Origin of the sequence: Planococcus sp. CP5-4_YE (genome assembly GCF_019042655.1) — a bacterium.
Taxonomy (GTDB): domain Bacteria; phylum Bacillota; class Bacilli; order Bacillales_A; family Planococcaceae; genus Planococcus.
Map to the genome: position 1 here is coordinate 1 of NZ_JAHPZO010000006.1, position 220,365 is coordinate 220,365.

209 protein-coding genes, 1 pseudogene, 1 riboswitch and 1 other annotated feature are annotated in these 220,365 nt (G+C 47.1%); of the genes and pseudogenes, 57 read left to right on the forward strand and 153 right to left on the reverse strand.

Annotated elements, in window-relative coordinates; genetic code table 11:
- Window positions 1-127, forward strand: a pseudogene (locus KTG14_RS18095) (transposase); the annotation flags it as partial.
- Window positions 128-268: 141 nt separating this feature from the next.
- On the opposite strand, the gene KTG14_RS08970 reads toward KTG14_RS18095, so the two are convergent.
- On the reverse strand, window positions 269-1,981 hold the full coding sequence (locus KTG14_RS08970) for a peptide ABC transporter substrate-binding protein (protein WP_216970615.1): 1,713 nt from the start codon (window positions 1,979-1,981) through the stop codon (window positions 269-271).
- Between the two features lie 242 nt (window positions 1,982-2,223).
- On the opposite strand from KTG14_RS08970, the gene KTG14_RS08975 reads away from it, so the two are divergent.
- The gene (locus KTG14_RS08975; RefSeq protein ID WP_216970616.1) at window positions 2,224-2,565 is read left to right on the forward strand and encodes a DUF3899 domain-containing protein; all 342 of its coding nucleotides are present in this window, start codon (window positions 2,224-2,226) and stop codon (window positions 2,563-2,565) included.
- A 51-nt stretch (window positions 2,566-2,616) separates the two neighbouring features.
- Window positions 2,617-2,829, forward strand: a binding site (T-box leader).
- A 68-nt stretch (window positions 2,830-2,897) separates the two neighbouring features.
- Entirely contained in the window at window positions 2,898-3,887 is a 990-nt protein-coding gene (trpS, locus tag KTG14_RS08980; RefSeq protein ID WP_216970617.1) for a tryptophan--tRNA ligase, read from the forward strand.
- Window positions 3,888-3,955: 68 nt separating this feature from the next.
- Here trpS and opp4C read toward each other — a convergent pair whose 3' ends face one another.
- From opp4C to KTG14_RS09015, 7 genes are all read right to left on the reverse strand, one after another.
- Window positions 3,956-4,873 carry an oligopeptide ABC transporter permease gene (gene opp4C / locus KTG14_RS08985; protein ID WP_216970618.1) on the reverse strand — a complete coding sequence of 306 codons (918 nt, stop codon included), beginning with the start codon at window positions 4,871-4,873 and terminating at the stop codon, window positions 3,956-3,958.
- 15 nt (window positions 4,874-4,888) lie between these two features.
- Window positions 4,889-5,854: an oligopeptide ABC transporter permease gene (gene opp4B / locus KTG14_RS08990; RefSeq protein ID WP_216970619.1), complete on the reverse strand. Its 966-nt coding sequence runs from the start codon at window positions 5,852-5,854 to the stop codon at window positions 4,889-4,891.
- A gap of 149 nt (window positions 5,855-6,003) precedes the next feature.
- Window positions 6,004-7,731 (reverse strand): oligopeptide ABC transporter substrate-binding protein, encoded by a 1,728-nt coding sequence (gene opp4A, locus KTG14_RS08995; protein WP_216970620.1) that lies wholly within the window; start codon window positions 7,729-7,731, stop codon window positions 6,004-6,006.
- A 28-nt stretch (window positions 7,732-7,759) separates the two neighbouring features.
- Window positions 7,760-8,770 carry an ABC transporter ATP-binding protein gene (locus KTG14_RS09000; RefSeq protein ID WP_216970621.1) on the reverse strand — a complete coding sequence of 337 codons (1,011 nt, stop codon included), beginning with the start codon at window positions 8,768-8,770 and terminating at the stop codon, window positions 7,760-7,762.
- Window positions 8,767-9,810, reverse strand: a complete 1,044-nt coding sequence (locus tag KTG14_RS09005; RefSeq protein WP_216970622.1) for an ABC transporter ATP-binding protein — start codon at window positions 9,808-9,810, stop codon at window positions 8,767-8,769. Before KTG14_RS09005 ends, KTG14_RS09000 begins: the two co-directional genes overlap by 4 nt.
- Window positions 9,811-10,051: 241 nt before the next feature.
- Entirely contained in the window at window positions 10,052-11,287 is a 1,236-nt protein-coding gene (gene fabF, locus KTG14_RS09010) for a beta-ketoacyl-ACP synthase II (protein WP_216970623.1), read from the reverse strand.
- Between the two features lie 27 nt (window positions 11,288-11,314).
- A complete protein-coding gene (locus tag KTG14_RS09015) occupies window positions 11,315-12,247 on the reverse strand; it encodes a beta-ketoacyl-ACP synthase III (RefSeq protein WP_068463208.1) in 933 nt (310 codons plus the stop codon).
- A 190-nt stretch (window positions 12,248-12,437) separates the two neighbouring features.
- Here KTG14_RS09015 and KTG14_RS09020 point away from each other — a divergent pair, with 190 nt between their 5' ends.
- Window positions 12,438-12,620: a DUF2929 family protein gene (locus KTG14_RS09020; protein WP_211654618.1), complete on the forward strand. Its 183-nt coding sequence runs from the start codon at window positions 12,438-12,440 to the stop codon at window positions 12,618-12,620.
- 381 nt (window positions 12,621-13,001) lie between these two features.
- Here the strand turns inward: KTG14_RS09020 and KTG14_RS09025 are convergent, their stop codons facing one another.
- The 3 genes from KTG14_RS09025 to KTG14_RS09035 form a co-directional block, all read right to left on the reverse strand.
- Window positions 13,002-15,137: an ATP-dependent Clp protease ATP-binding subunit gene (locus tag KTG14_RS09025; protein WP_216970624.1), complete on the reverse strand. Its 2,136-nt coding sequence runs from the start codon at window positions 15,135-15,137 to the stop codon at window positions 13,002-13,004.
- A gap of 137 nt (window positions 15,138-15,274) precedes the next feature.
- Window positions 15,275-15,583, reverse strand: a complete 309-nt coding sequence (locus KTG14_RS09030) for a metal-sulfur cluster assembly factor (RefSeq protein ID WP_211654620.1) — start codon at window positions 15,581-15,583, stop codon at window positions 15,275-15,277.
- 68 nt (window positions 15,584-15,651) lie between these two features.
- Entirely contained in the window at window positions 15,652-16,419 is a 768-nt protein-coding gene (locus KTG14_RS09035; protein WP_216970625.1) for an alpha/beta fold hydrolase, read from the reverse strand.
- A 136-nt stretch (window positions 16,420-16,555) separates the two neighbouring features.
- Between KTG14_RS09035 and KTG14_RS09040 the strand changes: the two genes are divergently transcribed.
- Genes KTG14_RS09040 through KTG14_RS09050 form a run of 3 tightly spaced genes read left to right on the forward strand, consistent with a single transcriptional unit; the run spans window position 16,556 to window position 19,579 of the window.
- On the forward strand, window positions 16,556-17,368 hold the full coding sequence (locus KTG14_RS09040; protein ID WP_216970626.1) for a Cof-type HAD-IIB family hydrolase: 813 nt from the start codon (window positions 16,556-16,558) through the stop codon (window positions 17,366-17,368).
- 13 nt (window positions 17,369-17,381) lie between these two features.
- Entirely contained in the window at window positions 17,382-18,233 is an 852-nt protein-coding gene (locus tag KTG14_RS09045; protein ID WP_216970627.1) for a DegV family protein, read from the forward strand.
- Between the two features lie 14 nt (window positions 18,234-18,247).
- Window positions 18,248-19,579: a CoA-disulfide reductase gene (locus tag KTG14_RS09050; RefSeq protein ID WP_216970628.1), complete on the forward strand. Its 1,332-nt coding sequence runs from the start codon at window positions 18,248-18,250 to the stop codon at window positions 19,577-19,579.
- Between the two features lie 86 nt (window positions 19,580-19,665).
- On the opposite strand, the gene KTG14_RS09055 is transcribed toward KTG14_RS09050, so the two are convergent.
- The 7 genes from KTG14_RS09055 to KTG14_RS09085 all read right to left on the reverse strand — a co-directional run bounded on the left by KTG14_RS09055 (window position 19,666) and on the right by KTG14_RS09085 (window position 31,704).
- A complete protein-coding gene (locus KTG14_RS09055) occupies window positions 19,666-21,117 on the reverse strand; it encodes an alpha-amylase family glycosyl hydrolase (RefSeq protein ID WP_216970629.1) in 1,452 nt (483 codons plus the stop codon).
- A gap of 245 nt (window positions 21,118-21,362) precedes the next feature.
- The gene (locus KTG14_RS09060) at window positions 21,363-21,737 is read right to left on the reverse strand and encodes a YisL family protein (protein ID WP_101190679.1); all 375 of its coding nucleotides are present in this window, start codon (window positions 21,735-21,737) and stop codon (window positions 21,363-21,365) included.
- A gap of 68 nt (window positions 21,738-21,805) precedes the next feature.
- Window positions 21,806-22,705, reverse strand: a complete 900-nt coding sequence (locus KTG14_RS09065; protein WP_216970630.1) for a fumarylacetoacetate hydrolase family protein — start codon at window positions 22,703-22,705, stop codon at window positions 21,806-21,808.
- Window positions 22,706-22,748: 43 nt separating this feature from the next.
- Window positions 22,749-23,927, reverse strand: a complete 1,179-nt coding sequence (locus KTG14_RS09070; protein ID WP_216970631.1) for a DUF418 domain-containing protein — start codon at window positions 23,925-23,927, stop codon at window positions 22,749-22,751.
- A gap of 10 nt (window positions 23,928-23,937) precedes the next feature.
- Window positions 23,938-27,543 (reverse strand): helicase-exonuclease AddAB subunit AddA, encoded by a 3,606-nt coding sequence (gene addA, locus KTG14_RS09075; protein WP_216970800.1) that lies wholly within the window; start codon window positions 27,541-27,543, stop codon window positions 23,938-23,940.
- Complete coding sequence (gene addB / locus KTG14_RS09080) at window positions 27,521-30,997, reverse strand: helicase-exonuclease AddAB subunit AddB (RefSeq protein ID WP_216970632.1); 3,477 nt, start codon at window positions 30,995-30,997, stop codon at window positions 27,521-27,523. The genes addA and addB overlap by 23 nt, the downstream gene beginning before the upstream one ends.
- Before the next feature lie 74 nt (window positions 30,998-31,071).
- Window positions 31,072-31,704, reverse strand: a complete 633-nt coding sequence (locus KTG14_RS09085) for a TVP38/TMEM64 family protein (RefSeq protein WP_216970633.1) — start codon at window positions 31,702-31,704, stop codon at window positions 31,072-31,074.
- A gap of 142 nt (window positions 31,705-31,846) precedes the next feature.
- On the opposite strand from KTG14_RS09085, the gene KTG14_RS09090 reads away from it, so the two are divergent.
- Window positions 31,847-32,539, forward strand: a complete 693-nt coding sequence (locus KTG14_RS09090) for an AzlC family ABC transporter permease (RefSeq protein WP_216970634.1) — start codon at window positions 31,847-31,849, stop codon at window positions 32,537-32,539.
- Window positions 32,539-32,847: an AzlD domain-containing protein gene (locus KTG14_RS09095; RefSeq protein WP_216970635.1), complete on the forward strand. Its 309-nt coding sequence runs from the start codon at window positions 32,539-32,541 to the stop codon at window positions 32,845-32,847. The genes KTG14_RS09090 and KTG14_RS09095 overlap by 1 nt, the downstream gene beginning before the upstream one ends.
- Before the next feature lie 12 nt (window positions 32,848-32,859).
- On the opposite strand, the gene KTG14_RS09100 is transcribed toward KTG14_RS09095, so the two are convergent.
- The 13 genes from KTG14_RS09100 to hpf all read right to left on the reverse strand — a co-directional run bounded on the left by KTG14_RS09100 (window position 32,860) and on the right by hpf (window position 47,023).
- Complete coding sequence (locus KTG14_RS09100; protein ID WP_058383368.1) at window positions 32,860-33,117, reverse strand: CsbA family protein; 258 nt, start codon at window positions 33,115-33,117, stop codon at window positions 32,860-32,862.
- Window positions 33,118-33,129: 12 nt separating this feature from the next.
- Window positions 33,130-34,287 (reverse strand): PDZ domain-containing protein, encoded by a 1,158-nt coding sequence (locus tag KTG14_RS09105; protein ID WP_308461983.1) that lies wholly within the window; start codon window positions 34,285-34,287, stop codon window positions 33,130-33,132.
- A gap of 81 nt (window positions 34,288-34,368) precedes the next feature.
- Entirely contained in the window at window positions 34,369-35,475 is a 1,107-nt protein-coding gene (locus KTG14_RS09110) for a trans-sulfuration enzyme family protein (RefSeq protein WP_216970636.1), read from the reverse strand.
- The gene (locus KTG14_RS09115; RefSeq protein WP_216970637.1) at window positions 35,475-36,062 is read right to left on the reverse strand and encodes a peroxiredoxin family protein; all 588 of its coding nucleotides are present in this window, start codon (window positions 36,060-36,062) and stop codon (window positions 35,475-35,477) included. Before KTG14_RS09115 ends, KTG14_RS09110 begins: the two co-directional genes overlap by 1 nt.
- A 169-nt stretch (window positions 36,063-36,231) precedes the next feature.
- Entirely contained in the window at window positions 36,232-37,749 is a 1,518-nt protein-coding gene (locus KTG14_RS09120) for a murein hydrolase activator EnvC family protein (RefSeq protein ID WP_216970638.1), read from the reverse strand.
- A 111-nt stretch (window positions 37,750-37,860) separates the two neighbouring features.
- Entirely contained in the window at window positions 37,861-38,745 is an 885-nt protein-coding gene (ftsX, locus tag KTG14_RS09125; protein ID WP_216970639.1) for a permease-like cell division protein FtsX, read from the reverse strand.
- Window positions 38,735-39,421, reverse strand: a complete 687-nt coding sequence (gene ftsE, locus KTG14_RS09130) for a cell division ATP-binding protein FtsE (protein WP_101190690.1) — start codon at window positions 39,419-39,421, stop codon at window positions 38,735-38,737. The genes ftsX and ftsE overlap by 11 nt, the downstream gene beginning before the upstream one ends.
- Window positions 39,422-39,688: 267 nt before the next feature.
- Entirely contained in the window at window positions 39,689-40,036 is a 348-nt protein-coding gene (gene cccB, locus KTG14_RS09135; RefSeq protein ID WP_216970640.1) for a cytochrome c551, read from the reverse strand.
- 54 nt (window positions 40,037-40,090) lie between these two features.
- A complete protein-coding gene (locus KTG14_RS09140) occupies window positions 40,091-40,906 on the reverse strand; it encodes a YitT family protein (protein WP_374939891.1) in 816 nt (271 codons plus the stop codon).
- Between the two features lie 220 nt (window positions 40,907-41,126).
- Complete coding sequence (locus KTG14_RS09145) at window positions 41,127-42,323, reverse strand: cation:proton antiporter (RefSeq protein ID WP_216970642.1); 1,197 nt, start codon at window positions 42,321-42,323, stop codon at window positions 41,127-41,129.
- A gap of 145 nt (window positions 42,324-42,468) precedes the next feature.
- Window positions 42,469-43,570, reverse strand: a protein-coding gene (prfB, locus tag KTG14_RS09150; RefSeq protein WP_216970802.1) for a peptide chain release factor 2 whose coding sequence is annotated in 2 segments (ribosomal slippage) — window positions 42,469-43,497 and window positions 43,499-43,570 — 1,101 coding nt in all. Because the reading frame shifts where the segments join, the coding sequence is not laid out codon by codon here.
- Between the two features lie 69 nt (window positions 43,571-43,639).
- Window positions 43,640-46,156, reverse strand: coding sequence for a preprotein translocase subunit SecA (gene secA / locus KTG14_RS09155; protein ID WP_216970643.1), 2,517 nt, complete (start codon window positions 46,154-46,156; stop codon window positions 43,640-43,642).
- Between the two features lie 297 nt (window positions 46,157-46,453).
- Window positions 46,454-47,023, reverse strand: a complete 570-nt coding sequence (hpf, locus tag KTG14_RS09160; protein WP_302054936.1) for a ribosome hibernation-promoting factor, HPF/YfiA family — start codon at window positions 47,021-47,023, stop codon at window positions 46,454-46,456.
- A gap of 126 nt (window positions 47,024-47,149) precedes the next feature.
- Between hpf and KTG14_RS09165 the strand changes: the two genes are divergently transcribed.
- Window positions 47,150-47,857, forward strand: coding sequence for an SDR family NAD(P)-dependent oxidoreductase (locus tag KTG14_RS09165; RefSeq protein WP_216970644.1), 708 nt, complete (start codon window positions 47,150-47,152; stop codon window positions 47,855-47,857).
- 69 nt (window positions 47,858-47,926) lie between these two features.
- Here the strand turns inward: KTG14_RS09165 and KTG14_RS17840 are convergent, their stop codons facing one another.
- The 4 genes from KTG14_RS17840 to KTG14_RS09185 form a co-directional block, all read right to left on the reverse strand.
- Window positions 47,927-48,586: a ComFC family protein gene (locus KTG14_RS17840; protein ID WP_254178084.1), complete on the reverse strand. Its 660-nt coding sequence runs from the start codon at window positions 48,584-48,586 to the stop codon at window positions 47,927-47,929.
- Window positions 48,583-49,911 carry an ATP-dependent helicase ComFA gene (locus tag KTG14_RS09175; RefSeq protein WP_216970645.1) on the reverse strand — a complete coding sequence of 443 codons (1,329 nt, stop codon included), beginning with the start codon at window positions 49,909-49,911 and terminating at the stop codon, window positions 48,583-48,585. The genes KTG14_RS17840 and KTG14_RS09175 overlap by 4 nt, the downstream gene beginning before the upstream one ends.
- Window positions 49,912-49,951: 40 nt before the next feature.
- Window positions 49,952-50,782 carry a DegV family protein gene (locus KTG14_RS09180; protein WP_216970646.1) on the reverse strand — a complete coding sequence of 277 codons (831 nt, stop codon included), beginning with the start codon at window positions 50,780-50,782 and terminating at the stop codon, window positions 49,952-49,954.
- 174 nt (window positions 50,783-50,956) lie between these two features.
- Window positions 50,957-51,517: a DUF4440 domain-containing protein gene (locus KTG14_RS09185; protein WP_216970647.1), complete on the reverse strand. Its 561-nt coding sequence runs from the start codon at window positions 51,515-51,517 to the stop codon at window positions 50,957-50,959.
- A gap of 131 nt (window positions 51,518-51,648) precedes the next feature.
- Here KTG14_RS09185 and KTG14_RS09190 point away from each other — a divergent pair, with 131 nt between their 5' ends.
- Window positions 51,649-52,257, forward strand: coding sequence for a 3'-5' exonuclease (locus tag KTG14_RS09190; protein WP_216970648.1), 609 nt, complete (start codon window positions 51,649-51,651; stop codon window positions 52,255-52,257).
- A gap of 76 nt (window positions 52,258-52,333) precedes the next feature.
- Here the strand turns inward: KTG14_RS09190 and KTG14_RS09195 are convergent, their stop codons facing one another.
- On the reverse strand, window positions 52,334-53,008 hold the full coding sequence (locus tag KTG14_RS09195; RefSeq protein ID WP_058383351.1) for a response regulator transcription factor: 675 nt from the start codon (window positions 53,006-53,008) through the stop codon (window positions 52,334-52,336).
- 28 nt (window positions 53,009-53,036) lie between these two features.
- Complete coding sequence (locus KTG14_RS09200; RefSeq protein ID WP_216970649.1) at window positions 53,037-54,182, reverse strand: sensor histidine kinase; 1,146 nt, start codon at window positions 54,180-54,182, stop codon at window positions 53,037-53,039.
- Window positions 54,183-54,335: 153 nt separating this feature from the next.
- On the opposite strand from KTG14_RS09200, the gene KTG14_RS09205 reads away from it, so the two are divergent.
- Together KTG14_RS09205 and KTG14_RS09210 are read left to right on the forward strand one after the other, a co-directional pair.
- Complete coding sequence (locus KTG14_RS09205; protein WP_216970650.1) at window positions 54,336-54,971, forward strand: YigZ family protein; 636 nt, start codon at window positions 54,336-54,338, stop codon at window positions 54,969-54,971.
- Between the two features lie 163 nt (window positions 54,972-55,134).
- On the forward strand, window positions 55,135-56,190 hold the full coding sequence (locus tag KTG14_RS09210) for an LCP family protein (RefSeq protein ID WP_216970651.1): 1,056 nt from the start codon (window positions 55,135-55,137) through the stop codon (window positions 56,188-56,190).
- An 84-nt stretch (window positions 56,191-56,274) separates the two neighbouring features.
- Here the strand turns inward: KTG14_RS09210 and KTG14_RS09215 are convergent, their stop codons facing one another.
- Window positions 56,275-57,351: a glycosyltransferase family 4 protein gene (locus tag KTG14_RS09215; RefSeq protein WP_216970652.1), complete on the reverse strand. Its 1,077-nt coding sequence runs from the start codon at window positions 57,349-57,351 to the stop codon at window positions 56,275-56,277.
- Window positions 57,352-57,668: 317 nt separating this feature from the next.
- On the opposite strand from KTG14_RS09215, the gene KTG14_RS09220 reads away from it, so the two are divergent.
- The 3 genes from KTG14_RS09220 to brnQ all read left to right on the forward strand — a co-directional run bounded on the left by KTG14_RS09220 (window position 57,669) and on the right by brnQ (window position 59,704).
- Window positions 57,669-57,959 carry a hypothetical protein gene (locus KTG14_RS09220; protein ID WP_216970653.1) on the forward strand — a complete coding sequence of 97 codons (291 nt, stop codon included), beginning with the start codon at window positions 57,669-57,671 and terminating at the stop codon, window positions 57,957-57,959.
- A 108-nt stretch (window positions 57,960-58,067) separates the two neighbouring features.
- The gene (locus KTG14_RS09225) at window positions 58,068-58,259 is read left to right on the forward strand and encodes a CsbD family protein (protein WP_211654653.1); all 192 of its coding nucleotides are present in this window, start codon (window positions 58,068-58,070) and stop codon (window positions 58,257-58,259) included.
- Window positions 58,260-58,381: 122 nt separating this feature from the next.
- Window positions 58,382-59,704 carry a branched-chain amino acid transport system II carrier protein gene (gene brnQ, locus KTG14_RS09230; protein WP_216970654.1) on the forward strand — a complete coding sequence of 441 codons (1,323 nt, stop codon included), beginning with the start codon at window positions 58,382-58,384 and terminating at the stop codon, window positions 59,702-59,704.
- Window positions 59,705-59,760: 56 nt separating this feature from the next.
- Here brnQ and KTG14_RS09235 read toward each other — a convergent pair whose 3' ends face one another.
- The gene (locus KTG14_RS09235) at window positions 59,761-60,708 is read right to left on the reverse strand and encodes a YflT domain-containing protein (RefSeq protein WP_216970655.1); all 948 of its coding nucleotides are present in this window, start codon (window positions 60,706-60,708) and stop codon (window positions 59,761-59,763) included.
- A 159-nt stretch (window positions 60,709-60,867) separates the two neighbouring features.
- On the reverse strand, window positions 60,868-61,461 hold the full coding sequence (locus tag KTG14_RS09240; RefSeq protein WP_258048452.1) for a general stress protein: 594 nt from the start codon (window positions 61,459-61,461) through the stop codon (window positions 60,868-60,870).
- A gap of 400 nt (window positions 61,462-61,861) precedes the next feature.
- Between KTG14_RS09240 and KTG14_RS09245 the strand changes: the two genes are divergently transcribed.
- Window positions 61,862-63,151 (forward strand): tetratricopeptide repeat protein, encoded by a 1,290-nt coding sequence (locus KTG14_RS09245; protein ID WP_216970657.1) that lies wholly within the window; start codon window positions 61,862-61,864, stop codon window positions 63,149-63,151.
- Between the two features lie 12 nt (window positions 63,152-63,163).
- Window positions 63,164-63,544 carry a hypothetical protein gene (locus tag KTG14_RS09250; protein WP_216970658.1) on the forward strand — a complete coding sequence of 127 codons (381 nt, stop codon included), beginning with the start codon at window positions 63,164-63,166 and terminating at the stop codon, window positions 63,542-63,544.
- Window positions 63,545-63,640: 96 nt separating this feature from the next.
- Here KTG14_RS09250 and KTG14_RS09255 read toward each other — a convergent pair whose 3' ends face one another.
- From KTG14_RS09255 to KTG14_RS09295, 9 genes are all read right to left on the reverse strand, one after another.
- Window positions 63,641-64,375 carry a gamma-glutamyl-gamma-aminobutyrate hydrolase family protein gene (locus tag KTG14_RS09255; RefSeq protein ID WP_216970659.1) on the reverse strand — a complete coding sequence of 245 codons (735 nt, stop codon included), beginning with the start codon at window positions 64,373-64,375 and terminating at the stop codon, window positions 63,641-63,643.
- A gap of 86 nt (window positions 64,376-64,461) precedes the next feature.
- Window positions 64,462-64,773, reverse strand: a complete 312-nt coding sequence (locus tag KTG14_RS09260; protein WP_216970660.1) for an MGMT family protein — start codon at window positions 64,771-64,773, stop codon at window positions 64,462-64,464.
- A gap of 10 nt (window positions 64,774-64,783) precedes the next feature.
- The gene (locus KTG14_RS09265) at window positions 64,784-65,269 is read right to left on the reverse strand and encodes a hypothetical protein (protein WP_216970661.1); all 486 of its coding nucleotides are present in this window, start codon (window positions 65,267-65,269) and stop codon (window positions 64,784-64,786) included.
- 33 nt (window positions 65,270-65,302) lie between these two features.
- Window positions 65,303-66,286: a GNAT family N-acetyltransferase gene (locus KTG14_RS09270; RefSeq protein ID WP_216970662.1), complete on the reverse strand. Its 984-nt coding sequence runs from the start codon at window positions 66,284-66,286 to the stop codon at window positions 65,303-65,305.
- Between the two features lie 26 nt (window positions 66,287-66,312).
- The gene (locus KTG14_RS09275; RefSeq protein WP_216970663.1) at window positions 66,313-66,972 is read right to left on the reverse strand and encodes a YveK family protein; all 660 of its coding nucleotides are present in this window, start codon (window positions 66,970-66,972) and stop codon (window positions 66,313-66,315) included.
- A gap of 324 nt (window positions 66,973-67,296) precedes the next feature.
- Window positions 67,297-67,596 carry a MarR family transcriptional regulator gene (locus tag KTG14_RS17990; RefSeq protein WP_058383334.1) on the reverse strand — a complete coding sequence of 100 codons (300 nt, stop codon included), beginning with the start codon at window positions 67,594-67,596 and terminating at the stop codon, window positions 67,297-67,299.
- A gap of 187 nt (window positions 67,597-67,783) precedes the next feature.
- On the reverse strand, window positions 67,784-69,079 hold the full coding sequence (locus KTG14_RS09285; protein WP_216970664.1) for a M20 family metallo-hydrolase: 1,296 nt from the start codon (window positions 69,077-69,079) through the stop codon (window positions 67,784-67,786).
- A gap of 20 nt (window positions 69,080-69,099) precedes the next feature.
- Entirely contained in the window at window positions 69,100-70,278 is a 1,179-nt protein-coding gene (locus KTG14_RS09290) for an amidohydrolase (protein ID WP_216970665.1), read from the reverse strand.
- A 23-nt stretch (window positions 70,279-70,301) separates the two neighbouring features.
- A complete protein-coding gene (locus tag KTG14_RS09295) occupies window positions 70,302-71,498 on the reverse strand; it encodes a hypothetical protein (RefSeq protein ID WP_216970666.1) in 1,197 nt (398 codons plus the stop codon).
- A gap of 340 nt (window positions 71,499-71,838) precedes the next feature.
- Between KTG14_RS09295 and KTG14_RS09300 the strand changes: the two genes are divergently transcribed.
- Window positions 71,839-73,263 carry an NAD-dependent succinate-semialdehyde dehydrogenase gene (locus KTG14_RS09300; RefSeq protein WP_216970667.1) on the forward strand — a complete coding sequence of 475 codons (1,425 nt, stop codon included), beginning with the start codon at window positions 71,839-71,841 and terminating at the stop codon, window positions 73,261-73,263.
- A gap of 44 nt (window positions 73,264-73,307) precedes the next feature.
- On the opposite strand, the gene thrB is transcribed toward KTG14_RS09300, so the two are convergent.
- The 3 genes from thrB to KTG14_RS09315 are packed head-to-tail and all read right to left on the reverse strand — an operon-like array spanning window position 73,308 to window position 76,566.
- Window positions 73,308-74,213, reverse strand: coding sequence for a homoserine kinase (gene thrB, locus KTG14_RS09305; protein WP_216970668.1), 906 nt, complete (start codon window positions 74,211-74,213; stop codon window positions 73,308-73,310).
- The gene (gene thrC / locus KTG14_RS09310; protein ID WP_216970669.1) at window positions 74,210-75,271 is read right to left on the reverse strand and encodes a threonine synthase; all 1,062 of its coding nucleotides are present in this window, start codon (window positions 75,269-75,271) and stop codon (window positions 74,210-74,212) included. The genes thrB and thrC overlap by 4 nt, the downstream gene beginning before the upstream one ends.
- Entirely contained in the window at window positions 75,268-76,566 is a 1,299-nt protein-coding gene (locus KTG14_RS09315; protein ID WP_216970670.1) for a homoserine dehydrogenase, read from the reverse strand. Before KTG14_RS09315 ends, thrC begins: the two co-directional genes overlap by 4 nt.
- Before the next feature lie 129 nt (window positions 76,567-76,695).
- Between KTG14_RS09315 and KTG14_RS09320 the strand changes: the two genes are divergently transcribed.
- On the forward strand, window positions 76,696-78,063 hold the full coding sequence (locus KTG14_RS09320; RefSeq protein ID WP_216970671.1) for an aspartate kinase: 1,368 nt from the start codon (window positions 76,696-76,698) through the stop codon (window positions 78,061-78,063).
- Between the two features lie 67 nt (window positions 78,064-78,130).
- Here KTG14_RS09320 and KTG14_RS09325 read toward each other — a convergent pair whose 3' ends face one another.
- The 3 genes from KTG14_RS09325 to KTG14_RS09335 all read right to left on the reverse strand — a co-directional run bounded on the left by KTG14_RS09325 (window position 78,131) and on the right by KTG14_RS09335 (window position 81,608).
- The gene (locus tag KTG14_RS09325; protein WP_216970672.1) at window positions 78,131-78,628 is read right to left on the reverse strand and encodes a cupin domain-containing protein; all 498 of its coding nucleotides are present in this window, start codon (window positions 78,626-78,628) and stop codon (window positions 78,131-78,133) included.
- A 44-nt stretch (window positions 78,629-78,672) separates the two neighbouring features.
- Window positions 78,673-80,298 (reverse strand): M20/M25/M40 family metallo-hydrolase, encoded by a 1,626-nt coding sequence (locus KTG14_RS09330; RefSeq protein WP_216970673.1) that lies wholly within the window; start codon window positions 80,296-80,298, stop codon window positions 78,673-78,675.
- A gap of 149 nt (window positions 80,299-80,447) precedes the next feature.
- Window positions 80,448-81,608, reverse strand: coding sequence for an aminotransferase class I/II-fold pyridoxal phosphate-dependent enzyme (locus KTG14_RS09335; RefSeq protein WP_216970674.1), 1,161 nt, complete (start codon window positions 81,606-81,608; stop codon window positions 80,448-80,450).
- A 454-nt stretch (window positions 81,609-82,062) separates the two neighbouring features.
- Here KTG14_RS09335 and KTG14_RS09340 point away from each other — a divergent pair, with 454 nt between their 5' ends.
- Window positions 82,063-83,031 (forward strand): TRM11 family SAM-dependent methyltransferase, encoded by a 969-nt coding sequence (locus tag KTG14_RS09340; RefSeq protein WP_374939892.1) that lies wholly within the window; start codon window positions 82,063-82,065, stop codon window positions 83,029-83,031.
- Window positions 83,032-83,117: 86 nt separating this feature from the next.
- Here the strand turns inward: KTG14_RS09340 and KTG14_RS09345 are convergent, their stop codons facing one another.
- Entirely contained in the window at window positions 83,118-83,963 is an 846-nt protein-coding gene (locus KTG14_RS09345) for a LysM peptidoglycan-binding domain-containing protein (RefSeq protein WP_216970676.1), read from the reverse strand.
- A 466-nt stretch (window positions 83,964-84,429) separates the two neighbouring features.
- Between KTG14_RS09345 and KTG14_RS09350 the strand changes: the two genes are divergently transcribed.
- A complete protein-coding gene (locus KTG14_RS09350; RefSeq protein ID WP_216970677.1) occupies window positions 84,430-84,996 on the forward strand; it encodes a hypothetical protein in 567 nt (188 codons plus the stop codon).
- A 56-nt stretch (window positions 84,997-85,052) separates the two neighbouring features.
- On the opposite strand, the gene KTG14_RS09355 is transcribed toward KTG14_RS09350, so the two are convergent.
- Window positions 85,053-85,352: a hypothetical protein gene (locus tag KTG14_RS09355; RefSeq protein WP_216970678.1), complete on the reverse strand. Its 300-nt coding sequence runs from the start codon at window positions 85,350-85,352 to the stop codon at window positions 85,053-85,055.
- A gap of 90 nt (window positions 85,353-85,442) precedes the next feature.
- Window positions 85,443-86,093 carry a LytTR family DNA-binding domain-containing protein gene (locus KTG14_RS09360; protein WP_216970679.1) on the reverse strand — a complete coding sequence of 217 codons (651 nt, stop codon included), beginning with the start codon at window positions 86,091-86,093 and terminating at the stop codon, window positions 85,443-85,445.
- A 180-nt stretch (window positions 86,094-86,273) separates the two neighbouring features.
- On the opposite strand from KTG14_RS09360, the gene aceA reads away from it, so the two are divergent.
- Genes aceA through KTG14_RS09375 form a run of 3 tightly spaced genes read left to right on the forward strand, consistent with a single transcriptional unit; the run spans window position 86,274 to window position 89,311 of the window.
- Complete coding sequence (aceA, locus tag KTG14_RS09365) at window positions 86,274-87,566, forward strand: isocitrate lyase (RefSeq protein ID WP_216970680.1); 1,293 nt, start codon at window positions 86,274-86,276, stop codon at window positions 87,564-87,566.
- Complete coding sequence (gene aceB / locus KTG14_RS09370) at window positions 87,563-89,164, forward strand: malate synthase A (RefSeq protein ID WP_374939888.1); 1,602 nt, start codon at window positions 87,563-87,565, stop codon at window positions 89,162-89,164. Before aceA ends, aceB begins: the two co-directional genes overlap by 4 nt.
- 18 nt (window positions 89,165-89,182) lie before the next feature.
- Window positions 89,183-89,311 (forward strand): YhfH family protein, encoded by a 129-nt coding sequence (locus KTG14_RS09375; RefSeq protein ID WP_198551089.1) that lies wholly within the window; start codon window positions 89,183-89,185, stop codon window positions 89,309-89,311.
- A 44-nt stretch (window positions 89,312-89,355) separates the two neighbouring features.
- On the opposite strand, the gene KTG14_RS09380 is transcribed toward KTG14_RS09375, so the two are convergent.
- A complete protein-coding gene (locus tag KTG14_RS09380) occupies window positions 89,356-89,649 on the reverse strand; it encodes a hypothetical protein (RefSeq protein WP_216970682.1) in 294 nt (97 codons plus the stop codon).
- Window positions 89,650-89,775: 126 nt separating this feature from the next.
- Between KTG14_RS09380 and KTG14_RS09385 the strand changes: the two genes are divergently transcribed.
- Window positions 89,776-90,435: an HAD family hydrolase gene (locus tag KTG14_RS09385; RefSeq protein ID WP_216970683.1), complete on the forward strand. Its 660-nt coding sequence runs from the start codon at window positions 89,776-89,778 to the stop codon at window positions 90,433-90,435.
- Between the two features lie 27 nt (window positions 90,436-90,462).
- Here the strand turns inward: KTG14_RS09385 and KTG14_RS09390 are convergent, their stop codons facing one another.
- The 4 genes from KTG14_RS09390 to pcp form a co-directional block, all read right to left on the reverse strand.
- Window positions 90,463-91,551: an ABC transporter permease gene (locus KTG14_RS09390; RefSeq protein ID WP_216970684.1), complete on the reverse strand. Its 1,089-nt coding sequence runs from the start codon at window positions 91,549-91,551 to the stop codon at window positions 90,463-90,465.
- Entirely contained in the window at window positions 91,548-92,807 is a 1,260-nt protein-coding gene (locus tag KTG14_RS09395) for an ABC transporter permease (RefSeq protein ID WP_216970685.1), read from the reverse strand. The genes KTG14_RS09390 and KTG14_RS09395 overlap by 4 nt, the downstream gene beginning before the upstream one ends.
- 11 nt (window positions 92,808-92,818) lie before the next feature.
- Window positions 92,819-93,751 (reverse strand): ABC transporter ATP-binding protein, encoded by a 933-nt coding sequence (locus KTG14_RS09400; RefSeq protein ID WP_216970686.1) that lies wholly within the window; start codon window positions 93,749-93,751, stop codon window positions 92,819-92,821.
- Between the two features lie 143 nt (window positions 93,752-93,894).
- Complete coding sequence (gene pcp / locus KTG14_RS09405; protein WP_216970687.1) at window positions 93,895-94,521, reverse strand: pyroglutamyl-peptidase I; 627 nt, start codon at window positions 94,519-94,521, stop codon at window positions 93,895-93,897.
- Window positions 94,522-94,654: 133 nt separating this feature from the next.
- On the opposite strand from pcp, the gene KTG14_RS09410 reads away from it, so the two are divergent.
- From KTG14_RS09410 to KTG14_RS09425, 4 genes are all read left to right on the forward strand, one after another.
- Window positions 94,655-95,422 (forward strand): ABC transporter substrate-binding protein, encoded by a 768-nt coding sequence (locus KTG14_RS09410; RefSeq protein ID WP_216970688.1) that lies wholly within the window; start codon window positions 94,655-94,657, stop codon window positions 95,420-95,422.
- A gap of 31 nt (window positions 95,423-95,453) precedes the next feature.
- On the forward strand, window positions 95,454-96,113 hold the full coding sequence (locus tag KTG14_RS09415; protein ID WP_216970689.1) for an amino acid ABC transporter permease: 660 nt from the start codon (window positions 95,454-95,456) through the stop codon (window positions 96,111-96,113).
- Window positions 96,106-96,828: an amino acid ABC transporter ATP-binding protein gene (locus KTG14_RS09420; protein WP_216970690.1), complete on the forward strand. Its 723-nt coding sequence runs from the start codon at window positions 96,106-96,108 to the stop codon at window positions 96,826-96,828. The genes KTG14_RS09415 and KTG14_RS09420 overlap by 8 nt, the downstream gene beginning before the upstream one ends.
- Before the next feature lie 102 nt (window positions 96,829-96,930).
- Window positions 96,931-97,800 (forward strand): hypothetical protein, encoded by an 870-nt coding sequence (locus tag KTG14_RS09425; protein WP_216970691.1) that lies wholly within the window; start codon window positions 96,931-96,933, stop codon window positions 97,798-97,800.
- A gap of 49 nt (window positions 97,801-97,849) precedes the next feature.
- Here KTG14_RS09425 and KTG14_RS09430 read toward each other — a convergent pair whose 3' ends face one another.
- On the reverse strand, window positions 97,850-98,167 hold the full coding sequence (locus tag KTG14_RS09430) for a serine hydrolase (protein ID WP_308461988.1): 318 nt from the start codon (window positions 98,165-98,167) through the stop codon (window positions 97,850-97,852).
- Window positions 98,168-98,323, reverse strand: a complete 156-nt coding sequence (locus KTG14_RS09435; RefSeq protein WP_216970693.1) for a hypothetical protein — start codon at window positions 98,321-98,323, stop codon at window positions 98,168-98,170.
- 157 nt (window positions 98,324-98,480) lie between these two features.
- On the opposite strand from KTG14_RS09435, the gene KTG14_RS09440 reads away from it, so the two are divergent.
- The gene (locus tag KTG14_RS09440; RefSeq protein ID WP_216970810.1) at window positions 98,481-98,753 is read left to right on the forward strand and encodes a hypothetical protein; all 273 of its coding nucleotides are present in this window, start codon (window positions 98,481-98,483) and stop codon (window positions 98,751-98,753) included.
- A gap of 70 nt (window positions 98,754-98,823) precedes the next feature.
- Here the strand turns inward: KTG14_RS09440 and KTG14_RS09445 are convergent, their stop codons facing one another.
- The 22 genes from KTG14_RS09445 to KTG14_RS09550 all read right to left on the reverse strand — a co-directional run bounded on the left by KTG14_RS09445 (window position 98,824) and on the right by KTG14_RS09550 (window position 115,075).
- The gene (locus KTG14_RS09445; RefSeq protein WP_216970694.1) at window positions 98,824-99,831 is read right to left on the reverse strand and encodes an LLM class flavin-dependent oxidoreductase; all 1,008 of its coding nucleotides are present in this window, start codon (window positions 99,829-99,831) and stop codon (window positions 98,824-98,826) included.
- Window positions 99,832-100,116: 285 nt separating this feature from the next.
- Window positions 100,117-100,788, reverse strand: coding sequence for an HAD family hydrolase (locus KTG14_RS09450; protein ID WP_216970695.1), 672 nt, complete (start codon window positions 100,786-100,788; stop codon window positions 100,117-100,119).
- Window positions 100,785-101,327, reverse strand: a complete 543-nt coding sequence (locus KTG14_RS09455) for a histidine phosphatase family protein (protein WP_216970696.1) — start codon at window positions 101,325-101,327, stop codon at window positions 100,785-100,787. The genes KTG14_RS09450 and KTG14_RS09455 overlap by 4 nt, the downstream gene beginning before the upstream one ends.
- A gap of 21 nt (window positions 101,328-101,348) precedes the next feature.
- The gene (locus KTG14_RS09460; protein WP_216970697.1) at window positions 101,349-101,540 is read right to left on the reverse strand and encodes a hypothetical protein; all 192 of its coding nucleotides are present in this window, start codon (window positions 101,538-101,540) and stop codon (window positions 101,349-101,351) included.
- A 161-nt stretch (window positions 101,541-101,701) separates the two neighbouring features.
- Window positions 101,702-103,375, reverse strand: a complete 1,674-nt coding sequence (locus KTG14_RS09465) for an acyl-CoA dehydrogenase family protein (RefSeq protein WP_216970698.1) — start codon at window positions 103,373-103,375, stop codon at window positions 101,702-101,704.
- Window positions 103,376-104,878, reverse strand: a complete 1,503-nt coding sequence (locus KTG14_RS09470) for a class I adenylate-forming enzyme family protein (protein ID WP_216970699.1) — start codon at window positions 104,876-104,878, stop codon at window positions 103,376-103,378. It lies immediately after the preceding gene.
- Complete coding sequence (locus KTG14_RS09475; protein WP_216970700.1) at window positions 104,875-105,258, reverse strand: MerR family transcriptional regulator; 384 nt, start codon at window positions 105,256-105,258, stop codon at window positions 104,875-104,877. The genes KTG14_RS09470 and KTG14_RS09475 overlap by 4 nt, the downstream gene beginning before the upstream one ends.
- Window positions 105,259-105,393: 135 nt before the next feature.
- The gene (locus KTG14_RS09480) at window positions 105,394-106,149 is read right to left on the reverse strand and encodes an amidohydrolase family protein (RefSeq protein WP_216970701.1); all 756 of its coding nucleotides are present in this window, start codon (window positions 106,147-106,149) and stop codon (window positions 105,394-105,396) included.
- On the reverse strand, window positions 106,146-106,631 hold the full coding sequence (locus KTG14_RS09485) for an HIT family protein (protein WP_216970702.1): 486 nt from the start codon (window positions 106,629-106,631) through the stop codon (window positions 106,146-106,148). Before KTG14_RS09485 ends, KTG14_RS09480 begins: the two co-directional genes overlap by 4 nt.
- A 1-nt stretch (window position 106,632) precedes the next feature.
- Window positions 106,633-106,869 (reverse strand): hypothetical protein, encoded by a 237-nt coding sequence (locus tag KTG14_RS09490; RefSeq protein ID WP_216970703.1) that lies wholly within the window; start codon window positions 106,867-106,869, stop codon window positions 106,633-106,635.
- Window positions 106,870-106,923: 54 nt separating this feature from the next.
- Window positions 106,924-107,457, reverse strand: coding sequence for an NUDIX hydrolase (locus tag KTG14_RS09495; protein WP_216970704.1), 534 nt, complete (start codon window positions 107,455-107,457; stop codon window positions 106,924-106,926).
- A gap of 244 nt (window positions 107,458-107,701) precedes the next feature.
- A complete protein-coding gene (locus tag KTG14_RS09500) occupies window positions 107,702-107,980 on the reverse strand; it encodes a HesB/IscA family protein (RefSeq protein ID WP_216970705.1) in 279 nt (92 codons plus the stop codon).
- Between the two features lie 49 nt (window positions 107,981-108,029).
- Window positions 108,030-108,458 carry a protein-tyrosine phosphatase family protein gene (locus KTG14_RS09505; protein ID WP_216970706.1) on the reverse strand — a complete coding sequence of 143 codons (429 nt, stop codon included), beginning with the start codon at window positions 108,456-108,458 and terminating at the stop codon, window positions 108,030-108,032.
- A gap of 42 nt (window positions 108,459-108,500) precedes the next feature.
- The gene (gene arsA / locus KTG14_RS09510; RefSeq protein WP_216970707.1) at window positions 108,501-110,270 is read right to left on the reverse strand and encodes an arsenical pump-driving ATPase; all 1,770 of its coding nucleotides are present in this window, start codon (window positions 110,268-110,270) and stop codon (window positions 108,501-108,503) included.
- A gap of 12 nt (window positions 110,271-110,282) precedes the next feature.
- Window positions 110,283-110,642: an arsenite efflux transporter metallochaperone ArsD gene (gene arsD, locus KTG14_RS09515; RefSeq protein ID WP_216970708.1), complete on the reverse strand. Its 360-nt coding sequence runs from the start codon at window positions 110,640-110,642 to the stop codon at window positions 110,283-110,285.
- A gap of 256 nt (window positions 110,643-110,898) precedes the next feature.
- Window positions 110,899-111,318: an arsenate reductase (thioredoxin) gene (gene arsC, locus KTG14_RS09520; RefSeq protein ID WP_216970709.1), complete on the reverse strand. Its 420-nt coding sequence runs from the start codon at window positions 111,316-111,318 to the stop codon at window positions 110,899-110,901.
- A gap of 79 nt (window positions 111,319-111,397) precedes the next feature.
- On the reverse strand, window positions 111,398-111,706 hold the full coding sequence (locus KTG14_RS09525; protein ID WP_216970805.1) for an ArsR/SmtB family transcription factor: 309 nt from the start codon (window positions 111,704-111,706) through the stop codon (window positions 111,398-111,400).
- Between the two features lie 220 nt (window positions 111,707-111,926).
- A complete protein-coding gene (locus tag KTG14_RS09530) occupies window positions 111,927-112,865 on the reverse strand; it encodes a cation diffusion facilitator family transporter (protein WP_216970710.1) in 939 nt (312 codons plus the stop codon).
- A 145-nt stretch (window positions 112,866-113,010) separates the two neighbouring features.
- Complete coding sequence (locus KTG14_RS09535; protein ID WP_216970711.1) at window positions 113,011-113,772, reverse strand: STAS domain-containing protein; 762 nt, start codon at window positions 113,770-113,772, stop codon at window positions 113,011-113,013.
- Entirely contained in the window at window positions 113,750-114,400 is a 651-nt protein-coding gene (locus tag KTG14_RS09540; RefSeq protein WP_216970712.1) for a cobalamin B12-binding domain-containing protein, read from the reverse strand. Before KTG14_RS09540 ends, KTG14_RS09535 begins: the two co-directional genes overlap by 23 nt.
- Before the next feature lie 4 nt (window positions 114,401-114,404).
- A complete protein-coding gene (locus tag KTG14_RS09545; RefSeq protein WP_216970713.1) occupies window positions 114,405-114,773 on the reverse strand; it encodes a hypothetical protein in 369 nt (122 codons plus the stop codon).
- Window positions 114,770-115,075 (reverse strand): antibiotic biosynthesis monooxygenase family protein, encoded by a 306-nt coding sequence (locus KTG14_RS09550; RefSeq protein WP_216970714.1) that lies wholly within the window; start codon window positions 115,073-115,075, stop codon window positions 114,770-114,772. The genes KTG14_RS09545 and KTG14_RS09550 overlap by 4 nt, the downstream gene beginning before the upstream one ends.
- A 199-nt stretch (window positions 115,076-115,274) precedes the next feature.
- Window positions 115,275-115,374, forward strand: a riboswitch (SAM riboswitch).
- Between the two features lie 76 nt (window positions 115,375-115,450).
- Here KTG14_RS09550 and KTG14_RS09555 point away from each other — a divergent pair.
- Both KTG14_RS09555 and KTG14_RS09560 read left to right on the forward strand, forming a co-directional pair.
- On the forward strand, window positions 115,451-116,575 hold the full coding sequence (locus KTG14_RS09555; protein ID WP_216970715.1) for a methionine biosynthesis PLP-dependent protein: 1,125 nt from the start codon (window positions 115,451-115,453) through the stop codon (window positions 116,573-116,575).
- Window positions 116,568-117,740: an aminotransferase class I/II-fold pyridoxal phosphate-dependent enzyme gene (locus tag KTG14_RS09560; RefSeq protein ID WP_216970716.1), complete on the forward strand. Its 1,173-nt coding sequence runs from the start codon at window positions 116,568-116,570 to the stop codon at window positions 117,738-117,740. Before KTG14_RS09555 ends, KTG14_RS09560 begins: the two co-directional genes overlap by 8 nt.
- Before the next feature lie 133 nt (window positions 117,741-117,873).
- Here KTG14_RS09560 and ystJ read toward each other — a convergent pair whose 3' ends face one another.
- The 13 genes from ystJ to KTG14_RS09625 all read right to left on the reverse strand — a co-directional run bounded on the left by ystJ (window position 117,874) and on the right by KTG14_RS09625 (window position 132,696).
- Window positions 117,874-119,085: an NADP-dependent malic enzyme gene (gene ystJ, locus KTG14_RS09565; protein ID WP_216970717.1), complete on the reverse strand. Its 1,212-nt coding sequence runs from the start codon at window positions 119,083-119,085 to the stop codon at window positions 117,874-117,876.
- Between the two features lie 123 nt (window positions 119,086-119,208).
- Window positions 119,209-119,469, reverse strand: a complete 261-nt coding sequence (locus KTG14_RS09570; protein WP_254178086.1) for a 3-hydroxyacyl-CoA dehydrogenase family protein — start codon at window positions 119,467-119,469, stop codon at window positions 119,209-119,211.
- A gap of 167 nt (window positions 119,470-119,636) precedes the next feature.
- Window positions 119,637-120,368: a hypothetical protein gene (locus KTG14_RS09575; RefSeq protein WP_216970719.1), complete on the reverse strand. Its 732-nt coding sequence runs from the start codon at window positions 120,366-120,368 to the stop codon at window positions 119,637-119,639.
- A gap of 106 nt (window positions 120,369-120,474) precedes the next feature.
- A complete protein-coding gene (locus tag KTG14_RS09580) occupies window positions 120,475-120,804 on the reverse strand; it encodes a hypothetical protein (RefSeq protein WP_216970720.1) in 330 nt (109 codons plus the stop codon).
- Between the two features lie 133 nt (window positions 120,805-120,937).
- A complete protein-coding gene (locus tag KTG14_RS09585) occupies window positions 120,938-122,080 on the reverse strand; it encodes a YeiH family protein (protein ID WP_216970721.1) in 1,143 nt (380 codons plus the stop codon).
- A gap of 80 nt (window positions 122,081-122,160) precedes the next feature.
- Complete coding sequence (locus KTG14_RS09590; RefSeq protein WP_254178095.1) at window positions 122,161-123,273, reverse strand: aminotransferase class I/II-fold pyridoxal phosphate-dependent enzyme; 1,113 nt, start codon at window positions 123,271-123,273, stop codon at window positions 122,161-122,163.
- Window positions 123,274-123,398: 125 nt separating this feature from the next.
- Window positions 123,399-124,787, reverse strand: coding sequence for a phenylacetate--CoA ligase family protein (locus KTG14_RS09595; RefSeq protein WP_216970723.1), 1,389 nt, complete (start codon window positions 124,785-124,787; stop codon window positions 123,399-123,401).
- Window positions 124,788-124,824: 37 nt separating this feature from the next.
- Window positions 124,825-126,684 carry a polysaccharide biosynthesis protein gene (locus KTG14_RS09600; RefSeq protein ID WP_216970724.1) on the reverse strand — a complete coding sequence of 620 codons (1,860 nt, stop codon included), beginning with the start codon at window positions 126,682-126,684 and terminating at the stop codon, window positions 124,825-124,827.
- Window positions 126,685-126,720: 36 nt separating this feature from the next.
- Window positions 126,721-127,413: a CpsD/CapB family tyrosine-protein kinase gene (locus KTG14_RS09605; RefSeq protein WP_308461985.1), complete on the reverse strand. Its 693-nt coding sequence runs from the start codon at window positions 127,411-127,413 to the stop codon at window positions 126,721-126,723.
- Window positions 127,355-128,143, reverse strand: a complete 789-nt coding sequence (locus KTG14_RS09610; RefSeq protein WP_216970726.1) for a YveK family protein — start codon at window positions 128,141-128,143, stop codon at window positions 127,355-127,357. Before KTG14_RS09610 ends, KTG14_RS09605 begins: the two co-directional genes overlap by 59 nt.
- A gap of 42 nt (window positions 128,144-128,185) precedes the next feature.
- Window positions 128,186-128,608, reverse strand: a complete 423-nt coding sequence (locus tag KTG14_RS09615; RefSeq protein ID WP_254178087.1) for a DUF4870 domain-containing protein — start codon at window positions 128,606-128,608, stop codon at window positions 128,186-128,188.
- Window positions 128,609-128,832: 224 nt separating this feature from the next.
- Entirely contained in the window at window positions 128,833-129,525 is a 693-nt protein-coding gene (locus KTG14_RS09620) for a response regulator transcription factor (RefSeq protein ID WP_216970727.1), read from the reverse strand.
- 21 nt (window positions 129,526-129,546) lie between these two features.
- Complete coding sequence (locus KTG14_RS09625) at window positions 129,547-132,696, reverse strand: ATP-binding protein (RefSeq protein ID WP_216970728.1); 3,150 nt, start codon at window positions 132,694-132,696, stop codon at window positions 129,547-129,549.
- 685 nt (window positions 132,697-133,381) lie between these two features.
- On the opposite strand from KTG14_RS09625, the gene KTG14_RS09630 reads away from it, so the two are divergent.
- On the forward strand, window positions 133,382-134,140 hold the full coding sequence (locus KTG14_RS09630) for an NRDE family protein (protein ID WP_216970729.1): 759 nt from the start codon (window positions 133,382-133,384) through the stop codon (window positions 134,138-134,140).
- A gap of 153 nt (window positions 134,141-134,293) precedes the next feature.
- Here the strand turns inward: KTG14_RS09630 and KTG14_RS09635 are convergent, their stop codons facing one another.
- On the reverse strand, window positions 134,294-134,779 hold the full coding sequence (locus tag KTG14_RS09635; RefSeq protein WP_216970730.1) for an SRPBCC domain-containing protein: 486 nt from the start codon (window positions 134,777-134,779) through the stop codon (window positions 134,294-134,296).
- A 94-nt stretch (window positions 134,780-134,873) separates the two neighbouring features.
- Between KTG14_RS09635 and uvsE the strand changes: the two genes are divergently transcribed.
- Window positions 134,874-135,749, forward strand: a complete 876-nt coding sequence (gene uvsE, locus KTG14_RS09640) for a UV DNA damage repair endonuclease UvsE (protein ID WP_254178088.1) — start codon at window positions 134,874-134,876, stop codon at window positions 135,747-135,749.
- A 44-nt stretch (window positions 135,750-135,793) separates the two neighbouring features.
- On the opposite strand, the gene KTG14_RS09645 is transcribed toward uvsE, so the two are convergent.
- Window positions 135,794-137,062: a sensor histidine kinase gene (locus tag KTG14_RS09645; protein ID WP_216970731.1), complete on the reverse strand. Its 1,269-nt coding sequence runs from the start codon at window positions 137,060-137,062 to the stop codon at window positions 135,794-135,796.
- A gap of 68 nt (window positions 137,063-137,130) precedes the next feature.
- Complete coding sequence (locus KTG14_RS09650; RefSeq protein ID WP_216970732.1) at window positions 137,131-137,619, reverse strand: sigma-70 family RNA polymerase sigma factor; 489 nt, start codon at window positions 137,617-137,619, stop codon at window positions 137,131-137,133.
- A gap of 240 nt (window positions 137,620-137,859) precedes the next feature.
- On the opposite strand from KTG14_RS09650, the gene KTG14_RS09655 reads away from it, so the two are divergent.
- Window positions 137,860-138,303: a competence protein ComK gene (locus KTG14_RS09655; protein WP_216970733.1), complete on the forward strand. Its 444-nt coding sequence runs from the start codon at window positions 137,860-137,862 to the stop codon at window positions 138,301-138,303.
- A gap of 74 nt (window positions 138,304-138,377) precedes the next feature.
- On the opposite strand, the gene KTG14_RS09660 is transcribed toward KTG14_RS09655, so the two are convergent.
- Window positions 138,378-138,887: a GyrI-like domain-containing protein gene (locus tag KTG14_RS09660; RefSeq protein ID WP_216970734.1), complete on the reverse strand. Its 510-nt coding sequence runs from the start codon at window positions 138,885-138,887 to the stop codon at window positions 138,378-138,380.
- Window positions 138,888-139,208: 321 nt separating this feature from the next.
- Here KTG14_RS09660 and KTG14_RS09665 point away from each other — a divergent pair, with 321 nt between their 5' ends.
- Window positions 139,209-140,405, forward strand: a complete 1,197-nt coding sequence (locus tag KTG14_RS09665; protein ID WP_216970735.1) for a LysM peptidoglycan-binding domain-containing protein — start codon at window positions 139,209-139,211, stop codon at window positions 140,403-140,405.
- Window positions 140,406-140,735: 330 nt separating this feature from the next.
- Here the strand turns inward: KTG14_RS09665 and KTG14_RS09670 are convergent, their stop codons facing one another.
- The 12 genes from KTG14_RS09670 to KTG14_RS09725 all read right to left on the reverse strand — a co-directional run bounded on the left by KTG14_RS09670 (window position 140,736) and on the right by KTG14_RS09725 (window position 153,967).
- Window positions 140,736-141,293 (reverse strand): DUF4126 domain-containing protein, encoded by a 558-nt coding sequence (locus KTG14_RS09670; protein ID WP_216970736.1) that lies wholly within the window; start codon window positions 141,291-141,293, stop codon window positions 140,736-140,738.
- A gap of 150 nt (window positions 141,294-141,443) precedes the next feature.
- Window positions 141,444-142,346, reverse strand: coding sequence for a hypothetical protein (locus KTG14_RS09675; protein WP_216970737.1), 903 nt, complete (start codon window positions 142,344-142,346; stop codon window positions 141,444-141,446).
- 68 nt (window positions 142,347-142,414) lie between these two features.
- A complete protein-coding gene (locus KTG14_RS09680) occupies window positions 142,415-143,125 on the reverse strand; it encodes a hypothetical protein (RefSeq protein ID WP_216970738.1) in 711 nt (236 codons plus the stop codon).
- A gap of 140 nt (window positions 143,126-143,265) precedes the next feature.
- Window positions 143,266-144,951 (reverse strand): polysaccharide deacetylase family protein, encoded by a 1,686-nt coding sequence (locus KTG14_RS09685; protein ID WP_216970739.1) that lies wholly within the window; start codon window positions 144,949-144,951, stop codon window positions 143,266-143,268.
- A gap of 16 nt (window positions 144,952-144,967) precedes the next feature.
- Window positions 144,968-145,990 (reverse strand): hypothetical protein, encoded by a 1,023-nt coding sequence (locus KTG14_RS09690; protein WP_216970740.1) that lies wholly within the window; start codon window positions 145,988-145,990, stop codon window positions 144,968-144,970.
- A complete protein-coding gene (locus KTG14_RS09695; RefSeq protein WP_216970741.1) occupies window positions 145,987-147,219 on the reverse strand; it encodes a glycosyltransferase family 2 protein in 1,233 nt (410 codons plus the stop codon). The genes KTG14_RS09690 and KTG14_RS09695 overlap by 4 nt, the downstream gene beginning before the upstream one ends.
- On the reverse strand, window positions 147,216-147,977 hold the full coding sequence (locus KTG14_RS09700) for a hypothetical protein (protein ID WP_216970742.1): 762 nt from the start codon (window positions 147,975-147,977) through the stop codon (window positions 147,216-147,218). Before KTG14_RS09700 ends, KTG14_RS09695 begins: the two co-directional genes overlap by 4 nt.
- Before the next feature lie 379 nt (window positions 147,978-148,356).
- On the reverse strand, window positions 148,357-148,872 hold the full coding sequence (locus tag KTG14_RS09705) for a hypothetical protein (RefSeq protein ID WP_216970743.1): 516 nt from the start codon (window positions 148,870-148,872) through the stop codon (window positions 148,357-148,359).
- An 86-nt stretch (window positions 148,873-148,958) separates the two neighbouring features.
- Window positions 148,959-149,837, reverse strand: a complete 879-nt coding sequence (galU, locus tag KTG14_RS09710) for a UTP--glucose-1-phosphate uridylyltransferase GalU (protein WP_216970744.1) — start codon at window positions 149,835-149,837, stop codon at window positions 148,959-148,961.
- Window positions 149,838-149,932: 95 nt separating this feature from the next.
- Window positions 149,933-151,297 carry a YjiH family protein gene (locus tag KTG14_RS09715; RefSeq protein WP_216970745.1) on the reverse strand — a complete coding sequence of 455 codons (1,365 nt, stop codon included), beginning with the start codon at window positions 151,295-151,297 and terminating at the stop codon, window positions 149,933-149,935.
- A 37-nt stretch (window positions 151,298-151,334) separates the two neighbouring features.
- Window positions 151,335-152,639: an aspartate aminotransferase family protein gene (locus KTG14_RS09720; protein ID WP_216970808.1), complete on the reverse strand. Its 1,305-nt coding sequence runs from the start codon at window positions 152,637-152,639 to the stop codon at window positions 151,335-151,337.
- A gap of 2 nt (window positions 152,640-152,641) precedes the next feature.
- Window positions 152,642-153,967, reverse strand: coding sequence for a sigma 54-interacting transcriptional regulator (locus KTG14_RS09725; RefSeq protein WP_216970746.1), 1,326 nt, complete (start codon window positions 153,965-153,967; stop codon window positions 152,642-152,644).
- A gap of 213 nt (window positions 153,968-154,180) precedes the next feature.
- Between KTG14_RS09725 and KTG14_RS09730 the strand changes: the two genes are divergently transcribed.
- The gene (locus KTG14_RS09730) at window positions 154,181-155,359 is read left to right on the forward strand and encodes a processed acidic surface protein (protein WP_216970747.1); all 1,179 of its coding nucleotides are present in this window, start codon (window positions 154,181-154,183) and stop codon (window positions 155,357-155,359) included.
- On the forward strand, window positions 155,356-156,078 hold the full coding sequence (locus KTG14_RS09735) for a class D sortase (RefSeq protein WP_216970748.1): 723 nt from the start codon (window positions 155,356-155,358) through the stop codon (window positions 156,076-156,078). The genes KTG14_RS09730 and KTG14_RS09735 overlap by 4 nt, the downstream gene beginning before the upstream one ends.
- Window positions 156,079-156,615: 537 nt before the next feature.
- Here KTG14_RS09735 and KTG14_RS09740 read toward each other — a convergent pair.
- The 8 genes from KTG14_RS09740 to KTG14_RS09775 all read right to left on the reverse strand — a co-directional run bounded on the left by KTG14_RS09740 (window position 156,616) and on the right by KTG14_RS09775 (window position 166,952).
- The gene (locus KTG14_RS09740) at window positions 156,616-158,067 is read right to left on the reverse strand and encodes a trypsin-like peptidase domain-containing protein (RefSeq protein WP_216970749.1); all 1,452 of its coding nucleotides are present in this window, start codon (window positions 158,065-158,067) and stop codon (window positions 156,616-156,618) included.
- A gap of 368 nt (window positions 158,068-158,435) precedes the next feature.
- The gene (locus KTG14_RS09745) at window positions 158,436-158,804 is read right to left on the reverse strand and encodes a hypothetical protein (protein WP_216970750.1); all 369 of its coding nucleotides are present in this window, start codon (window positions 158,802-158,804) and stop codon (window positions 158,436-158,438) included.
- Between the two features lie 157 nt (window positions 158,805-158,961).
- Window positions 158,962-159,495 (reverse strand): divergent PAP2 family protein, encoded by a 534-nt coding sequence (locus KTG14_RS09750; protein ID WP_216970751.1) that lies wholly within the window; start codon window positions 159,493-159,495, stop codon window positions 158,962-158,964.
- 134 nt (window positions 159,496-159,629) lie between these two features.
- Window positions 159,630-161,660: a S8 family serine peptidase gene (locus tag KTG14_RS09755; RefSeq protein ID WP_216970752.1), complete on the reverse strand. Its 2,031-nt coding sequence runs from the start codon at window positions 161,658-161,660 to the stop codon at window positions 159,630-159,632.
- A gap of 259 nt (window positions 161,661-161,919) precedes the next feature.
- Window positions 161,920-163,593: a glycerol-3-phosphate dehydrogenase/oxidase gene (locus tag KTG14_RS09760; protein WP_216970753.1), complete on the reverse strand. Its 1,674-nt coding sequence runs from the start codon at window positions 163,591-163,593 to the stop codon at window positions 161,920-161,922.
- Between the two features lie 137 nt (window positions 163,594-163,730).
- Entirely contained in the window at window positions 163,731-165,233 is a 1,503-nt protein-coding gene (gene glpK / locus KTG14_RS09765; RefSeq protein ID WP_216970754.1) for a glycerol kinase GlpK, read from the reverse strand.
- A 19-nt stretch (window positions 165,234-165,252) separates the two neighbouring features.
- Window positions 165,253-166,086, reverse strand: a complete 834-nt coding sequence (locus KTG14_RS09770) for an MIP/aquaporin family protein (protein ID WP_216970755.1) — start codon at window positions 166,084-166,086, stop codon at window positions 165,253-165,255.
- Between the two features lie 320 nt (window positions 166,087-166,406).
- Entirely contained in the window at window positions 166,407-166,952 is a 546-nt protein-coding gene (locus tag KTG14_RS09775; RefSeq protein ID WP_058383237.1) for a glycerol-3-phosphate responsive antiterminator, read from the reverse strand.
- Window positions 166,953-167,093: 141 nt separating this feature from the next.
- On the opposite strand from KTG14_RS09775, the gene KTG14_RS09780 reads away from it, so the two are divergent.
- Complete coding sequence (locus tag KTG14_RS09780; RefSeq protein ID WP_216970756.1) at window positions 167,094-167,804, forward strand: MBL fold metallo-hydrolase; 711 nt, start codon at window positions 167,094-167,096, stop codon at window positions 167,802-167,804.
- Between the two features lie 10 nt (window positions 167,805-167,814).
- Here the strand turns inward: KTG14_RS09780 and KTG14_RS09785 are convergent, their stop codons facing one another.
- Genes KTG14_RS09785 through KTG14_RS09795 form a run of 3 tightly spaced genes read right to left on the reverse strand, consistent with a single transcriptional unit; the run spans window position 167,815 to window position 169,345 of the window.
- Complete coding sequence (locus KTG14_RS09785; protein ID WP_216970757.1) at window positions 167,815-168,372, reverse strand: GNAT family N-acetyltransferase; 558 nt, start codon at window positions 168,370-168,372, stop codon at window positions 167,815-167,817.
- Between the two features lie 25 nt (window positions 168,373-168,397).
- Window positions 168,398-169,039, reverse strand: a complete 642-nt coding sequence (locus KTG14_RS09790) for a flavin reductase family protein (protein WP_216970758.1) — start codon at window positions 169,037-169,039, stop codon at window positions 168,398-168,400.
- Between the two features lie 18 nt (window positions 169,040-169,057).
- A complete protein-coding gene (locus tag KTG14_RS09795; RefSeq protein ID WP_216970759.1) occupies window positions 169,058-169,345 on the reverse strand; it encodes a hypothetical protein in 288 nt (95 codons plus the stop codon).
- A 289-nt stretch (window positions 169,346-169,634) separates the two neighbouring features.
- On the opposite strand from KTG14_RS09795, the gene KTG14_RS09800 reads away from it, so the two are divergent.
- The 3 genes from KTG14_RS09800 to KTG14_RS09810 all read left to right on the forward strand — a co-directional run bounded on the left by KTG14_RS09800 (window position 169,635) and on the right by KTG14_RS09810 (window position 172,350).
- Window positions 169,635-170,807, forward strand: coding sequence for a DUF2157 domain-containing protein (locus KTG14_RS09800; RefSeq protein WP_216970760.1), 1,173 nt, complete (start codon window positions 169,635-169,637; stop codon window positions 170,805-170,807).
- Window positions 170,804-171,250: a GDYXXLXY domain-containing protein gene (locus KTG14_RS09805; RefSeq protein WP_216970761.1), complete on the forward strand. Its 447-nt coding sequence runs from the start codon at window positions 170,804-170,806 to the stop codon at window positions 171,248-171,250. The genes KTG14_RS09800 and KTG14_RS09805 overlap by 4 nt, the downstream gene beginning before the upstream one ends.
- A gap of 257 nt (window positions 171,251-171,507) precedes the next feature.
- Window positions 171,508-172,350 (forward strand): EAL domain-containing protein, encoded by an 843-nt coding sequence (locus KTG14_RS09810; protein WP_216970762.1) that lies wholly within the window; start codon window positions 171,508-171,510, stop codon window positions 172,348-172,350.
- Between the two features lie 317 nt (window positions 172,351-172,667).
- On the opposite strand, the gene KTG14_RS09815 is transcribed toward KTG14_RS09810, so the two are convergent.
- The 10 genes from KTG14_RS09815 to KTG14_RS09860 form a co-directional block, all read right to left on the reverse strand.
- On the reverse strand, window positions 172,668-173,846 hold the full coding sequence (locus KTG14_RS09815) for a glycosyltransferase family 4 protein (RefSeq protein WP_216970763.1): 1,179 nt from the start codon (window positions 173,844-173,846) through the stop codon (window positions 172,668-172,670).
- A gap of 16 nt (window positions 173,847-173,862) precedes the next feature.
- Window positions 173,863-174,939 carry a hypothetical protein gene (locus KTG14_RS09820; protein WP_216970764.1) on the reverse strand — a complete coding sequence of 359 codons (1,077 nt, stop codon included), beginning with the start codon at window positions 174,937-174,939 and terminating at the stop codon, window positions 173,863-173,865.
- A gap of 46 nt (window positions 174,940-174,985) precedes the next feature.
- Window positions 174,986-176,164 (reverse strand): glycosyltransferase family 4 protein, encoded by a 1,179-nt coding sequence (locus KTG14_RS09825; RefSeq protein ID WP_216970765.1) that lies wholly within the window; start codon window positions 176,162-176,164, stop codon window positions 174,986-174,988.
- Window positions 176,165-176,179: 15 nt separating this feature from the next.
- A complete protein-coding gene (locus KTG14_RS09830; RefSeq protein WP_216970766.1) occupies window positions 176,180-176,800 on the reverse strand; it encodes a sugar transferase in 621 nt (206 codons plus the stop codon).
- 14 nt (window positions 176,801-176,814) lie between these two features.
- A complete protein-coding gene (locus KTG14_RS09835) occupies window positions 176,815-177,993 on the reverse strand; it encodes a UDP binding domain-containing protein (RefSeq protein ID WP_216970767.1) in 1,179 nt (392 codons plus the stop codon).
- On the reverse strand, window positions 177,993-179,276 hold the full coding sequence (locus tag KTG14_RS09840; protein ID WP_216970768.1) for a glycosyltransferase family protein: 1,284 nt from the start codon (window positions 179,274-179,276) through the stop codon (window positions 177,993-177,995). The genes KTG14_RS09835 and KTG14_RS09840 overlap by 1 nt, the downstream gene beginning before the upstream one ends.
- Window positions 179,277-179,293: 17 nt before the next feature.
- A complete protein-coding gene (gene murJ / locus KTG14_RS09845; protein WP_216970769.1) occupies window positions 179,294-180,808 on the reverse strand; it encodes a murein biosynthesis integral membrane protein MurJ in 1,515 nt (504 codons plus the stop codon).
- A gap of 1,328 nt (window positions 180,809-182,136) precedes the next feature.
- Window positions 182,137-183,144 (reverse strand): GNAT family N-acetyltransferase, encoded by a 1,008-nt coding sequence (locus KTG14_RS09850; protein ID WP_216970770.1) that lies wholly within the window; start codon window positions 183,142-183,144, stop codon window positions 182,137-182,139.
- A 29-nt stretch (window positions 183,145-183,173) separates the two neighbouring features.
- Window positions 183,174-184,181, reverse strand: coding sequence for a peptidoglycan bridge formation glycyltransferase FemA/FemB family protein (locus KTG14_RS09855; RefSeq protein ID WP_216970771.1), 1,008 nt, complete (start codon window positions 184,179-184,181; stop codon window positions 183,174-183,176).
- 57 nt (window positions 184,182-184,238) lie between these two features.
- Window positions 184,239-185,246, reverse strand: a complete 1,008-nt coding sequence (locus KTG14_RS09860; RefSeq protein ID WP_216970772.1) for a GNAT family N-acetyltransferase — start codon at window positions 185,244-185,246, stop codon at window positions 184,239-184,241.
- Between the two features lie 274 nt (window positions 185,247-185,520).
- Here KTG14_RS09860 and KTG14_RS09865 point away from each other — a divergent pair, with 274 nt between their 5' ends.
- Window positions 185,521-186,003, forward strand: a complete 483-nt coding sequence (locus tag KTG14_RS09865; RefSeq protein ID WP_216970773.1) for an antibiotic biosynthesis monooxygenase family protein — start codon at window positions 185,521-185,523, stop codon at window positions 186,001-186,003.
- 373 nt (window positions 186,004-186,376) lie between these two features.
- On the opposite strand, the gene KTG14_RS09870 is transcribed toward KTG14_RS09865, so the two are convergent.
- Window positions 186,377-187,630, reverse strand: coding sequence for an ATP-grasp domain-containing protein (locus tag KTG14_RS09870; RefSeq protein WP_216970774.1), 1,254 nt, complete (start codon window positions 187,628-187,630; stop codon window positions 186,377-186,379).
- Window positions 187,631-187,874: 244 nt separating this feature from the next.
- On the opposite strand from KTG14_RS09870, the gene KTG14_RS09875 reads away from it, so the two are divergent.
- Entirely contained in the window at window positions 187,875-188,864 is a 990-nt protein-coding gene (locus KTG14_RS09875) for a GNAT family N-acetyltransferase (protein WP_216970775.1), read from the forward strand.
- Between the two features lie 101 nt (window positions 188,865-188,965).
- On the opposite strand, the gene KTG14_RS09880 is transcribed toward KTG14_RS09875, so the two are convergent.
- From KTG14_RS09880 to KTG14_RS09920, 9 genes are all read right to left on the reverse strand, one after another.
- Window positions 188,966-190,234 (reverse strand): ATP-grasp domain-containing protein, encoded by a 1,269-nt coding sequence (locus tag KTG14_RS09880; RefSeq protein ID WP_216970776.1) that lies wholly within the window; start codon window positions 190,232-190,234, stop codon window positions 188,966-188,968.
- Window positions 190,235-190,382: 148 nt separating this feature from the next.
- The gene (locus tag KTG14_RS09885; protein ID WP_216970777.1) at window positions 190,383-191,906 is read right to left on the reverse strand and encodes a right-handed parallel beta-helix repeat-containing protein; all 1,524 of its coding nucleotides are present in this window, start codon (window positions 191,904-191,906) and stop codon (window positions 190,383-190,385) included.
- A 137-nt stretch (window positions 191,907-192,043) separates the two neighbouring features.
- A complete protein-coding gene (locus tag KTG14_RS09890) occupies window positions 192,044-193,456 on the reverse strand; it encodes an amidase (RefSeq protein ID WP_216970778.1) in 1,413 nt (470 codons plus the stop codon).
- A complete protein-coding gene (locus KTG14_RS09895) occupies window positions 193,453-193,632 on the reverse strand; it encodes a hypothetical protein (protein ID WP_216970779.1) in 180 nt (59 codons plus the stop codon). The genes KTG14_RS09890 and KTG14_RS09895 overlap by 4 nt, the downstream gene beginning before the upstream one ends.
- Window positions 193,633-193,821: 189 nt before the next feature.
- Window positions 193,822-194,595, reverse strand: a complete 774-nt coding sequence (locus KTG14_RS09900; protein ID WP_216970780.1) for an SDR family NAD(P)-dependent oxidoreductase — start codon at window positions 194,593-194,595, stop codon at window positions 193,822-193,824.
- Window positions 194,596-194,624: 29 nt separating this feature from the next.
- Complete coding sequence (locus KTG14_RS09905; RefSeq protein ID WP_216970781.1) at window positions 194,625-195,212, reverse strand: GNAT family N-acetyltransferase; 588 nt, start codon at window positions 195,210-195,212, stop codon at window positions 194,625-194,627.
- A gap of 44 nt (window positions 195,213-195,256) precedes the next feature.
- Entirely contained in the window at window positions 195,257-196,309 is a 1,053-nt protein-coding gene (locus KTG14_RS09910) for a GNAT family N-acetyltransferase (RefSeq protein WP_216970782.1), read from the reverse strand.
- A 501-nt stretch (window positions 196,310-196,810) separates the two neighbouring features.
- A complete protein-coding gene (locus KTG14_RS09915; RefSeq protein ID WP_216970783.1) occupies window positions 196,811-198,898 on the reverse strand; it encodes a putative bifunctional diguanylate cyclase/phosphodiesterase in 2,088 nt (695 codons plus the stop codon).
- Window positions 198,899-199,216: 318 nt separating this feature from the next.
- Entirely contained in the window at window positions 199,217-199,546 is a 330-nt protein-coding gene (locus tag KTG14_RS09920; protein ID WP_216970784.1) for a hypothetical protein, read from the reverse strand.
- A gap of 131 nt (window positions 199,547-199,677) precedes the next feature.
- Here KTG14_RS09920 and KTG14_RS09925 point away from each other — a divergent pair, with 131 nt between their 5' ends.
- Complete coding sequence (locus KTG14_RS09925; protein ID WP_216970785.1) at window positions 199,678-201,078, forward strand: LA2681 family HEPN domain-containing protein; 1,401 nt, start codon at window positions 199,678-199,680, stop codon at window positions 201,076-201,078.
- Between the two features lie 40 nt (window positions 201,079-201,118).
- Here the strand turns inward: KTG14_RS09925 and KTG14_RS09930 are convergent, their stop codons facing one another.
- Entirely contained in the window at window positions 201,119-201,535 is a 417-nt protein-coding gene (locus tag KTG14_RS09930; RefSeq protein WP_216970786.1) for an Lrp/AsnC family transcriptional regulator, read from the reverse strand.
- Between the two features lie 120 nt (window positions 201,536-201,655).
- Between KTG14_RS09930 and KTG14_RS09935 the strand changes: the two genes are divergently transcribed.
- Window positions 201,656-202,417, forward strand: coding sequence for an MBL fold metallo-hydrolase (locus KTG14_RS09935; RefSeq protein ID WP_216970787.1), 762 nt, complete (start codon window positions 201,656-201,658; stop codon window positions 202,415-202,417).
- Between the two features lie 50 nt (window positions 202,418-202,467).
- On the opposite strand, the gene KTG14_RS09940 is transcribed toward KTG14_RS09935, so the two are convergent.
- From KTG14_RS09940 to KTG14_RS17995, 4 genes are all read right to left on the reverse strand, one after another.
- A complete protein-coding gene (locus tag KTG14_RS09940) occupies window positions 202,468-202,749 on the reverse strand; it encodes a hypothetical protein (RefSeq protein WP_216970788.1) in 282 nt (93 codons plus the stop codon).
- Window positions 202,750-203,034: 285 nt separating this feature from the next.
- A complete protein-coding gene (locus KTG14_RS09945; protein WP_302054938.1) occupies window positions 203,035-203,652 on the reverse strand; it encodes a flavodoxin family protein in 618 nt (205 codons plus the stop codon).
- Between the two features lie 63 nt (window positions 203,653-203,715).
- Window positions 203,716-204,906: a MalY/PatB family protein gene (locus KTG14_RS09950; protein ID WP_216970789.1), complete on the reverse strand. Its 1,191-nt coding sequence runs from the start codon at window positions 204,904-204,906 to the stop codon at window positions 203,716-203,718.
- Window positions 204,907-204,981: 75 nt separating this feature from the next.
- On the reverse strand, window positions 204,982-206,955 hold the full coding sequence (locus KTG14_RS17995; protein ID WP_216970790.1) for an LTA synthase family protein: 1,974 nt from the start codon (window positions 206,953-206,955) through the stop codon (window positions 204,982-204,984).
- A 190-nt stretch (window positions 206,956-207,145) separates the two neighbouring features.
- On the opposite strand from KTG14_RS17995, the gene KTG14_RS09960 reads away from it, so the two are divergent.
- On the forward strand, window positions 207,146-207,547 hold the full coding sequence (locus KTG14_RS09960; protein WP_216970791.1) for a DUF2512 family protein: 402 nt from the start codon (window positions 207,146-207,148) through the stop codon (window positions 207,545-207,547).
- Here the strand turns inward: KTG14_RS09960 and KTG14_RS09965 are convergent.
- Window positions 207,464-209,332 carry an IS1182 family transposase gene (locus KTG14_RS09965; RefSeq protein WP_254178089.1) on the reverse strand — a complete coding sequence of 623 codons (1,869 nt, stop codon included), beginning with the start codon at window positions 209,330-209,332 and terminating at the stop codon, window positions 207,464-207,466. The two genes, KTG14_RS09960 and KTG14_RS09965, sit on opposite strands and share 84 nt — an antisense overlap.
- 395 nt (window positions 209,333-209,727) lie before the next feature.
- On the opposite strand from KTG14_RS09965, the gene opp3b reads away from it, so the two are divergent.
- The 9 genes from opp3b to pepF all read left to right on the forward strand — a co-directional run bounded on the left by opp3b (window position 209,728) and on the right by pepF (window position 219,907).
- A complete protein-coding gene (opp3b, locus tag KTG14_RS09970) occupies window positions 209,728-210,663 on the forward strand; it encodes an oligopeptide ABC transporter permease (RefSeq protein WP_216970792.1) in 936 nt (311 codons plus the stop codon).
- On the forward strand, window positions 210,663-211,682 hold the full coding sequence (gene opp3C / locus KTG14_RS09975) for an oligopeptide ABC transporter permease (protein WP_216970793.1): 1,020 nt from the start codon (window positions 210,663-210,665) through the stop codon (window positions 211,680-211,682). The genes opp3b and opp3C overlap by 1 nt, the downstream gene beginning before the upstream one ends.
- Window positions 211,683-211,697: 15 nt before the next feature.
- Window positions 211,698-212,753 (forward strand): ABC transporter ATP-binding protein, encoded by a 1,056-nt coding sequence (locus KTG14_RS09980; RefSeq protein ID WP_216970794.1) that lies wholly within the window; start codon window positions 211,698-211,700, stop codon window positions 212,751-212,753.
- Window positions 212,753-213,694: an ABC transporter ATP-binding protein gene (locus KTG14_RS09985; RefSeq protein WP_216970795.1), complete on the forward strand. Its 942-nt coding sequence runs from the start codon at window positions 212,753-212,755 to the stop codon at window positions 213,692-213,694. The genes KTG14_RS09980 and KTG14_RS09985 overlap by 1 nt, the downstream gene beginning before the upstream one ends.
- 179 nt (window positions 213,695-213,873) lie before the next feature.
- Window positions 213,874-215,073: a putative glycoside hydrolase gene (locus KTG14_RS09990; RefSeq protein ID WP_216970796.1), complete on the forward strand. Its 1,200-nt coding sequence runs from the start codon at window positions 213,874-213,876 to the stop codon at window positions 215,071-215,073.
- Window positions 215,074-215,478: 405 nt separating this feature from the next.
- Window positions 215,479-215,874, forward strand: coding sequence for a transcriptional regulator SpxA (spxA, locus tag KTG14_RS09995; protein ID WP_008429739.1), 396 nt, complete (start codon window positions 215,479-215,481; stop codon window positions 215,872-215,874).
- 299 nt (window positions 215,875-216,173) lie between these two features.
- The gene (gene mecA, locus KTG14_RS10000) at window positions 216,174-216,830 is read left to right on the forward strand and encodes an adaptor protein MecA (protein WP_216970797.1); all 657 of its coding nucleotides are present in this window, start codon (window positions 216,174-216,176) and stop codon (window positions 216,828-216,830) included.
- A 126-nt stretch (window positions 216,831-216,956) separates the two neighbouring features.
- Window positions 216,957-218,045 carry a competence protein CoiA gene (locus tag KTG14_RS10005; RefSeq protein ID WP_216970798.1) on the forward strand — a complete coding sequence of 363 codons (1,089 nt, stop codon included), beginning with the start codon at window positions 216,957-216,959 and terminating at the stop codon, window positions 218,043-218,045.
- A 53-nt stretch (window positions 218,046-218,098) separates the two neighbouring features.
- Window positions 218,099-219,907, forward strand: a complete 1,809-nt coding sequence (gene pepF, locus KTG14_RS10010; RefSeq protein ID WP_216970799.1) for an oligoendopeptidase F — start codon at window positions 218,099-218,101, stop codon at window positions 219,905-219,907.
- Window positions 219,908-220,365 lie beyond the last annotated feature (458 nt).

Sequence of the window (220,365 nt, forward strand, 5' to 3'; positions counted from 1 at the left end):
ATKYKWRATCGGTCATATCAAGGGCAATCGGTCGTTCCGCCGATTTCTCCTCCGGGGCTTAGAAAAAGTGCATACAGAGTTCGGGATTGTGGCATTGGCCCACAACCTCCTGAAAGTAGCCAGCATGCGCCGGCTACTTTCAGTGTCTTCACCAACAAATGAAAAACAGACGGAGAAAAAGAATTTCTTTTTCTCCGTCTGTTTTATTTTAGGGGCTTATGGGACAGCCCCTTCTATTATGTTTTCCTAAAGTACATTCAGTTGGGAATTATTCCTTACCGGAAATATAAGCCCATTTGTAGCCGTAATCTCCACCGAATGGATGTTTGACGATGTTGTTAACATATGGCTTTTGAAGGGACATGATACCGCGCTGATAGATCGGTGCGATAGCAGCGTCTTCTTCAATCAAGATTTTTTCAGCTTGAGCCATTGCTTCCCAGCGTCCTTCAGCATCCTGTGCCAATTCGCCTTTAGCTTGCTCAACCAAGTTATCGAACTCTTCGTTAGAGTAAGACATCAAGTTGTGAGAAGAACCGGTTACGAATAGGTCGATGAATGTCATCGGATCCTGGAAGTCAGGGCCCCATCCAGAGTTTTGGATATCGTAGTCTTGTGCTTCATCAAGCTCAAGGCGTACACCGAATGGTACAGCTTTCAAGTTAACTGTCAAACCTTCAAGGTTTGTTTCAAGTTGCTCTTTCAAGTAAGCATCCATTTTACCTGCAAGTTCAGAGTCGCCGCCAAGAAGTTCCATAGTCACTTCTGTTTCGCCGATTTCCTCTAGGCCTTGCTCCCAGTAAGTTTTCGCTTCTTCAGCGTTGAATGGCAGCATGTCTCCGTTAATATCACGGAAGTCTTCGCCTGCTTCATTGAAAGTGAAATCAGTTGGTACTAGGTAGTTAGCTGGAAGTGATCCGTTAGCTAGAACTACATCTACAAGGTCTTGCTTGTTGAAGCCAGTAGCAATCGCTTTACGGATGTTTTCGTTAGCAAGTGGAGTTTCTTCCCCATTGCGTTCTTGGTTAAATTTCAAGTAGAACAAAGTTGGTTCAAGTTCTTTTAAAACTTCTGGGTCTTCAGCGTATTGCATTGCGAATTCGCCAGAAAGTCCGACGCGGTCTTTTTCACCAGATTGGTAAAGGTTAACTGCAGTTGATGTTTCTTTAACTACGTCAACATTGATTGCATCAAGTTGAACAGTTTCAGCATCCCAGTACTCAGGGTTTTTCTCCATTGTCCAAGTCAGGCCAGTGCCGTCCCAGTTCGTAAGAGTGAAAGGTCCGTTGTAAAGAATGTTTTCAGAGTTTGAAGCGTAGTCATCGCCTTTATCAGTTACGAATTCTTCGTTCAATGGGTAGAATGTAGCGAAAGCCATCAATGACATGAAGTAAGGAGTCGGGCGCTCAAGTTCTACAACAAGAGTTTTGTCGTCTTCAGCTGTGATTCCTAGTTCAGAGACTTCCATAGATCCTTCAGCTACTTCAGTAGCGTTTTTGATTGTTCCACCCATCATGTATGGTCCGTATGGTGAACCAGTGTCTGGGTCAATCGCGCGCTGCCAAGCAAAGACGAAATCGTTAGCTGTGATCGGTGTACCGTCCGACCAGTTAGCATCACGTAGTTTGAACGTGTACGTCAAGCCGTCTTCACTGATCTCAGGCTCGCCATCAGCAAGTGCAGGTTCAGCAATGTTTTCTTGATTCAAACGGAACAAACCTTCGTTTACGTTGTTCATGATGTTGAATGCTACTGCATCCTCAGCAATCGAAGAATCCATTGACGGGATTTCTGCTCCTTCGATCAAGTTTAGTTCTTGTACAGAGTCAGGTTCGCCGCCGTTGCCTTCTGCGCCTTCTGTACCTTCTGTGTCTGTGTTTTCTGTCCCAGTATCAGTGTCGTCTCCGCCGCCGCAAGCAGCTAGGAAAGCACTAAGTACCAAAACCAGGCCAAGTAGCCATAAAATCTTGCTGTTTTTCACTGATTTTGCCCCCTTAAATTTTCTGAAAAGTTGGTACATGATTAATTATACATAAATATTTTTTGTTGTACAGCGTTTTTTTTGGAATAAATTGTACTTAAAGCTTAATCATAGTATACCAAATAATCACCAATCGCCTGAAAAGCGCGTCATGTAAGCGTTTTCTTCTCAATTAGAAATCGAATAATTTTTTGATTTTTTTTGTTATTTCTTCTACAATAAGAACGAATAGGGGTGCCATAATGAAAAAAATAATCATTGGAATTGCTGTTGTGCAATTGATCATTGTGTTGACGATGCTCGTGCGAAATGAACCGTTTTCACTGCTTTCATATATCAATAATTCCTTTATCTACGGGGGAATCCTTGTATTCTTCGGGGCTTGGGTGTTCGTAGTCCGGACAGGTGTTTTTGATGTATTTACGATGAGCATGCGCAAAGTATTCAAAAGTAAATCTACACTCGAAGACGACGAGATGCGTCTCCCATCGGAAGTGCTGGCATTCTCAAGTTCTCCCCTATTAATCGTGGGCGGTGCGACTTTAGTAGCCATGGCTATTTCCTTGGCGTTCTACCAATCGTAGAATTGCGTATTGCAGCGCCAATCCTTTTTGTATTATAATAAATTCAATACAAAATGAGCGTTGACAAAGAGTAGTAGATGCAGTTTCTTCTATATAAGAGAGCTTGTGGCTGGTGTGAACAAGCAGAGGACTGCATTGAATGGACTTTCGAGCTAAAGCGGTGAACAAGTAGCCGCTTTCGTATTCTCCACGTTACGGAGGCAAGAGGCCGCTTTTGCGGCAACCAGGGTGGTACCGCGGAACCGCACATCATTCGTCCCTTTAGTTCCAGGGACGGAGATGTGCTTTTTTATATTCATTTTTAGGATTACCCACTTTGAGGAGGAATTGTATTGAAGAAAATTTTTTCAGGCGTCCAGCCGACCGGCACGGTCACACTCGGCAATTATATCGGTGCATTTAAGCAGTTTACTGAACTGCAGGAAGAATATGATTGCATCTTCTGCATTGTCGACCAACACGCTATCACCATGCCCCAAGATCGGCTCGAATTAAGAAAAAACATTAAATCCCTTGCTGCGCTTTATCTAGCTGTCGGCATCGATCCTGAAAAAGTCACGCTGTTCATTCAATCGGAAGTGCCAGCTCACGCCCAGGCAGGTTGGATGCTGCAATGCGTATCGACCATCGGTGAGCTCGAACGCATGACGCAGTTCAAAGATAAATCGGCCAAGGCTGCTTCCATTTCTGCTGGCCTCTTGACTTACCCGCCTTTAATGGCTGCTGACATTCTATTGTACCAAACAGACATTGTCCCAGTCGGCGATGATCAGAAACAGCATATTGAATTGACACGCGACTTAGCGGAGCGTTTCAATAGAAAATACAATGACATCTTCACGATCCCCGACATTCGGATACCAAAACACGGCGCGCGCGTCATGTCCTTGCAGGATCCGACGAAAAAGATGAGCAAATCCGATTCAAATAAAAAATCGATCATTACTTTGCTCGATGATTTAAAAACAATCGAAAAGAAAGTGAAGAGCGCTGTCACCGACTCAGAAGGAATCGTCAACTACGATCCTGAGAACAAGCCAGGCGTATCCAACCTGCTGTCGATCGAAGCTGCCTTGACTGGAGCTTCCATCGATGATCTGGTCGCTAAATATGAAGGCGGCGGCTATGGCGATTTCAAAGCAGGAGTTGCCAAGGCAATTACGGACCATTTGGCGCCAATCCAAGAACGTTACTATAAGCTGCTCGATTCTGAGGAGCTTGACACGATCCTCGATGAAGGTGCAGAAAAAGCCAATTCCATTGCCAATAAAACATTGAAGAAAATGGAGAACGCGATGGGGCTGGGCCGTAAGCGCAAATGATAATACATGAACAAAAAAAGGATGAACGGGTGGCATGCCACCCGTTCATCCTTTTTGTTTAGTTTTGATTAACGCAATGACTTCGGGTTCAACGCATCCTTCAGTCCTTCCCCGATAAAGTTAATTGACAGAATCGTCAAGGTAATAATGATTGCTGGCGGCATCCAGATCCATGGCTTGCCTTGCAGGACATCTGGCTCATTGGCAGACGATAGCATATTGCCCCAGCTCGGTGTCGCTTGCGGCACGCCAAACCCTAAATAGCTGAGTGCCGATTCGATGACAATCATCGTCGCAAAAATCAAGGTTCCTTGCACGATGATTGTCGAGATGACGTTAGGTAATAGATGCTTCGTGATGACTTTGAACGGGGAACAGCCGATCGACAAAGCGGCCAGGATATACTCATTCTCTTTTTCAGCCAACACTTTGCTGCGCACCAAGCGTGCGACCCCGCCCCAGCTGAGCGCACCGATGACCATGATCAAGACCCATAAGCCATCGACAATGCCATATAGGATCGTGTTCAAGACGATGACGAAGACAAGGAACGGGAAATTCAGTACGAAATCCGTAAAGCGCATCAGAATACTATCGATAAAGCCGCCGAAAAATCCGGCAAGTGCTCCGACCACTGTCCCTAGAGTAATGACGATGAGCGTTGCGCTAAAGCCAACCAATAACGAAATACGCCCCCCGTAGAACAAGCGCGTCAAGACGTCGCGCCCGCTTTTATCCGTGCCGAGAAGGTGTTCACCGTTCGGCTCGATATTCATCGCGCTGATATTGACTTTTGAAATATCCGGCAGCGGTGACAACACTGGTGCGAGGAAAGGTGCTGATATCGACATTAAAGTGACCAACACGATGAAAAAGGAACTGATCATCGCCAATTTATTGCGCACGAACTTTCTTCTGGCAATTTGCCAAGGAGACAAGCTTCTTTCCGGCTTTTTAAGTTGGGTAATGGTAGTTGATGATGCCATTTTACTGCTTCCTCCTCAATCCAGGCGAATTCGTGGGTCCACGACGCCGTATAAAATATCTGCCAATAAATTACCGAATAATGTAAGGAACGATAAAAGCATAGTCAATGCCATCAAGGTTGGAAAATCCCTGCTTGTCACGGATTCCAAAAACAGCTGGCCGATGCCCGGATAAGTAAAAATTGTTTCTGTAATAATGGCTCCACCGATCAACGCAGCAAAATCAAATCCAAGGAATGTAACTAGCGGAATGATCGAATTGCGCAGAATATGGACATTATAGATTTTTTTCATCGGCGTACCTTTCGCGCGCGCTGTCCGGACAAAATCCTTGCGGGAGTTCTCGATGATGTCGTTGCGCAAAAACTGCGTATAACTTGCCGTGCTCATCGCCCCAAGTACAATCGCCGGCAACAAGACGTGGTGCATGCGGCTTATATAGTACTCAAAGCTCCCCTCTTCCACCAAGATATCCACCGACCCTGCAAACGGGAACCAGTTCAACTGGAATGCAAAAATATAAATCGCAAAAACGGCAGCGACAAAAGACGGAATCGCCAGCATGACATAATTGAACCCTGCAATGGCGTTATCGCCCAAGGTATAAGGACGCCTGCCGGAATACATGCCCATAATGAACGCCATGATATATGTGATGATGAGCGCTGTAACGCCCAACAACAAAGTATTCGGCAATTTTTCCAAGATCAAATCGAATACTGGAATTTGAAAACGTGTGGATTTACCGAAATCCCCTTGGACGAATCCGGTAATCCAGTTAAAATATTGGACAGGCAAAGGGTCATTATAGCCAAGCTTTTCACGCATTTCCGCTATGTATTCCGGGTTGGTGTTGAGCGGGTCGATTTCTCCGCTGAGCGAATCGCCCGGCATCAGTTTGGCAAGGCTGAAGACCACGATGGAAATCAAAATCAGCATCGGGATCATTCCAAGCAATCGTCTAATCGAATATTTAAGCATAGGTACTCTCCTTGTCTGATAGGTTCTCGGCTCTGCTCTCGTGCACGGTAAGGATTGTTTTTTGAAACAGCCCTTACCGTGCATAAGAGCTTCATATAAAGATTCAACGATGGGCGGCTTCGCCCATCGTTGAAGGTTTGGTGCTGATTTTATTCTGTTACGAACCATTCAGCAGGGCTGTTTTGACCGGATACGTCATATTCAACTCCACCGACACGCGTATTCAATGCCTTAATTTCTTCTAGTTCCGCAATGTAAAGCATCGGCAGTTCTTCGTTGACGATCTTCTGCCATTCAACATACAATTCTTTGCGTTTTTCCTGATCAGTGCCGACGATTTCAATATCAAGTGCATCGTCTAGTAATTGATCCGCTTCAGGATTGTTGTAGCGCGGGTAGTTCCACAGCTGGTCTGCCTTCCATAGTCCAGATGGATCCGGGTCAGTTCCTGTACCCCAGCCGCCGAAGAATGTTTCAATAGAAGCATCATCTTTTTCGACCATATCGTAGTAGAGGTTGACTTCCACCATTTCCACTTCAGAACGCAGCCCGACTGCTTCGAAATACTGGGCGATTGCTTGTGCACGAGATTCAAATGTAGGGTTGCCCGTTGCGTAATGCGAGAATTTCACAACAAACTCGTCGCCGTTCGGGTCTTCGCGGAATCCATCATCATTCGTATCGACGTATCCTGCTTCATCCAACATCTGCTTCGATTTTTCCGGATCATATTCATATTGAATTAATTCGCTGTCTTCTGCTGAATTCCAGTGGGAAGATGGCACTGGCTTGTTGACGACATCAGCATAGCCGAAGAAGAAAGCATCCACCCATTCTTGGCGGTTCAATGCATACATCATCGCTTGACGCAGCTCTTTACTTTGGTATTTCGGAAGTTCTTCTGTGATCGTTTGCGATTCGTTATCGAATTTACCGAGCTTGAATCCTACATAATAATAAGTCAATCCAGGGTAAGTCCTGATTTCTACATTTTCTAGAGGTTCTACCTCAGGACCGGATACCGGCTGTAGGGAGATCATATCGATGTCATTGTTCTGCAAAGCGCCGACAACAGAAGAGTTATCGATAACGCGCAAGACGATTTTATCCAAGTTGACATCGCCATTCCAGTACTCATCGAATTTCGAGAATTCGACTGACTCCCCAGGAACGATTTTGTCAATTTTGAAAGGCCCGATTCCAATTGGAGTCGAACGTACCCATTCTGATGCTGACATTTCGGCAACCGGTACATCGCCGAGAACGGACTCAGGCAGTGGATATGCCCATAGGTTGGTTAGGTTGTTAACGCGCGCTTCATCGAAAGTGATGTTGATTTCATAATCACTGACCACTTCGATTCCTGAAATGGAATCGGCGTCGCCGCTGCGGTATGCTTCAGCGCCTTCGATTGTTTGCACGTTTGCATAGCGGGGACCGTCGTAATCAGGGTCTGCGATCGTTTCAAGGGCAAATACCCAGTCGTTGACAGTCAATTCTTCACCGTTATGCCATTTCACGCCTTCTTCAAATGTGAAGTTGAAAACTTTATTGTCCTCAGTTTCCCAAGAGGCGACGTTCGGTTCAGGTTCTAGGTTTTCGTTATAGTTGATCAACGCTTCATCGAATAGTTCGATGACTTCAAAGTCAGTCGCAATCCCATAAAATGCGGAAGAGTACAAGCCTTCTGGTGGTGCATCAAGGCCGTATACGAGCGTTCCGCCTTTTTGCGGTTCACCTTCAGCTGCGCCTTCAGCACCTTCGCCTTCAGAGCCTGACTCACTGGATGCATCATCGTTGCCGCCGCCACATGCCGCAAGGAACGCGGACAGGACAAGTACAAGCGTGAAAAGCCAGAGCAAGGAATTTTTCTTCATCTTTTTTCCCCCTAAAAAGTTTTTGTGATCAATACAAATGGCACGCGACTTGATGGCCTGGCCTTACTTCTGCCAACGCTGGTTTCTCTTGTGAGCAGATTTCCATCGCTACTGGGCAACGTGTATGGAACGGGCAGCCAGCAGGCGGATTTTGGGGGCTCGGCACATCCCCTTTCAAAACAATCCGCTCTTTGCGCTTTGCCGGATTCGGTTCCGGAATTGCGGAAATGAGCGCTTGCGTGTAAGGATGCAGCGGTTCTTTGTATAAATCTCTATTTGAAGCAAGCTCTACGAGGTTGCCCAAATACATCACTCCGATTCGATCGCTCATATGCTTTACGACACTCAGGTCGTGTGCAATGAAGAGATAGGTTAGATCGAATTCGATTTGCAGTTCTTTTAATAAGTTCAGCACCTGGGATTGCACAGACACATCGAGTGCTGATACCGGTTCGTCCGCAACAATCAACTTAGGGTGCAGTGCCAGCGCGCGGGCGATGCCGATGCGCTGTCTTTGGCCGCCTGAAAATTCATGGGCGTATTTATAATAAGCCTCTTCAGGCAAGCCGACTCGTTTCAGGAGTGTCTTAATTTCCTGCTCCAACTCTTTTTTATTGCGCTTTTCATAATTGAGGATTGGTTCGGCAATGATGTCCCCGACCATTTGCGTCGGGTTCAGCGACGCGTAGGGATCTTGGAACACCATTTGAAAATCTCGCCTGGCCTTTTGCAATTTTGCCCCTGACAAACGTGTAATGTCTTTTCCTTCAAAAAGGATTTCGCCTTCCGTCGGTTTCATCAGCCTCAAGATGGTTCGCCCGGCAGTTGATTTGCCGCAGCCTGATTCGCCGACTAACCCAAGTGTCTCCCCTCTCCTAATGGCGAACGACACATCATCCACTGCTTTGACATTGCCAATCGTCCGCTTGAAAAAGCCCCCGGTGACAGGATAATATTTTTTCAAACTCCGAATTTCGAGAAGGTTCTCACGCTTATCTAAGTGATCGATTCGGTCCTGGATGAAATTTCTAGTGGTCATAATGCGGCGACTCCTTCTCGTTCTCTTTTTCCATCGGTTGGCCAGCTTTCTTCATATAATAGGCACGCAGCTTCGTGTCGATTGTCCACGTTTGCAAGCTGCGGTGTTACCGTCAGGCATTCTTCCATCGCTTTCGGGCAACGGTTCGCAAAGCGGCAGCCGACTTGAGGCATATTGATGACGGATGGCACCAGCCCTTCAATGGTCGCGAGCTCTTCGACGTCTTCATCCATTTTCGGGATTGCTTTCATTAACAATTCGGTATACGGGTGTTTGGGGTGGCTAAATAAATCTTCAACAAATGCGCGCTCAACGATTTTGCCCGCATACATTACCAGTACTTCGTCGCAAATTTCAGCCACTACGCCCAAATCATGTGTAATGAGAATGATCGACATATCATTCGCTTCCTGTATGCCTTTCAACAATTCGAGGATTTGCGCTTGAACTGTGACATCCAAAGCTGTCGTCGGTTCATCGGCAATCAATAATTTCGGCTGGCAGGCAATTGCCATGGCAATCATGACGCGCTGGCGCATCCCCCCGGACAATTGATGGGGGTATTCAGTAACAATTTGTTCAGCCCGCGGTATCCCCACTTGCTTCAATAAAGCGACTGACCGCAACCGAGCTTCTTTTTTCGTCAGTTTCTCATGGTTCAAGATCACTTCTTCAATTTGATAGCCAATGGTGAACACTGGATTGAGTGAAGTCATCGGTTCTTGGAAAATCATCGAGATGTCTTTTCCGCGAATATCATTCATTTTCTTATCGGAAAATTCCGAAATTTCTTGTCCTTCGAATTCGATTTCGCCGCCTCGGATCTTGCCGACGCCGTTTGGCAGCAATTGCATAATGGATAGCGACATGACGCTTTTGCCACAGCCCGATTCGCCTACCACCCCGACAATTTGCTTCGGCAAGACATCAAAGCTGACTCCCTCGACTGCGTTATAATAATCACCGTCAATTTTGAACCCAGTCTGGAGGTTTTTAACCCGCAAGAGCGGTGTAGACTCATTGATTCTATAAGCTGTCATGAAAACACCTCAAAATTCTTTTTTTTCTGTTAATTCCAACTAGTTTTAAGCATATTACAAAAGTATTACATACGCAATATAATTTTTGTATTTTAAGAAATGATTACCATATAGAGAAAATCATTTCTTTTTTCAAGTCTTGCTTTTGCTATATATCGCTGATGATAGCCCACTTTGAATTGATTGCCATATTAAAAATCACATAAAAAAACTCCTGTTTCCAGGAGTTTTTCGATAAGCCTTATACTTTTTTGAAGACGAGTGAAGCGTTATGTCCGCCAAAACCTAGTGAATTGCTCATTGCATAGGAGAAATCAGCTGTTCTAGCTTCATTCGGTACATAATCCAAATCCAATTCCTCATCTGGTGTTTCATAATTAGTCGTTGGTGGCATGATGCCTTCTTTTAAAGCCAAAGCCGTGAAGATAGCTTCGATGCCGCCTGCTGCGCCGAGCAGATGCCCTGTCATCGATTTTGTTGAACTCATGCCGAGCTTGTAGGCATGGTCGCCAAAGACCGTCTTGACTGCCATCGTTTCGAACATATCATTATAAGGTGTGCTCGTGCCATGTGCATTGATATAGCCGATTGCGTCTTTTTCAACGCCTGCATCTTCAATAGCCTGTTGCATAGCGCGTGCCGCCCCTTCGCCGCCTGGTGCTGGAGCCGTAATATGATGCGCATCTCCAGTGGAGCCGTAGCCGACCACTTCTGCATAAATTTTTGCGCCGCGCGCTTTGGCGTGCTCGTATTCTTCTAGAATGACAATCCCAGCACCTTCACCAATGACAAAGCCGTCACGGTTTTTATCGAATGGGCGTGATGCCGTTTTGACGTCTGCATTGGTTGTCAGCGCCGTATTCGCTGTAAAACCGGCTACTGACAAGCGGGTGATCGGAGCTTCCGCGCCGCCTGAAATCATGGCATCTGCATCGCCGCGCTGGATGACCTTGAAGGCATCACCGATCGAGTTCGTACCGGATGCGCAAGCTGTCACCGAGCAGGAGTTGATGGCTTTTGCACCGAAGTGGATCGATACTTGGCCCGATGCCATATCGGGAATAATCATCGGCACGAAAAATGGGCTGATGCGGCGAACGCCGCGTGAGTTCAAAACGTCCATTTGATTTTCGATTGTTTCCATCCCACCGATACCGGATCCGATCCAAACGCCCGTGCGGAGAGCCGTTTTCTCATCTAGCTCTAGTTGCGCATCTTTCATTGCCATGATGGATGCTGCTAGTGCGTAATGAGTGAACCGGTCCATCTTGCGCGCTTCTTTGCGCTCGATATAATCTTCAATCGAAAAATCCTTCAATTCAGCGGCAACTTTCGCCGGATACTGATCTGCATCGATGCGTGTCAACGGTCCGACACCTGAACGCCCTGCCTTCACCGCTTCCCACGTAGATTCTGCACTATTACCAAGCGGTGTTACGGCACCGATACCTGTAATGACTACACGACGATTTTCCATTTCTTTTACTTCCTTTCGCATATCCGTTTATTTCCCCCACTTCATAGCAATTGCGCCCCAAGTCAATCCGCCCCCGAAGCCGACCATGACGACGACATCATCGTCTTTAATACGGCCTTCCTCTAAATCTTCTACAAGTGAGATTGGAATTGACGCTGCTGAAGTGTTTCCGTATTTTTGTATGGTTTTCGACATTTTCTCTACCGGTAAGTCAAGACGAGCCCGAGATGACTCCATGATTCGGATATTCGCTTGATGCGGGATAAGAAAGTCGACATCTTCTTTGTCTAAGCCAGCTTTTTCGATCACATTGATGGCGGATTCCCCCATTTGGCGCACCGCAAATTTAAACACTTCACGGCCATTCATGACCAAATGCTTGTCTTGATACAAATGTTCCCCGCCAGTGCCATCCGCTCCGAGTTCGAACGATAGAATCCCGCGGCCTTCCGACACTTTGCCAATTACAGCCGCGCCAGCTCCGTCGCCGAATAAGACAGCCGTATTGCGATCTTCCCAATTAGTGATTTTTGAGAGCTTCTCAACACCAACTACTAGGACGTAGCGATACGTATCTGATTCAATGAATTGTTTCGCTGTGATGACCCCGTACATGAACCCCGCACATGCGGCAGAAATATCCATAGCGGCCGCATTCACCGCGCCGATCTGCTGCTGAATGTCGCATGCGACAGAAGGAAATGGGCGGTCAGGCGTGACAGTCGCTACTAGGATCAGTCCGATGTCTGCTGGATCGATTCCAGCAGATGCGATTGCCTGTTGCGCTGCGACCCGGGCCATATCCGATGTATCTTGTTCATCGCGTGCAATCCGGCGTTCTTCAATGCCGGTCATTGTTCGAATCCATTCATCCGAGGTGTCCATGCGCTGCTCCAAATCAAAGTTGGTCAATTTATCTTCCGGCAAGCATCTGCCGGTACCAATGATTCCAGCATTCATATCTATATCCCTCATTTCGATTAATATCAATTATTAGTACCTGGTGTTAATAATACGCCCTTTTCCAGTCGATTTCAAGTTGGCGACATATTTCCGACAAAAACTTTCGAAACGCGCGAAACTTTCTTTCTGAAAAGGCTTCCTTATGCTATGATAAAACTAGTTATTCTATGTATAGAGGTGAAAACAGATGCAATATATCGGAACTCTTTTCTGGTCTGTCCTTATTATTTCCATGTTGAATTATGTAGTAAGTGCTGTACAAAACGTGCCATTCGAATTTATGATCGGTATTTTCATGGCAGTGGCAGTCACTGTATTGGTCATCGTGATGGATGCCATTATCCCGAAAGAAGCAGCGAAAGAATATTAATAACGATAAAAACGGAAGCCCCCATGGCTTCCGTTTTTTATTTGGCTGGATTTAGCCGTTTGCATTGAAAAAAAACTTTGTCCACGAAGATCTAAAATGAAATAACCGGAGAAAAAGTGATTATTTTTCTTCGGTTATTTTGATTGGGGGCTGACTTTTTTAACACCTTTTAGATTCATAACAGCTGATAGGAGGCAAGACGGCGAATAAATGGACGAAGTGGGGCTGAGTTCATTTATTTGCGATGCTTGAGCATAGCGAAAGTTGAGCAACAAAGTTAAACAATGTCACACTGGCCAACTGACAATGCAATGTCCTGTCACTCCTGCTGCTCCCATTCTGTGGACTAGAGCGCCTGTCGCAATGGACTTCATCCTTTTCTTACACAGTGATAAGCAAATGTTTATTGGCGTCCATCGATACTTTCAATGTCGATCCCGGAGTGACGTCTCCCTTGATCAATTCCTTGGCGATACGCGTCTCGATTTCACGCTGAATAAAGCGTTTCAGCGGGCGTGCCCCGAAGACCGGGTCGGTTCCCGCTTCAATGATATAATCAATGACCGAATCTTCTACTTCCAGGGATATTTGTTGTTGTTTCATACGCCCTGCCAATTCGCCGATCATTTTCTTGGCGATGCCATAGAAATGCTCATTGTCTAGGGAATGGAAAATGACGATATCGTCAATGCGGTTCAATAGCTCCGGCCGGAAATGCTTGCGCAGTTCCATCATGACGATGTCTTCTGTATCGTGCTCATTATTGCTTGCGCTGATGTGCTGGGAACCGATATTCGATGTCATGATGACGACCGTATTGGAGAAGTTCACGAGCCGCCCTTGGCTGTCCGTTATGCGACCGTCGTCCAGGATCTGCAAGAGAATATTAGCAACATCTGGATGGGCTTTCTCGATTTCATCGAGCAATACGACAGAATATGGATTGCGGCGAACCGCTTCTGTTAATTGACCGCCTTCTTCGTAGCCAATATAACCAGGAGGTGCGCCAACTAGACGCGACACGCTATGCTTTTCCATATACTCGGACATGTCGATGCGGATGAAATGGTCTTCCGAATCGAATAAGTTCGCTGCCAGAGATTTAGCAAGCTCCGTTTTCCCGACACCGGTCGGCCCGAGGAAAATGAACGAGCCAATCGGTTTTTGTTCATCCTTAATGCCGGCACGCGCACGCCATACGGCTTCTGTCACGAGATCGACAGCACGGTCCTGGCCGATGACGCGCTCTTTCAGCGTATCCCCGAGGCGCAATAGCTTTTCGCGCTCGCCTTCGACCAATTTCGTTACCGGGATGCCTGTCCAACGGGCGACAATGGCGGCAATTTCTTCTTCAGTCACTTCTTCGCGCAATAATCGCTCCCCGCCATCGCCCGCAAGTTCGACTTCCATTGCGCTCAGTTCTTTTTCGAGCTCTGGAATTTTCCCGTGGCGCAGCATCGCAGCGGTATTCAAATCATATTTGTTTTCCGCATCTTCCAACTGGCGGCGATATTGATCCAGTTGTTCGCGCTTGGCCTGGATTTTCTGAAGCGATTGCTTTTCTTCGTTCCATTGCTGCTGCATGCCTTCAGAAGATGATTTCAATTCCTGAATTTCTTCGCGCAGCGCAGCGAGGCGAGTTTTGCTCGCTTCATCTTTTTCTTTTCGAAGCGCTTGCTCCTCAATTTCGAGCTGCATGAGACGACGTGTCACCTCGTCGAGTTCCTGCGGCATCGAATCAATTTCTGTCCGGATCATCGCACAGGATTCATCGATCAAGTCGATTGCCTTGTCCGGAAGGAAACGCTCCGTGATGTACCGGTCCGACATGGTCGCTGCTGCAACGATCGCCCGGTCATGGATGCGCACACCGTGGTGAAGCTCGAAACGCTCTTTCAATCCACGAAGAATCGATATGGCATCTTCAACAGAAGGTTCGCGGACCATCACTTGTTGGAAACGCCGCTCCAGCGCTGCATCTTTTTCGATGTGCATACGGTATTCATCCAAAGTTGTGGCTCCAATGCAATACAGCTCCCCGCGTGCAAGCATCGGTTTGAGCATATTTCCGGCGTCCATTGCGCCTTCCGTTTTACCGGCGCCGACGATTGTATGAATCTCATCGATAAACAGGATGATCTGCCCTTCACTATCTTTCACTTGCTTCAATACGCTTTTCAGGCGTTCCTCGAATTCCCCCCGGTATTTTGCGCCTGCAATCAGCGCACTCATATCAAGCTCGTAAATGACGCGGTCTTTCAAGCCTTCCGGCACATCGTTACGGACGATGCGCTGCGCCAACCCTTCCACGATGGCGGTCTTCCCAACACCCGGCTCCCCGATCAATACCGGATTGTTTTTGGTTTTTCTCGAAAGAATCCGAATGACATTGCGAATTTCCTGATCGCGGCCGATGACTGGATCCATTTTTCCAGATTGTGCTTGTTCAACCAAGTTACGGCCGAATTGCTCCAATGGCGATTTTTGCTGTTCATTTTGATTTTGGAACTGAACCAATCAAATCACGCTCCCTTTAAATTAGTTTGACTATCTTTGACTAATTAGATTATATGTCCGTTCGCCCCCTTTTGCAACGGAAATGCTCATTAAAAAAGCCGCAAGGAGTCTCCTCCCTGCGGCTTTTCACGGTTCTATTATCGAACGCCAAGCGCCATTTTGGCGTAGCGCGACATATGGTCTTTGCTCCAGACAGGCTGCCAGACAATTTTCACATCGACTTCTTCAACTTCCGGCAATTCGTACAAGGATGTTTTAACCATCTGAACGATTTGCGGCCCCATTGGGCATCCCATTGAAGTGAGTGTCATCGTGACCACGCAGAAACCATCTTCGGATAATTCTACATCATAAACAAGGCCCAAATTGACGATATCAACACCTAGTTCAGGGTCGATGACATTTTCGAGTGCGCCTAATAAATAATCTTTTGTTTCTTGTTCCATTCGGAATCCCTCCTTTTCCTGTTACTGATTATCTTACCAAACATCATAGCTAAATGAAATCGACTTGCTTATTCGCTTAGGCGGTCAGCAATCCAGGCAGTCGCAGCGAGCATCCCTTTGCGGCTGACTGCGTGAGCAGCTTCGGTTTCTTTCATGAATGCCAAGCGTTCAGGATAGGCGGCATAATCCCGCTGCAATGCATGGAACAACCGGTTGGTCGGTTCAAAAGGAACGGTCGGGTCTTTTACACCGTGCCAGAAAAAGACCGGGCGCCCGCCAAATGACTGTCGGTTCAAACTTATATCAAAACGGGACAGAGCTTGAAGCATGCCTGCTCGTTCTTCATCAGTCAACGGCAGGTCAAAACCGCGTGATTCATATTGCCGCATCTGCGCTTTTGCGAGCTCCACGTAATTTCCTGAACCCATCATGACTGCGGCCGCTTTGATCCACGGATAGGCCGTCAATGCACCAAGTGTCGTGATGCCGCCCATCGATGTACCTCCGACAGCCGGTTCCCCCTTGGTCAACTGGCGTTTATGCAATTCTTCGTGGAAAAATCCAAGCTCTTCGATGGAGGTCAAGACGATTTCCCAAAAACGCAGGCTGATCTGGACTTCATCAAGTGACTGATCTCGCTCTCCGTGAAGCAGTGCATCCGGCAAGATGACACGCACTCCTTTCTTAGCCCATTGCCAAGCATAATGCAAATTATGTTCTTTGGCACTCGTATGCCCATGCAGAAAAATGACTGTCGGCAATGGGCCGCTCTCATGGCCTTCGGGTGTGATATGTAAAATTGGGATATTCCCCCATAATTCGTTTGCTACTTTCATGCGCTCCACTCCTCACCCTAAATCCTACCAATTTTTCTCTATTCCCGCAAATTACACCACTGTCGTCAGCTTTTTTTGACGGATAGCCTCTGTTATCGCTAAACTAAAGGTAGATAGAAGGGAGCCGGATTTTTTTATGAAACAACATTTAATCGTACTAGACTTGGACGGCACATTATTGACCGACCAAAAAGTCATTTCATCTAAAACCCAGACCATTTTGAATCAAGCAAAACAAGCAGGACACCAGGTCATGATCGCTACGGGTCGTCCATACCGTGCGAGTGAAATCTACTACCGTGAACTCGGCCTCAATACGCCAATCGTCAATTTCAACGGGGCTTTTGTCCACCATCCTGATAATGAACACTGGGGACTTCATCACACCCCGATCGGCTTGGATGTCGTACATGAAGTCGTGGAATCGATGCACGATTTCGATTTCCACAACATCGTAGCGGAAGTGCTGGATGATGTCTATGTCCACCACCATGATGAGAAACTGATGGACATTTTCAGCTTCGGTGACCCGAGCATCACGACAGGCGATTTGCGCAATTACTTGAAAACCGACCCCACTTCGATGCTCATCCATGCGCCATACGAAAAAGTCCACGCTATCCATGACCATTTGTCGGAAGTGCATGCGGAAGTCATTGACCACCGACGCTGGGGCGCACCTTGGCACGTCATTGAAATCGTCCGCTCGGGTATGAACAAAGCTGTAGGCATCGACCGCGTCTCAAAATCATTGGGCATTGCGAAAGAACAAATCATCGCATTCGGCGATGAAGACAACGATTTGGAAATGATCGATTTTGCAGGCGTCGGTGTCGCTATGGGCAATGCCATCGAGCCACTGAAAAATATCGCCAATGAAATCACCTTGACCAATAATGAAGACGGCATCGCAGAATTGCTGATGGACCGCTTGAAACTGAAACTCTAAAGGAGGAAGATCCATGAGATTATTTGCAGATAGCGCATCTGATTTACCAAAAACTTTTTTTGAGCAGGAACAGGTCGTCCTGTTTCCTTTGCGCGTTCATATCGGAGAGGACGAATATGAAGATATCCGGACCATAGACTCCATGAAAGTTTATGATACCATCCGTTCCGGCGTCCACCCGAAAACATCTCAAGCTTCTCCGGAAGAAATGCTCAAGGCATTTGAACAATTGGCAAAAGATGGAGAGCAGGGATTTTACATTGCTTTTTCTTCGGAGCTGTCTGGAACTTATTCCACTGCAGTGATGGTTGCAGATCAAGTACGCGAAGAATACCCGGACTTGAATTTGACAATTGTCGACTCCAAAGCGGCTTCCCTCGGCTATGGCCTGCTTGTTAAAGAAGCCGTGAAATTGCGCAATGCCGGTGAAAACCACGAGGCGATCATCCAAAAAGTGCGTTTCAAGGCCGATCATCTCGAAAGCCTGTTCACTGTTGAAGATTTGGATTATATGGCGAAAGGCGGCCGTATTTCAAAAGGCAGCGCATTTGTTGGCGGCTTATTGAATATAAAACCTTTACTTCATGTCGAAGACGGTAAGCTCGTGCCAATCGAGAAATTGCGCGGGCGCAAAAAAGTCATCAAGCGGATGGTCGAGATGATGAAAGAGCGTGGAAGCAATTTGGACCAGCAAGTGATCGCTATCAGCCATGCCGATGACGTGGAATTTGCAACTGCATTGAAAGGCGAAATCGAAGCTGCCTACAATCCGAAAGAAATCGAAATCCACATGATCGGTTCCGTGATCGGCGCACATACAGGACCTGGCACGCTCGCCTTGTTCTTCTTTAATAATACCGATTGAGGAGTGGACGGTTGATGAAAAAAGTAATTATAGTCGGCGCAGTGGCAGGCGGTGCAACTGCCGCAAGCCAACTTCGTTTCTATGATAAGAACATGACTATTACGGTATACGACCGGGATTCGACAATGTCATACGCCGCTTGTGGAACGCCGTATGTAATTGGCGAAGTCATTGCAGATGAAACTTCAATCCTAATGGCCGACCCTGAACAGTTCCAGCAAAAACGAAATATCGATGTCAGGCTCGAACACGAAGTTTTGGAAATTCTCCGTTCCGAGAAAAAAATTCGTGTCCGCAACTTGAAAAACGGCGACGAATTCGTTGATTCCTATGACGTGTTGATTTTGTCACCCGGCGGCAGTGCCATCATGCCGGAAATTGAAGGCTCACAGAAGAGCCACGTGTTTACGCTGCGCAGTTACAGTGACATGCAAGCCATCCATTCCTATATCCAGAATGAAAACCCATCACATTGCGTCGTTTCCGGCGCAGGATTCATTGGGCTTGAAATGGCGGAGAACCTTAAGCATCTCGGGTTGGAAGTCGATATCGTCCATAAGTCGAGCGCCATCCTATCGATCTTGGACGAGGACCTGTCACAGTTGCTGCATGCTGAACTGGAGAAGAATGGCGTCCAAGTCCTCACTGAAACCGTCATTGAAAAAATTGATGATCGAAACGTCCAATTATCCGATGGGAAGAGTCTAGCAACCGATTTTGTCATCATGAGCATCGGTTTGAAACCGAATACCGCACTCGCTGAAAATGCCGGGCTCAGCATCGGTGAAACTGGAGGCATCCGGACCAATGATTTCATGCAAACGGATGACGAATCGATCTACGCCATTGGGGATGCATCGGAGAATTTCGATTTTATCACTGGAGACCCAAAGCGAGTCCCGCTTGCTGTACCGGCGCACCGACAGGCTTTCCTTGTCGCTCAGCACATTACCGGAAATCCGATCCCGAAAAAAGGGCTACTCGGCACTTCTGCCTTGAAAGTTTTCGGTTTGGACGCAGCGATGACTGGGTTGACCGAAACAGCAATCAAAGAAAAAGAGCTCACCTCCAAAACGGTTATCCATACCGGAAACTCGAACGCGGGTTATTATCCGGATCATGAAAAACTGACCTTGAAAGTCCATTACAATCCTGAAACCAGACAGATTTTGGGTGCACAATGCGTCGGAGGCAAAGGAGTCGACAAGCGTATTGATGTAATTGCTACGGCTATTTATGGAGGATTGACCGTCGATGATTTGCAGGCGCTCGAATTATGCTACGCTCCTCCATTCTCTTCGCCGAAAGATCCCGTCAATATGATCGGCTATAAAGCATTCGACTGATTTTTCACTGAAAGCGCCTGGAAACAGGTGCTTTTTTCATTCAAAAAAAGCTGTGAACAGGTAACAATCTGTTCACAACTTTTTGATTATTTATTCTGTTTTGCTGCTTCATCAGCTTTGCGCTGCTTACCCTTTTTCCAGACAATCCATAAAAAGCCCATGAAAATCAAGTACATTAGCCCAAGAGTGACGATATAAGCCGTATTCAGCCCGCGTTTTTCAGTAATATGGTAGGTTTCTACCAATTCGCGGTCCAAAGTGAGGCGGTACTGGCCGTCTTCATCCGGACGGACGATATCGCTTTCGAACAGCCCTCGCAGTTCCATTCCTTCACCGACAACCTCTGGCGCCAAACTTAAACTTTTCGTTTCAGAGGAGTTATTAATGGCAATGACCCACGACTCTTCTTGATTCGAACGCTTATAGACCATCCAGCCCTCTTCCTCATGGAGCAACTCCAATTCGCCTGTGCGCAATGCTTCAGAGGAATTTCGCAATGAGTTTAGATTGGTGATATAGTCGATCAATTCCTTTTCAACCGCCATGTCCAAAATCTGATGCGATTCCGGCAAGGTTTCGCCGTTCATCGCAGTTTCAGAACCATACTGGACGACCGGAATGCCCGGCATCGTCAATAATTGCGCAAACAGCATGCGCCAGCGTGTCGGCGGATAGCCTCTCGATTCGACAATGTCCGATGTGAAGCGTGAACCGTCGAGTGAATCGACACGGATCAATTTTCCTTCCGCTTGCTGCATCAATTCAGGGACCTCGGCCAAGGACTGGTCAAAATTGCGGTAGCTGTCGCGTAGCGTCTGCTCTACGCCTTGTTGCACGACCGCATCAAATCCAGCCTGGTTCTCCATTTCTGCATCTGCCAGCACATAAAACCCTTCTTGCTGCTTCATGGCAGCGGAGAAGCTTTCGACAAATGCCGGGTCCAGTTCCTCTGAATCCTGCAGGCGGACTCCGTCAACGCCGTATGTATCGCGGAAGTCACCGAACATTTCGATCAAGGCTTGTTGCACTTCTTCATTGCCTGTATCGAGCGAAAGCGTCTGATCCCCATTTTCAGTAAACCAATCAGGATTTTTCTGTGCCCATATATGATCTGCACTCACTTCTTGCGTTGGTACATCGACGATGATTTTCATCTCGCCTTCATGCACTTCATCGATAAGCGACTGGAATTCTTCCGCCGTTCCAAAATGGCGTTCCAATTGGCTATAATCCAACACTTGCTGTCCATCATAGCTTGCGGTCTGGAAAACTGGCCCAACCGATAGCATCGTAAAGCCCATATCCCGGACGTGGGCAAGTTCGCTCTCCATCCCTGAAAAATCTCCGCCGCTGAATGATGCCGGATCGGTGGAGTCCACTTCATAATCGTTCTGGATCTGTTTATTGAAATAGCGGTCTACGAGCACGTCGTAGATGCTTTCGTCTTCGATTGTGCGCGTCTCTTCAGCTGCCACACCAGCTGTTGACGGCCATAACAAAGCTGCTGCCAACACCCAAATCATAGTTTTTCTCTTCAAGTCCGTACTCCCCCTTCAATGAGGCCAAGATGATGCTCACCCGGTCTATTTTATCAAATTCGACTATTTGCCGCCATGTCATATTCGTGAAAGCGCTGCTGTTTGTGCCTAGTTTCGTCCAAACTGTGAAATTCCCCGGACGAATGGCCCGATTTTCACTATTTCGATGACACAAAAAAACTGCACGTTCCTCGTTAGTAAAACCCAACAAGGAACGTGCAGCTTTTAATTGGATGCAATGCCTTTTATGCCAAGAAGTTAAATCCGACAGGCAATTTGAAGCCGAGGAACAAAGTCACGAGCAAGAATACTGCAAATAATGCCCAGAACAAGGTTACAGGCTTTTGTTTCTTGCCACGCACGAGCACCATTTCCATCATGCCGATGGTCAATAACCCGAATAGGAATTTCAAGCCGTAAAGCATGGCATCGTATGACGAATGCTCGATGAACAATGTCAGCCCGGTAATGATGATCAAAACGTAGATCAATCTCGTGATCATGTGGACAATTTTACGTCCCTTGCTGTCGCGGTGCATAAATGCAGCCACGAGGAAAAGCACGATGCCCACTACCCACATAGTAATGTGTAGATGCGTTGTATCAGTTAAAAATCCCAAAAGCTCACCTCATTTAATATAGTCCCCTCAAGTTTACCACATGCAGGACCACTGGAAGTGATTGTTCCTTATGACAAATGTGTGACGAGCGTCCCGATTGATTGGATCGATACTTTGATTGTATCTCCCGCTTTCAAGAACTTCGGCGGATTGAACCCTTTGCCAACGCCAGCCGGGGTGCCAGTCAAGATGACATCGCCTGGTTCAAGTGCTACCGATTTGGAGATCTCTGCGATCAACTCATCAACGCGGCGGATCATGTTTTCCGTATTGCCATTTTGGCGGACTTCATCGTTCACTTTCGTCACAAGAGACAGATTCTGCGATTGCGGGATTTCATCCTTGGTCACCAAATACGGTCCCATCGGGCAAGAGCCTGGCAAGCTTTTCCCTAGGAAATATTGCTGGTGTTTTTCCTGAAGGTCGCGGGCGGTCAAGTCGAGCGCGATGGTGTACCCAAATACATGATCGTAAGCCAACTGTTTCGGGATCTTATGCCCGGCTTTGCCGATCACGACAGCGAGTTCGCCTTCGTAATCATATGCATCGGTCACCTCTGCATGCACAGAAACCGTTTCTTCATCAGCAGCGACGGTATTGGGCGCTTTTGTGAAAACAACCATATCTGCCAGTGCCTGCCCGCCCATTTCTTCTGCGTGATCAGCATAATTCTTGCCGATGCAGATGAAGTTTTTCGGAGGTCTCGGGACAGGTGACTGCCATTCGATTTCCGAAAAAGAGTGTTTGAATTGCTCAGGGGTTTCCGATTGGACAGCCGCCTCCGTCAATTTGCGGATCTGTTCCACAAACTCCATTCCTTGCGACACTCCATCAATCAGCTTTTCCGGAAATTCCGGCAACACTTCCAGCTGCTCCTGGATGGCGAGGACATCCCACACGGCTTCTTCTTTTTTTACTTTTGGTCCAAAACGTTCTTCTCCTTGAAAGCGAAACGATAAAAGTTTCATTCGTCAAACACTCCTTTTCTGTGATTGCATTCATTATACACATTCAGCGTTTTGAATTGTTGCTTTTTTCAAAATTATTTCCGTAAGTCCAGCGCCGCCAAATCATTTCGATTGGCCCACGCTCGAATTTACTGAACCATAGTTCCGCAAAAATCAATTGAACAACAAAAATCCCAAGTGCGATCAAAGTCCCCGTCAATAAATCCACTTGTCCATACAAGCCAAGCCCAAAGGAATAAAAAATCGAGGTCGCGATGATTGATTGTGTAATATAGATCGTCATCGACATCCTGCCCGCTTTGGCCAGCGGAGACAAAGCCTTCATGAAGTTCAGGTTCATCGATAATAATGCGATGATTCCTGCATAACCAATCGCTACCAGCGGCCCTCCGAATATTTCCTGGACATATTGGAAAGCATAATTGGTGTCAAATAGATAAGGAGTAGATTTCAGCACTAAGCCTATTGCCAGCGAACTTAAGGTCACTATCAGCCACGTCTTTTTCTTGTTGGCTACTTGTTCAATCATCCGCCATTTGGCTGCTGCTGCCCCTACCATCATCAATGGCAAGATGGTGACGGCATAAATGATGAAACTGAATGGATTATTGCCATAATACCAATCCGTCAGCCGCCTGCTGAAAATTTCTGCGAAGTTCCCTGAGCCATAAGCCGCAATCGATTGTTCGGCTTCCTGATAGCCGATATAAATATTTGGATCTGCCATGACCGAAATAAACATAATGGCGGTGAACATCAAATGTGGCAATGTGTAGATCAGTATGCCAAGGCCAAGAAGCCAGTTTGCCGGCAAGCTGAGCATGCCGATCAACAGCAAGCCCATCAAAGCATAAGTGATCAAGATATCTCCGTACCAAATAAAGAATGCATGGATGATCCCAAATGCTAACAAGATCACCAGTCTCTTGACGGCTAGCGGCAAAAATGGCTGATTTTTTTGTTGAGCCCGCGAAAATTGCATCATTAAGCCGTACCCGAACAACATGGCAAATAACGGGTAAAAACTTGCCTGGACGAAAATGTCCAAACCGGTGAAGATGGTTTGGTTCATATTGCCGCTGAACCATTTATACGGATCGATATAACTTAAAGGTGAGTGGAATGCCAACATATTAATGAGCAGGATTCCGAATAATGAAAATCCCCTCATCAGATCGATGGCATCCACCCTTTCACGTAAAGAGATAGGCTGTAGTTTCAAAATAATCCTCCTAGACTTCCACTTCTTCATTTGTAGAGAACAAATACAAAACACGTTGTTTTATCGCAATGCGCAAAATCGCTTCTACCGCTTCTTGGTAGACTGACAATTGGATGGAATAGCGCTCTTTCATCGCTGAGTGGACATTGCCCATTCCGCGCGTCTGGTCGGTTTTATAGTCGAGCAAGATCCATTCGCCGTTTTCCTTGAACAGACAATCGACGATCCCTTGGACAATCTGATGGTCGCCGTCTTCGTCAGCACGTGCATACGTAAAAGGAACTTCCCGTCTCACATCCTCTGCGTTCATTAGACGCTGTGCAATTGTACTATGGAAAAACGCTTCAACTTGTTCGGCTCTGACAGCCTGTGCTTCTTCCTTCGTAAGAATTTCACGACCTGTCAACTCATCGAGAAATTGCTGGATTTGCTCCACATTCATCTGCCGTTCAAGCGGCAGATGCTGCATGACGGTATGGACTGCCGTACCGATATCTGCAGCTGACAGTTTGCGGTCCATCAGAAAATTCGGGCGATGTGGCGCTTTCTTTTGTGCTTTTGGCTGATAATTCTGGATGAACGATTCCGGCTCATCCGAACGCTGCAATAGCTGAAGCCTCTTCATTTCCGTCACCGATTGCTTTGAACGTTTTTCAACAGCTGCCTGATGGGGATAAGTGAAATCGAATCGGCTATGGATTAATGACTTATCCGCTTCTGCTTCTGGCCGGTCTTGCTGCGCTTCAAGCAAAGGCTGAGGCTCTTCCAAGGAAACCGTCTCGACAATGTCGATCTGGAAGCGTGAATGATGATCGAGCACTTCGCCGCCTACATGCAGCACCTCTGCATCGGGATGCCTGGAAACGGCTGGGCCGATCCAATCCAAATAGGATTTTGCACGAGATCTTTTAAAATCAGGCAACAACACATCACCTGAGGCAGTTTTCCACTTTTCCAGCAAGCGGTCAATATTCTTTACCGAGGCAGTCAAGTAAAGCTTTTCTTTCGCACGCGTCATTGCCACATACAACACCCGCATTTCTTCGGCCTTCATCTGCAATTGCTTCATCTCTTTAACAGCAAGATAAGGCAGTGAGGTGAATTCGATGCGTGTATCAGGATTAACGGCCTTGACTGCAAGGCCATAGTTCTGGTCGAATAGATACGGTTTATGGAAGTCCATTTCATTGAATGGCCGTCCGGTGCCAGCGAAAAAGACGACTGGAAACTCTAAGCCTTTCGATTTGTGGACGGTCATTAGCCGGACGACGTTTTCCTTTTCACTTAATGACTTGGCAGTCCCAAGGTCATCTCCGCGCTCTCTCATGCGGTCGATAAAGCGCAAAAATCGGAACAACCCGCGAAAAGCGGTCTTTTCGTACTCGAGCGCACGGTCATGAAGAGCACGCAGATTCGCTTGGCGCTGTTTGCCGTTCGACATGGCACCCGCCATTTCATAATAATTCGTATCCAGATATACTTTCCAAATCAGTTCTGCTAATGAGCCTCTTCGTGCTAAATCACGCCACTTCTGCAAGCTATTGGTAAACCGCGACAATTTGATGCGCGTAGCTTGTTCCATGGTGCCGATGCGGATAAATGCTTTTAACGCATCGTAAAAAGTGCCTTTTGAATCGGCCAGGCGGATCGCCGCGAGTTCATTTTCCTGAAGACCAAAGAATGGCGCACGCAAAACAGCGGCAAGTGGAATATCCTGGTATGGATTGTCGATGACACGCAATGCATTGAGCATGATCATCACTTCGAGAGCATCGAAATAACCGCCGCTCAATTCCGCATAGAGAGGAACCCCAGCCATTTTAAATTCATCGGAAAAGTCACCCGACCAGGTCATTGAACGCATCAGTACAACAATGTCACGGTATTCAAGGGGGCGCTCTTGTCCGCTCCATGGATCATGCACGAGCGTTCCCGAATCCATCATATGGCGGATCTTCTGAGCAATCCAGCGGGCTTCCCATTGCGATTTATCCATATCTACAGATTCTTCTTCACCTTCTTCAGTTTCCGGCTCATGGATGAGCGTCAAGTGGATAGGCACATCCTGCTCTGGATATGGCGCTTTCGGCTTTAATGCTGCATCTTCATCATAGCTGATTTCACCGACTCGCTCTCCCATGATCTGCGAAAAGATGTAGTTGGTGCCATCGAGCACTTCCTTGCGGCTTCTAAAATTGGCGTTCAAGTCAATTCGCAGGCCCGAGCCTTCCGCTCGCCGGCTAAACCGGGAATACTTGCCGAGGAACAACATCGGCTCTGCCAGGCGGAAGCGGTAGATGGACTGTTTCACATCCCCCACCATGAACAAATTGCCGTCTTGTTCAGTTCCGGACTTCACAAGGCCAATTATTGTTTCCTGCAGCATATTCGTATCCTGGTATTCATCCACCAATACTTCCTTAAAGCGCATGCGGTAATCCTCTGCTATTGCAGAAGCTTCTCCGCCATCGCTCAGAATTTCCAGTGCGTAATGCTCTAAATCCGAGAAATCCACCAGGCCGCGATCAATTTTCAGGGCTTTGTAATCTTTCGCAAAGCGCTTCGTCAAATCAACCAAAGTTCGCATGAGCGGCGCCATTTCACGCATTTCCTCAAGCAGCCTCTCGGGAGCACGGGTGAAATAACCGTCTTTTACGTCATTGAACAGTTTTTTCGCTTCATTTCTCCGAGCTTTCGCTTCTTCAGCCAACTGAGGGTCACAGGAATCTTTTTTCACAGATGCCAAGCGTTCCCATTTGATGTTTCGCGCATAAGAGTGAAGCGATGCCCATGATTCATCCAAAGCATCGAGTGCAGCTCGGATCAGTGTGGCGTCCATGCGGAAATTCTCTTCCAGTACGTGGGGGCCATCCGTTCGGGTGGCCAATTCCCACCCTTCATCGAGTAAATCAAGCGCCGCTTCGAAACTATGACGGATTGTCATTTTCAAATCTTCCATGAACGGCAACTCATCAATTGTGGAATGTTCCGGCACATCGTAGAGCTTTGGCAATTGTTCAAGCCATGTCTCTGGTTCTGGATGCACACGTGAATAATCATATAATTTCCCCAGCAAGATTTCCATTGCCTGGTCGCTACGGTCAGAAGTGAAGCTGTCCGCAAGTCGGTAGGCCTTCTCACGCCTTTCGCCTTCATAAGCGGATTCAAGCACTGCTTCCATCACATCGTCACGCAGCAAGGCCGCTTCCGTGTCTCCCGCAATGCGAAAACCCGGATCAATTTCCAGCAGGTAGGCGTATTGCTTCACGACTTGCAGGCAAAACGAATGCAAAGTCGAAATCTGGGCTTTATTGATCAGCCGCAACTGCTTTTTCAAATGAACGGATTCGGGGTGTGCCGTGACTGCCTGCTCAAGCGCGGCAGACATGCGATGGCGCATTTCCGCTGCGGAAGCGTTCGTAAACGTCACGACCAACAGCTCATCCACTGATATCGGATCTTGTTCATCAAGCACTTTTTCAATCATCCGGTTGATCAGGACAGCCGTTTTCCCGGAACCTGCCGCAGCCGATACGAGCATATCCTGTCCTTTTGCCCATATCGCCCGCCATTGTTCATCTGTCCATGTGGCATCATTCGGTTTTTTGGGTATCATCATGACTCACCTCCTTGCGTATTTTCTCCACTGCTTGTTCAGAGCTTAATACCGGCAATTTTCGGTATGTTTGTTCCGGATCACTCGGATCGAATTGGCAAACTGCGCGGAAATTGCAGAATTGGCACGGCGTATCGTTTTTCAACCGGTACGGGGAAACGTCCGTATGGCCATCTAGAATCCCGTTCCCTGCGCCTTGATGTTTCTTTCGTACAAATTCACGGATCGTTTCCATATCATCTTTTTCGACTGTTTTTGATGAACCTTTCGAGACCGATCCGTTTTTATTCAAGCGGACGGGAATGACGTTGGAATAGCCGTCGATCTGCGCGTCCATCGCCTGTATGACTTCCGGATCTTCCACGACTAAACCATTCATCTTGAATGACTTGGCAAGTTCTTCTTCCAGTTCTTCGGCAGTCAATAATTTTGTCATTTTCAACATTGGGTTGTGCATATGGAAATACAACACCCCTGCTGGTTCCGCCTGCTCCCCAAGCCAGCGCTTGGAGTGTGTTAACGCCACATCCAAATACGTAAAGGTCTGAAGCGCCAAACCGTGGTAGACTTCGCCTAAATCCAGTCCCTGCTTGGACGATTTGTAATCGACAACGCGCAAATATGGCTTGCCTCCGATGTCTGTCGAATCAATTCGGTCAATGCGGCCTCTGACATTCATCTTGCGCCCACGCTCGAGCGCAATGTCGAGCGGTGGAATCGCTTCTTTCGTCCCAAATCCCACTTCAAGTGCGACGGGTACGAAACCGGATACTTGTGCATGCTTGCTCAACATAAACGCTGTCTGGCGAATGATGCCCTCAAGCTTGTACTGGATATACCGGTAGCGATGCGAACTCAAGAGGATTTGGTTGACGAAATAAGGCGATAATTGTTCGATCGCCCGCTTTGCGAGATCTGCGCATTGTTCTTTGCTTAACGACGACCAGGAAACGCCGAGTTGCATTACTTCATCGGATATCCATTTGATTGCGGCATGGAATAAATCTCCCATTGCCGGTGCCGCCAAACGATATTGGCTACGTTCTTCAAGTTTTAAGCCATAAGCTGCATAATGGGCAAATTGGCAGCTATGATAAGTCTCGATGCGGGATACGCTCGAGGCGATCGGTGAACCATAAAGCGCTTCAGCGATCTGTTCCGATAGGTTTTCAGCTTTCATATGGCTCAAGGGCTTGAATATTTGCTGGATGATTGACGACCAAAGCGGGTCTTCCCGGTAATAATCGAGCACGGCCTGCCATTGTCCGGTAAGTTCTCCGCTCCTGATTTGTGCAGCCAGATGCGAAAGCGCCGCACGTGGATGGCTAATGTATTCCAAGGCATCGGACTCATGCAGCTCTTCTGGACCGATCGCTGCCAATTTCGGCTCAAGTTGAAGCAAATCAGCAATTTTCCTGATATATAAAGAAGGCAATAAGGCTTTTCCTTCTTCATCCGCAATCGGGTAAGAGACGCTCAACCGATCGGAAGCGGAAGAGAACGAGCGATAGGCCATATACGTTTCGTCCATCAAACGCATACGGGAGCTTGGTGCGAGTTCGATGCCGATTTTTTGGAACCACTCGCGCTCTGAATCCGTCAAGAGCCCTTCGTGTTCGATGCGCTGCGGCAAAACACCGTCATTTGCGCCGATGATGAAGACCGACCGGATGTCCATCAAGCGCGCCAGATCCATCTTGGCAATGGTCACTTGATCGAGCGATGGCGGAATTCGGGAAAATTCCAAGGTTTCAAAACCTTCATCCAAAATACGCGCAGCACTTTGGAGATCCAGTTCTTTGTCTCCAAACATCATGACGAATTGGTCGAGCACACCGACCCATTGATTCCACGCCTGCTCATGCTCCGTCGCGGCAAGCAAATGATGCTCGGCTTCTTCTCGGTCTTTCAGCAATTGGATTTTCGAATAGACATCGAGCTCTTCGATAAACTGAAACAGCGCTGTGGCGAAATCGCGACCAATCACACAATCACTAAGGCGTGTTTTCAAGCGCTCAAGTGGGTCGCGCACCACATCCCGGGCAGTCTGCAATTCCATCTGGAGCGCCAATTCTTCATCTGTCTGGATGCCCGAATGAAATTCGAGCCCGCGGTATTTTTTATAGACCCAACGCTTATCGTCAAACCAGCGTTCACCGTAAATGCCATTGGCAAGGACGAAATTCTCCAGTTGGTCTCCCCGTTCCCGCCATTTGCTGATATTGCCTTCAGGAAAAAACAAATCCGTCTTCAATGCCCGGAACACCGGCTCATATGCATAATTGCCGATGACTGCTTCGAGTGCAGAACGGCTGAATTCAATCAATGGATGATGAAGCATCGATTTCTTCTGGCTGATGAAATAAGGAATCTCGTATTGCGGAAAAATAGTGTTAATCAATTCGTCGTATACTTCCGGCTGGCGGTACAGCACCGCAATATCATGATAACGGCAGCCATCCATCACTTGCTTCCGGATCGAGCGGGCAAGCTCGTGGATTTCAGCCCGCCGGTTGGACGCTTCGACCAGTTCGACGGCCCCTTGCCCTTCGATGGACGGGGCAGGGAAGGTTTCGATGAAGCGTTCGATATGCCTAAGCTCTTCATTCATGAAGCGTTTCGGCTCTTGCAAGTATACTTCCGGTTCCAGCCCAATCCCTTCCGATGCAGCGAGATCTGTAAGTCGACTTGCCGTGACGGAAGACTGGTAGAATAGCGACTGTTCGTCTTCTGTGCTGCTCGTGTCATCCATCGGCAAAACGATCGTCACCGATTTGGCATGCTTCAGCAACTCTTCAATGATTTGGAACTCACGCGCCGTAAAGCTGACAAACCCGTCGATGTAAATAGCCGAATGTTTGATCGTTTCAGAGTGGCGGATTTTTTCGCTCAATAAGCCGAGATGGCCTTCGGAATCCACGAATACTTTGCCAAGCCTCCTGTCGATCTCAAGCAGAATGAGCTCCAGGTCCGCTGCCTTGTCCTGCAGCGTCCTTGGGGCCCCAGCTGTTTCAAGAGATGAGCGGATGGTTCCAAGTTCATCGCAGTCGATGCAATAACGGGAAAATTCTTTGATTAATTGTTCAATTTGATCAGTGAAGCCTCTTTTGCTTGCAGCTCTTCTAAATAAATTAAACTCATCTCTGTGTTCTTCGAGCAAACTGCGGATTAACATGCGGTAGCCGAATGTATCGATTTCCTTGCGGCTGATTCCGCCGACTTCCTGCAATACGCGCCAGGCTAGCCGCTTGAACGTGACGGCTTGCGCACGGATCATGCCCTTCATGTCATATGCAGCGGACAATCGATATTCAGTAGAAAATGACATTTGGTCAGGGACAATGAGAAATATCGGGTCCCCATCTGCCTGGTCTTTCAAACTATCGGCTATTTCTTCTTGGACAAAACGGGTTTTTCCGGTTCCGGCGCGCCCGTAGACAATGCGTAAAGACATGTAATGCACCCCTTTTCAAAAAAGAACGTTTGTTCTTATTATACTATAAACGATAAAAAAGAACGACTTTCCCGTTAAGATAGCCGTTCTTTTTCACGTTCTTCTTTCGCCCTCTTGAAGTCGGCTTCGACTTTTTTATTGAGCCGTTTCTCCAAAACTTTTCCGACAATATACAGCAGCACGATGACGGCGATCACAATGCCTGTGCGAATCGGCTGAGTAAACAAGGCACGGATATCATATCCGACATAGGAAATCGTCAAGACCATGACGAATTTCCCGGCCATCAAGGTCAATAAATAATAATGGCGGCTGATATTCGATAGCCCGGCCACCAAATTGACCAATGCCGAGGGCGTAAACGGGAAACACAGCAGCAAAAACAAAGGGCCGAAGCCGTTGCGCTCCACCCAATGGATGAGTCTTTCGACTTTTTGATGGCGCGTCATGAAATTCATGAAGCGAGCTTGGCCGAATTTTCGGACCAGCAAAAAGACCGTATAAGAACCGGCGACCGCCCCGCCCCAAGATAAGAGGAAGCCGAGCCATAGACCGTATGCAGTGGCATTAGCGAAAACGAACACAAAGAGTGGCAAGAACGGCAAAAACGATTCAATGAATGGCAGCAGAAAACCGATGAACGGGCCAAACGCCCGGTAAGATTGCGTTAACTCGACAATGTTTTCCATAGTAAAAAAATCCGACATAGGCTCATTCCTTTTAAATTGTGCGATTTTTCAATAATGAATCTAAAAACAGAAGAAAATATGCTATGCTATTATAATTACTTTACACTCTTTCTCCCGTTTTGGAAAAGAGAAATACTTGCGGCAAAAGGAGCGGAACAAATTGCAAGAACACGGATTCTCTTCAGGGCTGAAAGCCGGCGCCAGCATCGCCATCGGCTATTTCCCGGTTGCGCTGACTTTTGGGCTGCTGGCCAAAACGACAGGTTTATCGCTCATCGAAGCAACCGCCATGAGCATCTTTGTTTTTGCCGGTGCTGCCCAGTACATATCACTTTCCCTTATCACAGCCGGTGTACTCCCGGCGCTTATTGTCGTCAATACATTCATCGTCAACATCCGCCACTTCTTGATGACAGCGGCATTGAATGAAAAGATGGAACCGGATGCCCGCTGGAAAAAAGCGCTGTATGCATTCGGCATTACCGATGAAACGTTTACGGTACTCGCAACGCAGCAAGGCGACAAGATCCGTACTTCATTTGCGGCAGGCGTCATCGTTATTTCCTATGGAAGCTGGGTTGTGTTCACTTCTCTCGGCCATTTAATCGGCGCCAGCCTCCCTGGTTTCCTGCAGGCGTCCATGTCGATCGCACTTTATGCGATGTTCGTCGGCTTGCTTGTGCCGTCAATGAAAGGCAACAGGAAAGTCGTCAGCCTGGCATTGATCGCCGCCCTCTTCAATTCGCTATTTTTCTTCACCGGTTGGCTCTCCACGGGTTGGGCCATCATGGTGTCGACTCTTGCTTCAGCGATTATTGTTGAACTGATTTCACGGAAAGGAGTTGCCGCCTGATGGGTGCCTGGTTTTGGTGGATGATTTTTGGAATGGCCGTTGTTACTTACATTCCACGCGCAATACCGTTAACCTTTTTGGAAGGCCGAGAATTGCCGGAAGCTGTGCAGAGTGTGTTGCGCAATATTCCCTATGCCGTCCTCGGTGCCTTGATTTTCCCAGCCGTTTTTTTCATCCAAGAAAATGTCTGGTTCGGCGTGATCGGAGCTGTCTCTGCATTTGTGATCGCGTTTACCGGGGCAAACGTTATCCTCGTCGTACTCGGGACTATAGCTATTCTCTCCATATATGGACTTTGGTTCGGATAATAAAAAAAGCCGTCACTCATTTTCATGAGCTTCGGCTTTTTTTCTTTTATTATACATATTGCTCGCATACCAGAAACCAGCTGTTAACGAAGCGGCGTTGACGATAAACAACAGCCAGGTATGTGTGAAGCCGGCATAAACGGCCGCGGCAATCAATGCCACGGTCAATATGAGGCCGACATAATGGTTGAATGTCACGCGCGTAAACAGGATAACGAGAAGCCCGGGCACAAACAGCGATAGGAAAAACTTGGTCACCATTGACTCCATATTCTTCTCTCCTTACTCGACAATCAAAAGACCTAGACGGTGATGGTCATGGCGGAAGACGACATGCTGCCGCAAACGCATTTCAAGATTATGGTCGATTACTTCCAGACGGCAATGCGCTGCATTGAGCTGGATGGCTTCGTATAGTTCCGTTTCATTCGTTACGGTCGTACCGTTTACTTTGCGGATGACTTCCCCGCGCACAAGGCCCATCTTCTCAGCCGGAGATCCCGGAAGAACATCAATGATCATAACGCCTTGCGCTTGAGGCGTCACGGTATAATTTCCGCTGCGCTCTTTCTGCGCATAATACAAGCTAATTCCCAAACGGAACAATGCTCCGGCGGCCAGCGCGATGATCGCCATCGGCTGCCACAGGAACCCGAATAAGGCAAGAACGATCGTCAACACAGCTGACCAAGCGATCGATTTTGCAATTTTCGGGGACAAATATACGGGTAAAGTGCGTTTACTGCGTCCTTGAAACCCGAATACCAACGGGAACAAAATTAAGGAAAACGCCGATTCACCGATCGGCAGCTGCGGCCAGTATGGTGCGTATTCAGAAATCATCTCTCCGGGCACGACTAGAACTGCCGGTATCAGCCATAGGCGGCGCGAAATATAGGCCGCGGCACGCAAACCACGAGCCGATTTATGCAGGCGAGGCGAAGCGGAATCTGCAGCTGACTTTTCGACCATACGGCTTTCGATGAACAGCAACAGCCCTGCAATCAACGCGACTGAAATGAGCCAGCCGTCTGCAAGCCCCCTGCCTGTCATTTCGGCGAACCCGAGATTAACACTCCAATTATTGGCTTCAAATAACCAGACCATTAACGCTGCTGCCCCCGCCAAATAGACAAACGAAGCGAGATGGTAAAAACCCGTCAGCATGATAACAATACTCACGATACTGAGCGCAATCAACCACTCCACCGGCACCGCCAAACCGGCAGCTGCCACAATGATCGATAAAACTATCGCATACAACCAACCATCTTTCAGCAAGCGTTTAAATTCTGTTCCACCATACACAATCCGCGTACGGAAAATGCGGCGTTCTTTTTTGACGCGGAAATATCCAAGCATCGTCGCAGCGAATAATGCGACATAAAAAACAGGGTTAAGAAAAAACGTGGCAATTGCCATCAAAAAATCCGTTAACACTCCACTGACACCATCCTTAAGCTAAATGAACTTATATTCCATTGTACCAAAGATGCAGGGTTTGCCCTACACCTTTTTCAATCAGTTAAACGCCAGCTGCAGCTGCCCTAGGATATCTTCGGTGCCTTCGATTCCCGCTGAAAGCCTGACGACACGCTCAGTCACGCCGATCTGCGCTTTTTCTTCTGCGGATAATGCGCGGTGCGATGTGCCGAATGGATAAGAGACGGTCGTTTCGACACCGGCTAATGTCGGAACGATTTTGATCCAGCCGAGTGAAGAAAAGAAGGCTGAGACGTCTGCAGTTTCTGGAAGTTCAAACGAAACGATCGCACCTTTCCCCGGATACCAAACCCGTGCCTTGTCTTGCAGGAAATCGGCAATCGCTTGGGCATTGGCGTTTTGCTTTTCCATCCGAAGCGCCAAGGTTTTGATGCCGCGTATGGTCAGCCATGCTTCAAAAGGGCTTAAGTTCATGCCGAGATTGACGACGCGTTTTGTGGCTTCTTCGATCAAAGCTTCATCTCCGACCAATACCCCTGACGTGACATCGCTATGCCCACCGAGATATTTGGTTGCGCTATGTACGACCAAATCCACGCCTTGTGCGTAAGGCGTATATGTATAAGGCGTCGCAAATGTGTTATCGATCATCACTTTCACGCCGTATTGATTTTTCAAACGCACAAGCCCCTCGATGTCTTCAATCCGCAAAAATGGATTGGTGATCGATTCACTCACGATTAATTTCACTTCAGGGAAATCAACCAGCATCTGTTCGACCGTGCCGATATCTGAAAAATCCTCGAAGTGAACTGTAATGCCGAGCCTTTTCAATTCCTCTTTCAAAAGATGGAAAGTCCCCCCGTACACATCTTCGGCAGCAAGGATATGGTCTCCCGCTTTCGCGACCGACAAGATCCCTGCGAGTATCGCCGACATTCCCGAAGACGCTGCAACGCCCCGTGGTGCGCCTTCAAGCTGTGCAACCGTCTGGCCGAGTGCATCTGTATTCGGATTCGCTGTCCGTGTGTACAGATACGTTCCGTTGCCTTCATAATAGCCTTCCAATTCTTCTAAAGAAGAAAAAGAGAACGCTGAAGTTTGATAAAGCGGCATGACTTTCGGGCGTATCGTCCGCTCTTCCATGCCGGCTGTGTGTACAGATTTCGTATCGATTGATGTCATTATAATTCCCCCTCATTGATTTCTTCTATAAATACATTCATCATTTCTTCATCCATCGGGCCGACAATTTTATGCAAGATACGGCCTTCTCTATCTATGATATAGGAAGTCGGGATGGAAAACGCTTGGTAGAGTGCGCCAACATCCCCGTCCACATCCATCGGAATCGAAAAACTCAAACCAAACTCTTCGACAAAGTTTTCAATTTCCGTCATGCCACGGTCTTCTGTCGTCAAATTGACAGCTACCACTTCAACATCTTTATCCTGTTGGTTCTCATAGAAAGTTTGCATATGCGGCATTTCTGCACGGCATGGTGGGCACCAAGTCGCCCAAAAATTGAGGATGACCGCTTTGCCCCGGTAATCCGATAAGCGCATTTTCTCGCCTTTCAAAGTAGTTAATTCGAAATCGGGAGCCAGCTCGCCTTTTGCCAAGCCTTCATCGGTCGGCAAAAAATCGACAGTGCTGCCAAGCGCCATTTTATTCAGTGCGCGGTCTTCTTTCTGGCTATCTAAGACGGCCCATACCGCGAGAACAATGACCAATATAGCAGCTATCAGCAACCCGATCATTTTTTTTGACATTCTTTTCACTCCATTCCGTTACCATCATACGATAAACGAACTGTCTGTAGCCAGTAAATTCGCCGGAATTGTCCCGCAACAAATTGTGTCAACGAAAAAACCGCCCAAGCCATTTCTCCAAGCTTCACCAGTCGTGAAGCGGAAAGAACGGCCTTGACGGCTTTTTGGATTAATAAGAGAGATAATTGGCTGGGTTCACAGCGTTGCTGCGCGCCCCATTCCAAGATCCTACGTGAATTTCAAAATGCAAATGAGAACCGGTCGAACGGCCCGTATTGCCCATGCCACCGATAAACTGGCGCTGCTCAACTTTTTGCCCGACTGATACCCCAATTGAACTCAAGTGAGCATAAGCAGTCGCGTATGGCTGACCATTAATCGAGTGGGTAATGATGATGACATTGCCGTAGCCGCCCATCGATCCTGCATATGAAACGAATCCAGCCGCTGAAGCAACGATAGGTGTTCCTGGGCTGTTGGCGATATCGTAGCCAAGATGCGTCTCTGCACCGTCTCCGATATCACGCCCGCCAAATCCGGACGTATGGCGACCTGATGCAGGCATCACGAAATTAGCTGATGGCTTAACGACAGGAGCCGGTGCTGGAGCTGGCGCTGGTGCCGGAGCTGCTGGCGCAGGGCTTGCAACGCTGGTGCTTGCTGATGAAGATTTAGCAGAAGCTTTTTCGGCTGCCGCTTTTTCAGCGGCCGCTTTTTCGGCTGCTGCCCGTTCAGCCGCTGCTTTCTCGGCTGCTGCACGCTCAGCTGCGGCCTTTTCGGCTGCGGCTTTTTCAGCGGCCGCTTTCCGTTCTGCTTCGGCTATGCGCGCGCGTTCAGATTCTTCTTGCTGAGCCAATTTCGCCATGCGGGCTTGTTGTCCCATAATCTGCTTTTCGACTGCAGCGCTAACTTCAAGCGCTTCTTCATGCTGTGCTTCCAAATTGTTTTTCTCTGAAGCTAAACGTTTCTGTTCCGCTTCCATTTGAGCTTTCAAGCCAGCTTGTTCTTTTTTCTGGCTATCCAATGATGCTTTCAATGAAACCAGTTCAGCACGGCGCTCTTCTTGATTTGCAAGAATCGTTTCGACTGCTTCTTTTTTCGCAGCCAATTCTTTTTTGTCAGCTGCTTGTTCACGCATGATTTCACGGTCAGCTTCGATCAAAGTGTTGACTGCTGAAAACCGGTCGATAAAATCAATAAAGCTATTGGCCCCCAGAAGAACATCTATGTAATCGACAGATCCACCGCTCATCTGGATGGCACGCGCACGCTCTTTCAATAATTCAGTGCGTTCGTCGATTTTACGCTCAAGCTCTTTGATGGCTTCTTTCAATTCATCGATTTCTTCTTTGGTTTGGTCGATTTCTGCTTGTACTGTGTCGATTTTTGATTGTGTTTCCTGCATTTTCTTATCCAATTGCTGGATTTCCGAAACGATGCTGTCGAGTTTTGAAGATGTTTCCTGAATCTCGCCTTCTTTCTTTTCGATACCAGAACTCAAGTCTTCTTCTTTTTCTTCCAACTCTTTGCGTTCTTTTTCCAATTTTTGCTGTTCTTCTTGCACTTGCTGTTGCTCCTGTTCCAATTCATCGAGCTTGTTTGTGTTTGCGTGTGCACTAGGCATCAGCAGTGACAATGCTAGAATTGATGAAACACTGGACAACATCCATTTAGACTTCGAATTCAAGTTCGTTTTCCCCCTTTGGATTTACGTTCTTTTTCTATGTCTGTATTTTATTTCCTCATTTATGTAAGTTTTAGACCTATGGTTAATATACGACCATAGGCCTTGGATTGATTATACCCGTAAAAACTTTCGGATGGACATAAAACTTCCCCAAATCCCGATAAAGACACCCATTGCCAAGATCAACGCACTTACTTGATAAATGAACGGTGAAAATTCGAGCAATTGGAACAGTTCTCCACTGAGACGTGGTTGTACGAATTCCGTGATTTTCTGATATAGCAGTACAACCAGCCCGATCGGTATGATGGAACCGAGGATCCCGAGCCACATGCCTTCCAAGATAAATGGCACACGGACAAACCAATTGGTTGCCCCGACAAGTTTCATGATCTCGATTTCAGTGCGACGCGCCACAATTGTGATGCGGATCGTGTTCGAAATCAAGAACATCGCTGTAAACAATAATGCCAAAATGAGGATCAGTCCAACATTACGCCCTGCGTTAAGGAAATTGAAAAGCTTCTCAATTTTTCCTTCTCCGTATTCTACGTCTTCGATATATTCAAATGCAGCAATTTCGTTTGCTACTGTTTCAGTCTGTTGAGGTTCTGTCGCTTTTACATAGAACACATCAAACAATGGATTGCTTTGCTCGAACAAACTGAGTTCTTCGCCAAAGTCGAGCACAAGGTCCGTCAACTCTTCTTCTTTTGTTGAAAAGTCGGCCGATTCAACGCCCTCAAGGCCGGATATTTCTTCTTCGAGTTCTGCAACATCTTCTTCTTCTGCATCAAGTGAGACAAAGACTTTGATTTCAACATCGTTTTCCAAATCATCGGCGACTTTATTCAGGTTCATCATAATCATGACGAATACCCCTACAAGCAACAAAGTAACAGTGACGGCACTGACAGAGGCAAATGTCATCCAGCCATTTCGCCCGAGGCTCTTAAGGCTTTCTTTGATGTGACGGCCAAATGTTCTAATCTTCATAGCCGTAATCACCTCCGGCTGCGTCGCGTACAATCAGCCCGCCTTCAATGGCAATGACGCGATGTCTTAACTTATTAACGATTTCCCGGTTATGGGTCGCCATGATGATGGTCGTCCCTGTCGAGTTGATCTGTTCGAAAAGGTTCATGATATCCCACGAGGTATCCGGGTCAAGGTTTCCTGTCGGCTCGTCGGCAATCATCACTTTCGGTGTGTTGACAATCGAACGGGCGATAGACACACGTTGCTGCTCTCCGCCAGACAATTCACGCGGGAACATTTTCGCTTTGTGCTTCAGACCGACCATGTCGAGGACTTCCATGACGCGCTCTTTGATGATTTGTGGTTTTTCCTCGATGACTTCGAGTGCAAACGCAACATTTTCATATACATTTAAGCGCGGCAGCAGTTTAAAATCCTGGAATACTACGCCAATGTCACGGCGAAGAAAAGGCACTTTCCGGTTCTTCAATTTTGCGATATCTTTTCCATCGACAAGCATTTGCCCTGAAGAAGGACGTTCTTCACGATACATCATTTTGATGAACGTGGATTTACCAGCTCCGCTCGGGCCGACGATGTAGACGAATTCACCTTGTGCAATCTCAACGTTCAATCCGTTAAGCGCTACAATGCCGTTCGGATATTTTTTATAGACATTCTTCATTTGTATCATTGATAAACCACCTATAGTCATTCGGCATTTCGCCGAAGTTTATTTCCCAAGTACATAGCAAATTTTGCAGCACGGTTATTATAACACTCCTAAACCTCTTTTTTGTTACAGTTACATTTCAATTCAGACTCAGTCTCGATACAAAGAATTATCTGAAATTTTAATATTATAAGGCCTTAAATCATCTATTTTTCCCTTATTTTTACCATTCATCAACATAAATACCTCGTTTTATGGCAAAAAAAATAAACCGGGCGTAATGCCGGTTTATTGTTGGTCCGCCAGATATTCTGCTACAGCTTCTGCTTCTTCGCCTTCGATGATGTTCGGAGGCATAGCGCCTTGGCCATTTTGAATAACTGACAGGATTTCTTCTTGTGACAAGCGGGATCCCACATCATTCAATGCCGGGAAGTTGCCCTGGCCTTCTAAGTTTTCACCGTGGCATGAAATACAGTTTTGCTGAATGACTGCTTCTGCATCCACTGTCGTTGTTTCAGTTTCTGTATCGCCGCCTGTATCAGCCGGTTCTTCAGGAGATGTTTCTTCCCCGCCGCCGCATGCACCAAGTACAAGAACTGAACCGAACAATACGGTCATCAATTGCTTTTTCATGGAAATCCTCCTCTTCGTCTTGCTTTTTTTACCTTCTATAGGAGTATACCAAATTTAAGCACGTTTGAAACCTTCCCCTAGCACTTCGGAAGCGTCGGATACGATAACAAAAGCTTGCGGATCGATTAATTTAACCAATTGTTTCAGCCGTGTAAATTCTGTTTGCGGAATCACGACCATTAAAATCGGTTTTTCATTCCCTGAGTAGCCGCCGGTCGCTGTCAATTCCGTTACGCCTCGATCGACTTCGTCGTAAATGGCATCCCGGATCTCCACTTGCTTGTTCGTGATGATGTATACCATTTTCGAACGGCTAAACCCGACTTGCACCAAGTCGATCGTTTTGGTCGTCAAGTACAATCCGATCAGTGCATACAATCCTTTTTCAATATCAAAAACGATGGCTGCTGCCAACACGATCATGCCGTCGATGATCGCAACGCTTGTACCGAGAGTCAGGCCGGTGTATTTGGTGATGATCTGCGCTGCAAGATCGGTTCCGCCAGTCGATGCTTTCCCGCGGAACACGATTCCCAGCCCGAGACCGACCATGATGCCGCCAAACAGCGAGCCGAGCAGCGGATCTCTCGTCCAGGCTTCCCAGTCCTCCGTAAGGAACACGACGAGTGGTAAAAATACCGTGCCGACCGCTGTCTTGATGCCGAAATTTTTGCCGAGCAAAATGAGGCCCGAAATAAACAGCGGGATATTGAATGCCCATTGAACGAATGCTGGCTTCCATTCGAACAAGCCGAATAGAATCGTACTAATGCCGCTGACTCCTCCAGACGCAACTTCATTTGGCAATAAGAACACGTTGAATGAAATTGCGACAATTGCTGCTCCAGCCAGAACGGCGATATAATCCATTACACTTGTCAAAACCGGATGTGGATCTCTTGATTTTCGTATATTTCGTTTACCCATAAGCTATTATTCCTCTTTCGTCTATATTCACTTGAACCCTGTCAGAGTATAGCAGACCCCCCGTTTTTTGTGAACTTCATCTGGATAAAGCAATAGCCCTGCCACAAGGAAACTGCTAGTTTTCTTCGATCGGCCACACCCCATATTTACCGAAAGCCTTCTTCTATTGAAATTTTTTTAACACTTTCGATAGTGGATAAATACCGATGCTTTGAATAGCGAGGGACAACAAAATCACCGCAAATGCCAGGGAAATCAGCATATGGTCTTGCCTAGGCGCCGTTTCTTCGAGCCACAGCAACAGGGCAATAGACATGGCGCCCTTGATTCCTGACCAAGCAGTTAACGTGATCGTTGAAAAATCATTTTTGAATTCATCCCGCCATTTGGGCACCCCGTAAATGAACAGCGCGATGACGATGAAGCGGACGATGATAGTCAATAGGAAAATCGCAAACGCGAACCACCAGCCTGAAAATGCTAGATACTCGGCACCGCGCATGCCGATTAACAAAAACAGCACCGCCAATAAAATCGGGGTAACGATGTCCCAGAAACCGTTCAATGACTGGGGAAGTGTATCTTCCTTAATATTCCTCCCCATTTCATAAGCGATAAATACTCCAGCTGCCACTGTCGCAAGAACGCCAGACACGCCGATTGCTTCTCCTATATAAAAAGCACCGTAAGCTCCGATGACACTCAGCATGACTTGATATTGTTTATCCTGGGTAAAGCGGATTGTTTTGCTCATCAACCAGCCTATAGCGATTCCGAGAACGACTCCCCCGATCGAAACGAGCAGCAATTCCGAGATAAATTTGCCCAATGAAAATCCGTTTCCTGTTTGATACATCGTCAGGAAAATCGTGAAAAAGACGATGCTCGTCCCGTCGTTGATCATTGACTCCCCCTCAACGACATCAGCAATCTGTTCAGCACCGTTGCTTTCTTTTAAAATAGCAGTCACTGATATCGGATCGGTCGGTGTCAAGATGGCTGCCAATAAAAAAGCGGCTGTTAAGGACAAGCTAGTAAAGACCCCCCCAGCGAAATAGATAGCCAAGCCTAGCAAAACAACAGTGAGAATAAGTCCAATCGTGCTCAAACTGACAATGATGCCGATATTTCGCTTTAACTGTTTCAACGGAAACTGATAAGCCGCGGTAAACAACATTGCCGGCAAAAAAACATTGAAGATGATTTCTTTTGAGATATTGAATTCATCGAAATACGGAATAAATGAAAGCCCCAAGCCAATCGCTACCAACACGACCGGAACCGGGAAAAAATTCTTTTTGATATCGATTGTATAGACAATATATCCGATGATCAGCAAGACCAATAATTGATGTGTCATCTTATCCAACAGCTCCTTGGCAAATATACGCTCCTTGTTCTTCTATTGCCTCTTTACGCATAAAAAAACCCCCGGAAGCCACGGCTCTATTGAGCAATAGCTTTCGGGGGTCGGACATTTAATAAATAACGTAATACTTTTCAGCTTACTGCATTTTCGAACGCAGCATCGCATGGATGAATCCATCCAGATCGCCATCCATGACAGCCTGGAGATTTCCAGTTTCATGGTTCGTCCGATGGTCTTTAACCATGGAATACGGGTGGAAAACGTAAGAGCGGATCTGGCTGCCCCAGCCGATTTCTTTTTGCTCTCCGCGGATTTCGAGCAATTCCTGTTCTTGCTCTTCAATTTTCAATGCATAAAGCTTCGCTTTCAGCATCTGCATCGCTTTTTCACGGTTTTTGATCTGCGAACGTTCCTGTTGGCATGTCACGACTGCCCCGGTTGGCAAGTGGGTGATCCGGACAGCTGAGTCTGTCGTATTGATGTGCTGCCCTCCGGCGCCACTTGCACGATAGGTATCGACTTTTAAATCTTCGGTGCGGATATCGATTTCGATTTCGCCCGTGAATTCTGGCATCACTTCGCATGACACGAATGATGTGTGACGGCGTCCTGAGGAATCGAAAGGTGAGATACGGACCAAACGGTGAACGCCTTTTTCAGCTTTTAAATAGCCGTAAGCGTTATGGCCTTTGATGCCAAGCGTCACTGATTTAACGCCGGCTTCGTCTCCGGCCAAGTAATCCAAAGTCTCTACTTTGAATCCGCGTTTTTCAGCCCAGCGCGTATACATGCGCAAAAGCATCGAACACCAATCCTGGGACTCTGTTCCGCCAGCACCTGGATGCAATTCCAAGATGGCATTGTTTTTATCGTATTCTTCACTTAACAGAAGCTCCAACTCGAACGCGTTCAAGTCTTTAAGAAACTGCTTCAGTTCACCGCTCACTTCTTCATGAAGTTCCTCGTCCGGTTCTTCACGCAAAAGCTCGAGCGTCATTTCCATATTCTCTTGCTCTTCTTCGAACTTCCGATAACGATTAACCGTATCTTTTAATGCATTCACTTCAGAAATGACCACTTGCGCCTCTTCTTGGTTATTCCAGAAATTCGGGTCAATCATTCTTTCATCCAATTCCTGTATACGTGCCTCTTTGTTTTCTAAGTCAAAGAGACCCCCTGAAGTCCGCCAGTTTTTCGGCTGTTTTGTCGAGCTCGTTGCGAATATCCGCTAATTCCATCATATAAAGTTCCTCCTCATAATAATGCCGAAGAGCTGTTGCTCTTCGGCAATGTACACCTGTTTTCGTTTACGATGCGGCCCCGTGGCAGTTCTTGAACTTTTTGCCGCTGCCACATGGACATAGATCGTTGCGCCCGACTTCCATCTCGCGACGAGCCGGTTCTTTTCTCTTACTTGTGGCTTGGCCGCCCTCTTTTGGGTTGACCGCCTGTCCTTTCGCCACTTCTTCGCGCTCGAGATTGTTCTTGATTTCCGCTTTCATGGCGTATTTCGCCACGTCGTCTTCAATCGCCTCAATCATCGCTTCGAACATGGCAAACCCTTCATTCTGGTATTCGCGAAGCGGGTCATTCTGTCCGTAGGCACGCAAATGAATTCCTTGGCGCAATTGATCCATCGCATCGATGTGGTCGATCCATTTTGTATCAATCGAACGCAACAGCACGACTTTTTCGAATTCACGCATACGGGTAGGCGTCATTTCTACTTCTTTTTCATTATAATGCGCCGTTACTTTTTCGCGTACATACTCGATAATCTGCTCTTGTGTCTTGCCTTCTAGCTCTTGCGGCGTGATCGTATCTTCTGGCAATAGATTTCCAGAAATCACTTCAGTCAGAGACTTCAAATGCCATTCTTCCGGTTTTTCTGCAGTAGTATAGCTTGCGACCATACGACCGATTGAACTGTCGATCATATTGTCGACAAGTTCGCGCATATCGCCGGTCTCGAGCACTTCCAAACGCTCTTTATAAATGATTTCGCGCTGTTCGCGCAGCACATCATCATATTGCAAAAGGCGTTTCCGTGCATCGAAGTTATTGCCTTCCACTCGTTTTTGGGCAGATTCGACAGAACGTGTCACCATGCGAGACTGAAGCGGCTGGGAATCATCCATGCCCAGTTTACCCATCATATTGCGCATGGCATCCGAACCGAAGCGGCGCATCAGATCGTCTTCAAGCGATAGATAGAATTGCGTCACACCGGGATCTCCCTGGCGTCCTGAACGACCACGCAACTGGTTATCGATACGGCGGGATTCGTGGCGCTCGGTACCGATGACCGCGAGTCCACCTGCTTCGATGACGCCTTCACCTAATTTGATGTCCGTTCCGCGACCTGCCATATTCGTGGCAATCGTGACAGCGCCTTTTTGGCCGGCATCCAAGATGATTTCAGCTTCATGTGCGTGGTTCTTCGCGTTTAAGACCGAATGCTTGATGCCTTTTTTGGTCAAATACTCGGAAATGATTTCAGACGTTTCAATCGCTACGGTACCGACAAGAACCGGTTGGCCATTTTTATGGCGCTCGATAATGTCTTCAGAAACCGCTTTGTACTTGCCTTCTGTCGTAGCATAAATTAAATCGACACGGTCATCCCGGATAATCGGCTTGTTTGTCGGAATGGAGATTACATTCATATTGTAAATGTTGCGGAACTCTTCTTCTTCTGTTTTCGCCGTACCAGTCATACCTGACAATTTTTCATATTTGCGGAAATAGTTCTGGAATGTGATCGTCGCCATCGTCATCGATTCGTTCTGGACTTCGAGGCCTTCCTTGGCTTCAATTGCTTGGTGAAGCCCGTCCGAATAGCGGCGGCCTTTCATAAGGCGGCCGGTAAATTGATCGACAATGACCACTTCGCCGTCCTGGACGACATAATCGACATCTTTTTGCATCGTAACATGCGCTTTTAGCGATTGATTGATCGCGTGGTTCAAACGTACATGTGTTAAATCAAATAAATTGTCGATGCTGAAGGCCTTCTCAACTTTCTCGATCCCCTCTTCCGTCAGCACCACACCTTTTGTCGTTTCATCATAAGCGTAATCCGTATCTTTCTGAAGCAGTCGCCCGAAAGCGTTTGCTTGCATATAGAGCTGGGCAGATTTCGCTGCCTGACCTGAAATAATCAATGGCGTCCGTGCTTCATCGATCAAGATCGAATCGACTTCATCGATCACGGCAAAATGCAGCGGACGCTGAACCATATCTTCTTTATACAGAACCATATTATCGCGCAAATAATCGAAGCCTAACTCGTTATTCGTGCTATATGTGATGTCTGCCTGATATGCTTCGCGCTTTTGTTCTTTCGTTAAGCTGTTAACATTCAGCCCGATTGTCAGGCCGAGCCAATTGTAAAGCAGGCCCATTTCTTCCGCATCGCGGCTTGCCAAGTATTCGTTGACCGTCACGACATGGACGCCTTTTTTGGTGATGGCGTTCAGATAGACAGCCATCGTCGAAGTCAAGGTTTTACCTTCACCGGTTTTCATTTCGGAGATATTGCCTTGATGAAGTGATGCGGCCCCCATGATCTGAACGCGGAATGGATACATTCCAAGGACACGCTTTGACGCCTCTCGGACTGTCGCAAATGCTTCAGGCAATATATCATCGAGTGACTCGCCTTGTTCGAAACGCGCTGTGAATTCGGCAGTCTTCGCTTTTAATGCTTCGTCTGTCTTAGCCGTAAACTCGTCGGCCAGTGCTTCCACCTGATCTGATACCTTTTCCAATCTTTTTAAATCCCGTTTATTCGGGTCAAATACTTTATTCAATACTCCAAGCATGTTTAACCGCTCCCTGCATGGCGATTTAGGCTGAAGACAACCTTGAAACCGCTATTGCTCATATTTTCATTTCTTTGGGGTTTATCTTAACCATATGCAGCATTTTTCAAAAAAAATCTCACCATTTATTTTAACACTGCACTATAAAGCGTGCAAACAAAGCATTTCTCCATTGTCGGCAAAATTTTATGAAAAAGAGCTGATTATTGGCAACTCTTACAAGCATAAAAGGGAGCCGGGAAAACACAATAAAAAAAGTGCATAACAAAAGCCTCCCGTTACAGGAGGCTTTCCATATTATGAAGTTGTTTCGATCAGTCCGTAAGAACCGTCTTTTCGTTTATAGACAATATTTGTGCCGTTCGATTCTGCATCTGTGAAGACAAAGAAGTTATGTCCAAGCATATTCATCTGCAGAACCGCTTCTTCCTCGTCCATCGGTTTCAAATCGAATTGCTTGGTACGTACAATCTTCAAATCTTCCTCATCATCCGATTCTACTGAACCGTTGTTTTGCGCTTCGCTTTCGGCTTGTGCAAAAGCAAGGCCCATTCCTTCGCGATCACGGAATTTGCGATTGACTTTCGTTTTATATTTGCGGATTTGACGTTCCAGTTTTGAAACGATCAAATCGATCGCTGCATAGAGATCATCGTGCCGTTCTTCAGCACGTAGTGTCAGGTTTTTCATCGGAATTGTAACTTCCACTTTTGTTTGGTTATGATTATACGTTTTCAGGTTGACCATCGCTGTTGCATTCGCCCCATCGGTGAAGTAGCGTTCGATTTTCTCTACCTTCTTCTCGATGTGTTCGCGTATTGCGGGAGTTACCTCAATATTCTCGCCTCTGATGTTGAATTGCAGCATGTGAACTCCTCCTTCTGTTTTGCTATCTATCTATTTCTAGTTGTTCCCTTCGGAATCCTTCTTGAAACGTAAAAAGTTTCAGCACTATAGTAAAAAGGTAAACTATACGACAAGGAGATGAAGCTCATGTTTACAAATAAAACAATCGTAGTAACAGGTGCCGCACAAGGCATCGGGAAAACCGTAGCTCACTATTTCCAAAAAGAAGGCGCAAACGTCATCGGCCTGGACATTGAAGAAGTCGAGATCGACGGGGTGGAATACCGCCGCTGTGATGTAGGGAGTTTTTCAGAAGTCGAACGCGTATTCGCTGACATCCACAAATCCCATGGCAGCATTCATGTGCTGATCAACAACGCCGGAGTTTCTGAATTCACCCCACTTTGGGAATTGACCGAAGAAGATTGGGACCGCGTGCTCAATACGAATTTGAAGAGCGTCTTTATTTGCAGCCGCGAAGCTGCCCGCTATATGGACGAGGACATTCGGTCGATCGTCAATATGACATCGACGAGAGCATTCATGTCAGAACAAGGGACGGAAAGCTACTCTGCATCCAAAGGGGGGATTTTTGCGCTCAGTCATTCGCTTGCAGCAAGCCTACATACAAAAGGCATTCGCGTCAATTCTATCGCGCCCGGCTGGATACATACCGGCGACCGGGACGAGCTCCGTCAAGTCGATCATGAGCAGCATTGGAGCGGGCGTGTCGGCACAACGGACGATATCGCTAGAGCGTGCTTATTCTTGTCGAATCCTGATAATTCCTTCATCACAGGGGAATGTTTGACGATTGACGGCGGCATGACGCGCAAGATGATCTATGAACATTAATACAAACGTGAACGGCTGCTCCATGCAGCCGTTTTTTTAATTGCCTAAAAGTCAGTCGTTTTTTCAAGCTTAGGCGCGAATCAAGGTGAGTATGCGAATTGATTCTGCGCCCGCTTGCTGCAAAGTTTTTGCTGCCTGCCGCATGGTCGTGCCTGTTGTGTAGAGATCATCGACGAGCACCAGCTGTTTCGGAACCGCTTCCCCGTTCAGGCGAAACAACTGCTTTGTCGCCATCCGTTCCTGGCGGGTTTTCTCCCCCAAGGTTTCACCGCATTTCTCCAGCAGATGCCGGTATGGAATATTCGCTGCCAGCAACAATTGATCCACTTGCGAAAAGCTCCGTTCGCGGAGCTTTTCTTCATTCAGCGGAATCGGCACCACCACTCCCCGCTCATTCTTCAAAACTTCCCGTAAATCTTTGGCAAACACTTGAGCCAATAAGACATCCTTCAAAAACTTGTACTGGTGGAACCAGTCTTTCATGGCGTCGTTGTAGTGATATAGGCTTTTTCCTGAGCGAATGAGATCCGGGTAACCGTGCTGTTCCCAATAATGGCAATCGCGGCATATCGTTTCGCCTTCCTTGCCGCAAAATTTGCAGCATGGTCCTGTAATTTTTGAAAACTCATTCCGGCACAGCTGGCACACCACTTCTGGAGGTTCATAGAGAAAAATGCCGCGCCACGAAGGAACAAAGCGCAATGTTTGCTCGCATAAACAGCAGTTCATACTTTCCCCTCCTGGTTATAGAAGAGGATTTCTTGCCTGGCCGCATCCATTTGCCTGGTGATGCCATTGTGAAAAAACACGATATCTCCAGAAGGGTCTATCGCGCTTCGCCCGACCCGCCCAGCAATTTGAATGAGTGCCGCCCGGTCGAATACCCGGTGATCTGCTCCGATGACCGCGACTTGCAAGTGGGGGATGGTGATGCCGCGTTCTAAAATGGTGGAGGTGGCAAGACCTGCTAAAGCACCTTCCCTTAAGTGCATCACTTTTTCCTTGCGCTGTGGATCTTTTGAGTGGACCGGAGCGATTGCGCAATCGACTTTGTGCAGGAGCGGGCTTGCTAGCTCGATCAACTGGATAGACGGAAAGAACAGCAGGAACGGCTGCTTTTTTCGAAGCTTGTCTTCTATCCAATCTTTTAATGGAGACGGAAGCTTGCCTTTTCGGAGATGGCGTTCATAATTCCACATAGCCCGGTAGACAGGAACTGGCAGTGGCGCGCCATGATAGCGCCTGAATATAGTGGAGTGTCCGGCAATTTGTTTTTGAAGTGTTTTGGATGGGGTGGCGGAAATGTAGATAACGGGAGCAGACGGCTTGGCAGCTTTTTTCACAGCCCGTTCAAGCGATGGGTCAAGCGAATACGGGAAAGCATCCGCTTCGTCGACGAATAATAAATCGAAAGCTTCTTGGAATCGATACAATTGATGAGTGGTGGCCAGGATAATTTCCCCGTAGCCGGTTTGTTCGGGGCTATCGCCGTATAGTGTGTGGACGGTGGCATCGGGGAATGCCTGTTTGAATCTGGGGGACAATTCGAGGATGACATCTGTGCGCGGCGCCGCTACACAAATGCGCAATCCTTTTTGCAGCGCTTCGTGGATCGGAGAAAATAGAATTTCGGTTTTGCCGGCACCGCAAACAGCATACAGCAGATGATCCGCTCCTTTTTGGATGCTGTCTGCGATGGCTTTCGATGCAGTTTCCTGCTGGGGCGTCAGACTGCCATTCCACCCGAAGGCGCGGGGGCCGGCATTTTGAATGGCGGGAGCTGTCCACAAAACCAATTCTGTACAGCTGCTGATGCGTCCCATTTTGATGCATGTTCGGCAATAGCGGCAAATTTTCCCGCATGTTGCGCATGTGTACGAAATCACATAATCAGGTGAGGTCTCCTGGCATCTTCCACACTCGCCATCAGCAGATATGCCGTTGATAACGATTACGTCGCCTCGATCGATTGCTTCCTGTACAAGTTCTTTGGGGAATGGAATGAATTGCTTCATCCATATCCTGCCTCTTAAAAATGCTTCGATTGCCTGCATGGGTTTCCTCCTTTTTTTATAGCCAAAAGGCCTTGACCGGTCATTTCTTTGCCCAGCCAAGACCCATCGCGCCTTCTCCTAAATGCGTACCAATCACCGGGCCAAAATGGGAAATCGTGAATTCCACATCTGGGCAGGCCAGTTCAAGCTCCGCTTTCCATTTTTCTGCTTCTTCCAGGCGATTAGCATGGATGACCGTCGCTTGAAGCGGTTCTTTGCCGCAGTCTTTTTTCAATTCTTCAGCAATGCGGTTCATTGCCTTTTTTCGTGTGCGGATCTTTTCATACGGAACGATGAGCTTATCCTGGAAATGCAGCAGTGGTTTGATCTGGAGCATGCTTCCAACTAAAGCCTGCGCCCCTGACAAACGCCCGCCGCGCTGCAAATGGCGAAGGTCTTCCACCATGAAATAAGCACGCAGCGTTTTTTTCATTACCTCAAGCTCTGCCAAAATCCCTTTAGCATCCACGCCTTGCTCCGCCAGTTCCGCTGCTTTTAGCGCATAGAATCCTTGAACGGCACACGCGATTTCAGAATCGAATACGTGGACATCCACGCCTTCTGTCATCTCTCCCGCCTGCTTCGATCCGGCCATCGTTCCGCTGATGCCGCTCGACAGGTGAATGGCTACCACTTCCTCGTATTGCCCGGAAAGCTTTTCATATAATGAAATGAACTCACCGACTGGCGGCTGAGAGGTTTTCGGGAGCTCTTCACGTGCTTTTTTGTAAAATTCCGCAGTATCCAATTCGGTTTCCGCATAGGATTCTGTGCCGAATGTAATCTGCAAAGGAACTACATGTATGCCTTTATCTGTTGCTTGCTGTTGCGGAATATATGCCGTGCTGTCTGTCACAATTGCTGTTTTCATTTTCAATCAGCCTCCACTGCTATCTTACCAAAACTTACCTGCCGATAGACAGAAAATCTGGTCCATTGACGGATCTATTTCCGTCACGATTTTAAACTGGCGCGAATAAAAAAAGCTTTTCCGGATACAAGCATCGATTTGCCTGCAAGGAAAAGCCCTTCGTACAGTTTTCAACTATTGATTTCCGATGAAGTGCAGGCTCGTCACTTTCCAGTCATCCTGCTCTTTCTTGAAAACGACCACTTGGCGCCCGGATTGCTGCATTCCTTGCTCCGTTCCGGCTTCATTCATTTCCACATCGATCGTGGCAAAAACTTCCGCCCGGTCCTCTTCGTATTTGACGATTGTCTCATCGCTTGTCGTATACGTCGTATCGTAATTTTCAAAGGCTTCGCTCAATGCCTGTTGATCTTCTTCGCGGTCAAAGCCATCCGGGTTTTCAGCGATGGTCGCCATATATCGATCCATGTCTTCCGCATTAAAAGCCGCGATGTATTCCTCAAATGCGTCAAGGAGTTCCTGCTTTTCAGCTTCCGGAACATCCGCAGCGATGATGTCTCCTTCATCGTCCAATGTAAACCCAACTTCTTGGTCAGTGATACCGTGTTCCACCGCATTATTTTCATTGGCCACGTTGCCATCTTCCGCAGTATTGCCGTTGACCGAAGCATCTTCTTCGCCTGAACAGCCTGCGAGCGCCAACATGAGCCCCGTTGCCATTATCCATTTTTTCATGATGCATTCCTCCTGCGCTCATTTTGCCACAGCTCTTCCGGGAATACAATGAAGAAACGGTGTCAATATGCGACAGGACAATTCGTTCCACTGTCATGTACAATGGAAGAAAAGCCAAAGGAGGCGATCATTTGGAAAAATGGGAAGCAGAGCGTTTGCTCAACCAAAAGATGCAAGACACACGCACGTACCCGCGAAGAAGAACCGCTGCACGGGCGAAAAAATACAATTTGACAATGGCACCGGCAGATGACTATATTGTGCTCGATTTTGAAACGACCGGTTTGCGTGCAGGTGATGATAAGATCATCCAAATCGGTGCCGTTAAATATATCGGGCATCAACAACAAGATACGATGTATTTATTGATCAATCCTGAACGCCCGATTTCAAGCACCATCACCCGCATCACCGGCATTCGCAACGGAGATGTCCAGGATGCGCCGGTCATCGAGGAAATCGCTCCGCAATTGATCGACTTTATCGGTGATTTGCCGATCGTCGCCCACAACGCACCATTCGATATGGGATTTCTTTATGCGCTTGATCACATCACGCCGGTGCCGCCTTATCAAGTCATCGATACGGTCAGGCTGGCACGTAAATTCATCACCGAAACGCCGAATCACAAATTGACGACACTATCCGCCTATCTCGAGCTCGAGCACAATGCCCACGATGCGCTCGGGGATTGCCTCGTCACTGCATCGATTTATCAGTTCTGCATCGGACGCATGTAAAAAAGCGCCGGAAGAAAAACTTCCGGCGCTTTTTCATATTTTTGACATCGGTTGAACCGCTGCCGCTCAATGCTTATTAACGCACTTCCACCCAGCCGTTTTTAATGGCTGTGACGACTGCCTGAGTACGGTCATTGACCTGCATTTTTTGCAAAATGCTCGATACATGGTTTTTCACTGTTTTTTCAGAGATGAACAAAGTTTCACCGATGACACGGTTGCTCTGTCCGTCTGTCAACAATTGCAAAACTTCGCTTTCGCGTTTTGTCAATAAGTGGTAAGGGCGACGGATTTCTGTTTGATGGAAAGATCCTTTGTTTTCACGTTCGCTTAAGCGACGGAACTCCATCACTAAATTGCGCGTGACTTTCGGATGCAGGTAAGAGCCGCCTTTTGCGACAACTTTAATCGCCTGGATGATGGCATCTGCGTCCATTTCTTTCAGCATATAACCGAGTGCGCCTGTTTTAAGCGCATGCGTTACATACGATTCGTCATCGTGAATGGACAGCATAATGACTTTAGCGTCTGGGAATCTTTCAATCAATTCACCCGTTGCTTCGACGCCGTTTTTTTGCGGCATGTTGATATCCATCAACACAACATCCGGCTGATGCTCTTCGTACAGCTTAATGACTTCCTCGCCGTCGCCGCCTTCTGCGACCACTTCAAACGATTCTTCAAAGTCCAAGATGCGCTTAACGCCTTCTCGGAACAATTGGTGGTCATCAATAATAATAATTTTTGTCATTATGTCGTCCTCCTCAAAATACCATATCTTACATACCCGCCTTCAGCGGGATATGAAACATTAACACCGTTCCTTCGCCGAGCGTGGAATTGATAAAAAATTCCCCGCCGATCAATTCAATACGTTCCCTCATGCCGGTCAAGCCGAATGACTGGTCTTTGACAATTTCCTGGTCAAAGCCGGAACCGTTGTCTTTAATGATAATAGAGACCTGTTCGGCGAGCCACTCCATCTTAACTTCGATATCTGTCGATTTGCCGTGGCGAATCGCATTTGAAACAGATTCTTGGACTAAGCGAAAAATGGACGTCTCAAAATTATTCGGGAGCCGGACTTCGTTTCCATTGGAATGGAAAAATAGCCGGACGCCGCGATTGTATTCTTCAATCGTCTCCAGATATTTTTTCAAAGTTGGGACCAGCCCGAGATCATCAAGCGCCATCGGACGCAAGTCATAAATGATGCGCCTGACTTCCGTGAGCGCTTGCCTCACCATATCCTTTAACGAAGAAATTTCCTTGAAGGCCTTATCCGCGCCTTTTTCGCGGTAAGTTTTCTCGATTAAATCCGAGCGCAGCAGGACATTTGCCATCATCTGGGCTGGGCCGTCATGGATTTCACGCGACAGCCTTTTACGCTCTTCTTCCTGGGCTTCGATAATCCTTAAGCTATAATCCTGCTTGCTCCTCGACTTATCGACCGCGTCCCCGAAATCTTCCAGATCCGACGATAAATAATTGGTGGCCACATTGATTTGATTGACTAGCCGCTCTGCACGTTCGATCGTCTGAAGTAACTTCTGGAGCTTGCGCTGCAGGCGGTCCCGCTTTTGCCGAAACTTTTTTTCCTCGGCGCGGTTCAAGGATAATTGCACTTGCAGTTCGTTGGCCGATTCAAAAGCTTCGCGAACCTGGCTTTCAGTGAAAGATTCGAAAGAACCCGATAGTTCTGCGAGTCGCCGGCGTGCCGAGCGGGTCCGCTCTTCAAGCGCGTCACCTTCCGCTATGATGCGGCTGATGTTCGCCCTGACATTCTCCAATTCGTCCTTCATCTCTTCATAGCTGCGGCGACTTTCTTCGCTAATGGCGAAAATATCCTGTTTCGACTGGTCCATCTTTGCGACCAGCTCGTCAAAGATGGAATCTAATGAAGTTCCATCGTTTTTCTTTGCCATTCTAAAACCGCCTTAGCTATACTTACTGTAACCATCCGTCTCTTTGCTTCTTTCGCCTTACGGGCTTTAACAAGTATATCACTATATACGCAACAGCATATTAAGAATACATTACAAATTATCTGATTTCATTTTACAACAGGGGGAGTAAAAATGCGAGAAAATTACATAACAGTAGGTTTTTCTGCCAATGCAGAAATACTCATAAACAAGTCCCGTTTCATCGGTCATGCAGCACGGGCTGAAACAGAAACAGAAGCGATCGCTTTCATCGATTCCATCAAATCGAAACACCGCCAGGCCACCCATAATTGTTCAGCTTACATTATCGGTGAACACGATTCCATCCAAAAAGCGAATGACGATGGGGAACCCAGCGGAACAGCGGGCGTTCCTATGCTGGAAGTATTGAAAAAACAAGGGTTGAAAGATACTGTGCTGGTAGTGACGCGCTATTATGGCGGCATCAAACTGGGAGGCGGCGGCCTAATCCGCGCCTATGGAAAATCTGCAACGGAGGCGATCTCCGCATCCGGCGTAGTGGAACGCCGCTTGCACCATTTGATGAAGGTCTCCATCGATTATACATGGCTCGGCAAGATTGAAAATGAAATACGCCAGTCGGATTATCCGTTGGCCGGAATCGATTATTCGGATGCCGTGGTTCTCTCCATTCATGTGCCAATCGAAAAAAATCAACAATTTATCGACTGGGTCAATGAATTGACAAATGGGCAAGCTGACATCGAGTCAGCGCGCACCGAATTCCTCGAATTTCCACACGCTTAGTTTCTTTTCATTTACGCGCAGAAAAAATCACTGTATAATATCCACAGCACAAAAAAATGAAAATTCATAAATTCACTATGCCCTTAAGATTAGTTAAAAGCTACGTTCATGTGCTTGGCTACTACCCAAGCCGCACATAATCCCCATTAGAGGAGCAACTACAATGAGTAGAAAAATGCAGCGGGAGGCAAAGTCCAGCAGACGGCGGAAGATCATCAAGATCTCTGCCATCCTGGCTATCTCCTTGTTGATTAGTTTATCCGCATTCGGCATTTGGCTTGTGAAAAAAGCCGAGTTTGCTGCGAACAACGCATATGAGTCTGCAGATGGTCGTGATAAATCAGACCTCCGCGATGAACAAGTCGAACCCTTGAGTGATAACATCTCGATTTTGTTCATCGGAATTGACGACAGCGCCGCACGGGATCAAAGCAGCAATAACATCCGTTCAGACGCGTTAGTATTGGCAACCTTGAATAATGAAGAAAAATCAGTGAAGCTCGTCAGCATACCGCGGGATACGTACACCTTCATTCCGGACTCCGGCTATGAAGACAAAATCACGCATGCCTATGCACTGAACGGCCCACGCTCAACGATTGAAAGCGTCGAAGGCCTGCTCGATGTGCCGGTGGATTATTACATGACGATGAACTTTGATGCTTTCGTCGATGTCGTAGATGCACTCGGCGGAATTACAGCAGAAGTACCGTATGACTTGAAAGAAAAAGACGAAACAGATTCCCATAATGCAATCGAACTCGAAGAAGGAATCCAGCAGCTCAACGGCAGTGAAGCATTGGCCTTGGCTAGAACTCGGCATTACGATAACGACATCGAACGCGGCAAGCGCCAGCAGATGATTCTCGAATCCATCATGGATAAAGCCCTATCGGCAGGATCTATCAGTAAATACGGCAATGTCATCGAAGCTGTCGGAGACAATATGAAAACCAATTTGAGTTTCCGCGATATGCAGGCATTCTTCGAATATGCGAAAAGTGGCAAACCAGATATCGATACGATGAGTGTTCAAGGATACGATGATATGTCAACAGGCATCTACTACTACATGCCCGATGAAGAATCGCTTGAGGAATTGAAAGACATTCTCCAAAGCCACCTCGGCTTAAAACCGGACACTTCCAATCTTTCTTTGAACGAAGATGATCTTACCGAGCAGGCTTTTCCAGCCACCGGATCAGATCAGGAAGAATAAAAAAACTGGCAACCGATAACGGTTGCCAGTTTTTTTTGTGCTCTTGATGACTTTACACATAAAAAAAGCGGCCGCGGCCACTTTTTACTTCCCTATCATTCTCACTAGATTGATCAATGGGCGGTAATTCTTCCCAGCAAGCCCGACCACTTCTACGAATAATTCAATCGCCAGAAGCATGACGCCGATCAACAAGATGCCTCCCCACAAAGTCGCTTGGGAAAATAGCAAGGCTGCAAGTCCGAATAATGCGGAGATACCGTAAATGATCAATACGGTCTGGCTATGCGAAAACCCGATGTTCAGCAAGCAATGATGCAAATGCGATTTGTCCGCTTCTGAAATAGATTTCTTTTCACGCACACGGCGCACAATGGCAAAGAAGGTATCCGAAATCGGGACGCCGAGCATGATGATCGGGATGATCAAAGCAACGACTGTCACGTTTTTGAAACCCATTAATGCGAGTACAGAAATCATGAAACCGAGGAACAAGGCCCCTGTATCCCCCATGAAAATCTTCGCCGGGTGGAAATTATAGAATAGGAAGCCGATAGAACTGGCGGCAAGAATGGCCGCTGTCGACATAACGAAAATATCGCCCATGATGAAGGCCATCGCTGCCAGCGTCAATAGCGCAACCGTGGAAACCCCTGCGGCCAAACCATCAAGCCCGTCAATCAAGTTGATGGCGTTGGTAATGCCCACAATCCAGATGATTGTCAGCGGGATACTGAAGTAGCCAAAATCCAAAACACCGCCGAACGGCAAGTTAATGAATGAAATTTCGAGCCCGCCGCCAATGACCACAACGCCAGCTGCAGCCAGTTGACCGAGCATTTTGGCTTTCGCTGTAATTTCGAGCATATCATCCAAGACGCCCGTCACGATGATCAAAAACGCGCCGATAATGATAGCTGTTTCAATCGGGATTAACGATGACTCAAATGCAGCTGAAACCGGATCCTTCGGTTGAAGGAAAAGATAAGCGATTAAAAATGATCCGAATATAGCTAATCCGCCTAAACGCGGCATAATCCTTGCGTGTACTTTTCGGTAATTGGGCCGATCCACTGCCCCGATGCGAAATGCCAATCTCTTCACAAGGGGTGTCAGGAGAATCGAAGCGATAAATGCCACAACCAGTGTCAGGTATAGCATGTCCTTCCTCCTTAAAAAAAACTCTAATTTTGCATACATATCCATTGTTATTATAGCACGGACAATAAAAAAAGAAAGTGATACATACTGTCATTTTTTATCTTCCCTTTAATTAAGACGACCTACATTGAAGAAAAGTTTCCAGCTTCCCCATATTTCATTCAAATAAATTCTAAGAATGATACTTTTAGACTGAACAATTATTTTTTTGATAATTTTCAGAATTAACAGGCACTTTTATAGTATTATATCCATAATATGCTATAATAAACCCATGGATTACGAATATCATACTAATTTTGAGCGGGAGTGCGGATATGGACAGCAATTTTCTTTTTTATGCATCGAAGAAAGAGTGGTCTCCTTATGATGAAGCGGCTGTATTGAAAATGGATTACCCTAAACGGGCTGAACTCGCACACTCCATTAATTGCGAGGGACTCCTTGTTGACTTGTCGCTTGACCAGCATCCAGAAGTCCGCAAAGGTGTCGCCGCAAATGCAGCCACGCCACTCACCACCTTAAAACGGTTAGCAGAGCAGGACTTGTGCATTTCAGTACAGGAAAAAGCAAAAGAAACACTCAATGAACAATCCTTAAAATCATAAACTGATGCTTCCCGATTTAGTGGGAAGCTTTTTAATTGTTACCCGAGGTTTATAAATTTAAAAACAGGCTATACATGCAATAAGAAAAGTTCAAAGGGAGGTTTTCAAATGGCTGATAAAAAAGGATTCTCTGATAAACTGAAAGGCGCCGTCAGCAAGGGCAAAGGCGAATTGAAAGACCAAGTCGGCAACGCGACAGATAACCCTGACATGCAAGCTGAAGGCAAATCAGACAAAACAAAGGGCAATGTGCAAGATACAGTCGGCAAGTTCAAAGAAGGCTTTAATAAAGATAAATAAACACATGAAACCTGGCGTAACTGCCGGGTTTTTTTATTTCCAAATTTTAATTTTCATAACTGCGTGAATTCAGTTATAATAAATTCTTGTGCGACTATGTTTAATGCAGAAGGAGAACTCCTATGAATAAGAAAACGCTTACAAAATCTGAAACTCTAACTATTGGCCTTATGCTTTTCGCGCTGTTTCTTGGTGCTGGAAATTTAATCTTCCCTCCCTACCTTGGACAATTAGCAGGAGACCAATTGCTTCCCGCCATCACTGGCTTTTTGTTGACAGGTGTCGGATTGCCGCTATTAGGCATACTTGCCATCGCAAAAGCCGGCGGAGACTTGCAATCGATTGCAGGACGGGTCCACCCAGTCTTTGGCATCGTCTTTACCATGATCGTCTATTTGGCTATCGGGCCCTTCTTTGGAATCCCCCGTACAGCTACTGTCGCCTTCGAAATTGGCACTGCTCCTTTTTTGTCCGCTGAAATATCATCATCTTTCTGGTCATTACTGCTATTCACGCTCATTTTTTTTGTTATTACTGTGCTGTTTGCACTGAACCCGACGAAACTTGTTGATCGCATTGGCAAAATCCTGACGCCGATCCTCATCGTGGTCATTAGCTTCCTGGCTATTAAAAGTTTCCTGACGCCTATGGGGCCGATTGGTGCCCCTGTCGGAAATTATGACACAGAAGCGTTCTTCGAAAGCTTTCTTCAAGGCTATTTGACGATGGACGCAATTGCTGCGCTCGTATTCGGGATTGTCATCATCCAATCCATTCGCGCAAAAGGCGTCGAAGACAAGAACACCATCCTGAAAACAACAGCGTATGCTGGATTCATTGCGGCAGCCGGTTTGTCGCTAGTGTACCTATCCCTAAGCTATATCGGGGCAACCAGTGTAGAAGCTATTGGCATGCAAGACAACGGCGGAGAAGTCATTGCGCTCGCTTCACGTGTCCTGTATGGCGAAATTGGCGGCATCATTTTGGCTGCTGCGATCACATTCGCTTGCCTGACAACTTCCATCGGGCTGGTGTCAGCTACAGCACAGTTTTTCAATAAAATCTTCCCTCAACTTCCTTATGTGGCCTATGTATTCGTATTCGCCGGATTTTCAACTATCATTGCCAATGTCGGATTAACTCAATTGATCGCCATTTCATTGCCGGTATTATTGGCCATCTATCCGCTCGCAATTGTTCTTGTCATTCTGTCATTTTTCGATCATTCCTTTTACCAAAAATCTTACGTCTATATCATTCCACTTGTCCTTACGGGTGTTATCAGCATCTTTGATGCATTGAAAAGTACAGGTTTTGAGTTCAATGCAATCACGCAGATTTTTTCTTACTTGCCTTTCTATGAACAAGGGATTGGCTGGCTTGTCCCCGCAATCATTGGAACACTTATAGGCATCGTCATTGCACGAACCGCCCATAAACGATAATTACATGCACATAAAAGGCCAGAGAAATTTCACATTTCTCTGGCCTTTTTCTAATTTTAAAATAGCCTTGGCGTCGGTGGCGTACCCGTCTTTTTCTCTACGTTTTTATGGAAATCATCAACGTCTTTCGGGTTTTTTGTTGATTCGTAATCGTCACGGCGCTCCGTCTCGGCTAAGTGCTCTTCTTCTGAATCACGGCCGAATGGCGCTGGCCCGAGATTCGGGTCGGATCCTGGGGAAGGCTCATCTTGCCGACGGTTCACCCCGTCTTCGCGGTTCAGTTCGTTTTCACCGTCTTGGTCACCAAGCTTCGGTTCATGTTCCATGCGCTTTTCGGATGGTTTTTCCGCTTCCGATGGTTTGACACGATCGGTTGTCGGATGGATTTCATCGCCTTTTAAACGGGAATCCTGGGATTTGCTGTGTAATTGGGATTTATTCGTCTGCTCACGCGTCGCATCGCTTGTATAAATGTCTTCAACGCCCGTATCGTGACGGCCTTCATGTTTTTGGATATCTTTATCAATGAGCTTTTCATCATCATGCCTTCTGCCGTCCCGCTCAACATCACGGCCAAATGGCGCAAACGCTGTATTGCGCTCTCCAGCGTCCATGTCCATCGGGCGGTTGTCGTCAGAATGGGAAGAGAAATGTTCTTTGCTTTCCCCATTCCCATTAGGCTCACCATCGGTATACAATAGGACAGCGCCACGTTCAATTTCACGCTCATAATTGTCAGCCGTATCGCGATCGACACCGAATTCATCGAGCTTAGCACGGGCTTTGTCTTCCCCAGTCAAAAGGGTTTTGATACGGTTGCCGAAAGAGTTCGCTTTGTTGGAATCCACTCCATAGCGGTCGTGTGCTTCGTTCACTAAATTTTTGTCGTTTGCGAGCACATGGATATCTTCATTCCGGTAGCCTTTTGAAATAAGGGCCTCCAAAGCATGTTCCATTTCTTCCTGTGTATAAACAATTTCAAATTGACGGTTTGTCTGTGCCATTCATAAAACCTCCTGATTTTAACTTGTCTTGCTGTTTGTTTACCCGCACTTTATCATTGCTAAAACATCTCGTTTCTTCTATATAATAATTTTAAGCCTGATAAAGACTGATTTATAGGATAAAAAAATCCCGGTCCTTTATTGACCGGGACCGAGAAATCATCTGTATTTTTTATCCGTCTTGGTTTGCGCTTCCGTTTTGCTCGTTCCGCCTCTGGCTTTTTCGACTTCTGCTTTTTCTTGCGTCGTAAACGACACATGGCGTTCATCTTTCACTAAGGTCGGATCTTGAAGGAAAGTCTCCCCGCGGGCGAAACGGTCTTCCTGTTCATCATAATTATTATCGACAGACTGGATGTACTGTCGGCGCTCTGCGTCAGTAGGTTCATGTTCAGGTGCTCCTTCCGACTCTTTCACGGCATCAATGATTCCTTTTCTTTCGCCTTCTACATAGAGCAATATTCCGCCTTTAGCGACATCTTCTGTATACCGCTGCGACTCTTCTTGTGATAAGCCAAGTGAATCAATGGATTCCTTGACTGCGCTTTTTCCTGTAACAAAACTCTTCATTTTATCTCCAAAGGTCCCCGCTTTTTCAACTTCCACTTGGCGATTGTTCAATCCATCTGTATGTTCAGCTACTGCATGGATTTCGTTTGCTGAATAGCCTTGCTCATTAAGCTGGGTCATTTTTCGCTCAAAATCCTCCTGAGAATACACAATTCCAAGCACTTTTTTATTTGACGAATTCATTATAATACCCCCGTTTATTTGATTTTACTGTTGCCTTATTCTTCTTTACCCTTCTTTGCACTTTATCTAAACTTTCACGAAATTATTTCGGTAGAACAAATGGACTAGTAGTAAGTACAAATACTGTAATGATTTGGCTATTAATTTAGTGGATAGGCACTTTTTACCTTTTTTCTCAAAACAAGAGTAATAGAAATAAAAAAGCAGTTTATTTTGAAAATTGATGCTATCATAGATTTAATATGTGTAAATAAAGTAAAATGTGGATGTGGAGGCGGTAATTATCGTACTAAACAATCTCTCGGATATACGCTTGTCAGGGCCGCCTGGCCAAGCGGAGGAAAACTCTCCTACATGGATGATTGAAGTACTGCCCATGCAAACGGAAAGGAGAGCGGACATGGACACAGGGATGCGACTGAAATATCATCGGCTGAAAAAACGTTTCAGCATGGAAGAAACTGCATCAGGCATTTTCTCATCAAAAGACCTAAAAAAAATTGAAGCTGGGTTGAAAGAACCCGCCCTTAAAGATTTGGAAGCGTTATGCAAAAAACTCGAAATTCCGCTAGCTGCCAAAGACAATCCGATCGGCAAAGTGCTAGTGAAAAATTTTAAAAATTCATTGCTCCATCCCCAAAACAAGGGCAAGATCATGGAACATTATGCAGATATCTGCAACCATCCTCTCCTGCGCGCAGACGAAGATGTCGAACTCGAATTCGATATTCAACAAATCCGCTATTTCATCATTACAGGCGATTTAGAAAGTGCAGAAAATAAAATTAAAGAGATGGACCGCTTCAAGGAATTCATGGATCAAGAGCAGTATTATCTGTATCACAAATATAACGGTAACTATAATTACATCTTGAATGATTATGAGAATGCGTTGAAAACATATTTAATTGCTGAGAGGATCGTTCCAAATACAATTTCTGCTGCGGAACTCGCAGACCTGTATTATTCAATCGGAATCTCCAGTACCCAATTAAGAGAAACGGAGATTGCTTATAAATATTCAGAGATGGCCTTAAAAATATATCAACAAGAATTTGTACCTAAAAGAATTGTAGAATGCCACATTAATATTGCTATAAGTCATGAATATTTTGGCAACTACAAACTATCATTAGAGCATTATAAGAATGCGTTAACTATCGGCAGTAAATTGGATATAGACATATTAAAATTTACTACTGAATTTAATTTAGGATACTCTTATTTTATATATCAGAACTATGAAGACGCCATAATGCACTTAACTAATTGTTTAAAGTTTATTCCTGACGAATATTTTGCAGATAGTATATTGACATACTGCATTCTTATTAAGAGTTATTTAGAATTAGAGAATGAAGAAAAAGCTAGAGATATAATAAGAATGGGATTGGAAAGAATTAAAAACAAAGACTTACGTCTAGATTCACCTACTAATGCAGCATTTAGAGAGGCTTATGTAGAGTTTATATGTTTAGTTCATTTATTAGATGATGATGAAGAACAATTTGAAAGTTTAGTTCTTGCTAAATTAGTCCCTAGCTTAGAGGATTCCGAAAATTACAATGAATTAGGATATTATTACGGACATTTGGGTAATATAAACTTTAGACAAGAGAAGTTTAAAGAATCTGCTGAATTTATGGAAAAAGCTAAAAACGCTTATAAAAAAGTCACGAATATTAATTAGGGAGTGGAAAATATGAAAAAAGGTATGGCTATTATATTTGTAACTGCAATCGCATTAAGCTCGTTACCGGCATTTTCAGCTTCAACTAGTACCGAAGAGGTTGCAGTAAAAGCTCGTGTTCCTGAACCTTGGTTCGTTCAAGATCAAGTAGCTGTAAAAGCTCGTGTTCCTGAACCTTGGTCCGTTCAAGATCAAGTAGCTGTAAAAGCTCGCGTTCCTGAACCTTGGTTCGTTCAAGATCAAGTAGCTGTAAAAGCTCGCGTTCCTGAGCCTTGGTTCGTTCAAGATCAAGTAGCTGTGAAAGCTCGCGTTCCTGAGCCTTGGTTCGTTCAAGATCAAGTAGCTGTGAAAGCTCGCGTTCCTGAGCCTTGGTTCGTCAATCCGAAGGTATAATTTATTACTATCAATTTTTAACCCGCCCTTCCAATACGGAGGGCGGGTTTTTGCTTGTTACATAAGAAAAACGCAGGGACAGCCCCTGCGTTTTTCTTATTGGTTTTGTTTTTTGTCAATCAGGCATTCCTTTACGAAATACGAGAAGATATTACGTGACGCTTCATCACCTTGTAGCGCAAATTCTTCAGGATGCCATTGGATGCCCATCGCAAATTGATGATTCGGGCTTTGTAATGCTTCCACAAGCCCATCTGCCGCACGGGCTGCTACTTCTAAGCCTTCCGCAACGTCTTTTACGCCTTGGTGATGGAAAGAATTCACATGAAATTCCTTTTCTTTCATGATTTCATAAAGCAAGCTGTCTTCTTCCAATTTTACGGAATGCGTGCGGTGTGTACGCATAGCCATTTGTTTATGTTGGTAAAGTGTGCCTTCATATTGAGTTTCTAGATCCTGGTACACGGTTCCGCCGAAAGCGACATTGAACATTTGCATGCCACGGCACATTCCGATGAATGGTTTATCCAATTTAAGGAAATTCAAAATAAGTTCTGCTTCATATTTATCGCTGCCCGGATAAACGGCACCTAACTGGATATGAGGCTCTTCCCCATAAATATTCGGGTTGATGTCCCCGCCCCCTGTGACGATCAATCCATCCAATCGCTCACAAAGAAGAGGAATATCTTCTTCATCCACAATCGGGACAATCAAAGGCAATCCTCCTGCCTGTAAGATGGCATTTGCGTAGACAGGATCCAATGAATACATTTGATCTTCTTCTACACGGGCCGTAATTCCAATAACCGGTTTGTTTTCTGTAGCCACTACAATTCCCCATTTCTGCACAAAAAAATTTGTCGATGCAGGTTTATACCCTTTTTCAGGCTGATGATAAACTTACATTTTCTTGTTCACAGATCCGGAAAGTGTTGATAGTGGCTTAAGGATACTTTCCCATTCTCTTCAAAACAAAGCCCTTCTTCTTCCAATAGCAGTTTTTGGGTATAGCGCGCATCTCCATCCTTGATGGCGAGTTCGCCTTTTTTGTTGACAATTCTGTGCCAGGGGATATTGTGTTTTTCGCTCATGCTGTGAAGAATTCTCGCGACTTGACGAGCAGAATGCGGGCTCCCGGCGGCACGGGCCACTTGCCCGTATGACATTATTTTTCCTTGTGGTATGTCCTTCATGACTTCAATCGCTTTTTTCGTAAATGGTTGCATCTCTTAATAACTACCCCTTCTTGGCGTTTGGTGAATTTCTCATTAGCTCTTTAAGCAACTCGCCAGCCTCGTATCGCTGCAGCAATTCTTCGACAAACTCAAACAATGGAAGATTGGACGCTTCCACAGCCAACCCCTCACTTTCGACATGTACTTGGCGATAATAAGCAGCTATTTTTTCAACTTGCTCCTTGAAACCAGCCAAACTGGATTCATCGGTATGCCGCAGTGGTTCTTGGGCAGTTTGCTTCCTTCCTTCATTCACAAAAAGGAAATGCATTTTGTCAAGCTCCTGTACTTTTTGATCAAATAGTCGCTGGTGGTCATCGTATCTGTAAAAATTACGCCAGTATTCAAAAATGGTTTTGGCAACCCCAAGACGCAACGCACCATCAATTGAATCCAATCCCTCCACAACGCATAATTCATACATGATTTTGCGCAACGACTTTTTATATTCCCGTTCCACTACCCCTTTGTATTGTGTATATCTCATTTATTATACCTCCCTATATTTGCTGGAACTAGTTCAAATATTGCGGTAGCGTCGAATAATGTCACCGTCATCTAAGGAAATGAATCGATCGTACAGCTGTTGCTCATGGATGACTTTTCCGATAAAAAAGGTGAACGCCGGCATATTGGCAACCTCGCGTTTCGCATCATCCAAATCGCTGTCCAGGCTCCCTCCCAAATGAAACTCTTCATAATAATTATCCGAGCCCCATTCAGCCACCTTAGCCAATAATTCATGTCCAGCTTGATGCTTTTTACCTTCCGGCAAATTGCCTTCCAGATGGAAATGCATGGTCTTGCCCATCGCCAGTACATAGCATGCCGAAACCAATTTATCTTCTCTATATGCACCGAATAGATGAAGGTTCGGACCAAGCGCGCTGACTAAAGCTTCGAAGTAATCGTTGGTAAAAAAGTAATAGCTATCAGCTTCTTCCCTTCTGCGGGCATTTGAGTAATAGAGGACAAGGAATTCAAACATATGTCGGACAGTTCCTAACTTTCGGACATCTATTTTAGATGAAAGTTCTTTTTCCTCCACCAAGGGCCTTTGCCATTTTTTAAAATCAATTGAATAAGTCTCATATAAGGGTAATAACTGCATATGGCCTTCAAAGAGCTCAGCATTTTTCTTAGAAGGATGAAATCGGATGAATTCAGCGATGATTTGTTCTTTTTTACAGAAATCGATGAATTCTTTCCTGAAGTTCTCTACGAGCGCTGCGCTGGTGGAACGAATATTCAAAACCGGTCCGCCATAGCCGAAGGGCGTGGAAATATCGAAATATTGCGGCTTTTCTTCATTCACTTTTCTTTTAATGAAAGGGTACGCCACTTCCCCATCTTGACATTGAAAATAAAAGAGGTAAGCTTCTCCTGGATCCAATTTAAGGGCACTCAGAAAGTATTGGGTCGTGTAGTAAATATCCTGTATGTCCAAAGCATCCAGAATTTCCTGCCATTTAATATGGTCTTGAATGGAAACCAGCTTATACATAATCTCACCCCTGCTTTAACTACTGCTTATTTGAAGACGGTTTGTAAATGCGTACTTTTCTTTCTGCCAAATTGGGCGTATCGCTTTAAAATACCCAACAACTCGAACGTCAGGCTCAGAAGAATTCCAGCGACTAGCCCGGCAACGGCTGAAAGAGACAACAGTACGCTCAAACCGCTATTTTCTTCAAGTGCGCCATTGGACGTGCTTGCTTTTAAGATGACGTTCACGTTATCCACTTTCAATAAGTGTTTTACTTCTTCTTGCAAGTTAAAGGCAATGGCATTAGCTATGGCAGCAGCTTCATTTTTAGTTCCAGCAGTGACGACGATATTAAGAACTCGGGAATTCTCCGGCCGGTTGATGGTTATGCGATTATGAAGTTCGGCCATCGAATAGCGGCTAGCTGTGTTTTCCAGAACTTGTGACAGGACGGCAGGGCTTTTCGCTAAAACTTGATAAGCTTCTAAAGTTTGGTAATCAGAAGTGGCTAAAGCCTCTCCATGAAACGCATCGAATGTTAGCGGTTCGACAAACACTTGGCTTGTCGCCATGTATTCTGGTTCATAAATAAAGACTGACACAAGCCATACGGCAAAAACTGTAGAAACCGTTGTACCGGCTACCAACACGAAATTTCTGCTGATGCATGCTAAAAGTCGATGGCCCATTAGTTGTTTCCCCATTTCCCATCCTCCTCGCTAAGCATTATCGATCTTCCTATCTAAAAATTCAGATTATTCTAGTACCTTTATATCACACTTCCTTGGTTCATTCTACACTTTAAAGTGGATTTTCATAAAAAATATTAATAAAAATGAGCAAATAGGCTTTATACAATAATCTATTTCATTTCAAAAAAAATAACATAGTTATATATATTCACTCTTGAAAGATAATTCTTTTTATATTCTAAACTTCCATTTTAAACTCATATAAAAATCGGCATAAAAAAAGACTAGCGGAATATCCGCTAGTCTTCGCCGAGCTGATTCTTCAAATCACTTCAATTATTCCTGCCACAAACCGATGATGCCGTTTCTTCTATAAATAATCTCTTCTTCCTCGAGCCGTTTCAGTACTTTGGTCAAGGTTTGATGAGAAATATTCAAATCGTGTGTGATTTCTTTAATCGTCTTGAAAAGAACACCTTCCGAAGAAGCATTTCTAATAAAATATTCCATAAATCTCTCAGCGATTTCTGCTGTTCGAGCAGTTTCCGATGAAAAATAATGGCGGCATTCTTTTAGAATTTTTTCTTCAGAAAACGGGCGTGCGTTATTAGAAGCATTATTCTCAACTGCTTTCACGTTCATCACCTCCGTACATTTTCAGAATCATTACTTACATTATATATACCCGATTTACTGGTAAATATACACTCTATATCAATTTAGCCTGATAATTCCATAATAAGGATCTCTTCCACCATATATTTCAAATTTCCTGGCATCAAAAAAAGACAGAGGAAATGCCTCTGTCTTGCGAAAAGATCACTTATGTTTTTGCCATTCTCGACTCGATGAACGCTTTCAAAGCATGAACCCCATGAACGCAATCCGATAAGGACGACCATTCTTTCGGATTGTGGCTGATGCCGTCTTTACTGCGGACAAAAAGCATTGCGACCGGAATGTGGCGCCCGACGATCATGGCGTCATGTCCTGCCCCGCTTGGGATCCGCACCGGTTCAATTCCTTGCTCTTCTAACACCGTCGAAATTTCCTGCTGCAGTTCTTCTGCGATCGGTACAGGAGTGATGCTTGTATTCTGCTGGAGTGAAACAGTAACCCGGTGCTTGCCAGCTACTTCTTCTGCCAAGTTTCGAATGCGCTCCACGAGCTGATCCCGCGGTTCTTTGTGGATGTCGCGCGCATCGACGTGCAGCACGACTTGCTCAGGGATGACATTAATGCCATTTGGCGAGACGTCCAGCTTCCCGACTGTTGCAACAGCCGTCTCACTGATCGCCGGGGGAAGTTCAGGCAAGCGGCTGACAAATTCACCGGCTGCGACCAAACTATCCGTTCTGCCAATCATCGGCGTATTGCCGGCATGGCCGGCCTGTCCTGAAAATCGCACTTCCATCCAAGCTGGGCCAGCGATTCCACTAACAATGCCGACCGGCTGATTTTCCTGTTCCAATTTCTTGCCTTGCTCGATATGCACTTCTGCAAATAACTCCAGTTCAGTTAAATTCCTGACCGACTTGCGAAATGCGTCCAGAGAATTGCCGTAGGATTCAAGAACTTGTTCTAAACTTTCTCCATTATAATCCCGCAATTGCTTCATTTCCGCTTCGGTGATATCGCCAGTCATCGCACGGCTTCCTGTCAGGCCGCTGTTGAATCTTGAGCCTTCCTCGTCGGTGAAAATCACCACTTCGTATGGTTTTTCGGGAACAAAACCGTCTTCCTTCCAGGCTTCAACCACTTCGAGTGCAGAAAGCACGCCAAGCGGCCCATCGAAATTGCCGCCGTTCGGCACGCTGTCAACGTGTGACCCCGACGCGATGGCAGGGACATCCGAGCGCCCCGGTAAAGAGCCGAAAACATTTCCAGCACCGTCTTCCCTCACCTTGAGGCCCGACTCTTCCATCCAGGATTTGACCAATTGCTTGGCTTGTTTTTCTTCATTAGACAAACCTGGCCGTTTAACTCCGCCAGGTTCGGTGTAGCCAATTTCCGACAAGGCATGCAATCGTTTTGCGATGCGGTCCCCGCTGACTCCTGAATGGTCCAATTGCTTATCGTATCCCTTGATCAAATCTTCGTATAATGTGCTATTTCCCATAAGCCCCTCCATCGATTCGATTATTTTTTAGTTAAATAACTATAGGCGTATTGTGCATACAATTCCGCACCGGTGGAAAGCGCATCTTCATCGATATTGAACCGCCCGTGGTGATGCGCCCATTGTGTGTCCTTTTCTGGATTCCCAGCTCCGACCAATGCGAAACAGCCTGGCGCTTCGTCCAAAAAGAATGAGAAATCTTCTCCACCCATGGTCGGTTCTTCTCGGTACAAGGCATCTTCCCCGAATGCTTCCGCTGCAACTGCAAGAGCCAATTGTGAACTTTCCACATCATTGATGACCGCCTGCGTGCCGCGGATGTATTCAAGTTCAGCGGTTCCCCCGTAGAGCTCGGCTGTATTTCTGGCATACACTTCGAGTTGCTTTTCGATGTGGTCGCGCACTGTCGGATCGAAACAACGGACAGTTCCTTCGATCAGGGCATTTTCTGCGATGACATTAAAGCGTGTGCCAACCATCATCTTGCCAACCGTGACGACTGCAGGCTGCTTTGGGTCAATCGTTCTTGAGACGATCGACTGTACATTCATGACAAATGCAGAAGCCATGACTGATGAATCGATGCACGCTTGCGGCATGGCACCATGCCCGCCGCGCCCTGCGAACCGGATATTGAAAATATCGGCTGATGCAAAGGAGGGGCCTGCCGTACAGGATACTTTCCCGGTCGGGCTCTGCGACCAGATATGCATGCCAAAGACATTATCGACACCTTCCATCGCGCCTTGCTTGACCATTTCACGTGCCCCAGTTGCCACTTCTTCCGCTGGTTGGAACAGGAATCTGACCTTTCCCTCGAGCTGGCCTTTGACCGAAACAAGCGCTTTTGCGGCAATTAACAACATCGCCGTATGGGCATCATGACCACAAGCATGCATTTTCCCTTGTTCTTTAGAGCGGTACGGCAAGTCTGTAGTCAACTCTTCGACTGACAAAGCGTCCATATCCGCCCGCAGCGCCACCATCTTCCCAGGTTTTGCGCCAGCCAACTCACCGATGACGCCGGTCGGTTCAGTCTTGCGGCATTTGATGCCCAGTTCGGTCAAATAGTTAAAGACGTATTCTGTCGTTCGATGCTCCTCCCAAGACAGTTCTGGTTCGCTATGCAATTTTCTTCGGATATCAACCAGTTCCCCGGCATGATTTGCTATTTCTTTTTTGATCTCTTCAAGAATCACTGCAAAACCCTCCTAATAATTGCTTACAGGAAACCGACGAAGATTCCTGCCAAGATGACCGAGACGATGGTGACCGTGATGAATCCGGCGACGAGCATTGGCGGCAGCATACGGCTCGTCAGCATCTCGCGCTCTTTTTCATCCTGCGTCAAGGCGTTGATCACTTCAACCGTGATGATGTAATCCGCCGGGAATCCGTAAAGCGCCGTCAACGAGCAAGCGAATGCCATTTCTTTACTGACCTTGAGGATTTTCCCAATGATGAACGAAAAGATGTACATCCCAACAAGTCCGATCACGATGCAGCCAAGCAACGGATAGAGAATTTCCAGCATCATTTGAGGCGTTGCCGTTTTCAAGCCGTCAAAGATAAATAGCAACAAAGCCATGATCGCAAATCCGAAGCCATTTGCCTTTTGCAGCGGGTGGCGCTCCAAGAATCCAATCGAACGCGCTAATACCCCGAACAATAAGCACAATACATACGGGCTGATTTCCACAATCGGTGCAGCCAATGTTGAAGCAAGATACGCAGCGTAACCGACTAAAGCAAGTCGGAAGAATTTGAAGAAATCGGTATTGTATTTTTCCGGTAAGGCCGCAAACAGCTTCGGTTTTTCGTCCTGGACTTTTTCTTCAGCCGTCCCTGCTGCCAAAGGTATATAATCCGTCAATTCGTTATTGCGGTACTTTTGCAGCAAATTGCGACCTTCTCTTTTTAGCATGACAGACGTCAGCGGATAGCCTGCAAATCCCTGGATAACGTAAATGACGATGGCAAATACAGCGAGCGTTGGAAGCCCAGCAGCCGTTGCTCCTTCCGACATGATCAATGCCGATACCAATCCACCGACAAGCGGCGGAATGGCAACGATGACGGTCTGGAAATCAAACAGCAACGTCCCGATTGCAAGCAAGAAGACAACAATCCCTAAAATCCCGGACAAGGCGATCAAAATCGTGCGCCACTGCTTTTTCAGTTCCTCCAGCGATAATAAGGTCCCCATGTTCGTGATCAGCAAATAGATCAGCAAAGTAGCAACAATTGGCGGGATCCCTCCGATTGTCACAATATCTTCCGGAAAGAACGTCCAATACCCGATAAGAAACAATACCCCACTGACGAAAATCGAGGGAATCCAAGCTTTGGTGCGAATGGAGATCAGCTCTCCAATAAATAAGATGAAAGCCATAATGGCCAAGGCTAACATTTGGGGCATAGTATCCATTCCTCTCTCAGCTTCATAACATTATGCGAAAACAGGTTTTTTCTGAAGCTTATTAGTTTTAAGCAATAGTAGCACACAATTTCGAGTTCGGAAATAAAATTTATAGACTATTTTGAAATAACTTTAAATTGAATAAATTTTTATTTTAATGTAAGCGCAACCAACAGCGATATATTGCGTATCTGAATAAACATGATTTTTTTTAATCTTTTACAAATTTTTTTTTGCGATTTCCAACTACGGGACATCTGCTGGCGCAAGCTAGTCCAAGTTTAGACATTTTCCAGGTGAGGTATTGACTACAAGAAGCATAATTTAAGGAGGAGTTTAGATGAATGGCAAACATTATATAAATGGTGAATGGACGGATAAAGGCAATGATTCGATTAAAGTCATGAATCCTGCGACCGGTGAACAAGTCGGGACAGTGCCAAACGGCGGCGAAGCAGAAGCGACTGAAGCAGTCGAAGCTGCTGCTGCAGCATTTCCTTCCTGGTCGAAAACAACGGCTTATGAACGGGCAGAGCTATTGATGAAATGGCACGATCTCCTGCTGGAACATAAAGAAGAAGTCGGTGAAATCCTGACGAAGGAAATGGGCAAACCGCTGAAAGAAGCAATCGGTGAAGTGGAATATTCCGCCTCCTTCATTTCCTGGTTCGCGGAAGAAGGAAAACGCGTTTATGGCCGGACTATCCCTGCGAGCAAAGACGGCAAACGAATTCAAATTAATAAACAGCCAGTAGGCGTAGTGGCGTCCATCACTCCTTGGAATTTCCCTGCTGCCATGATGGCACGTAAGATTGCGCCTGCCCTTGCAGCTGGTTGCACGTTCGTTTCGAAACCGGCGAAGATGACGCCGCTCACAGCGGTCCGCATGTTTGAACTGGCGGAAGAAGCTGGATTCCCGAAAGGCGTCGTCAACTTGGTTACCGGCAGCGCCTCACAAATCGGAAAAGTGTTTACAAGCCATCCATCCGTCCGCAAGCTAACTTTTACCGGCTCGACTGAAATTGGCAAGGAATTGATGAAGCAAGGTGCCGAGACCATGCTGAATTTGTCATTGGAACTTGGTGGTCATGCGCCGATCATCGTTCTCGACGATGCAGATATCGACAAAGCGGTCGAAGGCGTCATGGCTTCAAAATTCCGAAACGCCGGGCAGACTTGCGTATGCGGCAACCGCATTTATGTACAGGAAGGTATTGTCGATGAATTTTCCGAGAAGCTTAAGCAAGCAACCGGCCAATTAAAAGTCGGCAATGGTCTTGAGGACGGGGTGGATATCGGCCCGCTCGTCGACAAAGATGGTTACGAAAAAGTAGAGCGCCACGTAAAAGATGCCGTCGATAAAGGCGCAAAAGTATTGATTGGCGGCGACGGCCAATCCGAAAACGACGCTTATTTCTACAACCCGACCGTTCTAGTCAATGCTAGAGAAGATATGCTCGTCATGAACGAAGAAACCTTCGGGCCAGTTGCGCCGATCATGAGCTTTAAAACCGACGAGGAAGCAGTCAAATTGGCAAACGATACCCGCTTTGGCCTAGCTTCTTATTTCTTCACTGAAAGCATGTCACGCGGCACTTTCATCGCCGAGAACCTGGAATACGGCATCGTCGGCTGGAATGATGGCCTGCCATCTGCTGCACAAGCTCCGTTCGGCGGAATGAAAGAAAGCGGCATTGGCCGTGAAGGCGGACAGGAAGGGCTCGATGCCTTCCTTGAAACCAAATATATCTCCATCAAACTATAAAAACATACAGAAAAGCTCCGGATCAGCTGATCCGGAGCTTTTAGTTATGCCACTGTTTCGTATGATTTGGTGCCGATAATGGCCGGCTTGATCGCCATGCTCTCATAATGAGGGAATAACTGGCTGAGTGCTTCCGCAATGCGCTGTTGATCTCCAGCGCTAACCGCAATGAACAGCGACGGTCCAGCGCCGCTGATCGCACATCCATAGGCGCTGAGTTTACGGCAAGCTTCACCAATTTCCTTAAAATCCGGGAAACGATGTTGGCGATATGGCTGATGGAAGGTATCCTTGCTCATGAGCTTGCCTGCTTTTTCCCAATCGCCGCGCGCCATCGCGGCAGAAAGTACATTGCCCGCGGCACTTCCCCTTATACTATCAGCGTGTTGAAGCTGTTCGGGTAACAGGCTTCTAGACTCTTCTGTCAAGAAAATTTCCTGAGGGATCAATAGCACAACCCCGATATCGACTTGTTCGACGTGAACGGTCTCTATCTGCTTTTCATCGTAATAGGAAATCGTTAAGCCCCCAAGTAGTGACGCGGAGATATTATCGGGATGGCCTTCCATCTCAGTGCCGATTTGTACTTTTTGCTGGTTGGACATATGCAAACCGAGCAAACGATTGGCCAATTCAATACCTGCTGCAATGGCTGAAGCGCTACTGCCGAGCCCCCGCCCGAGTGGAATATCTGTTTCTATTTCCAGTTTTGCTGGAGGTAACTCTTTGCTGAAAGCCGCAGCTGTACGTTCAGCCGCTTGGAGGATTAAATTATCTTCAACACCGGACAAATGGGCATATTCCGCCGTTTTATAAATGAGCTGCCACGAATCGGCAGGCGACACATGGATATTCAAGTGGAGATCCAGGGCAAGGCCAATGGAATCGAATCCGGGGCCCAAGTTGGCAGTGGATGCCGGAACTGCTATCGAAAACTCTTTCCTGCTCATACTTTGACCTCCTTTTTTAACTCCTTCCAGAACTGCTCCATGTTTGCGGCTTCGAGCATCCCGTCCTGTTTGCTGACTTCGATTGCTGTCGCCGGGTCTTTCAGGCCATTTCCTGTCAATACACAGACAACGGTCGATCCTTTTTTGATGTGGCCGTCTTCGACTTGTTTTTTCAGGCCAGCGATCGATGCGCAGGATGCCGGTTCCGCGAAGACACCTTCTGTCTTGGCAAGTAGCTGGTAAGCTTCGAGGATTTTATCATCGTTTCTTGAAAGAATCGTTCCTTTCGATTCATCCAGCGCATGGAGAGCCAATTGCCAGCTCGCCGGGTTTCCGATGCGAATCGCCGTGGCGACCGTTTCAGGCTGTTCCACGACTCTGTTCTGGACAATCGGCGAAGCGCCTTCCGCCTGGACACCCAGCAATTCAGGGCGTTTTTCGCCAGTGCGTTCGGCGTGTTCAGTAAAGCCTTTCCAAGCAGCAGAAATATTGCCGGCATTGCCGACAGGAAGCGCGAACAGGTCCGGCACTTTCCCGAGCTGTTCTATCACTTCGAAAGCAATCGTCTTTTGTCCCTCGAGGCGGTACGGGTTAACGGAGTTGACGAGTGCGATGCCCGGCGATTTGCCGATTTCACGGACCATTTGAAGCGCTTCGTCAAAATTGCCTTTGATCTCCAAAATTTCTGCACCGTACATTTTCGCTTGCGCCAGCTTGCCAAGCGCGATTCGGCCTTCCGGTATGACAACGATCGTCCGCATGCCAGCTCTGGCACCATATGCAGCTGCTGAAGCTGAAGTGTTTCCTGTAGATGCACACACCAATACGCTTTTTCCTTCTTCTTTCGCTTTGGCGACAGCCATGACCATGCCGCGGTCTTTGAAGGAACCAGTCGGGTTTGCGCCTTCGATTTTAGCGTAGATCTCGATGCCCCAATCAGCAGATAATTTCTCGAGATGGACCAGCGGTGTATTGCCTTCTTGCAATGTCAGTTGAGGGGTAGCTTCCGTCACCGGCAGCCACTCTTTATATTGTTCGATTAGTCCAGGCCATCTCATGCTGCATCCTCCCCTTCAATGCGGTAATGGCTGATTAGGCTAGCCATTCCTTCAAGTTCTTTCAAGACATCCAAATGCTGCTGGCGGGAAATTTCGTGTGTTTTTAAAATAAGCTCCGCTTTTCCTTCGTTTCCGTCTGTCCCTGGATTTTGCACGATGGATTGGATACTCGCGCCGTGATGGCTGTAAATGGCGCTCACTTTAGACAATACTCCGACGACATCATCCACCAGCAAACGGTGAAAATATTTTGAACAGCTTTTATCCGCTGGCTTGATCACGCGTTCATGTTGTGCTGCGTGTTCACGTTTTCCGTTCACTCCGAGAAGCAAGTTCCGGCAAGCTGCGATAATATCGGATACGACTGACGTCGCTGTCGGCAACGAGCCTGCACCTGGGCCGTAAAGCATCGTTTCCCCAACCGCATCCCCGTAGATGTAAACGGCGTTGAATTCGTTATTGACCGAAGCCAAAGGATGGCTGTTCGCCAGGAAAATCGGTTCAACCGATACATCGATGCCGTCTTCATCTTTTGTCGAAGACCCGACCATTTTCATCGTGTAGCCCAGGCTCTCGCCCATCTCCACATCGCCGTCCTTAATTGTATCCATGCCACGGATATTGACATCATCTAACTTCACTTCTGTCGAATAAGCGAGCGATGATAAGATGACCATTTTGCGCGCTGCGTCGAGACCACCTACATCCGCTGTCGGGTCAGCTTCTGCGAAGCCAAGTGCCGTTGCTTCCGCAAGTGCATCTTGATAGCTTTTCTTTTCCTGCTTCATTTTCGTCAAGATAAAGTTTGTGGTCCCGTTGACAATGCCCATCATGCTCGAGATGCGGTCAGAGGCCAAGCCGTCTTCAAGCGTGCGGATGATCGGAATGCCCCCGGCCACACTCGCTTCATAGAAGAGATCGCATTTTTCGGCATCTGCCAATTTCAATAAATCATGGCCATATTGTGCCATGACATCCTTATTGGCAGTCACGACTTGCTTGCCAGCTTTCAATGCCTGCTCCATCGCCGCTTTTGCCCCTTCAATGCCGCCCATCACTTCTACAATGATATCGAGGGAAGAATCATTCAAGATTTCTTCAATATCTGTCGTGAAGACATTCGGATCAAGGTCCGATATCCGGTCTTTCCCGGCATCACGCACCAACACTTTGCGGATCGCGACTTGTGCACCGAGTTTGTGCTGAAGATCTTCCTGATGTTGCTGGATAATCTTTGACACGCCGCTGCCCACTGTGCCGAAACCTAATAATCCGATTGCAATTTCATTTTTCATTGACGATTCCCCCCATGGTGTGTACACTGTGAAAAAACAGTTGTTTTTGTCATAGAGACATTATAGTATTATGTATTATCGAAAACAACCCTTTTCACAGACTATTAAAAAAAGATGGGACTTGATAGGATGAAAGTATGCAAATTCGGTGGAACTTCAGTCGCTAGTGCTCAGCAAATCAGAAAAGTCGCAAGCATTATCAAAGCGGACCCGGCACGCCAGGTGGTGGTCGTCTCAGCTCCAGGCAAGCGCCATAGCGAAGACGTAAAAGTAACCGATCTGCTCATCCGTCTCGCGTCCGCTGCATTGTTGGGCGAATCTATCCAACAGCCCTTGCAGGCAGTCATCGACCGTTACACGGAAATCGCAGATGAACTCGGTCTTAGCCGGGAAATCATCGATATCATCCGTGCCGACCTCACAGACCGCCTGCGTGCAGACAGCGGCCAACACGATTTGTATATTGACTCGATTAAAGCGTCAGGAGAAGACAATTCAGCGAAGTTGATCGCTGCCTACTTCACATCCATCGGAATGCAGGCGGAGTACGTTAATCCGCACACAGCCGGCCTATTCGTCAACAACCCGCCGGAACGCGCACAAGCCTTGCCTGAATCCTATGGCCAGCTTGCCTCGCTAGCGGAAAAGCAGTCGATTACCGTCTTTCCCGGATTTTTTGCATACACAACATCCGGAATGCTTCGCACATTTGACCGGGGCGGCTCTGATATCACGGGGTCCATCCTGGCAGCTGCCGTTAAGGCCGAGCTGTATGAGAATTTCACCGATGTCGACTGTGTTTTTGTGGCCAATCCACAAATTGTCGACAATCCGGTAGAAATCGATCAGATGACTTACCGCGAGATGCGAGAACTGTCCTACGCTGGATTTGCCGTTCTTCATGATGAAGCCTTGATGCCCGCTTACCGGGCGTCGGTGCCGCTGTGCATCCGCAACACCAACAATCCGTCCGCTCCTGGCACGATGATTGTCGCAGAACGCGCCAGCTCCCCGCGTCCCGTTACCGGGATCTCCGCAGATAGCGGCTTCTCTACCTTATATGTCGGCAAGTATTTAATGAACCGCGAAGTCGGATTCGGCCGCAAACTGCTGCAAATCCTGGAAGAAGAGGAAATCTCCTATGAACACATCCCATCCGGCATCGATAATTTATCCGTCATCCTCAGAAGCCATCAGCTCGATGATGAAAAAGAACAACGCATCATTGGACGGGTCAAGAAAGAACTCCAAGCGGACGATGTCCATATCCGCAACGATTTCTCGATGATCGTGTTGGTGGGAGAAGGGATGAACAATAATAAAGGCCTGACTGCCCGTGCTGCCGCTGCGTTTGCGCGCACTGACGTCAATATTGAAATGATCAACCAAGGATCTTCCGAAGTCAGCTTGGTGTTCGGCATCCTGAAAGAAGACGAAGCAAAAATCCTCAATGAACTGTACAAAGAATTTTTCGCCCCCGCACTTGTCGGCCAGTAAAATTCCATAAACGAAAAAGACGAAGCGCGAGGTCTCTACACCTTGCGCTTCGTCTTTTATTGATGTCTCATGCCTTCCACTCTAAAAGCAATGGCCCTTCGTCGCCGTAAACAGGATCGGTCTTTGGAAGCGGCGTATTGTGGATATCTTCCAATACATATGGACGCTCATCCGGCTCACCGGTTTTCAAATTATATTCCACCCCTCCGGGATAGGCACCCACAATGAGGAAATCCTCACTAGCCGATAAGCGTTTATGGCCTGTCCCCGCGGGCAAAACACAGACATCCCCTGCTTCGACTTCTACTTCTTCGCCGCTTTCACCGCCCAATTGCAGCCGCGCAGATCCGCTCACCACACCAAGTGCTTCATGCGTGTTGCTATGGTAATGATGAAAATCGAATACACCGCCTTGCCACGTGTTGCCCCAGCCATGCTGCTGAAAAGCCTGTTCAATTCGCTCTGTTTTTCCGTTGAATGCAGCCGGATAGAAAACTACTGGAAGCCCGGGATTGTTCGGGATTAGGCCATCGTCTTCAAAATGAAAAAACTGTGCATCTTTCATTGGAATCAGCTCCTTTTGCCATTCTTTACCCGGCATGCGTCCAGTTATGCTTGTTTATTCGACAATACCGGCGTGAACTGCGACAACAGCAAATCTTCCAGCAGGATAGGAAGTTCCTCGAATGCACTCTTGCGGTTCAAGCGCTCCGTGCGTTGATGCGCATCACGCCCAAATGGCCCGACATTCAATACCGGCGCTTTGAGCTTGTTCATCGAATCGAACGGAATGCTATAGCTTCTACCGTAAACAGGCGTATTTTGTTCATACGTCTGCCATCCTTCGTTCTGATCCTGGAAATTGACGTAGCTTAAATCGGAAATGCCGTTGAAATAATGGCCTTGCTTCACTTCCAGGCCAAATCGCTCTAGCGCCGTTTCCTGAACTTGCTGAATGCATTTTTGGACAAGCTCTGAATCACTCGAATTGACTGGTGGATAATACGGCGGTGCAAACAGCAAGATGACAGCCGGCGTCAGTTCATGGCATTGAATCAATAATTGATCGGTAATGGCATGGGACTGTTCCCGCACATCGTGATCGACATCTTCTGTGACATTCGACATAATCTGCTCCACTGCTTTTTCGCCTAATTTTTCAAGCGCGTATTCCTTCAGCTCCTCGAATCGGAACACTTTCACTTCGTTAATCGGCTCGATGCCTTCACGCGTGCACATCTCGGTATAATCGCGGCTCATTTTAGCCAGCGCTTCACGAGCCGTTTCTTCAAACATTTGCATCGTTTCTTCTGCATTGCGTTCTAACAGGAAAACATTGTACATAGCCACTGCGCGATACGGCGTCTGTGCAGAATACTCCATTTTAACATCGCGCTGCAAGACCGTGACCGGAAGCGGCGATGTTTCGCCGTAAAGCGTTTCACGGAATTTCAAGTTCCAGCTCATTTGCTGGGTCAAGTACGATGCCATGTAATTCGAAGTCAGCCCACTGAGCGGTTCGCCGACATGGGTTTCTTTCCCGTAAAATAAGGCGCTCGGCATGATTTTCCCGATGCTGCCGCTATATACCTTAAAATCGCTTTCTTTTGGGTCCTGGGCGAATACCGGTTCGCCGTTCAAAAACAAAGAATAATCGAGCTGATAGGTTTCAGCTAATTCTAAAAGAAATGGAACAGCATGGCGCATGCCATTGGAGTTGACTTCTTCGTCCGGCACCGTCAATAGCAAAAGATTGACCGGCCATTGTTCGATCGATGCCTTTTCAAGCAGCGCCATATGCAAAGCGAGCCCCGCTTTCATATCCATCGTTCCGCGGCCGAACAAATAATTGCCCGATTCCAAATCAGCCAAGGCTTCTTCAGTGAGCATTTCCTTCCGATCATGGAGCGCACGTGTCAACAGGCGGGGATTTGAAGCCAACGGGCGCAAAACTCCGTAATCCTCAGTTGACACCGTATCGAAATGGCTGATCAGAACAACCGTTTCCACGGCGTCTTCATGTTTATAAAGCGCCGTCAAGAACGTACGCCCCCAGTTGACTTCGCCGAGCTCCAATTGGTCCGGATGCTGTTTGAAATAATCCAATTCCCCCAATAAACCTTTTAATTTAACCGGGAATTCCGCTTCCCCTTGGGTCAGGTAAATACTTTCCCAGCTGACCAGCTCGCACAGCAAATCCTCCAATTTCTCCGGTGTATCCCAGAAACGCTCCATTTAGACCAGTCCTTTCCTTTTCCTTTAAATTAAACTTATGGTGTTTAGTTATCGCCATGTAAAAAAGATCCACTTTTCTCCCTAAATGCTTCGAACAGCCCGTGCGATTAGTCCGCCGCGGGCTGTTCGAAACTATTGCCATTTTCTTATTAATCATTAAGTTTAGAAACAAATTTCTCCAGCCTATTCATACCTTCTTCTAAAACAGCCATGCTATAGGCATAGGAAATACGTAAAAATCCTTCGCCATATTCAGTGAAGGCGGAACCTGGAACAGCGGCCACTCCGCCTTCTTTCAATAAGCGGATGGCAAATTCATAGGAAGGCAACCCGAATTTTTCAATCGAAGGGAAAATATAGAAAGCCCCATTCGGCTTGACGACGTCAATGCCCATACCCGTAAGGCGTTCATAGACGAAGTCACGGCGCTCGATATAGGCTTTGTTCATTTCCGCAGGGACATGCCGCTGGTTCGTCAACGCCTCGATTGCGGCGTATTGGGCCGGTGCAGAAGCGCAAATTGCATTGTATTGATGCACTTTCAAGACGTGCTCCATCAGTTTCGCAGGTCCCAAAATATAACCAATGCGCCAGCCGGTCATCGAATGGGATTTCGACAATCCTTGGATGAGGACCGTTTTATCACGCAGGCTGTCAAAGCACGCAAATGTGCAATGAGTGCCGCCGAATGTATTCTCACTGTAAATTTCATCTGTCACGATATACAATTCGTGGCGTTCGAAGACCTCTTTCAAAGCGGACAGCTCATCCATCGTCATCGTAACACCAGTCGGGTTGGATGGAAAGTTCATCAAGACCGCCTTGGTGCGGTCATTGATCAATTGTTCGAGCGCTTCAGGATCCGGTTTGAAATCGCTATCCGATGTATCCAAGTAGACGACTTTGGCGCCGCATAGTTGCACGAGCGGCTCGTATCCCGGGTAGGTCGGCGCTGGCAAGATCACTTCATCCCCTTCTTCCAAAATCGTCCGGAATACGGAATCAAGCCCTTCGCTTGCGCCGTTGGTGACGATGATTTCATCTTCTGCACGGTACGACAAGCCGTAGCTGTCTTTGAAAAATGATTGAATTGCCTGGCGCAGCTCCATCGCGCCTGCATTATGGGTATAGCTTGTCTGATTATTGCGGATGGCCTCGGCCCCTGCTTGTTTAACTGCTTCAGGAGTAGGGAAATCCGGCTGGCCGATCGTCAAATTGACCGCCTTGGGATAAGCCGGTATTTGATTGGCGAATTGGCGAATCCCAGAAATCCGAATCGACTCGACTCGTTTATTTAATTTCATACTCATAAAGAATCAACCTTTCTGCAACTGGCAATTACTTTTTTCAAAAAATTATACTTTAGTGAGCTGGATGTGCTAATTAGCTCTTGTAACTAAATGGAAGGCAGTCCCGTTTTTGTTTGAATATGAGCACACTATCTCAAAACATTTTGTTAACTTGACCACTACGTGCAATAATACATGAATTGAGAGTTAAATGACGAGTGGATTGTACTAGACTCCAAGAAATCTTATTGCTGTTTACAAGAATGGATTGAATGCTTTATTACGTGTTGGCATTTTGGTACAGGATTGTCTCATCCGATGTTTGACGAATGGATTGTACCACCTGGCCGGCTTTTGGATGTTGCCGATGATTCATTATACCGCTGGTATTGGTATACTGGACATATGTAGTTTAGAGAGAGTGCTTCAAGAAGGACGGGATGAATTGAAACCATTATCGCCAACAGGCGGATTTATGTATACCTATGCTTATCATCAAGACGAAAAGGATTTATGCCAGTTGGAAATGCGCGCATTTTTCGGGAAGGACACCGATGGCAAGGTCATCAAAAGCCATCGCGCCATCGCGCCAGGAAGAAGCCCTTTCATCAAGGAGCGGATTGAGCTCTTGTTTGAAGGGGCGGAGTTCGCGGATATTGTGAACCAGGCTGCGGAATTGGACATGGAAGATTCCACATTCAAAGTCATCTTCCCTAAAATCAATGGATTGGACACAGCTGAGCAAGTCGCGTTTGAGGAAAAGCGTGAAATGGAGCGCCAAATCGGCTTTGTCATCAAAGGAAAAGCAGATGTCCACAATCCTGATATCATATTCGGGTTGATTCCATTTGATGGTCGCTGGCATTTCGGGATCTATCAATTGAGTGAGTCGGTCTGGTTCAGACACCAGCAAAAACCGCGCGAATACTCCACTGCGCTCAGTACGAAAACCGCTCGCGCCATCGCAAATATCGCCGTACCGGAGCCAAAAGGCATTAAAGCGATCGATCCTTGCTGTGGTATCGGAACGGTTCTGGTCGAAGCTTTATCAATGGGAATCGACATTGTTGGCCGGGATATCAATCCGCTTGTCGTCGATGGCTCGCGGGAAAACATCGCACATTTCGGCTTGTCTGGATCGGTCGATTTGGGCGCAATCGCCGACATTGAAGAGCAATACGACGTCGCCATCATCGATATGCCTTATAATTTGTACACGCATGCAACACCTGATGAACAACAGGAAATTCTGAAACATGCCTTACCAGTTACTGAAAAACTACTCGTCGTCACCATCGATCCGATCGACCATATGATAGAGCAAGCAGGGTTCATCATAATCGACCGCTGCATTGCCAAAAAATCACTGTTCCTGCGTGAAATTCTTGTATGCGAGAAAGCGGAGATCCCTCGTTCTTCTGAGCAGGAATTTCAGCAAGCATGAAATTAGATGCGCAGCTACAAAAAATCACCCCGGCCTAATTGGCGGGGTGATTTTTTCGCTAGCCTTCCAAACACCTACTTTATTTTCTATTCCAACTGTTGGACCGCATAAGAAACCATTTCATAGCGCTCGCCTACACGAACGACCGTAAATGTCAGCCTAAGATCATTGCGATCGGCCAAATGCTGGATGGGTTCATTTCCTTGGTACAGATTGACCGCATAATAATCACTGCCGACTTTTACTTCAATCACGCGGCCATCCGCCAGCCCGAAAGGTTCTTCTGTGGTAAGTTCAAGAACTTTTCCGGTGATTTTAAGCGGTTGAAGCACCTGTAATTCACCGCTTGGCAAAGTGACCGTGTTGCCGAATTTGTTGCGAAGCGTGTACTTCGTATCGCCTGACTTCACATAATACGTTGCGGAAGTCCGGTGTATCACCCCGACATCCGGGTACAGCGTCAAGACTTGCCCGATCATGATCAGGTCGGATGTTAAGTTATTCATTCTCTTGATGCTGTCGATCGAAACACCGGTTCGTTTGGAAATGGAATACAAAGTATCCCCTTTGACTACTTGATAATTTCTTGCATCCAGGTCTTCCTGATTTCCAGACCAAGATTGGTTCTTGTGCGGAATAGCGATTTTTTGACCGACGATGATTTTCGTGCTGGTAGTGAAGTTTGCCGCCATCAGTTGTTCAACCACTAAGCCGTACTTTTTCGCGATGCTGTAGAACGTATCCCCTTTTTGGACAATGTAATAACTGGCCACTTCAGTAGCTGCACTGGGTGACATGACAGGGCCTGCCGCTGCTGCGGATGAGACTAGCGCAAATGACAAGAGAACTTTGGATAGCCGGTTCTTTCCTTTCGGCGTTTCGGTCTCTTTCTTGTTGGCTGAAGGGACAGGTGTCAATTGAAATCCAGTCATTTTACCTCCCTACTTTCCTATTTTATTTTATATCCACCACTACTTAAGTACCCTTTTACCGAGAATAACAATCATCTTTTTATTACAATTATGCTATTATTACAATTCGTTATATATAAAATAAACCCTTCAATTTCCTAGCTTTTATATATCGTGCAGTTATGAGCTTCCACCGTTAAGGCATAAAATGGGTAATGGATATTTTGACATTACCTAAATCACTGGCTATCATTAAAATATGAATTTGGTGCTGCTCCATAATATTGCATGACCACTGTTCATTAGTGATTACCGCGCCATTTCCCCAAAATTGATTGTTCCCATTTAAATAATTCGGTAGAGTGAGCCAGACGATTGAGCTGGAGTAACGCCAAAAGAGTGCAAGCTTCTTTTTGGTGTTTTTATTTTGCGCAATAATCCTATTTTTATACTTTTTGTTGTTAACAAAAACAGAAAGGAGAATTCGATGTTCGATTTTTCTGATTTTATTTCACTTGTGATTTCCGCTTTTATTATACTGCCATTAACGATTCTTATAAGAGAAACGGGATATCTGATTGCCAGCGGCGTTGTCGGGGTGAAAAATCCGAGGCTGACAATCGGCTCAGGGCCACGTGTTTTTAAAATAGGGATCTTCGATGTGCGCAAGTACTATCAATTGTATAGTTGGTTTTCTTACGATTCATTGAAGAGAGACAACAAATTCGCTTATATTTATTTATATGGGAGCCCTATCTTGATGACCCTTATTCTGGCATTGTCACTTAATGCGCTCCTTGCTAATGATGTGCTCCAGTCATTCATGACTTTTTGGGACCGATTTGTTTTCTACGCTATTTTTTACCTGCTGTTTGATGTGGTGCCGATGAAAATGCAAGGGGGCATGCCCAATAATGGCATGATTATTTACGAGATGCTGCGGTATGGGAAACGGATGGATTACAACGAAAATCCTTTCATTCCATCCACATCAGATGCCGATAAGGAACAGGAAGAAATACTTGAGAAGATTAAGCAATATCAAAAAGAATAAAATGAATTACCAAAAACCGTTGAGAGATTTCTCAACGGTTTTTTAATGGAAGAAACTTATACCCACCAGCTCCACGAAACGGCAAGCGCGACGATGGAGACGACAATTGAAGCAACAACTGCCATGGAACGTTCTCTCCGGATCAACATTGAGCTGATGCCGGAAAGGAGTGAAATGATAAAGGATGCAAGGGACATCAGCAGCAGAAACGTCAAAAGCAAATTATCGGACATCTCTCCTCCCAGCGGCAAATCCTGGAATGCGCCGGCAAGGGCGATGACCAACGCTAACAATAACGGAACGACCGTAAACACAACAGAAATATTGCCAAGCTTGGATTTAGGCCAGATTGTCATATCAGCCTCCACCTTCCCCATCGTTTTACGTTCTGCATAAAGTATTCCACTTGCGAACTCTATTTCCTGCCGAACGAATTGTAAAGATTGTTAAAATCCAAGACGGCTTCGTACTTCGGCTGTGTAGTTTTGGCTGACGGGAATTGTCGAGCCATCACGCAAGGTCAACACATAGTTTGACGCGACATCTTTTGCAATTTCTTCTATATAATGTACGTTAACGATGAATGAACGATGGACAGTCAAGAAATAATCAGGCAGTTGTCCTTTCAGGTTCTTCAGTGTATGGCTCGAACAATAAGGATCTTCGTCTGCATAGAACCAGGTTTTCTTTTGGCTGCTTTCGAGATGGGATACTTTCTCCACGGGAATCGGTCGCCAGCTGTCATCCTGCTTGCCGGTCAAAAAGGCAAGCGGCTTTTTTCTCCCTACCACGTAATCGGGCGGCAAAGTGATGACCAGCACGGCATCCTGGTTCTCGATGGTAATCGGATAACCGATGCCGTAATAAGCGGATCCAAGAACAGCCTCTTCAACATACATCTCGACTTTGCTGCCTTCTTTAGCGACACGTGCGGCGATGGTGCCTGATGATACTGGCTGTCCTTCTTTAATGGAGAGATCGTGGACGCCCGCTTTATAGTAGATATACTGATTATCGGCCGCAACAGCGATAGATGCCTCTTTCGGAATCCAGTCCCCAATAATAAACCCTACCTGTTCCAATACAGTGTTTGCCATAGCCATTTCCCCTTCCAAATTCATTCATCCGAATATTCCGCCTTTCGTCATCCTATATCGGCTTTTATCATTTTTTCAGGACAGGTTGAATATTCTGTTATATATTAATATACATCAAAACAAACTGTATTAATACAGTTGATGTTGAAAATATTTCTACACCGGAAAGGGATGGTTGGGATGGTCAACAAACAACAGCAAATCGAGGAATTGGACAAATCATGGCAAGAAGATAAACGCTGGGAGAACATCGAGCGTCCTTATACAGCGGAAGATGTTGTCAAACTTCGCGGATCGGTATTGATCGAGCAGACACTCGCACAGCGCGGAGCTGAACGCCTCTATCGCCAGATTAACGAAATGCCTTTTGTAAACGCTTTAGGCGCCCTTACCGGCAACCAAGCAGTACAGCAAGTAAAAGCCGGGCTTCAGGCGATTTACTTGAGCGGATGGCAAGTTGCAGCGGATGCCAACTCCGCAGGGCAGATGTATCCGGACCAAAGTTTGTACCCGGTTAACTCGGTTCCTGATGTTGTCCGCAAAATCAACCGCGCGTTGCAGCGTGCAGACCAAATCGACAGCGTTGAAAACACTGAAGGCTTTGACTGGTTCGCACCGATTGTCGCCGATGCAGAAGCTGGATTTGGCGGACCGCTTAATGTATACGAATTGATGAAATCGATGATCGAAGCTGGCGCAGCTGGCGTTCACTTTGAAGATCAACTCGCATCCGAGAAAAAATGTGGACATCTTGGCGGCAAAGTATTGCTGCCGACTCAAAACGCAGTGAAAAACCTTGTATCTGCTAGACTTGCAGCAGACGTAATGGGTGTTCCGACATTGATCATCGCCCGTACGGATGCTGATGCAGCAGACTTGATCACAAGCGATATCGATGAGCGCGACCATCAGTTCATCACCGGCGAACGGACACCGGAAGGCTTCTACCGTACAAATCCAGGCATCGACCAGGCCATCGCACGCGGCCTTGCTTACGCACCATACGCTGACTTGATCTGGTGTGAAACGTCCCATCCGAATTTGGAAGAAGCTCAACAATTCGCCGATGCCATCCATGCACAATTCCCGGGCAAGATGCTCGCGTATAACTGCTCTCCTTCATTTAACTGGGCAGCGAAGCTTGACGAGGAAACCATCGCGAAATACCAAGTTGAACTTGGCAAGATGGGCTATAAATTCCAATTTGTTACACTTGCAGGCTTCCATGCACTGAACCACAGCATGTTCGAACTTGCTCATGATTACAAAGACAACGGCATGGCTGCTTACTCGAAATTGCAGCAAGCTGAATTCGCTTCAGAATCGAAAGGCTACACAGCAACGCGCCACCAGCGTGAAGTTGGAACAAGCTACTTCGATGAGATCTCGCAAATCGTCTCTGGCGGCACAAGCTCAACGACGGCGATGAAAGGCTCTACTGAAACTGAACAATTCCAGACAGTGAAAGGGTGATCCGTGTGCTGACGAAATCGAATGTACAGATTACAGGTGAAGCGGTTCCAGGCATGGAGGAGATCCTGACTCCTGAAGCGCTGGAGTTCATTGAAAAGCTGCACACTCGTTTCGACAATCGTCGGATCGAACTTTTGGAGAAGCGCCAAGTGCGGCAGAAAGAACTCGATAGCGGCAAAAAGCTCGATTTCCTTCCCGAAACCAAAAACATCCGAGAAGGGGATTGGAAAATCGCTCCCCTCCCGGAAGATATGAAAGACCGCCGAGTGGAAATCACCGGCCCGACCAACCGCAAAATGCTCATCAACGCGCTGAACTCCGGCGCGAAGATGTTCATGGCAGATCTCGAAGATGCGACAGCGCCTAACTGGTTCAATGTCATCGACGGACAGGTCAATTTACGGGACGCAGTTCGCCGGCAAATCGATTTTGTAATTCCTGAAACTGGCAAAAGATATGCACTTAACGAAAAAACAGCAGTGTTGATGGTGCGCCCGCGCGGCTGGCACCTGCCGGAGAAGAACCTCCTCATTGACGGAAAGCCGACTTCCGGCAGCCTCGTTGATTTCGGGCTTTACTTTTTCCATAATGCGAAAGAATTGATTGACCGTGGCACTGGCCCTTACTTCTATTTACCGAAACTCGAAAGCCACCAGGAAGCCCGCCTTTGGAACGAAGTTTTCATCTTCGCACAAGACGAACTGGGCATTCCGCAAGGCGCGATCCGGGCGACAGTATTGATCGAGACGATCATGGCAGCATTCGAAATGGACGAAATCCTTTATGAACTGCGCAACCATTCTGCGGGGCTTAACTGCGGCCGCTGGGATTATATCTTCTCGGTCATCAAGCGGATGCGAAACAATCCGGATTACATCTTTCCGGACCGCTCTCAAGTGACCATGACCGTGCCATTCATGAAAGCCTATACCTCACTGTGTATCAAAACCTGCCACCGTAGAGGCGCACCAGCGATGGGCGGCATGGCAGCACAAATCCCGGTCAAAGGCGATGACGAAGCGAATACAGCAGCTTTCAATAAAGTCGCTGAAGACAAGCGTCGTGAAGTGACAAATGGCCATGACGGCACTTGGGTCGCTCATCCGGGAATGGTGCAAACGGCAATGGAGCAATTCGATCAATACATGCCGACACCTAACCAAATCGATAAACAGCGGGACGATGTTCACGTAACCGCCGAACAGCTGGTGGAAATTCCGGAAGGCTCGATTACTGAACAAGGCCTCCGCTCCAACATCTCTGTCGGCATCCAATATATCGCTTCTTGGCTCTCCGGCAACGGCGCTGCACCGATCAATAACTTGATGGAAGATGCAGCGACAGCAGAAATTTCCCGCTCCCAAGTGTGGCAATGGATCCGCCATCCGAAAGGCGTCTTAGAAGACGGCCGCAAAGTCGATGTCAGCTTGTTCCACGAAGTCATCGAACAAGAAGATGCTTCAATCAAACAGGCGGTCGGCGATGAACGCTACAACACCGGACACTACGCGGAAGCCCGCGAGTTGTTTACAAGTCTCACATTGCAAAGTGATTTTGCTGAATTCTTGACGCTGCCAGGGTACCAAAAACTAAACTAATAACTGGAGGAGATCACTATGAAAAACATGCAAACTTATGAGACGCGTACACGTAAAGAATGCCGGGAATGCGGTTGTGAAATCAAGGAACGCCGCGAATCAATCATCTACGAATGCGAACGCTGCATCGCAAATAAAGACGAATAGATAGAAAAAGGGAGATCCATAATCGGATCTCCCTTTTTTATCGTTCATTCCTGGTTGGATGCTTCAATGCGGTAGCTTTCATCAGCTTCGATGGCGTTGAAGATATTGATATAGCGCACTCCTTGCTGCGCAGGTTCTGCCGGTGCTTCCTCTTCGTCAAGGACTTCTTTAAGCGGTTGCTTGACCGGTTCTTCAACAGTCGAATCGTAGTCTTCCATTAAACTTTGGAGTTCACCGTAAGAGTCGATGCCTCTCGATTTTTTCACTTGTTCAAACAGACGGTCCGATTCGTCTTGCGTCAATTCCACATAACCGACCGTAATTCGTTGTTTTGCCATGCCTACCCCTCCAGCTTCATTGTTTCTTTTCCATACCCTCATGGAGAAAACCGTTAAACATGCTTGGTGAAGACTAAAGATTTCCGCTATGATGGAAACAGTAGGAAAATAGAGTGGAGGGATTTTATGCGCGTCGCCATATTTGATTTCGATGGCACTTTATATTCAAAGGAAACGTTTCAGTTGATGATGAACCATTTGAAAAACCATCCCGTCCACAACCGCCGGTATCGTAAATTTTACCGGGCGATCATGCCGCCGTATATTGGACATAAACTGAAGATTTACCCGGAAGCAAAAATGCGAGAACGTTCTGTTCAGGCATACCTTGCAGCACTCGAGACTTTTTCAAAACAAGAGCTGGAAGAATATTTTGGGGAAATCGCTAATCTCATGCACGATGATTTCAATCAAGAAGTCATCGAGCGCCTGAAGCAGCACGTCTCAAACGAAGATTATTGCATGCTGGTGTCCGGTGCGTTTACTCCGCTCTTGCACGCAGTGACCAAAGAGCTGCCCATCGAAAAAATCATCGGTACGGAAGTGCCCTATGAGGCCGATGTTCTGGCGCACAAGACACCCGTTATCCATATCCAAGGTTCCCTTAAAACCGAGAAAATTTTAGAAGCGCTTGGCGACCAAGCCATCGATTGGAAAAACAGCTTCGCTTATGGCGACAGCCTGTCAGACGTCCCCGTTCTTGAACTGGTCGGCAACCCAGTCGCTGTCCGTCCAGAAGCACGGCTCCGTATGCTCGCAACTGAACGCAATTGGGAAATCATTTAAAAAGAACCGCATATAGCGGTTCTTTTTTCATGAGACGCTGCGCCATTCCAGTAAACGGATACCAATCGCCGTGCAAATGCCGCCAAAACCCAGGAGCATCACTAGTGACGTGGCAACCGACGGCAATCCGTTTCCGTATACTGCGACACTTGTTAAAGCTTCGAGGCCGTATGTGATGGGCAATACTTTCGATACTGTAAGCAGGACCTCATTGGTCACCAATTCAATCGGCCAGAACGCACCGCCTACCATTGCCATTCCAGTCGCAACGATTGGAATGACGGCACTTAATTGCTGGGGCTTGGCAATAAGCGAGATAATTAATAGCCCGAGCGCCACGATGGAAAAAGTATAGCAAGCCGCAATCGCGATCAACAACCAGAAACGATCGCCCATCTCAAAGCCAAAAGCATACCGGAACAACAGGAAAATAAGGGAGATTTGCGAAAAACCGATCAGAAAACTGAAACCCAAATGCCCAAAGTACATCTGCCATTTGCGAACCGGGGACAAGATCATGCGGTTCCAAGTACCAGTCCGTTTCTCGTCCACAATCCGCACAAGGCTGAACATGATCGTATAAATGACGAAAAATAAAGTCATTCCGAATAATAATTGGAGTTTGTCGCCATCCCCATTCCCTTGAAGTGAGCCCGCCGATAATTTCAGCACCGGGTCTGATAGCGCCGAGTCCATAAGCTCCCGGATTTCCGGCACATCTTGCGCTGCATTCTCAAAGCGCAATTCCTCTGAATAGACGCGGCGAAGCATCGAGTCCAGCGCCAAGCGTGCAGGATCTTCCCTGCCGACCAACAGACGGTAATCCGCCTCCATCAACTCGACAGCTTGCGGAACATCTCCTTCCGCTACGTAAGAACGCGCTTCAGACGGCAGCATCCACTTAAACGCAAATTGCTTTTCGTCGTTCAAGCGCTCCACCCATTCCAGCGCTTGCTCTTGCTTCATCGATTCTGTATAAACAGGGACAAAAACTGGCTCATCTTCTCCGCCTGCCGCTGAAACCGAGACGAAAATGATCGTCAGAACGAACATCGCCAAAACGAGCAGCGGCTGGCGGTAAAACTTCCGCCATTGCAGTAAAAAGACAGCTTTCATGCAGCTCCCCCCTTTCTCGGGAATAGGGCAAGGGCAGCCGCCAAGAACAGTACACACACCATACAAATACGAGCGAGCGGCCCTGACAATTGGTGAACATCAGGATCCAACATCCAGGAAAAGTAAGCTGACAGCGCTGCCCCGTTCGGCGTCCAGCTGCCGATCGTCCGAATCGATTCCGGCATGCCATCAAGCGGCACAAAGCTGCCTCCGACAAACGCCATAAGTGAAATGACGCCGGCAGAAAAAATTGCCGGCACAGCATCGCTCTCGACCCTCAAGGTCAAGGCGACCATAAACGCAGCCAGACAGCCGACCGAAACAGCCAGCACTACCGAAATCAAGGCGATTCCCAGCCAGAAATCCCAAGAGTCTGCAGCAAAAGTCTGGAACAACAATGTCGATAACCCAAAGAGCAGGCTCAATTGTATAAAGACAATCGCTGCTGCCGCGACGGCTTTGCTGCTTAAGTATAATAGCGGCGGCCGGTTCGATAGCCGGATGCGCTCAAACACCATTTGCCTTTGCTCAAGATTTGCTTGCCTGGCCACGGCCGATCCGACAAATAGCACGAACATGACGGCCATGCTGACCGTATAGTATTGAAATGAAGTCATGGACTTTTGTGCAGTGATCGTTTCGATGCCACCCGAAATCTCCACTGTCGCTCTGTCGCCTGCCAGCCGGGAAATCGATGACTCGAAGTTCACGGTGCGAACAAACTCCTCAAGGATGGAGACAAGGACATCGGATTTTGGTGAAGCCCCATCGGCAGCAAGCACTTCCAGCTGTGCCCCGCCACTTGCGCCGAACAGCATATTGTTTAACGCGCTTTGGGTAAACCCATCCGGAACAATGATTATTGCATCTACCGATTGCGCTTCCAGGTTTTCTTCCGCCTGCTCTCTCCCCATTCGTTCAATCGCCACTAAACCACTGATTTCTTCACTATCCAGAAGCGAAGTTAGCATCGTTTGCGGGCTGGCCGATTCGGCTAACTGCTTGAGCGCTTGCTCAGCCTCTTGTGACAGGCCCATTCCGTCTACGTTGTTTTGCACCGCTTCGATTCCTTGTGCTTCATTGTCTTCTGAAACAAGCGCTACGTCCATTTCCAGCGCTTCCAAATCGCCGGAAAATATGCCGCGCAGTGAAAAACCGAGAATCGCGATCAACAAAAAAGGCATCGCCAGCAATATTATTAATTCGTATCGATCGCGTAATAGCAACATAATATCTTTGATCAGAAAAGCTCCCATAATGCCCCTCCTCAATCCCGCAAAGTGCGCCCAGTAAGCCTTAAAAATACATCTTCAAGTGTTGGCGTTTGGACATGGACATTGGTCACTTGCGCACCGTGCCGCTCCGCTTCATGGAACAACGAGGCGAGTAAGCGCATGCCTTTCGGGATAATCAGCTTCAGGCTCCGCTCATCTGCATCCGCATGCTGGACGCCCTCGATTTCGCTGAGCTTCTTGAACAATTCCGGATAACTTTGGTCGAATTCAATCCACACGGTCTCTTGATCGGATAAAATGGCCTTCAGCTTTTCTTTCGTCCCTTGGGCAATCACTTTGCCATGATCCATGATATACACTCGGTCACATAACTTCTCCACTTCCTCCATATAATGGCTCGTGTAAAGCACAGTCATGCCCTCTTCGCGGTTCAGCCTGCGAATCGTCTCGAGCAAATGATTGCGCGATTGCGGGTCGATGCCGACGGTCGGTTCGTCCATGATCAGCACTTCCGGTTCGTGCATCATCGCCGCCGCCAAATTAACTCTGCGCTGCATGCCTCCGGAATAATGCTTGACCAGCTCTTTTTTGCGGTCTGCCAAGCCGACAAGATCCAGCACATAGCCAATCCGCTGTTCGAGCTTTTTGCCCGACAAACCGTACAGGCGGCCAAAGAATTTCAAATTCTCATAAGCGCTCAACTCTTCATATAAAGCAATTTTCTGCGGAACTACACCAAGCACACGGCGCATGTCTCCTGGATCTTTTAATACACTTTTGCCATGGAGCCTGACATCTCCTGAACTTGGTTTCAACAAAGTCGAAATCATGGCGATGGCAGTTGACTTCCCCGCGCCATTCGGGCCAAGAAGGCCAACCGATTCTCCTTTTCTAAGCTCCAGGCTTACATCATCCACTGCTAGAGTATCTTTGAATTTTTTGGTCAGCTTGTCCGTTTCAAGCATAAGGCACCTCCACAAATTTCTCTCTGTCTCTATCGTACTTGAATTCAGCTAAAGTTCCACGACATTTTGCAAGAAAATTCTCATATTAATCGAATTGTAAAGAATAGATAAAAAAACAGAGCATTGATGCTCTGTCTCTTGTCTTACTGCTTACTTTCAAGCTCTTCTTGCCCCATTGTTTCAAGACAAATTCGCACGCCCCTTGCCAAGTCTTCGTGGGACCAGCTCGGAAGCTTCCCATGCTCGATCGCCAGCTGGTGATCCGCTGGGATGTGGATAAAGCCGGACAGCATGTCCGGCTTATTCGTAGCAGCGTAACGAAGCCCTTCATACATAATATTATTGCATAGATATGCACCCGCTGTATTGGAGATCTCTGCTGGCAGCCCTGCCTCGATAAGCGCTTGAGTCATCTTGCGTACTGGTAAAGTCGACAAATAAGCGTCCGGTCCTGTTGCTGAAATCGGTTCATCGACTGGCCGGTAGCCTTCATTGTCCTGATCACCATCTTTGACATTCAATGCGACTCGCTCCGGTGTTATTTTATAGCGTCCGGCCGCAAGCCCTAATGAAACAACTGCATCAGGCTCCAATTCTGTGATCCACTCCAGTATGCGCTGGCCCGACCGCTTAAAATCGACCGGCAAGATGCGGCTGATAATTTGGTAATCACCGATTCTTTCGCCGTCTAGTCGTTCAACCACTCTCATTGTTGGGTTAATTGTGTAATCCAAAAAAGGTTCAAATCCGGTCAAAAGCAAAGTTTTCATCTTTTCACACTCCAATTTTCTGAACTATTTGAATTAATAATTATTCATCAATATGTATAAAAACTCTTTTACTGACCCTCCCGTCGTGTTAAGATTCGTTTTATCGAATAAAAATACAATGGAGGGAATTATTATGAAGAAATCATACTTACTTGCAGGCGGCGTTTCAACACTTCTTTTAACGGCTTGTGGACAAGCAGAAAACGAGTCTGGAGCTGAACAAAAAGAGGTATTGGAGATGGGCACATCCGCTGAGTTCGCGCCTTTTGAATCACGCAACCCGCAAGGCGACATCGTCGGTTTTGATATCGACCTTGCTAATTATATCGCAGATGAACTCGGCGTTGAACTGAAAATCACCGATATGAAATTCGACGGGTTGATCGGTGCGTTACAAAATGACCGTGTCGACCTAGTGCTAGCAGGCATGTCGGCGACCGATACCCGTAAGGAAAATGTCGATTTCTCGACTGAATACAACCATTCCGGCGAAATGTTCGTCTCCCAAAAAGGCCCTGGCCTCGAGACGCTTGAAGATCTGGAAGGATTGACGGTGGGTGTCCAACTCGGAACGATCCAGGAAGAAGGCGCTAAGAGCATCATCGAGGATGAAGGCATCGATTTGGAATTGAAGGCGCTCGACGATTCCGGCGCATTGATCCAGGAAATCCTGTCCGGCCGTATCGACGCCGCTTATATGGATAAGCAAGTGGCGCTTGGATATATCGAAGTGCAAGGGCTTGATGCATTCGATGACCCGACAACCGCATCTCCTGGGATGGCAGTAGCCTTCCCGAAAGGCAGTGACTTGGTGGATGAAGTCAACGCCGTCCTCGCTGAAATGGAAGAAAACGGTAAGTTAGATGAACTCAAAGACAAATGGCTCACAGACGAGCAGTAAAATTCGCCCTTAGAAAAGAGTTGGAACTGTTATGAATCTTGATTTTTCACAAATCGTCCCGTATATCCCCTTCATGCTCGAAGGAATTTGGGTGACCTTAAAATTCGTCTTTTTCGCGATCATTCTCGGTTCCATTCTCGGGACCGTGCTGGCACTATTTAAAATCGGTTCAGCAAAGTCGCTGAGATGGTTCGCCGATGCTTATACCTCGATTTTTCGCGGCACGCCGCTTATCTTGCAGCTGATGATCATTTATTATTCGATCCCGCAATTGACCGGCTATGACATCTTGCCGTTTCTATCCGCAATTCTCGCATTCGGCTTGAACTCCTCCGCTTATATTTCGGAAATCATCCGCGCCGGCATCCAAGCGGTCGACAAAGGCCAGCTCGAAGCAGCACAGGCTCTTGGCGTCCCGCACGGCGCGATGATGAAAGACATCATCTTGCCGCAAGCGCTGAAGAATATCCTGCCTGCCTTGATGAATGAATTCATCACCTTAACGAAAGAATCCGCCATCGTCTCGACGATCGGCTATCTGGACTTGATGCGCCGCGCCCAAGTGGTCGGGGCAGACTTGTTCCGCAACTTTGAGCCGCTATTATTTGTCGGCCTCATCTATTGGTGCCTGGTCATGGGCTTGACGGTGATCGGCCGCATGGTGGAAAGGAGATTGAAGCTTAGTGATTGATGTACAAGCCTTATCAAAAAAGTTCGGGGACAACCTCGTATTGAGTGATATTACAATCAGCATCCAAAAAGGCGAAGTTGTCGCAATCATCGGCCCGTCCGGCTCTGGCAAATCAACCTTTCTGCGATGTTTGAATTTACTGGAGACACCGAGCTCAGGTAGCATCGAAATCAACGGCAAGAACTTGACCGCCTCCAAAAAAGGGATACACAAAATTCGCCAGCAAATCGGCATGGTGTTTCAGCATTTCCATCTCTTTCCTCATATGACGGTGCTGGAGAATTTAATGTATGCCCCGATGAAAGCGAAAGGCATCAAAAAGTACGACGCTGAAGGAAAGGCACGCCAATTGCTTGAGCGCGTCGGCTTGGCGCAAAAAGCCGATGCCTACCCGAATAGCTTATCCGGCGGCCAGAAACAGCGTGTTGCCATCGCGCGTGCGCTCGCCATGGAACCTGAGCTCATGCTTTTCGACGAACCGACCTCGGCACTCGACCCGGAAATGGTCAAAGAAGTATTAGAGGTCATGAAAGATCTTGCAAAATCCGGCATGACGATGATCGTCGTCACCCATGAAATGGGATTTGCCAAAGAAGTCGCAGACCGCGTCTTGTTTTTGGACCATGGCGTCCTTGTCGAAGAAGGCGAGCCTGAAAGCTTTTTCAAACATCCGGCGAGCGAACGCGCACGCGATTTTCTGGATAAAGTACTGTAACGGAAAACGTTCATGTGATGCTCAAAACTCTCGCCCATTTTCGGCCTGTCCCCGTGCTATAATTGGTAATGCAGGAAATACCCGAAATTTGAGGTGGAAATTTTGTTCAGAAAGATTGTCATATTGATCCTTACTTTGTTTTTCATGGCGCTGATCATTTTTACAGCGGTCATGTTTTTGAAAAATGAGGAAATCCTCTATACGCACGAAGACATCGAACTCAGCATCGACAAGCCGACCTTCATCACGGTCGGCGAAGCACAGACGGAAACAGACGGAAGTGTCACCACTGACATCTATCCTTTGACCTTCCTGACCCTGTCGATCGGTTCGCTGGCCATTACCGAAGAAACGTTACCAAACGGCGATGTCCTCCTCTTCGACAAAGTCGAAAACACCGGCTGGATGCCATTTACGTTTTCGATGAACCGCAGCGGCGTGGAAGATGCAACGATTACCCGCTGGAATGAAGACACGATGCTGCAGCAAGAGGAAGAAACTTACGGCACCGATGCGACGCGCAATCCCTTTGGCGTGATCCGCACCGCAGACACCGAAACACTCCAAGGCAATATTTATGTTTCCCGTGGCTTGTCGCTCGGAAACGGTGAACGCGTAAAGGAACTGCGCCATGAGATCTACGATTTCCCTGTCGAAGAAGGCGTGATGGAAAAGAGCTTATGGCTCCCCCCGAAGCACCAAAGCGAAAGCTGGATGCTCATTTCAAGCGAAGCACTGTTCGACTCAGCTGAAACCGAGACTGAATGGGTCCAATTCGCCAATGCCAACCGCCGCGCGCAGTTCAATTGGCTGACGCCGGATGGCCCGCGCCAAAAGATGGCCTTGACGGATGATTTGCGGACCGAGCTTGCCTATACGATTCCTGAACAACCGGAATCTGTGTATAGAGAATGGTTCGAACAAACATCCTCCCGCTTTTTTGACTCGATGTCCCAGTATTTAACTGAATAAGCACAAAAACCCCTTGGCCTGAAAATTGGCCAAGGGGTTTTTAATGAATTTATACGCTAGACTTCATATCGCCTGCACTGATCCGGTTGTCGAGCCCTTTTTCAGCCGCTTCGAAATCCATGAATCGCCGCTCGATTGTTGTATTCTTCAAGCCAAGGTCGCTGATCGCCTTATTGATGTTTTCTTTTCCAAGCAAGTCCAGCATCGCATTAGAGGCAGCATTATCAGAAATGATAATCATCAAGCTCAATGCATCCCATAAGGCCAATTCTTTCAGTGATTCTAGATGATTGAGCACGCCTGCTCCTCCAGTCGGTTCGCCCCCAAAATCCATTTTTTGGATTCCCGAAAGCTTGCCAGTTGCGATTTATCGGCACGCTTCGAATAAAAGAGCCAATTTAATCGTACTGGCTGCGCGCATCAAAGCCTCGCTATTGATATACAAACGGCTTGATCCAGATTTAATCGCTACACTTACATGGCCTGAAGTCTCAGCAATCAGTTCTTCTATCGCATTTTCCACTTTTGCCACGCACCTTTCCATGATGGTTCAATTCGTCAGAAGTTCTCCCAATCCTTTAAGACAAAATAATACCAAAAAGACAGAAAATTCTGTATAATATAAAGTGAAAATAGAGTTTGTCCGCCGTTCTAACGACTAAAAAAAGGAGGATATCGTCATGGAACGCAAATGGATAGAACGCAAAGAAGTCGAATTGCGGCTCGATGAAGAGTTCAATGCGATTTTGAACATGATTGGTGAAGGCGGACCGGATTACGCGAATGACGACGAAGACCTGGAGCCGAAAGAATTGAAAGATTGGCTCTCTGAAGAGTTCGACTCCATTTTGAACATGATCGGCGAAGGCGGACCCGATTATGCCAAAAATGATGAAGACATCGAAATACAAATCATGAAACACGATGAAGCCAAACCACAGAACCTTCAATGATCCCTGCCCCTTCTAATCTGGAGGGGGATTTTCTATTGAAAAAAGCACCAGCTGAGAGCTGGTGCTTTCCTTATTCCATCATTTCTGAAAGCAAAGACCAAGAATGCAGGCGGTCTTCCTGATAGAAAATCGGTGAATTGACAATCACTTCGTTGGCACGCGTTTTCGAAACAAATGCTTCAAGCTTCTCGCGGACCACTTCAGGCGTACCGACAATCATCGATTCGGATTTCAGTTTATCCCGGAACATGACGATTTCGCGCGGCGTCCATACCGACCCGAGATCATCAATCGGCGGCTGGAACGTTGTCGGTTCACCTTTCATCAAGGCAAACATCTGTTGCTGTGAAGACGTAGCAAGCCACTCCGCACGTTCCTGTGTATCGGCAATAATCAGTGACACGCCAACCATAGCATATGGGCTATCTAAAGATGCAGAGGGCTTGAAATTCTGGTGGTACAATTGCAGCGCCTGCATCGTGAAGTCTGGCGCGAAATGGCTGGCGAATGAAAACGGCAAGCCTTTTTGCGCAGCTAGTTGTGCGCTGAATCCGCTCGAACCGAGCAGCCATAGCGGAATATCCATACCTGTCCCCGGGTATGCTTTGACACGGCCGACCGGTTTATCGGAGAAATAATTCTCCAATTCCATCACTTGCTGAGGAAATTCGTCGCCTGTGCTATGAAGCGTGCGGCGCAAAGCATATGCGGTCGCCTGGTCGCTGCCGGGTGCACGGCCAAGGCCGAGGTCGATGCGGTCCGGATATAAAGATGCAAGCGTCCCGAATTGCTCAGCGATGACCAGCGGAGCATGGTTCGGCAGCATGACGCCGCCGGAACCGACGCGGATCGTTTTCGTGTTTCCGGCGATATGCCCGATCAATACGGACGTTGCCGAACTGCCGATGCCTGGCATATTGTGATGCTCCGCCAGCCAGTAGCGGTTAAATCCAAGTTTCTCTACATGCTGCGCGAGTTCTACGCTATTTGCAAATGACTCCGTTGCGGTGCTGCCTTCATTGACTGGCGCCAAATCGAGCACGGCCACCGGAATCTGCTGAAATGTTTTTTGTGTCATTAGTTTAAGCACTCCTTTACCTTCCCTATTGTACAGCTCTCTATCCGGAAGGCGTATGAAAATGCTCAGAGCCCACATTTCATTGGCTCACTAAAGCTATACTATCCACCGCAAGCACACCCATGCACTGAGAAAAATACTTGTCCACGGTGCGAGGTTAATCAATATAATGACGGGGTCGGAAACTTTTTCCACTTTGTTCTTATAGCAATAGATCACGACGAGACGGCTTTCATGCACGGCCACTCCTTATGCAAATTTGGTGAAACCTAGCTTGTACACGCTTTATTTTTGTGCATTTAGCCTTTGGACAATCCGCTTCACTTCATTCAACTCATCTATAGAGTAATCAGCTGCGGCTTTACTCCATCCCGCATCTTTTTTCCATATCCCGAGCATGCCGGCATTTTCCGCTGCCTCCACATCCGTCGTCGGATGATCCCCGATAAACAAACTTACCGATGGCAGGACATTCAACCGGGCCATCGCCCTTTCGAAAATCCGCGGATCCGGCTTTCTTAACCCTTCACTTTCGGAAATCAAGATGGTGTCGAAATATATTTCTATTCCCAACGCCTTGATATTGTCCATCTGGAATTTGCCCTTGCCATTGGAGATGATGCCCAGTTTCAAACCTTGACCTTTCAAGTCCTCAAGCAATGTGCGCAGTCCCCCAAAAGGAACGCAATGAAATTGAAAGTTAGCGAGATAGTCTTCCAATAAAAACTCCCAAGTCGTATCTTTTATTTCAAACTCTTGTATCAACTGTGCGTAAACCTTATCTTTCCACACATAGCCGCGCCGGTCCAACTCAATAAAGCGTTCGGCATACAATGCCTTCGGAATATGCCCGAGAGACGGTTGCATCCTTTCGTATTGTTCGTTTATGAACGATACGACTGAAGCATCCCGGTTGAGCAAGGTCCCGTCCAAATCAAAAAGCACCGCGGCAATCATTGCGTTTCCTCATGCCATAAGCGTTTACCGTCCACTCCATCATTCAAAACAAACACATCCGGATTGCTTAACGCCCGCCATCCTTCAAATCCGAAGCCTTCCATATATCGTGACAGAAGCAAGGCCATGATATTGCCGTGGGTGACGATTGCCGCTGTTTGGCAGCCGCTGTTTTCCAGCTCGCCCACAACTTGTGAAATACGGCTCAGCGCCAATCTGCTGGATTCCCCGCCTTCAAGCGTGAGGTCGTGGTCATCGAATGTACTTTTTAAGAGCTCGAACCAATCGGGAAGATTTCCAGAACTCAATACCCGTTCTTTCAAACGCTCATCGGTTTCGATTTCTACAGCCAATGCCTCCGCTAACGGACCGATTGATTGAACGGCCCGTGCATAGGGGCTCGAAACAATCCGCTCGATCCCCGTCTCACTTAAAAAACCGCCTAATTCTACAGCTTGTGCCATTCCGGTTTCTGTAAGCTCTGCATCCGGCTCCTGCCCAGTTGCGGCACAATGCCGGATGATATAAATCTTTGTCACTTAAAATCACTCCATTTCCGTTTATAAACCAAGCAAATCCGCCATGATTTCCGCACTTCCGGGCGAGAACATGAAAAGAGAAAACCCAATACATAGAGCACCACCTACGAGCAAGCCGATTTTCACCCAGAACGGAAAGCCTTTTTTCGGCAGCATCCCTGCAAAAAACAAACAAATCCCGATGAATAACAACAGCATATACCAGAAACCCATACGCCCACCTCTTTCTCACTTGTTAATAACTGGACGCTTCCTGCACAAAAAGGTTCTGCTGTTGCATGTCTATTGTCACTCCAAAATCCAGCTTAACATATGCCTGACTGCTTATTTCGCATAAAATCACCCGCTGCAATGTTTTGCAGCGGGTGATTTCTTTACTTGCCCATCACTTCTTTGAAATATCTCACAGTCTTCATGTCCTTGCCCATTGTCCTTGTGTTCCATGTTGCTTCGGTGAAAATTTCTGATAGCGGCGCATACATGCCTCCGTGTTGTTCAGCCCATTCAAGCGCTACTATGTTCTCGAAAAGCTGTGCCATTTTCTTCATCAGGCTCTTCGCATCAAAGCTTTGGAGCGCCGCATCAAATCCGGCAAACGCCGCCAGCTCCGTTTGAAGCTCATTCGTTTTCTCCTTCAACAACTCTACATCAGCGCTCGCCTGCAACTTTGCCAAACGTCCTTCGATATGCTCGATGAATATTTCATGCGCTGACAATTTGTTGACGAGACGGATGAGTTCAAGCCCGAGGATGTTCGCCGTGCCTTCCCAGACGGTAAGCACTTGTGCATCGCGCAATAGGCGCGGTGTGACGAAGTCCTCGATATAGCCGTTGCCGCCGTGCATCTCGATCGCTTCATGCGAAAAATGGATCGCCTGTTCCGCTGATTCTTTCTTCAAAATCGCGATAAGCAGGCGGTTCAGCACTTGTTCTTCTTCTGTGGCGCTGCCTTCTGTAACGCGGTCATACAAGCCGATCAAGTCGAATATCGCGGCCGTTTCAAACTCCTGCTTGGCTCGCAGCTTCATCAGGCTGTCCTGAACCATCGGGAAATCCGTGAGCTGTTGGCCGAATGCATTGCGGCGCCCTGCGTATTCTGTCGCCTCATCCAATGCGCGCTTCATGATGCCGATCGATGCAACCGCGTTGCAGATGCGCGATAAATTCAACGCTTCCATCATGTACTTAAGGCCGTTTTTCGGGTCGCCCACGGCATAGGCTTTCGCGCCGTCGAATTCAACTTCTCCTGAAGGCACCGCCCGAACGCCGAGTTTGTCTTTCAATCGGCGGATTTTGATGCCGTTCAGTTCGCCGTCCACTTTCCACGGCACCGCAAACAATGTCAGCCCTTTCGACCCTTTTGGTGCTCCCTGCCTGCGAGCGAGCACCATCGCGACACCTGCCATGCCAGCATTCGAAGCAAAATATTTTTCCCCATACAAGCGATAGCCATCATCCGTCTCAAGCGCCTGCACAACATTCGCGCCGACATCCGAACCGCCTTGGCGCTCCGTCAAAAACGTCGCGCCTTCAAACAGTTCCATGTCCCCAGTTGCGCAAACATGAGGAAGGAATTTTTCTTTAACGGCTGCATCCGCGTAATGGTCAAGCAAATAAGCTGTCGCCATCGTCAACGTCACCGGGCAGTAAAAGCCAGGTTCCGATTGCGACAATAAATAGCCTTGCGCAAAGCTGTAGACGTAATTGCCTTTTCTTTCGAGTTGGGGAATCTCTTTATGAACATAGCCGACGATGCCTGTCTTATATGTTTCATCGACTGTTTTTCGATAACCTTCATTGACCCAGACGTGTGAAATATCTTCGCCAAGCCGGTTGTATTTTTCTAGCTTCGGTGCGCCTTCCCGGTCGGTATGGCGTGCGCGTTCGTCAATGTCGCCTGCAGCGAGCTTGCCGAATGATTGCAGCTCGCGTTGTGCATAATGGAGAAAATCCTTTGGCAATTGTTGTGCCAATATCTTCTTCAAGGTCTCATCATTTGTATAGAAATTGCGTTCGCCGCTTGGTGCGGTACCTTTTAAGACAACCATTCAAACACGTCCTTCCCGTAGCGGCTGCTTAAGGATTTTGCCGGATGCGTTGCGCGGCAAAGCTTCGACTTGTTCGATGAGCTTCGGCACTTTATAGCTTGCCAGTTCATTTCCGGCGAATGCTTTGATTTCGTCTGCGCTCAATTCACGCGATGCAGCGAAATACGCTTTAACGGTTTCGCCCCATTCCGCATGCGGCACACCGATTACCGCCGTTTCGTGGATATCTGGATGCATAATGAGCACTTCCTCAATTTCCTTCGGGTAAATATTGACGCCACCTGAAATGATCAAATCCTTCTTGCGGTCGACAACCCAAATAAATCCGTCTTCATCGATTTTCGCCAAGTCGCCGGTTTTCAGCCAATCGCCGATAAAAGTCTCTTTTGTCACTTCCTCGTTCTTGTAATAGCCGAGCATATTGCCTTCGCCACGAAGCAGGATCTCCCCGACTTCGCCAGGCGACACATCTTGGCCATCGTTATCCACAATGCGGATTTCGGTATGGAGCGCGGCGCGTTTGCCGATGCTTCCCGCTTTTTCTGCATGTTCCGGACCTGTCATCAAGGTTCCGCTCGGCCCTGCTTCTGTCAGGCCGTATACGCAGACCAAATTATCGGTGCGGAACGATTCTTGGACGAATTTCACTTCCCCCGCAGATAACGGAGCGCTACCGTAAATCCACCATTTCATCGAAGACAAATCACGTTGGCCGATTTCAGGGTGTTTGGCGGTCATGAGATAAGCCACCGGCGCACCGAAGAAATGCGTCGTCCGTTCTCTTTCGACTGTATCAAGCAACAAGTCCGGCGTGAACGTCGGGACGAGCACATGCTTTGCCCCAACGATCATTCCGGCCACCAAAAACAGATGGAGCGGTGCAGAATGGCTGAGCGGCATCATATGGAGCAGGCGGCTGTCTGGCTTCATTTCCATTTCAACGCAGATCATTTGCGCGACCGTCAGCACATTGCGGTGGCTGAACAGGACGCCTTTCGGTTTCCCGGTCGTACCGGACGTATACAGAATCGTCGATGGCTCGTCGTCCTGCGCATCGGAGGATAGATTTTCTTCACTTTCCGCTGTTACCAAGTCGCCGAATACTTCCCAGCCACGTGCTTCTTGCCCGGTCTTGACCGAAAGCAATCCATTCGTTTCCAGATCCTTCACGGACTCAAATAGCAATTCGTGAGCGACAAGCGCTTTTGCATCCGAATGTCCCAAGATATAGCCGATTTCTTTTGGCCCAAGTTTTGCGCTAATCGGTACGATCACAGCATTGATGCGCTGCGCAGCGTAATACGTCATGACGAATTCCGGTACGTTCGGCATGAACAGAACGATTTTATCTCCTTTACTGATGCCCCGTTTCAATAGCGCATGCGCCAAATTATTTACAAGCTTATCCATTTCTCTGAATGTCACACGCTGCCCCATTCCGACCAGTGCCTCTTGTTCCGGGTATTTCCGTGCATTGCGCTCGAGTAATTGCGAGATATTCATTTCCCCATCCCCTTCAATTTCGATAATTTTTCGTTAAACTCCCCAAGTAAAGACTCCATCTCTTGTTTCGTCTTTTCAAGCTCCTCGATGCGGCGCCCCATTTCTTGTATTTGTTTTTTGCCGTATTCAATCGTCCGTTCAAGCTGTTTCTTGCCCGAGCGGTCGGCATCGAACAACAATACCATTTCCTTGATTTCGTCTAATGTAAAACCGTATTTCTTGCCCCGGTCGATGAGCTTGAGTTTCGCGATTTCAGCATTCGAAAACAACCGCTTATTGGAATTCGTCCGCTCTGGCTTGAGCATGCCCAGTTCTTCGTAGTAGCGGATGGTCCGCGTCGTTACCCCGAATTCCTCTGCAGCTTCACGTATGGTTTTCATCCGCCTCACTCCTTCCTATCTGATTGTTGTGATAATTACAGTTTATCATTGACGTTAACGTAAATCGCAAGAGCTTTGTGTATATAAAAAACCAGCCCTCTGTCAACTGAACAGGGGGCTGGCTCCAAATGAAAATTATTCAATTCCGTACCATTTCAACGCATTGTGATGGAGAACCTTTTCCGCTTCATTGTCGCCTAAAGCTTCTTGGATCAATGTCACGTCGCTTGCCTGAAAAGGTGTGTCTGCTCTCGTCGATGGCAGGTCCGTGCCGAACAGCAGCGCTTCGGAGTTGAGTGCGTGAATCATGCGAATAGCTTCCGCTGGATCAAAGTCAATCCGGCCAAACCCAGTCGCTTTCACTTTAACGCCTTGTTCTACCAGCTTTAACAGTTCAGGGAATCCCTGATTCGACAACCCGAGATGGTCAATGGAAACCGATGGCAACTGGTTGATTGTGTCTTTCAGCTCCCCGAGATCTTTTGAGTCGATGTACAGCTCGGCGTTCCATCCGGCGATATCATGGACACGCCTTGCGAAACGATCAAGTTGCTCGATCGTTTCCGAGCCCCCGCGCTTCACATTGAACCGCACAGCGCGGACGCCTTTCTCATGCAACTTAAGAATTTCTTCGTCCGATGTGTCTGCAGGCAATTGCGTCACCCCGACAAACCGGTCACCGAGCGTGTCGAGCGCATCCAGTAAATACGATTGGTCAAAGCTCTGAAACGAGCCCGAGACGATGGCGCCTCCGGTTACTTCGAAGTCCTCAACAGACTTCACATAATCCGAAGCAGTGAATGCTGGCGGCAAATAACCTTGGTTTTCAGTCAATGGAAATCGCGGATCGATAATATGTAAATGGGCATCGAAGATTTTCACTTTACTCATCGCTTCAGTTCTTCCGTCAATGCCGAAATCGCTTGCCGGACATTCCTTACATTCACTTCATCGTTCATCTCATTTCGCGCATGCAAAAGCACAGGCCGTACCGACTCCACGGAACGCCCGAACTCGTACATCCATTCATACCGCGGCACCATCCACGTATGGAAATGATGTGTCGTGTCTTCATTATAGAAATAATAGACCGACTCGATGCCAAGGACGTCGCGCTGCGCTTTGCGGATTTCCGACAGAACAGTGATGTAATCGAGACGTTCCGCTTCCGTTAATTCGTCCAAGCTTTTCAAATGGCGCTTCGAGGCGAGAATGATCAAACCTGGAATGGGATAGGCGACATCTTGATGGGCGTGGAAATGTTCCGTCTCCGCCACGACACCGCCTTCTGGTTCGATCAAGCCATTCACTAACGCACAACTCAAGCATTCCACTTCGACGGTTTTGCCATTTGCTAAAGTAATAGTTCTCATGTCAATCGCCCCCCTGACTTGTTTTTTTGCCAAAAGCTTCTGAAAGAAGAAATGCCACGAGACCGATCGCCAAAATTATGAACCAATTGTCGATGATGGCTTTGCCAAAAAAGTATTCAGATAACCCATTCGCCAATAGAATCAATCCCCAAACGACAAAAACCAAAAAATATTCACTGTTGCTTCCGTCGCTTTTACCAGTATCTTCTTCAAAAAATAAACCGAGCAATTTCTTCATGGCCCCATCCCCCTTTGCAGTCTAGCTTTCTAGAGATTTGTGCATCTCAGTTCTCTACCTGAATGAACCATCCCATGCATAAGTCGAAAAAGAAGCCAATTTCTCAAAATAAAATTCCATGCGCTGGTAGACCGAAGGGACGATCAAGCGCTCCCGATTCATTTGTTGGAATTCGATCCAATTGACCAACTGCGCAGCGCACACTTCACCCGGCTGAAGCTGAAGGGCATCCATATCGATGCGCTCTTTGCACCTCCACACATAGCTATCCAGAAAATAATTACCGCCTTTTGTTTGCCCCAAAAAGCGTAGTTCATCAGGCCTTGCCAATAATCCCGTTTCTTCTTCCAGTTCGCGGAGAGCCCCCGTCAAACTGCTTTCTCCTGCAGTCACGGAACCGCCCGTAGTTTCCCACAGCATCGGAAGCGGTTTTACCGGATCTCTTTGCGTCATGAAAATCCTTCCATCTGCATTGAGCGTAATGACTTCCACGACAATGTGGAACTCGCCAGGCTGCAGTTTATTGCCTCTAATATGTGTCTTACCGAGCGAGTTGCGCTCCCCGTCATACAAATCCCAAACTTCCATTTTCTATATCTCCCATTCCTCTGAACTATAGTTCTTTGTCATACTTCTTTCCTATTTCAGCCCTGTATATACTTTAAATAATATTCCCATTAATTAACAGACTTTTTTTACTGTTTTATTGTTTTTTTCCTGAATAAAAAAAGCACCGAAGGCAGACGCCTCAGCACTCGATTTCTCTCTCACAATATTAAAGTAAAGGGAAGCCACTAAAAAAAAGAGCTCACGGATGAGCTCTTTTTTCTATTTAACAGCCAGTCGGCGCGCCGATCATGACCAGGCCGCCTTGCTCGCCTTGCGTGTCAAAATCCAAAGCGAGCTCCTCTACCATTTCTGTAGCGTCCGGCGCGACCGCTATACGGATGCCGTTCACGTCGATGAGTTCATCCGTTTGTTCCGGTGCATCGAGCGACAAGCCGATTTGCGGGCCGCAGCAGCCGGCGACTGCATAAAGACGCAAGTTGTCCGTTTGCTGTTCTTCAAGAATGGACTGGATATAGTTCTTAGCTTCATCGGTAATCATCATAAACTTCATCTCTCCTGTTCTTTTCAATTTGTCTTCGCTTTCACATAGATCAGGCTTGCGGAAAAATACGGTGCAGCGATTCTTTCAATTCTGGCTTCACGCTGATGATCGGACGTACGTTCGTCGCCATTTGTTCAGCTTCTTCAACCGTCTCTGCTTTGCCTAACGCAAGCAAAGTGCCGATTGCGACAGTACCGGCGCGGTTGCTGCCGCCTGCGCAGTGGAAAAAGACTTTCTTGCCTTCTTCGTACGCTGTGACAACCCCGTCCACCGCTTCTTGGATCGACTCATCCTGATGTTCTTTAGAATCGTCGACAATCGGTGCATGGATGCGTGTATAGCTTTCCTCGCTGTCCCCTGCTTCTGCGCGCAAATCGAAGACGACGTCGATGCCTTCATTTTCAACTGCTGTTTTCGCATCTGCTGCGCCGCCGATGAAAATGCGGTCTTTCACTAATTGCTGGTATGCTTCATTCATCGTTTGCCTCATCCCTTCCAAACTCATTTGATCTCCCCATTATTATAAAATGAATTCCTTCAATTGTTCATAACCAATTTTTTCTTCTTCGAGCCAAGGAATGATGGCGCATTTCTCGGCCAGTTCTGCGTCGACTTTGCGAATCCACTTTTTCTCGGAGATCGCGCGTCCTTTCAATACAGCATCCGCTGTATCTGTAACATAAAGGCTTTGGTTAATGACCCACCATTTTGGCTCGATCCCGGCACGCTTCAAGTCTTCTTCGAGACGCGCCGCTTCCAATACCGGCGTCGCTTCCGCCAAGGTGACGATGACAACACCCGTTTCTTTTGGATTGCGCAGGCGCGGCAATAGTTTCTTGACGCTGTCTGGCACATCCCCGGTCGAGCGGCTCATTTCTTTATGGTAGGCTTCAGTCGAATCAAGCAGCAACAAAGTATGCCCGGTCGGCGCGGTATCGATAACCACGATTTCTTCTTCGGATTTCTCCACTACTTTGGCGAAGGCTTGGAACAACGCGATTTCTTCGGTGCACGGCGATTCAAGGTCTTCTTTCAAATAAGCGAGCTCTTCTTCGGTCATACCGCCGCCTGCCTGTTCGATGACCGTTTCTTTATAACGTGCCACTTCGATGTCTGGATTGATGCTGCTGATGGACAAATTGTCGCGTGTGCCGCTTCCTTCAAATGTATACGCCAAATGAGCGGCCGGGTCGGTCGTCGTCAAATGGACGTTATGGCCTTTCTCGGACAAGCCGACTGCGATGGCGGAGGCGATGGAAGTTTTGCCGACGCCGCCTTTGCCCATCGTGAAAATGACGCGCGTATTGTGTTTGGAAAAGTCATCGATGACACTGTTCAATCCTGGCAAGTCGAGCGGCTCGCCCGCTTCTTCCGTTTCGAACGAAGTGATTGCGTATGAACTGAACAAATGGCGCAAGTTTGCAACGCCAGTCAGCGAATAAGAAACATATGGCAATGAATAAGCCATCACTTGCTTCAACGCTTCAGGTGTCTGTTCAATCGCTTCACGTTGCCGCTTGTAGAATGCCGTAGAGACCGCGTCTTCTGGCTGATGGGCTTGAAGCAGCCCATTGACGATGAGCAATTGGTTTTTGATGCCGATTTCTTTTAATTCAAATGACGCACGGTCCGCCTCGAGCAAGGAGGAATTGTCCGGGCGCGCCACTAAGATCAAAGTCGTTTTGTGGCCATCGGATAGCGAATCCACCGCTTTTTTGTACAGTGCCTTTTTGCCTTCAAGCCCAGCGAGCGGGCCGAGACATGATGCGCCGTGCGTGCTGTCTTCCAAAAAGCCGCTCCACGCCGTCGGCAATTGCAACAGGCGCAGCGTATGGCCAGTCGGTGCGGTATCGAACAGCACATGGTCATATTGCGTTAAAATCTCGTCATCTGCCAGCAAATGCGAAAACTCATCAAATGCCGCGATCTCGACCGTGCATGCTCCCGATAATTGCTCTTCCATTGTCGCGAGCACTGCATCCGGCAGTTTGCCACGGTAAGGGCCGACGACGCTTTCTTTATAAGCACGGGCTGCTTGTTCCGGATCGATATTGCAAGCCGATAAATTCGCGACAGAAGGAATGGATTTCGGAGTGTTGGTCAGTTCGACTTCCAGCACGTCTTGTAAATTGGATGCCGGGTCCGTGCTGACGAGCAAGACTTTCTTGCCCTGATCTGCAAGAGTAACTGCTGTTGCACACGCGGTCGAAGTTTTCCCGACACCGCCTTTACCGGTGAAAAATAGAAACGGAGTGACGGCCATTTGATTCGGGTTGAACAATGAATACATAGGAACGCTCCTTTAGTTGTTGATATTCAGTGACACACGCACGCGCGGCTTTTCCTGCAATTCGGTTGGCGCCGTCTCGAACCATTCAGCCAACTCTTCTGTTGTCGGGTATTCGGCAATCTTTACGATTTCTCCGTTGACCAGCACAACCGGCAACGCGTCCGGGCCTTTTTCGACCAGCACTTGATTGACCTTCTTGTTTTCTACAAATGCCCCAGGATCATCCGTCAAATTATGGCGAGAAATCGCAAATCCTTTTTTCTCCAGTGAATATACAGCCGACGCAATACGCGTCAGTTCCGGATCCACAGTGGGACCACAAACGCCTGTCGAACAACACATCGCCGGATCGAAAATTTCTACCTTTGTCATAATCAGCTCTCCTTTACCTGCGTAGTTGGGTTTAATCAAATAAGACTAGAATCATCGTACATATGCTTACTCTATTCAAAACTTTGAGCAGTTAGATTTGAAAAATTTAACATTCTAATATTGGAGATGAAGCGGATGGCCCTGACTCCTGAGGGCAGCCGATATCGCGACGTCCTGTCGCATCGCCTGCATGACCCACATCCTGTGGGCCCAAAACAAGGCCTGGAGCGCAATCTCCCCCCTCTTAAAACTTCACTTACTCACCAGTTGCCACAAAATGGCGGATGCGCGCTTCGATATCATCGCGTACCGACTGGAACACTTTCCATTTCTCTTCTTCCGTACCTTGCGCTTTCGCCGGATCCGTAAAGCCCCAGTGGTCGCGTTTTACGTGAGGCGGCGTCATTGGGCATTTATCAGCTGCATCGCCGCAAAGTGTTACCACAAAATCGGCATTGTTTAAAATTTCCGTGTCGATCACATCGGATGTTTGATTCGAAATATCGATATTCACTTCATTCATCGCTTTTACCGCATTCGGGTTCAAGCCATGCGCTTCGATTCCGGCACTCAATACTTGCCACTCATCGCCCAAAATTTCTTTCCCCCAGCCTTCCGCCATCTGGCTGCGGCATGAATTGCCTGTGCATAAAAAGTACAATGTTTTTTTCGTCATATTGATTAACTCCCTTATTCCATGAATGGTTTTTAGTATCTCTATGTTTATTCAACGTAATGCCTTTTCCGTATCACCATTATTCACAACGAATGCGCAGTCCCTGCTCCACCAATCTCTCTATGCGCTCATCCTGGCTCGGAATGAATGCCAAGACTTGCATGAGCATGTCATATAATTCACTGTCTTGATTCAACGAATAGAAAATCCATTGCCCCTTGCGCTTTTCTTTCACCAACCCAAGATCCCGCAACTTTCGCAAGTGCTGGCTGATTGCCGACTGGCTGACGTTAAAGATTTCCACAAATTCACAAACGCAGCAATCGTTCTTTTCGAGCAATTTGACCATCGACAATCTCGTCTTGTCGCCTAACAGCTTGAGCACCATGCTCGCTTTGTCGATTTCTATCTCTCGCGCTTTTACATTCACCACATGATTCACCCCGATTTCTTGTACTCTTTTGTTTTAACTTGCTTAATACCAAACAAAGCATATCAGCATATGCTTATATGTTCAAGTGGCTATTTAGACGATAAAATAACTCCTCTAAGATTTTTCACACAAAAAAGAGCGGAATAGTTCCGCTCCCTTCCGTTTGATTGTTTATTCAATGATGATGCCCTGCCGATTCAGCCTCTTCCTGCCCTTGGCAGCGAATCGAGTCGTCATGGGGATGGTCTTCGGTTTCCAGTTGCACGGTGACATGGCCGATTTTGAGCTCCAACAGCGCTTGTTCAATGTCCCTGAGCACTTGTTGACTGCCTTTTAACGAGATATCTTCTTTGATGACCACATGTCCCGACATGGAATTTTTTCCGCTGGTGATGCTCCATACATGCAAGTCATGGATGCTTTTCACGGCCGGCAGTGCTTCGATTGCCTGCGCCACTTGCTCCAGGTCGACATTTTTCGGCGTGCCTTCCATCAAGACATGCACGGCTTCTTTCGTCACGCGCCAGCCGCTGATCAAGACGAGGAAGGCAACCACCACACTCGCCAGCGGATCAGCCCAAGCCCATCCGAAGAAAATGATCACAAGGGCTGCCGTGATCGCGCCGACCGAGCCAAGCAAATCACTTAAGACATGCAAAAAAGCGGCACGGAGGTTCAAGTTTTCTTTCGTATCGCCGCCGCGCATCAAAATCCATGCGACGAGTATATTGACGAGCAAGCCGATGACCGCGATAGCCAACATTCCTGAAGTCGCAATTTCCGGTGGATCTGAAAACCGATGGTAGGCTTCATAGAAAATATAAAGTGAAATCAAGACGAGCGTCACTCCGTTAAAGACTGCCGCTAAAATTTCAAAACGTTTATAGCCGTAAGTCTTCATCTGGTCGGCCGCTTTTTCGCCGATGGAAAAGGCCAGATAGCCGACGCCGAGCGAAATGGAATCGCTCAGCATATGTCCGGCATCCGCGAGCAGCGCTAGGCTGTTCGTCAAGTATCCACCGACCGCCTCGACCACCATATAACTGGTGATGATCAAAAAGGCGACCAATAATGTTTTTTTATTGCGGCTATGCGAATGATCATGTGAGCCCATTGCCAACACCTCCACTGCAGCTTCTAACTGTTGCTCTTCTATTGTGTATTCCCGAAATTTCGCCAAATATCCTATGGGGCACGCAACAAACATTCAGTCAGCTGTCTTCAAAACCATAAAAAACCGGCTCCCATGGCCGGTTTCATCAATGCTTTTCTGAGGCTGTTGTCAGGACAGATTCTAGCGAAGCTTCGAAACGCAGGTTCATTTCCCGTTTCAATAGATGCAACTTCTGGGCATGCTCCGGTTTTACGCTAGTGATGACCGCATCGATTCCCATGACGCCCAATGTCTGGACGAGCGATTCCAGGTAACTGACACCTTCTTGCGTCACCGTTCCCATCGCTGTCAAATCGACGATGACCGTCTCGGCTTCATAATCATAAATTTGCGTTACAATATACGGGCGGATCGCTTCGACTTTTTCGGCATTCAAATTGCCGAACAACGGAATGAGGACATAGCCTCCCCCGATTGCGATGCACGGGGCAGAAAGTTTGCGCACTTTTTCCAACAGCGCATCAGACCGTTCTTTTTCCTGCAGCAATTCGTAATCTGTTTCTTTCAAACGGCTGCGCAGGCGAATTAATTGCGCTGTGATGGCAGCCATTTGTTCATCTTTTGGCACCAGTACAAGAGTCACTGAAAAATCGCTGTCCCAACGGTAATAGACGTCCGCCAAAAAAAAGCCGGCCGCTGTAGTAAAATTCAATTCGATAGGCTTCTTACTGCCACGGGTTTTCAGCAGCCGTTTCGCTTTGGCGCGGCTTCCTTCATCGAGCAATTCGAAAAATCCCCTTGGTTTTCCAAAAAGCTGTTCTGCCTCCAGGGAGTAATCGACGACCGCAAAGCTATTGTTCAATTGAAAAGCCGGAAGCGGCCATTCAGCCAGTGGAGAGCGTGTCATCGTTCGACCCCTTTCCTGTGCGGATCCATTCCCTGAGCGCACCAAGTTCCCGGACGATCACCGCTCCTTTTACCTGTAAATCTGCAAAGCTCGACAAGGTGACGGCCCTGCCGCCAATCAGGACGGTGGGTTTGGGGTAGATTTCAGCAAAAGCTTCAGCGTAGGTTTTTAAAATCGGCAGTCGATGTGCTAGTGCGCCTGATAACGCGACCACATCAGGCTGCCAATCAGCAGCCAATTCGAGCGCTGAGTCAAGGGGTAGATTCGGCCCCATATAGCGGACTTCATAATCTTCTTCGCGGAACATTGCCGCGACCATCTTGAGCCCGATATAATGCTCTTCACCTTCTGGGCCAAAGATCATCGCTTTTTTGCGGCCATCTTTGTCTTTATTGCGCAGTTCCGTAGCGGACAATACAAAATCGCAAACAGCGGTTGCCAAATGTTCTTCCGCTACCGAAATCTCATTTTGTTCCCATAATTCCCCGATGCGATACATCGCCGGCGTCAAAAGTTCGCCGTAAAGCTGTTCGTGTGAATGATTTCCCAGGAAATCCTGGACGTATTTCAAAGCTTCCTCTTCCTGGCCTTGCAGGAAAAGATCCGAAAGCTGTGTTGACTCGTTCATTTGATCAGCCCCTTTTATGTTGAGGGAGCTCCAATAACCGGACTGCGCGATCGAGGCAGTCCCGCATGAAATCTCCTTGCATGGTTTCCGTGTAGCGCGGCACGATCTGGCTGAGCCGCTGAAAATTATCGATGATGAGCGCAGTTTCGACATTGCGGCTTACGAGCACCGTCTCGAGCCAAAGTGCATAGTCAAGAAAGGATTGTTCGCTCTGCAGCTCCCAAGCCGTTTCCAGATAATCCAAATGATGATGATTGTCTTTAACAGTATGTTCATACCCACGATCGCCGAAACGTTCCCATAAGTTCGGGTACGCTTCGTAAATGCCTTCTGCCGTCTTTTCTGCTATTTGCTGTTTCTGTTGTGGGTTCATTCAGCCACCACTTCGTACTGATGGACTTTCGGAACAATGCCCGCGAGTTCCTGGTCAGGATAGTTCTTCTCCAAATCATGGATTTCCTTGAACTCCTGGCTTTTGACCCAATTCATATACGCCTGTTTGGATTGCCATTCCAGATGGACGGTCAGTTCATGGCGCTTTTTCGTATTTTGGATCAGCCGGAACGAAGTGAAGCCTTCCGCTTGGTCTACGCGGCGTGAGCGTTTTTGATAAATTCCGATGACATCTTGTATCTTATCTTCCGGTACAGTGACGGTCGATGTGACGATATACATAATTCAGGACCCCTCTACTACTTGCCTTGGCTACAATGCCGCAGCTAATAAAAGTATACCTCAGCATACCATTTCAGCTTCCGAAATAACAGCGAGCCCTGTTTTGGTTATCACAAAACATTTTCAATATTCAGCTTGTATTTCTCCAGAAATTGCCGTATGATGAAAAACATCAATCAACCACAACTATATAACATGATTCTTATCAAGAGAGATGGAGGGATTTGGCCCTTTGAAGTCTCAGCAACCGGACACAGTCACGGTGCTAATTCCAATAGGCATAGCCTAGTAGATGAGAAGATAGCATATACGGCAGGGGCTTTCTTCTTAACAATAGAAGAAAGCCCCTGCTTTTTGATTGGAAAGGATGAGGACATGACACAACATAGCCTAGAAACACGCCTGGTACAACTCGGCAATCGCAGCGACAAACGGACAGGAGCCGTCAATCCCCCGATTTACCTTTCTACAGCTTATGAACACGAAAGCCTCGGCAAATCGACAGGCTATGATTATACGCGGACGAAAAATCCGACACGCCAGTTGCTGGAAGAAGGAATCGCAAACTTAGAAGGCGGCGACGCAGGCTTTGCGTGCAGTTCCGGCATGGCCGCGATTCAACTGGTCCTGTCCTTGTTTCGCCCGAACGATGAGATTTTACTGCCTGAAGATATTTACGGCGGCACGTACCGCCTGCTGGAACAATATGAAGAAAAATACCAGATCCATCCGGTATACGATCCCTTCACCGATCCGCAAACGGCCGAAGCGAAAATCAATGTCCACACGAAAGCGCTCTTCATCGAAACACCGACCAATCCACTCATGCAGGAAATTGATTTATCAATATATGCGCAAATCGCCAAACGACATAATTTGCTGCTGATTGTCGACAATACCTTTTTGACGCCGTTCCTTCAACAGCCACTCCTAATCGGCGCCGACATTGTGCTCCATAGCGCGACCAAATACATCGGCGGCCATAATGATGTGCTCGCTGGGCTAGTCTCCGCAAAAGGCGAGGTTTTATGCGAACAGCTTTTCAACGCCCACAACTCAACCGGCGCCGTGCTGTCGCCGCTTGATTCCTGGCTGCTAATCCGCGGCTTGAAAACCTTGCCGCTGCGCATGCGCCAGCACGAAACCAACGCCAAACAACTTGCACAATTCCTTAGGACTCATCAAGCTGTGACGGATGTCCTGTATCCAGAAAAAGGCGGCATGTTGTCGTTTCGGCTTCGCGAAGAACAATGGGTCGGGGAATTTCTTGAAAACTTATCGCTGATCACTTTCGCCGAGAGCCTGGGCGGTGTGGAAAGTTTCATCACTTACCCTGCAACACAGACTCACGCGGATATGCCGGTCGCAGAACGCACGGCACGCGGCGTCTGTAACCGCCTGCTCCGCTTCTCAGTAGGCGTGGAGCAGGCAGAAGATTTGATCGCTGATTTGTCGCAAGCCTTGGCCAAACTGGAAAAGGAGGTCGTTTCCTATGAGTGAACGGCGCGAGACGAAATTGATCCATTCAGCAGGTATCGATCCACTAACAGGCGCAGTCAATGTGCCGATCTATTTATCGTCGACGTTCCACCAAGAAAGCATCGATTCGTTCGGGCCATTTGATTACAGCCGTTCCGGCAATCCGACGCGTAAATCACTCGAGGAAACGATCGCCAAACTAGAAGGCGGCGCACGCGGTTTGGCGTTCTCTTCCGGCATGGCAGCCATCTCTTCAGCATTCATGCTGTTGAAAGCAGGTGATCATGTGCTGGTTTCGGAAGATGTCTACGGCGGCACCTACCGTTTCATCACAGAAGTGCTCGAGAAATTCAAAGTCAATTATACCTTCGTCGATATGACCGACCTCGGCGAAGTGGCCGCAGCATTCCAGCCAAACACAAAGGTCGTCTATATCGAGACGCCATCTAATCCCGTCATGAAAATTACCGATATCGAAATGGCGGCGAAACTGGCGAAAGCAAACGATGCGATGACTTTTGTCGACAATACCTTCATGACCCCGCTTTACCAGAACCCGCTTGAACTCGGTGCTGATATCGTGCTTCACAGCGCGACGAAATTCCTGTCCGGCCACAGCGACATCACAGCTGGTCTTGCGGTGACAAAAGAGGCAGGCCTTGGGGAACAACTGGCATTCATCCAAAACACATTCGGCTCTGTACTTGGCGCCCAGGATTCTTATACGTTGATACAAGGGATCAAAACGCTCGGTGCCCGCACAAAACAATCCGGTGAGACCACAGCGCGTATTGCAGAGTATTTGCATAAACATCCGCTTGTCGAAGAAGTCTATTATCCCGGATTCTCATTCCACCCCGGAAACCCAATCCATGACCGTCAGGCGAGCCACGCTGGCTGTATCCTATCGTTCCGGCTGGCGGATAAAGACGCCGCACGGATCCTCGTGGAAGCTTTGGAGATCCCAGTGTTCGCTGTCAGTCTCGGTGCCGTGGAATCGATCCTGTCCTACCCTGACACAATGTCCCATGCTGCTATGCCGCCAACTGAACGTGACAAGCGTGGCATCACCGAAGGGCTTCTGCGCTTTTCCGCAGGGCTGGAGCATCCTGATGATTTGATCAACGACTTCAGCCAGGCACTCGAAAGAATTGCGATTGCCAAAGGACTCAGCGTCGCTGATTGATCGGACTCATTTAAAAAGACTGCCCGCCTCGTCATGAAGCTGACGAAACCGGACAGTCTGTTTTTGATTATGCGTCGTGAACCTAAGAAAGCCTGAATTCCAGGGGGAGGAAATTCAGGCTTTCTTCTATTTATTATAAGACAATCTGCTGGGCAGGCTCTTTGAGCGATACTTTGGCAACGCCCGTTTCTCCGGCAGCCCTTGCGACTGCTTCGGCCACCGCCTGTGCTACACGCGGGTCGAACGGCTTAGGTATCACATAATCTTCGTGAAGTTCATGGGTGGCGATCAACGCAGCGATCGCTTCGACTGCCGCGATTTTCATTGCATCATTGATGTCGCTCGCCTGTACATCAAGGGCGCCGCGGAACAAGCCCGGAAACGCCAGTACATTATTAACCTGGTTGGCAAAATCGGAACGCCCTGTCCCGATGACCCTTGCGCCGGCCGATTTCGCGGCATGCGGCAAGATTTCGGGATTCGGGTTCGCCATCGCGAAGATGACCGGATCTTCATTCATCGAACGCACCATGCTTTCCGTCAATGCGCCTTCTGCTGAGACGCCGACAAACACGTCAGCACCAGCGATGACATCTGCCAATTGCCCTTGTTCCATATAGTAATTGCTCATTTCGGCCACTTCCGCCTTGAAGGGATTCATGCCATTCGGGCGCCCGTTGTATATCGCGCCTTTCGTGTCGCACATGACGATATGGCCGAATCCGAATTTCGAAAGCAGTTTGACGATGGCGATGCCGGCTGCACCGGCGCCGTTGACGACCACTTTGACATCTTCGATTTCCTTTTCGACCAGTTTCAATGAATTGATCAGCCCGGCAAGCGTGACAATCGCGGTGCCGTGTTGGTCATCATGGAACACCGGGATGTTCATTTCCTTTTTCAAGCGCTGCTCCACGATAAAGCAAGTCGGGGCGGCAATGTCTTCCAAATTGACGCCGCCGAAACCTGGCTCGAGCAATTTGACGGTTCGGATGATTTCTTCGGCATCGGTCGTATCCAGGCAGATCGGGAATGCATCCACACCGGCAAATTCCTTGAACAATAACGCTTTTCCTTCCATGACCGGAAGCGCTGCCTGCGGGCCGATATTGCCGAGCCCAAGCACAGCGGTGCCGTCTGTAATGACCGCTACCGTATTGCCTTTCATCGTGTATTCATGCACTTTGCTTGGATCGGCATGAATTTCACGACACGGTGCGGCTACGCCAGGAGAGTAGGCGAGGCTCAAATCCCTCTCGTTTTCCACAGCCACTTTTGAACGAATCTCCAATTTCCCTTGATGCCTTCTATGCAAGTTCAGTGAATCGTTTTTCAGATCGGTCATTTGCCTCATCTCCTTTTTGATTATAATTGTTTATTATATCGACTCCCCATCAAATTGAAAGACTTTTCTTATAATTCTGATTAATTTCAGACTTTAGGCTGATAGAGAAAGAGTGAAGTCCCATCACCCTTTCCCCATATCCTGCTTGAGAAAATAAATTAACGCTTCTTCCCGTTCAGCTTGTACAGCTCTCGATTGCGCTTCCGTCCACTCGTAGAAGCCGCTTCCTGTCTTGGACCCAAGCTTGCCACTTTCCGCTAACTCACCCAGTGTGCGGCCAGGCTTTTGTTCTGTCGACAGGTCTTCGAACAGATAATCCGAAATTGCATAGAAAATGTCCACCTCCCCGAAATCTGCCGTCTGAAGCGGACCGGTTACCGGCAAGCGCCTGCCGATGCTATGAGACCCCGCAGGCCGCGATAGCGGCTGAGGAGGCTCGATTCCCGCCCGCGGAAAGCGAGCGATAAGCTTCGGAAAATACGACTTCTTAACTTTCTCGACAAGCTGAAAAAGCCCGCTAAATCAGCGGGCTTTTCAATGAAATCATCTGTCTACTTCTTTGTTTCGGCAAACTCGATGGAGGCAAGTGTAGATGTGATCGCCAATTCTTCGAGATCATCGGCATTTGCTCGGAATTCGCGTTTTACTTCTCCGTAACCCTCTACGAAATAATTGCGGTTGATCGAACCATCTTCAGTCATTGATTCGAGCACAAAGACATCATCAAAATTTTGATATGGCGTCTCTAGGCTTGCGCCAGTTTCCACCACAGTCGCGTCACCGATTTCCTGGCCTTCTTCGATCGGGAATTCCAGGTAAGTCGAAATCACTTCCAAGGCTTCCAATTCTTCGAAGCTTGCCGTGAAGTCATCGTAAAACTCACCTTCCTGTTTAACGAGCTCGATACGATCGTCATGCAGTCGGAAGACTTTGAGAACGACGGTTCCGCCATTGTCTTCATACGTTACGACATGATTCGCTTCCATATAATCGGTTTTCAGCGTAAATTCGGCAAATTCATTTCCGAATCCTTCAAATCTAGCAATCGACCCGTCTTCAAGGAAATAATCATATGGATCGACGGCTGCCTGGCTGCTGTCATGGCTGTCACCGCTCGTGCCTTTAGCTGGCGTTTCCTCCTTTTCTGCTTTTGCCGCCTCATTTTCGGTTGCCTCTTCCTGCATCATGTCTTGTTCAGATTCCTCTGTTACCGTCTCCTGTGTTCCGCAGCCAGCCACTGTAAGCATCAGTGCCACTCCTCCGAAACCAAGCCAATGTTTCATCAACTCTCCTCCTTTTTGAAGTACCATCTAACAGACTAAACAATAACTTAATATTCAGTTATTAATTGACGGACTTAATTAGAAGTTCCTGTGTACATTTGCGTGATCAAAGATGGAGTGAATCATGGTAAATCGGCTTCAAGTGGATATCGTATTCTTTCCGTACTTCGTTTAGATCGTAAATATGCCCAGGAGATTCCGAATCCTCAAGTTTTTTGATCTGCTCATGCACCAAATCCGCAAAATAAACGCCAACAGCCACACCTTTCGGATATTTACGCTTCACTTTAGCTACGAACTCATCCGTCAGCTCTTGATTGAAAGCATGATAAAGAGCCGCGTTCACCACAGTCAAGGAATCTTTCGTCGCATACGAAACGACATAATAATTGCCATAATCATCTTTCAAAAGATCACGTTCAGCCTTTATATCCAATCTCTTCTCCTCCTTTAAACGCTATTACTTTTCCATACCCTTGAGGAGCTTGGCGAAAACAGGTTCACCCCGGATCTCTGAAACCATAAAAAATCACCTGGACGCCTTATAAAGGCTCACAGGTGATTTCCACTCAATACGCCAGCTGCACCAAATCGCCGAATAGCGAAATGAGCAATAAACTGACCGTCCCAACAGAGATGGCTGCAATCAAGCCGATATAAAAAGGCTTCATTCCCATCCCACGGAATATTTTTAAGTTGGTCGATAACCCGACGCCCGCCATCGCGAGGCCGAGCATATATGTCGATCCGAACGAACTCCAAAAGTTGTAGAACTCTTCCCAGCCTGACGCCCCAAAAATGCCGAACGCCTGGCCGCCTGAAGCAAGTGTGGCATCCCCTATAGTGCGGAGAAGCGACAGTAGAAGAAATCCAAGGATGAAGAACGGAAACAGTTTATACCATTTCGGTATTGTTGCTCCGTCCTGACCTTCACTCCGGAAGAAAAAATACGCGATGAGCGGAATAACGGCAATAATGAACAAATTGCGCGTCAATTTCGTAATGGTCGCCACATCAAGCGCAAGTGTTGAATCATACATCTGTTCGTACATTAAAGCTGCACCCGTCACTTGCGCTGTATCATGTATGGCGGTGCCAAGGAATAGCCCGGCTTTAATTGGCTCATCAGCAAAAAAGAAATGGGCGAGGTATGGATAGAATAACATGCCCATTAGCCCGAAAACCGTAATGTTGGCGATCGCATACGATATTTCGTTTTCTTTTGCGCGGATGACAGGCGCTGTTGCCATAATAGCGGTCACGCCACATATTCCTGTTCCATTCGCGATCAACGCCCCGAGCCGGTTGGATTGGTCAAAAAGCTTCGTAAAAAACAAGGTAACGCCGATTCCCACTGTGATACAGGCTATAATAAGCGGCATGCCCCAAGCCCCAAGCGTCAGGGCTTCCGTTAAGCTCAAGCGCAAGCCCAGCAGGATGATACCTAAACGCAATGCATATTTGACCGCAAAACCGATTCCGCCAATGAAGATCTCCGGCAAGCCGGTTGTGTTACGGATAATGATGCCGATCAGGATAGCCATAAAAATCCCAGATACCGGGCTTTTCCCGCCTTCCGGCAATAGACCGGTCGCACCGAGTGCAACGCCGATCAAATCCGCTCCGTAAATTCCTGCCCATATAACCACCAAACAAAGGGCCAGGCCTGGAAGCAGCCTGACCATTCGCTGTTTTTTCGTGTTTTCATTCACGCTCATCTGCTCCTTGCGAACTGTCTTTTGATTTCGTACTAATCGTACCACCAAAATGCAGCTTCGTCTAAGAACGGCATTTAGTCCAATATTTCTTCAAGCAACTGGATGATGCGTTGTTGCTGTTCTGGTTGCAAGTCTGATCCCGAAGGCAAGCAAAGGCCTTCTGCAAATAATTTTTCACTGACAGCCGTCTTGCCATGCGGGTTATGTGAATAGAACTTGCAGCCTGCAAATAAAGGCTGCAGATGAAGCGGCTTCCAGACACGGCGTGATTCGATATTTTGTGATTCCAGCCACTCACGGATGTAATCAGGCGATCGGCCAGTTCGGGCCGGGTCAAGCAGCAGGACTGTCAGCCAGCGGTTCGAACGTGTGCCTTCAAGTTCGGGCTGGAATTTTACCGCTTCGTATTTGCCGAGCGCTGAAATATAGCGTTTGAAAACAGCTCGGCGGGCCGAAACGCGCAGTTCAATCGCTTCGAGTTGCGCACGGCCAATTCCTGCCAGTACATTGCTCATCCGATAATTATAGCCGACACGGCTATGTTCATAGAATGGAGCATCGTCTTTCGCCTGCGAGGCGAGAAATCTCGCTTGCGCCACGCCTTTTCGGTTGTTAGACACCAGCATGCCGCCTCCGGACGTCGTGATGATCTTATTGCCGTTGAATGAATAAATGCCGTATGTTCCGAGACTGCCGGTTTTTTTCCCTTTATAAGTGGATCCGAGCGATTCGGCTGCGTCTTCGACGATTGGTACCCCGTAATGATCACAAAGGGCTTTAAGTTCATCCATACGGGCGCTTTGTCCATAAATATGTACAATAATCACCGCTTTTGGAAGTTTGCCCTCTTGTTCTGCGGCTGCAAATGCTTTTTGCAGCGCCCATGGAGACATATTCCACGTTTCTTCCTCTGAATCAATAAAAACGGGCTCCGCTCCAGCGTAGAGAATCGGATTGGCACTTGCCACAAACGTCAAACTGGAACAGAATACACGGTCTCCTTTTCCGATCCCCAGCAACTGCAACGCTAAATGAATCGCGGCAGTCCCTGAAGACAAAGCTGCGGCTGCCTGTGTCGTGGCATACGCAGCTATCTCCGCTTCGAACTGGTTGATATTCGCCCCCATTGGCGCAATCCAGTTGGACTCGAACGCCTCGCTGATATACTTCTGCTCATTCCCTGTCATATGCGGGGCAGAAAGATAAATCCTATCGCTTGTTTCTTTAACCGGAACCGGAAACGGCACAACCGATGCTCCTGTATCCTGTCGAATGTTCATGTACAACAGCCTCCTCTTATTCATCAGCACGTTCAGTCCATGCCGTAATCGCTTTGGCAAGTCCTTGGAAATTGCAGATTATTGATAATCAATCCGGCAGGCCCTATTTCTTCCGAGGGGTTATTTGAGCGGCCTCTCACCATAAAACTCATATCTTCTCCGAATATGCCGGCCATTTCCTGGACAATATCTTGCTCAAGTTCTTTAGGGACAAAATCGGTTCCGCCGAGCCAAATCTCAATTACATCTACGGAATTTTGGATAAATTGCATCGAAGGCGCCGCTTGCTGAAATTTCTCCTGCACGGTCGACAAATACAAACTGGTCACCCGGCCTCTGCTTCTTGATTGTAAAAAAGCTGAGATTGGCTGAAGCGGCTTGCGGACCACCGGATGAACGCTGCCGCATGGGCAAGGGCAATCTACTGGCATCCATTGATCTTTAATCTTTAGCCGGATCAGCGGCGTCCCTTTTGTATGGAAGCGGGTCAAGAGTACTTCGCCTTGCCCGGTAAACTCCATCACCCCTGTCCGCATATTGAAATGCAGATTCCCAGCTGCGCATTCCGAGAGAAACGGAGAGCGTTCGGTTTTCATGGTCCACATGCGGACAGAACAGCCGAACGCGCTCTCGATTTCCAATCGCTCGCTGTCCGATAATATTTCCGTTTCCACAAAAATGGCAATGGGCTGAAAATCCAGCAACAAGCGATAATCGTTGATAAAACGGGCAAGCGCGAGAATCGCCCCAGATAAACCGTCGACAAAATCAGGACGGAAACCATTCAGGTTGCGCACCACTGCCGAAAGATACGGCTCCGTGCAATGATGAGCTGAATACAGCCGCTGATTGAGATAATAAATATCACGCCAGAACGCCCCTTGTGTTTGACCGCGCGGAACAAAATCACCGTGATAGAATGTCGCACGTTTCATCTCCAGATTGATCGCACCATGTTGCTTCTTGAAATGGTCAATTGCGGCCGTTTGTTTTTGCATATCCAAATTGGTTAACCATAAATGGGGCAATGGGCCTTCTCCTGAAGTTTTGTGTACTACTTTTTTCTTCGCAGTAAATTTCATGCGGATTTCGTTAATCTGTTCATTGAAAAGTTCTTCTTCGATGAATGGAAGTTGCCGCAAATCACCGGCAACTCGAATATCAGCCAAATCACTTCCATACAGATCCTGATAAAATGCACTATGCTCGGCGGCGTGACGGAGCAGCGAGCGCAGTTCCAAGTCCTGATAACGTTCTTCTGACTGCCGGTCATTCTCGTCCATGCCAGAAAGTTGATGAAGAAAGCGGTAATAGCCCATTCCGTATCGTTTTCTTGAGTTGGCGTATTCATGGAAACTGAGCAGCAGATTTTGAAGATAAATAGGAGAATTCCCATACAGTTCTGTTGATAGCAGCTTCACTTGGCATCCCCCCCGCGCTTGTAGGCAGCACCTGTAATCAGGCCAATCCTCCTTCGATTTTCCATTCTTCTTGCCATACCGGTTCTTTCGCTTTTTCTTCTTTCGGCCGGTTCGCGAGCTTCAATAAGGTCTCGCGGATTTCCTGTTCTCCCATTTCAGGAAGCTTCTTTAGAATTCGGCTTATTTCTACTTGGCTGATCGGAGTGGCTTTTCCGATATGAATTTTCGTAAATACTTTTTCCGATTGGATTTCACTAGGATCCAGCAGTTCTTCGTAGAGCTTTTCACCAGGCCGCATGCCGGTGTAATTGATTTGGATTTCATCCTCCTCAAAGCCGGACAAGCGGATCATATTGCGTGCCAAATCCACGATTTTCACTGGTTCTCCCATATCCAACACGAATACTTCCCCGCCTGAGGCAAGCATGCCAGCTTGGATCACTAATCGGGATGCTTCCGGAATCGTCATGAAATAGCGGGTCATTTTCGGGTCGGTGATGGTGACCGGGCCGCCTTTTGCGATTTGTTCGCGGAATAGCGGCACGACACTTCCCCTAGATCCAAGGACGTTGCCGAAACGCACTGCAGCAAATGTCGTATTGGAAGAACCCGCTAAATTTTGAACGATCATTTCCGCAAACCGTTTGGAAGCCCCCATGATATTCGGCGGGTTGACAGCCTTATCGGTGGATATCATGACGAAGTTGCCGACGCCGTAGCGATCTGCTGCTTCCGCCACATTTTTCGTCCCGAAAATATTATTCTTCACGGCTTCCAGCGGATTTGCTTCCATTAATGGCACGTGTTTATGGGCTGCAGCATGATAAATGATATCCGGCTTGAATTTGCTGACCATTTCGAAGATCCGTTCGCGGTCCTGGATATCGGCGATAATCGGTACAATTTCGATTTCTTTCTGCACGTTCGCCCGCAACTCGCGATCAATCGTGTAAATCGAGTTCTCGCCATGGCCAAGCAATAGGATTCTGGCAGGTTTGAATACACTGATCTGTCGGCAGATTTCCGAACCGATCGATCCGCCGGCACCGGTGACCATAATGCTCTTGCCTGCGATTTTTTCAGTTAAGGCTGCCATATCGAGCCTGACCTCTTCACGGCCGAGAAGATCCTCAATTTTCACATCCCGGATGTCGCTGACTTTGACCTTCCCGACCATCAAATCTTCAATTCGTGGAATGGTCTGTACCTTAAGACCGGTTTCAATACATAGTTTTGTCACTTCCGCCATTTCCCTTTTCGATAGCGATGGAATGGCGATGACGATCTGGTCAATCTCGTTGTGGGCGGCCAAACGCGGAATTTCAGAAATGGGTCCCGCCACTCCTAACCCAAAAATTTCCAACCCCCATTTTGTGCGGTCATCATCGATGAAAAGAATCGGTTTTCGCCCCCATTGCGGATTCTGCTTCATCTGCCGGACGATCATGCGGCCGGCTTCCCCAGCGCCGACAACGATCGTACGGCTCAATTGGCCTTCACTTTTACGCGGCTCGCGTTCATGGTAAAGGCGGAATGAAAAGCGCGATGCCCCGAGAAACAGAATGAGAAACATCCAAGTCAGCGCCAGGATCCGGACAAACACCCCGCCAGTCTGGATATATTGCATAACCGTCGCCACGAACATTGTCAAAGTGACTGCCTTGACGATTGACTTCAATTCATGGATCGAGGCATAAGCCCATACTTTCCGGTAAAGCCCGTAATGCCAGGCAAAGGAATGATGGGCGATGAACAAAGTAATCGTCATGAGCAGCAGCAGCCGATTCGACATAATGTTGTCGAAAGGCAGCAAAAACAAATAACAGAGATACGTTGCTGAGAGGATGATCAGCGAGTCTATTATGAACAATGAAGTATAGCGTCTTGTAATCGTCATATCATTAGCTCCTTCACCTCGCGCAGGTACCGCTTATTAGTTGTAGTCATGGCTGTAATAATGGTCCTTGCTGAGTTTGTAGTTATTCATCACGACTCCAACGATATAGGCTTTAGAAGTCGCTAAACTGTCGCGCGCCTTAATCGCGCTTTGCTTTTCGGTTTTCCCAGTATTGACGATGAGCACCGTCCCGTCGCATTTATTCGCGAGGATCTTGGAATCTGTCACGGACAGGATCGGCGGTGAATCGAAAATGATCAAATCGTAGCGCTCCTTCATCTCAACTACCAATCGGTCCAGCATCGGTGAATCCAGCAGTTCTGCCGGGTTGTGTGGAATCTGTCCCGATGTCAACAGTTCCAGGCCGCGAATGCCGCTGTCGCGTACACTTTGCTCAAGCTCCCCTTTTCCGACCAACAAATTCGACAAGCCAATATGATTGTTCAAATTGAAGGTATGGTGCAGCGTCGGTTTTCGCATATCGGCATCGACAAGCAGCACCTTTTTCCCGGATTCCGCAAAAACGACAGCCATATTGGCTGAAGTTGTCGATTTCCCTTCTTCTTTCGAAGCGGAAGTGAACAATAAAGTCTTCATTTCATTGCCAGGTAAAGAAAAATTGATGGTTGTGCGGATTGTGCGGTATTGTTCACTGATGACCGAGTTCGGTTTAATACGTGCTACCAACTTTCGGGCGAGCGGCCGCTTTGACGCTGTCTGATTCAACATTCTCATCCAACTCCATTCTGTCAGTATGTTTCGAAGGTTTATCCGTTTTCTCCAAGTCGCCGACCGGGCTCACTACGCCAAGCACTTGCAGTCCAAGCAATTCATCGATATCTTCTTCCGTGCGCACTGTCGTGTTTAATTGATCGAGGACGATCGCAAGACCCGTACCGAGCATGAAGCCGATAATCGCGCCAACTGCCATATTGAACAATGGATCCGGCTTAACCGGCTCCGGGCTCACAGGCATCGTGGCTGGTGCGAGGATGCTAACATTGTCGACACGCATCAAATTGCGGATCTCTTGTTCAAATACTTTGGCGGTTGTATTGGCGATTAGCACCGCCTGCTGCATCGATTCATCTTCAACTTCGAGCGTCACGACTTGGGAATCCTCGATGCTGGAGACTTCAATCTGTTCGTTCAACGATTGCACTGTTTCGTTAAGCCCGAGTTCATTGATGACTTCCGTTAAAATTGCCGGGCTCTTGATAATGACGTTATAGGTGCTAATCAATTGTAAATTCGTATCGATGTCTTGCATGCTGAATTCCTGGGCATTTGCCGGTGCTTTATTAACCAGTATCTGTGTCGATGCCTGATAGACTGGTTTCATCCATAGATAACTGACAGCTCCCGCAATGGCGACAAAAGCGACCGTCATCGCGATGATGAGCGGCAGGCGTTTCTTCAGGTTCTTGAAAAACTCTTTCATATTGAATGTACTTTCCATGTCTTCACCTCATATCCCCATATACGGGGTGATTTTGCTTGTTCAATGGAGCTGTTTTTCTGCAAAGCGCCCGATAATCCACAGGCGCAATGCCTTTCCGTTATGCGCATTCAACATGAGGATGATCCACAACACCAAGCCAATTGGCATCAATAAAACTTCGGCCACCCATCCTGCCATCGGCACCATGCCGGCTGCGGTAAACAATGTAAAAAAAAGAATCGAGACGTATATAGACTGGAAAGCATGGTAACGGACGAAGCGATTTTCCCGCTCAACCATAAGCAGGATGAATCCTGAGAAAAATCCAAGCAAATACGCGAGCGATCCTGCGACATTTTCCGAAAGGCCAAGCCCAGTGATGGAAGGCTGTGTACTAGGTGCTTCCCGGCTTTGCTTGAAGACGGTCTGCTGATCAAAACTGACAGGCGGTTCATTCGTCATCTTGATTTTGTTTTCAATCATCTGCTTTTCCTCCTTGAGATCTGTCTTCCTATCTATTACGACCCATACTAAAGAGAGCAGGTTAAAACAAAGTTAAATAGTTTCACTAGTTTCATTTATCTAATAAATTAATTCCTTGTGGCGCTTTTGTCCTGTTCACGTGCAAAAAGACCCGCGCAATTTCAGCAAATAGAAAAAACCGACCGCTTTTGCCTGCTTGGCAAAAACGATCGGTTTTTCCATTTTCAATTCATAAATTTATAACCGAACCCCCGGACAGTTTGAATATAGCGCGGGGTGGCCGGATCACTTTCCACTTTCCTACGCAGATTGCTGATGTGGACCTTGACGGTTTGGACATCGCCTTCCGAATAATAGCCCCATACTTGGTCGTATAATTGCTCGGCCGTCCAGACGCGGTTCGGTGTCTTGGCCATCAAGAGCAATAACTGAAATTCTTTATGGTAGAGTTTTACCGGTTTGCCTTTCACATACAGTTCGCGTGAATCGACATGGATGTGAAGGTCGCCGAATTTCAAAATCGACAGTTTATCCTCCTCCCCACTCTTCCAGCCGTTGCGGCGCAGGATCGCCCGGACTCGCGCTTCTAGCTCGGTGAAATCGAACGGCTTAGTAATGTAATCATCGCCGCCGACTTCCAGCCCTTGGATTTTATAGGCGAGTTCTTTTCGATAGCTGACGAAAAGGATTGGCGTCTTGGTGCGTATCCGGATTTTCTCGCACAATTCCAAGCCGCTCATGCCAGGCATTTCGATATCCAGCAAGATCAGGTCCGGATTTTCTTTCGACAGCACATCCATCGCTTCATAGCCATCTTCGGCCTCGATGATTTTATAGCCTTTCTTCACCAGGAACAAACGCATCAACTCACGGATGCCATCTTCGTCTTCGACAATCAAAACAGTCGCACTGTTCATGAAAATCCCTCCCATGGGTCGTTAGTATCTCAAGGGCAGGGCAATGATGAATGTGCTGCCCTTGCCTTCTTCGCTTTCTGCCCAGATTTCGCCTTTATGCGATTGGATAATTTCCTTGGCAATCGCGAGTCCGAGCCCGCTCCCTTTATAATGGATCGATTCATCGATTTTGAAGAACCGGTCGAATATATGCGGCAATGCTTCTTTTTGGATGCCGCATCCATTATCTTCTACACGGATGATCAACTCACCATCCGCTTCCGTTTCATCCAGTACATTTGCGCTTTCCCGGATGTATGCAGACAAGGTAATGCGCCCTTCTTCTGGCGACGTATGCTTGACCGCGTTCCATAATAAATTTGAGAAAACTTGATCGACGCGGTCCACATCGACCAAAAGCCGCCAATTTGCAGGACTTTCTTTTCCGCTCGGACCTTCAAAACGGAAACGTCTGCCGCTTTGTACAAGGTCCGCCTCCATGGACGCCGCAATCCGCTCCAGCCATTCATCAAGCTTCAGTTCTCCGAAACGCAGTGTCATATTACCGGATTTGTATTTCGACAGCTCCACCAGATCTTCCGTCAAGCGCTCCAGTAATAGCAGTTTTTTGTGGATCATATCCAAGTAGCGGGGATTATTCTCTTCAATCAAGCTTTCCTTCACTGCCTGTATATAGCTGTGAATCAGGGTAATCGGCGTACCTAGTTCATGTGAAATAGCCGAGAGCATCTCATTGCGTGATTTTTCGACTTCCTGAATTTCGTCATTCACCGTCAATAAGTTCATATTGGTGATTTCCAAAGCCATCGTCCGCTCTTTGACATTGCGTTCAAGGAAGAAATTCAAATTGGTGATTTCCTGTGTCATGCTGCGAAGCGTTGCGAGCGTTTCCACCCTCATGAGGAATTCTTCGACATCGCATGGTTTCACTAAATAATCGTTGGCCCCTGCACTGAACGCATTAGTCTTTTCCCTGACTCCTTCTTTATCGGATAGCATCAAAATCGGCAATTCGGTCAAGGTCGCATTGAGCCGGATACGGCGGCACAATTCGTCCCCTGCCATATCCGGAAGCTCTTCGTCGAGAATGACCAAATCCGCTGGCCGATTCTCCAAATGCACGAGTGCTTCTTCGCCGCAGCTAACCCCTTCTGCTTTATAGCCTTCTCCTTTGAGCTGATGGATCAGCATCAGCCGGTTAACTTCTTCCGCTTCGACAACAAGAATGCGCAAGCCTTTTTTGACGTTCTTTTCTTTGATCAGCGAGTCTGCCAACTGCGAAGCCGTCAGTTCCTTGATTTCTGTCGGAGACACGGATTCCAGTTCCCGTTCCTCTTCTGTAAGTGGCAGCGTAAAGGTAAAAGTAGACCCTTTGCCAATGGCCGATTCCGCCTTTAACCAGCCACCCTGCATTTCCACCAGCGTTTTGGTGATTTTCAGGCCCATCCCGATACCTAGATGTGGCGCTGTTGAAGTGCCAATCGGGTCAAATAAGCCCTCCAGCTGCTGTTCTTTCATCCCACTTCCCGTATCTTTGACCGTTATGGCGACCTGTTTCTTGATGATTTTTGCAGAAATGATGATTTCGCCGCTTTCCGTATGCTCCACCGCATTCCCCACAAGATTGTAAAGAACTTGGCGTACCCGCTCCGGATCGGCAATCGCTTCCGGGAAATCAGCTGGGATTATGTGCTTTAAGCTGACTTCGCTCGATTTCAGCAAAGGGGTGCATAAACGGATAACGGAATTCGCGATGGATGGCAGTTTTACTTTTTCCAGATGCAAAGACAGCATATGATGTTTCGGCCCTGAAAAGTCCAATGTCTCATTGATCATCCGAGCCAGCTTTTTGCCACTTCCAGAAATCGTCTCCAATTGCTGGATAACGGAATGGGGCATCTTGCTGTAGGCGGATTCTTGAAGAGACTCTGCAATTCCTATCATTCCATACAGCGGCGTCCGCAAGCTATGGGAAGTAATGGCAAGCAATTCGTCCTTGCGTTCATTAGCTTGCCGGAGCCGTTCGATTTCAATACGCTGCCGTTCAATAGAATTTCGCTCGCGCTGGAGCCTTTCCTGCTCCCTGATTTTCTCTTTGTCCCGAAGCGCTAATGCAGCGAACAGGACCGCAAAGATGCCCAAGAAGAAAATCAACCCTTGTGCTGCCACCGTAATTGGTAAAATTCCCGTGACATAAAAGGCGTTTAAAGCTGACGCAATTGAAAAAAAAATTAAAGATACCGAATAATAACGGGCATGTACCAATCCCCTTTTCATGCCATAAGCCGCCAATAACAAGCTAACAGACAATGTCGAGCTGAGTGCCAGTACGAGCAAGAGCCTCGCCCATTCGAGCGAAATAAATAAAGTAGTCAGAACCACCGCATTAAATATGAGTAGCGACTTGATCATGCGGTCCGTTTCAGGCAGATGGCGTTTCGTATTCAATAAGCCTTCTGTCAGCAGCGTCACCGACAGAGCTGACAGCCCGACTATAAAGAACACGCTATTCCCGTTCCACAGATCCAACTCTGGCCAGATTACATCCAATCCCAAGCCGGCTGCAGAAGAAAACAGGAAGAATGCCGTAACGGCATAAATGACAAAATACAAGTAGGCGCGTTGCCGGATTACAATAAAACGGTGAATATAATAGAACAAAAACATTAACCCAAGCCCACCAAGCACACCGACAAACGCGACCTGCTGCCTATTCTGGCTCTCAAATGCCTCTCGCTCCCAAACGGTTACCGGCAATTGGATTGGGGCTGAAGATTCAACGCGCATCCAGTAAATAGTCGATTCACCTGGAGGCGGCGCTATCGAGAAAACTGCCGTCCTGTGGATGATTTCCGCCTCAACTTCCTGGCCTGCTTGCTGAACCGTGAATCCTCCCTCGCCATCAGCTGTATAAAGACTCACTTGATCGACACTCGAAGATCCCAGTTCGAGAAGCCATTCCTTGTCGGCGGGTGCCTTGTTTTTTACTTCAAGCATCAACCAATGAACCGATGAGCTGAATCCGATGTTCAACGGCGCATTGCCAGCCTGCATGAACTTCCAAACATATGGTGGTTGTTGAATATCAGCAATTTGCAAATTACCTGATTCATCTTCAAAAACAGAAAGCCAGCTACCGACTGCGATTTTTTCTTTTCCATCATCCAGCAACAGCTGGTGTCCGGAATCTGCTGATATGTTCGTGTTATCTCCAAAGAATGGTAGACAGCATATGAGGAAAAAGAATAGAGCTGAGCTTATGTTCCTGTTGAACTTACTCATGGCATCGCACCTCTTTTTTCCAAATTATCAGAAATCCGTATTTTTTGACCAGTTCTCATTAGATAAAAAGTTCAAAGACAAGAAATAATCATTATACCTAAGCCTAAAGATTTATTTAAATTATTATAAATACATTTTATGTATATTAAATAGGTTTATTGATTTAACAGGATTATATCATTTATCACAGAAAAAGAAAACCATTTTAATTTCCGAATATTCAAATATATATTTAGCACTATAACAAATAGCATGTTTTTTTCAACTAGTCCAAAAGTATCTAAAAAAATTAGAGTATTCACTCGCCCCTGTTTTCTTTACTGTGACTTATTCCTGAAGATAACGGCAGTTTGTCAGGCATCTAAGGAATAATGAAATCCATCAGAAACTTTACGGCTTACCTATCAACGCTTTCGACATACTCGCCACAATCAAACCACTTGATTCCATAAGCTCAGCTTGCAAGCACTCCAAAAGCCAAGTTCATCTATATCCGCTATAATGAAATCAGCTTCATGCACCTGAACTGTTTTTTGTTCATTTCTTGGTCGGACTGTAATTAGGAGGGACTATTATGTGCTTAATCAATTTGCAATTCCAGCAGCATCCTCGCTACAAATTAATCGTCGCCGCAAACCGCGATGAATTTTACGGACGCCCCGCTGCGCCTGCTCATTTCTGGGATGATTCGCCAGGTATTCTCGCTGGCCGAGATTTGAGCCAGATGGGCACTTGGCTCGGCGTCCATAAATCGGGGCGCTTCGCTGCACTCACCAATTACCGGGATCCCGAACACATGGGAGCCAGCGCCAAATCACGCGGCGAACTGGTCACACAATTTTTGGACGGCCATATCTCTCCGGAAGACTATTTGCGAGCGATCGATGACCATGAATATGCTGGATTCAACTTAATCGCAGGTGATGCCGAAGGACTGTATTATTACAACAATGTTCACGGTGATCCGGTAAAAATCTCTCCTGGCACACATGGGTTAAGCAATCACTTCCTGAACACGCCTTGGCCAAAAGTAGAGCGTGGAAAACAAAAACTCGAGGCCTATGTATCGGTGAATGAACACTTGGAACTCGACCGCCTGTTTGAAATTCTAGCGGATGCCGAACAAGCGCCCGACCACCTGCTCCCCCAAACCGGCGTTGGCCTGGATTTGGAGCGTGCTTTGTCGCCAATGTTCATCAAAATGCCCGATTATGGCACACGCTCAGCCACGGTATTGCTCATCGATCACGACGGGCTAGTCACTTTCGCTGAGCGAAGCTACGAAAATGGCGAGTTTCGGGAAGACCGCAAATACGAATTCCAAATTTCCTGAAACAACAGCTAGCTGAATAATCCATCTCGGCACTTTCATCCTGTTTTCCAAGAGTCGATTCCATCACCTAAGTCATCTACAAGGAACCGGCCCTCCACTAAAAAAGCCGAATGAACCCCAAGCGGTCAGCACGCTTGGGGTTCATTCGGCTTTCTATGCAAAATCGACGCCCATGCTTTCGAACAAGCGCTTGTATTCTGGATACCATCTTTCCCATTCAGAAGTTCGCTCAATTCCGCGGCCATCCAAAATCGCTTCCATAATATCCATAGCCACGTGCCAACCCGCTACGTCTTTTGGGGTTTCGCCCGTAATCTCCGGCAAGGTCTCGATCATTTTCACTCTCGTCCCCTGGCCATCTGCGCCGAGTTCAAAACGCACATGGTCGTCTCCCCATTCAAAAGCTAGAACCGCGCCTTTTTTATAGTCAGTGATGGGCAACTCTTTCTTTTTCCCATGACCCATGTCCAGCGTCAAATGGCCAGCTTCGCCTTCTTTCTCTACTTGAAGACCTGAAAACCAGCGATGGATTTTGTGATTCTCTGTCAGCATCGCCCATACTCGCTCAGGGGAATGATCGAAATATCTGTTGAATGTAGCGTTGTAGCCGGTAGGATTTTTGGTGATTTCTGCTGTCATTGAAATTCCTCCTCCACTCGTCTTTACCAATAGTATACCCAAGTTCCGTGTGTTTTCTACGTAAATCGGGTATATTGTGCGGGAGGAGCTGAAAATGATGAGATTAGGATATGCATGCATGAACACCGAGCTGAAAACGGTTTTTCGCACATTGCGTCTAGCCACAGCTGAAAAAGAAGGCGTCGAAAAGATTAAAGAATTGACAATACAAAATATGGAAACTACTTTAGAAGTCATTCGCTGGAATTTGGAGCAAGGCATTCTTTTTTACCGTGCCTCCAGTTCCATTATCCCGTTGTCAACACATCCAATCAATGATTGGCGATGGTGGGAAGATGAAGATTTTCTGGCTATAGCTGGAGAGATCCGTCGGTTGGTAAACAAGCATGGAATCCGTGTGTCTGTTCATCCCGGGCAATATACGGTATTGAATTCACCTAAACCCGAAGTAGTCCGGAAATCGATCGAGGATCTTGAATATCACGACAAATTGATTCAATTGCTTGGGGGAACAGATATCATCCTTCACACAGGCGGCGCATATGGTGATAAAGAAACCGCCAAACAGCGTTTCGCAGAAAACTATTTGAGGTTATCTGATAGTATTCGGCAGCGGCTACGGCTTGAAAACGACGACAAAACATTTACACTGCGCGATGTGCTCGATGTGCACGCCATATGCCATGTGCCGATTTGTTTCGACATCCACCATCACAATTGCAATAATGACGGGGAGCCGGTTGATTTCTCGGAAATTCTGGCTACTTGGGAAGGATATGGCCGCCCAAAAGTTCACATCAGTACTGGGCGTGAAGGATTTACCGACCTGCGCCATCACGACCTGATTTCAGAAGAGGATTTCACTGAATTGCTGAAGCTCGTGAAAGGCTACGAAGTCGACATCATGTTTGAGGCAAAGCTAAAAGAACAAGCAGTCTTGCCATTCCTCCATAAACTCCAAAACCAATAGAAAAACCGCTTGGGTAGCCGTCAATCGGCCATCCAGGCGGTTTTTTATTTATTCGGCAGTTTCGGGAATTCCAATGTGAATTTAGTGCCTTTTCCAACTTCCGATTCGACGGTAATTTCCCCGCCCATTTGGTTGAGTATGCTGTAAGTTACCATGAGCCCAAGCCCAGTTCCTTTCGACTTATTGGAGAAATAGGGTTCCCCAAGTCGCTTGACCTGATCTTTTGTCATGCCCACCCCTTCGTCCTGGATATGCACACAAACCGTATGACCAGAAGTTTCAAGCTCGACCTGCAACTTTCCGCCTTCTGGCATCGCTTCCATGCCGTTTCGAATAATGTTTACCAGAGCCTGATGAAGCTTTTGGGAATCGCCCAAAATCGGGCTGGCTGCATCAGCACCCTGTACAAAAATTTCAACATTCCTGGCATTGGCATAAGGTGTCATGATTTTGATGACATGGGATAATTCAGATCCCACTTCGATGTGCTTCATTTCGCCATAAACCGGTTTTGCATAGATCAAGTAGTCGTCAATCAAGTCTTCGGCTACTTTGATTTCTTCTATAATCGTCTGTTGAAACTCCAATTGTTTCTCTCGCGGGTATTCATATTCCTGAAGCAACTGGACAAACCCCTTTACGCTTTGTAACGGATTGCGCAATTCATGGGAGACGGCCGCAGCGAAATGGCTAACCGTCTCCATCTTTTCATGGCGCATAAGCGAATTATATAAATACTCCTGTTTTTGCAAATGTTCGATGAGCAGAGCAGTCAATATGATGATACCGCCTTGATTGAGCATGAGCATGAGCCAAATTCCAATCAAGTTGTGGATCGGATCTCCGAAGAAAAAATATCCTGCAAACATATTGAATAACAGCGACACAATCGAAATAGAGAAAACGAGCACGGCTTTCCACCAGCGATTGACTTTCCGGTAAAGCGGCCCAAGAAAAGGCACGCCTGCTGCCACTAGCAACTGGTTCAATATGGCGATGTACATGCCGTCGCCGCCAATGGCCATGCGGCCTAAAGCTGATACAATGAACAGCACCGCACTGACCACAGGGCCTCCGTACAATGCGCCGACAATCATCGGCACTTGCCGGAGATCGAATATATAATCTTCTGTGAGAAATTGGTACGGAAACACCATACACAGAACGATGGAGATGGAAAACATGATTGTCATGGTAATCCGATGGCTGACGAAGAAGTTTCGCTGCCCAGCTGTCGCGAACATCTGGTAAAGGATGATCGGAAAAATGATGAAGAAAATGTTATTGATCATACCCGTCATCATCGCTTCCATAGGCGCGCCTCCTTTGCCGTTTCAGATTACTATTATACCGATAACTCCTCCTCTTCTTCCAACTATTTTTAATGATTTTTATACGGATGGTGAATTGCCGCCCGTATTTTCGTCAAGGTCCGCTCCCTCCGCTTCTTCATGCCGGATAATGTGACGCCATAATGCTTTTGCAATTCTATCAGGCTGTAGCCATCTATATACATCTCCTGGAGCAGCCGCCGTTCTTTCGTGCTTAAGCAGGCCGCATCCAGCCAATCCGGCAACTTTTCAGCCACCCACTCCACCGCTTCTTCTTCTTCAAGGAATAAATCGGAATTCTTGACCTTCTTGCCTCCTCTTTGACGCCTTGTCAATTCATCTTTCATGGCACCTTTGATGCTGCGATAGGCAAACGGCGCAAAATGGCCGATTTCCGGATCGTGTTTTTCCCACGCTTGCCACAGCGCGATAAACCCAAGCTGGCGGAATGCGTCATAATCGGTATAAATATTCAATTTGCGGATAAGCGCGGAGATCATCGGTGCGTACTGTTCAGCCACTTCCGTAAAAGCTTCCATCTTCTTTTCCTTCTGGACATCCTGTTTATTCCCGGGTGAATACAGCTTATGAAAGCTTCCTTTTTTAGTCCAGATTAGAATATAAACAATAATGCTTTTTAATTTGGATAATAAAACCATTTTAAGATACTTATGATTTTGTTAATTACCATAATTATTACAATTATCTGTACATTATTATTGATTCATTAAATAAGAAATGATACGATTTTCATAAAATGCAAAAAGGAGAGGGACGGAATGGATGATTGCCGCGATTTGCGGATTGATCGGGATGTCTTATTCCTCGAATCATGGTTCGAGGCAGGAAGGCGTTCGCGCATCACGACTACATATGGCGTCTTCTTTTCACCCGACCCGCCGTTAACTTTAATCGATAAAGCTTCCATGCTGTTCGCTTTTCCTAACGGTGGTCGCATGAAAGCTACACGCCACAACCTTAAAGCACACGAACAAAACATCATTTTATTCTCAAATTGCGGCCTTGCCGCCTACCCAACTCAGCCACCTTCCCAGTTGGGGTGCGTATGGATCTTCAATCACCATTACTCACTTGAGCCGATTTCTCCCACCAAGACACGCATTATTTACGAACACTTCGGAATCGCCAAAGAAGTCGATGACTCAATCCATAATTTATCTAAGCAGCGGAAACGACTGCACGAAATGATTTTTTACCGATAATGGCCCCATCACCTGCCTCATAAAGAAGCCATGCCTCCTGCCGGCATATTCCGGCAAATAGCATGGCTTCTTTTTTATGCGGCATGATCAGCAAGCAGCAAAATAAACAACTCAATCGCCCAGTCATCCTGCCTTTCTTTTTCTAGCGGGTCGGTAACAAAAAATGCCATATGTCCATCCCATATCTTTGTTTCAGCTTCGTAACGCAGTGCCGCCGAAAGCCCTTCCCTTTCCAGCCAGCCCGCCAGTTCATCTGTAGACGCCCAAAGTTCTTTCGCGGGTCCATGGTGAATAGCGTGGGCGAAATCCCCGCCCGGCAAATACCCGGATAGAATGCGTTGATCTTCAGCCAGCAGCTTTTTTGTGGGAATGCCAACTTCGATCAGCCGCTGGTCATTGTCATCCAGGCACCAGAAGCGGATAAACGGCAGCCCCGCAGGCGATTCATTATGCGCACTCAACCACATCAACACTTCAGCCGCTAGCTCAGTCGTTTTTCCAATATGGCTTGAAACCCTGTCTTGAATGCCGACATATGGCTGTTCTCCGCGCGTCTCAATGTTCGGTTCATTTATATAACGCATGTACAAGCTCCTTCCGTTCCATCATTTGCTTCTCCATACCCGCAGTGAGACTTTTTCAGTCCAAGCGGCATTCCACTAACTCAGCTGTTATTTTTCAGTTTGCCTGGAAGCTTTCATTACTTAGGAAAGATTTATTATATCCTATTCAATATTAACAGAATTTTCAGTAATTAAGATAGTTTTTGTATGATAATGTGATATAATAAGACTATGAAAATGAATCATTTAAAGCTTTTAAAATCTTCATGAGCCCTGAGACATACAAATCTTTTCCAGATACATAAGCCGTCAGTCGGCTAAATCAAATAAGAGGTGAGCAGAATGTTATTTAGATGGAGCAAATTGCTAGCAATCACGGTATTATTGCTCTTTTCACTGCTATCGTTCACAGGCCAGGCCGATGCCGCAGCCTCAACTTATATCACAAAAGGCAATACGACGAGCAAAGTAGTCGCCTTAACTTTTGATGATGGATCCGATGGAACGAATATCAATAAAATACTTGGCACCCTGAAAACCAATAATATTAAAGCTACCTTCTTTCTAACTGGTTCCGGCATCAACCATCACCCAAGCTGGATTCGCAATATCGCCAATGCAGGACATCAAGTCGGCAACCATTCCTATTCGCATCCGGATTTCACAAAAATCAGCATTGCTGCCATGCAAAGTGAGCTTGCCCGGACGGAAACAGCTTATAAAAACGTCACAGGCAAATCGACGAAACCTATTTTCCGAGCCCCATTCGGCGCATCCAATGCAACTGTATTGAAAGGAGTCGGGGATGCGGGTTACACGCATACTATCCAATGGAATATCGACACCATCGACTGGAGAGGCCTATCTTCAACAGAAATCACCAATAAAGTCGTCAACAATATCGTACCGGGATCCATCGTTTTGATGCACACTGGCGCCGGAGCTTCCGGAACACCTGGTGCATTGCCTGGCATGATCAGCAAATTGAAAGCAAAAGGCTATAAATTTGTCACCATTTCCGAGCTATTGAAATTGCCATCAACCGGGGGAGGAGCGACTTATACCGTTAAAGCGGGCGACACACTTTATGGCATCGCCAAAAAATATAACGTCACTGTTGCCGCGCTTGCGAAAGCCAATAACATCACCAATTACAACTTAATACGTGTCGGCCAAGTCTTAGTGATTCCAGGCACAACCACCCCGACACCGCCACCAGCAACTACGGTCAAGTACACAGTAAAAGCCGGAGATACACTTTATAGCATCGCCAGCAAATACAATACGACCGTGGCAGCCATTGCATCAACTAATAAAATCACCAACACCAATCTCATCAGCATTGGACAAGTCTTGATCATCCCAGTCAAACAAGCACCACCACCAGTGACCACTGTCAAGTATACGGTGAAAGCGGGAGATACACTTTACAGCATTGCAAAAAAATACAATACAACTGTCACTGCGATTGCCAAAGCGAATAGCATCACCAACGTTAATTCCATTCGAGTCGGCCAAGTGCTGATTATCCCTCGTTGACAGTGGACATAAAGAAAAAGCCATCCTCGGATGGCTTTTTGTCAGGCTGTCGAGAAAGGTAAGAAGTCGTATTTTCCAAAGCTTATCGCTCGCTTTCCGTGGGGCGGGAATCGAGCCTCCTCAGCCGCTATCGCGACCTGCGGGGTCTCTCAAACCCGCTAGTCCCACAGGAGTCGAGCGAACGCTTCTCCAAATACTTATACAGTCCACTAGTTTTTAGGTTGTAAAAAAGCATCTACTTCTCGTGGTTTTTAGTGGATTCTATACTTATTCAACACTCTGAGAAAAAGCCATCCTCGGATGGCTTTTTGTATTTCTTTATCTAGTGAATCAAACCGGGGTTTTCCTATACAGAAATCGTTTATACAAACGAAAAATAACAATCGCCATTCCTATTAAAAAAACAATGGCGAGCATCGGCACAAAGAAAATCAAAATCGGCGCAATGGTGGCGGTGGCATCTTCTGCAACCGAGACAGCCGGACCCATCAACGCTGTATCGCTGACCCCTTTCACCGCTGTCAAAGTAGCATGAGAAGCTGTAGCTACACCGCCGCCCCCGATAATCGCGATGGTCCATTCCAGAAACGGGTTCATATCCCCGATAAATGATGCCGTCAACAATATTCCCGCAAGTGCCGCGACCGGCGTGGAAATCAATTTCATAAATGAACCGACTGCCGGAATATAATTGACCAGAATTTCGAATATCGTGGCTGCTCCAAACGCAATAAGCGCGGGTGTGCTGCCGACCCAACTGAATCCTTCCGACAAAGTGATCCAATCGACCCGTTCAAAAATCCCTGTTATCAACAATGGGGTGAAAATACGGAAGCCGACCGTCGCGCTCAACGCCAGGCCGATAAAAGCCGCTATCACCATCTCCATTCCCTCACCTCCTGAAATCTTGTATTTACCGATTCCATACCCTTCTATGAACTAAACTAACTGCATGCACTAAAAACGCCCTGGCCCACAGCATTGTAAAAGGGTGAAAAAAGGAACTCCCTTTTTCACCCTTTCATCGAAACAGCTCGATTATTGTTTATCCATCATCATTTGATAATGGATAAAGTCAAAGAAATGCAGATCGCCTGGCAATTCTTCTCCTGCCAATGACTCCGCACGCTGAACTACCTGTTTCGCAAATTCTTTTTGATCGATTCGCTCGAAATACTGCCATAAGTAGTAATAGACCGCCAATGACTCGTAATCGACCGTGGGGTTTCCTGTTTCTCGATCGTATCGCCCGGCCACTTGGCCTTGATTAATCCATTCTTCAACGAGCCAGTTCTCGAATTCGGAGGATTGGTGGCCTTGATCAAAACGGTTGACCGCAATCAATAACTGGTCGATCATATGGACTTCGTCATTTTTCACATATCGTTTTTCATCAAAGTCGTAATACTCAGGGAAAAAAATTTTGTTTTCCTCCATGCCCAACATAACGAACGACTCGGGAAGCACTGTCATTTCGTCAATGAGGTAGCTGAGTGTAAGCCGATTTCCAGCAAGCTGATAAGACCAATCATAATAATCCACGGCTATACCGCCCTGATACTGGCGGTCTTCAATTGCAGATAAAATTTGCTGGGAAAGTTCTATATAGCCTGGTTCCGCAAACTGTTCTGCCGCACCTTTTAAAGCCGATGCGATGCGCACATCATCGATCAATGCATTTACATTTGCTTCCTCATATAGACGCCAAGGGATAAATACCTGACCATCTATTTCGATTAAGAAACGGTCTTTCAATATCGCCGCCTGCTTCGCAAAGTTTTTTTCATCTTCCACTTGAAGCAAATACTCCAAATACAAACCGAGGCTTTCCGATAAATATTCAGATTCCCGATTGTCCGGGTAGGCATGGATGATCCCTTCACTATTCACATAATGAGAGTCAACCGTTTCTTGAACTGTCACTCCTTGCCCGTTGGCCATCTCACATCCTCCTGTCGCCAAGCTTCCCAAAAACACAAACATGAATAATATACTTCTTTTTAATCGCTTCAACTGAGCAAACTCCCCATTTCACCGACTGTAGTAATCGCTGTTTTTTTGACTTCGTATGATGCAGGTTCACTCTTTGCCCCCATTACTTGCTCAATTCGCTTTAATAAAGGCTGAATCGAATCCTCTTCTGTTTCCTTGACCAATACATAAACCGCGCCTTTTCGGCTCGTTACAAGATCACGTTCCCGAACAATCGACTGCAGTGCCGCCTTCTCCAATTCCGATGTCTTAATGGGGCAATTGACAAAAGGCGTCACTTCCATCAACCACGCGCGTTCTCTGCGCTTTCCTGTTTTCAGCATCCACAAAGCCTGCTCGACGAATTCTTGCAACTCCAACGCCCGCAGTTCGCCATCTTTTTGCAATAGAGACAGTCGTTGTTCTTCCAAGCGCACTGTCTCTTCTTCCAGCAATTTAACTTGCTCAGAAACGGCCCATAGCGAACATTGAAAGACCGATAAAAGGAAATAATTTCCAACCGAACCAAGAGAAGCAGCAGGAGCTTGAAATGCCGTCCCAATCGCTGCAATCAAGATTAGAAATAGCAAGGCTGACAGCCATTTTCTCGGTAATAATAAGATGAACGGAACGGAAACGAAAGCAGCCGCTACTGCATATTCATAGAAAGGCCCACGAAAATAAAGCAAAGCGATGACAGAAAATAATGCTGTACATATAAAAAATGGTAAAAATTTAAATTCATTCATTTTATTATCTTCCTCGTAAAATAATTGGTAAAAACTCAAAAAGATATTGAGTTTCATTACCAAAATTATCTTACACTAGCTAGCACAAAAAAACTATGGGGCAGAGAAATTCTCTGCCCCATTTTTTTATCTAGACTAACTCATTGCTTCTCCCAGAACTCGCTGTCCGTTTTGCGTCTGCGGAATTTCCGCGCAACAGCTGTTATAGCGATAATGACAAAGATAACAAGCGGTAAAGAAACCCACCAGAGATCTCTTGTCGTTTGTTCAACAAGCACGCTCATCGGGCGCGAAACGTTAATATCGTCCTCTCCAGTTTCTACCACCATGCCATCTACTTCGGTTTTATGGTCCATCTCTTTTAAATCGACCCATTCGTATTGATCGTACTTTTCCAACTTGGTCATCAATTCATCGAATTTATCGATTCCTAGATACGGATGGTAGAAAAAAGCCAGGTAGCTATCGCTGAACTGAGAAACATAATCCGCTTTATGAATCATTCGATCAATAGATCTACTTTTTTTAGGATTAACATACCCTAGTGTTTCTGGAATCACCTTCATCCCACGAAGACCTGCTGGCGTTGAAACATAGAGGGGAGAGAAAGTTCCGTCATAAGTGCGATCGGAAATTTGAATCTGCCCAACATAAGTTGTGAAATACTTGGCCAGTTCTTTATAACCGGTTTGCGACATGGAATAATGGGGTGCTTCAAAAGCAATTGGATACAATCCTTCCGCTGTCATTTCATAGACCCCATTGACAACAGAATCGTAAATATGGGTTTGTTCGTAAGGCAGGCCAACATTTTGGATGAAATCTTGATATTCTTCATCGGAAGCGAAATCTTCGCGAAGTTTCACTTCGTCTTCTTTTGACTGGTAAATCGGCCGATCATTCTCGACATCCCAATATTCGAAGCCTTCACCCGTCTCATCTTCACGATATTGGTGAAGATAACCATGCTGGATTATGCTGGCGCCATTGTTCTGCATCTCCTTTAGGACTTCCACCAGTTCAATCGCTTGGGACAGATAGATTTGTTGGCCAGTTTCGGGATTCGTGTAAACCGGGATAACTGTCACGGCATACGGAATATTCCGTTCTGCTAAGTAATCGCCTATTTGTTTGACGAGAACCGGATCACTCTTCGGATGAATGTCTTCCAGCCTGATTAGTTTTTTCGGCTGGGATTTCTCTTCGTTAAAAAAGTCAAAAAGCGATTCGCCGATAATGTCACTTAGCCTTCCCGTGATTGAGTTGGCAGCGACGTAATATAAATTGTCGTTTTTAAAGACCAGCGGATACGATCCATCAGACGCTTGCCCTTCATATAAAACCTCCATTTGCTCGATACCGTCAATGAGCAGCATATCTTTCTCTTCTTTCAAATCGAACACTTTGCCATCTCCGATTACACCGTCAATCGTCCGGTAGTCATTGATTCGAAGGTCTGGAGCTTCCTTGAAATACTCAAAATAGTTCCCGATAAACATTTTCTTGACATCATCGTATTGGTCGACAACGAATAATTCCTCTTCCGTCAACTGCCGTTTCCCGAGCCCAAAATAAATGACATGTGTATAATCGCCTTTGACGTATTCAGCTGCAGCATCTTCAATGGATTGTATGGTGATATCCGAACTGAAATGCCCGACGAGCATATCCAAAATCGGCACTTCTTCTTTTTGAGTTTGTTCTTCTGCATGATACAAAATCAGCACTTTCGGTTCTTCGCGAGACGATTCATCAGCTGCAGCCATTTGCACTGGGCTTGCGGCCAAGAAGGTGAGCAGCAATATGAACGATATCATTTTCTTCATCAACAGCGCCCCTTTCCTACTTCGCCTCATCTTCAATCATAAGATGATAATGAATAAAGTCAAAAAAGTGTGTTTCTCCGTCGGAATTTGCATCGACCATTTCCGTTGCACGGGCTTTCACTTCATCTGCCCGCTCTTGTTCATCGATTGCCAGAAAGTATTCATTCATGTAGAAATACATCGCTAGAGATTCGTACGTAACTGTTGGATTTTGCGTCTCTCGGTCGTACCTGCCATACAAACGGCCTTCTTCTTCCCACTCGGTTTTCAACCATTCTTCGAAAACATTTGAAGACAAGCCGATGCGTTCCCGATTGATCGCAATAAGCAATTGGTCAATCATATGGACGACTTCATTTTCAACATACCTTTCATCCGCCACATCAAAATACTCCGGGAAAAACACTTCGTCCGCATTGACATTTTCAAGCAATTGGTCGGCTTTCATGTCTTCAGGGACATTAGCGATCAAATAGCTGAGGGTCACCCGCTGCGCAGGGTAGTTCACTTCCCAGTCATAATAATCAACGGTGTATTCATTATTTGTCTGGACTCGGGAAATGGTCTCGATAATCTGATCCGCGGTTTCCGAATACTCTGGCTGGCCAAATAATTGGTCCGCCTGCCTGAGCGCAGCCGCAATCCGGATATCATCAATCAACGCATTGACCGTTGCATCCTCAAAAATCAACCAATTGATGAAGAAATTTTCTCCTTCTTCCACTACAAATTCATCCAAGAGATTTTCGTATTGCTCTGCGAATTTCTCTTCATCTTCCATCATGACCAAATATTCCATATACAAACCGATGCTCTCGGACAAATATTGCGAATCGGGCGCCGATGGATACGCATGTATAAATCCATTTTCATCAAAATATGATTCAGCAAAATCTTCCGGCACCGCTTTTCGCTCCACTGGCTGTTCTTGTTCCTCAGGCGTCTGTTGTTCATCAGGTTGAGGCGATGGATCGCTTGCTTCCTCGCTGCAGGCAGCGAGTATTGCCACCGCTACCATCGGCAAGAGCCATTTCCTCATGAATCCACTCTCCCTTTGAAGCGCTGGGTTTTGTCCCAGGCGATCGTTTTTTTACGCAATTTGCTCCATGTATAAGTCGCAACACTGCGAATCAGCAATAAGATGAACAATTGGGCGTACGTGAAATACATGATCAGCACATATAGCACATTGGTCAGTGAGACATTCCGGTCGATGACAAGCGCACTCAAAAGCTGTGCGGTATAGACGATATAGGTCATAAACCAAAGCATCATGAGCGGTGCACCAATGTTCGGGATATCAACCCCTGAAATGCTCAAGATAAAGAAGATGTCCGAAATCAGCAGCATAAGTACAAAAATCAGATACGTAAAGAGATGCTGCAAACTGAGCACAAACGTTCTGCCTTTCCAATGTGACCAATCCTTCATTGATTTCTCCAGCAAATACAAATTGCCGGTCAGCCAACGTGTCCGTTGCTTGATGAAAGCTTTAAGCGTTTCGGGCTCCTGCTCCCATGTGCGTGAGGTTGGAATGACCGGGAGCACATAGCCGGCAGCCGTCAAGCGGACCGTCAGTTCAGCATCTTCCGCCAAGGCATAGACGTCATAGCCTCCCAACTTCTCGATCACTGAACGGCGCAGAAGCATGTTCGTTCCTGCGAGAGAGCCCAGTCTGAAAAGTGCCCAGCGACCGCATTGCATAAGCAACTGGAATACTTGAAATTCGAGCGCGATCATACGGGTCAATACATTCGTATCGACGTTTTTCGTTTTGACATAGCCGACAGCTCCGGCAGCGTTCGGTACCGTTTCTGCTGCCTGGACCAATTTCTCCAACGCATCCGGTTCGGGTTCGTTATCGGCATCATAAACAACAAAATAATCTGAATTCGTTATGCTCAAGCCATAGTTCAAGACCCTCGATTTTCCCTTTGGATGCCCAGGTGGTACAGGGATATAGTGAATGCGTGAGAATACCTCCGCAAATTCCTGGACGATTGCGGCAGTCCCATCTTTGGAGCTGTCATCCAATAGATAGACATCAAGCTTGCCTTCATATTTCAACCGTGCCATGGCGCGCAATGTATTTTCAATGACGATTTCTTCATTATGTGCAGGGATCAACACGGCCACGCTCGGATAACGTTCAATCTTCGGTGGATTACGGAACTGCAGCCGGTACCAGACACCGCCGATTGTCACCGCGGAATAAAACAGCAGCAAAATCCAAAACAAAACAACTGTGGCGGTGATGAGTATATTCATATGGCTTTACCTAAAGCACGTGATAATTCATTCAAATTGGACACCTGCTCCTTTCTGACTTTATATGGTGAATCCAGCAAGTTCAATTCCTGCTTCACTTTATCCCGGTAGCGCTCGAGCATAAGACGGACCCCTTCTTCGTCAATATCCTTCAACAGCAAGTAAATCGATTGCCCAGTCGAAGTCGCCAAATCGAACTTCTGGCGGATCGTCGACAAAGTCGCCCGCTCCAATGATTCTTTAATATTCTGTTGAGTGCGCTTATTTTTCGTATCGATTGTGATTTCGACGAACCAGGCTTCTTCCTGGCGTCGTTCAGTTGTCTTCAGCACCCATTGCGCCTGTTCAGTAAACTCGTTGACCGTCAGGATATCTGTTTCTCCGTGATACTTCTGGAGAAGCTGAACTTGGCGGCGCAGTTCGCTGGCCTCGTAGCCAATCTGTTTGATTTGATTCAACAACAACCAAAAGGACAGGATAAAGCCCGTAAACAACAAGTGGCTATAAACATACATGATTTCCAATTCTGGCCGTTGCGTGAAGAAAAAGGCAAATATGGTCAAGAAAATTCCATAGCTCAAGATGATGCTTATGCCATATAGGAACACAAACCGTTCGTGAATCAATGCCATGAACAAGATGGATAGCCCTGCCATCAACAACATTTCAGTGGAAAAAGGCAGAACCAGCGAGAATAACGCCCAACCGAACCCAAGCACCATCAAAATTAAAATTCCGAGCTTTAAATTGTTTTTCATTCTGCCACCCCATCGCATAGGTTGAAATACCCGTTATTTATTTCAATATTATAAATATTGAAATATCATAAACCTATACTACTACAGAAAGATAATTTAAACTAGTATAAAAAGGATTGTCAGTATTAATATCCTGTAATTTTTTATTTTTATAGGCCTATATATTTATTTAATTTAAATTTTCAGATATTAAATCAGGTGATAATAAAGACGCTCACCACCTTATACAAAGCGAATGAAAGCGGATACAAGAAACATTCCTCACTTTCCAAATATTTTAGCGAAAATTTTAATTAACCAATGGTCCTTCACTTTATAACAGCACATTCGAACTCACGTGATAATAAAAAAGCTGCCAACCGGCAGCTTTTCACATTCTCTATAAGTACGTATACATAACTGGATTTTCTGTATTTTTCTTTAAGCGCTTAAATCCATTTTTCCTATAATATGTTCTGATTTTCTTGTTATATGCTTCATCCTGCTTGGACGTATTTGTATAATAACCTGGGATGACGACCAGCAATTCTACATCCAAAAACCGCAATTCCTCCAGCATTTTCTGTCCGAATGATTCCCCAATCCCTTTGTTACGCTCTTCCTCGGCTACCTGCAGATCATCAAACACCGCCACCAAGCCGAAGACATCATTAATATCCGGAATATGCTTCAAGTCTCGATAGACATCTCCCAAGTTTTCGGAGATATGCTCTGCATACATGGCCAAGGACTCGAGCGAACTGCGCTGGGGATTAAACAGATAGAAATGAGCATCCCCGACTTGCGGCTGTTCTTCCTGCCCCTTTAACGTGCAATCGGCTTTACAAGCAAAGATTTCAGTACCGGGACGCATCTGGATCCGGTAGTCGACGTGGATATCATCTTCGGTAATCATCGAATCTCCTCCTCTACAGTGTCCATTCAGTTGAACGTATATTAAGTATGTCATTTATTATCAGAAAATTCAATCACTATTACAAACTATTGGCCCGCCTTTTCCTCTGTTAGTTTTTTCTCGAATAGCTCCAGTAATTGCGCTTTTAGTTCAGGACGCTGCAAGGCGAATTCAATCGTCGTTTCGATAAATCCATATTTTTCGCCTACATCGTAGCGCTTTCCTTCGAATGCAAACGCCTGGACAGGCCGTATTGAATTTAGTTTTTCTATGGCATCAGTCAATTGGATTTCCCCGCCAGCTCCCGGTTCCTGTTCAGCCAGCAATCTAAAAATCTCCGGCGTCAGCACATACCTGCCCATTATGGCAAAGTTCGAGGGCGCACGGCCAGGCTCCGGCTTTTCGACAAAATGATCGACTTTCATTAGGTCCCCGTCGATTTCTGCTGGTGCAATGATGCCATAGCGATGCGTTTCACTATCACTTACTTCCTTCACCCCGATGACCGGGCTGTCTGTTTTCTCAAACTGCTCGATTAATTGGTGAAGCGCTGGAGGATCGTTTTGGACGATATCATCTCCAAGCAGCACTGCAAATGGTTCATCACCAATAAAATGCCGAGCCGACCAAATGGCATGCCCTAATCCAAGGGGCTGTTTTTGGCGGATATAATGGATTTCCACTTCGGAAGTGGCAAGAACTGAGTCAAGCATATCGAGTTTCCCTTGCTCTTTCAGTCTGTGCTCAAGCTCAAAAGCATGATCGAAATGGTCTTCGATGGCACGCTTTCCTTTTCCCGTGACGATGATAATGCTTGTAATGCCGGATGCAATCGCTTCTTCGACAATATATTGGATGGTTGGCTTATCAACAATCGGCAGCATTTCTTTCGGCATCGCTTTGGTTGCCGGCAAGAAACGCGTACCAAGCCCTGCCGCGGGGATGATCGCTTTTGTAATCTTCATGGGCCTTCTCACCTTTCTTAATGCAGTCGTTTACTTGAGAGTATAGCATTGTTTCCAAAAAGCAAAAAAGCCTCCGTCGTGGCGGAGGCCCCTGCTTAAACGAAAAGATGTGCAAACAAGACGATGACCGGCAAAGTGATTGCTGTACGCAAAAGGAAAATGATTACCAGTTCCCAGAACTTCACTGGAATATTCGATTTCAGGATCAAGATGCCGATTTCCGACATATAGATTAATTGCGTTAGCGATATGCCGGCGATGACGAATTTCGTCAAATCACTTTCAATGCCGCTGCCAAGCACTGCCGGCAAGAACATATCCGCGAATCCAACCAATAATGTCGGCGCAGCTTGTGCCGCTTCCGGTAATCCTAAAAGCGTCAGCAGCGGAATGAGCGGATAGGCGATGATGCGGAAAATTGGCGTGTATTCCGCAATGGCCAGTGCGGTCGTACCAAGAGCCATGACTAGCGGGATCAACCCTAGCCAGATATCCATGACTGTACCGATGCCAGACTGCGCCAGCTTTTTGCCGCTTGCGGCTTGACTCGCTTTCAAGCGTGCCGCTTCAAAACCCCATTTGAACAAGGAAACATTTTCCGGAACACTGTCGTCGATTTGTTTTCCGACACCTTCCCGGTATGTATCGGTTTTACGGGACAAAGGCGGAATGCGGGGCATGATGACTGCCGCGACAAGACAAGCAACCGAAACTGCCAGATAAAACGGCAGGAACAGACGGCCAATGCCGATGACATTTGCGACGACTAAGCTGAACGCGACAGAGGCGATCGAGAACGTCGTCGCGATGACAGCGGCTTCGCGTTTCGTGTAATAGCCTTCGTCGTATTGTTTCATCGTCACGAGAACGCCAACTGGCGCAGCGCCCATCCAAGACGCCATCGCATCAATCGATGAACGCCCCGGAAGCGTGAACACTGGGCGCATGATTTTATTGAGCAAAGTCCCGACGAATTCCATCAAGCCGAATTCAACAAGCAGTGGCAATAGAATGCCAGCAAATAAGAACCATGTCAATAACACCGGAGCCAAGTCGTATAGCACGACACCGCCTGTGTTGCGCGAAGCGATTGCTTCAGGGCCGATTTCGTAAAACGCCATGACGCCAACAGCAAATCCGATAAAACGGATTGCCAAGCTAATAGGACCAATAATGAAAATCGGTCGCAGCATCTCAGAATTGCGGATAAAGGCAGGCTTTACGATCGTCGCTACTAAACCCGTGAACGCAGAGAACCCGAGAAGAATTAAAATGAATCCTGGAATCCATTCTCCAAATGTGCTGAGCAGAAAGGAAGCCAGAATGCCGACTCCTATTGTAATTTGGCCATCATACGAAACAGGCACCAAAAATAATAAAGCACCGATTAATGACGGAATGATGAATTTCCACGTGGCAGATGGCGATAAGGCCGGTTTCTCTTTTGGAAAGCTGGTCATGAACGTTTCCCCCTTTTTGTATATTCCCCTTCGATTGTTACCGTAAATTCGTTAACGCCTGGTCGAGCACTTGAATGCCCTCATCGATTTGCTCTTGCGTGACAACGAGCGGCGGAATCATCCGGATAACTTCTCCTGAATTGCCGCATAAATAGAACAGCACCCCTTGCTTTAGACAGTCATCCAGCACCTTCATGACCGCTTCCCCATCCGGCCTTTTCGTTTCCGGATCCATCACTTCGATACCGATCATCAGCCCAACGCCACGCACTTCGCGAATGACCGGATGTTTTTGCTTCAACTTGTCTAGCTCCTCAAGGGCATAGGCGCCGAGCTTCTGGGCATTCTCCAATAGCTGCTCTTCTTTCAGCACTTCAATCGATGCAAGTGCTGCGGAACAGGCGAGCGGATTGCCGCCGAATGTCGTTCCATGCGTACCAAGCGGCCATTGATCCATCAATTCTTTCGAGGCGACCGTGGCGCTTAGCGGAAGCCCGGCAGCGATGCCTTTGGCGACAGCCATAATATCTGGTGTTACGCCGAAAGTCTGTGCAGCGAACCAATTGCCGGTACGGCCGAAGCCCGTCTGAACTTCATCAAATATGAGCAGGATACCGTGGCGGTCGCAGATTTCACGAACTTTCGCTAGCCATTCTTTCGGCGGGATGATGTAACCCCCCTCACCAAGCACCGGCTCCAGAATGATGCAAGCCACTTCTTCCGGTGTCACTTGATGGTTAAAAAGCTTCTCGATATCGCGCTCTAGCTTTTCAGGGAAAAACTCAGCTGGATTCGCGCCTTCCGGTAAATCATCCGGATGTGCGTAAGGCAATTGATAAGTCAGCCAAGACGGCTGCATATGCTTGCGGTATTTGCTTTTAGAGGTTGACACGCTAAGAGCTCCCATCGAGCGGCCATGGAAACAGCCAGTGAACGATACGACGTATGGGCGTTTCGTGACATATTTCGCAAGCTTGATGCCGCCTTCGATTGCTTCTGTCCCGCTATTGGCGAAAAAGAAGTTATCTAGTTTCTCTGGCATGATCTGCTGAAGCTCGTATGCCAGCTTTAAGATCGATTCATAGATAATGACGCCGGACGGCCCGTGAATTAGATGATCCGCCCCATCTTTGATTGCCTGGACCACTTTCGGATGGCGATGCCCGACATTCTCCACAGCGATGCCGGATGTGAAATCTAAATAAGTGCGCCCATCCGCTCCGTAGTAATAACACCCTTCCGCTTTGACGACCGGCAGATTCGGATGGTCTTTCGCCATGCTCGGCGCCAGCAAATTGCCGATGGAATTCGTCATTTCCATCCAGTCCTGTGTGTGTTTCATTGTCATAAGTCTTCATCCTTTCCTGTTGCGATCGCGTGTTTTTTCAACTTGCGTACAACCGAAGGCTGGCTGATGCCCAGCCGTTCCGCCATTTCAGTCGTCGTTCGGTAGCGCTTTCTCGCATTTTCCAATACTTTTTTCTCGACCACATCGAGCAAATGCGGCAATGTGCGGCCTTCAAGTTCGATACCGACTTGCTCATCTTTTGTCGGCCGGTAACTTGCCGGCAGGTCTTCCAGGCAGATGTCACCGTGCTCACTTTCAAGATAGCCACGTTCCAGCACATTGCGTACTTCCCTGAAATTGCCTTTCCAATCCAGTTGAAGCAAATGGACATATGCCGGGTCTGTCAGTTTTTTCCGCGCGCCGTATTTTTCCCCGAGTGCTTCGATCGTCTGGGATAAATGCGCTTCAAGGTCTTCCGGCCGTTCACGCAGCCCCGAAAGCCTGATGAGCGACACATGCAATAGATAAAACAACGCTTCCCGAAATCTGCCTTCTTGCGTGCGCTCTTCTAACGAAGTTTCACTAATGGCAATCAATCGAATATCACGTTTTTCTACAAGCAATTTTTCCAGCATTGATTGCGCGCGGCCTGACAGCTGATCAATTTCGTTCAAAACGAGTGTACCGCCTTGTGCCAGGCTGAAATATCCTCCCTCTCCCGCAAACGACTCATTGAATATCGTCTCCGGAATTGCGCCGCAATCGACTTCGATAAAGGCTTCATCTTTTTTTGCGCTGTGCTGGTGAATGAGCTTGGCAAATAAACTTTTACCGGTTCCACGCGGTCCTTCAATCACTAAAGAAGCATCATATTCAGCCAATTTCAACGCACTGCGCAACGCACGTTCAGTCTGCACGCTTTGGGCGATGATTCCATCGACCGATAATTGCCTGCCCCGCAAATACGCCAATTCCCCTTTGACCCTATCCATTTCCGTTTCCAGTGATTCCAGATATTCTTTCATGATCATCAGTTCTGATACTTCATAGGAATAACTGATGACGTATTCCACCTCGCGCTGTTCATCGAACACAGGCATTCCGGTGATAAGCATTTTTTTGCCCGTCGCTGTTTCCTGGACAAGCACTAGTTTTTTCTTGCGTTCGATGACTTGAGGCGTAACCGCTGGCGTAAATACGCCTTCCTGCTCTAACTCATAGATCGAGCGGCCAAGCATAGCGGCAGGTTCCAATCCATAATGCAAGCCGCTCATTTCCGTTACTTTAATGATGCGGCCTTCCCGGTTCGTGATGATGATATCTTCATCGTGCATGGCCATGACTTCCTCAACAGCATCCGGCATAAGTAAATGTCCGTGCATATTTCACCTCGATTATTCATTATTGTATAGACTATACGATAATGAATAATTAAAAAGCAAGACAATTCGAACAATTATTTATTTTATTGCGAAAAATGAAGCGAATTATTTCAAAGAAAATATCCTATAATCTAATAGACCTATTCTAAAAGTAACTATTTAAGACTATACTATTCTAGATATTCCATTTATTTCACATATAGGAGGATTCACATGAAAGGTGCTTTAACACTTATTACTTCCCTTTTACTGGCTATTGCGATCGGAGCAGTTCCGGCTTTTGCCATTTCAGACGACGACCGGGGATTTAACCGCTTATTGACCGAGATTGGCTGGGAAAAAGCGGATTACATCGATTATCTAGACAGCAAAGGCTGGACGCTAGATGATTTTTATTCTTCTACAGATCTCGGCACGCCGCTCACTGAAGACAGCATTTCACAAGTTATGAGTGCCTACGAATTGACACGCGCTGAATTGAACAGCCTGCTCGAAGAGTTCGGTGACCTGGACGCAGGTGTAGATGTGTTGGACGGGGACTTCATCATTTTCACGGAAGAACTGGAAGATTCAATCGACTTCTATTTAAACTTTGAAGAAGAATTAACACCAATTACTGAAGCGAACTTGGCCTTATTGCTTGAGGATTTCGGCTTCACTTCAAAAGATGAGCTCGAAGAATTCCTCAATTTGTTTGATGATTCCCTCGCAGATTACGAGTTTATCGAGGACTTGGAGAGCTCAATTATGTTCTATCAGGAAGAATGGCTTTTTGACCTGGATATGGAAGAAGTATTCGCTGAATTTGGCGTGACCGAACAGGAACTTGAGCGCCTCGCAAAGCATTTCGAAACACTCGATTATATGAATCCGGAATTCGAGGAACGTCTGATGGCACTCAGCGAGCGAATGATGGCGATTGAAGATTTCTCAACGGTGACTGAACTTTCCGCCGAACAAATCGCCGAACTGTTGTCGATCTACGACGAATTCATGGAAATTTTCGAAATGGAAGCCAAGTATTATTTCGTCAAAGGCGATGAGAAAAAAGAAATGAGTGTCCAATCCCTCATCTCTCTCGAGTCGACGGATGGCTATGACCTGTTGATCGAGCTTTATGATTTAGAAGGCGATTTTTTGGCAGATATCCTGTTGACTGCTGATATGTTCGGTTCTGATCTTATTGTCGACACCGGAAAAGAATTGGAAAACAGCACACCGACGGTTATCCCGCCATCTAAACAACCAGCTGATAACACGAACCAAACCGTCAAAGGCGGAAAGCTGCCGAAAACTGCCAGTGATTTTGCGCAAAACACAGTTATCGGGCTGGGCTTTATCGCATTTGGCGCTTTGTTGTTCAGACGTGCACGGGTGAAACCCACATCATGAACAAAAAGCGAATTTCCTGGTTGATGACAGTTGCCGCAGCCGGAACGATTGTCTTTGGCCTATGGTTCAGCGGTACACAGGCTGCAACTTTCGCGAAAGGCTATCTTCTATACAAAGCAGCTTCAGTCTCCGCAGAGGATTTTGCGCCCAAACTGCAGACGACAAACGCCAAAGTGTCTTTGCCGGATGCAGAAGAGTCTTTACCTGATGCAGAAACTGTCGAACCCCCTGAGCTTTCAATTGAGGAACCAGAAAATATTGAAGAGCCAGCGGAAACAACGCAGCTCCCGAAAGACATTCGCTATCCGTCCGATCCGCAAATAGGCGATTTAATGGGCGAACTAATCATCCCGAAACTGGGCGCAAGCTTGCCGATCATCCACGGCACCGATGAAGACGAGTTGGAAAAAGGCGTCGGCCATTATGCAGGAAGCGTCATGCCAGGACAAGACGACAACTCCGTCTTGTCGGGGCATCGCGACACGGTATTCCGGGAACTTGGAAAGGTCGGAAAAGGCGATGAGTTCATCGTCCATACTACTGACGGCACGTTCACATACCGCGTCAGGCAAGTGCGCATCGTCGATGAAGACGATCGCACCGTCATTGTTCCAAAACCGCGTGCCACTTTGACCGTCTCCACCTGCTATCCTTTCGATTTCGTGGGCTACGCGCCAGAACGCTATATTCTCGTAGCTGATCTTGTCTCGAGCAGCTAAACGAAAGACCGCCGCTTCCTGTTAGGAAGGGGCGGTCTTTTTGCATGCAATAGAAAAGCCTATTAATACATTTCAAATTAGAATCGGTTTTTACTACTTTCAAAAATCAATGATCTATCTAAGTATTTGGAGAAGCGTTCGCTCGTAACCCCTTCTGCTCAATAATGCTGCGCATTACTTTCGCAAAGATAATGTCTCCCGCAGGTCGACTTTATCTTTCCAGTGAATCAGCGAGACGACCGAGACCCCGCAAGGAATGAATGGGCGAAGCTTAGCTGAGAACATTCATTTGCGACGCATCTGCCACGCAGATGTGGGAGCAAATCTTTTTCTGCGATGCTTGAGCAAAGCGAAAGTTGAGCAAGCGGGTTTTCTGCGATGCTCGAACTTAGTGAGAGTTGAGCACAAGGTTTTCGAAGCGGCTGAGGAGGCTTGGGCGCGAGCCACGGAAAGCGAGCGATAAGCTTCGGAACATACGTCTTCTTACCTTTCTCCACAAGCTGAGAAAAGCCCTGAATTCTCATTCAGGGCTTTTCACTATTCTACATTGACGATATCGGAAATATAGAAGAATCCGTAATCATCCATGACGATTGTGTAGACTTTCGTGCGCTCCTGCAGCGACCAATTGCCCTCTGCGTCCTTAAACTCGAACGCTTCTTCTGTATAGACAAGGGCATGGTCTTCGTTGATTTCAATATTGGTGATATCGAGCTTGTTGAAAATATGCTCCATGTTTTTACCGGCAATCTGGTCGATATACTCGATCATGCTATTGTAGATATCGCTTTGATAGACCAGCAAGTTCTGAACATAATAGAAATCTTCTTCCTGTAATGCCAATTCGTAGAATTCCTGATAGCTTACAACAAATTCAGTCAATGACTCTTCCGTAAACTCATGAGTCGTGCTGTAGTCGAACTCGTAATCTTCGTCTTCGTAGTTGCTATCGAAATCATCGTAGACAGGGAAAATCTTGGCGACTGCTTCACGGCTCATCGGATTTTTCGCCCATGCATCCAACTGGTCATACATCGAATAGAGCGGGATGGAGAATCCGATTGAATCCCCTTCTGGGAATAGCAATGAGTTGATGCCGATTACTTTTCCGGTTCCTGCATCGAGCAGCGGCCCGCCGCTTGAACCGGGCGCCAGTGCGGCATCAATCTGGTAAATATTTTCGTAAGTGAATTCCTGGTAAAAATCACGGTCGATGCCAGTCAAATACCCCATAGACGCGGTATTTTCAAAACCGGAAGGGCTGCCAAGAGCGATAACTTCCGTTCCGACATCGGTTGCTGCCATCTCGACTTCTAAAGGTTCGATGCCAGTCAAATCATTTACTTGGATCAAAGCAATGTCGGATTCAGCTGAAATCCCGACAACGGTTCCTTCATGGTCCTGGCCATTGATATTGCGTACAATGACATCTGTGTATCCTGACACGACATGGGCGTTGGTCACGACCATGCCCGTATTCGTAAACAAGAATCCGGAACCTTGGCCGCCTTCAGCCAAAATCGTGTAGACACGTGATTGTGCCCCTTTAATGACAGCCGTCTTGTCTTTTTTCTTCGGCTCTACTTTCTCTTCTTGGTCGGAAGGGTGAGTAATATTTTCTGCTTTGGTCACTGTGCCTTCCACCGGTTCTTCAGAAGATACTTGCGTTTCCGGTTCTTCTACCGGCATTTCTTCTTCAACTGGCTCTTCTGCTGGCTCTTCTTCCACCGGTTCTTCCTCAGGCACCTCTTCAGGCACTTCCTCCGCCGCTTCGGTGTCTTCCTGCGGCAATGCCACTTCCGGTTCTTCCTCTCCCAATAACTGGCCTAATCCAAATCCAAGCCCCAATAATACGGCCAACAACACGAGCGCATACATGAATTTATTGCGCTTCGGTTTGCGTTGCTTTCTTGTGGAAAGCGGTGCTCCGCAATTATCACAGAACTTTGCAGACTCATCATTCATCGTGCCACACTTTGTGCATTTCATAGCTGTACCTCCTGCCGGACATAATTCATCCCCGAATTTTCTTCATTATAAACCTTAGAACGCCAAACCTCCACCTTAGGTTGCCTTTGTAATATTTTGTCCTTATTTGGTAATAAATTTCAAAATTCAGAACATGTTTTTTAGGTCTTTATATTCACTAAAACTGCTTTAACCACCTATTTTCCTGACATCATCAGAAATCGAATAAAATTACCGTCTCGTTCTTTTGGGAAATGCTTTTGAAATAAGTAGATAGGAGATTAGAACTTTCCAGTTGCAACATCTTGCTATAAAAATAATTTCCATTAAAAAAAGCAATGCCTCAGCATCGCTTTCTACACTTGCTTCTATGGGAATTCTCGGCAAGATCATCGGACGTCGATACCGGTGAGTGTCTCCTGTAGTTCCAGGGCCTCTCCGAATAACTGTGCATCCGCTTCCCCGCTTGCTTTCGCTTGTTCGTTGACACGCTGCAGCAGCTCATCCAACTGCCCCTGAATCTCTTGATATTCGCTGATTGTCAATGTGCCTTTACTGTCTACGTGCTGTTCTAGCTGTTCCAATTCTTGTTCCACATCACTTTGCGGGCCCAAACGTTCGATCACTTCGCGGCCCGGTTCGTACTTTTTGCCGCCCAGTGAATTATCGCTTGCAAACGTCACCGGTTCGAAATGTGTCATGAATACCATCCCGAAAGCGAGTGCAGAAAGTGAAATGTTCAGAGCAGAAATCTTCAAATGATCTTCCTCCTTCGAATGGGTCTGCTTTCACTTCTAGGCTAACCGATTTTTTCATCTTCGTAACCCCTTTAGCGACAGTCTTCACTAACACTTAACAAACTTTACATTGGATTTTCAGCGCAAAGAAAAAAACCGCTGTATCAGCGGTTTTTCTTTATCTGTAATCTGCACGGGTCATGCGCCCGTTATAAGGCAGACGTTTTTGCTGCTCTAAATCACGTTCACGGTTCTCGATCTTAGCGGCAACGATGCCAAGCAAGGTACCGAACGCAGCTCCTGCGGCTACTTCGATCGGCTGATGGCCGAGCAATTCTTTTAACTCTTTATCGCGCTCCACGAATTCAAAGCTCGGGAACTCTCCCGAAATTTTTATAAAGCTGTCCTCGAGGTCATTGACCAACCGTGCGATTTCGCCTGTGTGGCGACGTATGCCTTGCGCATCGTACATTACGATGGCACCGAATACGACCGCGAGTGCGGTTTCTGTATGGCGTGCGCCTTTATTAGAAGCGACGTATGCGGCAAGTGCAGATACACCTGCTGAGTGGGAACTTGGCATGCCGCCTGTCGTAAACGCTTGCTGCCAATCCCATTTTCCTGCCACCACTTTATGCGTGACGATTTTCAATCCTTGGGCGATGCCGATCGCCCCAAGTGATGTGATCATTCCACGGTTCATCTTTCTCATCTTTTCATCCTCCAATACAGTAGCTGCTGCGGCTTATTCCGCCCGATAACTTTCTTTACCCTGAAATCCCTAAAGATATGTAAAGAAAGATAGGAAATATTTTTGGAGGAAAGAGTAAAAAAACGAGCCATCGATTATTTTAATTGCAGGTCGATTTCAAACTTTACATTAGGTGTAACGGCGCCTTTGCTGCCGAAAATTGTATATGCCGGATACGAGGAAACTAAGCTTTTCGTCGAAGATGGAATCGAGTTTGCGGCAGTCAATAGAATCGGCGCGTCTGCTTTAGCTGCGAGAACCGCCCCCGCTAATGCATCGGGGAAATTTGCGCCGGTCGCGATATAGCCTTTCTGTTTGCCCATGGGCAGGCCCTGATTAATCAACTTGCCAGTCTCGAAGCGATTGGCTCCACCGTAGCGTGTGGCTCCAGGCAATTGCGCCATGACGGCATTGCTGACAGCCCCTGTGCCACCAGTGACGATCGTTGCGCCTTTACTGGACAGCGCCGCTTTAGTTTCTGCAGGCAATGTGCCACTGCGCGTCAGCAAAATCGGGATGCCATTTTTTGCTGCGTAAGGCGATACGGAGAGAACATCCGGGAAGTTCTGGCCATTGGAGACGACTGCCCGGTCGCTCGTGATTCTTTTTGCAATCATAGCTGCTGTTTCATAACGTGTTTTGCCGCCGATGCGATCGACTTCATTGACCAGCTGGCCCACTTGTGTTTCAACAGTTGCCGAAAGCGCCCCTTTGCTGCCGAGGAGAATGGCTTTTTCAGGCTTTAAGCGGCGGATCTCAGCGGCAGTTGCCGGATGCAGATTGTCCCCTTTTGTCAGCAAGATTGGAGCATTTTCCTGATAGGCGAGCGGCCCACCCGCTAATGCATCCGGAAAGTCATTTCCTGTCGCAATGACAACCGTTGAAGCAGAGCTCCATCCTTCTTTGGAGATGGCCACTGCTGTCTCGTAGCGCGTTGCACCGGACAAGCGGTTTGACCAATGACTGGCGTCCAAAGTCAGCGCACGGTCAATATTCAAGCGGCCGTGTCCGTAATACACGTCTTTTCCAGCAGTCCCAAGATCTTTCGCAGTCAGCATCAAGCGCCCTGCGATATCGGTATTGCTGAGTTTCGGCTCATTCGCTTTCAATAAAGCCGCAGCACCAGAAACGATTGGCGTGGACATAGATGTTCCGTCCAATCCGCCGAATGAATCATCTGGAAAGATGGAAAAGACGCTGGAGCCCGGCGCTGCAATATCGATGGTTCTACCGAAATTCGAAAAGTCAGAGCGCTGGTCTGCAGCATCGGTCGAAGCGACCGACATCACATTTTGATAGGCCGCCGGATAATATGGGGAGCTAATGCCGTCGTTGCCAGCTGCCGCCACGACAAGAACGTTTTTGGAATGCGCATACTGCACAGCTTCTCTTAAGAGATTTGTGTCTGAATAAGCAACCAGGCTCATATTGATGATGTCCGCCCCACTATCTACCGCGTAGTATACGCCAGCAGCAACATCTGAGATAAAGCCATCCTCGCCATCGAACACATCGATCGGCAGGATGCTCGTCGATGGCGCCACACCTACTCCAAATAATTCATTGTTCATATTTCCCGCAATAAGCCCTGCCACATGGGTGCCGTGGATTTCTACACTGACACTGCCAGATTTGCCGGTGATTACGTTAAAAGGGGACAAAACCCTTCCGGACAAGTCGGGATGCGTCAAGTCAAATCCGTCATCAATCACCGCCACAAGCACATCAGCTTTTCCGGTCGTCTTGTCCCAGGCAGCTTCGGAACCGATGAGCCGATGATGGTATTGATATCCTGCATAAAACGGGTCGCTCGGTATCGCGGCCAGCTCCACACGCCCGTCGGGTTCTGCATACTCAACATCACCTTGACTAGAAAGCTCTGTGATAAACGATTCCAAACTTTGCCCTTCTGGCACTTCAAGTGTGATGATTTGCGCGTTGCCTGTTTCCGCTGTCTCGACCTGCTGCGCGGTAGCTTTGTCTTTCAATGCGCCGTCATCTCGCAGTTTGACAATGACACGGTCCACCGGCTTTTCTGTTGCGGCCTGGGCTTGTCCAGCCGTTCCGATACCTACCAGAGAAAGGGCTAAGGTTATAGCCGCCAATGCTGTAGTTGTCTGTTTCATAGTCATTCTCCTCACATCCCGTAATCTTTCCACTCTTTATTTTCTGATAATTCAAATAGTTATTCACAAAAATTATACGACCTTCCAGGACAAATGCCTAGACAATGTAAAAATTCTTTTGAATTTAGATAAAAATGGATATTATTCTCTACCCTCTGAAACCCTCCTATTAGCACTATAGGCACAAATTTTATTATTTTAATCAAAAAAACAGCTTCTCGTCAAATGAATGACAAGAAGCCGTCGAAACTGTTGATGCTTATTTACTTAATTCGGATTGAGGAGTCGGAATAACAGCTTCGTGGAGAAGGATTTCCAACTCTTCTACGTAACGCTCTCTCTGTTGAGTTGTCCAGTTGAAGATGCCTGCCATATAATCCGCAGCTGCTTCTTTATGGGCATGCACCCAGTGGATATCAAAATACAACGCGCCTGTACGGCGGATGAAGAAATCGACCGGCTTGCAGACAGCTTCGGATTCGATGCCGTATTGCAGCATGGCATAGACGAGCGGATCGAGATTATGCTCGGCCACATCGGCCAATCCAGCTGTGTAATGGCGCAGAACCTGATCAACATTCGCACCGTAGCGATTGACGAGCATTTCCATTGCGTCTTCTGTGAGCCCGAATTCAGCTGCACGGTTTAAACGGTCTGCTTTAAATGCTTTAAAGCCTTTAGAACCGCCGACTTCCCCTCCGGAAAGTGCCATTTTTTTCGTTGATACTTTTTTGAAAGAAGTACCATATTCCTCTTGAAGCTGTTTAGTGACTAAGTCCATGATGCTTTCACCCATTTTACGGTAGCCGGTGAGCTTGCCGCCCGCGATTGAAATCAGGCCAGAATCCGATACGAAGATTTCGTCTTTACGGGAAATCTCGGATGGGTCTTTGCCTTCTTCGTGGATTAACGGGCGCAATCCTGCCCAGCTCGATTCAATATCAGCAGCTGTAATCGAGACGTCCGGGAACATGAAGTTAACGGCTTCGAGAACGTAGTCACGGTCTTCCGTTGTCATCGTCGGGTGCGCAATATCTTGTTTGTACACCGTATCAGTTGTGCCGACATAAACTTTGCCTTGGCGCGGGATGGCAAATGCCATGCGGCCGTCCGGCATGTCAAAATAGATGGCTTGCTTGAGCGGGAAACGAGACTGGTCAAATACCAAGTGAATTCCTTTTGTCAGCTGCAAAGTCTTGCCTTTTTTCGATTTGTCTTCTTCGCGCAATGTATCGACCCACGGGCCTGCCGCATTGACGATTCTTTTCGCGAAAATTTCATGGATCGTGCCGTCGAGCTGATCTTCAGCTACCACGCCGACCACTTTACCGTTGTCGTACAAGAAGCCTTTTACTTTCACATAGTTCAATGCCAGCGTACCTTTTTCGACAGCTTTTTTCATGACTTCCATCGTCAAGCGTGCATCGTCCGTTTTGTATTCAACGTAATAGCCTGCGCCTTTCAATCCGTCTTGTTTCACAAGTGGTTCGCGGCGAAGCGCTTCTTCACGCGAGAACATGCGGCGGCGTTCGCTTCTTTTGACGCCCGCTAGAAAATCGTAGACACGAAGGCCGACGTTCGTGCTGAGCGGTCCGAATGTGCCGCCTTTGTGGAACGGCAGCATCATCCATTCCGGTGTGGTTACGTGTGGCCCATTTTCGTAGACAATTTCGCGTTCTTTCCCGACTTCTGCGACCATCTTCACTTCAAATTGTTTCAAGTAACGTAAACCGCCGTGGACGAGTTTCGTCGAACGGCTTGAAGTTCCTGCTGCAAAATCCTGCATTTCCACTACTCCGGCGCGAACACCGCGTGCAGCTGCATCGAGTGCGATTCCAGCTCCTGTAATGCCGCCTCCGATCACTAATACATCAAGTGGCGCTTGTTTCATCTGTCCATAAGTTTCTGTGCGTTTCAGGCTTGAGAATTTCATTCTTTACCGACTCCTTTTCCAATATATTCCATATTAAAAAGAGAGACCCGTACACAGCCGCAGACCTGCGTCTGCTATACTGGCATGGTCTCTCTTCGTCTCCGGCCATTTATCCCTCGTGTGATTAACTTGTAAGTTTAGTTGACGGGCTTGAACGTACGCGTTGCGGCTACTGCATTCTGCCAGCCAGTATACAGGCGCTCACTTGTTTCGTCCGACATTTCCGGCTCATAGGTTTTATCAAGCTGCCATTGAGCGGCAATTTCGTCTTTGTCTTTCCAGAATCCTGTAGCGAGGCCAGCCAAGTAAGCGGCGCCAATCGCCGTCGTTTCCTGGATGCGCGGGCGTTCAACAGGCACGTGAAGCAAATCCGACTGGAACTGCATCAGCATATCGTTGCCAACAGCACCGCCATCGACGCGCAAAGTCTTCAATTCAATCCCTGCATCTTCTATCATAACATCTACAACGTCTTTTGTCTGATATGCGAGCGCCTCAAGCGTCGCACGGATGAAATGTGCTTTCGTCGTGCCGCGTGTCAAGCCGAATACCGCGCCTCTCGCATCCGTATCCCAGTAAGGCGTACCGAGCCCGACAAATGCCGGCACCATATAGACGCCATCTGTCGAGTCTACTTGTTTCGCGAAATCTTCGCTCTCAGGTGCCGTTTCGATGACCTGCAGCCCATCGCGCAGCCATTGAATTGCAGAACCTGCCACGAAAATACTGCCTTCGAGTGCATACTCGACTTTGCCGTCAACGCCCCAAGCGAGCGTAGTCAGCAAACCGTGCTCAGATTCGACTGCTTTTTCGCCAGTGTTCATCAGCATGAAGCATCCGGTGCCGTAAGTGTTTTTCGCCATTCCTTTTTCGAAACACGCTTGGCCGAATAAGGCTGCCTGTTGGTCGCCGGCGATTCCCGCGATTGGCACTTCGTGGCCAAAGAAATGATAATTGATGGTATGTGCATAAATTTCAGATGACTGGCGCACTTCCGGCAGCATGCTCTTCGGCACTGTCAGAATGTCGAGCAGTTCATCGTCCCACTCAAGATCGTGGATATTGTACATGAGCGTACGGGATGCGTTGCTGTAATCCGTGATATGCGTTGAACCGCCAGACAAACGGTAGACGAGCCATGTGTCGATCGTGCCGAACATCAAATCGCCATTGTCCGCTTTTTCTCTCGCACCTTCAACATTATCGAGGATCCATTTTACTTTTGTGCCGGAGAAGTACGCGTCGATCAATAAACCGGTCTTTTTGCGGAAAGTGTCATTTAATCCCTGGTCTTTCAATTCGTTGCAGATGCCGTCCGTTTGGCGCGATTGCCAGACAATCGCTTTATAGATCGGCTTGCCTGTATTGCGGTCCCAGACCACAGTCGTCTCACGCTGGTTAGTGATCCCGATGCCTGAAATTTCAGAGGGATCGACGTCTGTTTTGCGTAATACTTCTGCGATGCAGGCAAGTACGGACGTCCAAATTTCATTGGCGTCGTGCTCGACCCAACCCGGTTTCGGGAAAAATTGCTGAAATTCCTGCTGGCCCGTACCGACAATTTCGCCGTTATGGTTGAGCAGAACTGCCCGTGAACTGGTAGTTCCTTGGTCGATCGATAAAATATATTTTTTACTCACTGGAATCTCCTCCGCTAACTTATGAAATGGTTTTTTCTCTTAATTGCTTGGCTTTCACTCGGCCATTTTTCAATTCTACACTGGCTGTACCGATAAATACCAGGACAAGGACTAAACTTAATACGAAGAATGGCAAACCGTAATCTCCAGTGAACAAGGCTTTGTAGAAAACCGCTCCGTAGATACCGCCAAGCGCTGGGCCGACGATTGGCACCCATGCGTAGCTCCAGTCGGACGGGCCTTTTCCTGGAATCGGCAGCAACGCATGTGCGATGCGTGGCCCCAAATCACGAGCAGGGTTAATCGCGTATCCTGTTGTGCCGCCAAGAGACATGCCGATTGCGATGATGAGCGCGCCGACGATCAATGGATTCAAGCCTTCCGTGAAGTCATTGGCACCGATAAACAACAAGCCCATGACCAATACGAAAGTTCCGATGATTTCACTGATCAAATTGGAAAACGGGCGGCGGATAGCCGGAATCGTCGCAAACACTGCGAGTTTAGATTCCGCTTCTTTCGTTCTGTCCCAATGCGGAAGATAGTTAAAAAAGACGATAACAGCGCCGATAATGGCCCCAAGAATTTGTGCGGTAATATAAACTGGCACCTGTGACCACGGAAGTTCACCGACAGATGCAAAGCCTAAAGTGACTGCCGGATTCAAATGCGCTCCCGAGAAATTCCCGACTGCATAAACACCCATTGTAACCGCGAGCCCCCAAGCGATCGTGATGACGATCCACCCTGAGTTTTCTGCTTTGGAATCTTTTAATACTACACCTGCTACGACACCAGCACCAAAAATGATAAGGATCATCGTACCGATCAATTCTGCCAAAAATATTGTCATTTTCCATACACCCCTTTTTTCAGATATTCCACTTTCATCGAAACCGGTCATATGACAAGCCCGAGATTCAAGCAGGATTTCCATGTCTTATTAAGTCCCGAACACAAAAAAATCCGCATCGAACGAGAGCCCAATGAACTGGGCCTTCGTCCGATGCGGATCTCCTATTCTCCTGCACGGTACTTAACTTGTAAAATCAATTTAGCAGTTTTTGAAAACGCTGTCAACAATTAATCCAGGGTTATTTAGAGTAATGAAAACTAAAAAAATGGCACACCCTCTCCCCGAAGAGCGATAACCGAGGGATGCGCTTTACAGAATCACGTATCCCATAGTTCTGCCTGGGATGTGGAAACGGCTTCCGCCCCGCCTTGGTAGGCAAGTTCGATATCTTCCCTTGTGCGAATCAAACCGCCTGCAATGATTGGTATGCCGGTCCGTTCGTGGACTTCTTTGATAATTGACGGGATGAGCCCCGGCAATAACTCGATGTAATCTGGTTTTACTTGGTCGATCAAACTCAAATTATGTTCAAGCGCGTGGCTGTCGAGCAGGAACAATCGCTGGATCGTTGTCAATTTATTTTTCTTCGCAAGAGCGATGACATTACTTCTTGTTGAGACGATGCCGTCCGGTTTCACTTCACGGACCAAATATTCAATACCGTAAGCGTCCGTTTTCAAGCCTTGAATCAAATCGGCATGCAAAATGACTTTCTTGCCTGCTTTCTTGGCAGCAGCGACAAGCGGCTTGAGCTGGGCGAGCCTGACTTCCAGAAAAATGATGGTTTCCTGGTCACTGGCAAGCAGCCGTTCAAATTCCTTCAGGTTGCGCATGACAGGCACTACGCCTTTTAACTTAACCAACAGTTTTTCCTCCTCAGTTAAAAACAATCTACGGACATTATGCGCCAGCTTTGTTTCCTGCACAACTATTTGCTCCCAGGCTTCATTTCATCGGTTAATTGCGCTAAAATGACAGTAATCATCCAAAAGGAGTTGGCGTCCATGCGGGTCAAGAAAGTACAGAATGTCTATCAACTGGCTTTTATGCCTAGAGTATTCCCGGTAAATTGTTATTTGGTTGAAGAACAGGACAGCTTGACACTCGTCGATTGTGCTTTGGGATTCGCGGCCAGAGATATCGCTTTAGCGGCAAAAACTATCGGCAAACCGATCAAAGAAATCGCGCTGACCCATGCCCATATCGATCACGTCGGCGCACTCGATGCTTTAAAGAAACAGTTTCCAGCGGCACAAGTTTCCGTCTCGGAAAGGGAAGCGAAAATTCTCTCGGGGGATAAAAGTGCTTCACCTGAAGATGCAGGCAAACCCGTCAAAGGCGGAATCCCCAAAAATATACAGACAACGCCCGATCGTCTGCTGCAAGAAGGCAACCGGATCGGCTCACTCGAAGTCGTCCTATCCCCTGGGCATTCCCCGGGATCCATTTCCTTTTTCGATAGACGCTCAGGCTTACTCATCGCAGGAGATGCCTTCCAAACACGTGGAGGCACCGCAGTTTCTGGCACCTTCAAGCCACTATTCCCGTTTCCAGCCATGGCGACTTGGGACAAGCGCACAGCACTCAACAGCGCTAAGAAATTGACCTTGCTGCAGCCAAGCTTTCTTGCCGTCGGTCACGGCAAGATGCTTGAACACCCGGTTCGTTTCATGGAACAGGCCATCCGCGATGCCGAACAAAAATTAAAACCCTAGCCGAAAATGGCTAGGGTTTTTTCCGTTCCAATTGCTGGCGCCTTACGCGCATAAACCACACCGGACGCGTGATTTCCGAAACTTCCTCTACGCGTCGGATAATTTCAAACCCAACTTTTTCGTAGGCACGGATTGCCGGCTTATTTCGGATATCTGGATCGGTGACACAGCAACTCAAAGAACCGTCACGAAACACCACTTCCTCCAAAAAACGCCGGATGATTGCTTGACCGAAGCCTTTGCCGCGATAAGCAGGCGCACCAATGAGAATATCCAGGCCAGCTGCGCGCTGCAATTCCTCAAATTGTTCACTGCCTGGATAATCGCTCCAGCGAAATGTCTGGATATATCCAATTGGTTGCTCCAGGTAATAGATGAGATACGGCTCTGTCGGATCCCGTCCTTTGATGCTGCCGACGAATTCGCGCACGAACTCCCCGTAAGTGCCATTATAGCTATAGCCCCAAAACCGATTGACCTGCGGCTCTTTCGTGATCCATTCATAAAGCTGCGGCAAATGTTCCCGACGCAAACGTTCGAATCTGAGATTTTCAAGTTGTAAGGCCATGAAACATCCCTCCCCTTGGGCACGGCTACTCCCGGTCCTTATCTACCGGTGTCCGCAAATATTCCTCCAATTGCTCGTTCGGCAGTGAAAACATTGATTCTACAGGCGAATAATTTCCGGCAAGCCGTCCAATCGGTGCAAGCTTTTTCGTATCGATTCTCCCCTTGTCATACAATTCATCGTGGATATGGAAGCGCAGCACTTTGCCAATAACGAGATGATCGTCGCCAAGCGGAATGACCTGCACCAATTCACATTCCATGCTGACGGGCGATTCTTTTACGCGCGGTACTGAAACCACTTCAGATGAGACAGGCGTCATTCCAACATAAGCGAATTCATCGACATCCGACGCGACATGTTCACCGGTTTTCGCCATTTTATTCGCAAGTGGTGCAGAAGCGATATTGACCACAAACTCGCCCCGCTCCCGGATATTCGTGAGAGTGTCTTTTACTGTCCCCATCCTTGCTTCGACCCCTTCACCGATCGAAAATATCACCATCGGCGGATTGCGCGAAGCGACCGTAAAAAAACTGAAAGGCGCCAAATTCAACTCGCCGCCGGACGATACGGACGATACCCAAGCAATCGGCCGAGGCAACACACTGCCGATCAGTAATTTATAATTTTCCTTGCTCGTTTGTTGTGCAGGATCGATGATCACAAATATCCACTCCCTTTTCTATTCCTCCGAACCGTTCTGCTTCACATGATCGATCGACTTCTGAAGCACATAGCCGAACAGTGAGATTCCCGCCAAATACGGCAGGATCATCATGCCGAAACCGGTCCCGAACTCTTCCATAGTTCCCGTAGCTTGAAGATACAGCCCCCAAGCTATGTAAAGTACATACCCGAGTGTTACGAAACCAAGCCAGGTATACCGTTTCAGCCACCATGGCAATAATAACGGTGCCAGCACAAATATTCCCAGCTGGATATGGCCCATCCATTCGTATACAAATTCCACCTCTTTCACTCACCCCTTACAAAATCATGAACCTAAACTGTCAGTGCCAATATACAGTGTCTTTGCAATTTAAGATGTATTTTAACTTTCGCCATAAAACAGCTTTAACCCTTTTTCCAGCGAGTTTTTCCTATCGTTAAAGCAGGCACGCCCATTCCAAAACGCGCCATTTGAAATTAATAAATACATATGCTGAATTACTAAAAAAGACCTAGATAATAGGTGCGCTTTCTGTCATTTCTGACAATATAGGTTTATAATATAGTTAATAATTAGGGAGGTGTCCTATATGGAATGGGAACACAAGCTCGCCCAATGGCGTGCAGAAGGGCTCATCGACCAAGAAACCGCCGAGCGCATTCGAGCGTTCGAAACCCGTCAGCCGAAAAAACGTAAACTGCCTCTTTTGCTTATCATCGGCTTGATCTTTTTCGCGCTAGCCGTCTTCAGCTTCATCGCCGCCAACTGGCAAGCCATACCGGCGATCGCGAAAGTCGGCATGGTTGTCTTGCTCATGTGGATTTTCTACGTGCTCGCTCATTTCTCCGAGAAAAAGCATTTCGGCCATCCGATCATTTTCCGCATACTCGGCTATGTGATGTTCGGGGCAAGTTTAATCGTCACCGGCCAAACTTTTCACCTCGGAACTGGTTCTAGCATCGTGCCATGGGCATTGTTCACCGCCGCTATCGCACATTTTTTCATCTGGCGCCATACCGCATTTACAGTATTGGCGTTCATTAGTGGAATCACCATCCTGACATCGACAGTTCCCGGAATCGGCTTGATCGAATGGCTACTGTTCATTGCCGTTGCGATCGCTTGGTTCTTCCTGAGCAAAGAGGGGCTGGCCATGATCTTTAGCTGGCTATTATTGTTCGGTTCCGGTTTTCTCGTGTGGAGCCTATGGGACATCGACAGCCCGCTCGTGCCAATTTGGACCTTGTTCGCGCTCATGTTACTGTTGTTGCTAATCCCAAAAGACAAGCAGCAGCTATTAAGCCCGCTTTATTTGATCGTTGGGGGAATACAGCTTATCGTCTTCCTGGCGATTCGCGGAGAAAGCGATATGGCTTTCGCCGAATTGGCCATCCCTGAATCGATCGCCCTTGCCGTAGCGGGGACTCTAGTAATCGCAGTCGCTTACTTCCGCGAACGCCATTTGATGTGGCTTGGCGTGCTCGGACTTGTCGGCTTCATGCTCTTCGATGAAACGGCCATCGCCTTGGCCATCGTCGCAGAGTTGACCGCGCTCGCCTATTTGATCATTGCCCAGCGTCAAGACCAGCCACTCGCTTTAGGCTTCGTTTATTTCATCGTCGTCCAATTCGTCATCTATGTCATCTATGCGTGGGAACGGCTCGATATGTCGCTGTTTTTCCTGATTGGCGCCCTCCTGCTATTCCTGCTGTCAGGCATCGCCTGGTGGCTTAACCGCAAGAAAGAAGGTGCAGTGACATGAAGAAATGGTTAATGCCTGCTCTGCAGACCGCATTCGTTGCATTGCTCGTCGTCAGCTTCTATGCCACGTCCTGGTTCGGCGATCAATACTTATTGCGTGCTGAACCTTATGATCCGTTCGATCCTTTCTACGGTGAATACGTTATGCTGCAGTATCCAGACCTCGACGCACCTTCTGGAATTTCAGATGGCGCCGTCTACTTCACCTTGACAGAAGGTGAAGATGGCTACGCCGTTATCGACCGAATCGAGGAGAGCCCATTCTTTGGGGCGATCAACGGCAGCAAATACGATCGCCGCATTGTCGCTCCACAACTAGAAAACTTTTATGTCGAGCAAGGCCGCGGCCCTGAACTTGAAGAAGCGGTTGACCTCGAAGTCACTATTGATGTGGCGCCTTGGGGTTCCATCCGTCCAGTCGGCATCGCTCCAAGAGAAGAATGACTTTCTGGATTAGACCCGCGCAGCATTTGCTGCGCGGGCTTTTTAGATTCCACTGGAATTCCATAGAAGTTTTTCAAATACTGCAAGTAACAATTTATCTCCACATGCACCAATTCGCCTTGGCGGCATAACAGTTGATAAGTAGAAACGGAGACAAAATTTTACATAATTTTAACAAAGGCTTAATAATCATTCATTATACTAGAAACACAATAGAGACTTTGAATCGTTAAAAAAGGAGAAGGATTCCCATTAGCTTGAGCAGTGCGATTGAATTTATACATTATCTAAATGAAAACCAAAAAACCCTTTATGCGGATAGTCAAAAAGATAAAGAAGTTAAGCGACTCATGACCCAAGAGAATTTCAGTACTGCTTTTCAGCCGATTGTTTCTTTGACAGAAGGCCAAACTATTGGATTCGAAGTGCTCAATAGACCCAAAAGCAGCATTCATTTTCCCACGACTGAAGATTTTTATAGTTATATAGGAAAAAGCAATAATGTTTTTCAACTAGAAGGAGTTCTAAGGAATCTTTCATTACGGAGATATGCAGAACAGTCCATCAAAGGCGAAGACACAGAACAAGGGTTAATTTTTTTGAACATACAGCCGCAAGTATTGACCGATCCAGCCTACCGAAGTGGAACGACCTTGGACTTATTGAAGAAGTACGGGATTTCTCCTACCCGCGTCGTATTGGAACTGACAGAAAAAGAAGCTGTAAGCGATTATCTGAGCTTTGAAAAAACTATAGATAACTACCGTAAACAAGGATTCCGTATTGCTATTGACGATGCGGGCACAGGATACAACAGCTTAAAAACTATTATTTCCGTAAAGCCAGAGTTCATTAAACTTGATAAATTCCTTATACGAGACATTCATAGACAGCCATCCCAACAACAATTAGTAGACCTTCTTCTGGAATTTTCTGTGCAAGCCGATACTTATATCATTGCTGAAGGAATTGAAAGCAGTATGGAATTACAGTTCTTAAAAAAATTGGGGATTCATTTTGGGCAAGGATATGCCCTAGGACGCCCAGATGCACTGCTGAAAAAAGGCACAGCCAACCTACATGAACCAGTACAGCAATAAATTCCTTTAACTTTCACCACTCCAAAACTGCAATACTGGCTTCGATCGTTGAAAATTCTAATCGAATATTGACGGATGAGGGAACTCATTGTTGAAAAGGCCAATTTTCAAAATAAGAACCTATACAAATTTGTATAGGTTCTTATTTGGCATTATTCAATGATTCCCTATCAATATTTCAATGTTTCCACCACTTCGTTATCCAACTCCCTTGGAACTGTTCCCCATTTTTATTAGCGGCTCTATACTATCATCACCGATCCTAAAAAGCAGGACTGATCAGCCAAAAATCTTGGCCAGCCCCGCCATCTACCTCCTCACTGCGCTTCACCAATCACACTCGATCGTTCCATTAGACAACTTCGATAATAATGATCCATTTCTTCCCACAAGGATTCATTGCTGAAATTCTGGCGCACCCATTCTTTGCCAGCAGCACCCAACTGATCACGCAATCCAGGATTATCGATTAACATGCCGAGTTTTTCCATGATATCCTGATGGCTATCGGGGTCGACCAAATAACCGGTCTCCGCGTCCACCAAGGTGTCCCGAGCACCCGTGACATCCGCTGCGATGACCGGTATTCCCGTCAGCGCCGCTTCCGCCGACACATTGCCGAACCCTTCACGCTTCGTCAGGAATAAAAACAGATCCATCAAATGATAAAACGGGACGGGGTCCAATTGGTAATCTTCGTGGACGATATGTGGGTGATCGGTAATTGTCTTACGCGTCCATCCGGAAACCGCATCCACCGATTCGTAATCGCCGATGATCAGCAGCCGCAAATTCGGATGGTGGGCGTGCAATTCGGTAAAGGCACGCACTGTTTCGTCGATGCCTTTATCTTTGGTGATCCTCCCCATTGACCCGAGTACAAGTTCATCACCGGTCCATCCATATGCTTGGCGCTTTTCCTCTACACGCCGTTTCATCTCGTCATCCAGTTCGAAACGCTGCAGGTCAAAGCCGTTGACGCTGCCATGCCCGAGAATCTTGATTTTATCTGCTGGGGCGATGCCAAGTTCGACAATCTGGCGCTTCAGGCTCGGAGAGACAGCAAGCATGTGGGTCGATGATGCGGCGGCGATTTTCTCTGCCATCAACAGGATCTGCCGCTTGATGCCCCGGGTTGTCTCGAGGCGCAAGCCCAGCACATTGTAAATCCGTACCGGCACCCTACAGAAATAAGCAGCAAGGGACACAATCAATCCGGCTTTCGGCGTTCCGGCATTGACGATATCCGGTTTTTCAGAGCGAATGACGCGCATGCAGGTAAAAAGCGATTCCAGATCTTTTTTTAAGGCAATTTCACGTTCCATATTGACGTGCAGGACCTTCACACCTTCTTCTTGTTCGAAGATTTCTGCGTAGCTCCCTTCCGAACTCAATGCTTTCACTTCATAGCCACGCGTCTCCAATGTCTTTAATTGCCCCTTCACTAACTGCAAGCTTTGGGCAATGGTCATGGCGTGCAGCACTTTCGCTGTCATGATGGACCGCTCCCTTTCAGGCCCCTTGCACCGCTTGGGCAGATGCAACCGGGCTGCCGATTTGTTCGAGTAGTTCCTTTGCATAATGCGTGGCGTTATTCTTTTTCACGGAAAACACTTTTTCGCTGCCACGAATCAATTTGGTCAAAACTTCGCGTTCATTGGCGAGTGCCTGGTCGATTTTCAATTCCGGATTGAAGAATTCATACGCAGTGAGTAAGGGCGAGCGTAAATAATTGAATTCATAGCGGTTCAAGTTCATCAGCTTCTGGAGCGCTACGGCTTCAGTCTGTTCGGCGACATAATCATCGCCGCGTTCCAAAATGGCGACATGCGTCACCACTTGGTGGTCGAGTATCGACTGTTCGCCGACGTATTCCGTGATCGGGTCTGGCTTTTTAAAGCTGATGTATTCCATGACCGGCAACAATTTATCGACACGATTTTTAATCTTCGCGCCCATCCCCTGTTCGACAGTGGAGTAATAACGGAATGTGCTCGTCCACGGAACGGAATGGATTGTTTTGCCGTCTGTGATGGCTAGATCTTCCGCGATGAATTCGGCGCCGTGTTCCATGCAAGCCGTCATGCTGCTTAATGTCTTGCCGGTATCCGGCGGGGCAAAAACTGTCAAAGTCGATTCATCTTTCTTGAACGCGGAACAATGAATCGGCGCATAGCCTTTTTTCAATAACAATAATGTCGCAAGATCAGTCATGATGTAACCGATGGAATGAAGGTTCATGATTCTGTGGGTAATGAGTTTATAGTAAGCGCGGTTGACGGTGATTTTCGGCTCGTCCGTTAAAAACCCTTCCGCGCGAATGCGCATGCGTCCTTTGCCGGCGTAATTTCGTGTATAGTAAATTTTGTCAGCTTCAGGCGTGCCGCTGAAATAATGATATTTCCCCATCGCTTCATGTTCCGCATCATCATTGAATTCCTTTAACTCGACCTGCATGCGAACCACGCAGCGCTCGTATTGTTCCCTCGTGCCTTCAGGAACGTTATGACCATAGGACCAGCCGAAATTTTTAATGTTCGTTTTGACACCCAGTACTCCAGCAGACGCAATATAATAATATGTTTTCAAATGAAACTCCCCTTTGTTTTTGATTTTCCCCGCATGACCTGAACCCTTAGTTCACTTCGCCAGCTGGCACCAGCGATTCGCTGAGGCAGTTTTTATAAAAACTGTCCAGCTCTTTCCATAGCACCTCGTTGCTGAAATGGGTACTTGCCCACTCCCGCCCAGCTTCCCCAAACCGAGCGCGCAAACTATTGGATGCTATCAACCTGTGGATCGTCTCCGTGATTTGCTGGAGGTTTTCAGGATCTACCAGCAAACCGGTCTTTTCGTCGATGATCGTATTTCGTGCTCCTGTGACATCGGATGCGACGACCGGCAGCCCACATAAGGCGGCTTCGATAGCCACATTGCCAAAACCTTCACGTTTCGTCAGGAACACGAAGATATCCATCAAATGGTAATAAACGACCGGATCCGGAAGAAATCCGGTTTTGATGATCTTTGGATTGTTCTCGATTTCCCATTTTGCACCTGCTTCCACTGGGTCATCGTCTTCATAATCGCCGACGATGAGCAAGCGCAGTTGCTCGTTTTGAAGACTTAACATTTTGAAAGCGGAGACCAGTTCATTGACTCCTTTATCTTTTGTCAGCCTGCCGACAAATCCGAGAACGACATGTTCTTTACCGATTTTATAGCGATTGCGCAGCTCATTTCCGTCTGCTTCAATTTCAGGAGTGAACTGGAATCTCGCTACATCAAATCCGTCGCCGCTGCCTTTTCCAAGCACGCTGATTTTTTCTTCACCCGCGATGCCGAATTCGATTGCCCTTTCCCGCAAGCTGTCCGATACTGCCAAACAATGGGTTGCAGAAGACGCAGCAAGCTTTTCCATAGTCAGCAACAAATTGCGCTTCCATCCCGCTGTCGTCTCCAGCCTCAAGCCGCGCATCGTATAAACCCTCACAGGCACACGGCATATACGTGCAGCCACTGTAACCACCAGCCCGGCTTTCGGCGTGCTCGCATTGACAATTAACGGGTGTTCGCGGCGAAACAACGCAATGCAGCGGGCAAGCGATTGCGCATCATGGAGCGGTGAGATGCCCCTATCCATCGGCAACTCGAGCATTTCCACTTGTTCGCTTGATTGAAACTCATCGAATCCCGCCCCTCTGGAACTTAAAGCTTTTGGTTCGAATCCTCGGCCTTTCAAGTAGCGCAGTTGGCCATTCATAAAGCTCAAACTTTCCGAAACAGTTACGGCGTGAATCAGTTTCGTTGTCATGGCATTACCCTCCGCTCAGCTTTTTTCATAAATTTCTTCTGTCCGGAATACCTTAACCACCGTTTGCACCAAGATGTACAAATCGAGACGCAAACTTTTGCGGTTAATATAATCGATATCGATATCAATTTTTTCATCCCAGCTCAATGTGTTGCGCCCGCTCACTTGCGCAAGGCCCGTGACTCCCGGTTTCACCATCAGCCGCTGCTTCTGGTAATCGTTGTAGTTATCGGTTTGATCGGTGACGGTTGGGCGAGGGCCGATGAACGACATATCGCCTTTGACGATGTTGATCAGCTGGGGAAGTTCATCGATGCTTGTTTTACGGAGAATATTGCCGACTTTCGTAATGCTCGGGTCGCCGTCGAATGGGTTGATGCGGTTGCGTTTCTTATCGCGGCCATGCTCCATCGTCCGGAATTTATAGATAGTGAAATGCCGTCCATATAGTCCGCCGCGCTGCTGCTTGAACATGGCGGGCCCTTTCGACTCGATTCGGACCAATAGAGCGACAGCTAACAATAATGGCGATAAGACCAATAACATCAAAGCGGCAATCACGACTTCCAGCAATCTTGCCACCGCGTTCGAGCGCTTTGGCTGCTTTTTTTCTTCACTGAAATCTCCAACGATCATTGGTTGCTCCCTCCTCACATTCTCCATAAAGTCATCTTCTCAGGTTTTTCATTTCGTTCGAGTATGCTTTTAACATCAAAGACATAACCTTCCTTGCCTTCAAGCAAGCGCTCGAATAACTTCCATCCTGCTTTCCGGTAAGCTTCATGCGGTACTGCGAGTATCACCGAAACCGCCGGAAGCAGCTCCTCCTGCCGTGTCAGCAAAACCCCACATACGCATTCCACCTGCCCCAGTTCGAGTTGAGCATCCGCCACCTGGACATCTACTCCGTATTCACGTAGCTCTGAAACAAGTTCCAACACCCCCGTCTCCGGTGTTCCGCTTGTGCCATCTTGTTTCGTGACGCCAAGCACCGTAATGCGCGCCTCATGGATGACGATTTCGTTTTGAACCAACTTTTTGATGATCCGCTGTGCCACTTGATGCCCTTTCTTTTCACCTTTGCACCAAAATTGATCTATACCGTGCCATAGCCCGGTGCGATCCCCTAGAAGATCAGGTTCAAATTTGATGAACCCCCGCTTTGTATTGGCGGTTTCCAGTACATCGTGTGTATCAATTCCCTGCTGATTCAAGGTCAGCGCCACTTCGTTCATCAAGGCGGTATTCACTTCTTTTTGGGCGATTTCGAGCAATTGGGCAGCTTCAGCGACACGGATCGATTTCGCCTTGTAAATGCCGCCATCGTGGATCGGTATATATAAATCAGCAAGGTAATCGGTGACTGGACCGCTTTGCCCGGCAATTACTTTGCGCATTTTCACCGTCTTGCCTTGCGGGTCGTTGCTGTGCCATCTAGAAGGTGCAAAGCCGACAAAAAATTCTTTTCCTGCGCTAAATCCGGAATGCTGTTCGAGCAGAGGGATGCAAATTTCTTCAGTGGTGCCAGGATACACTGGAGCTTCGAAGATGAGCACCGAACCTTTTTTCATATGCTTTCCGACGATTCGGCACCACTCCGAAAGCATGTCCAATGTATAGGCTGGATGCTTTGACCCAGTCATCAGGAGGATGCCGACATCAGCCAATTCTTCTGCTTGATCAGTAAAAGCAATGCCATTCTCCTCAAATCTTGCTTTTTTGGAGCGATCCGGATCGAATACAAGGACCGGATAAACGGTGCCGAGTGCCGTTGCTGCAAGCAAGCTTGTTTCACTCGCTCCGATAATTGCGATTTTCAAGTTTTCCATCATGAGTCCACCTTCTCCCCCTTGCTCCCTGTCCATTTCATTTTGGTAAATTCTAGCAATTGCTTGCTATTCGCTGCAACGTAAGACAGCAATAATAGCGGGATGATCTTATTGCGGTGGCGCATTGCCGTCCCGGCACTTTGCGTTCCATATGAATAGATAAAAACGGTCATCCCGATTACCAGCAAGATGAATATTTTTGTTCGGACCGGCATTTTGCTTCGATAGAGCCCACACAATGTCGCGCCGATCAGGAATAGGTATACACTTGAATCAAACAAGAAACTGACTATGTCTGCCCCTCCCCGCCAATCGAGCGGAAGCGGCGAAAACAGGAAGTAGAACATTTTAAGCGGTGCCACAAGCAGCGCAGCCATGCCTGATAATCCGCTGAAGCTTGCCAAGTAGACCGACCCGCCTTCTGCGAAAATCTCGTAGTCGACTGTCCCGCCTTCTTCCGTAACGAATTTACTCAAGAATACATCGGTGTTTTGGAAGACCAGAAACGAGATGCCGCCGACAAATAACAAGTAGATAAGCGGTGTGGAAATTTTTCTGCCCATCTTCCCGCGCTCCAACCAGAAGAACGATGCGATATAGACGAGCAGCAAGCCGATCATGCCGGTATGGAACATCATCGCAAGAATCGACAAGACCACTGCCCAGCCAAATTGAAGAAACGAGCGTTCCCCCATCCAGCGCAGGAAATAATAAAGCGAGACAGTTGTGAAGAAAATGATCAGTGCCTCACGCAACAGGATGCTCGACATGAAAATACTGTTCGGCATAAGCGTGAAGATGAGCAATGCGATAAAGCTCAATTTCTTCTCGATCTGCAAATAGTTCAATGATTTGAAAAGGAATACGGCCGAGAACACCCAGCAGGCAATATTGAGGAATTGCGAGTACGCCCTCTGCTCTCCGATCATATAGTAGAGCCCTGATAAAAATGGCACGTAAACTGTATGGGTCTGATCAAGTGGATATTGGCCGTTCGCTACCAATACGGAGACTTCATGGAAATACTCCGTATCCGTTCCGCTCGAGAAGATCCCGATCGACGGTACATACAAATCGATGAATAAAATAACCAGCCGAACTGCAAATCCCGCGAAAATGACAAAGAGCCACTCGTTTTTCAAATTGCGGTATAGATATAAGGAGATGGCGATGATTCCGGTAAAGACCAGAAGCATCGCATAGCCATCACCCGGCGGAAGAAAATCTTTGATTAAAAATGTTGCAAGAATCTGTACGACAAAAAATCCAAGTACATAAATCATCAACCCACCCCCTTTTTTTAACGTCTGGCCAATGCCATCAACCTGGCTTTGTAATAAGCGATATCACTCAATTGCAGTATCCAAATCATCGCTGCATATACCGTGACGCCCGTTAACACGCCGATGAACAAAGCCGGAATATCGCCCATCATCAACAAGGAAACTGTGAATGCCGTTCTTGCCGCAATGCCCATGACGACTGCTGCAAGTATGCCTTTCGCCAAGTCGGCCATAAGCCGCCGACTGTCGAGCGAGCCGATTTTTCGGACCAATGATGCATACAACAGAACCGTGCTGACAATCGCGGCGATGCTGGTCGCAAGCGCCAAGCCGTTCAGCCCGATGACACGCGATAACACCAAGTTCAATGCGACATTCAAAAACATGGCGCCGAATGCATTGATCATCGGGGTCCGGGAATCTTCCAAGGAATAAAACACTTTCGATAACACCTCACGCAGCCCAAACCCAAGCAAGCCCAGTGCGTAAAAAAACAGTAAGCCCGTGGTCATCGCAATGGCCCGCTCCTCAAACGCCCCACGCCCGAAAAGCAGCTCTGTAATTTGTCTCGAGAAAATCATCATGCCGACTGCAGCGGGAATGACAATCAATGAAACCGTCGTAATTATTTTGCCGACGACCGACTTTAATTCGTCCATATTTTTCCTTACTGCTAATTTCGAGATTTTCGGAAACATTACTTTGACGACCGCCAGCACAAAAATCGCTTGGACAAAGAACACAATGCGATGGGCATAAGTCAACGCGGAAATTCCGCCTTCGGCCAACTGCGAAGCAATCGTCCGGTCGACCAGGATATTGACTTGGTCAGCCGATACCCCGATGATGACCGGAATCGCAAGCATCATCATCTGCTTCAAATCACGGTCTTTCAGGTTCAGCACCATTTGATGGCGATAGCCGCTTTTGCGTATTGCCGGCACCATGTACAGAAACTGAACGATGACCGCAATGACCGTTCCGATGGCGAGCATCATGATGTCCATTTTTGAACTGACCACAATCGTCGTGATCAGCAACACATTGAGCGGCAAGCCGCTCAGCACCGTCGGCAGGAAACGGTCTTTCACTTCCAGGTAGCTAGTGAAAATGAAGATCAAGGCCGTGAAGTAAAGCGTCAGCGAAATGATTCGCGTGAACAGTACCGCGATACGCAGCGTCTCTCCTTCGAACCCATAGGCGAACAATTTGACGATCGGAACCGGGAATACCAAGAGCAGGATGACTAGCACCGTCGACAGCAGCATGACCGCGTTAGTAACGTTCGCCGTAAAGTGTTCCGCCGCTTCATTTCCACGTTGTTCACGGATTTTCGTATAGACCGGGATGTAACTTGCGGCAATGCCCATGCCGATAAACGCAAAGAACACCGTCGGGATATCGGTCGAGATCAAGTAGGCGTCGGTCAACCCGTCAGCACCGTAGAAAAACGAGAGGAAGATATCTCGTGAAAAGCCGAGAACTTTCGTGATGATGACGACGAACATGATGGCGATGACTGTTTTTTCCATAATTTCAACCTCTTTTGCGTTCATTCTGGAAGCCAAGATCCGCTCCCGAAGCAGTGATGCAGCTTATCATTTGATCCGGCCATCTGTTTATAGCGGGGTCCCTCCTTGGAATTTGGCACGGACGGAATCTTGTTGTTGTTAATCCTATGGGGCGGAGGTTAAAAGAGGGTTAAACTGTTTAGGTGTTTTGAAAAAGCTTTGTGGAATTCGGAAGATTTTTAATGGAGAAAAAGTGATTGAACTTTTTGTGGGGGGAGATTGCGCTTCAAGGGGACGCTTGGGATCCGTCATGTAGGTGATTCGACAGGACGTTGCCTTTTTGAAGATGGATAGTAGAGCTGTTAGTGGAAGAGATTACGCTGCAAGGGGCACGCTTGCCGAGGGGCGGGTGTTGAGCCAACGTGCAGTCGCACGTTTGTCTCGCCAGCCCGCGCGGTCCCTCAGGCGTCGGCCCCTTTCCGCTCCATCTTTAAGTGTACTGTGGAAATGAAATTCAACTGTCACTGAAAGTAGTATGAATAGTTTTGGACAGCTTTGTAATTGCATAAGGAATAGCTAATGAACCATCTTTTCCACTATCAAATCTAGCTAAGCATTCCCATCAGCGGATGAAGACAATCAATAGTGATACTTCTTCGTATGTAACATCCAATGAAATCTAAAAGCCGAACCGCACTCACGGGCAAGCCGAAGCAATGAGACAAGTGTTCTTCTTGGCTTATTGCGGGAGGCATGCCCCAAGCGCGAGGCGACCGTTTGAGGATGAAATAATCAACGGACCATTCATCTCACTATTAAGTCCAGCTCAGCGACGATACCAGCGGATTAAGATAATCAACAGTGACGCTTCTTCGCATGTAACATCCAATGGAATCTATCAGCCGAACCGCGCACAAGGGCGAGCCGAAGCGATGAGACAAGTGCTCCTCTTGGCTTATTGCAAGAGGCAAGCCCAAAGCGGGAGGCGGCTGCTTCACGATGAGATAATCATCGGACAATTCATCTCACTATCAAGTCCAGCTCAGCGTCGACACCAGCGGATGAAGACAATCAACAGCGATACTTGCTCGCACGCAATATCTAATGAAATCTACTAGCCGAACCGCGCTCACGGGCGAGCCGGAGTAATGAGACAAGTGTTCTTCTTGGCTCATTACGGGAGGCCAGCCCCAAGCGGGAGGCGGCTTGCTTGCCAAGAAATATACAAAGAACATGACATCTTGCTATCTAGCCCAACTAACTTTCTCTTCACACAAAATTTTCCAACAACATGACAATAAAAAAAGCCCGCCAAAAACGCGGCGGGCGCTTGGTGATTCCTTGAAGTTTCATACGCTGCTCAATTGCTTGTTGGCATTCGCCCGGTACGCCGGGAAAAATTGTTCGTCTAGGTTAGCGTTGAACTTCTTGCACAATTCTTCATAAACTTCGGCGTTCCAGATTTTCCGGCCGGTGTAGAAACGGTAGCCCGTGTGCTGGCCGAACTTTTTCTTGAACTTATACAAGGGATCCTCCACATCGTTTGTCCGGCCACCCCCTGCATGAATCAGCTTGACGCCGTTTTCTTTCCCCCAACGCACAGCACCGTATTGCAAAACATAAATTGGAGACAGCTGGTGAAAATCGTGGACCGTCCCCGAGAGATGCGTATGCATAATGCCGCCATAGAGAAAATGCAGCTCTGCAGCGATCACTTGGCCTTCATAAATAGCTTCAGCCAAAATGATTTTATCGGCGAACTTCAGTAGGCAGCTATCGAAATAAGTATCATCAAAGAAATAATAGGAATCGGCACAGACGCGGTTCATCGTTTCATAATAAATCTCCTTGAAACGGCTGAGGTCGCTTGGCGCCGTGGTAATGCGGCATGTGACGCCTGCATTCAGCGAACGGCGCAAGGTTTTTCTGGCGGATTTCGAAAACTCGGAAGCAACCGGATCGTCAAAGCCATCCAGTGTTGTCCCGACCGTTTCCCGTTGGAACGTAACATCATAGCAAGTGGAAAAATCGCGAGCGTTGCCAAAAATCGGGTGAAAGCGGACAAATTCGCTGACGATGTATTGGTTTTTGCAGTATTCGCCGAAAGCGCACTCGAAAGCAGTGACCAGATCGGAATGACTGCCTGTCGCACAACGTATGATTCGCGGGCCCCCATAACCATAGGGAGTGATGGCGTCATACCACCTTTCCCCGCGGATCAGCATGGGGATTTCTCGTTTGATAAACAGATGCCTAATTTCGCCGTGTGCGCTTTGGAATACGAACTCCTCGCATACTCCATGCTCCATCCTCTCATAGAGCTTGCCGTACGCTTTTTCAAAAAACAGGTCATTCAATGGATCCACTTCCTTTCATCATGCGTCGCTTAAACACGGCTCGCTTCCAAATGCTTTTTGCAGCGGTAGGCAGGAAAATAATCAGTCGCTGCACCTGCCGCGTTGAGACTGCATAATTTTTGATAAACCGGCTTGTTCCATATTTTCTTTCCGATGTAAAAATCAAATCGGGTATTCTTCCCGAATTGCCTCTTGAACATCAGCAAATTATCGTTCGGGTCGTTGGTCCTCCCGCCCCCGTCATGGATCAGCCGGTAGCCATTCGCTTTCCCCCAGACCGTCAATGCGTATTGCAGAACGTAAGCTGGATAAGCATGGTTGTAATCACTCAAAGTTCCTGACAGATGTGTATGAATGCGGTCTTTGTAAGTGAAATTCAAGCCCATCCCTATGACTTCCCCCTCAAAGATCGCTTTCGTCAACACGATACGGTCTGCGAAATAGTTGAGGCACTCAGTGAAATAATTTTCTTCGAAATAATAATAGGCATCTGCATTGTTGCGGTTCATCGTCTCATGGTAGATATCTTTGAATTCGCTCAGGCTTTGGGGATTTTCAATGATTTCATAAGTTACACCCGCTTCCAGCGCCTTGCGGATATTTTTCCTCGTCGATTTGGAGAACTCGCATTGAACGGGGTCTTCGAATGCTGCCAAATCGGTCCCCACCGTTTCCCGTAAATACCGCACTTCGTAGCATGTTTCAAAATCCAAGGCATTGCCAAGCACTGGGTGGAACCGAACGAATTCGCTGATAATATTGTGATCCGAACAGTATGCTGCAAATGCTTGCTCAAATGCCTCAATTAATCGGCCTTTTTCATCTTGCTCACAGCTTTTAATAACCGGCCCTCCATAGCCATAAGGAGTGACAATGTCGAAATATGGTCCACCTGTTGCGGGAATCGGAATCTCACGGCGGATAAATTGATGGCGTACACGGCCAACTGGGTGGTCAAATTCAAACACTTCGCACCGGCCATTTTCGATCACTTCGTATAACCGCCCGTAATTTTTTTCGAAATACAAATCACTCACACGCTAAACCTCATTTCTTTTTTTGTTTGTCTGTGCTCCCCCTCTGCTTTCTCTCTATTAAACTTCGCTCGTCTCTTTTGCGGGCCGTTTCCGGTAAGCAGGAAAAAACTCATTCGTAACGGTAGTGTTTGCTTCATTGCATAGTTTTCTATAAACTTCTTCGTTCCATATTTTTTGCCCACTATAAAACGAAAAGCTTGTTTGGCGGGCAAACTGCTGTTTGAAACGAAGCAGGTTATCATCAGGGCTATTGCTCCGCCCTCCCCCTCCATGAATGAGGCTGATGCCGTGTTCTTTTGCCCATAGTACAGTGGCATACTGCATGATATAAACTGGAGACAGATGATGGAATGCTTCATACGTTCCGGACAAATGTGTATGAATCAAATCGTTGTAGACGAATTGAAGTTCCATGCCAATCACTTCGTCTTCAAAAAGCGCTTCAACTAGCAATAGGCGCTCTCCGAACGATTCGAGCAATTGGGTAAAATACTTCTCATTGAAGTAATAAAACGAATCGGCATGATTGCGGTCCATCGTTGCAAAATAAATCCGCTGGAACTCCCTCAAATCCTTCGGCCCGTGTGTCACCCGAAATTCAACGCCAGTACGCAGTGCCTTGCGGATATTCTTACGGGCGGAAGCGCTGAATTCCGCTTGCACCGGATCGTCATAAGCCGCAATCGACGTTCCGACCGTATCACGCAAATAGCGCACTTCGTAGCTCTTTTCAAAATCGAAGGCATTTCCCATTACGGGATGGAAACGGATAAATTCACTTACAATTCCCTCTGCTTCACAATAAGCGGCAAACGCTTCAGCAAACGCTTCTTCCAGCTCACCCCGATGTTCTGGTGCACATCCTGTCATTACCGGACCGCCATATCCATAGGGCGTAACAATATCGAAATAACGGACAGACCCGAGCAGGATAGGAATCTCTCGCTTGATGAACATATGCCGAACGCGCCCAAGTGGATGATTAAAGTTGAATACTTGGCACACGCCTTTTTCGACTTCTTCGTATAACTTGCCATACCGTTCATCGAAATACAGATCCCCCATAGTCTTTTCCTTCCTTCTCGTTGTAAGTTGCGGATTTGTTCTCCCCAATACCTGATGGAGCTATAGCCATCGCATGCACTCCTTTCCATCTGAAACCCTTGATTAGCACCTATCCTAAAAGCCCCAGGTTAAAGACAGGTTAAACAAGCTCATAAATTTTTCATGACTTATATATAGACAAAACTGCCCCAAAAGGAGACAACATTCTTTGCGAAAATGAAATAATTTACTTAATATAAGAAATATAGAACTTACAAAGTAGAGGTGCATACCGATGAAGCTTTATAAATGGCTTGGCAATGAACAGGAAACCAATACGCTGAAAGACAAAGGCTGGTTCGTCTTAACAAGTGGCAGTGGTGCAGTAGCCATCAACGAACAACAAGGTTCGGCTGACAATCAGATTGCAGCTTACGAAGTGCTTGACCAAAAAGGAAGGCTCGAAGACGGGGCTTTTGCTGTTTTTAACAACATCCCGGTTACCGAAGAAGGCCGCGAACTGTTCGAATCGCGTTTTCAGAACCGTGCCGGTCTTGTCGAAAAAGAACCTGGCTTCGCAGCGATCCGCATTTTGCGGCCTCTCGATTCCGATACCTATGTCATCCTCACTATGTGGGAAGACGAATCCGCCTTCACCACTTGGCAGTCGTCTCAAGCTTACTCGCACGCACATAAAAAACGTGGCACCTCGGAAGGCATCGACAAACGCCCGAACATCTTTCCGCGCCAGTCGTTCGTCACCACTTATTCCAAATAGCAAAGAGGCTTCCAATTGGAAGCCTCTTTTTCTATGGAAAAATATGTTTACATCGATATATTTGAGTGAATTAGACAGGTGCGCAGAGTGGAATGCCTCTGGACATTTCTTCGTCAGCTAGCCCTTGTACGCAGTTCGGCTGATAGATTTCACTATATTTTGCATGCGAAGAAGTGTCGCTGTTCATTGTCTTCATCCGCTGATGGCGGCACTTAGTTGGACTTGATAGCTACGAAGATGTTTGGTGTCTATTCAATGTGTTGATTCAGAGCTGTCCAAACTATTCATGCTAATTTTAATGATAGCTGAATCTCATTTCCACACTAAACTTAGCGATAGAGCAGAAAAGAAAAACCGCAGCAGCTGCTGCGGTTTAAGTTACTTTTTCTTCTGCCAAATAGCGGGCGAGTATCATGTCTTCGCTGGTCTCCGAGACGACTTCAAGCGACCGGTTGATCTCGCGGATCGTCCCGTTCAGCTCTTCTATCGTCTGGCACACGATATTGAAACGGCCCAGCATCTGTGAATAGGAGCCGGTTATTGTGATCTCATCTCCCACTTCACGTGTCGGAACCCAGGAAATTACTGATGGCAAATCCAGAATTTCTTCCAAGCCATTGATTTCACGGATGATTCCAGGCCCAAGGAGTACTGATAGATTACAGGATGGGTAGCGCATGAACCCATCATCGAAATTGCTTAAATCGTATCTTGAGATATCTTCCCCGACCGCGAAATCAATCATCATTTCCAGCAAATTGACGTCGGTCTGGCGTTTGACAATCTGGTAATGCTGCTCCCCGCTCAATCTATAGCCCATCTCGTAAATATAGAACTCTCCGTCATCATAAAGAGATTGAATCAACACAAGCCCGTTCTTGAGCCCCATCCCTCTTAGCATCTCCCGAATATTGGCGTCGTGAAGCGCGATGAATTCCGCGAGATGGCTCGATGGGTAAATCGTGGCGACCGGCAGCGGCGGGCTTTGCCGTCCCTGGTTGTGGACAAAGCGGTCCGTCACAGCGGATAGGGTCACTTCCCCGTTTTGCAAAGTGTAATACATTTCGACGCCGTGATTCGTATTGATAAAACGCTCAACGAGTACGCGGCCGTGGCGCGAAAAACGGCGGGCCTTTTCGACAGCATCGTATAATTCCGCATCGTTTTGGCAAACCGTAATGCCTTTGCTGGCGTAGCTGTCGACTGGTTTAACAATGACCGGATAGCGGACATGTACCCCATCGCCTTTTTCGTATTGTTCGATGACCGGCACATTGAATCTTCGGCAAAATTCCTTGAACCGGTCTTTGTTAGAGCTAATTTCCAAATGTTCTTTCGTCGCATAAAATGGCAATTCAAGCCGGTCGGTCAATAATTGGGCATTCCACGTGTTGATGTCGTCGAAAGCCGTCAACACGCCATCGATATGTTCGTGACGCGCCATGTCTTCCAGGGCGTCGATGTCAGCAGTACTGATATGGTACGCTTTGTCGGCATTTTTCTTCGCGGGCGATTCCTCGTTATTATCGGTGACAATTGTATACAGGCCCATGTTTTTAGCGGTTTCGACGACGTCGATCATATGCGTGATGCCGCCAAGGATGAGCAGCTTTTTTTGTTTTTCCACGGGAAACACCCCCTTCAGTTTTTTCCGGGTATTATAGACTATAATTTTTTCTGTTTGCCCAAAATCAATCGATTTTCTTCTTCGTTTGTAGAACAAATTTACCAACCGGGATATTGTTTTGTCAATCTGAAAATCTGAAAAAAATAAAATTTCTTCCTATTTAAAAAGCTTTACCTCTTTTTAACCCGAAAACCCTACTGTGAGAGTAGCAACAATCCCATTTATTTTAAGGAGGCAGAGAGCCATGGCAGTTCCTACCAAACAAGCGGTTCCGGACATTTTCTTTACGCCAGAATGGAATGAAGCATACGCCACACATGAGGGAGGGGAATTCCAGCAGTTCGAATGGAAAAGTGAACTCGGGCACATCGTCTATCCATTCATCAAACGTCCGGTGCCGCTGTTAGAAGGCTGGTTCGATACGATTACCGCGTTCGGCCAAAGCGGACCTGTCATTATCGATGCCAAGGAAGGGCAGCGTCGAGCCTTGGTTGACGAGTTCGATGCAGCATTCCAGGATTTCTGCGAACAGCAGCGCATCGTTTCTGAATACATCCGCTTCAGTTCTTGGGTCAAGAATGCAGAAGATTTCTTCCTGCACTATGGTCTTGATATGCGTGGCGTCGTCATGTACATCGATTTGACGGTCGACGATCCTTTCCACTATGAATTTTCATCCGCTGCACGCCAGCAAGTGCGCCGTGCGCTAAAAAATGGCGTGACGCTCGAATATGATTTTACAGGGGACACATTGGATGATTTTTGCAGGCTCTATGACCTCACCGCCGACCGCAACGATTTTCCGGATCATTATCTATTCGATCCCGGAATGCTGAAGGAATCCTTCAAGCATCTAGAAGGCAAGCAATTCCTGCTCAATGCGAAATACGACGGCAAAACCGTTTCTTCTGCGCTGATTGTCCACCATGGTGATTATATGCATTATCATTTGGTCGCCAACGATCCTGAGTATTTCCGCTGTGCCGGAAATTCATTGATCATGGCGGAAGCGTGCCGCTATGGCAAAGAACTCGGCTTTTCCCAATTTCATTTGGGCGGCGCCTCAACTGAAGCCCTCTACCGCTTCAAACGGCGGTTCACCAAAACGGAACCGCTTGAAATCTTGACCGGCAAACGTATCCGTAATAGCGATATGTATGGCAGGCTGACCGAACTAAAAAGGCTGCAATCTGGCATTGAAAACACTGGCCATTTCCCTTTATACCGAGGATGAAAAAAGCGTCGGACCCGAATTTAGGGCCTGACGCTTTTTTTGTGCCGATTGAAAGCATAAAAAAACAGCGGGATACACGCCTCGCTGCTTTCAGCCTTATATTAGGAAGCATTTACTTTTGCCGGTTGGAAACGGGCCATGATCATATCGCCGCCGTCTTCAGAACGAATATCGAGCGTCCGGTAGATCCGTTCAATCGTTTCTATAAGCGCCTGTTGTGAATTTGCGACCACATTGAAACGGCCCAACATTTGCGAATAGGAGCCTGTCCGCTCGATCGTCTCGCCTTTGGAACGGTTGATGACACAGGAAATCACTTCCGGCATCGCTTTCACTGCCTCCAAGCCGCGAATTTCTGCGATCGTACCTGGACCGAGTAAAATCGGCAAATTGGCGGAAGGATATGGCATCGGGGCATAGTCGAATTGCTCAATAGGATGGTTGGCCGTATCTCCGCCAACCGAGAAATCGAGCATCATCTCCAGCAAATGGACGCCTGTCTGCTTGTGGATGATATGATAATGCTGCTCGCCGCTAAAGCGGAAGCCCATTTCGTATACATAAATCTTTCCTCCGTCATACATCGTCTGAATGAACACCAAACCGTTTTCGATGCCTATATTGCGTATCATCTTGCGCACCGCTGGGTCGACTTCTTTGATATATTGCTGTTGATGCTGTGAAGGAAACAGCATCGCTACAGGCAGCGGCGGGTGCTCTTTTGATTGCTTATGGGTGAAGCGGTCCGTAACGGCAGTCAGGACGAGATGGCCATCCCGCGCAGTATAGAACGCCTGGACGCCGATATCTGAATCAACAAACCGCTCGAGCATGATTTTACCCGACTTTGATTCCCCGACTGCCTTTTCGACCCCCTTTGTCAGTTCCTCTTCCTCATAGCACACCGTGATTCCCTTGCTTGCATAGCTATCGACCGGTTTGACGATGACCGGGAATTCCACCACCGGAAGATTCGGGCCCTGCTTTGGATCACATTCGTACTCTTCGATGACCGGGACACCGAATGTCCGGCAATAGTCTTTAAAGCGGTCTTTATGCGAAGTGATTTCGAGTTGTGCGGGGGTGGCGTAAAACGGCAAGTGGAGCGTTTTGCACAGCGCGACTGCATGCCATGTATTGATATCGTCAAAAGCAGTGAACACGCCGTCGATTTGTTCCTTCCTGCCGATTTCAGCAAGCTTCTGAATATCTGCAGTACTGATGTCATATGACTGGTCGGCAATTTTCTTCGCTGGCGAACCGGTCATATTATCGGTAACGATCGTGTAGTAGCCCATGCGTTTGGCTGTTTCCACCACATTGACCATATGGAATGTGCCGCCCAGGATTAAAATTCTTTTATTATCCATCTAAACCCCTCCACTTCGCAGAAATCGTGCGCATATAGTATAATCTCTAATTCAAAATAACTAAATAATTTTATAAGCGTAATACAAAAATACCAATTAAAAACAAAAACGTCAATAAAAATCTGAAAATTCAGGTATAAAATCCTTTTCAGCTTAAAGGTGTCGTATGCGAGACCATCCAGCTGCTGTCACTTCGATTGTAATAGGCGGTAATTTTATAGCCGATTCCTGCAGGGGCCAGTACCCCTTCACTTCCCGGACGGTTATTGACCTTAGCATTATCACAGACGAGCCGAACTTCCTGTCCGCCGCTATGTTCGATGAAGATTTCCACTTCTTCGCTGAATTTATGGGTCGGCGCTGGCGGAAGCTTAACGATTTCAACTTCAGACGCGCCGTTTTTTCTATTGACCGTCATGCGCGGCTCGTCTTTCATGTCGATCGGCGAGCGGCCGCCCTCAGGCACATATTGATGCAGCCGGCCGTTGTAAAGAATGCTCGTCGTGTCGTATTGGTATTCTTCATTATATAAAGAAGTGATCGAGGCAAGGCCATCTCCCATGCCATCGCGCGGTTTCGCGAGCAGCGGCTCGATGATGCTGAGCCCTGCTGCATAATCAAGCAAGACATTCGCATAGCCGTTGTTCTCAAAATAGCTATGGTTGATGCTGCCGGAATACGCAGGCGTCGTATTGATCGCGCCGCTGCCGATATGGATGCCCGCGATGCCGTTCGAATCGAAATTGCCGCCTTGGATATGATGGCCGTAAAGACCGCGCACCATCAGGCCCGTCGCTGCATTGCCGACAAAATGGCAATCGTAAATCCCGTAGACATTATTATCGCTGCCGCGGTCCGTCTGCAACCCGCAGCCGAGATGGATTTTATACGGCGTTCCCGGTGAAATGGCCTCTTTCAAAGGCGGCGACACGGTAATGCTGCCCGTGCCGACTTCGTCGATGTGGTAGACAGACCCTTCTCCGGAACCCACTTTGAAATAAGCGCCGACATGGACGTCGCGGGCGGCAGGGTCAAGTTTCATGAATGACACATTCGTTCCTCTTCCGGATGCCCCGCTCCCTTCGATGACCGAGCCGTTTTGTGAAAACTGGCACAGCCGATCGAACACGCATAAATTATTATTGCCTTCTTCTAGAATCTGCAAGCCATGGACAGACCCCCACATAAACGCAGCGCCTGAAAATAACTTGTCGCGGATTTCACTTGCCACCATACATACTTTCACAAGCTGTACATAGCCGTTTTCGGGATCGGTCCCCATGAACTGGATGCCCTTAACCGAACCGCTGCCACCGCGCATGCGCACCAAATAATCCATCGGTTCGGACGGTGCGATGCGCGTCGTCTCCGAACTATGGCCGATCCACGAAACAGCTGCATCCATGCCCCATTCCGGCACTTCGATGGGGCCGCTAATACGATACAAGCCCGGCGGAAAAAATAGATTGCCGCCTTTGCTTGTGCCATATGCGGCGTCGATCGCTTTTTGCAGCGCTTTGCGGTCATCGACTTTGCCGTCGCCGATTGCCCCGTATGATTTCACATTGAATAATTGATCTGCCGTTTTTTTGGGACTCCACATTTCGCGGACAATATCCTCTTTATTGCGTGGAAGCAATTCCTTCTCCCTCGGTTTTTTCCAAAATGCCATAATTTGGCCGCCCCTTTGCTTATTGAATGTCGTACGACGATTTTACCTGCTAATTGTTAAAAATCGGTTAAATATTTTCACATGAAAACAGCTCCCCAAAGCCAGATTTCTGCTGCGGGAGCTGTTCGTGAATCAGTTTATTTTCCGAGCGTCGGCGCATGGCCTTTCATCAATTCCATGCCTTCGATAAGCGCCGCGGCCTGGAGCACTTTTTCTTCTTCGAATGCCGGACCCATGATCTGCAATCCTACTGGCAAACCATCTTTAACGCCCACTGGAATGCTGAGTGCCGGCAATCCGGTTAGATTTCCAGGTCCCGTAAAGCGGATCACTTCATCGAGGAAGCTCAATTCCTGGCCGTTAACATCCACTGTTTGCGAACCGATCGGCGGCGACAGGAACGGCAAAGTCGGACTGATCAGCACATCGACGCTTTCAAACGCCGCAGCAAATTCCACATCGAGTTTCCGACGGATTTGCTGGGACTGAACATAATCGACGCCGCTCATCAATTCGCCGACTTCCAGCAAAAAGCGCACATCTTCGCCGAATTTCTCCGGTGATTTCAATAGATTCGCATGATGCACAGCGCTCGCTTCTGTCGTGATCGTCACGAGCTCAGCAAACTCTGCCTGCTTCAAGGATGGAATACTGATAGGCTTGATGACCGCTCCCGTATCTTCTAGCTGTTTCAACACAAGCCGCACTTGTACGTCCACACGGCTATCAACGTTTTTAAAGAAATACTCTTCCTCGATGCCGATGACCAGATTTTTCGCTTCGCTTTCCAATAGCCCCGAGAAATTCTTTGCCGGGCGGTCGATCGATGTCGGGTCTTTCGGGTCGTAGCCGCTCAATAATTCCAATAGCAATGCCGCATCGTAAACCGTCTTCGTCATTGGCCCAATATGATCAAGCGACCACGCAAGCGGGAAGCAGCCGTACTTCGAAATGCGCCCGTGCGTTGGCTTGAGCCCGATAATGCCGCAGCTTGACGCCGGTATGCGAATCGATCCGCCCGTATCCGTACCGAGTGACGCAATCGACATATGTGACGCCACCGCTGCACCCGATCCGCCGCTTGAGCCTCCCGGAATCTTCGCCAAGTCCCACGGATTTTTGCATGGTCCGAAATGCGGATTGGTCGTCGTCGCCCCCCAGGCATACTCATGCATATTGAGTTTGCCGGTAAACGTTACGCCTGACATCTTCAATTTCGAGACGACTGTCGCATCGAAATCCGCCACAAATTCACGGTGGATACTCGAGCCCATAGTTGCCTTTTCATCTTTGAAATAAAGAATATCTTTTAGCGCCATTGGGATCCCATGAAGCGCACCGCGGTAGTTGCCGCTTTGGATTTCCTGTTCAGCCTGCTTGGCAGCTTCCAACGCTTGTTCTTTCTGCACGGTAATATACGCATTGATTTCCCCATTGTATAAATCAACGTTCGCCAATACCTGTTCTGTCAACTCGACAGGCGACACTTGCTTGGACTGAATGAGCGGCGCCAGTTCACCGATGGATTTCTGTGCAAGGTCGTTGCTCATTTCTGCACACCTCCCGGAATATGCGTCAAGGCCATATCCAGGTCTTTCAACTGTTCCTGATCCACCGTTTTGCGCAACTCTTCAAATCCTGCCATCTGCCCAGTGAGCATTTCCTTGTGATGATCCGGAACATGAATGCCTTTCCTCTCCAAAACTTCGTGAATGTCGAACGCCACATGAATCCCCCATTCCTGAATTTTTTCTGAGGTGCAGGTCCTGATGATTACCGACAGTTTACCACTCGCACGTCTAAATTAACAGAATATTCCTTCAAAAAAATCCCGTTAGAAAAGCTGGCAGTCTTATCGCCTGTCAGCTGATCTCTTTTTTTATCTATCCATTCCCAGTACCCCGTGATTATAGCTTTACCGCGCCCCCATGCCTCCGTCTATTCGATATTGGCTTCCCGTAATGAAGCTCGAGTCGTCACTAGCCAAGAACATCACAAGTTTCGCGACCTCTTCCGCTTGCCCGTAACGCCCTAACGGAATTCGCGAAGAGATGGTTTGCCTGACCCGGGCAGGATCGCCCTTATTTATCGATTGCTCAATGGTTTCCATCATGCTCGATGTGAGGGGTGCAGGGTGGATTGAATTCACCCTGACAGAATCCTTCGCCACTTCCAAGGCAGCTGTCTTGGTCAAACCGACAACTGCATGCTTCGCCGCCGAATAAAGCGAATTGCCACTGCTTCCCATCAGGCCCGACACAGAGGAGGTGTTGATGATGCTGCCATATTGTTGGGCTGTCATAACGGGAAGAACATATTTAAGCCCGAGAAACACACCGCGCACATTCAAGTTCATCATCGCGTCAAAATCCGCTGTCGTTTGCTCTGTGAGAAAAGCTGTCTTTCCGATAATGCCTGCATTGTTCATGAAAATATCGATACGTCCCCACCGTTCCACCACTTGCTTCACATACTGCTGGACATCATGTTCTTTACTGACGTCAGCCACCAAGCCCATTACATTTTCCCGATCGTCGAAGCGGTGCACCAACTTATCCAATGCTTGTTGATTCAAATCGACAAGTGCGACTTTAGCGCCTTCACTTGCGAATTGCTCTGCTATGGCAGCGCCCAAGACACCAGCCGCTCCAGTGATCACCGCCACTTTTCCCTCCAGCTTTCGGTTCATGGATGCCCTCCTCCCTCTTTTTATACGCCTTAGAGACTGTTAAGCGATTCAGCTGATTGACGGTTCCAATAATCCTGTTGTTCGCACAGCTCTTCATATTCTTTCTTTAAAATGCCTACGATGATTCGGTCGTAATAGCGATTATTGCGATATGCATGCTCCCGGATTCTGCCTTCTTCTTTCCATCCGCATTTTTGGATAAACAGATTGTAGGATGGCATATTATGCTCCACAATATCTCCATCCAACCGATGCAATTGAAGCTCTTCAAACGCGTATTTCATAGTGGTCATGACGGTATCACGCCCATAGCCATGGCCTTGCATGTTCTTTTTGCCGATAATGATGCCATGATAAGCCGAACGGTTTTTCAGATCGATGTTCGTGATTGTTGAAATTCCGATAAAACCATCTTCTTGCTTATCGATCGCAAAGCGCAAATTATGCGTATCGAGCGCTTGCCGATGAAACCATTCGTTTTGCTGCTCTGATGAGATTGGATGTGACCAGCCCCCCAGCAATTGGCCGATAGCCGGATCGTTATGAAAACTTCTCAAACTCTCCATATCGGATTTTTCCAGAGCGCGCAAGATGACTTTTTTTCCATGAATATTCATTGAAATCACTCCCTCAATATAAGGTGGAGCAGCGCTATAGCTTGTTAAGGTTTTCGATATGAAGGAAAAAAACCTCTTCCCCCTAAACTGCAGCTATTCAATTTGGTGAGCTCCTCATACAAAGAATCATTGTAAATATTGGTCCCTAAATAATAGTCATAATTGTTTTGATTGGTAAACGACGATTTATACTCGAATAAAGAATCCCCTTCTTGACATCCCCCTCCCAAATGCAGTATTTCGCAGCCTTTTCCCTTTGAAAAAGCTACCATGAAATCGAATAACAAGTTATTCGGCCGCAAACTCAAATACCTTTCATCAGATGCTCCCAAATGGTAATGGGCAAAACGCTTGGCCGTGAATAATATCGCTGCTGCAATTACTTGCTCTCCATGGTAAACAAACAATAAATGTGATTTAGAAATGGGCGTATCTGCCAATTGGTTTTCAAGTAGGGCTGGACTGAAATAATAATTACTTGCAGCCGATTTTCTCTGCATCGTTTCGTTATAAAGTTTAAGGAACAAGCCGATATGTTTCTCGTTTTTTTCAACTTCCCGGCAATAAAGATGATAGGAATAAGCCTTTTTGATATTCCGCTTCGTCATATGACTATACCGCTGTTGAATCGCCGAAAGTTCACCTGCAAGATCTACTGCTGTCGTTTTCCGGATGTATTGCAAGGTACAATAGCCATCCAAGTAATGGGCATTTTCCAGCAGGGGATGCATGCGCACAATCTCAGATACGATATTAGTGCTTTTACAGTACTCTTCGAATAGTTGGCCAAATTCCTCGACTACTCCGGGGTCCCCCGAAATCAAAGGCCCTCCATAACCATAAGCCGATGTTATATCGTAGATAGGCTGTCCAGCAAACTCAAAATCAATTTTTCTGACGATAAAAGGGTAAATCACGCTGCCTAGACTATTTTGAAAATGCACCAGTTTGGCATTTCCTTTTTCTTTTTTGGCATTCCATTCGTTGTATTCATACGTATAGTAAACATCCTGGACAGCAAAGTCATTCACCGTCTGGTTCCAAAGCTCTTTCGTTTCAATAATGGCCATGCTGGGCACTCGAATGTCCATCGTCATCTCTTCAGCCCCCATTCATCAGAATTTGATATCGGTATTCTTTCTCTATCAGCATTATTCATCCGCAAGGTTAAACACTAGTTAAACTTTCTATTTAGAAGCATTTTTATGACTGTATTAAAAATAAATTGATTCGGTATCCCTTCTTTAAAACGCTGAATAGAGAATCAACTTTCGTTAATAATCAAGGTCGCAAGTGAATATCTTAAGTCACGACAGTTAAGGCAGGAAATCCTACAAAGTTCAAAAAAACTCCTCGCAGATTAAGTTTGCCTAATATTTTCCGCATAAAAAAAGACGCAGCAACTGTTGCGTCTTTTGGTAACTGGATTCGTATTTATTTCGGCCTCACACCGCCATCTACCGGGTGCTCAACCCAAAGCACGGAGGCGAATAACAAAATGAAGCCCGAACAGAAGCATCAGAACTATTACATAATAAAATCCCGCTATCTTCATCCAAAACAAAAAAGACGCAGCTCATCCCTACGTCTTTAAACATTCAATATAAGATCGGTGCATGAAACAGTCCGTCTGGCTGCTCGAGATACTTGTCCCACACCCTTGCCGCTTTATCGGCCGGAAGCGGTCGGCTGAAATAATAGCCTTGACCGATGACTTCGTATTGCCGCATCAAGGTGACTTGTTCGAGCGTCTCAAGCCCTTCCACGACAACATCCGCCCCCAAGTTTTTCCCGAGTTCGATAATGGTCGCCAGGATCGCCATGCTGCGGTCGCTGCCGAGCACTTCGTCAACCAGTGACTTATCGATCTTCAAAGTGTCGATCTGGATGTTCTTGACCGCATTAAGCGATGAATATCCCGTACCGAAATCATCGATCGCCAGCTTGACGCCGAGTGCCTGCAGTTCTTCGACCAATGCGGCGGCGGTATTGAGGTCGATCATGACGCTTTCGGTGATTTCAATTTCCACACATTCGGCAGGCACGTTGGTTGCGATTAAAATGCGCGCCACTTTCTCGGCAAACTCCGGATCGAGGAATTGCTTGGCCGAGACATTGACCGATACATGGATATCTGGCCGACCTTCCCGGCGCCACGCATTCAATTGCTGGCAGGCTTCACGCAGCACCCATTCACCGATTGAATGGATCGCGCCGCATTCTTCAGCGACGGGGATGAATTCAGATGGCGGAACGGCACCCAGCGCTGAATTCCAGCGCAGCAAGGCCTCGAAACCGATGACTCGCCCGTTCATCAATTCGACTTGCGGCTGATAATGAACCGAAAATTCTCCGTTCACCAAAGCCTGCTGCAGCGCCGACGTTATTTCCTGCTTACGGATTGAGCTATCCAGAAGATCCGGGGAAAAGAATTCATAGCTCTCTTTGCCAGAGCTTTTTGCCATGAACAGCGCCAAGTCTGCCTGCTTGATCAAACTCTCCTCGTTAAGATCTATAATTTTTTGGCAGCTGATGCCCAGACTGATGCCAGAAGCCAGCCTCCGCTCCCCGATTTGTATCGGCTCTTCCATAATGAGCAAAATATTTTGGCAAAGCCGCTCGAGATACGGTTTTTTTGCATTAGGCACTGCAAAGACAAACTCGTCCCCACCAAGCCTGGCGAGCGAAATGGTGGTCGGCAGCACCAATTTCAAGCGCTCGACGACTTTTTTCAGGAACTCGTCCCCACCATCATGGCCGGTCAATTCATTGATCGACTTAAAATCATCAAAATCAAGAAGCACCACGCCGATCGACTCCACTTTGCCGTCTGATGAATCCATCAACTCCCGGAAATGGGCAAAAAACCAATGACGGTTCGGAACACCTGTCAGCTGGTCGGTATACGCGAGCGCACGAAATCGGCTTTCGCTCGCTTTCACTTGCTGCAGCAGCCCGCTCTCAGTTTCCAGCGCATGCAAATCGACGAGAGCCAGATTCGCTACAGACAACAGCAGTAAGGCGACAATCGAAGCGACAAAAACAGCCACCGCAATAGCCCCCATGCCATCAGCTGTTGCTTCCGGAAGAGCCATATTAGAATAGAAGGTTTTTGTTGAAGTGTAATAAAGCAAAGTGAGCACGAATCCTAAAACAGTGGCGTTTTTAAGCCGCTGTTTCTCAGTCACTTGCGTCGCATTGGTCTTCATTACGAAGCGGAAGCTGAAGTAACTTATTCCCAGTACCGTAATTGCCGACAATACATAATAGCCTGGTGAAATTGCCCAATACCCGACGTCCAAAACGCCCGATAACCCAAGAAAATGGACTACTTTCATAAAAAATGCCGTGACAAGAACCCGTTTCGCCATGTCACTGCGGTTGTTGATGCCTTTTGGCAGGATTTTCAAGACATAGACTGCCAATACGCATGCTGTAATCAGCGCAAGGGCAAGCAGCCAATAGCGCGGCGTGAACTGGTATTCCGCCATAAAGGTCAGAATGCCGATCACTTGTATGCCAAAAAAGCCACTGCCCAATGCCAGCACCGCAAGCAGATTGGAGCGGGGATTAATGGCCTTTTCCCGCTTGCTTACGTATTCAATCAGGATCAACACGGTGTAGCTCGTCGCTATGGAAACGATGATGGATAAAAAGATTAAACTGATATGTGGGAACATAGCCATGGCAAACCTCCTGACTTGGCAAACCGAAAAAATATTATTTAGCTAACTATTTTATTATTACAGAAATAAACAAATCATTTGAAGGACTTTTTACTTACACATTAAAATTAATAGTGATTCATAAAGCTCTTTTTTCTGGAATATAGTAAACATTATACCTTCGTTTCCCTCCTTTTCACATAGACCTTAATGCCTGCTGATATCTCATAAAATTAACAATTATTCACTTTTCAATGCCAATTCTCCTATTTCATGGTCATTTAGTTCTTTTAAGAAATTAAAAAACGACGCCATTTCAGCGCCGCCTCCCAATGTCCATTATTCTGCCGGTTTTCCACCGCGTCCTTTCTTTTTCAACGTCACCGTCATCCCAGCTTCCGCTTTGCCGGCGACAATGAACTGCAATAAGCCACCGGTCTCCACTGCCCCCACCACGTTCAATTCAATCGTCTCCACCTCATACCCTTCAAATCCGCGCACCATCTCTTCCAGCTTGTCCCTAGAAATTGGCGCATGCTCGCGGCTTTCAATTGCGGATGCCATCTTGAATTCTTTACTGTTCACGCCGCTTTTTTGAGCCTTTATATCAGTTGCTTGTTCTTCTTCGATAACCGGCAGCCAGATGAACGGCTCCTTGGATTCAGCCATGCCCTTTCCCCCTTTCGCATTGTCTCCTATATTCCATATTTTCTGCCAATTTCCTGCCGTGGGGTGACCAATAGACATTTTTCCCTTAGAATAGAGAGAGACACATCAAAACGCATCAAGGAGGAACTAGGATGGCAACTTTAAGCGACATCGCTCTAGCCGATGATTTAGGGCAATTTGAAATAAAAGAAATTTACGGGGCGACCCACCAGCTCCTGCAGGAAATGCAACAAGCGAAAGCCGAAGCTTTCCCTGGCCGCATCAATGCCATGATCAATCATTTAAAGGAGCGCTTGCAAGGGAAAGCAGCATATCCGCTCGCCGTGCTGCTTGAGACCAGTTATCTATCGATCCAGCACCAGCTGAAAAAAGATTGGAACTCCGACTTGAAACAACGCCAATTGTATCTATACGATAATACGATCGAATCGTACCGCGGGCGCATTCCGTCGAATGTCTGGAACCAGGTGTGCCTGAACTATGCGGAAACGCTTGTCCACACTGGGCGCTCAATTGATGCGCAGGCCGTGCTGAAAGAAATGGCCAAAGATGAAAACGATCCGTCTTACCAGCGGCTGAACGGGGAATTCGGCTGGACCTTGATTTTCTATTCAACTTTCCTGCCGGTCAAAGCGGAGCGCCTCGGCGCACTTGAAAAAGCGCTTGATTTATTCAAGACGGCAAAAACCGAAATTAAAGATGAAAAAGGCCAAGCCCTATACGATGAACGTATTAAGCTTGCCGAGAACATGATCGACCAGCTCGGCGATGTGGATCCAGTGAAACTCGCCCAGCAGCCAGAACCGACTGCGGAGGAACAACACTATCTCAACTGGTGCGCAGAGCAGCAATTGTTCCTCAATAGCGGCAACGATATCGAGCCAGATACGATGACGAAGCGCGATCTTCCACTGCGCATTCAAAACAACGCGTTCCTCGGCAATTTCCTGGACTCATTGACGCATGAATTCACTGCGATGCGCCGTTCGCTCTACCTCGCATTGAATAGCGAAAAAGTCACAGACGACCACAAGATGGACGGCGACAATACGCGCTACACAAAACGCAATGAAGATTTGAAGCAAGTCTACCGCCAGGCCTATGGTCTATTCGACAAAATGGCACTGTTATTGAACCAGACCATGCAGCTCGGCGTCGAAGAGCCACGCGTCAATTTCCAGCGCATTTGGTTCGAGGAAGAAGACTTGAAAAAACCGCTCAAGCCATTTGTCCAAAACACGAAAAACGATGCTTTGAAAGCCCTCTACTGGCAGTCGAAAGAAGTGTACGGCTATGAGAAATCGGACGAACAAAGCCTGTTCGTGAAAAAAGCCCTGCATATTCGCAACCGTATCGACAATAGTTATTTGCAAGTAGTCGAAAAAGCGGAGCCTTTCGATAAGGACAATGCCCGCGCACAAAGCCACCACATTACAGAAGCAGAACTTGAGCGCATGACGCTCGCCATGTGCCAAAAAGCACGCAATGGCATGATGTACTTGCAGTTCGCTTTGGCGATTGGCAAGAAATAACTAAATAAAAAAGCCGTGCAGCAAAAACTGCACGGCTTTTTTATTGTCCGTATTGCTGGATAGCGATAGCGACTTTATAGCTCGCAAACTCACTGATGTCGTTGAGGAAACCATCCAATTCCTGATGCGTTGGAAAATGGCATTCGATCAAATAACAACCTTCCCCGCTGGTCTTAAAATAACGGCTGACGGTGTCCGGCCGACTATCCAAGTGGTCGAGAAACTTTTGGTGCCGTGGTTCGTTCATAATGGCCGTGACGAAAGCATGCACAGGACAACCGATTTTTTCTTTCGGCACACGGATTGTATAGCCGTCGATAATTCCCGCTTCCTCCAACTTCGAGACGCGCGCGGCGGTCGCTTGCCCAGTCAAATGCACTTTTTCGCCAAGCTCCTTCATGGTCATGCGGCCATTGCGGGAAAGTTCACGCAAGATAAGGTGATCTGTCGGATCCATTGCTAGGTCAATTCCTTTCATTAATCAAGTGAAAACGCCAAAAGACCTTCACGAGGCCATCGTCTTTATGGTGAATTTCAGTATATACTAGGGTCACACCTCACGAAAGGAGTTTGAATCATGAAAATCGAACAGATCCGCAATGCTACTTTACGCATCCAATACGCAGGCAAGCATTTCCTCGTCGACCCGTTTCTCGGCGACAAAGGAAGCTATCCGCCATTCCCGAATTCCGCACGCCAAGATCAAAACAACCCTTTGGAGGAATTACCGATTCCGAAAGAACAGCTCATCGATGGCATCGATGCACTCATCATCACGCATCTTCATATGGATCATTACGATGAAGCTGCCAAAGAATTCTTGCCAAAACACTTGCCGCTCTTCAGCCAAAACGAGGAAGATGCACAAGTGCTCCGCAACGACGGCTTCACAAATGTCAACGTCCTCGGTGAAGATACGAGCTACGAAGGCATTTCCCTAATCAAGACACAAGGCGAGCACGGCCGTGGTGAAATCCTCAAAATGACCGGGCTTGTGTGCGGCGTTGTCTTCCAACACGAGGATGAAAAAACGCTTTATATCGCAGGCGACACCGTTTGGTATGAAGGCGTCCAACAAGAAATCGATGCGCACCAGCCGGAAGTCATTGTCCTAAACGCCGGCGACAATCAATTCACTGAAGGCGGCTCGCTCGTCATGGACAAAGAAGACGTCCTACAAACGCACAAAGCGGCGCCGCAAGCGACATTGATCGCGAGCCATATGGAAGCCGTCAACCACTGGGCCTTGTCCCGTGAAGAACTGAAAATTTTTGCGGTTGAGCATGGCTTCTCCGATAAACTGCACGTCCCGCAAGATGGCGAAGCATTCGAATTCTAATCATCAAAAAGCCAGGAATTCAGGTTCCTGGCTTTTTTCTATCTAAAGGATTAGACGATTGATGCCGCACGCTTTTCCTTGCCGCAACGTTTGCAGCGATACCAGCGCATAGCCGGAACTTCTTCGACCCGCTCCTTGCGCTCGAAATCATGAAACCCGATCCTGCACCGCCAATTCTTCTCACGATTCCCCGCAAGCTGCGCAATGGCCAACATCACCAAGCCGCCGACGATGAAATAAACCGCAAATCCTCCCAAAGGCGCGAGCACTTCCGTATCCGCGAAAAACAGAATGATCCCCATCAAAAAAACAAAACCCGCGATTGTCTTCATAAACTCTCCCCCTCTAAACTACTTTTTCTATCCTGGGTGTTAAATTCTTATTGAAGATGAGTTAATGGTGATGTTGAATTTATTTTCTTCTCTAAAACTGGAGATGAAGCGGATGGCGGTGACGCCTGGGGGACTGAGTGGGACTGGCGAGACAAATGTGACGCGCTTTTTGCGGCACATTGGCTCGACGCCCCCCCCCCGGCAAGCATCCGCCAGGAGCGGAGTCTCAAACCTTATAATTTTCGACAAAAACCCCTTTCTCCAAAAAGAGAAAGGGGTTCTACCTTACAATGTATTGCCTTCTGCTGGAATCGGATTCTCTTTCAGCATATTCGCTAAATGGTACGTATTATACGCTAAGCGCTGGATCGCAGATTTGGAGAAGTCGTTGCCATGCCCTGCTTCCAAATACGATGGCCCTGGTCCGGCTTCCCCGACCCAATACGCATCCACATTTGGCGGGATGACAAAGCCGATGTGCGACATGCCGTACAACAGGGAGGCCGCTGAATGCTTGGCCCCGTCTTCATTGCCAGTGATGACGGCTCCGCCGACTTTATTATAGAAAATCGCCTGGCCTTTATCGTTGGTCACGCTGCTCGATCCATACAAACGTTCGATAGCTTGCGTGGCAAGCGAGCTTTTCTCGCCGAGCCAAATCGGCGTGCCGATGATCAAAATGTCGGCATCTTTCACTTTCTCCAGAATCTCTGGCCATTCGTCACCGTCTTCCATATCTTCTGCAACGCCGTAAGCGATGTAATAATCCGCCAAACGGATGATCTCCGATTCGACACCGAGTTTATTATAATGTGTTTGAACGTCTTTCATAAACCCTTCGGTATTTGATTCGTCTTCTGAACTCTTCAATGAACAATTGAGAAATATTGCTTTCAAAGCCATCTAGGCACGCCCTTTCGTTTTCCGTCTCTATCTAGCTTTCCCTGAAACGGCACGAAAAAAACATTAGTTCAAATCATCGAATTCACGTGCGATGCGTTCCATCGCTTCTTGGATGAGCGGACGGGGCGACGGGATACAAATTCGCTGGAACCCTGCGCCCTCCGGACCGAACATTGTGCCATCTTCTAAAATGACGTTCGCTTTATTGTAGATGCGGTCGTGGATTTCCTTGTCTTCAAGCCCGTAGCCGCGGAAATCGAGCCACATAACGTAAGTGCCTTCTGGAATGTGCACCTTCACTTTCGGCATGCGCTCTTTGAGGAATTCCTGTATCCATTCGAGCGTGCCGTCAAGGTATTCGTTCACTTGCCCTAGCCAGTCGTCGCCTTCTGTATAAGCAGCGATCAGTGCCGCGACCGTGAACGGCGTCGGCAATTGCATGCCGAGCTCGACAGTGAATTTCTCACGCAACGCTTCGTTTTCGATAATGACATTCGTGCAATGAAGCCCTGCGACGTTGAAGGTTTTATTGATGGCCGTGCACGTGATGATATGGTCGGTCTCATCCGCTGCCAGAATCATCGGCGTAAACGTCTCCCCGCTGCGCACCAAGTCGCCGTGGATTTCATCGGCAATGATCGTCACATTGTGGCGCTTGCAGATGTCCGCGAGCTTGTTCGATTCTTCCGGCGTGAACACGCGCCCTGTCGGATTATGCGGATGGCAATGAATGAACAGTTTCGTTTCTTCATCTTTTGCAAGTTCCTCGAACTCTTCGAAGTTGATCGAATAACGCCCATCTTCACCCATTACCAGTGCATTGTTCTTCACGACACGCTTGTTGCCTTCGACAGCAGAAGTAAATGGCGGATACACAGGACGCTGGATGATGACGCCATCGCCTGGTTCAGTGAACGCTTTGACAGCAATGTTCAAGGCATGCACCGTGCCAGGGCTGAAGACGATCTGCTCTTTCGGGATATTCCATTCATAGCGCTTGTTGAAATAATGCTGGATTGCTTCAAAATACGAATCCGGTAAAATCGTATATCCAAAAATGCGGTGGTCGACCGTTTTATGGAGTGCATCGACAATGGGCTGCGCGACCGGCAAGTCCATATCTGCTGTGAACAGCGGGATCGTGTCTTCGTCATAGCGGTCGGTGATGCCAAATTGCTTGATCAATTCCGCCCCGTCCCATTTCAGTGAATACGTTCCGCGGCGTTCAACCGCTTCATCAAAATTATAATTCATGCAAAAACTCCCTTTCTCGAATGGATACAACACATCTAGTGTACCGCTCCTATCCGGCAAGTTGGTGAATTTTGCTTATGGTTGACCGTTGAATTTTTTAATCATATTGCCGCTTAGCACATCATCGGACTTCCGGAGTTCTTCCAAGCCATTTCTGAATACTTCTTTGCACGCTTCGACATCAAGCGCTTCACCGGTTGCTCTCTCGAAGCAACTGCCATTATCGTATAACCCGTCTGAACTTGCGATAAAACTGAGTTCATTGGTGATGAACGAGCCGTTGCGGAATGTTGCTTGGGCGTCTTGTGCATTCCACATATTGCTGCCGACAAAATAATGCTCAGCTGGGTCACCGCCCAGTACATCAAGTAAACTTGGAGCGAGATCGAGCTGGCTTGCCACTTGGTTGAAAGTTTTCGGTTCAGCCCCAGGAATCTGGAGAATGAGCGGCACGTTTTTATTCGTTTCAAAATAGCTAAGCGGATCATCAGCCTCTGTAAATTCCACAAATGCTTCCGTATTCGAACTCATCCCCGTGCTATGGTCGCCGTAAATCACCAGCATGGTGTCATCCAGCATGCCTTTTTGCTCGAGGCCATCCACAAATTTGCCAATTGCCCGGTCAACATAATGAATCGATTGCAAGTAATTATTAAAATGGCGATCGTGATAGCCATCATATTGGCCTGCTGTATCGAGAAATTGCAGGTGTTCTGGCATCTCAAACGGGTGATGGCTCGTCAAAGTGACAATATGCGAATAAAATGGCTCCGTAAATGTTTCCATTTCCTCTAGTGATTGATCGAGCAAGGCTTCGTCATTGATCGCCCAGCCGATGATCTCTGCTTCCTCAAAATCCCCTTCCGAATAGAAACGGTCGATGCCGAGTTGAGGATAAATGATATAACGGTTCCAAAAACTAGGTTTGTACGGATGAAAGACGCTTGTTCTATAGCCTTGTTCTTTCAAAATTGAAGGCAAGGCATCGAACTGGTTTTCCGCATAGAGCATATAAGCGGAACCCGCAGCAGTCGGATATAAGGAAGTGTTTAATAAAAACTCGGCATCTGAAGTCCGGCCAAGTGCCGTTTGTTCATAGAAGTTCGGAAAATAGAGATTTTCCCTCGCCAAACGGTTCAAGTTCGGCGTGATCTCTTCTCCGTTCACTTCACGGTTCAGAACGAAATTCTGCAACGCTTCCACTTGCAGGACGATGACATTCTTACCCTCCGCCATGCCGGAATAAGGCCCTGGCATACGCTCGGCATTGCGCTCGTCAAACCAATCCTGAGTCGCTGAGATTTCGTCTTCGCTATACACTTTGCGATTGATGAAATTGTCGTCGATATAGCGCGTGATATTGGCACTGTGGAAGCCGAGCAAACCGGTGAAATTATATACCCGCATATTCGAAATCAATTTATTGAACTGCCACGCACCGCCGTCTTCCATTGATTTATTGAATGGAACCGCTGTCAATTGCCAGCCGAGCACGAGCACCAGTAGCGCTGTCCCGACTTTCGCAAAGCCTGATGGTTTCGTGGCAGCCGTTTTTTTCCGGCTGATGAACAGCCAAAGGATCGCCATCAGCAAAACATCTGCCAGTAACAGTGCATCAGTTAAGCGGAACAAGGCAAAAATGCTTTCCCCGACATCGCCCACTTGGCGCATTTGTATCAACACCGTCACAGAAATGATGTCTTCGAAATAACGGAAATACAACGTATCCGCCAAAATGATGAAACTCAGCACCAGGTTGGTGATGGCCATCCAAAACAGCCGTTTTCGGCCATTCAATAGCAATAACCAAAACGTCCCGAGCAAGATCGTTCCGATACTGATCAACAGCACCCCTTCAAAGATCCCTTTGCTATCTCCCCCAAAAAGCCAAGCCACGAATTGTTGCGCGTACGCAAGCGGTTCAAGCGTCGTAAATAAGGTGCCGCTTACATTTGAAAAATAATAAACCTTGCCTAATAATAACAACACGAATAACGCATAATCCCATTGGCCGAGCACAAATTTTCCAGCCTTTTTTATTTTTTCCACTCCCAAAACGCCCTTTTCTTTTTTATCATAATATTACCATAACAGATGTTTTATTTTTCCTGCTTTTGAATATTTTTTACTTTTCACTCCATCCTCATTTATCCCTGTGAAAAAGCACGCATATCGAGCGGCTAAAAAGGGTAAAGATTTTTATACTTACTTTACATTATCAATAAAAAGGAGGGATTCGATGAAACACTTAATTGCACTCGCAATAAAATTCGTCATTATCACGCTTGTCCTGCTGGTTATCCTGACATGGGCATTTGATGTCAGCTTCATGAATACCTTATTAATCAGCCTTGCGCTTACTGCTTTATCTTATGCGATCGGCGATTTGCTCATCTTCTTGAATGCCGGAAAATCGAATCACCAAACAACCCGCAACACAATAGCTACATTCGCTGATTTTATCATGGCACTGGCTGTCATCTTGCTTATCGGCTGGCTATTGACTGGCGAATTCGCCTCCATGGTCGCCCCAGCACTCGTCAGCGCATTGGTGCTGTCAGCAGGCGAATGGTTTTTCCACCAATACGTCGACCGCAGTGTCGTCCCGTGGTACAACGAATATAAATCGGTAAAAGGTTAAAAAAGGGGCTGTCCCATAAGCCCCTAAAATAAAACAGACGGAGAAAAAGAAATTCTTTTTCTCCGTCTGTTTTTCATTTGTTGGTGAAGACACTGAAAGTAGCCGGCGCATGCTGGCTACTTTCAGGAGGTTGTGGGCCAATGCCACAATCCCGAACTCTGTATGCACTTTTTCTAAGCCCCGGAGGAGAAATCGGCGGAACGACCGATTGCCCTTGATATGACCGAACACACTTTCTACGTCAATTTTGCGTTGCGCGTAGATTTGTGTCTTCGTTTCATCTTCAAGGGCTGCTTTGGCCTTCGCTTTCATTTCTTCATAAATGGGATTCCATTGGACTTGTCGGTTGCCTTTTGCTTTCGTGCAGAGGGCTTTTAACGGACAACCCGAACAGTCTTCGCATTCATAAATTTTTAAGGTTTGTTCGTAACCAGAGGCATTCTTTTTATTCAGGTATTTTTTAAATGCGACACGCCGACCATTCGGACAGATGAAACAATCTTCTTCTTCCAGGTATGTCCAATTTTTCGCGTGTTTGATATTCTTCTTGTAACTCGCTGATTTTTCCTTCAGATACATTCCATATGGAATGAGAAAGTCGAAACGCGGCTCTTTTTCATCGCCCAACGCATACAGGTAATTCTCTTCACTGCCATATCCCGCATCGGCGATGATCGTCTCCGGCATAGGGAGGCTGGAAGCCGCTAGTTTCTCCAGATGCGGAATGAAACAGCGCGTGTCCGTTGGTCGCTGATGCACCGAATAATAAAGAATGAACTGATTTTCTGTGGCCATTTGTACGTTGTAAGCTGCTTTCAATTGACCATTTTTCATGTGATCATCTTTCATTCGCATAAAAGTCGCATCCGGGTCTGTTTTTGAAAAGCTGTTTCGATCACCGAAGATCTCGTGGTGCTGACTATATTTCTCCAGACGAGGAAGGAAATCTTCGCGAATCGCTTTGACCGGCTTTTTCCACTCACTGCGCTTGAACCGGAGTTGCTTTCGTTTTTCGGTATCCTCTTCCAGATCAATGGCTCCCGTGAATGCGTCAATCTGTTCTTCCATGGCTTCCGCCATTTCTTCCAGCTGTTCAGGCATTGCTTCTTCTACCTGTTCGTTGAGTGGAATCGCTTCAGTTGCGGCCAATTCATGGATATGCTGAATCGTTTCGGCAATCTTCACCTTCAATTTGCCTTCGAAATTCTGTGTCGCTTTTTTCCAGACGAATGAATACTTATTGGCATCAGCTTCAATTTTAGTGCCATCCAAAAAATAATGCTCCATAGTGATGTAGTTCTGTTCGATCAGCTGGTGAATCATCTGTTCGAAAAGCGAGTCCATCATCGCTTTTAAATGGTCCGAACGGAATCGGTTAATCGTTCGGTGATCTGGTTGTTGGCCAGCTGCGAGCCACATGGACGGAATGTGTTCAGTAAGTGTTTCTTCAATACCTCGAGAAGAATAGATTTTCTTCGAATAAGCGTAGAGGATAACTTTGGTCATCATTTTTGGATGGAAAGAGCTTCTTCCACCGCCTTTGTAGTGCGCGAAAAACAACTCATCATCAATCAATTCCACCATTTCGTCGATGACCCGGGCGACATGGTTGGATGGCACAAGATCTTGTATATCAAAGATGGCAAATCCTTGTTGGTTGTTATAGGGAATGAACGTAGGGCTCGCTTTTTTGGGTAGCGGAACGCCAGTTCCTTCTTCCAGAGCGAGTGGAAATGTGGCTTGTTCAGTGTTATAATTTGAGGAAGTAATCTTTGGATTGCACATAAAAATCGTCCTTTCTCTAATGGTGGTGTGGTAACTCCCATTTTACAGAAATGGACGATTTTTTTGTATCCTTTTTTCTTTTTTAAACCGGATGATGGGAATGGAGACGGCGACTCCAGCGGGAACAGCGCGAGCCGAAGACCCTGGACTGAGCGAAGCGAGGGAAGCGGCTAAGGCCGTGCCCGCGGAAAGCGTCCGTCGAAATGGACATCAGCCTTTTCTTTAGAAGACGAAAATGGGCTGCCCCTAAAAGTCACTTTTCATGACCTTTTGGGACAGCCCCTTTCTACTGTGAATAAATTCACCGAAAATTAACGGTATTCTGCTTAATCAGAAAAGTACAAGTATCTTTTGGTACTTGATATAATAGAGCGATTTTATTTTGGAGGTGCACCATGGCACGCTATATTGGAAAAAGATTAATTTATATGTTCATCACCTTAGCGCTTATTGCCACGTTTACATTTTTCTTGATGAAAATATTACCAGGTTCCCCAATTGCTTCCGCAGATAAGTTATCTCCTGAACAACGGGCAGTCGTAGAGGCACGGTACGGACTGGACCAACCCCTTCCTGTTCAATATTTCGATTATATGTTTGGTTTGCTGCAAGGTGATTTGGGTATTTCGATTAACCAATTCAAAGGCGCAGACGTAACAGATGTTATTTTAAGCCGCATGGGGCCGTCAGCCCAGATCGGATTCCAGGGAATGCTTCTCGGGACTGTTCTCGGAATCCTGTTCGGGATGGTGGCGGCGCTCAGGCAAAATACATGGGTGGATTACGGCAGTACAATAGTCGCGATCATTGGTATATCCATTCCATCATTTGTTTTTGCATCCATGCTACAATACTGGCTCGGTTTAAAATGGGACCTGTTCCCAGTGGCGCTGTGGAAAGATGGATTTATGTCCAGCGTATTGCCGTCAATAGCTTTGGCGATGTTCCCACTGGCAACGGCTGCACGATTTATCCGTACAGAAATGATCGAAGTTCTTGGATCTGACTATATCACTTTGGCAAAAGCTAAAGGGGCAAGCGGATCAGAAATCGCTTTCAAGCACGCTTTCCGCAACGCGTTGATTCCATTGATTACAGTACTTGGGCCGATGGCAGTCAGTATTTTGACAGGCTCTCTCGTAGTCGAGCAGATTTTTGCGATTCCTGGAATCGGTGAGCAATTCGTAAAATCAATCATGGTGAGTGACTTCTCAATCATTATGGGTACAACTATTTTCTTCTCCGTATTCTTGATTGTTATCATTTTAGTGGTAGATATTTTATATGGCGTCATCGATCCTCGGATTCGTCTTTCAGGAGGTAAGAATTAATGACACAGAATTATGAAAAGCTTCCCCATGATGCATTTACGCGCATCCCCAGAGATACACAAGAGGCTGAGAAAATCTCCAAACCAAGTGTCAGTTTTTGGCAGGATGCTTGGCGCAGCTTAAAGAAAAACAAAGGTGCCATTATTAGTTTGATTCTTTTCGGCTTGATTGTCCTCATGTCCTTTATCGGGCCGCTTATCAGTCCTTACGAACCAAACGATCAGATAATTACTCATGCCAACTTGCCGCCGAAAGTGCCTGTTATCGAAAATTTGGGTATCATGGATGGTGTCGGTACGCTTGGCGGACGTGAAGTGGATATGTACGAACTGAAGAATGTCGAACAGAACTACTGGTTCGGTACAGACGGCCTTGGCCGTGACATGTTCTCCCGTGTATGGAAAGGGACGCAAGTTTCCTTGTTCATCGCATTTGTTGCAGCAGCAATTGATATGCTGATTGGTGTTATTTACGGCGGAATTTCCGGATACTTTGGAGGCCGCGTAGATGATGTCATGCAGCGGATTGTCGAGATTTTAACAGGTATTCCAAACTTGGTCGTCGTTATTCTCTTTATCCTTATCATGGACCCGGGGATACTTGCGATCATCATTGCCTTGACGATAACCGGTTGGACCGGCATGTCACGGGTAGTGCGTGGACAGGTTCTTAAATACAAAAATCAGGAATTCGTCCTCGCAGCGCGTACGCTTGGCGCAAGCGACACACGCATCATCTGGAAGCACTTGATGCCGAACGTTCTTGGCGTTATCATCATCAACACGATGTTTACAATTCCAGGCGCCATTTTCTTCGAAGCTTTCTTGAGCTTTATCGGTCTTGGGCTCCAGGCTCCGGATGCGTCTCTTGGGACATTGATCAATGATGGGTATAAACTGATTCAGTATCAGCCGCATATTCTCTTATTCCCGGCTGTTGTGTTGAGTTTAATCATGATTGCATTTAACTTAATTGGTGACGGCTTGCGTGATGCGCTTGATCCGAAGATGAAAGATTAAGGAGGAAAGCCTTAGATGGAAAAGATACTTCAAGTAAAAGACCTCGAACTTTCCTTCAACACATACGGTGGCGAAGTAAAAGCAATCCGAGGCGTCAACTTTGATCTATATAAAGGTGAAACATTGGCAATCGTAGGTGAATCCGGTTCCGGTAAATCTGTTACAACGAAATCGATCATGCGTTTATTGCCTGAAGAGAGTGCTGAATTTAAAAACGGCGAAATCCTGTTCGACGGGCGTGACTTGACGAAGTTGAGCGATAAGGAAATGCAGAAAATCCGCGGAAAAGACATTTCGATGATTTTCCAGGATCCGATGACATCGCTCAACCCAACGATGCCGATCGGCCGACAGATTACAGAGCCGATCCTAAAGCACCAAAAAATCAGCAAAGATGAAGCGAAAAAAGTAGCGATTGACTTGCTGCGTTTGGTTGGCATGCCTAAACCTGAGCTTCGAATGAAACAATATCCTCACCAATTTTCAGGTGGACAGCGCCAGCGGATCGTTATTGCCATTGCGCTAGCGTGCAACCCGCAGATCCTAATCGCCGATGAGCCGACAACTGCATTGGATGTAACAATCCAAGCGCAAATCTTGGAATTGATGAAAGATTTGCAGAAGAAAATCGACACCTCGATTATTTTCATCACTCACGACCTTGGGGTAGTGGCAAACGTGGCAGATCGTGTAGCGGTCATGTACGGCGGGAAAATTGTTGAAATCGGCACTGTCGATGAAATTTTCTATAATCCGCAACATCCATATACATGGGGCCTTCTTAGTTCAATGCCTTCGATGGATGCAGAAGATGCAAAATTATATGCAATTCCTGGCACGCCGCCGGATCTCTTAGACCCACCAAAAGGTGATGCATTTGCGCTGCGCAGTGAATACGCACTGAAGATTGACATGGAACAACAGCCTCCGTTCTTTAAAATAAGTGATACACATATGGCGGCCACGTGGCTTTTACACCCAGAAGCACCAACAGTCGAACCGCCTGAAATGGTCATCGAACGGATGAAAAAGTTCCCTGGCAGCCGTTATTATGAAGGGAGCGCAAACTGATGGCTGAAAAATTGGTTGAAATCAAAAACCTCAAACAGCATTTTAATGTCGGTAAAGCAAACGAAGTAAAAGCAGTGGATGGTATTACTTTTGATATTTATAAAGGAGAAACTCTTGGCCTTGTAGGCGAGTCAGGTTGCGGTAAATCCACAACTGGCCGCTCAATCATTCGTTTGTATGATGCGACCGATGGACAAGTGCTTTATGAAGGGGAAAGTGTACACGGCAAGAAAAATAAGACAGACCTAAAGAAATTCAACCGTAAAATGCAGATGATTTTCCAAGATCCTTACGCTTCGTTGAACCAGCGTATGAAAGTCATGGACATTATCGCAGAAGGAATCGATATCCATGGCTTGGCAAAAAATGCTAGCGACCGTAAGAAAATGGTATACGACCTGTTAGAGACGGTTGGTTTGAACAAAGAACACGCAAACCGCTACCCGCACGAATTCTCCGGCGGGCAGCGCCAGCGCCTAGGGATTGCGCGTGCTTTGGCAGTCGATCCGGACTTCATCATCGCGGATGAGCCGATCTCGGCACTTGATGTTTCTATCCAAGCACAGGTGGTTAACTTGCTGAAAGAATTGCAAGAAGAAAAAGGCTTGACGTATTTGTTCATTGCACACGATTTGTCCATGGTCAAATATATCTCGGACCGTATCGGCGTGATGTACTTTGGGAAATTGGTGGAATTGGCGCCAGCCGATGAATTGTACGCCAACCCGATGCATCCTTACACGCAATCATTGCTTTCGGCCATTCCGCTTCCGGATCCGAACTATGAGCGCAACCGTACGCGTAAAGCATACGACCCTGCAGTCCATAATTATGCAGATGGCGAAGATGTGAAAATGCGTGAAGTTTCACCTAATCATTTTGTAGACTGCTCAGAGAAAGAGTTTGCAGAACTGCAAGACCGCCTAGCAGCTAAAAAGTGAAGTCTCAAAAGCACGTGTCCTATAATTGGGTACGTGCTTTTTTGTAACTGGAAAGAAGCATGACAATATTTGCTTAAAACAAATAAATGTCGGAGCTTCTCTAAATTTACTAAATTATCCTGCGAACAATACTTAAAAATGGTAGACTGGAGAAAAGCGAAAAAGGTGTGTGAATTTGAGTGAAATCCTTAAAATGGCTTGCTGCATCCCTATTTATACTAGGGAATGCCAGCACTGTACAAGCGGCTGAAACCGCTACAGAAGATTTTTCGACCCGTACATATGAAATAGTAAACATCGACTCGGCACTGCTTGGAACATCGGAACGTTTTGGGTTCGATTCAGGCTTAACTTTCGAATACCCCGATGCGGTGCGAGGAATATTCGTAACTGGAAACTCAGCTGGGGGAGCTCGATTTTCTTCGCTAGTCGATTTGGTAGGAAACACTGACTTGAACGCAATGGTCATTGATGTCAAGGAAGATGTAGGGCATTTAACGTATACACCGAAAGCGGATTCCCCGTTGGCTGATAAAGGCATCGGGACTTCATTGATTAAAGACCCACATGCGATGCTTAAGCGAATGGAACAGGAGCAAATTTATCCAATTGCGCGTGTGGTCGTTTTCAAGGATACAGTACTTGCGGAACAGCATCCGGAACTGTCCTTTACAACAGGTGGTCAACTCTGGACCAATGGCCGGGGGGAAGCATTCGTCAATCCGTTCATGAAAGAAGTTTGGGATTATAATGTAGAAGTAGCGATCGAAGCCGCAAAATTAGGTTTCAAGGAAATACAATTCGACTATGTGCGTTTTCCTGAAGGATTTGAGCGGCTTGGTGAGCAGCTGGACTATTCAATGGGCGACTACGCAGAATCTAATCTAGATCCTGTTCAGCGCCGTGTAGAAGCAGTCACGGATTTTGTGGCATATGCGAAAGAAAAACTCGAACCTTATGATGTAGAGGTATCGGTTGATATCTTCGGTTATGCGGCAACACTGCCAGAAGCGCCTGGCATTGGGCAAAACTTCTCGAAAATATCTGAGAATGTGGACGTCATTTCCTCAATGATATACCCTAGCCACTGGACATCATATTTCGGCATTGCAAAGCCGGATTTGGAACCGTATAAATTGGTTGCCGAATATGCAAAAGTTGAAAACGAAGTACTTTCCAAATTGGACGAGGCACCTGTCTCGCGGCCGTGGCTTCAAGATTTCACTGCCAGCTACTTAGGTGCTGGAAATTATAAGCGCTATGGCAAGGCAGAAGTGGAAGCCCAGATCCGTGCTTTGAATGAACAAGGAATCGATGAATTCCTTCTTTGGAATGCGGGAAATAGCTATTCACCCGGAGTCGATTATACACCTGAATAAACGAAATGCCCCCGCTGTCGGCAATACCGATGAGCTGGGGCATTTTTGTGCCTTTGCAAGGCAATTAAATTGAGCGGCAAATTGAAACCTTTTAAGGAATGAGACGTACTATACAATAGAAGCTTTGCTTTCAAAACAATTTCGTAAATGAGAATAAAATTTTCTTATTGAAGTTTAATTGATAAAAAAAGAGGGTAAATTTCTATTGTATAAGTTTTACAAACTCTCAGAAAATGTAGCGAAACTGTGACAGAATCAATGTTTTTTTAAATTTCTCGCTGTCAGCTATATATTACTGAATCCTAATGTTGTATAATGATTGTAGAGCTTCTAAACGATAGTGATTCTAATCTAAGAATGAATTTCCTCAACATCTATGAATCCGAAAGGAAGTGCTCCATTATGATGGTTACCTTATTCACTTCTCCAAGCTGTACATCTTGCCGCAAGGCGAAAGCGTGGCTGGAAGAACATGATATTCCATATACAGAACGCAATATCTTCTCTGAACCTTTGACAATAAGTGAAATCAAAGAAATTCTACGTATGACAGAGGATGGAACGGATGAGATTATTTCGACTCGTTCGAAGATCTTCCAAAAACTGAATGTAGACGTCGAGAGCTTGCCATTACAGCGACTCTATGAATTGATCCAAGAACATCCAGGCTTATTGAGACGCCCGATCATCATGGATGAAAAACGTTTGCAAGTCGGTTATAACGAAGATGAGATCCGCAGATTCTTGCCACGTAAAGTGCGCGCGTATCAATTGCTTGAAGCTCAGCGCATGGTCAACTGAGAATAAAGAGAAAAAGCTGTCCGGTCTTTATGTCATTTCATAAGGGATCATTGGACGGCTTTTCTTTATCTTTTTAATATGGTGCCGAGGCATAGTATCTCCAACTGAACGTTTGGTTGCATCTTGATTAGTTGCAAAAGTCTGTCGATTCGATTAGACTCTAAGATAATTATCTTCTCGTGCCGCCTATAGGCAGAAAAATGTTTTTAAGCCTTCAGGAAAGGTATAATGAAGGTAGTAATAAATCACGGCTTTTGAGGAACTTCCTCTTAATCCGATCCGAAAAGGAGAGGTGTAAAATGGAAATAGAACGCATTAACGACAACACAGTGAAATTTTACATTTCCTATCTTGATGTTGAAGAGCGAGGGTTCAGCCGTGACGAAATTTGGTTTAACAGAGACAAAAGCGAAGAGCTTTTCTGGGAAATGATGGATGAAGTCAATGAAGAAGCCGATTTCGTTATGGAAGGGCCGCTGTGGATCCAAGTGCAAGCCATGGACAAAGGACTTGAAGTTACCGTCACTCGTGCGCAATTGACGAAAGATGGCCAAAAACTTGATTTGCCGGATGATATAGAAGAACGCCGCAAGATGTTTTCAGGAGAAGAAACTGGTTCACAGGAGTTCGATGAATTCGAACCGGTTTATGACGAGGGTGATACGAAGAAACTCGAATATTCCTTCGTTCTGTCTGAAGTGGAAGAATTGCTTCCGATTGCGAAGCGTCTAATGTATATGTCGGTCGATACGGCATTGTACCACTTTGACGGAAAGTATTATATGCACGTGAAGTTTGATGAAATACTGCATTCCGAAAAAGACATCAAAGACCAATTGAGCGTCATCACCGAATACTTGCAACAAACGCCGATGACGATTCACCGTCTTGAAGAATATGGCAAGCCAATCTTCAAAGAAGATGCGCTGCCGAACGTATTGCATTATTTCGGATAAAAACCTCCTCTATAGGAGGTTTTTTTATGCCATTTTATCTAGTTGAGGTTCTAGTTTGTTTTGAAGCTGCAAAACTTTTTCGTATTGCACACAACGGCTCTTCCGCGTAAACTGAAAAAAAGGAGAGTGATTTATATACTGACAGCGCTCGATAAAGGCCGTTTATTTACGCTCCAAGCTTACCATACGAGGCAAGAGCTAATTCAGCTAAGAAGGGAGCGAACCTTTCTGTGTCCTGCCTGCGAAGCCCCAGTCGTCTTGAAAGTCGGAACAACGAAAATTCCCCATTTTGCACATCTCCAGCAATTCTCCTGCACGCCAGGCAGCGAACCTGAAACGCCCCTCCATCTGCTCGGGAAGTCTCGCTTAGCCTCATTTTTCCACGACCAGAAAATCCCGGCCTATGTTGAACATTACTTGCCCCAAATCAAACAGAGGCCCGACCTGTTAGCCAAGAAATCGGCGATTGAAATTCAGTGCAGCACATTGCCCCTTGAACAGGTTGTAAAGCGCAGCCAAGGGTACGCCAAGATCGGTCTTCACGCCATTTGGATCCGTGGCATAAAAAGTGTTCCTGCTCCAGGGCTGGGCCTTGTACAAGTCCGCCCGTTCGAAAGAGCGATGTTCCGTGGACAGCCTCTTCATCCCCATCTCCTGCAATTCAATCCCCATCATTCCCTCTTCGTCTACTATTCCAATCTTTTTTATGTACAAGGCAACCGCTGGATCGGAAAGGTATCGCTTTTGTCTTTGAAGGAACAAGTTTTTCCTTTTGCGGTGCCGAAAAAATTAACTAAAGCAGAGCACGTTCAGGCAGTATCCTTAATGCGTATAGAAAATAATAAATACATCCGTTCGCAATTATTTGCAAAAAACAGGATGAGAAATCCATTTTGGCGATTGAGCTATGAACTCAGGCTCGATAAAGAAGCTATACCGGAGATTTTCGGGCTGCCGCTTGCAGGCGGGCATCTATTTGTGGAGCATCCCCTCATATGGCAAATGAAAGCGGCACTTATGATTGAATCGGGAAAACCAGTGGAAACTTTATTAACCGAGAGACTGGTTAAGATTGCGCCTTCTGGAATTGATATGCCCACGCCCTTACAAGTGCTTTCGGCATATGAAACCATCTACAGAAATGGCTATTCCAGAAGTTTTTCAGAAGTGGTGGATATTGCGTATCATCTGCTTGCAAAAACGTGGGAAAATTGAGAAAATAAGGTGTAATTCGTTTCCCGAAACAAGGGGAAAGAGGAGGCAGCCAAATGACGGAAAAATTAATGACTAGAGATCAAGTGCCTGCAGAACTGACATGGCGCTTGGAGGATATTTTTACCACAGATTCTCAATGGGAAGAAGAATTCAAAGCCGTCTCGGCGCTAGCTGAGAAAGCTGGCCAGTATGAAGGTACCTTGTCAGCCGGAGCAAATGCCCTATACGAGGCACTAAGCTATAAAGATGAACTGTCGGAGCGCCTGCGCAAGCTTTACGCATACTCCCACATGCGTTATGACCAGGATACGACGAATTCAACATACCAGGCGATGGACAGCCGTATCAAATCGCTTTTTGCCAAGACGGCAGCAGGTTTGTCTTTCATGACGCCTGAAATCTTGTCTTTGGACGAAGCAGAGCTGAACCGCTATGTAGATGAACATGAAGGCTTAAAGCTTTATCGACAAGCGCTCGAAGAACTTAACACGATGCGCCCGCATGTATTGAAAGCTGAGCAAGAAGCGCTGCTTGCGCAATTATCAGAAGTGGTTGGATCATCTTCTGAAACGTTCGGCATGCTTAATAATGCTGATTTGGAGTTTCCGGAAATTGAAAACGAAGACGGCGAAAAAGTGCAGATTACACATGGCAATTACATCCGTTTCATGGAAAGCAAAGATCGCCGCGTACGTGAAGATGCATTCAAAGCCGTATATGCGACGTATGGCAAATTCCGCAATACCTTTGCTTCCACTTTATCCGGAAATGTTAAACGCGATAATGTCCACGCGAGAATCCGCAATTATTCATCGGCCCGTGAAGCGGCGCTGTCAGATGACCATATTCCGGAAGCTGTCTACGATCAATTGGTCGAAACCGTCAACAACAACCTGCATCTATTGCAGCGCTATGTAGCACTGCGCAAAGAAGTGTTGGGCCTTGACCAAGTCCATATGTATGATATGTACACACCGCTCGTCAAGGAAGTCAAAATGGAGATTCCATATGACAAGGCGACGGGCATGATGCTCGAAGGCTTGAATGCACTCGGTGAAGAATATGTCGGCATCGTCAAATCCGGCATCGACAACCGTTGGGTCGACGTGAAAGAAAACAAGGGCAAGCGCAGCGGTGCTTATTCTTCCGGTGCTTACGGCACAAACCCTTATATCCTGATGAACTGGCAAGACAATGTAGACAACTTGTTTACGTTGGCGCATGAATTCGGCCATAGTGTCCATAGCCATTACACAAGAGAAAACCAACCGTTCGTCTATGGCGATTACTCCATCTTTGTGGCAGAAGTCGCATCGACGACGAATGAAGCTTTGTTGAATGAACACTTGGTTAATACAACAGAAGACGAGCAGGAACGCATCTACTTGCTCAATCACTGGCTAGATGGTTTCCGCGGCACGGTATTCCGCCAGACGATGTTTGCTGAATTCGAGCACACAATCCACCAGATGGACCAGAACGGTGAAGCTTTGACGGCTGACCGCTTGACGGAAGTATATTACGAATTAAACAAAAAGTATTTTGGCGAAGATATGGCAGTGGATGAGGAAATCGGCCTCGAATGGGCACGCATTCCGCATTTCTACTACAATTATTATGTCTTCCAATATGCGACAGGATTCAGCGCGGCTACAGCATTGAGCAATAAGATCCTTGAGGAAGGGGAGCCAGCCGTAGAGCGATACATCAACGAATTCCTGAAAGCTGGCAGCTCCGATTACCCGATTGAAGTGTTGAAAAAAGCCGGTGTCGACATGACCTCGTCCGAGCCGGTCGAAGAGGCATGCAAAGTCTTTGGGCAAAAACTTGAAGAACTCGAAGCCTTGCTATTAAAGAAATAATGGAATTAACCATCCAAACCTCTGCGGCTTAAGCGCTGTAGAGGTTTTTTGAGGTTTCTTACAAGCTCCCGTTGGTTGTCGTCAATTGTGAATGACGGATAAACTATGTGGGTTCATTGTCATTATTATTTCACAATGAAAAAACGGAGGCGTATACCTTAAGGGAATTCTTCTAGTGGGTGAGTATAAATTATATTTAAATAATTTATATAAATAGTGAAAAGATGTAAGCGTTTGATATTATGACAGTTTTGTGAAAGGGTTTGTGATTTATTGCATTAACTATTATGGCGTGATATTATTAGGTTGTGAAATTAATCACATACAAACATACACCCCTTTGTTTGAGCGTGAACATTTCTCCCATCCCCTTTGTGTAAGATAAGAAAGGCGCCTTCCACGTCCGGATTTCGCTTATAAACTAATAATAGAAGAAAAAATAAGCTAAGCTCCCTCTA

Bases quoted from the DNA above. Each gene is read 5' to 3' on its own strand.
- mecA (WP_216970797.1), top strand. From the start codon at position 216,174: ATGGAAATAGAACGCATTAACGACAACACAGTGAAATTTTACATTTCC.
- KTG14_RS09050 (WP_216970628.1), top strand. From the start codon at position 18,248: ATGAAAAAAGTAATTATAGTCGGCGCAGTGGCAGGCGGTGCAACTGCC.
- KTG14_RS09375 (WP_198551089.1), top strand. From the start codon at position 89,183: ATGAAAAACATGCAAACTTATGAGACGCGTACACGTAAAGAATGCCGG.
- KTG14_RS09020 (WP_211654618.1), top strand. From the start codon at position 12,438: ATGCAATATATCGGAACTCTTTTCTGGTCTGTCCTTATTATTTCCATG.
- KTG14_RS09965 (WP_254178089.1), bottom strand. From the start codon at position 209,332: ATGTGCAATCCAAAGATTACTTCCTCAAATTATAACACTGAACAAGCC.
- KTG14_RS09040 (WP_216970626.1), top strand. From the start codon at position 16,556: ATGAAACAACATTTAATCGTACTAGACTTGGACGGCACATTATTGACC.
- fabF (WP_216970623.1), bottom strand. From the start codon at position 11,287: ATGGAAAATCGTCGTGTAGTCATTACAGGTATCGGTGCCGTAACACCG.
- KTG14_RS09115 (WP_216970637.1), bottom strand. From the start codon at position 36,062: ATGTCAAAAAAAATGATCGGGTTGCTGATAGCTGCTATATTGGTCATT.
- KTG14_RS09545 (WP_216970713.1), bottom strand. From the start codon at position 114,773: ATGAACCCACAACAGAAACAGCAAATAGCAGAAAAGACGGCAGAAGGC.
- KTG14_RS09350 (WP_216970677.1), top strand. From the start codon at position 84,430: ATGTTCGATTTTTCTGATTTTATTTCACTTGTGATTTCCGCTTTTATT.
- KTG14_RS09900 (WP_216970780.1), bottom strand. From the start codon at position 194,595: ATGAACCGAAAGCTGGAGGGAAAAGTGGCGGTGATCACTGGAGCGGCT.
- KTG14_RS09730 (WP_216970747.1), top strand. From the start codon at position 154,181: ATGAAAGGTGCTTTAACACTTATTACTTCCCTTTTACTGGCTATTGCG.
- ystJ (WP_216970717.1), bottom strand. From the start codon at position 119,085: ATGACCGATCTGAAAAACGATTCACTGAACTTGCATAGAAGGCATCAA.
- KTG14_RS09805 (WP_216970761.1), top strand. From the start codon at position 170,804: ATGAAGAAATGGTTAATGCCTGCTCTGCAGACCGCATTCGTTGCATTG.
- KTG14_RS09945 (WP_302054938.1), bottom strand. From the start codon at position 203,652: ATGGCTTTGAAAGCAATATTTCTCAATTGTTCATTGAAGAGTTCAGAA.
- KTG14_RS09880 (WP_216970776.1), bottom strand. From the start codon at position 190,234: ATGGATAATAAAAGAATTTTAATCCTGGGCGGCACATTCCATATGGTC.
- KTG14_RS09940 (WP_216970788.1), bottom strand. From the start codon at position 202,749: ATGAAGACAATCGCGGGTTTTGTTTTTTTGATGGGGATCATTCTGTTT.
- KTG14_RS09780 (WP_216970756.1), top strand. From the start codon at position 167,094: ATGCGGGTCAAGAAAGTACAGAATGTCTATCAACTGGCTTTTATGCCT.
- pcp (WP_216970687.1), bottom strand. From the start codon at position 94,521: ATGAAAACTTTGCTTTTGACCGGATTTGAACCTTTTTTGGATTACACA.
- KTG14_RS09630 (WP_216970729.1), top strand. From the start codon at position 133,382: ATGTGCTTAATCAATTTGCAATTCCAGCAGCATCCTCGCTACAAATTA.
- KTG14_RS09335 (WP_216970674.1), bottom strand. From the start codon at position 81,608: ATGAGTATGAAATTAAATAAACGAGTCGAGTCGATTCGGATTTCTGGG.
- KTG14_RS17840 (WP_254178084.1), bottom strand. From the start codon at position 48,586: ATGAACTGCTGTTTATGCGAGCAAACATTGCGCTTTGTTCCTTCGTGG.
- KTG14_RS09885 (WP_216970777.1), bottom strand. From the start codon at position 191,906: ATGGCATTTTGGAAAAAACCGAGGGAGAAGGAATTGCTTCCACGCAAT.
- KTG14_RS09875 (WP_216970775.1), top strand. From the start codon at position 187,875: ATGGCAGTTCCTACCAAACAAGCGGTTCCGGACATTTTCTTTACGCCA.
- KTG14_RS09095 (WP_216970635.1), top strand. From the start codon at position 32,539: ATGGGTGCCTGGTTTTGGTGGATGATTTTTGGAATGGCCGTTGTTACT.
- KTG14_RS09930 (WP_216970786.1), bottom strand. From the start codon at position 201,535: ATGGATCCGACAGATCACCTTATCTTGCGTGAACTTTCCCGCAATGGC.
- KTG14_RS09665 (WP_216970735.1), top strand. From the start codon at position 139,209: ATGTTATTTAGATGGAGCAAATTGCTAGCAATCACGGTATTATTGCTC.
- KTG14_RS09590 (WP_254178095.1), bottom strand. From the start codon at position 123,273: ATGACAGGGAATGAGCAGAAGTATATCAGCGAGGCGTTCGAGTCCAAC.
- KTG14_RS09680 (WP_216970738.1), bottom strand. From the start codon at position 143,125: ATGAATGAATTTAAATTTTTACCATTTTTTATATGTACAGCATTATTT.
- KTG14_RS09005 (WP_216970622.1), bottom strand. From the start codon at position 9,810: ATGACAGCTTATAGAATCAATGAGTCTACACCGCTCTTGCGGGTTAAA.
- KTG14_RS09605 (WP_308461985.1), bottom strand. From the start codon at position 127,413: ATGTTGAATCAGACAGCGTCAAAGCGGCCGCTCGCCCGAAAGTTGGTA.
- KTG14_RS09395 (WP_216970685.1), bottom strand. From the start codon at position 92,807: ATGGGAGCTTTTCTGATCAAAGATATTATGTTGCTATTACGCGATCGA.
- opp4A (WP_216970620.1), bottom strand. From the start codon at position 7,731: ATGAAGAAAAATTCCTTGCTCTGGCTTTTCACGCTTGTACTTGTCCTG.
- thrB (WP_216970668.1), bottom strand. From the start codon at position 74,213: ATGAGCAGGAAAGAGTTTTCGATAGCAGTTCCGGCATCCACTGCCAAC.
- KTG14_RS09275 (WP_216970663.1), bottom strand. From the start codon at position 66,972: ATGGGGAAACAACTAATGGGCCATCGACTTTTAGCATGCATCAGCAGA.
- brnQ (WP_216970654.1), top strand. From the start codon at position 58,382: ATGAATAAGAAAACGCTTACAAAATCTGAAACTCTAACTATTGGCCTT.
- secA (WP_216970643.1), bottom strand. From the start codon at position 46,156: ATGCTTGGAGTATTGAATAAAGTATTTGACCCGAATAAACGGGATTTA.
- ftsX (WP_216970639.1), bottom strand. From the start codon at position 38,745: ATGAAGATTAGAACATTTGGCCGTCACATCAAAGAAAGCCTTAAGAGC.
- KTG14_RS09660 (WP_216970734.1), bottom strand. From the start codon at position 138,887: ATGCGTTATATAAATGAACCGAACATTGAGACGCGCGGAGAACAGCCA.
- KTG14_RS09610 (WP_216970726.1), bottom strand. From the start codon at position 128,143: ATGGAAAGTACATTCAATATGAAAGAGTTTTTCAAGAACCTGAAGAAA.
- KTG14_RS09720 (WP_216970808.1), bottom strand. From the start codon at position 152,639: ATGAAACACACACAGGACTGGATGGAAATGACGAATTCCATCGGCAAT.
- ftsE (WP_101190690.1), bottom strand. From the start codon at position 39,421: ATGATACAAATGAAGAATGTCTATAAAAAATATCCGAACGGCATTGTA.
- murJ (WP_216970769.1), bottom strand. From the start codon at position 180,808: ATGGAAAAAACAGTCATCGCCATCATGTTCGTCGTCATCATCACGAAA.
- KTG14_RS09540 (WP_216970712.1), bottom strand. From the start codon at position 114,400: ATGAACGAGTCAACACAGCTTTCGGATCTTTTCCTGCAAGGCCAGGAA.
- KTG14_RS09735 (WP_216970748.1), top strand. From the start codon at position 155,356: ATGAACAAAAAGCGAATTTCCTGGTTGATGACAGTTGCCGCAGCCGGA.
- KTG14_RS09530 (WP_216970710.1), bottom strand. From the start codon at position 112,865: ATGGGCTCACATGATCATTCGCATAGCCGCAATAAAAAAACATTATTG.
- KTG14_RS09145 (WP_216970642.1), bottom strand. From the start codon at position 42,323: ATGACACATCAATTATTGGTCTTGCTGATCATCGGATATATTGTCTAT.
- KTG14_RS09495 (WP_216970704.1), bottom strand. From the start codon at position 107,457: ATGGAAGTTTGGGATTTGTATGACGGGGAGCGCAACTCGCTCGGTAAG.
- opp3b (WP_216970792.1), top strand. From the start codon at position 209,728: ATGGCACGCTATATTGGAAAAAGATTAATTTATATGTTCATCACCTTA.
- KTG14_RS09360 (WP_216970679.1), bottom strand. From the start codon at position 86,093: ATGGCAAACACTGTATTGGAACAGGTAGGGTTTATTATTGGGGACTGG.
- KTG14_RS09550 (WP_216970714.1), bottom strand. From the start codon at position 115,075: ATGTATATCGTCACATCGACCGTCACTGTACCGGAAGATAAGATACAA.
- KTG14_RS09315 (WP_216970670.1), bottom strand. From the start codon at position 76,566: ATGAAAAATGAAATTGCAATCGGATTATTAGGTTTCGGCACAGTGGGC.
- uvsE (WP_254178088.1), top strand. From the start codon at position 134,874: ATGATGAGATTAGGATATGCATGCATGAACACCGAGCTGAAAACGGTT.
- KTG14_RS09110 (WP_216970636.1), bottom strand. From the start codon at position 35,475: ATGACATCAATCGATACGAAATCTGTACACACAGCCGGCATGGAAGAG.
- KTG14_RS08975 (WP_216970616.1), top strand. From the start codon at position 2,224: ATGAAAAAAATAATCATTGGAATTGCTGTTGTGCAATTGATCATTGTG.
- KTG14_RS09470 (WP_216970699.1), bottom strand. From the start codon at position 104,878: ATGAATATCTCGCAATTACTCGAGCGCAATGCACGGAAATACCCGGAA.
- KTG14_RS09770 (WP_216970755.1), bottom strand. From the start codon at position 166,086: ATGACAATATTTTTGGCAGAATTGATCGGTACGATGATCCTTATCATT.
- KTG14_RS09635 (WP_216970730.1), bottom strand. From the start codon at position 134,779: ATGACAGCAGAAATCACCAAAAATCCTACCGGCTACAACGCTACATTC.
- KTG14_RS09385 (WP_216970683.1), top strand. From the start codon at position 89,776: ATGCGCGTCGCCATATTTGATTTCGATGGCACTTTATATTCAAAGGAA.
- KTG14_RS09265 (WP_216970661.1), bottom strand. From the start codon at position 65,269: ATGAGATATACACAATACAAAGGGGTAGTGGAACGGGAATATAAAAAG.
- spxA (WP_008429739.1), top strand. From the start codon at position 215,479: ATGGTTACCTTATTCACTTCTCCAAGCTGTACATCTTGCCGCAAGGCG.
- KTG14_RS09035 (WP_216970625.1), bottom strand. From the start codon at position 16,419: ATGAAAGTAGCAAACGAATTATGGGGGAATATCCCAATTTTACATATC.
- KTG14_RS09355 (WP_216970678.1), bottom strand. From the start codon at position 85,352: ATGACAATCTGGCCTAAATCCAAGCTTGGCAATATTTCTGTTGTGTTT.
- KTG14_RS09450 (WP_216970695.1), bottom strand. From the start codon at position 100,788: ATGATTGCCGCGGTGCTTTTTGATTTGGACGGGACCTTGCTCAACCGG.
- arsA (WP_216970707.1), bottom strand. From the start codon at position 110,270: ATGTATTCATTGTTCAACCCGAATCAAATGGCCGTCACTCCGTTTCTA.
- KTG14_RS09065 (WP_216970630.1), bottom strand. From the start codon at position 22,705: ATGAAACTTTTATCGTTTCGCTTTCAAGGAGAAGAACGTTTTGGACCA.
- KTG14_RS09175 (WP_216970645.1), bottom strand. From the start codon at position 49,911: ATGCAGGCAATCGAAGCATTTTTAAGAGGCAGGATATGGATGAAGCAA.
- KTG14_RS09535 (WP_216970711.1), bottom strand. From the start codon at position 113,772: ATGACACGCTCTCCACTGGCTGAATGGCCGCTTCCGGCTTTTCAATTG.
- KTG14_RS09740 (WP_216970749.1), bottom strand. From the start codon at position 158,067: ATGAAATGCACAAAGTGTGGCACGATGAATGATGAGTCTGCAAAGTTC.
- KTG14_RS09615 (WP_254178087.1), bottom strand. From the start codon at position 128,608: ATGATTGAAAACAAAATCAAGATGACGAATGAACCGCCTGTCAGTTTT.
- KTG14_RS09475 (WP_216970700.1), bottom strand. From the start codon at position 105,258: ATGAAAACCATACGTGAAGCTGCAGAGGAATTCGGGGTAACGACGCGG.
- KTG14_RS09655 (WP_216970733.1), top strand. From the start codon at position 137,860: ATGGATGATTGCCGCGATTTGCGGATTGATCGGGATGTCTTATTCCTC.
- KTG14_RS09560 (WP_216970716.1), top strand. From the start codon at position 116,568: ATGAGTGAACGGCGCGAGACGAAATTGATCCATTCAGCAGGTATCGAT.
- KTG14_RS09100 (WP_058383368.1), bottom strand. From the start codon at position 33,117: ATGGAGTCAATGGTGACCAAGTTTTTCCTATCGCTGTTTGTGCCCGGG.
- KTG14_RS09925 (WP_216970785.1), top strand. From the start codon at position 199,678: ATGGCAACTTTAAGCGACATCGCTCTAGCCGATGATTTAGGGCAATTT.
- KTG14_RS09920 (WP_216970784.1), bottom strand. From the start codon at position 199,546: ATGGCTGAATCCAAGGAGCCGTTCATCTGGCTGCCGGTTATCGAAGAA.
- KTG14_RS09600 (WP_216970724.1), bottom strand. From the start codon at position 126,684: ATGACGATTACAAGACGCTATACTTCATTGTTCATAATAGACTCGCTG.
- galU (WP_216970744.1), bottom strand. From the start codon at position 149,837: ATGAAGATTACAAAAGCGATCATCCCCGCGGCAGGGCTTGGTACGCGT.
- KTG14_RS09320 (WP_216970671.1), top strand. From the start codon at position 76,696: ATGAAAGTATGCAAATTCGGTGGAACTTCAGTCGCTAGTGCTCAGCAA.
- KTG14_RS09785 (WP_216970757.1), bottom strand. From the start codon at position 168,372: ATGGCCTTACAACTTGAAAATCTCAGATTCGAACGTTTGCGTCGGGAA.
- KTG14_RS09445 (WP_216970694.1), bottom strand. From the start codon at position 99,831: ATGACACAAAAAACATTTCAGCAGATTCCGGTGGCCGTGCTCGATTTG.
- KTG14_RS09505 (WP_216970706.1), bottom strand. From the start codon at position 108,458: ATGAATGAAGCATACCAGCAATTAGTGAAAGACCGCATTTTCATCGGC.
- KTG14_RS09300 (WP_216970667.1), top strand. From the start codon at position 71,839: ATGAATGGCAAACATTATATAAATGGTGAATGGACGGATAAAGGCAAT.
- KTG14_RS09650 (WP_216970732.1), bottom strand. From the start codon at position 137,619: ATGGAAGCTTTTACGGAAGTGGCTGAACAGTACGCACCGATGATCTCC.
- KTG14_RS09210 (WP_216970651.1), top strand. From the start codon at position 55,135: ATGAGTAGAAAAATGCAGCGGGAGGCAAAGTCCAGCAGACGGCGGAAG.
- KTG14_RS09235 (WP_216970655.1), bottom strand. From the start codon at position 60,708: ATGGCACAGACAAACCGTCAATTTGAAATTGTTTATACACAGGAAGAA.
- KTG14_RS09085 (WP_216970633.1), bottom strand. From the start codon at position 31,704: ATGTCGGATTTTTTTACTATGGAAAACATTGTCGAGTTAACGCAATCT.
- KTG14_RS09525 (WP_216970805.1), bottom strand. From the start codon at position 111,706: ATGGTGCTCAAGCTGTTAGGCGACAAGACGAGATTGTCGATGGTCAAA.
- KTG14_RS09330 (WP_216970673.1), bottom strand. From the start codon at position 80,298: ATGGAGCGTTTCTGGGATACACCGGAGAAATTGGAGGATTTGCTGTGC.
- KTG14_RS09675 (WP_216970737.1), bottom strand. From the start codon at position 142,346: ATGGCCAACGGGCAAGGAGTGACAGTTCAAGAAACGGTTGACTCTCAT.
- KTG14_RS09815 (WP_216970763.1), bottom strand. From the start codon at position 173,846: ATGACAGCGAAAGTGCTGCACGCCATGACCATTGCCCAAAGCTTGCAG.
- KTG14_RS09000 (WP_216970621.1), bottom strand. From the start codon at position 8,770: ATGACCACTAGAAATTTCATCCAGGACCGAATCGATCACTTAGATAAG.
- KTG14_RS09165 (WP_216970644.1), top strand. From the start codon at position 47,150: ATGTTTACAAATAAAACAATCGTAGTAACAGGTGCCGCACAAGGCATC.
- KTG14_RS09670 (WP_216970736.1), bottom strand. From the start codon at position 141,293: ATGGAGATGGTGATAGCGGCTTTTATCGGCCTGGCGTTGAGCGCGACG.
- KTG14_RS09715 (WP_216970745.1), bottom strand. From the start codon at position 151,297: ATGACCAGCTTTCCAAAAGAGAAACCGGCCTTATCGCCATCTGCCACG.
- KTG14_RS09480 (WP_216970701.1), bottom strand. From the start codon at position 106,149: ATGAGTAAAGTGAAAATCTTCGATGCCCATTTACATATTATCGATCCG.
- KTG14_RS09140 (WP_374939891.1), bottom strand. From the start codon at position 40,906: ATGGATTATATCGCCGTTCTGGCTGGAGCAGCAATTGTCGCAATTTCA.
- KTG14_RS09960 (WP_216970791.1), top strand. From the start codon at position 207,146: ATGAAACACTTAATTGCACTCGCAATAAAATTCGTCATTATCACGCTT.
- opp3C (WP_216970793.1), top strand. From the start codon at position 210,663: ATGACACAGAATTATGAAAAGCTTCCCCATGATGCATTTACGCGCATC.
- cccB (WP_216970640.1), bottom strand. From the start codon at position 40,036: ATGAAAAAGCAATTGATGACCGTATTGTTCGGTTCAGTTCTTGTACTT.
- KTG14_RS09380 (WP_216970682.1), bottom strand. From the start codon at position 89,649: ATGGCAAAACAACGAATTACGGTCGGTTATGTGGAATTGACGCAAGAC.
- KTG14_RS09865 (WP_216970773.1), top strand. From the start codon at position 185,521: ATGAAGCTTTATAAATGGCTTGGCAATGAACAGGAAACCAATACGCTG.
- KTG14_RS09200 (WP_216970649.1), bottom strand. From the start codon at position 54,182: ATGGCAAAGAAAAACGATGGAACTTCATTAGATTCCATCTTTGACGAG.
- pepF (WP_216970799.1), top strand. From the start codon at position 218,099: ATGACGGAAAAATTAATGACTAGAGATCAAGTGCCTGCAGAACTGACA.
- KTG14_RS09400 (WP_216970686.1), bottom strand. From the start codon at position 93,751: ATGCTTGAAACGGACAAGCTGACCAAAAAATTCAAAGATACTCTAGCA.
- KTG14_RS09700 (WP_216970742.1), bottom strand. From the start codon at position 147,977: ATGAAAAACAATTTAAAGCTCGGAATTTTAATTTTGATGGTGCTTGGG.
- KTG14_RS09270 (WP_216970662.1), bottom strand. From the start codon at position 66,286: ATGTATAAGCTGGTTTCCATTCAAGACCATATTAAATGGCAGGAAATT.
- KTG14_RS09225 (WP_211654653.1), top strand. From the start codon at position 58,068: ATGGCTGATAAAAAAGGATTCTCTGATAAACTGAAAGGCGCCGTCAGC.
- KTG14_RS09185 (WP_216970647.1), bottom strand. From the start codon at position 51,517: ATGAAAAAATGGATAATGGCAACGGGGCTCATGTTGGCGCTCGCAGGC.
- KTG14_RS09725 (WP_216970746.1), bottom strand. From the start codon at position 153,967: ATGCACGGACATTTACTTATGCCGGATGCTGTTGAGGAAGTCATGGCC.
- KTG14_RS09500 (WP_216970705.1), bottom strand. From the start codon at position 107,980: ATGATGATTACCGATGAAGCTAAGAACTATATCCAGTCCATTCTTGAA.
- KTG14_RS09460 (WP_216970697.1), bottom strand. From the start codon at position 101,540: ATGGGTTTCTGGTATATGCTGTTGTTATTCATCGGGATTTGTTTGTTT.
- addB (WP_216970632.1), bottom strand. From the start codon at position 30,997: ATGTCTTTACGCATTGTCTACGGGCGCGCCGGAACCGGAAAAACCCGT.
- KTG14_RS09830 (WP_216970766.1), bottom strand. From the start codon at position 176,800: ATGATCGTTGGAGATTTCAGTGAAGAAAAAAAGCAGCCAAAGCGCTCG.
- KTG14_RS09575 (WP_216970719.1), bottom strand. From the start codon at position 120,368: ATGAAACATTGGCTTGGTTTCGGAGGAGTGGCACTGATGCTTACAGTG.
- KTG14_RS09415 (WP_216970689.1), top strand. From the start codon at position 95,454: ATGAATCTTGATTTTTCACAAATCGTCCCGTATATCCCCTTCATGCTC.
- KTG14_RS09345 (WP_216970676.1), bottom strand. From the start codon at position 83,963: ATGACTGGATTTCAATTGACACCTGTCCCTTCAGCCAACAAGAAAGAG.
- KTG14_RS09555 (WP_216970715.1), top strand. From the start codon at position 115,451: ATGACACAACATAGCCTAGAAACACGCCTGGTACAACTCGGCAATCGC.
- KTG14_RS09220 (WP_216970653.1), top strand. From the start codon at position 57,669: ATGGACAGCAATTTTCTTTTTTATGCATCGAAGAAAGAGTGGTCTCCT.
- KTG14_RS09935 (WP_216970787.1), top strand. From the start codon at position 201,656: ATGAAAATCGAACAGATCCGCAATGCTACTTTACGCATCCAATACGCA.
- KTG14_RS09695 (WP_216970741.1), bottom strand. From the start codon at position 147,219: ATGAATATACTCATCACCGCCACAGTTGTTTTGTTTTGGATTTTGCTG.
- KTG14_RS09260 (WP_216970660.1), bottom strand. From the start codon at position 64,773: ATGCAACCATTTACGAAAAAAGCGATTGAAGTCATGAAGGACATACCA.
- KTG14_RS09690 (WP_216970740.1), bottom strand. From the start codon at position 145,990: ATGAGGAAATGGCTCTTGCCGATGGTAGCGGTGGCAATACTCGCTGCC.
- thrC (WP_216970669.1), bottom strand. From the start codon at position 75,271: ATGAGATGGCCTGGACTAATCGAACAATATAAAGAGTGGCTGCCGGTG.
- KTG14_RS09245 (WP_216970657.1), top strand. From the start codon at position 61,862: ATGGACACAGGGATGCGACTGAAATATCATCGGCTGAAAAAACGTTTC.
- KTG14_RS09250 (WP_216970658.1), top strand. From the start codon at position 63,164: ATGAAAAAAGGTATGGCTATTATATTTGTAACTGCAATCGCATTAAGC.
- KTG14_RS09950 (WP_216970789.1), bottom strand. From the start codon at position 204,906: ATGAATTATAATTTTGATGAAGCGGTTGAACGCCGCGGAACGTATTCA.
- KTG14_RS09915 (WP_216970783.1), bottom strand. From the start codon at position 198,898: ATGGCTATGTTCCCACATATCAGTTTAATCTTTTTATCCATCATCGTT.
- KTG14_RS09325 (WP_216970672.1), bottom strand. From the start codon at position 78,628: ATGAAAGATGCACAGTTTTTTCATTTTGAAGACGATGGCCTAATCCCG.
- KTG14_RS09285 (WP_216970664.1), bottom strand. From the start codon at position 69,079: ATGGGAAATAGCACATTATACGAAGATTTGATCAAGGGATACGATAAG.
- KTG14_RS09205 (WP_216970650.1), top strand. From the start codon at position 54,336: ATGCGAGAAAATTACATAACAGTAGGTTTTTCTGCCAATGCAGAAATA.
- KTG14_RS09760 (WP_216970753.1), bottom strand. From the start codon at position 163,593: ATGAAATTCTCAAGCCTGAAACGCACAGAAACTTATGGACAGATGAAA.
- KTG14_RS09295 (WP_216970666.1), bottom strand. From the start codon at position 71,498: ATGCCCCAAATGTTAGCCTTGGCCATTATGGCTTTCATCTTATTTATT.
- KTG14_RS09030 (WP_211654620.1), bottom strand. From the start codon at position 15,583: ATGGAACAAGAAACAAAAGATTATTTATTAGGCGCACTCGAAAATGTC.
- KTG14_RS09180 (WP_216970646.1), bottom strand. From the start codon at position 50,782: ATGAAAACAGCAATTGTGACAGACAGCACGGCATATATTCCGCAACAG.
- KTG14_RS09980 (WP_216970794.1), top strand. From the start codon at position 211,698: ATGGAAAAGATACTTCAAGTAAAAGACCTCGAACTTTCCTTCAACACA.
- arsC (WP_216970709.1), bottom strand. From the start codon at position 111,318: ATGACGAAAAAAACATTGTACTTTTTATGCACAGGCAATTCATGCCGC.
- addA (WP_216970800.1), bottom strand. From the start codon at position 27,543: ATGATACCCAAAAAACCGAATGATGCCACATGGACAGATGAACAATGG.
- KTG14_RS09645 (WP_216970731.1), bottom strand. From the start codon at position 137,062: ATGGAAGCGATGATGACGGGTATGATCAATAACATTTTCTTCATCATT.
- hpf (WP_302054936.1), bottom strand. From the start codon at position 47,023: ATGCTGCAATTCAACATCAGAGGCGAGAATATTGAGGTAACTCCCGCA.
- KTG14_RS09835 (WP_216970767.1), bottom strand. From the start codon at position 177,993: ATGGAAAACTTGAAAATCGCAATTATCGGAGCGAGTGAAACAAGCTTG.
- aceA (WP_216970680.1), top strand. From the start codon at position 86,274: ATGGTCAACAAACAACAGCAAATCGAGGAATTGGACAAATCATGGCAA.
- KTG14_RS09750 (WP_216970751.1), bottom strand. From the start codon at position 159,495: ATGAGAAAGATGAACCGTGGAATGATCACATCACTTGGGGCGATCGGC.
- KTG14_RS09440 (WP_216970810.1), top strand. From the start codon at position 98,481: ATGGAACGCAAATGGATAGAACGCAAAGAAGTCGAATTGCGGCTCGAT.
- KTG14_RS09340 (WP_374939892.1), top strand. From the start codon at position 82,063: ATGTATACCTATGCTTATCATCAAGACGAAAAGGATTTATGCCAGTTG.
- KTG14_RS09240 (WP_258048452.1), bottom strand. From the start codon at position 61,461: ATGAATTCGTCAAATAAAAAAGTGCTTGGAATTGTGTATTCTCAGGAG.
- KTG14_RS09800 (WP_216970760.1), top strand. From the start codon at position 169,635: ATGGAATGGGAACACAAGCTCGCCCAATGGCGTGCAGAAGGGCTCATC.
- KTG14_RS09985 (WP_216970795.1), top strand. From the start codon at position 212,753: ATGGCTGAAAAATTGGTTGAAATCAAAAACCTCAAACAGCATTTTAAT.
- KTG14_RS09890 (WP_216970778.1), bottom strand. From the start codon at position 193,456: ATGAGCAACGACCTTGCACAGAAATCCATCGGTGAACTGGCGCCGCTC.
- KTG14_RS09840 (WP_216970768.1), bottom strand. From the start codon at position 179,276: ATGATTTATGTACTTGGATTTTTTGTCGTACAGATTCTTGCAACATTT.
- KTG14_RS09490 (WP_216970703.1), bottom strand. From the start codon at position 106,869: ATGAAGAAATTGCTCGGTTTATTTTTTGAAGAAGATACTGGTAAAAGC.
- KTG14_RS09705 (WP_216970743.1), bottom strand. From the start codon at position 148,872: ATGATTACCGAAGATGATATCCACGTCGACTACCGGATCCAGATGCGT.
- KTG14_RS09390 (WP_216970684.1), bottom strand. From the start codon at position 91,551: ATGAAAGCTGTCTTTTTACTGCAATGGCGGAAGTTTTACCGCCAGCCG.
- KTG14_RS09620 (WP_216970727.1), bottom strand. From the start codon at position 129,525: ATGAACAGTGCGACTGTTTTGATTGTCGAAGACGAAGATGGCATCCGT.
- KTG14_RS09825 (WP_216970765.1), bottom strand. From the start codon at position 176,164: ATGACAACGAAACTGATTCACGCCGTAACTGTTTCGGAAAGTTTGAGC.
- opp4C (WP_216970618.1), bottom strand. From the start codon at position 4,873: ATGGCATCATCAACTACCATTACCCAACTTAAAAAGCCGGAAAGAAGC.
- KTG14_RS09195 (WP_058383351.1), bottom strand. From the start codon at position 53,008: ATGACAAAAATTATTATTATTGATGACCACCAATTGTTCCGAGAAGGC.
- KTG14_RS09755 (WP_216970752.1), bottom strand. From the start codon at position 161,660: ATGAAACAGACAACTACAGCATTGGCGGCTATAACCTTAGCCCTTTCT.
- arsD (WP_216970708.1), bottom strand. From the start codon at position 110,642: ATGACAAAGGTAGAAATTTTCGATCCGGCGATGTGTTGTTCGACAGGC.
- opp4B (WP_216970619.1), bottom strand. From the start codon at position 5,854: ATGCTTAAATATTCGATTAGACGATTGCTTGGAATGATCCCGATGCTG.
- KTG14_RS09860 (WP_216970772.1), bottom strand. From the start codon at position 185,246: ATGGGGGATCTGTATTTCGATGAACGGTATGGCAAGTTATACGAAGAA.
- KTG14_RS09465 (WP_216970698.1), bottom strand. From the start codon at position 103,375: ATGGTTGTCTTAAAAGGTACCGCACCAAGCGGCGAACGCAATTTCTAT.
- KTG14_RS09410 (WP_216970688.1), top strand. From the start codon at position 94,655: ATGAAGAAATCATACTTACTTGCAGGCGGCGTTTCAACACTTCTTTTA.
- KTG14_RS09685 (WP_216970739.1), bottom strand. From the start codon at position 144,951: ATGAAGAAAATGATATCGTTCATATTGCTGCTCACCTTCTTGGCCGCA.
- KTG14_RS09905 (WP_216970781.1), bottom strand. From the start codon at position 195,212: ATGAATATTCATGGAAAAAAAGTCATCTTGCGCGCTCTGGAAAAATCC.
- KTG14_RS09015 (WP_068463208.1), bottom strand. From the start codon at position 12,247: ATGAATGCTGGAATCATTGGTACCGGCAGATGCTTGCCGGAAGATAAA.
- KTG14_RS09045 (WP_216970627.1), top strand. From the start codon at position 17,382: ATGAGATTATTTGCAGATAGCGCATCTGATTTACCAAAAACTTTTTTT.
- KTG14_RS09215 (WP_216970652.1), bottom strand. From the start codon at position 57,351: ATGCTATACCTGACACTGGTTGTGGCATTTATCGCTTCGATTCTCCTG.
- KTG14_RS09910 (WP_216970782.1), bottom strand. From the start codon at position 196,309: ATGACGATGGACATTCGAGTGCCCAGCATGGCCATTATTGAAACGAAA.
- KTG14_RS09485 (WP_216970702.1), bottom strand. From the start codon at position 106,631: ATGAGAACTATTACTTTAGCAAATGGCAAAACCGTCGAAGTGGAATGC.